Origin of the sequence: Proteiniphilum propionicum (assembly GCF_022267555.1) — a bacterium.
In the GTDB taxonomy this organism is placed as follows: Bacteria; Bacteroidota; Bacteroidia; order Bacteroidales; family Dysgonomonadaceae; genus Proteiniphilum; species Proteiniphilum propionicum.
On sequence record NZ_CP073586.1, the window covers coordinates 3,581,727 to 3,812,412 of the forward strand.

At 40.0% G+C, this 230,686-nt stretch carries 216 protein-coding genes, 2 tRNA genes and 14 pseudogenes (1 of these 232 running past the window's edge); 116 read left to right on the forward strand and 116 right to left on the reverse strand.

Annotated features, from left to right (window positions below; all coding sequences use genetic code 11):
* Positions 1-401: 401 nt before the first annotated feature.
* From rplQ to rpsL, 33 genes and pseudogenes are all read right to left on the reverse strand, one after another.
* Positions 402-875 (reverse strand): annotated as a pseudogene (gene rplQ, locus KDN43_RS16515) (50S ribosomal protein L17); the annotation flags it as partial.
* Between the two features lie 8 nt (positions 876-883).
* Positions 884-1,885: a DNA-directed RNA polymerase subunit alpha gene (locus KDN43_RS14820; RefSeq protein ID WP_238867355.1), complete on the reverse strand. Its 1,002-nt coding sequence runs from the start codon at positions 1,883-1,885 to the stop codon at positions 884-886.
* Between the two features lie 4 nt (positions 1,886-1,889).
* Positions 1,890-2,498, reverse strand: a complete 609-nt coding sequence (gene rpsD / locus KDN43_RS14825; protein WP_238867357.1) for a 30S ribosomal protein S4 — start codon at positions 2,496-2,498, stop codon at positions 1,890-1,892.
* A 119-nt stretch (positions 2,499-2,617) separates the two neighbouring features.
* Positions 2,618-3,007: a 30S ribosomal protein S11 gene (gene rpsK / locus KDN43_RS14830; RefSeq protein WP_238867359.1), complete on the reverse strand. Its 390-nt coding sequence runs from the start codon at positions 3,005-3,007 to the stop codon at positions 2,618-2,620.
* A gap of 12 nt (positions 3,008-3,019) precedes the next feature.
* Positions 3,020-3,400 carry a 30S ribosomal protein S13 gene (rpsM, locus tag KDN43_RS14835; RefSeq protein ID WP_238867361.1) on the reverse strand — a complete coding sequence of 127 codons (381 nt, stop codon included), beginning with the start codon at positions 3,398-3,400 and terminating at the stop codon, positions 3,020-3,022.
* A 39-nt stretch (positions 3,401-3,439) separates the two neighbouring features.
* Positions 3,440-3,556, reverse strand: a complete 117-nt coding sequence (gene ykgO, locus KDN43_RS14840) for a type B 50S ribosomal protein L36 (protein WP_076929107.1) — start codon at positions 3,554-3,556, stop codon at positions 3,440-3,442.
* A 68-nt stretch (positions 3,557-3,624) separates the two neighbouring features.
* Entirely contained in the window at positions 3,625-3,843 is a 219-nt protein-coding gene (gene infA, locus KDN43_RS14845; RefSeq protein WP_019541318.1) for a translation initiation factor IF-1, read from the reverse strand.
* Between the two features lie 110 nt (positions 3,844-3,953).
* Positions 3,954-4,709, reverse strand: a complete 756-nt coding sequence (gene map / locus KDN43_RS14850; protein ID WP_238869499.1) for a type I methionyl aminopeptidase — start codon at positions 4,707-4,709, stop codon at positions 3,954-3,956.
* A 27-nt stretch (positions 4,710-4,736) separates the two neighbouring features.
* Positions 4,737-6,059, reverse strand: coding sequence for a preprotein translocase subunit SecY (secY, locus tag KDN43_RS14855; RefSeq protein ID WP_238867362.1), 1,323 nt, complete (start codon positions 6,057-6,059; stop codon positions 4,737-4,739).
* Between the two features lie 4 nt (positions 6,060-6,063).
* Positions 6,064-6,510 (reverse strand): 50S ribosomal protein L15, encoded by a 447-nt coding sequence (rplO, locus tag KDN43_RS14860; RefSeq protein ID WP_238867364.1) that lies wholly within the window; start codon positions 6,508-6,510, stop codon positions 6,064-6,066.
* Between the two features lie 33 nt (positions 6,511-6,543).
* Positions 6,544-6,720, reverse strand: a complete 177-nt coding sequence (gene rpmD / locus KDN43_RS14865; RefSeq protein ID WP_238867366.1) for a 50S ribosomal protein L30 — start codon at positions 6,718-6,720, stop codon at positions 6,544-6,546.
* A gap of 17 nt (positions 6,721-6,737) precedes the next feature.
* Positions 6,738-7,256 carry a 30S ribosomal protein S5 gene (rpsE, locus tag KDN43_RS14870; protein ID WP_238867368.1) on the reverse strand — a complete coding sequence of 173 codons (519 nt, stop codon included), beginning with the start codon at positions 7,254-7,256 and terminating at the stop codon, positions 6,738-6,740.
* Between the two features lie 5 nt (positions 7,257-7,261).
* Entirely contained in the window at positions 7,262-7,606 is a 345-nt protein-coding gene (rplR, locus tag KDN43_RS14875; protein WP_238867371.1) for a 50S ribosomal protein L18, read from the reverse strand.
* A 21-nt stretch (positions 7,607-7,627) separates the two neighbouring features.
* Complete coding sequence (rplF, locus tag KDN43_RS14880; RefSeq protein WP_238867373.1) at positions 7,628-8,182, reverse strand: 50S ribosomal protein L6; 555 nt, start codon at positions 8,180-8,182, stop codon at positions 7,628-7,630.
* An 18-nt stretch (positions 8,183-8,200) separates the two neighbouring features.
* Complete coding sequence (gene rpsH, locus KDN43_RS14885) at positions 8,201-8,596, reverse strand: 30S ribosomal protein S8 (RefSeq protein WP_238867375.1); 396 nt, start codon at positions 8,594-8,596, stop codon at positions 8,201-8,203.
* A gap of 124 nt (positions 8,597-8,720) precedes the next feature.
* Positions 8,721-8,990 (reverse strand): 30S ribosomal protein S14, encoded by a 270-nt coding sequence (gene rpsN / locus KDN43_RS14890; RefSeq protein ID WP_238867377.1) that lies wholly within the window; start codon positions 8,988-8,990, stop codon positions 8,721-8,723.
* A 166-nt stretch (positions 8,991-9,156) separates the two neighbouring features.
* The gene (gene rplE, locus KDN43_RS14895) at positions 9,157-9,723 is read right to left on the reverse strand and encodes a 50S ribosomal protein L5 (RefSeq protein WP_238867379.1); all 567 of its coding nucleotides are present in this window, start codon (positions 9,721-9,723) and stop codon (positions 9,157-9,159) included.
* Positions 9,723-10,040 carry a 50S ribosomal protein L24 gene (gene rplX, locus KDN43_RS14900; protein WP_238867382.1) on the reverse strand — a complete coding sequence of 106 codons (318 nt, stop codon included), beginning with the start codon at positions 10,038-10,040 and terminating at the stop codon, positions 9,723-9,725. Before rplX ends, rplE begins: the two co-directional genes overlap by 1 nt.
* A gap of 21 nt (positions 10,041-10,061) precedes the next feature.
* Positions 10,062-10,427 (reverse strand): 50S ribosomal protein L14, encoded by a 366-nt coding sequence (rplN, locus tag KDN43_RS14905; RefSeq protein WP_238869501.1) that lies wholly within the window; start codon positions 10,425-10,427, stop codon positions 10,062-10,064.
* A 1-nt stretch (position 10,428) separates the two neighbouring features.
* Entirely contained in the window at positions 10,429-10,686 is a 258-nt protein-coding gene (rpsQ, locus tag KDN43_RS14910) for a 30S ribosomal protein S17 (protein ID WP_238867384.1), read from the reverse strand.
* Positions 10,687-10,693: 7 nt separating this feature from the next.
* Entirely contained in the window at positions 10,694-10,897 is a 204-nt protein-coding gene (rpmC, locus tag KDN43_RS14915) for a 50S ribosomal protein L29 (protein WP_238867386.1), read from the reverse strand.
* Between the two features lie 6 nt (positions 10,898-10,903).
* On the reverse strand, positions 10,904-11,335 hold the full coding sequence (gene rplP, locus KDN43_RS14920; protein ID WP_238867388.1) for a 50S ribosomal protein L16: 432 nt from the start codon (positions 11,333-11,335) through the stop codon (positions 10,904-10,906).
* 11 nt (positions 11,336-11,346) lie between these two features.
* Positions 11,347-12,099: a 30S ribosomal protein S3 gene (rpsC, locus tag KDN43_RS14925; RefSeq protein ID WP_238867390.1), complete on the reverse strand. Its 753-nt coding sequence runs from the start codon at positions 12,097-12,099 to the stop codon at positions 11,347-11,349.
* Between the two features lie 4 nt (positions 12,100-12,103).
* On the reverse strand, positions 12,104-12,517 hold the full coding sequence (gene rplV / locus KDN43_RS14930; RefSeq protein WP_238867392.1) for a 50S ribosomal protein L22: 414 nt from the start codon (positions 12,515-12,517) through the stop codon (positions 12,104-12,106).
* 40 nt (positions 12,518-12,557) lie between these two features.
* Positions 12,558-12,827, reverse strand: a complete 270-nt coding sequence (gene rpsS / locus KDN43_RS14935) for a 30S ribosomal protein S19 (protein WP_238867394.1) — start codon at positions 12,825-12,827, stop codon at positions 12,558-12,560.
* Between the two features lie 21 nt (positions 12,828-12,848).
* Positions 12,849-13,676 carry a 50S ribosomal protein L2 gene (gene rplB, locus KDN43_RS14940; RefSeq protein ID WP_238867395.1) on the reverse strand — a complete coding sequence of 276 codons (828 nt, stop codon included), beginning with the start codon at positions 13,674-13,676 and terminating at the stop codon, positions 12,849-12,851.
* A gap of 5 nt (positions 13,677-13,681) precedes the next feature.
* Positions 13,682-13,975 carry a 50S ribosomal protein L23 gene (rplW, locus tag KDN43_RS14945; protein WP_238867397.1) on the reverse strand — a complete coding sequence of 98 codons (294 nt, stop codon included), beginning with the start codon at positions 13,973-13,975 and terminating at the stop codon, positions 13,682-13,684.
* A 13-nt stretch (positions 13,976-13,988) separates the two neighbouring features.
* Positions 13,989-14,618 carry a 50S ribosomal protein L4 gene (gene rplD, locus KDN43_RS14950; protein WP_238867399.1) on the reverse strand — a complete coding sequence of 210 codons (630 nt, stop codon included), beginning with the start codon at positions 14,616-14,618 and terminating at the stop codon, positions 13,989-13,991.
* A gap of 1 nt (position 14,619) precedes the next feature.
* Positions 14,620-15,237, reverse strand: coding sequence for a 50S ribosomal protein L3 (gene rplC, locus KDN43_RS14955; RefSeq protein ID WP_238867401.1), 618 nt, complete (start codon positions 15,235-15,237; stop codon positions 14,620-14,622).
* Between the two features lie 18 nt (positions 15,238-15,255).
* Entirely contained in the window at positions 15,256-15,561 is a 306-nt protein-coding gene (gene rpsJ / locus KDN43_RS14960; RefSeq protein ID WP_019541341.1) for a 30S ribosomal protein S10, read from the reverse strand.
* Positions 15,562-15,571: 10 nt separating this feature from the next.
* Positions 15,572-17,701: an elongation factor G gene (gene fusA, locus KDN43_RS14965; protein WP_238867403.1), complete on the reverse strand. Its 2,130-nt coding sequence runs from the start codon at positions 17,699-17,701 to the stop codon at positions 15,572-15,574.
* Positions 17,702-17,722: 21 nt separating this feature from the next.
* Positions 17,723-18,199: a 30S ribosomal protein S7 gene (rpsG, locus tag KDN43_RS14970; protein WP_238867404.1), complete on the reverse strand. Its 477-nt coding sequence runs from the start codon at positions 18,197-18,199 to the stop codon at positions 17,723-17,725.
* 157 nt (positions 18,200-18,356) lie between these two features.
* Positions 18,357-18,761 carry a 30S ribosomal protein S12 gene (rpsL, locus tag KDN43_RS14975; protein WP_238867405.1) on the reverse strand — a complete coding sequence of 135 codons (405 nt, stop codon included), beginning with the start codon at positions 18,759-18,761 and terminating at the stop codon, positions 18,357-18,359.
* A 441-nt stretch (positions 18,762-19,202) separates the two neighbouring features.
* Here rpsL and KDN43_RS14980 point away from each other — a divergent pair, with 441 nt between their 5' ends.
* The 3 genes from KDN43_RS14980 to KDN43_RS14990 are packed head-to-tail and all read left to right on the forward strand — an operon-like array spanning position 19,203 to position 20,808.
* Positions 19,203-19,709, forward strand: a complete 507-nt coding sequence (locus KDN43_RS14980; protein WP_238867406.1) for an RNA polymerase sigma factor — start codon at positions 19,203-19,205, stop codon at positions 19,707-19,709.
* Positions 19,706-20,296: a hypothetical protein gene (locus tag KDN43_RS14985; protein ID WP_238867408.1), complete on the forward strand. Its 591-nt coding sequence runs from the start codon at positions 19,706-19,708 to the stop codon at positions 20,294-20,296. Before KDN43_RS14980 ends, KDN43_RS14985 begins: the two co-directional genes overlap by 4 nt.
* Complete coding sequence (locus KDN43_RS14990) at positions 20,293-20,808, forward strand: DUF4252 domain-containing protein (protein WP_238867410.1); 516 nt, start codon at positions 20,293-20,295, stop codon at positions 20,806-20,808. The genes KDN43_RS14985 and KDN43_RS14990 overlap by 4 nt, the downstream gene beginning before the upstream one ends.
* A 142-nt stretch (positions 20,809-20,950) precedes the next feature.
* Here KDN43_RS14990 and KDN43_RS14995 read toward each other — a convergent pair whose 3' ends face one another.
* Positions 20,951-22,045: a hypothetical protein gene (locus KDN43_RS14995; protein WP_238867412.1), complete on the reverse strand. Its 1,095-nt coding sequence runs from the start codon at positions 22,043-22,045 to the stop codon at positions 20,951-20,953.
* Between the two features lie 129 nt (positions 22,046-22,174).
* Entirely contained in the window at positions 22,175-24,334 is a 2,160-nt protein-coding gene (locus tag KDN43_RS15000; RefSeq protein WP_238867414.1) for a S9 family peptidase, read from the reverse strand.
* 280 nt (positions 24,335-24,614) lie between these two features.
* Between KDN43_RS15000 and KDN43_RS15005 the strand changes: the two genes are divergently transcribed.
* The 3 genes from KDN43_RS15005 to aspA all read left to right on the forward strand — a co-directional run bounded on the left by KDN43_RS15005 (position 24,615) and on the right by aspA (position 30,793).
* Positions 24,615-26,630 (forward strand): OPT family oligopeptide transporter, encoded by a 2,016-nt coding sequence (locus KDN43_RS15005; protein ID WP_238867415.1) that lies wholly within the window; start codon positions 24,615-24,617, stop codon positions 26,628-26,630.
* Between the two features lie 64 nt (positions 26,631-26,694).
* On the forward strand, positions 26,695-28,899 hold the full coding sequence (locus KDN43_RS15010; protein WP_238867416.1) for a GH92 family glycosyl hydrolase: 2,205 nt from the start codon (positions 26,695-26,697) through the stop codon (positions 28,897-28,899).
* A gap of 475 nt (positions 28,900-29,374) precedes the next feature.
* Positions 29,375-30,793 carry an aspartate ammonia-lyase gene (aspA, locus tag KDN43_RS15015; protein ID WP_238867417.1) on the forward strand — a complete coding sequence of 473 codons (1,419 nt, stop codon included), beginning with the start codon at positions 29,375-29,377 and terminating at the stop codon, positions 30,791-30,793.
* A 267-nt stretch (positions 30,794-31,060) separates the two neighbouring features.
* Here aspA and KDN43_RS15020 read toward each other — a convergent pair whose 3' ends face one another.
* From KDN43_RS15020 to KDN43_RS15030, 3 genes are read right to left on the reverse strand one after another with little or no spacing between them, the layout of a single operon-like run.
* Positions 31,061-31,666 (reverse strand): aminotransferase class IV, encoded by a 606-nt coding sequence (locus tag KDN43_RS15020; protein ID WP_238867418.1) that lies wholly within the window; start codon positions 31,664-31,666, stop codon positions 31,061-31,063.
* Positions 31,663-32,637 (reverse strand): aminodeoxychorismate synthase component I, encoded by a 975-nt coding sequence (locus KDN43_RS15025; protein WP_238867419.1) that lies wholly within the window; start codon positions 32,635-32,637, stop codon positions 31,663-31,665. Before KDN43_RS15025 ends, KDN43_RS15020 begins: the two co-directional genes overlap by 4 nt.
* A 21-nt stretch (positions 32,638-32,658) precedes the next feature.
* Positions 32,659-32,817, reverse strand: a complete 159-nt coding sequence (locus tag KDN43_RS15030) for a hypothetical protein (RefSeq protein ID WP_238867420.1) — start codon at positions 32,815-32,817, stop codon at positions 32,659-32,661.
* Positions 32,818-33,530: 713 nt separating this feature from the next.
* Here KDN43_RS15030 and KDN43_RS15035 point away from each other — a divergent pair.
* From KDN43_RS15035 to KDN43_RS16625, 11 genes and pseudogenes are all read left to right on the forward strand, one after another.
* Entirely contained in the window at positions 33,531-34,703 is a 1,173-nt protein-coding gene (locus KDN43_RS15035) for a hypothetical protein (RefSeq protein WP_238867421.1), read from the forward strand.
* Between the two features lie 66 nt (positions 34,704-34,769).
* Positions 34,770-35,462 (forward strand): ABC transporter ATP-binding protein, encoded by a 693-nt coding sequence (locus KDN43_RS15040; RefSeq protein WP_238867422.1) that lies wholly within the window; start codon positions 34,770-34,772, stop codon positions 35,460-35,462.
* A complete protein-coding gene (locus KDN43_RS15045) occupies positions 35,459-36,634 on the forward strand; it encodes an ABC transporter permease (protein ID WP_238867423.1) in 1,176 nt (391 codons plus the stop codon). Before KDN43_RS15040 ends, KDN43_RS15045 begins: the two co-directional genes overlap by 4 nt.
* Positions 36,631-37,902 (forward strand): ABC transporter permease, encoded by a 1,272-nt coding sequence (locus KDN43_RS15050; protein ID WP_238867424.1) that lies wholly within the window; start codon positions 36,631-36,633, stop codon positions 37,900-37,902. The genes KDN43_RS15045 and KDN43_RS15050 overlap by 4 nt, the downstream gene beginning before the upstream one ends.
* 34 nt (positions 37,903-37,936) lie before the next feature.
* Positions 37,937-38,671: an outer membrane lipoprotein-sorting protein gene (locus tag KDN43_RS15055; protein WP_238867425.1), complete on the forward strand. Its 735-nt coding sequence runs from the start codon at positions 37,937-37,939 to the stop codon at positions 38,669-38,671.
* 169 nt (positions 38,672-38,840) lie between these two features.
* The gene (locus KDN43_RS15060) at positions 38,841-39,161 is read left to right on the forward strand and encodes a (2Fe-2S) ferredoxin domain-containing protein (RefSeq protein WP_238867426.1); all 321 of its coding nucleotides are present in this window, start codon (positions 38,841-38,843) and stop codon (positions 39,159-39,161) included.
* A 13-nt stretch (positions 39,162-39,174) separates the two neighbouring features.
* Complete coding sequence (locus KDN43_RS15065; RefSeq protein ID WP_238867427.1) at positions 39,175-40,884, forward strand: [Fe-Fe] hydrogenase large subunit C-terminal domain-containing protein; 1,710 nt, start codon at positions 39,175-39,177, stop codon at positions 40,882-40,884.
* Positions 40,885-40,892: 8 nt separating this feature from the next.
* Positions 40,893-42,053, forward strand: coding sequence for a SpoIIE family protein phosphatase (locus tag KDN43_RS15070; protein ID WP_238867428.1), 1,161 nt, complete (start codon positions 40,893-40,895; stop codon positions 42,051-42,053).
* A gap of 520 nt (positions 42,054-42,573) precedes the next feature.
* A complete protein-coding gene (locus tag KDN43_RS15075; protein WP_407681772.1) occupies positions 42,574-44,148 on the forward strand; it encodes a helicase HerA-like domain-containing protein in 1,575 nt (524 codons plus the stop codon).
* A 73-nt stretch (positions 44,149-44,221) separates the two neighbouring features.
* Complete coding sequence (locus tag KDN43_RS15080; RefSeq protein ID WP_238867429.1) at positions 44,222-44,761, forward strand: hypothetical protein; 540 nt, start codon at positions 44,222-44,224, stop codon at positions 44,759-44,761.
* Positions 44,762-45,040: 279 nt separating this feature from the next.
* Positions 45,041-45,157: pseudogene (locus KDN43_RS16625) on the forward strand (chloramphenicol acetyltransferase); the annotation flags it as partial.
* A 175-nt stretch (positions 45,158-45,332) separates the two neighbouring features.
* Here KDN43_RS16625 and KDN43_RS15085 read toward each other — a convergent pair.
* The 4 genes from KDN43_RS15085 to KDN43_RS15100 form a co-directional block, all read right to left on the reverse strand.
* Positions 45,333-46,622, reverse strand: a complete 1,290-nt coding sequence (locus KDN43_RS15085; RefSeq protein ID WP_238867430.1) for an outer membrane beta-barrel protein — start codon at positions 46,620-46,622, stop codon at positions 45,333-45,335.
* Positions 46,619-47,188, reverse strand: coding sequence for an RNA polymerase sigma factor (locus KDN43_RS15090; RefSeq protein WP_238867431.1), 570 nt, complete (start codon positions 47,186-47,188; stop codon positions 46,619-46,621). Before KDN43_RS15090 ends, KDN43_RS15085 begins: the two co-directional genes overlap by 4 nt.
* A 190-nt stretch (positions 47,189-47,378) precedes the next feature.
* Positions 47,379-47,951, reverse strand: a complete 573-nt coding sequence (locus KDN43_RS15095) for a pilus assembly protein N-terminal domain-containing protein (protein WP_238867432.1) — start codon at positions 47,949-47,951, stop codon at positions 47,379-47,381.
* A 153-nt stretch (positions 47,952-48,104) separates the two neighbouring features.
* A complete protein-coding gene (locus KDN43_RS15100) occupies positions 48,105-48,842 on the reverse strand; it encodes a NigD1/NigD2 family lipoprotein (protein ID WP_238867433.1) in 738 nt (245 codons plus the stop codon).
* Between the two features lie 906 nt (positions 48,843-49,748).
* Here KDN43_RS15100 and KDN43_RS15105 point away from each other — a divergent pair.
* From KDN43_RS15105 to KDN43_RS15115, 3 genes are all read left to right on the forward strand, one after another.
* Positions 49,749-49,874, forward strand: coding sequence for an AAA family ATPase (locus KDN43_RS15105; RefSeq protein WP_256448741.1), 126 nt, complete (start codon positions 49,749-49,751; stop codon positions 49,872-49,874).
* A 75-nt stretch (positions 49,875-49,949) separates the two neighbouring features.
* Positions 49,950-50,606, forward strand: a complete 657-nt coding sequence (locus KDN43_RS15110) for an ATP-binding protein (RefSeq protein WP_238867434.1) — start codon at positions 49,950-49,952, stop codon at positions 50,604-50,606.
* 706 nt (positions 50,607-51,312) lie between these two features.
* Complete coding sequence (locus KDN43_RS15115; RefSeq protein WP_238867435.1) at positions 51,313-52,605, forward strand: ATP-binding protein; 1,293 nt, start codon at positions 51,313-51,315, stop codon at positions 52,603-52,605.
* Between the two features lie 21 nt (positions 52,606-52,626).
* Here the strand turns inward: KDN43_RS15115 and KDN43_RS15120 are convergent, their stop codons facing one another.
* A complete protein-coding gene (locus tag KDN43_RS15120) occupies positions 52,627-52,941 on the reverse strand; it encodes a hypothetical protein (protein ID WP_238867436.1) in 315 nt (104 codons plus the stop codon).
* 182 nt (positions 52,942-53,123) lie between these two features.
* Between KDN43_RS15120 and KDN43_RS15125 the strand changes: the two genes are divergently transcribed.
* From KDN43_RS15125 to KDN43_RS15220, 20 genes and pseudogenes are all read left to right on the forward strand, one after another.
* Positions 53,124-53,525, forward strand: coding sequence for an integrase core domain-containing protein (locus tag KDN43_RS15125; protein WP_238867437.1), 402 nt, complete (start codon positions 53,124-53,126; stop codon positions 53,523-53,525).
* A 116-nt stretch (positions 53,526-53,641) separates the two neighbouring features.
* Positions 53,642-54,931, forward strand: a complete 1,290-nt coding sequence (locus KDN43_RS15130; protein WP_238867438.1) for a site-specific integrase — start codon at positions 53,642-53,644, stop codon at positions 54,929-54,931.
* Between the two features lie 157 nt (positions 54,932-55,088).
* Positions 55,089-56,318 (forward strand): ATP-binding protein, encoded by a 1,230-nt coding sequence (locus tag KDN43_RS15135; protein ID WP_238867439.1) that lies wholly within the window; start codon positions 55,089-55,091, stop codon positions 56,316-56,318.
* Positions 56,319-56,662: 344 nt separating this feature from the next.
* Positions 56,663-57,496, forward strand: a complete 834-nt coding sequence (locus KDN43_RS15140; protein WP_238867440.1) for a hypothetical protein — start codon at positions 56,663-56,665, stop codon at positions 57,494-57,496.
* 212 nt (positions 57,497-57,708) lie between these two features.
* Positions 57,709-58,023, forward strand: coding sequence for a DUF3853 family protein (locus tag KDN43_RS15145; RefSeq protein ID WP_238867441.1), 315 nt, complete (start codon positions 57,709-57,711; stop codon positions 58,021-58,023).
* A 2-nt stretch (positions 58,024-58,025) separates the two neighbouring features.
* Positions 58,026-59,093: pseudogene (locus KDN43_RS15150) on the forward strand (AAA family ATPase).
* A 170-nt stretch (positions 59,094-59,263) separates the two neighbouring features.
* A complete protein-coding gene (locus tag KDN43_RS15155) occupies positions 59,264-60,184 on the forward strand; it encodes a toprim domain-containing protein (protein ID WP_238867442.1) in 921 nt (306 codons plus the stop codon).
* 174 nt (positions 60,185-60,358) lie between these two features.
* A pseudogene (gene mobV, locus KDN43_RS15160) lies at positions 60,359-61,665 on the forward strand (MobV family relaxase).
* Between the two features lie 137 nt (positions 61,666-61,802).
* On the forward strand, positions 61,803-62,918 hold the full coding sequence (locus KDN43_RS15165; RefSeq protein ID WP_238867443.1) for an adenine-specific methyltransferase EcoRI family protein: 1,116 nt from the start codon (positions 61,803-61,805) through the stop codon (positions 62,916-62,918).
* Positions 62,919-63,254: 336 nt separating this feature from the next.
* Positions 63,255-64,427, forward strand: a complete 1,173-nt coding sequence (locus KDN43_RS15170; RefSeq protein WP_238867444.1) for an HNH endonuclease family protein — start codon at positions 63,255-63,257, stop codon at positions 64,425-64,427.
* Between the two features lie 54 nt (positions 64,428-64,481).
* Entirely contained in the window at positions 64,482-65,408 is a 927-nt protein-coding gene (locus KDN43_RS15175; protein WP_238867445.1) for a site-specific integrase, read from the forward strand.
* 212 nt (positions 65,409-65,620) lie between these two features.
* Entirely contained in the window at positions 65,621-70,075 is a 4,455-nt protein-coding gene (locus KDN43_RS15180; RefSeq protein WP_238867446.1) for an NACHT domain-containing protein, read from the forward strand.
* Positions 70,076-70,077: 2 nt separating this feature from the next.
* A complete protein-coding gene (locus tag KDN43_RS15185) occupies positions 70,078-71,154 on the forward strand; it encodes an MBL fold metallo-hydrolase (protein WP_238867447.1) in 1,077 nt (358 codons plus the stop codon).
* 626 nt (positions 71,155-71,780) lie between these two features.
* Complete coding sequence (locus tag KDN43_RS15190; protein ID WP_068184896.1) at positions 71,781-71,993, forward strand: helix-turn-helix transcriptional regulator; 213 nt, start codon at positions 71,781-71,783, stop codon at positions 71,991-71,993.
* A gap of 15 nt (positions 71,994-72,008) precedes the next feature.
* Positions 72,009-75,209 (forward strand): helicase-related protein, encoded by a 3,201-nt coding sequence (locus tag KDN43_RS15195; RefSeq protein ID WP_238867448.1) that lies wholly within the window; start codon positions 72,009-72,011, stop codon positions 75,207-75,209.
* A 56-nt stretch (positions 75,210-75,265) separates the two neighbouring features.
* Positions 75,266-75,886: a DUF6088 family protein gene (locus tag KDN43_RS15200; RefSeq protein ID WP_129593918.1), complete on the forward strand. Its 621-nt coding sequence runs from the start codon at positions 75,266-75,268 to the stop codon at positions 75,884-75,886.
* On the forward strand, positions 75,838-76,875 hold the full coding sequence (locus tag KDN43_RS15205) for a nucleotidyl transferase AbiEii/AbiGii toxin family protein (RefSeq protein WP_238867449.1): 1,038 nt from the start codon (positions 75,838-75,840) through the stop codon (positions 76,873-76,875). Before KDN43_RS15200 ends, KDN43_RS15205 begins: the two co-directional genes overlap by 49 nt.
* On the forward strand, positions 76,875-77,435 hold the full coding sequence (locus tag KDN43_RS15210) for a DUF4391 domain-containing protein (protein WP_238867450.1): 561 nt from the start codon (positions 76,875-76,877) through the stop codon (positions 77,433-77,435). The genes KDN43_RS15205 and KDN43_RS15210 overlap by 1 nt, the downstream gene beginning before the upstream one ends.
* Positions 77,411-79,879 carry an RHS repeat domain-containing protein gene (locus KDN43_RS15215; protein ID WP_238867451.1) on the forward strand — a complete coding sequence of 823 codons (2,469 nt, stop codon included), beginning with the start codon at positions 77,411-77,413 and terminating at the stop codon, positions 79,877-79,879. Before KDN43_RS15210 ends, KDN43_RS15215 begins: the two co-directional genes overlap by 25 nt.
* A 20-nt stretch (positions 79,880-79,899) precedes the next feature.
* Positions 79,900-80,574 carry a hypothetical protein gene (locus KDN43_RS15220; RefSeq protein WP_238867452.1) on the forward strand — a complete coding sequence of 225 codons (675 nt, stop codon included), beginning with the start codon at positions 79,900-79,902 and terminating at the stop codon, positions 80,572-80,574.
* A 438-nt stretch (positions 80,575-81,012) separates the two neighbouring features.
* On the opposite strand, the gene KDN43_RS15225 is transcribed toward KDN43_RS15220, so the two are convergent.
* Positions 81,013-81,816: an IS3 family transposase gene (locus tag KDN43_RS15225; RefSeq protein WP_238865935.1), complete on the reverse strand. Its 804-nt coding sequence runs from the start codon at positions 81,814-81,816 to the stop codon at positions 81,013-81,015.
* A gap of 20 nt (positions 81,817-81,836) precedes the next feature.
* Complete coding sequence (locus KDN43_RS15230; protein ID WP_238841705.1) at positions 81,837-82,103, reverse strand: transposase; 267 nt, start codon at positions 82,101-82,103, stop codon at positions 81,837-81,839.
* A gap of 333 nt (positions 82,104-82,436) precedes the next feature.
* On the opposite strand from KDN43_RS15230, the gene KDN43_RS15235 reads away from it, so the two are divergent.
* Genes KDN43_RS15235 through KDN43_RS15260 form a run of 6 tightly spaced genes read left to right on the forward strand, consistent with a single transcriptional unit; the run spans position 82,437 to position 88,125 of the window.
* The gene (locus KDN43_RS15235) at positions 82,437-82,862 is read left to right on the forward strand and encodes a type IV pilin protein (protein ID WP_238867453.1); all 426 of its coding nucleotides are present in this window, start codon (positions 82,437-82,439) and stop codon (positions 82,860-82,862) included.
* 2 nt (positions 82,863-82,864) lie between these two features.
* Positions 82,865-83,311 (forward strand): hypothetical protein, encoded by a 447-nt coding sequence (locus KDN43_RS15240; RefSeq protein ID WP_238867454.1) that lies wholly within the window; start codon positions 82,865-82,867, stop codon positions 83,309-83,311.
* 5 nt (positions 83,312-83,316) lie between these two features.
* On the forward strand, positions 83,317-84,738 hold the full coding sequence (locus KDN43_RS15245) for a GspE/PulE family protein (RefSeq protein ID WP_238867455.1): 1,422 nt from the start codon (positions 83,317-83,319) through the stop codon (positions 84,736-84,738).
* 45 nt (positions 84,739-84,783) lie between these two features.
* Positions 84,784-86,649, forward strand: a complete 1,866-nt coding sequence (locus KDN43_RS15250; RefSeq protein WP_238867456.1) for a type II secretion system protein GspD — start codon at positions 84,784-84,786, stop codon at positions 86,647-86,649.
* Between the two features lies 1 nt (position 86,650).
* Entirely contained in the window at positions 86,651-87,643 is a 993-nt protein-coding gene (locus KDN43_RS15255; RefSeq protein WP_238867457.1) for a hypothetical protein, read from the forward strand.
* Positions 87,640-88,125 (forward strand): hypothetical protein, encoded by a 486-nt coding sequence (locus KDN43_RS15260; protein ID WP_238867458.1) that lies wholly within the window; start codon positions 87,640-87,642, stop codon positions 88,123-88,125. The genes KDN43_RS15255 and KDN43_RS15260 overlap by 4 nt, the downstream gene beginning before the upstream one ends.
* Before the next feature lie 255 nt (positions 88,126-88,380).
* Here KDN43_RS15260 and KDN43_RS15265 read toward each other — a convergent pair whose 3' ends face one another.
* The 11 genes and pseudogenes from KDN43_RS15265 to KDN43_RS15315 form a co-directional block, all read right to left on the reverse strand.
* On the reverse strand, positions 88,381-89,715 hold the full coding sequence (locus tag KDN43_RS15265) for an IS5 family transposase (protein WP_238867459.1): 1,335 nt from the start codon (positions 89,713-89,715) through the stop codon (positions 88,381-88,383).
* Positions 89,706-90,965, reverse strand: a complete 1,260-nt coding sequence (gene ltrA, locus KDN43_RS15270) for a group II intron reverse transcriptase/maturase (RefSeq protein WP_238867460.1) — start codon at positions 90,963-90,965, stop codon at positions 89,706-89,708. The genes KDN43_RS15265 and ltrA overlap by 10 nt, the downstream gene beginning before the upstream one ends.
* Positions 90,966-91,486: 521 nt before the next feature.
* Positions 91,487-91,795: a hypothetical protein gene (locus tag KDN43_RS15275; RefSeq protein WP_238867461.1), complete on the reverse strand. Its 309-nt coding sequence runs from the start codon at positions 91,793-91,795 to the stop codon at positions 91,487-91,489.
* Between the two features lie 94 nt (positions 91,796-91,889).
* The gene (locus tag KDN43_RS15280) at positions 91,890-92,372 is read right to left on the reverse strand and encodes a hypothetical protein (protein ID WP_238867462.1); all 483 of its coding nucleotides are present in this window, start codon (positions 92,370-92,372) and stop codon (positions 91,890-91,892) included.
* A 271-nt stretch (positions 92,373-92,643) separates the two neighbouring features.
* Entirely contained in the window at positions 92,644-92,841 is a 198-nt protein-coding gene (locus KDN43_RS15285; protein ID WP_238867463.1) for a hypothetical protein, read from the reverse strand.
* 198 nt (positions 92,842-93,039) lie between these two features.
* Entirely contained in the window at positions 93,040-93,729 is a 690-nt protein-coding gene (locus KDN43_RS15290) for a phage integrase SAM-like domain-containing protein (protein ID WP_238867464.1), read from the reverse strand.
* Between the two features lie 453 nt (positions 93,730-94,182).
* Positions 94,183-94,713 carry a hypothetical protein gene (locus tag KDN43_RS15295; protein ID WP_238867465.1) on the reverse strand — a complete coding sequence of 177 codons (531 nt, stop codon included), beginning with the start codon at positions 94,711-94,713 and terminating at the stop codon, positions 94,183-94,185.
* 29 nt (positions 94,714-94,742) lie between these two features.
* Complete coding sequence (locus KDN43_RS15300; protein WP_238867466.1) at positions 94,743-95,162, reverse strand: hypothetical protein; 420 nt, start codon at positions 95,160-95,162, stop codon at positions 94,743-94,745.
* A gap of 7 nt (positions 95,163-95,169) precedes the next feature.
* Positions 95,170-95,682 (reverse strand): ORF6N domain-containing protein, encoded by a 513-nt coding sequence (locus KDN43_RS15305; protein WP_238867467.1) that lies wholly within the window; start codon positions 95,680-95,682, stop codon positions 95,170-95,172.
* 269 nt (positions 95,683-95,951) lie between these two features.
* A pseudogene (locus tag KDN43_RS15310) lies at positions 95,952-97,142 on the reverse strand (site-specific integrase); the annotation flags it as partial.
* A 121-nt stretch (positions 97,143-97,263) separates the two neighbouring features.
* The gene (locus KDN43_RS15315; RefSeq protein ID WP_238867469.1) at positions 97,264-97,464 is read right to left on the reverse strand and encodes a hypothetical protein; all 201 of its coding nucleotides are present in this window, start codon (positions 97,462-97,464) and stop codon (positions 97,264-97,266) included.
* A 410-nt stretch (positions 97,465-97,874) separates the two neighbouring features.
* On the opposite strand from KDN43_RS15315, the gene KDN43_RS15320 reads away from it, so the two are divergent.
* The 11 genes from KDN43_RS15320 to KDN43_RS15370 all read left to right on the forward strand — a co-directional run bounded on the left by KDN43_RS15320 (position 97,875) and on the right by KDN43_RS15370 (position 114,494).
* Positions 97,875-98,201, forward strand: coding sequence for a helix-turn-helix domain-containing protein (locus tag KDN43_RS15320; protein ID WP_238867470.1), 327 nt, complete (start codon positions 97,875-97,877; stop codon positions 98,199-98,201).
* Between the two features lie 5 nt (positions 98,202-98,206).
* Complete coding sequence (locus KDN43_RS15325; RefSeq protein WP_238867471.1) at positions 98,207-98,593, forward strand: helix-turn-helix domain-containing protein; 387 nt, start codon at positions 98,207-98,209, stop codon at positions 98,591-98,593.
* Positions 98,590-100,671: a bifunctional DNA primase/helicase gene (locus KDN43_RS15330; protein WP_238867472.1), complete on the forward strand. Its 2,082-nt coding sequence runs from the start codon at positions 98,590-98,592 to the stop codon at positions 100,669-100,671. Before KDN43_RS15325 ends, KDN43_RS15330 begins: the two co-directional genes overlap by 4 nt.
* A 50-nt stretch (positions 100,672-100,721) precedes the next feature.
* Entirely contained in the window at positions 100,722-101,027 is a 306-nt protein-coding gene (locus tag KDN43_RS15335) for a helix-turn-helix domain-containing protein (RefSeq protein ID WP_327065278.1), read from the forward strand.
* A gap of 44 nt (positions 101,028-101,071) precedes the next feature.
* Entirely contained in the window at positions 101,072-102,649 is a 1,578-nt protein-coding gene (locus KDN43_RS15340) for a DUF3945 domain-containing protein (RefSeq protein WP_238867474.1), read from the forward strand.
* 79 nt (positions 102,650-102,728) lie between these two features.
* Entirely contained in the window at positions 102,729-104,834 is a 2,106-nt protein-coding gene (gene topB, locus KDN43_RS15345; RefSeq protein ID WP_238867475.1) for a type IA DNA topoisomerase, read from the forward strand.
* 219 nt (positions 104,835-105,053) lie between these two features.
* Positions 105,054-106,094, forward strand: coding sequence for a Fic family protein (locus tag KDN43_RS15350; protein WP_238867476.1), 1,041 nt, complete (start codon positions 105,054-105,056; stop codon positions 106,092-106,094).
* Between the two features lie 33 nt (positions 106,095-106,127).
* Complete coding sequence (locus KDN43_RS15355; RefSeq protein WP_238867477.1) at positions 106,128-106,592, forward strand: DUF1896 domain-containing protein; 465 nt, start codon at positions 106,128-106,130, stop codon at positions 106,590-106,592.
* Positions 106,579-112,929, forward strand: a complete 6,351-nt coding sequence (locus KDN43_RS15360) for a MutS N-terminal domain-containing protein (protein WP_238867478.1) — start codon at positions 106,579-106,581, stop codon at positions 112,927-112,929. Before KDN43_RS15355 ends, KDN43_RS15360 begins: the two co-directional genes overlap by 14 nt.
* 287 nt (positions 112,930-113,216) lie before the next feature.
* A complete protein-coding gene (locus KDN43_RS15365) occupies positions 113,217-113,840 on the forward strand; it encodes a TetR/AcrR family transcriptional regulator (protein WP_238867479.1) in 624 nt (207 codons plus the stop codon).
* A gap of 42 nt (positions 113,841-113,882) precedes the next feature.
* Positions 113,883-114,494, forward strand: coding sequence for a TetR/AcrR family transcriptional regulator (locus tag KDN43_RS15370; protein ID WP_238867480.1), 612 nt, complete (start codon positions 113,883-113,885; stop codon positions 114,492-114,494).
* A 24-nt stretch (positions 114,495-114,518) separates the two neighbouring features.
* Here the strand turns inward: KDN43_RS15370 and KDN43_RS15375 are convergent, their stop codons facing one another.
* On the reverse strand, positions 114,519-116,225 hold the full coding sequence (locus KDN43_RS15375) for a transposase (protein ID WP_092120838.1): 1,707 nt from the start codon (positions 116,223-116,225) through the stop codon (positions 114,519-114,521).
* Positions 116,226-116,641: 416 nt separating this feature from the next.
* Positions 116,642-118,150: an IS5 family transposase gene (locus KDN43_RS15380; RefSeq protein WP_238867481.1), complete on the reverse strand. Its 1,509-nt coding sequence runs from the start codon at positions 118,148-118,150 to the stop codon at positions 116,642-116,644.
* Between the two features lie 141 nt (positions 118,151-118,291).
* Here KDN43_RS15380 and KDN43_RS16630 point away from each other — a divergent pair, with 141 nt between their 5' ends.
* The 11 genes from KDN43_RS16630 (at position 118,292) to KDN43_RS15430 (ending at position 131,465) form a co-directional block, all read left to right on the forward strand.
* Positions 118,292-118,717, forward strand: a complete 426-nt coding sequence (locus tag KDN43_RS16630; RefSeq protein ID WP_407681798.1) for a GNAT family N-acetyltransferase — start codon at positions 118,292-118,294, stop codon at positions 118,715-118,717.
* A gap of 260 nt (positions 118,718-118,977) precedes the next feature.
* Positions 118,978-119,451: a DUF4372 domain-containing protein gene (locus KDN43_RS15385; RefSeq protein WP_238867482.1), complete on the forward strand. Its 474-nt coding sequence runs from the start codon at positions 118,978-118,980 to the stop codon at positions 119,449-119,451.
* Positions 119,435-120,097, forward strand: a complete 663-nt coding sequence (locus KDN43_RS15390) for an IS4 family transposase (RefSeq protein ID WP_238867483.1) — start codon at positions 119,435-119,437, stop codon at positions 120,095-120,097. Before KDN43_RS15385 ends, KDN43_RS15390 begins: the two co-directional genes overlap by 17 nt.
* 64 nt (positions 120,098-120,161) lie before the next feature.
* Positions 120,162-122,477, forward strand: coding sequence for a carboxypeptidase-like regulatory domain-containing protein (locus KDN43_RS15395; protein WP_238867484.1), 2,316 nt, complete (start codon positions 120,162-120,164; stop codon positions 122,475-122,477).
* 978 nt (positions 122,478-123,455) lie between these two features.
* Positions 123,456-125,816: an outer membrane beta-barrel protein gene (locus KDN43_RS15400; protein WP_238867485.1), complete on the forward strand. Its 2,361-nt coding sequence runs from the start codon at positions 123,456-123,458 to the stop codon at positions 125,814-125,816.
* A gap of 61 nt (positions 125,817-125,877) precedes the next feature.
* Positions 125,878-126,891, forward strand: coding sequence for a hypothetical protein (locus KDN43_RS15405; protein ID WP_327065950.1), 1,014 nt, complete (start codon positions 125,878-125,880; stop codon positions 126,889-126,891).
* A 144-nt stretch (positions 126,892-127,035) separates the two neighbouring features.
* Positions 127,036-127,506, forward strand: a complete 471-nt coding sequence (locus tag KDN43_RS15410) for a cobalamin-dependent protein (RefSeq protein WP_238867487.1) — start codon at positions 127,036-127,038, stop codon at positions 127,504-127,506.
* Between the two features lie 35 nt (positions 127,507-127,541).
* Positions 127,542-127,901, forward strand: coding sequence for an IS66 family insertion sequence element accessory protein TnpA (gene tnpA / locus KDN43_RS15415; RefSeq protein WP_238867488.1), 360 nt, complete (start codon positions 127,542-127,544; stop codon positions 127,899-127,901).
* A gap of 3 nt (positions 127,902-127,904) precedes the next feature.
* Positions 127,905-128,255: an IS66 family insertion sequence element accessory protein TnpB gene (gene tnpB / locus KDN43_RS15420; protein WP_238867489.1), complete on the forward strand. Its 351-nt coding sequence runs from the start codon at positions 127,905-127,907 to the stop codon at positions 128,253-128,255.
* 81 nt (positions 128,256-128,336) lie between these two features.
* Complete coding sequence (tnpC, locus tag KDN43_RS15425) at positions 128,337-129,983, forward strand: IS66 family transposase (protein ID WP_238869504.1); 1,647 nt, start codon at positions 128,337-128,339, stop codon at positions 129,981-129,983.
* Between the two features lie 93 nt (positions 129,984-130,076).
* Positions 130,077-131,465 carry a B12-binding domain-containing radical SAM protein gene (locus KDN43_RS15430; RefSeq protein ID WP_238867490.1) on the forward strand — a complete coding sequence of 463 codons (1,389 nt, stop codon included), beginning with the start codon at positions 130,077-130,079 and terminating at the stop codon, positions 131,463-131,465.
* A gap of 35 nt (positions 131,466-131,500) precedes the next feature.
* On the opposite strand, the gene mobC is transcribed toward KDN43_RS15430, so the two are convergent.
* The 3 genes from mobC to mobA are packed head-to-tail and all read right to left on the reverse strand — an operon-like array spanning position 131,501 to position 135,235.
* Positions 131,501-133,510: a conjugal transfer protein MobC gene (gene mobC, locus KDN43_RS15435; RefSeq protein WP_238867491.1), complete on the reverse strand. Its 2,010-nt coding sequence runs from the start codon at positions 133,508-133,510 to the stop codon at positions 131,501-131,503.
* Between the two features lie 49 nt (positions 133,511-133,559).
* Positions 133,560-134,816 carry a conjugal transfer protein MobB gene (gene mobB, locus KDN43_RS15440; RefSeq protein ID WP_238867492.1) on the reverse strand — a complete coding sequence of 419 codons (1,257 nt, stop codon included), beginning with the start codon at positions 134,814-134,816 and terminating at the stop codon, positions 133,560-133,562.
* Positions 134,816-135,235 carry a conjugal transfer protein MobA gene (gene mobA / locus KDN43_RS15445; RefSeq protein WP_456107270.1) on the reverse strand — a complete coding sequence of 140 codons (420 nt, stop codon included), beginning with the start codon at positions 135,233-135,235 and terminating at the stop codon, positions 134,816-134,818. The genes mobB and mobA overlap by 1 nt, the downstream gene beginning before the upstream one ends.
* 704 nt (positions 135,236-135,939) lie before the next feature.
* Here mobA and KDN43_RS15450 point away from each other — a divergent pair.
* The 18 genes and pseudogenes from KDN43_RS15450 (at position 135,940) to KDN43_RS15535 (ending at position 151,934) form a co-directional block, all read left to right on the forward strand.
* Positions 135,940-136,707 carry a ParA family protein gene (locus KDN43_RS15450; RefSeq protein ID WP_238867494.1) on the forward strand — a complete coding sequence of 256 codons (768 nt, stop codon included), beginning with the start codon at positions 135,940-135,942 and terminating at the stop codon, positions 136,705-136,707.
* A gap of 5 nt (positions 136,708-136,712) precedes the next feature.
* A complete protein-coding gene (locus KDN43_RS15455) occupies positions 136,713-137,180 on the forward strand; it encodes a DUF3408 domain-containing protein (protein WP_238867495.1) in 468 nt (155 codons plus the stop codon).
* 2 nt (positions 137,181-137,182) lie between these two features.
* Complete coding sequence (locus KDN43_RS15460) at positions 137,183-137,875, forward strand: hypothetical protein (protein WP_238867496.1); 693 nt, start codon at positions 137,183-137,185, stop codon at positions 137,873-137,875.
* 127 nt (positions 137,876-138,002) lie between these two features.
* Positions 138,003-138,302, forward strand: coding sequence for a DUF4134 domain-containing protein (locus KDN43_RS15465; RefSeq protein WP_238867497.1), 300 nt, complete (start codon positions 138,003-138,005; stop codon positions 138,300-138,302).
* 2 nt (positions 138,303-138,304) lie between these two features.
* Complete coding sequence (locus KDN43_RS15470) at positions 138,305-138,628, forward strand: DUF4133 domain-containing protein (RefSeq protein ID WP_238867498.1); 324 nt, start codon at positions 138,305-138,307, stop codon at positions 138,626-138,628.
* The gene (locus tag KDN43_RS15475) at positions 138,625-141,108 is read left to right on the forward strand and encodes a TraG family conjugative transposon ATPase (RefSeq protein WP_238867499.1); all 2,484 of its coding nucleotides are present in this window, start codon (positions 138,625-138,627) and stop codon (positions 141,106-141,108) included. Before KDN43_RS15470 ends, KDN43_RS15475 begins: the two co-directional genes overlap by 4 nt.
* Positions 141,109-141,137: 29 nt before the next feature.
* The gene (locus tag KDN43_RS15480) at positions 141,138-141,767 is read left to right on the forward strand and encodes a DUF4141 domain-containing protein (RefSeq protein WP_238867500.1); all 630 of its coding nucleotides are present in this window, start codon (positions 141,138-141,140) and stop codon (positions 141,765-141,767) included.
* A 115-nt stretch (positions 141,768-141,882) separates the two neighbouring features.
* On the forward strand, positions 141,883-142,878 hold the full coding sequence (traJ, locus tag KDN43_RS15485) for a conjugative transposon protein TraJ (protein WP_238869505.1): 996 nt from the start codon (positions 141,883-141,885) through the stop codon (positions 142,876-142,878).
* 24 nt (positions 142,879-142,902) lie between these two features.
* Positions 142,903-143,526, forward strand: coding sequence for a conjugative transposon protein TraK (gene traK, locus KDN43_RS15490; protein ID WP_238867501.1), 624 nt, complete (start codon positions 142,903-142,905; stop codon positions 143,524-143,526).
* 6 nt (positions 143,527-143,532) lie between these two features.
* Positions 143,533-143,808, forward strand: coding sequence for a hypothetical protein (locus KDN43_RS15495; protein WP_238867502.1), 276 nt, complete (start codon positions 143,533-143,535; stop codon positions 143,806-143,808).
* A gap of 35 nt (positions 143,809-143,843) precedes the next feature.
* Complete coding sequence (gene traM / locus KDN43_RS15500; RefSeq protein WP_238867503.1) at positions 143,844-145,223, forward strand: conjugative transposon protein TraM; 1,380 nt, start codon at positions 143,844-143,846, stop codon at positions 145,221-145,223.
* A 31-nt stretch (positions 145,224-145,254) separates the two neighbouring features.
* On the forward strand, positions 145,255-146,181 hold the full coding sequence (gene traN, locus KDN43_RS15505) for a conjugative transposon protein TraN (RefSeq protein ID WP_238867504.1): 927 nt from the start codon (positions 145,255-145,257) through the stop codon (positions 146,179-146,181).
* On the forward strand, positions 146,181-146,750 hold the full coding sequence (locus KDN43_RS15510) for a conjugal transfer protein TraO (RefSeq protein ID WP_238867505.1): 570 nt from the start codon (positions 146,181-146,183) through the stop codon (positions 146,748-146,750). The genes traN and KDN43_RS15510 overlap by 1 nt, the downstream gene beginning before the upstream one ends.
* Positions 146,751-146,777: 27 nt before the next feature.
* A complete protein-coding gene (locus KDN43_RS15515) occupies positions 146,778-147,239 on the forward strand; it encodes a DUF3872 domain-containing protein (RefSeq protein WP_238867506.1) in 462 nt (153 codons plus the stop codon).
* Positions 147,223-147,732: pseudogene (locus KDN43_RS15520) on the forward strand (glycoside hydrolase family protein). The gene KDN43_RS15515 and the pseudogene KDN43_RS15520 overlap by 17 nt, the downstream one beginning before the upstream one ends.
* A 127-nt stretch (positions 147,733-147,859) precedes the next feature.
* Positions 147,860-149,275, forward strand: coding sequence for a glycosaminoglycan attachment site (locus tag KDN43_RS15525; RefSeq protein WP_238867507.1), 1,416 nt, complete (start codon positions 147,860-147,862; stop codon positions 149,273-149,275).
* A 77-nt stretch (positions 149,276-149,352) separates the two neighbouring features.
* Complete coding sequence (locus tag KDN43_RS15530) at positions 149,353-150,921, forward strand: ATP-dependent nuclease (RefSeq protein WP_238867508.1); 1,569 nt, start codon at positions 149,353-149,355, stop codon at positions 150,919-150,921.
* On the forward strand, positions 150,906-151,934 hold the full coding sequence (locus KDN43_RS15535; RefSeq protein WP_238867509.1) for a DEAD/DEAH box helicase: 1,029 nt from the start codon (positions 150,906-150,908) through the stop codon (positions 151,932-151,934). The genes KDN43_RS15530 and KDN43_RS15535 overlap by 16 nt, the downstream gene beginning before the upstream one ends.
* Positions 151,935-152,149: 215 nt before the next feature.
* On the opposite strand, the gene KDN43_RS15540 is transcribed toward KDN43_RS15535, so the two are convergent.
* The 13 genes and pseudogenes from KDN43_RS15540 to KDN43_RS15600 all read right to left on the reverse strand — a co-directional run bounded on the left by KDN43_RS15540 (position 152,150) and on the right by KDN43_RS15600 (position 161,390).
* A complete protein-coding gene (locus tag KDN43_RS15540) occupies positions 152,150-152,380 on the reverse strand; it encodes a hypothetical protein (RefSeq protein ID WP_238867510.1) in 231 nt (76 codons plus the stop codon).
* A 4-nt stretch (positions 152,381-152,384) separates the two neighbouring features.
* Positions 152,385-152,640 (reverse strand): annotated as a pseudogene (locus tag KDN43_RS15545) (hypothetical protein).
* 26 nt (positions 152,641-152,666) lie between these two features.
* Positions 152,667-153,930, reverse strand: a pseudogene (locus KDN43_RS15550) (PcfJ domain-containing protein).
* Positions 153,927-154,340, reverse strand: a complete 414-nt coding sequence (locus KDN43_RS15555) for a PcfK-like family protein (RefSeq protein WP_238867511.1) — start codon at positions 154,338-154,340, stop codon at positions 153,927-153,929. Before KDN43_RS15555 ends, KDN43_RS15550 begins: the two are co-directional and overlap by 4 nt.
* A gap of 65 nt (positions 154,341-154,405) precedes the next feature.
* Positions 154,406-154,867, reverse strand: coding sequence for a hypothetical protein (locus tag KDN43_RS15560; RefSeq protein WP_238867512.1), 462 nt, complete (start codon positions 154,865-154,867; stop codon positions 154,406-154,408).
* On the reverse strand, positions 154,864-155,103 hold the full coding sequence (locus KDN43_RS15565) for a hypothetical protein (RefSeq protein ID WP_238867513.1): 240 nt from the start codon (positions 155,101-155,103) through the stop codon (positions 154,864-154,866). The genes KDN43_RS15560 and KDN43_RS15565 overlap by 4 nt, the downstream gene beginning before the upstream one ends.
* A 19-nt stretch (positions 155,104-155,122) precedes the next feature.
* On the reverse strand, positions 155,123-155,359 hold the full coding sequence (locus KDN43_RS15570) for a hypothetical protein (protein WP_238867514.1): 237 nt from the start codon (positions 155,357-155,359) through the stop codon (positions 155,123-155,125).
* A gap of 4 nt (positions 155,360-155,363) precedes the next feature.
* The gene (locus tag KDN43_RS15575; RefSeq protein ID WP_238867515.1) at positions 155,364-155,699 is read right to left on the reverse strand and encodes a molybdenum ABC transporter ATP-binding protein; all 336 of its coding nucleotides are present in this window, start codon (positions 155,697-155,699) and stop codon (positions 155,364-155,366) included.
* A complete protein-coding gene (locus tag KDN43_RS15580; RefSeq protein WP_238867516.1) occupies positions 155,696-156,061 on the reverse strand; it encodes a hypothetical protein in 366 nt (121 codons plus the stop codon). The genes KDN43_RS15575 and KDN43_RS15580 overlap by 4 nt, the downstream gene beginning before the upstream one ends.
* Before the next feature lie 671 nt (positions 156,062-156,732).
* A complete protein-coding gene (locus tag KDN43_RS15585; protein WP_238867517.1) occupies positions 156,733-157,947 on the reverse strand; it encodes a site-specific integrase in 1,215 nt (404 codons plus the stop codon).
* Positions 157,948-158,253: 306 nt separating this feature from the next.
* Positions 158,254-158,327: transfer RNA gene (locus KDN43_RS15590), tRNA-Asp, on the reverse strand.
* 234 nt (positions 158,328-158,561) lie between these two features.
* Positions 158,562-160,694, reverse strand: a complete 2,133-nt coding sequence (locus KDN43_RS15595; protein WP_238867518.1) for a S9 family peptidase — start codon at positions 160,692-160,694, stop codon at positions 158,562-158,564.
* Between the two features lie 30 nt (positions 160,695-160,724).
* Positions 160,725-161,390: an ABC transporter ATP-binding protein gene (locus tag KDN43_RS15600; RefSeq protein WP_238867519.1), complete on the reverse strand. Its 666-nt coding sequence runs from the start codon at positions 161,388-161,390 to the stop codon at positions 160,725-160,727.
* 278 nt (positions 161,391-161,668) lie between these two features.
* Here KDN43_RS15600 and pdxH point away from each other — a divergent pair, with 278 nt between their 5' ends.
* Positions 161,669-162,307 (forward strand): pyridoxamine 5'-phosphate oxidase, encoded by a 639-nt coding sequence (pdxH, locus tag KDN43_RS15605; RefSeq protein WP_238867520.1) that lies wholly within the window; start codon positions 161,669-161,671, stop codon positions 162,305-162,307.
* 621 nt (positions 162,308-162,928) lie between these two features.
* On the opposite strand, the gene tsaB is transcribed toward pdxH, so the two are convergent.
* From tsaB to KDN43_RS15620, 3 genes are all read right to left on the reverse strand, one after another.
* Positions 162,929-163,627 carry a tRNA (adenosine(37)-N6)-threonylcarbamoyltransferase complex dimerization subunit type 1 TsaB gene (gene tsaB, locus KDN43_RS15610; RefSeq protein WP_238867521.1) on the reverse strand — a complete coding sequence of 233 codons (699 nt, stop codon included), beginning with the start codon at positions 163,625-163,627 and terminating at the stop codon, positions 162,929-162,931.
* 227 nt (positions 163,628-163,854) lie between these two features.
* On the reverse strand, positions 163,855-164,163 hold the full coding sequence (locus KDN43_RS15615) for an RNA recognition motif domain-containing protein (RefSeq protein ID WP_238867522.1): 309 nt from the start codon (positions 164,161-164,163) through the stop codon (positions 163,855-163,857).
* Between the two features lie 205 nt (positions 164,164-164,368).
* On the reverse strand, positions 164,369-166,462 hold the full coding sequence (locus KDN43_RS15620; RefSeq protein WP_407681773.1) for a M3 family metallopeptidase: 2,094 nt from the start codon (positions 166,460-166,462) through the stop codon (positions 164,369-164,371).
* A 393-nt stretch (positions 166,463-166,855) separates the two neighbouring features.
* Between KDN43_RS15620 and KDN43_RS15625 the strand changes: the two genes are divergently transcribed.
* The 4 genes from KDN43_RS15625 (at position 166,856) to KDN43_RS15640 (ending at position 172,361) form a co-directional block, all read left to right on the forward strand.
* A complete protein-coding gene (locus KDN43_RS15625) occupies positions 166,856-168,256 on the forward strand; it encodes a PhoH family protein (RefSeq protein ID WP_238867523.1) in 1,401 nt (466 codons plus the stop codon).
* A gap of 118 nt (positions 168,257-168,374) precedes the next feature.
* Positions 168,375-169,733 (forward strand): histidine--tRNA ligase, encoded by a 1,359-nt coding sequence (hisS, locus tag KDN43_RS15630; protein WP_238867524.1) that lies wholly within the window; start codon positions 168,375-168,377, stop codon positions 169,731-169,733.
* Positions 169,734-169,818: 85 nt separating this feature from the next.
* Entirely contained in the window at positions 169,819-171,747 is a 1,929-nt protein-coding gene (locus tag KDN43_RS15635; RefSeq protein ID WP_238867525.1) for an ABC-F family ATP-binding cassette domain-containing protein, read from the forward strand.
* Between the two features lie 62 nt (positions 171,748-171,809).
* Positions 171,810-172,361, forward strand: coding sequence for a 1-acyl-sn-glycerol-3-phosphate acyltransferase (locus KDN43_RS15640; protein WP_238867526.1), 552 nt, complete (start codon positions 171,810-171,812; stop codon positions 172,359-172,361).
* 57 nt (positions 172,362-172,418) lie between these two features.
* Here KDN43_RS15640 and dinB read toward each other — a convergent pair whose 3' ends face one another.
* The 3 genes from dinB to KDN43_RS15655 form a co-directional block, all read right to left on the reverse strand.
* Positions 172,419-173,504 (reverse strand): DNA polymerase IV, encoded by a 1,086-nt coding sequence (dinB, locus tag KDN43_RS15645; protein ID WP_238867527.1) that lies wholly within the window; start codon positions 173,502-173,504, stop codon positions 172,419-172,421.
* A 498-nt stretch (positions 173,505-174,002) separates the two neighbouring features.
* Positions 174,003-174,188, reverse strand: coding sequence for a hypothetical protein (locus KDN43_RS15650; protein WP_238867528.1), 186 nt, complete (start codon positions 174,186-174,188; stop codon positions 174,003-174,005).
* 140 nt (positions 174,189-174,328) lie between these two features.
* Entirely contained in the window at positions 174,329-174,796 is a 468-nt protein-coding gene (locus KDN43_RS15655) for a cold-shock protein (protein WP_238867529.1), read from the reverse strand.
* A gap of 954 nt (positions 174,797-175,750) precedes the next feature.
* Here KDN43_RS15655 and KDN43_RS16490 point away from each other — a divergent pair.
* The 3 genes from KDN43_RS16490 to istB (KDN43_RS15665) all read left to right on the forward strand — a co-directional run bounded on the left by KDN43_RS16490 (position 175,751) and on the right by istB (KDN43_RS15665) (position 178,446).
* Positions 175,751-175,879, forward strand: a complete 129-nt coding sequence (locus KDN43_RS16490; RefSeq protein WP_256448713.1) for a hypothetical protein — start codon at positions 175,751-175,753, stop codon at positions 175,877-175,879.
* A gap of 244 nt (positions 175,880-176,123) precedes the next feature.
* Positions 176,124-177,692, forward strand: coding sequence for an IS21 family transposase (gene istA, locus KDN43_RS15660; protein ID WP_238867530.1), 1,569 nt, complete (start codon positions 176,124-176,126; stop codon positions 177,690-177,692).
* 1 nt (position 177,693) lies between these two features.
* Positions 177,694-178,446 carry an IS21-like element helper ATPase IstB gene (istB, locus tag KDN43_RS15665; protein ID WP_238867531.1) on the forward strand — a complete coding sequence of 251 codons (753 nt, stop codon included), beginning with the start codon at positions 177,694-177,696 and terminating at the stop codon, positions 178,444-178,446.
* Positions 178,447-178,650: 204 nt separating this feature from the next.
* Here istB (KDN43_RS15665) and KDN43_RS15670 read toward each other — a convergent pair.
* From KDN43_RS15670 to KDN43_RS15685, 4 genes and pseudogenes are all read right to left on the reverse strand, one after another.
* Positions 178,651-179,283: pseudogene (locus KDN43_RS15670) on the reverse strand (IS256 family transposase); the annotation flags it as partial.
* Positions 179,284-179,373: 90 nt separating this feature from the next.
* On the reverse strand, positions 179,374-180,345 hold the full coding sequence (locus KDN43_RS15675) for a glycoside hydrolase family protein (protein ID WP_238867532.1): 972 nt from the start codon (positions 180,343-180,345) through the stop codon (positions 179,374-179,376).
* Positions 180,342-181,241 (reverse strand): glycosyltransferase family 2 protein, encoded by a 900-nt coding sequence (locus tag KDN43_RS15680; RefSeq protein WP_238867533.1) that lies wholly within the window; start codon positions 181,239-181,241, stop codon positions 180,342-180,344. Before KDN43_RS15680 ends, KDN43_RS15675 begins: the two co-directional genes overlap by 4 nt.
* Positions 181,231-182,814, reverse strand: a complete 1,584-nt coding sequence (locus KDN43_RS15685; RefSeq protein ID WP_238867534.1) for a glycosyltransferase — start codon at positions 182,812-182,814, stop codon at positions 181,231-181,233. Before KDN43_RS15685 ends, KDN43_RS15680 begins: the two co-directional genes overlap by 11 nt.
* A gap of 656 nt (positions 182,815-183,470) precedes the next feature.
* On the opposite strand from KDN43_RS15685, the gene KDN43_RS15690 reads away from it, so the two are divergent.
* The 4 genes from KDN43_RS15690 to KDN43_RS15705 all read left to right on the forward strand — a co-directional run bounded on the left by KDN43_RS15690 (position 183,471) and on the right by KDN43_RS15705 (position 186,248).
* Positions 183,471-183,992 carry a hypothetical protein gene (locus KDN43_RS15690; RefSeq protein ID WP_238867535.1) on the forward strand — a complete coding sequence of 174 codons (522 nt, stop codon included), beginning with the start codon at positions 183,471-183,473 and terminating at the stop codon, positions 183,990-183,992.
* A 140-nt stretch (positions 183,993-184,132) separates the two neighbouring features.
* Positions 184,133-184,708 carry a hypothetical protein gene (locus KDN43_RS15695; protein ID WP_238867536.1) on the forward strand — a complete coding sequence of 192 codons (576 nt, stop codon included), beginning with the start codon at positions 184,133-184,135 and terminating at the stop codon, positions 184,706-184,708.
* Between the two features lie 280 nt (positions 184,709-184,988).
* On the forward strand, positions 184,989-185,549 hold the full coding sequence (locus KDN43_RS15700) for a hypothetical protein (protein WP_238867537.1): 561 nt from the start codon (positions 184,989-184,991) through the stop codon (positions 185,547-185,549).
* A gap of 18 nt (positions 185,550-185,567) precedes the next feature.
* Positions 185,568-186,248, forward strand: a complete 681-nt coding sequence (locus KDN43_RS15705) for a hypothetical protein (protein WP_238867538.1) — start codon at positions 185,568-185,570, stop codon at positions 186,246-186,248.
* 428 nt (positions 186,249-186,676) lie between these two features.
* On the opposite strand, the gene KDN43_RS15710 is transcribed toward KDN43_RS15705, so the two are convergent.
* Positions 186,677-187,480, reverse strand: a complete 804-nt coding sequence (locus KDN43_RS15710; protein ID WP_238867539.1) for an IS3 family transposase — start codon at positions 187,478-187,480, stop codon at positions 186,677-186,679.
* 20 nt (positions 187,481-187,500) lie between these two features.
* Positions 187,501-187,767, reverse strand: coding sequence for a transposase (locus tag KDN43_RS15715; protein ID WP_238841705.1), 267 nt, complete (start codon positions 187,765-187,767; stop codon positions 187,501-187,503).
* A 208-nt stretch (positions 187,768-187,975) separates the two neighbouring features.
* On the opposite strand from KDN43_RS15715, the gene KDN43_RS15720 reads away from it, so the two are divergent.
* From KDN43_RS15720 to KDN43_RS15740, 5 genes are all read left to right on the forward strand, one after another.
* A complete protein-coding gene (locus KDN43_RS15720) occupies positions 187,976-189,124 on the forward strand; it encodes a glycosyltransferase family 4 protein (protein WP_238867540.1) in 1,149 nt (382 codons plus the stop codon).
* 18 nt (positions 189,125-189,142) lie between these two features.
* Positions 189,143-190,000 carry a glycosyltransferase family 2 protein gene (locus tag KDN43_RS15725; protein ID WP_238867541.1) on the forward strand — a complete coding sequence of 286 codons (858 nt, stop codon included), beginning with the start codon at positions 189,143-189,145 and terminating at the stop codon, positions 189,998-190,000.
* An 11-nt stretch (positions 190,001-190,011) separates the two neighbouring features.
* Positions 190,012-190,989 (forward strand): lanthionine synthetase LanC family protein, encoded by a 978-nt coding sequence (locus tag KDN43_RS15730; protein WP_238867542.1) that lies wholly within the window; start codon positions 190,012-190,014, stop codon positions 190,987-190,989.
* A 170-nt stretch (positions 190,990-191,159) separates the two neighbouring features.
* Complete coding sequence (locus KDN43_RS15735) at positions 191,160-191,435, forward strand: transposase (RefSeq protein WP_238866086.1); 276 nt, start codon at positions 191,160-191,162, stop codon at positions 191,433-191,435.
* Between the two features lie 14 nt (positions 191,436-191,449).
* Positions 191,450-192,274 carry an IS3 family transposase gene (locus tag KDN43_RS15740; RefSeq protein ID WP_238867543.1) on the forward strand — a complete coding sequence of 275 codons (825 nt, stop codon included), beginning with the start codon at positions 191,450-191,452 and terminating at the stop codon, positions 192,272-192,274.
* An 83-nt stretch (positions 192,275-192,357) separates the two neighbouring features.
* Here the strand turns inward: KDN43_RS15740 and KDN43_RS15745 are convergent.
* The 7 genes and pseudogenes from KDN43_RS15745 to KDN43_RS15770 all read right to left on the reverse strand — a co-directional run.
* Positions 192,358-192,642: pseudogene (locus KDN43_RS15745) on the reverse strand (IS66 family transposase); the annotation flags it as partial.
* Positions 192,643-192,767: 125 nt separating this feature from the next.
* Complete coding sequence (locus KDN43_RS16495; protein WP_327065311.1) at positions 192,768-193,073, reverse strand: tyrosine-type recombinase/integrase; 306 nt, start codon at positions 193,071-193,073, stop codon at positions 192,768-192,770.
* Between the two features lie 67 nt (positions 193,074-193,140).
* Positions 193,141-193,800 (reverse strand): annotated as a pseudogene (locus tag KDN43_RS15750) (tyrosine-type recombinase/integrase); the annotation flags it as partial.
* Entirely contained in the window at positions 193,781-193,936 is a 156-nt protein-coding gene (locus tag KDN43_RS15755; RefSeq protein ID WP_238867545.1) for a hypothetical protein, read from the reverse strand. The gene KDN43_RS15755 and the pseudogene KDN43_RS15750, both read right to left, overlap by 20 nt.
* Before the next feature lie 189 nt (positions 193,937-194,125).
* Positions 194,126-194,776: a tyrosine-type recombinase/integrase gene (locus tag KDN43_RS15760; RefSeq protein WP_238867546.1), complete on the reverse strand. Its 651-nt coding sequence runs from the start codon at positions 194,774-194,776 to the stop codon at positions 194,126-194,128.
* A 22-nt stretch (positions 194,777-194,798) separates the two neighbouring features.
* On the reverse strand, positions 194,799-195,074 hold the full coding sequence (locus KDN43_RS15765) for a tyrosine-type recombinase/integrase (RefSeq protein ID WP_238867547.1): 276 nt from the start codon (positions 195,072-195,074) through the stop codon (positions 194,799-194,801).
* 19 nt (positions 195,075-195,093) lie between these two features.
* Positions 195,094-196,020 carry a tyrosine-type recombinase/integrase gene (locus KDN43_RS15770; RefSeq protein WP_238867548.1) on the reverse strand — a complete coding sequence of 309 codons (927 nt, stop codon included), beginning with the start codon at positions 196,018-196,020 and terminating at the stop codon, positions 195,094-195,096.
* Positions 196,021-196,225: 205 nt separating this feature from the next.
* On the opposite strand from KDN43_RS15770, the pseudogene KDN43_RS15775 reads away from it, so the two are divergent.
* Positions 196,226-196,813 (forward strand): annotated as a pseudogene (locus tag KDN43_RS15775) (IS66 family transposase); the annotation flags it as partial.
* Positions 196,814-197,311: 498 nt separating this feature from the next.
* Here KDN43_RS15775 and KDN43_RS15780 read toward each other — a convergent pair.
* A tRNA-Ser gene (locus tag KDN43_RS15780) sits at positions 197,312-197,396 on the reverse strand.
* A gap of 246 nt (positions 197,397-197,642) precedes the next feature.
* On the opposite strand from KDN43_RS15780, the pseudogene KDN43_RS15785 reads away from it, so the two are divergent.
* Positions 197,643-198,875, forward strand: a pseudogene (locus KDN43_RS15785) (DEAD/DEAH box helicase); the annotation flags it as partial.
* A gap of 1,166 nt (positions 198,876-200,041) precedes the next feature.
* Here the strand turns inward: KDN43_RS15785 and KDN43_RS15790 are convergent.
* From KDN43_RS15790 to KDN43_RS15870, 17 genes and pseudogenes are all read right to left on the reverse strand, one after another.
* Positions 200,042-200,596: a 2-oxoacid:acceptor oxidoreductase family protein gene (locus tag KDN43_RS15790; RefSeq protein ID WP_238867549.1), complete on the reverse strand. Its 555-nt coding sequence runs from the start codon at positions 200,594-200,596 to the stop codon at positions 200,042-200,044.
* 20 nt (positions 200,597-200,616) lie between these two features.
* Positions 200,617-201,378, reverse strand: coding sequence for a thiamine pyrophosphate-dependent enzyme (locus KDN43_RS15795; RefSeq protein WP_238867550.1), 762 nt, complete (start codon positions 201,376-201,378; stop codon positions 200,617-200,619).
* A 5-nt stretch (positions 201,379-201,383) separates the two neighbouring features.
* Positions 201,384-201,548, reverse strand: coding sequence for a hypothetical protein (locus tag KDN43_RS15800; RefSeq protein ID WP_238867551.1), 165 nt, complete (start codon positions 201,546-201,548; stop codon positions 201,384-201,386).
* A 9-nt stretch (positions 201,549-201,557) separates the two neighbouring features.
* Entirely contained in the window at positions 201,558-202,643 is a 1,086-nt protein-coding gene (locus KDN43_RS15805; RefSeq protein WP_238867552.1) for a 3-methyl-2-oxobutanoate dehydrogenase subunit VorB, read from the reverse strand.
* A 41-nt stretch (positions 202,644-202,684) separates the two neighbouring features.
* Positions 202,685-202,915, reverse strand: coding sequence for a 4Fe-4S dicluster domain-containing protein (locus tag KDN43_RS15810; RefSeq protein ID WP_238867553.1), 231 nt, complete (start codon positions 202,913-202,915; stop codon positions 202,685-202,687).
* Positions 202,916-203,022: 107 nt separating this feature from the next.
* Positions 203,023-203,544, reverse strand: a complete 522-nt coding sequence (locus KDN43_RS15815) for a KdsC family phosphatase (protein ID WP_238867554.1) — start codon at positions 203,542-203,544, stop codon at positions 203,023-203,025.
* Positions 203,541-204,302, reverse strand: a complete 762-nt coding sequence (locus KDN43_RS15820; RefSeq protein ID WP_238867555.1) for a Rossmann-like and DUF2520 domain-containing protein — start codon at positions 204,300-204,302, stop codon at positions 203,541-203,543. Before KDN43_RS15820 ends, KDN43_RS15815 begins: the two co-directional genes overlap by 4 nt.
* Positions 204,303-204,386: 84 nt before the next feature.
* Positions 204,387-204,878 carry a gliding motility lipoprotein GldH gene (locus KDN43_RS15825; protein ID WP_238867556.1) on the reverse strand — a complete coding sequence of 164 codons (492 nt, stop codon included), beginning with the start codon at positions 204,876-204,878 and terminating at the stop codon, positions 204,387-204,389.
* Between the two features lie 28 nt (positions 204,879-204,906).
* Positions 204,907-206,001 (reverse strand): annotated as a pseudogene (locus tag KDN43_RS15830) (PSP1 domain-containing protein); the annotation flags it as partial.
* A 157-nt stretch (positions 206,002-206,158) separates the two neighbouring features.
* Positions 206,159-207,268: a DNA polymerase III subunit gene (locus KDN43_RS15835; RefSeq protein WP_238867557.1), complete on the reverse strand. Its 1,110-nt coding sequence runs from the start codon at positions 207,266-207,268 to the stop codon at positions 206,159-206,161.
* 25 nt (positions 207,269-207,293) lie between these two features.
* A complete protein-coding gene (locus KDN43_RS15840; protein ID WP_238867558.1) occupies positions 207,294-208,244 on the reverse strand; it encodes a methylenetetrahydrofolate reductase in 951 nt (316 codons plus the stop codon).
* A gap of 4 nt (positions 208,245-208,248) precedes the next feature.
* On the reverse strand, positions 208,249-209,571 hold the full coding sequence (gene rseP, locus KDN43_RS15845) for an RIP metalloprotease RseP (RefSeq protein ID WP_238867559.1): 1,323 nt from the start codon (positions 209,569-209,571) through the stop codon (positions 208,249-208,251).
* A gap of 113 nt (positions 209,572-209,684) precedes the next feature.
* A complete protein-coding gene (locus tag KDN43_RS15850) occupies positions 209,685-210,845 on the reverse strand; it encodes a 1-deoxy-D-xylulose-5-phosphate reductoisomerase (protein ID WP_238867560.1) in 1,161 nt (386 codons plus the stop codon).
* 84 nt (positions 210,846-210,929) lie between these two features.
* A complete protein-coding gene (locus tag KDN43_RS15855; protein ID WP_238867561.1) occupies positions 210,930-211,970 on the reverse strand; it encodes an ABC transporter ATP-binding protein in 1,041 nt (346 codons plus the stop codon).
* Positions 211,971-212,492 (reverse strand): ribosome maturation factor RimM, encoded by a 522-nt coding sequence (gene rimM / locus KDN43_RS15860; RefSeq protein ID WP_238867562.1) that lies wholly within the window; start codon positions 212,490-212,492, stop codon positions 211,971-211,973. It abuts the gene before it with no gap.
* A 6-nt stretch (positions 212,493-212,498) separates the two neighbouring features.
* A complete protein-coding gene (locus tag KDN43_RS15865) occupies positions 212,499-213,092 on the reverse strand; it encodes a DUF4290 domain-containing protein (RefSeq protein WP_238869507.1) in 594 nt (197 codons plus the stop codon).
* A 95-nt stretch (positions 213,093-213,187) separates the two neighbouring features.
* A complete protein-coding gene (locus KDN43_RS15870; RefSeq protein ID WP_238867563.1) occupies positions 213,188-214,135 on the reverse strand; it encodes a glucosaminidase domain-containing protein in 948 nt (315 codons plus the stop codon).
* Between the two features lie 6 nt (positions 214,136-214,141).
* On the opposite strand from KDN43_RS15870, the gene cdd reads away from it, so the two are divergent.
* Positions 214,142-214,624, forward strand: a complete 483-nt coding sequence (gene cdd / locus KDN43_RS15875; protein WP_238867564.1) for a cytidine deaminase — start codon at positions 214,142-214,144, stop codon at positions 214,622-214,624.
* Between the two features lie 6 nt (positions 214,625-214,630).
* Here the strand turns inward: cdd and KDN43_RS15880 are convergent, their stop codons facing one another.
* Complete coding sequence (locus tag KDN43_RS15880) at positions 214,631-215,125, reverse strand: DUF4348 domain-containing protein (RefSeq protein ID WP_238867565.1); 495 nt, start codon at positions 215,123-215,125, stop codon at positions 214,631-214,633.
* 160 nt (positions 215,126-215,285) lie between these two features.
* Here KDN43_RS15880 and KDN43_RS15885 point away from each other — a divergent pair, with 160 nt between their 5' ends.
* The 4 genes from KDN43_RS15885 (at position 215,286) to KDN43_RS15900 (ending at position 220,652) form a co-directional block, all read left to right on the forward strand.
* Positions 215,286-216,128: a DUF4922 domain-containing protein gene (locus KDN43_RS15885; RefSeq protein ID WP_238867566.1), complete on the forward strand. Its 843-nt coding sequence runs from the start codon at positions 215,286-215,288 to the stop codon at positions 216,126-216,128.
* Between the two features lie 140 nt (positions 216,129-216,268).
* Positions 216,269-217,501, forward strand: coding sequence for a phosphoserine phosphatase SerB (serB, locus tag KDN43_RS15890; protein WP_238867567.1), 1,233 nt, complete (start codon positions 216,269-216,271; stop codon positions 217,499-217,501).
* Positions 217,502-217,524: 23 nt separating this feature from the next.
* Positions 217,525-218,424, forward strand: coding sequence for a hypothetical protein (locus KDN43_RS15895; RefSeq protein ID WP_238867568.1), 900 nt, complete (start codon positions 217,525-217,527; stop codon positions 218,422-218,424).
* 8 nt (positions 218,425-218,432) lie between these two features.
* The gene (locus KDN43_RS15900; protein ID WP_238867569.1) at positions 218,433-220,652 is read left to right on the forward strand and encodes a tetratricopeptide repeat protein; all 2,220 of its coding nucleotides are present in this window, start codon (positions 218,433-218,435) and stop codon (positions 220,650-220,652) included.
* A gap of 17 nt (positions 220,653-220,669) precedes the next feature.
* On the opposite strand, the gene nadD is transcribed toward KDN43_RS15900, so the two are convergent.
* Both nadD and KDN43_RS15910 read right to left on the reverse strand, forming a co-directional pair.
* Entirely contained in the window at positions 220,670-221,254 is a 585-nt protein-coding gene (gene nadD, locus KDN43_RS15905; RefSeq protein WP_238867570.1) for a nicotinate (nicotinamide) nucleotide adenylyltransferase, read from the reverse strand.
* A 163-nt stretch (positions 221,255-221,417) separates the two neighbouring features.
* Positions 221,418-221,666 carry a GlsB/YeaQ/YmgE family stress response membrane protein gene (locus KDN43_RS15910; protein ID WP_238867571.1) on the reverse strand — a complete coding sequence of 83 codons (249 nt, stop codon included), beginning with the start codon at positions 221,664-221,666 and terminating at the stop codon, positions 221,418-221,420.
* A gap of 473 nt (positions 221,667-222,139) precedes the next feature.
* Here KDN43_RS15910 and KDN43_RS15915 point away from each other — a divergent pair, with 473 nt between their 5' ends.
* A complete protein-coding gene (locus tag KDN43_RS15915; RefSeq protein WP_238867572.1) occupies positions 222,140-223,834 on the forward strand; it encodes a transposase in 1,695 nt (564 codons plus the stop codon).
* A 149-nt stretch (positions 223,835-223,983) separates the two neighbouring features.
* Positions 223,984-225,738, forward strand: coding sequence for an O-antigen ligase family protein (locus KDN43_RS15920; protein ID WP_238867573.1), 1,755 nt, complete (start codon positions 223,984-223,986; stop codon positions 225,736-225,738).
* Positions 225,739-225,786: 48 nt separating this feature from the next.
* On the opposite strand, the gene KDN43_RS15925 is transcribed toward KDN43_RS15920, so the two are convergent.
* Together KDN43_RS15925 and KDN43_RS15930 are read right to left on the reverse strand one after the other, a co-directional pair.
* Entirely contained in the window at positions 225,787-226,680 is an 894-nt protein-coding gene (locus KDN43_RS15925; RefSeq protein WP_238867574.1) for an IS3 family transposase, read from the reverse strand.
* The gene (locus KDN43_RS15930) at positions 226,677-226,976 is read right to left on the reverse strand and encodes a transposase (protein ID WP_238867575.1); all 300 of its coding nucleotides are present in this window, start codon (positions 226,974-226,976) and stop codon (positions 226,677-226,679) included. The genes KDN43_RS15925 and KDN43_RS15930 overlap by 4 nt, the downstream gene beginning before the upstream one ends.
* 226 nt (positions 226,977-227,202) lie before the next feature.
* Between KDN43_RS15930 and KDN43_RS15935 the strand changes: the two genes are divergently transcribed.
* From KDN43_RS15935 to istB (KDN43_RS15950), 4 genes are all read left to right on the forward strand, one after another.
* Positions 227,203-228,219, forward strand: coding sequence for a DUF1573 domain-containing protein (locus KDN43_RS15935; protein WP_238867576.1), 1,017 nt, complete (start codon positions 227,203-227,205; stop codon positions 228,217-228,219).
* 270 nt (positions 228,220-228,489) lie between these two features.
* On the forward strand, positions 228,490-230,070 hold the full coding sequence (gene istA, locus KDN43_RS15940) for an IS21 family transposase (protein ID WP_238867577.1): 1,581 nt from the start codon (positions 228,490-228,492) through the stop codon (positions 230,068-230,070).
* On the forward strand, positions 230,067-230,234 hold the full coding sequence (locus KDN43_RS15945) for a hypothetical protein (RefSeq protein WP_238869536.1): 168 nt from the start codon (positions 230,067-230,069) through the stop codon (positions 230,232-230,234). The genes istA (KDN43_RS15940) and KDN43_RS15945 overlap by 4 nt, the downstream gene beginning before the upstream one ends.
* Positions 230,188-230,686, forward strand: partial view of an IS21-like element helper ATPase IstB gene (istB, locus tag KDN43_RS15950; protein WP_238869509.1) — the 5' portion only. It continues 134 nt past the right edge of the window; the window shows 499 of its 633 coding nt (coding positions 1-499); it begins with the start codon at positions 230,188-230,190; its stop codon lies beyond the right edge, outside the window. Before KDN43_RS15945 ends, istB (KDN43_RS15950) begins: the two co-directional genes overlap by 47 nt.

A 230,686-nucleotide genomic window follows, 5' to 3' on the forward strand; every position in this document is an offset into this window, starting at 1 on the left:
GGTATAACATTTAAAATTACCAAAAGTTGCAGAAAATAAGGAAGCGCTACGAATCACTCGCGGCGCTTCCTTTAATGTTTAACATTTTAAAAATCACAGCTTCACTGCAAATACACCATCGACTGAGGTTTTAGATCTCCGTCATGATGACGATGCACCCACAGTGTTTATCATAAAAACTAAACGCTTGTTTCCGAAGATGAATCACTTGTTTCCCCTTCGTCCTTAACGTCAGGCTCAATATCTTTGGCAGCTTCTTTTTCAGAAACATCTTCTTTTACTTCATCCACTTTATCAGCTACTTCAGCAGGCTGAACATTTTCAACCTTTTTTGTTTCTTTTACAGCTGCCTCTTTGGCTTTTTCAGTTTTTTCTGCTTTTTTGTCTTTAGCTTCCTTAGCATCATCCTTCACTTTTGGAGTTTCCGCAACGGTTGTTGTAGTGCCCTCTCCTGCTGATTTTCTGCGTGAGCGGCGTGTTCTTGTCTTCTTGGCTTTGCCGTCGCCCAACATATTTTCGTTGAAATCAACAAGTTCAATAAAGCACATGGCTGCATTATCACCCAAACGGTAACCTGTTTTAATAATGCGTGTATAGCCACCGGGACGATCAGCTACTTTTTGCGATACAGTCTGAAAAAGTTCCGTAACGGCATATTTGCTACGCAGCTTGCTGAAAACCTCACGTCTGGAATTAGTGGTATCCTCCTTGCTCTTTGTAATGATAGGCTCCACGAATTTTCTCAATTCTTTTGCCTTGGGAACAGTTGTAAAGATGCGTTTATGCATGATGAGCGAGGTAGCCATATTGGATAACATCGCTCCCCTATGCGCTGTTTTACGCCCTAAATGATTATTTTTCTTATTATGTCTCATTGCAGTTGTTAGTCTTTATCTAATTTATATTTCGATGTATCCATACCAAACGTCAGATTCAGCCCTTCAAGGAGCTCTTCAAGTTCGGTAAGAGATTTCTTTCCAAAGTTACGAAATTTAAGAAGATCATTCTTATTGTGTACAACCAGCTGTCCAAGCGTCTCTACATCTGCGGCTTTCAAGCAGTTGAGTGCCCTTACCGACAGGTTAAGATCAGACAGCTTGCGTTTAAGAAGCTGACGCATATGAAGCACCTCTTCATCAAACTCCTCAATACTTTCGGAATCGGATGTCTCAAGCATGATTTTATTATCGTCAGAGAAAAGTACAAAGTGCTGAATAAGTATTTTAGCTGCCTCTTTCAACGCCTCCTTTGGATGAATGGATCCATCAGTAGTAATCTCAATAACCAGTTTTTCGTAGTCCGTCTTTTGCTCAATGCGATAGTCTTCTATCTCATATCTTACATTTCGGATCGGAGTGTAAATGGAGTCAATTGCAATGGTCTGCACATCGTCTGTTGAAATTAGTTCACGATTTTCATCGGCAGGTACATAACCGCGCCCCTTGTTAATTGTGAGCTCAAGGCGTAATTCTGCCTTCTTATTCATTCGACAAATCTCCTGTTCTGGGTTTAAGACTTCGAAACCGGTCAGTAATTTACCAATATCTCCGGCTTTAAACACATCCGTTCCCGAAATAGCGATGCTTACTTTTTCCGTCTCAAACTCTTCAACTATCCTTTTGAACCGTATCTTCTTCAGATTAAGAATAATACCTGTTACATCTTCAATAACACCCGGGATAGAAGCAAACTCATGCTCCACACCCTCTATCTTAACCGATGTAATAGCGAATCCTTCCAGTGAGGATAGCAGTATACGGCGCAAGGCATTGCCTATAGTAATGCCGTATCCGGGTTCCAGCGGGCGGAATTCGAATTTACCGGAGAAAGTGTTCTCCTGTAACATGATTACTTTATCGGGTTTTTGGAATGCTAATATTGCCATGAAATTATTGTTTAGAATATAATTCTACGATGAGTTGTTCTTTAATATTTTCTGGAATGTCTGCTCTCTCCGGAATATGCAGGAGTTTACCGCTCATAGTAGCCTTATCCCACTCCAGCCAGGGGTATTTGCTATGATTAAAACCGGATAGGGCGTTCACAATCACCTCCATTGATTTTGATTTTTCTCTTACACCGATAACTTCACCCGGTTTTACAGTGTAGGAAGGGATGTTCACAACCTGTCCGTTCACTACAATATGACGGTGAGTTACAAGCTGACGTGCTGCAGCCCTTGTAGGTGCAATACCCAGACGATAAACTACATTATCCAAACGCGATTCCAGCAACTGTAACAATACCTCACCGGTAATTCCGCGGCTACGTACAGCTCTGTCAAATGTAAGGCGAAACTGTTTTTCGAGAACTCCGTACGTATATTTAGCACGTTGTTTCTCACGCAGCTGAATACCATATTCCGATGTTTTTCTCCTGCGAGAATTTCCGTGTTGTCCCGGGGGATAGTTCTTTTTGGAAAGGACCTTGTCGGGGCCGAAAATAGGTTCGCCGAATTTACGGGCGATTTTTGTTTTTGGACCAGTATATCTTGCCATTTTACAAATTAAACTTTTTTACTGAAGCCTAAACTGTGCAGCCGCGATTACAGAGAAGTTATATTGTAATCAATCACAGCTCAAGTTTCAAGTGGAATGAAACTTAAATGAATTATTGATTAAACTTTTCTTGCTTTAGGCGGGCGGCAACCATTGTGAGGTAGAGGAGTAACGTCTACTATCTCCGTTACTTCGATACCCGATCCATGAATGGTTCTGATAGCTGACTCACGACCGTTTCCGGGACCTTTAACGTAAGCCTTCACCTTACGCAATCCCAGGTCATATGCTACCTTTGCACAATCCTGAGCAACCATTTGCGCCGCATAGGGAGTATTTTTTTTGGAACTTCTAAATCCCATTTTCCCGGCGGAGGACCAGCTGATCACTTCTCCGTCTTCATTGGTTAACGAAACGATGATGTTGTTAAATGATGATGAGATGTGTGCCTGTCCGACAGCGCTCACTTTTACATTTCTCTTTTTTGCTGCAACTGTTCTTTTTGCCATGTTACCTGTCTATTATTTAGTAGCTTTTTTCTTGTTAGCAACGGTTTTCTTTCTTCCCTTACGCGTACGTGCATTATTTTTTGTACTTTGTCCGCGCACGGGTAATCCTATACGGTGACGGATGCCACGGTAGCAACCGATATCCATCAATCGTTTTATATTCAATTGTACTTCTGAACGAAGATCCCCCTCTACTTTGTATTCGTTGGAGATGATCTCACGAATACGGGCTGCCTGATCGTCAGTCCAGTCTTTTACTTTTACATCTCTATCAACTTCAGCTTTTGTTAAAATAGAGTTAGCTGCACTGCGACCGATGCCGTAGATATATGTGAGCGCCACTTCGCCTCTCTTGTTCTGCGGTAAATCAACACCTACAATTCTTATAGCCATATATGTTTATTTATTTTTTGATTACAATAAATACTTATGCTATCCCTGACGTTGTTTAAACTTGGGATTCTTTTTATTGATAATGTACAAACGCCCTTTTCTTCTTACTATTTTGCAGTCGGCCGTACGTTTTTTTAAAGATGCTCTTACTTTCATATGATAGTATATTTTTTATCTGATATCTGCCAGTTTTTGACACTGACATCTATAAGTCGTTAATTAAATTATTTGTATCTGAACGAAATTCTTCCTTTTGAAAGATCGTAAGGCGACATTTCCACTCTCACTCTGTCCCCGGGTAAGATACGTATATAGTGCATACGCATCTTTCCGGAAATATGGGCGGTTATCTCATGTCCGTTTTCAAGTTCTACACGAAACATTGCATTGGATAATGCTTCTATAATAGTTCCATCTTGTTCTATTGCTGCTTGTTTAGCCATTAATAGTTACTCCTTTTTTAGTTGTTGTTTTCAGTAACTTTTACAATTTCCAGCAACAACATGGTTCAAGCAAGCTTGTCTTCTGATTATTGCTGCATGTAATGTGGTTACTAAATAAATTCAAATGTTGATAAAATATCAGCGCTTCCGTTACGGATAGCAATTGTGTGCTCAAAATGAGCCGATGGCTTTCGATCTTTGGTTCTAACTGTCCATCCGTCTTTTTCGAAAACAACATTTTTGCTACCCATATTTATCATCGGTTCAATTGCAATACACATGCCATTCTTAATTAGCTGGCCTGTACCCCGCCTGCCGTAGTTCGGCACTTCCGGAGGTTCGTGCATCTGTCTGCCAATACCATGTCCTACCAGCTCGCGAACTACAGAATATCCATTAGATTCGCAGTATGCCTGTATTGTTGAACCGATATCACCAATTCTATTGCCTTCCTTTGCCTGTTCAATGCCTTTGTAGAGAGCATCAATGGTAACATTCAACAGTCTCTTCACGCTCTCGTTAACCTCTCCTACGCAAAAAGTGTAGGCCGAGTCACCGCAAAAACCTCCCTTTTTGGTACCGCAATCAATTGAGATCACATCACCTTCAAACAGTGGTTTGTTGTTGGGAATGCCGTGTACCACATTTTCGTTCACCGAAGTACAGATAGAATTTGGGAAACCGCCGTATCCTAAAAAAGTGGGAACTGCACCGTGATCCCTGATAAACTCTTCTGCGATCTTATCAAGCTGCAAGGTTGTTATTCCCGGCCTGATGTGCTTTGAAAGTTCTCCTAGCGTCATACCCACCAAGCGGTTAGCTTCACGCATGAACTCGATCTCTTCGTCTGTTTTCAGTATTATCACTCTGCTATTCATCTATTCACCAAAACTTTAGTAAGCAGCTATTGAGCCTGTTCTGCCTTTAATCTTAGCTCCCGATTTTAGGAAACCGTCATAATGGCGCATTAACAAGTGGCTTTCAATCTGTTGCAACGTATCCAACACCACTCCTACGAGTATCAAAAGCGAAGTACCACCAAAAAAATGTGCAAACTGAGAGTTTATTCCCATTAATCCTGCAAAAGCAGGTAATATAGCGACTATTGCCAGAAAGAACGAACCCGGCAAAGTTATTCTAGACATAATTGTGTCAATATACTCAGCCGTTCTCTTTCCAGGTTTCACACCAGGAATAAATCCGTTGTTACGTTTCAAATCTTCAGCCATCTGCACCGGGTTTACAGTAATTGCAGTGTAAAAATAGGTAAAGGCGATTATAAGTAATGCAAAGACCAGATTATACCAGAAGCTGGTATAACTCATCAGTGACGCCCAGAAACCCCCTCCCTCTTTTGCTGAAAACTGTGCAATAGTGATGGGGATAAACATAATTGCCTGTGCAAAGATTATCGGCATCACGTTAGCAGCGTTAACTTTCAGCGGGATATACTGTCTTACACCACCATACTGTCTGTTTCCAACAATACGTTTTGCATATTGTACAGGTACCTTTCTCACACCCTGAACAAGCATAATTGCAGCAGCTGTAACAGCTACCAGGAACAACAACTCTATCAACAAAAGAATAAGCCCTCCAGGAGCATCGATCAATCGGTCGTACTCTGCAACCAGTGAGCGTGGCAAACGGGCAATGATACCTATAAGTATAATAAACGAAATACCGTTACCAATTCCTTTATCTGTGATTCGCTCTCCAAGCCACAACACAAACATACTTCCACCTGCAAGAATGATTGTTGATGGCAATATCCAATCCCAAAAACCTCCAGGAATAGCTCTACCTACGGCTCCGTAGAGATAGGCAGGCCCTTGTATCAGTAGAATTGCCACTGTAAGATAGCGGGTATACTGATTAATTTTTGTCCTGCCGCTTTCACCCTCATGCTGCATCTTCTGAAAAGCGGGAACGGCGATTCCCAACAACTGCATAACGATGGAAGCCGATATGTAAGGCATAATACCTAGTGCGAAAATTGATGCGTTGGCAAATGCTCCTCCCGAAAACATATCGAGAAGGCTAAGAAGGCCTGTACTGGCATTTGACTGCAACGCTACAAGCTGTTCCGGATTTATCCCCGGCAAAACAACAAATGATCCGAACCGGTAAATTGCAACAAAACCTACGGTGATAATAAGTCTTTTTCTAAGATCTTCTATCTTCCATATATTTTTTAATGTCTGTACAAATCCCATTTCTTCAGATTTTTACGGCTGTTCCACCTGCAGCGATTATAGCTTCTTCAGCTGTCTTGGAAAAAGCGTGAGCTTCAACCTCAAGTTTGGCTGTTAATGTGCCTCTGCCAAGAATTTTCACCAAGTGTTTACGGGCAATAAGGCCTGCATCCATCAGCACTTCAGGATTAATTTTAGTATACCCCTGTGATTCTACCAGTTCCTGCAATGTCTCCAAATTAATGGCTTTATATTCAACTCTTTTCAGTGGCTTAAATCCGAATTTGGGGACACGACGCTGCAAAGGCATCTGTCCTCCTTCAAAACCGACCTTCTTTGAATAGCCTGATCTTGATTTCTGTCCCTTATGTCCTCTTGTGGAAGTGCCTCCTTTTCCCGATCCGGGTCCTCGCCCGATTCTTTTCCGGGTTTTGGTTGAACCTTCAGCCGGTTTTAAATTCGATAAATCCATATTTGTATCTTTTTTTATCGTTTATTATTCTTTTTAATCCACAACCGTTACCAGATGGTTCACTTTGCGAATAAGGCCTCTCACTGAAGGCGTATCCTTGTGTTCCACCACACGGTTCATTTTTGTAAGTCCAAGAGCGTCCAACGTCTTTTTCTGATCTTTAGGAGCTCCGATTCTACTTTTTGTCTGTTTAATTTTTATTGTAGCCATGTCAGATTTCATCCTTTTTATCCGTTAAACACTTTTTCTATACTTACACCTCTGTTTTGCGCTACCGTAAAGGGGTCTCTCAGTTCAGTCAAAGCCTCGATAGTTGCTTTTACAAGGTTATGCGGGTTGGAAGATCCTTTCGATTTAGCCAGCACGTCGGTAATCCCCACGCTCTCAAGCACGGCACGCATAGCACCTCCTGCCTTTACACCTGTTCCGGTAAAAGCTGGTTTAAGAAACACCTCGGCTCCGCCGTAACGGGCAACCTGCTCGTGCGGAATGGTCCCCTTGTAAACGGGAACCTTGATTAGATTCTTCTTAGCGGCTTCCACACCTTTGGCAATGGCGGTTGTAACTTCACCTGCTTTTCCTAAGCCCCATCCAATGATACCATCTTCGTTTCCAACAACAACCATTGCAGCGAATGTGAAAGTACGGCCTCCCTTGGTAACTTTGGTTGTACGATTAATAGCCACTAAACGGTCTTTTAATTCGATATCGTTTGTTGATTTTACCTTGTTATTTTTTACTGCCATAATCGTTAAAATTTAAGCCCTCCTTTACGGGCGGCATCAGCCAGTTCTTTAATACGTCCATGATACAAGTAACCGTTTCTGTCGAACGTTACCTTTTCTACTCCTGCTTCTTTGGCATTTTCTGCGATAAGCTGTCCCACCTTAGCGGCAATCTCTTTTTTAGGAAGTTTATCTTCCAGTTTCAGAGATGATGCAGATGCCAGCGTGGTACCGCTATTATCATCAATTACCTGGGCATATATCTGTTTATTGCTCCTGAATACGGAAAGACGGGGGCACTCGGCAGTGCCGTGAACTTTACCGCGTACACGAGTTTTGATTTTTAATCTTCTTTCGTTCTTTGTTAACATTGCGATTTCAGTTTACGTAGATTATTTACCTGCTGTTTTACCCGACTTGCGACGTACCTGTTCACCTACGAAGCGAATACCTTTACCTTTGTAAGGCTCCGGCTTGCGGAACGAACGGATTTTAGCACATACCTGTCCGAGTAGTTGTTTATCACAAGATTCCAGAATAATAAGAGGATTCTTGTTTCTCTCCATTTTGGTCTCCACCTTTATCTCTTTGGGTAATTCCATAAAAATACTGTGTGTATAACCAAGAGATAATTCCAGAATTTGCCCGTTGTTGGTCACACGATAACCAACACCAACAAGTTCCATTTCTTTACGGAAACCTTCTGAAACGCCAATAACCATATTGTGCAGCAATGAACGATAAAGCCCGTGCAGAGAGCGGCTCTCTTTATCATCATCGGAGCGTTCAATGGAAAGCACACCATCGCTAACCTCCACCTTCATATCAAGGCCAATCTGCTGATTTAGCTCCCCTTTAGGGCCTTTCATTGTGATCACATTATCTTCTCCTACTGTCACTGCAACACCTGCAGGCAGCGTAATGGGTAATTTTCCTATTCTTGACATATTTTTCTCTCCTTCAGATTAATAAACGAAACACAATACTTCTCCGCCAACTTTATGTTCACGGGCTTCTTTATCTGTCATTACTCCATTTGAAGTAGATAATATGGCAATACCCAGGCCATTGAGTACGCGCGGCATATCTTTGTAACCTACATACTGGCGTAAACCGGGCGTTGATACACGCTTCAATTTCTTAATCGCGTTTACTTTGTTTACAGGATCGTACTTCAGGGCAATCATTATTGTGCCCTGGGGACCATCCTCTACAAACTTATAATTAAGTATGTAGCCTTTTTCAAAAAGAATCTTAGTGATGTCTTTTTTTAGATTCGATGCGGGTATCTCCACCACACGATGCTTCGCCTGGATGGCATTTCGTAGCCGCGTCAAATAATCTGCTATTGGATCTGTCATATACTAAAAATTTAAATTGATCCCGACCGCCGGGACAATATTTAATAAAACGTCATTTCTTTAAAGTCGCCGGTAATTGATCAAACCTTTTCCCAGTTTTTTCACTTTTCGGTTTATCCATCTATTACCAGCTAGCCTTCTTCACACCGGGAATCAGGCCTTTAGATGCCATTTCCCGGAACTGGATACGAGAGATGCCGAACTGGCGCATATATCCTTTGGGGCGTCCGGTAATTTTACAACGGTTGTGCAATCGTACCGGGGAAGCGTTCTTGGGAATGGATTGAAGTGCTTCGTAATCACCCTCTGCCAGATACTTTGCTCTTTTCTCGGCATAACGGGCAACCATCCTGGCTCTCTTCACCTCTCGGGCTTTCATTGATTCTTTTGCCATTATATATTAATTTTTTTTGTTCATTAAAATTATTCATTGAACTATATTCTACTATTTCTCTCTGCAACATAATGCAATAAAACTTGCTTGTGACTGCATTTATTAAAGAAATAGTTTGCCAGCCAGCAGCATAACTCAAACGTAGCCTGACTTATGCCAACACAGCTTAATGCGAATGTTCTGTCTTAAACGGTAAACCGAACTCTCTAAGAAGAGCATAACCTTCCTCGTCGGTAGGAGCAGTAGTAACGAAAGTAATATTCATTCCCAGCAAACGTGTTATTGTATCAATGTTGATCTCCGGGAAAATAATCTGTTCCTCAATACCCAACGTGTAGTTGCCTCTTCCATCAAGCTTGGCCCCTATACCCTTGAAGTCACGTATACGAGGCAGAGCCACACGTACTAATCTTTCAAGGAATTCATACATTTTATCATGACGAAGTGTAACTCTCACGCCTACAGGCATTTTTTTACGCAATTTAAAATTTGATATATCTTTGCGTGAAACGGTTGCCACTGCTCTTTGTCCAGTGATAGCAGTAAGTTCGTTGATCGCTGTCTCGATGATTTTTTTGTCTGCCACAGCAATGCCCAAACCCTGATTAATTACTATCTTCTCGAGTCTGGGTGCCTGCATTACCGATTTGTAATTGAATTCTTTCATCAAAGCAGGAACAATACGCTCTTTATAATCCTTCTTTAAACTAACTTGGTATGTTGTAGTACTCATTAAATTTCCTCCCCAGATTTTTTAGCGTAACGTACTAATTTGCCTTTACTGTTTTCCTTACGCCCAATGCGAGTGGGTTTACCTGTTTTAGGATCAACCGGGTTTAAATTGGAGATGTGAACTGAAGCCTCTTTCTTTTCAATACCTCCATTTGGATTTTGAGCATTGGGTTTTGTATGTTTTGACACTATGTTTACGCCTTCCACTACTGCACGGTTCTTTTTAACTAGAACCGTTAGTACACGTCCGGTTTTACCTTTATCTTCACCGGAATTCACGTAAACAATGTCGCCTTTCTTTATGTGTAATTTACTCATTGCCTGTGATTGCTTAATAGATTATAATACTTCTGGTGCTAATGAAACAATCTTCATGTTCGTGGTACGCAGTTCACGGGCAACGGGACCGAAGATACGACTTCCTCTCAATTCACCGGCATTGTTCAGCAGAACGCAGGCATTGTCGTCGAAGCGTATATACGAACCGTCTGCACGGCGAATCTCTTTTTTCGTACGAACGATGATCGCTTTTGATATGGCACCTTTCTTAATATCACTCGAAGGGATTGTGCTCTTGATAGAAACAACTATGACATCCCCAACCGACGCGTAACGTCTTCTAGTTCCACCAAGCACGCGAATGCAGAGTGCTTCCTTGGCGCCGCTGTTGTCGGTAACCGTTAATCTTGATTCTTGTTGTATCATCTTACTTAGCCCTCTCAATTACTTCAACCACTCTCCATCTCTTTTTTTTGCTCAAAGGACGAGTCTCCATAATACGGACTGTATCACCAATGTTACAGTCGTTCTTTTCATCATGGGCGTGAAATTTTCTCGTTTTATTAACGAACTTCCCATATATAGGGTGTTTCTCTTTCCATTTTACAGCAACAGTGACAGTTTTATCCATTTTATTGCTGAAAACGACCCCGATTCTTTCTTTTCTTAAATTTCTCGTTTCCATTTCTCTGTTATTGTTCTTTTTTCAACTCTCTTGCACGAAGTTCTGTATTTATACGTGCAATATCCCTGCGTTTCTCTTTCAATAAGCCAGAATTGTCAAGTGGAGTTATGCTGTGATTGATACGCATCCTTGTAAGTGCTATCATTTCGGCATCTAATCTCTCTTTCAGATCTTTCCCGGACAGTTCTATTAATTCTTCTTGTTTTCTCATCTCGATTTACGATTTTTTCTCATTATCATAATCTCTTCGAACCACAAATTTAGTGGTAACCGGCAATTTCTGAGCTGCTAAGCGCAAAGCCTCTTTTGCAACTTCATAAGGTACTCCTTCAACCTCAAAAATAATTCTGCCGGGAGTAACGGGAGCAACGAATCCTTCGGGATTACCTTTACCTTTACCCATACGTACCTCTGCAGGCTTTTTTGTGATAGGCTTATCTGGGAAAATACGAACCCAAACCTGTCCCTGACGTTGCATGTAGCGCGTTACAGCGATACGGGCAGCTTCTATCTGGCTTCCGGTAATCCATTTGGATTGCAATGATTTTATGCCAAAAGAGCCAAACGCCAGTTGATTGCCGCGGCCGGCATAGCCTTTCATGCGGCCTTTCTGCTGTCTTCTGAATCTTGTTTTCTTAGGTTGTAACATATTTTCTTCAATTAAGCATTGTTTTTATTTCTTCTGCGTCTGCCCCCTCTTCCACCTTCAGGCCTGTTTCCGCCACGGCCTCCGCCACTGTGAGAACGGCTGTCCTTTGAAGTTGCAAACGAAGGTGAAAGATCTTTTTTGCCATAGATCGCACCACGGCAAATCCATACTTTGATACCTATCAGACCTACTTTTGTCAGCGCTTCACCTTGCGCGTAATCAATGTCGGCACGGAAAGTATGAAGTGGGGTCCTACCCTCCTTATACATCTCCGAACGAGCCATCTCAGCTCCGTTCAAACGACCTGACACCTGAATTTTGATTCCCTCGGCCCCCATTCTCATGGTAGAAGCAATAGCCATCTTCACGGCGCGGCGATATGCTATTTTACCTTCAATCTGGCGTGCAACGTTATTTGCTACAATAACTGCATCGAGTTCCGGTTTTTTTATCTCAAAAATATTTATCTGTATATCTTTGTCGGTGATCTTCATCAACTCTTCTTTCAACTTGTCAACTTCCTGGCCCCCTTTACCAATAATAATCCCGGGGCGAGCTGTACAAATTGTGATAGTCACCAGTTTCAATGTTCGCTCAATAACGATTCGAGATACACTTGCTTTGGCAAGACGGGCATTCAAATAGGTGCGGATCTTATTGTCTTCCAGCAAAATGTCACCATAATTATTTCCGCCGTACCAGTTAGAGTCCCATCCCTTGATGATTCCTAAACGATTTGCTATCGGATTTACTTTTTGTCCCATCTTGTTATCCTTGTTCTTGTTCTTCTTTATTCATTGTATCTACCACAATCGTCACATGATTTGAACGTTTGCGGATTCTGTATCCCCGGCCTTGCGGAGCTGGACGAAGCCTTTTAAGTGTAGTTCCTTCGTCAACAGTTATTGTTTTTATATAGAGTTCGCCTGTTTCGGCTTTACGTTCGTTTTTCTGTTCCCAGTTAGCAATAGCTGAAAGCAGCAGTTTTTCAATTTTACCGGATGCTTCTTTGTTGGAGAACTTTAAAACGCCCAACGCTCTGAACACCTCCATACCTCGAACCATGTCAGCGACATATCGCATTTTACGCGGCGAGCTGGGGACATTCCTCAATATAGCGAAAGAGACATCCTTTCGCTCTTCCTTTCTTTGTTCGGCTGATATTCTTTTTCTAGCACTCATGTCTTTTTCTGTTTTACTTTATTCGTTAAGCGCCCTGATCTTATTTCTTTCTGTTGCCAGCGTGTCCGCGGAACGTACGGGTAACAGCGAATTCGCCCAGTTTATGCCCAACCATGTTCTCTGTGATATAAACGGGGATGAATTTGTTCCCGTTGTGCACAGCGATGGTGTGTCCAACAAAATCAGGAGATATCATAGAGGCTCGTGCCCATGTTTTGATCACGGATTTTTTGCCGCTCTCGTTCATGGTAATTACCTTCTCTTCTAATTTGAGATTGATATATGGACCTTTTTTTAATGACCTGCTCATAATTTTTAATAATTAATCAGATTACTTCTTTTTTCTTCTCTCTACAATGTATTTAGAAGAATGTTTTTTCGGGGCTCTTGTCTTCAAGCCCTTTGAATATAAGCCTTTGGCTGATCTTGGATGGCCTCCTGAAGCACGTCCCTCACCCCCACCCATTGGGTGATCAACAGGGTTCTTGCTAACCCCGCGAGTGCGCGGACGACGTCCTAACCATCTTGAACGGCCGGCCTTCCCTGATTGTTCCAGAGCATGGTCCGAATTACCAACACTTCCAACAGTAGCTTTACATGCCGACAGAATTTTGCGAACTTCTCCGGAAGGCATTTTTATAATTGCATATTTCTCTTCACGAGATACCAATTGTGCGAATGTTCCGGCTGATCGTGCCATCTTGGCTCCCTGACCCGGGCGTAATTCAATATTATGAATTACAGTTCCTATAGGAATTACAGACAGTGGGAGCGCGTTTCCAACTTCAGGGGCAGCACCTGGCCCCGACATCACTGTGGTTCCAACTTTTAAGCCGTTAGGAGCTAAAATATAGGCCTTTTCGCCATCTGCATAATATAATAGTGCTATGCGAGCTGAGCGGTTAGGATCATATTCTATACTTTTAACAACGGCCGGGATACCATCTTTTGTTCTCTTGAAATCGATAATTCTGAACCGCCTCTTATGTCCGCCTCCTACATTCTTAACAGTCATCTTACCCTGACTGTTGCGGCCTCCTGACGTTTTCTTACCAAGTACAAGAGATTTCTCCGGTACACTTGCAGTGACATTTTCAAATGAACCGATAATCTTGTGTCTTTGCCCCGGTGTAGTGGGCTTTAATTTACGTATTGCCATCTCTTTTAAATATTGCTAAATAAATCGATTGATTCACCTTTTCTCAAGGTTACGATTGCTTTTTTATACGATGGCGTAAGTCCTGTAACCACACCCGATTTTGTATATCGGCTTTTCAGCTTACCATCATATTTCATTGTATTTACATGCTCTACATGTACGTTGTAAAGTTCTTCAACTGCATTTTTGATATCAACTTTATTGGCAGAAGGCTCAACGATAAAACCGTAACGGTTTTCAAACTTTTCCGTTATTGCGGTTTGCTTTTCTGTGAATATGGGTTTTACAATTACACTCATCTTCTCTCTCTCCTTATGCTTTTAATAAGTTATCAATCACAGCAACCGACGACTCGGTTATTACGAGATTTGCACAGTCCATAATTTTATATGTATTTATATCAGAAGCTGTTACAACATTGACTCTGCTTAAATTTCGAGCCGACAAATATACGTTTTTATTCTGACCCGGCAAAACTAAAAGTAGCTTTTTATCAGAGAGTTGCAGATTCTTCGTAATCTCTACAATCTGTTTTGTTTTTGGTGAATCAAAAACAAAATCCTCTACTACAATAATAGCATTATTTTTTGCTTTCAGTGAAAGTGCCGACTTACGAGCCAACTCTTTCACCTTTTTGTTCACCTTGAATCCGTAATACCTTGGTTTAGGGCCAAAAACTCGCCCGCCACCGACCAAAACAGGAGATTTAATATCTCCTCGGCGTGCACCGCCACTCCCCTTCTGACGAATGAGCTTGCGTGTACTTCCGGTAATTTCGCTTCTCTCTTTTGACTTATGCGTACCCTGACGCCTGTTGGCCAGATACTGTTTTACATCTAACCAGATAACATGATTGTTAGGTTCAATCCCGAAAATGGAATCGTCGAGCGTCACCTTTTTGTCTGTTACCTCTCCTTTTATATTATAAACACTTAATTCCATCTTATTTTTCGATTGCTACAATTGAACCTTTACTTCCCGGAACAGAACCTTTTAGCAATAAAAGATTGTGCTCGGGTATTACCTTAATCACCTGCAGGTTTTGAACGGTTATACGTTTGTTACCCATCTGGCCGCCCATGCGAGTTCCCTTAAATACTTTTGCTGGATAGGAACATGCGCCGATAGATCCAGGAGCACGCAGCCTGTTGTGTTGACCGTGTGTGGACTGACCAACACCGCCAAAGCCGTGGCGTTTAACAACACCCTGAAAACCTTTTCCTTTCGATTTTCCGATCACATCAACGTAAATGGTCCCGTTAAAAATATCAACACCTATTTCGGAACCTTCTTTATATTCGTTCCCAAAACCTTTGAACTCGGCCAAGTGTCTCTTGGGTGTTACTCCGGCTTTTTTAAAGTGACCTTTTTCAGGGTTCGTGGTATGTTTTTCCTTTTTGTCTTCAAACCCGAGCTGAATTGCGTCATAACCGTCATTTTCAACGGTCTTCACCTGAGTAACTACGCAAGGACCTGCTTCGATAACAGTGCATGGAATATTTTTTCCATCAGCACTGAAAACGGATGTCATTCCGATTTTTTTTCCTAATAATCCTGGCATTTCTCTGTTGTTTTATAATTATACTTTAATCTCCACTTCTACACCGCTGGGCAATTCAAGCTTCATCAATGCATCCACTGTCTTTGCCGTAGAGCTGTAAATATCAATTAGGCGTTTGAATGAAGCGAGCTCGAACTGTTCACGCGATTTTTTGTTCACAAACGTTGAACGGTTCACGGTGAAAATGCGTTTGTGTGTAGGCAACGGAATAGGGCCACTGACTACTGCACCCGTAGCTTTTACGGTCTTTACGATTTTCTCGGCTGATTTATCAACCAGGCTGTAATCGTATGATTTCAGTTTAATTCTGATTTTTTGGCTCATATACTATAAATTATTTAATCAAATCTACACGGCCTTTTACTTCCGTTAATACTTGTTTTGCTATGGAAGAAGAAACCTCTTCAAAGTGCGAAAAAGCCATTGTTGAGGTTGCTCGTCCCGATGTAATTGTGCGCAAAGCAGTTACATATCCGAACATCTCTGAAAGCGGTGTCTTTGCTTTTACCACACGTGCTCCGGAACGGTTCGATTCCATTCCCTCTACCTGGCCGCGACGTTTGTTCAAGTCGGAGATAACATCTCCCATACTCTCTTCGGGAGTAACCACTTCAACCTTCATAATTGGCTCCAGAAGTATAGGTCCGGCTTTTTCAGATGCATTCTTGAAAGCTTGCATGGCACAAATCTCAAACGAAAGCTGATCAGAGTCTACCGGGTGGTACGAACCATCAATTACTGTCACTTTCAACTTATTCAGCGCATAGCCTGCAAGAATGCCATTTTTCATTGCACGCTGGAACCCTTTCTGAATGGAAGGTATGTACTCTTTAGGTATATTACCACCCTTCACTTCATCAATAAATTGCAGTTCGCCTTCAAAATCGCTGTCGGCAGGCTCCACGCGTACTATCATATCGGCATACTTACCACGACCTCCTGTCTGCTTCTTATATGTTTCACGCAATTCAACAGGCTTGGAGATAGCCTCCTTATAAGAAACCTGCGGCCTACCCTGATTGGCCTCAACCTTGAACTCACGTTTCAACCTTTCGATAATGATCTCAAGGTGAAGTTCACCCATCCCGGAAATAACTGTCTGCCCGGTCTCTTCATCCGTTTTAACGGTGAAAGTGGGATCTTCTTCTGCCAGTTTGGCCAATCCGTTAGAAAGTTTATCAAGATCTTTCTGCGTTTTTGGCTCAACAGCAATTCCAATAACCGGATCTGGGAAATCTATTGCCTCAAGAATAATGGGCTTGTTTTCATCACATAAAGTGTCCCCGGTACGAATATCCTTAAAACCTACTCCGGCACCGATATCTCCTGTTCCGATAAAATCTTTCGGGTTCTGTTTATTTGAATGCATCTGGAAGAGGCGCGAGATACGCTCTTTCTTCCCTGAACGTGCGTTGTAAACATATGATCCTGCATCAAGTTCGCCCGAGTAAACACGGAAGAAACAGAGACGCCCAACATACGGGTCTGTTGCAATCTTGAATGCCAGGGCACACATTGGCTCGCTGGGATCGGGATGACGGACAAGAACCTTGGTGGAGTCGCCAGGATCGGTACCTGTTATTGCATCAGTATCAAGAGGACTTGGCAGATAGGCGCAAACAGCATCCAGTAAAGTCTGCACACCTTTGTTCTTGAAAGATGATCCGCAAATCATAGGATTAATCTCCATAGACAATGTGCCTTTTCTGATAGCGCTCCTTATCTCATCCTCTGTGATTGAATTGGGATCGTCAAAGAATTTCTCCATGAGCTTATCGTCAATTTCGGCAATTGTCTCTAACATATTTTCGCGCCATTCACGGGCTTCATCAAGCAAATCGGCAGGAATGTCGGTAATATCGTAATCAGCTCCCATTGTCTCATCATGCCAATAAAGGGCTTTCATTGTAACAAGATCAACGACGCCCTTAAAATTTTCTTCAGCACCAATAGGTATTTGAATAGGGCAAGCCTTAGCGCCAAGCATCTCTTTTACCTGACGTACAACATCAAAAAAATTGGCTCCCGAACGGTCCATCTTGTTCACATAGCCTATTCGAGGAACCTTGTATTTATCTGCCTGACGCCACACGGTCTCCGACTGCGGTTCAACACCTCCTACAGCACAAAATGCGGCCACGGCACCGTCTAACACCCTAAGTGAGCGTTCAACTTCTACTGTGAAGTCAACGTGCCCCGGAGTGTCTATCAAATTTATCTTATAAGTATTGTTATCAAATTTCCAACTCGTGGTAGTAGCAGCAGATGTAATGGTTATACCACGCTCCTGCTCCTGCTCCATCCAATCCATGGTTGCTGCGCCATCGTGAACCTCTCCGATCTTATGCGTTAAACCTGTATAAAACAGAATCCGCTCAGATGTGGTGGTCTTGCCGGCGTCAATATGAGCCATGATACCAATGTTACGAGTGAAGTTTAATGTCTCTTTTGAACCCTTAGCCATCTTTTTTACCTTCTATCAATTTTAAAATCTGAAATGAGCAAAAGCACGGTTTGCTTCTGCCATTCTATGCATATCTTCTTTGCGTTTGAAAGCACCACCCTGACTGTTATAAGCATCAACAATCTCGGCTGCAAGCTTGTCAGCCATTGTTTTACCTCCTCTTTTTCGTGCATAAAGAATGAGGTTTTTCATTGAAACGGATTCTTTTCTTTCCGGTCTTATTTCCGTGGGAACCTGAAAAGTAGCACCACCAACACGGCGCGATTTAACTTCCACCTGAGGTGTTATATTATCGAGCGCGGCTTTCCATATCTCAAGAGCCGACTTCTCTTCATTGGGCATTTTAGCCTTTACATTCTCCAGAGCAGTATAGAATATATCGTAAGAGATACTTTTCTTACCATCATACATAAGGTGGTTAACAAATTTTGTTACCCTTACATCACCATAAACAGGATCCGGGAGAACCTGCCTTTTTTTGGGTTTTGTTTTTCTCATTGTTTAAAAAATTGTGTGTTGTTTGGCTGCCATTTATATGTCTTCAACAAATTCCTCCGAATTTATTTACTCAACCTGTAATAAGTAGCGTACTCCAAAAATTTCAACAGCGATAATACATTTAATTATACTTAAAATGATGCTTAGCGGGGATGGATTACTTTTTCCCTTTAACCGCAGTTTTAGCACCTGCCTTGGGACGTTTAGCCCCATATTTGGAACGTCTTTGGGTGCGGCCGCTTACTCCGGCTGTATCCAATGAACCACGCACAATGTGATAACGTACACCGGGGAGATCCTTTACACGTCCGCCACGCACAAGCACAATGGAGTGCTCCTGCAGGTTATGTCCTTCTCCGGGGATGTAGGCATTCACTTCCTTTGAGTTAGTCAAACGTACACGTGCAACCTTTCTCATCGCTGAGTTTGGCTTCTTGGGTGTAGTAGTATACACTCTCACGCACACGCCACGGCGCTGCGGACAAGAATCCAAAGCAGGCGATTTACTCTTCTCCGTAAGGGTGGTACGTCCTTTTCTTACTAGTTGTTGAATTGTAGGCATTTTCTGCTTTCTTTTTTTTGTATTTCTATATTTTTAAATAATTGCTATTTAACCACTTTTCCCACTCTGTGCGTATAATAATAGACTGATTATCATTATATAACCTTTCACTTCGAGTGAAAAACGGCACAAAATTACAAATAATCAGTAAGATATGCAAGCGTTTGCGAAGGTTTTTATGAAAAATAATTGATCATTTGTAAATGACGTGTATGATTAAGGGTAGAGAAAAAATCACAAAGAGTAATGAAACGAATAATTGAAATAATGAAATGTGACGAATAAAATATCATGAATAAAATGTTAAAATATATGGAGTAAATTCTCTCGCGTTGATCAATAAAATTGACACAGAGCTGTTTTTTCTTATTGTTTCTTACAAAAAAGAGAATAAATTTGCATTCTGATGTAACTTTTTTCTCTTTCAACCGTCATTATATAATGAGTATTGATTCGTTTCATAAAATAATTCTGCCCCTGAAGGACAAACTCTTCAGGCTCGCCTACAGTATTGTAAGAGAACAAGCTGAAGCAGAGGACATAGTGCAGGACTTACTGCTGAAACTGTGGAGCAGAAAAGAGGATTGGAACTATATAGATAACTTGGAAGCCTATTGCTTCAGGGCTACCAAGAATATGGCACTGGACAGGCTGGCCTCGCAGGCAATCAGAAAAACAGGGACACTTGACAAGGAAAAAGAGGAGCTCTATTTTGTTGAGCATCAATCTCCACACAGTGAAATGGTAAGAAAGGAACAACACTACTTGATAGAAAGATGTATTGATGAGCTCCCCGAGAATCAGCGGTTGGTGTTCCATCTGAGGGAAATTGAGGGGTTTAGTTATAAAGAGATATCCAAATCGCTATCTATAAGCGGAGATCTGGTTAAAATAACACTTCACAGAGCAAGAAAAAGGATGAAAGAACTGTTATCAGAATATAAATGAATAGTGAATATATAAATATATTGCTGGAGAGATACTGGAATTGCGAAACAACGCTGGAGGAAGAGAAAGAACTGCAGGATTTTTTCTCGGGAGTTGGTGTACCTGAAGATCTGGAACAGTATATTCCTCTGTTCTCTTATATCAGAATGGAGCAATCAGTAACTCTAAGCAAAAATTTCGATAATAAACTGAAAGCAGCTTTAGAAGATACCGATAAGAACAGATATGTCACTATCCGGATTTACACCCCTCTGCTGCGGATAGCTGCGTCAGTTCTGTTACTGGTGGGATTGGGTACAGGTCTGTTCTTTATCACACGTCAGAACAATAAGCCGCATTTTACTGAAAAATTTGAAGACCCCAACGCTGTTATGCAGCAGGCAACATATGCACTTGAGAAACTGTCTAACGCTCTACAGGTGAGCGAAGCAGCTTCAATGCAGACCATCAGGGATATTGATGATCTGAATATCGACTGGTCATCAATCGACTCATTAAGCAACTTACTTGATGATGATATGGATGATTCGCTGAACAACACTGTTGAGGTTAAAAAAGATGGATTGAATAAAATTGGGAATCTATGAGAAAGACGTTATTAACACTGTTTGTTTTATTGTGTACCACAACGGTTTTCGCGAACGACTTTGTAACTCTGTTCATCGAAAAATATGCCGAAGACAAGCGTCCGCTGAACAATGTGAATATCGGGAAGGCAATGCTTGAAAAGATGGCGGCAAGTACTAATGATGAAGATCTGAAGAAAACATTCAGAGAGTTGAACAGTATACATATCGTAAGCAGTGATAACAAGAGAGATTCCAAACACTACTTTGCAAAAGCACATGAACTGATAAAAGCTGAGTTCGGCGATTACGAAGAGGTGGTGTCGGTAAACGAGAAAGCATCAAAAATTTCAGTTTTGATGAAGAGAAACGATGAAGAGACGCAGAATCTGATTCTTATCTCGCTTGATGAGGAGGATAAACTGACCATTATTACGGTATCAGGTAAAATCGATTTCAATTCCTTCTCAAAGCTGTCAGGTTCAATCAAAAGCGAGCAGCTGGTTCCTGAGATGGTGAATCATCTTTATTAAAAATAAAACAGCCATTTATAAATGGTAATTTACAAATAACTTTTTTCTTTTTTATATTTAAACGATGAATAGGCAGCCGAACGTGAGTTTAGCTGCCTATTGCTTTATTAATAGTTTATAAAACAGTAGAAGGGTACTCTATTCAATTTACTTTACGAAATCGATGAGCCAGCAATACTGTGTTTTTTAAATACTCAAATTCAAGTTCAAAACACTCGGAATAAATATCGGTACCGGTATTATCCTCAATCTGCGATACGGTCCATAGTTTCCCGCCCTGAAGCTGCAAGCTGTTGAAAATATTTTCATCTTCAATATCGGCTACATAGAGAAAAATAAGCCGTTTTGTGATTTCATTTTCAAAAGTATATTTCAATAAAAAACGAAGTGGAAGATTACTGTTGCCACACTCTTTCCTTATGCTATAACGCAAAGTTTCATCCACTTCGTCGTTATACTGCATATATTTTTCAAACGGGTAATCCAGTTTTCCGGGATCTAATAGTCGTGAATGATCCCTTTCCTTAAGATAGATCTTCCCCTTATAAATTAGTGCTACACGAACTACAGGATGCATGAATCTGTTCTTCATATCCTTAGTGATTGACATGGCAACCCTGCCCGTCACATCTCCTTTCTCCGTTACAACAGGCAACCACTCCTCCTTATAGAGTTTTTTATCCAAAATAAATAACCTAACGCTCTCTATGGCTATGACTGCCACCAGTATTGCCTGGAAGAGCAACAAAACTGTCGTTGAATTAACATAAACGGCTTCAGGAGAACCAGTAACATAAAACACCAGGACAAGCAAAAGATGAATTGAAAGCCCGTACTGTGTCTGAAATGCTACCCGAAAAGACTCCTTCATGTAGTTTTTCAATATATAGTTTCGTCCTTTGCCCACCCTTAACACTATCCTTCCCCTGGAAAGCCTCATCAAAATAAGAGATATTAAAAAAACGATCTCGGTTATCATAAATCTGTTCAGCAGAGGCAGGCTATTAAAAAATGAAAATGACAGAAGTAACGTCACAATAAAAGTAGTAATGGAAATTTTATATATAAGGCGGCTGAATTTTTTTACTAAAAAATAACCAATCAATGAAAGTGACAAGCCAACACCTGCAGCCAAGCGAGTATCGGTGTGCAATATTAGGATAGAAAACAGAAGCATAGGTACAAGCCCGAATGCAGGATTCCTGATAATTCTATGTATTTTAGACGAAAAAGCCATATAATATTACGAAAACTTCACCATTAATAACAACAAATGGACATTTTTGTTTAGGCGGGAAAAAAACTGCCGCTGAATTGGTTCTACCATTCAGCAGCAGATCATGTTAAATTATAACAATAGTGAATACTACAAATTCAACCTGTAAAAGCCTATAACTTTTTCGTAGAGATATTCACTTGTGTTGCCGCCTGAAATAAAATGATCTTTATCGGGAAAGACAAACATCTCGAAATGTTTGTTCGCCTTTATAAGAGCCCGTGTGTATTCAATGGTATTCTGAAAATGAACATTGTCATCGGTTGTGCCATGCACAAGAAGAAGGTTCCCCTGCAATCTGCCCGCAAGTTCAACTGCCGAGGCGTTAATATACCCCGTACTGTTCTGTTGCGGGGTACGCATAAAACGTTCAGTATAGACTGAATCGTAAAAGCGCCAGTCTGTAACCGGCGCAATGGCTACACCGGCTTTGAGTGTTCCATCACCGCGACTCATACTCATCAGCACGTTGTAACCCCCATAGCTCCACCCCCATATTCCAATACGGTCCGCATCGATATAGCTCAGCGAGCCTAGGTATTGCGCTGCGGCTACCTGATCATCTGACTCAATGATACCCAGGTTCATGTACGTACACTTACGAAACCTGGCGCCACGAGCACCTGTTCCACGACCATCAACACAGGCCACCACAATATCTTCATTCAACAGCGCATAATACCAGCTTGCACTGTACTTGTCCAACACCTTCTGCGAGTTGGGCCCGCTGTATTGAATCATAACCACAGGATATTTTTTGGAGGGGTTGAAATTGTTGGGTTTCAATATCCAGCCATTCAGGAGTGTGATACCGTCTGCAGCTGTTACCTTGATGTATTCCCTTTTAGGGAGCCGCGCGGATGCAACCTCGGCCTTTATTGACTGATTGTCTTCAAGTATGCGCAGCTGCTTACCGTTTGAATCATGTAAGGAGATAACATCAGGTGTACTTGCATCGGACCAGCGATTTAGAAAAAACTTCCCATTATTGCTGAAAAAGGCTTCATTAAATCCAGGCTGATTCGACAGTTTCTGAGGTTTCCCCTTGCTAATATTTATTTTGTATATATTTCTTCGCAAAGGACTTTCATCAGCTGCCTGATAGAAAAGCACCTCCGATTGAGGATCCACCCCCAGGAGAGCAGTCACATCGTAACTACCCGAAGTGAGTTGCTTCTGTAATGTACCAGATAAGCCATAAACATATATATGGCTGAAGCCGTCTTTTTCAGAAATATAGGTGAATTTGTCTTCAAGAAAATGAATAGAATTCAGCCAGTCAGAATCAATGTACTGTTCGCTCTCTTCCCTTAATACCAGCTTCGACACAGTAGTCCGGGGATTGACATAATACATATCGAACCGGTTCTGGTCTCTGTTTAAAGTCATCACTGCCAGCCGGGCAGGATCATTTGTAAATTTTATACGGGGAATATACCCATCCTCTTCAACGGGCAGGTCCATTGTGCGGGTGGTTCGCGATTCAATATCAAACACACGGCATTCAACACTGGAGTTTGCTTCACCTGCTTTTGGATACTTAAAGTTATAGTAACCGGGATAAAGCTGCCCGTTGAATGTCTGGAAAGTAAACTCTTTCACCGGAGATTCATCGAACCGGACGAAAGCAAGTAACCGGTTATCGGGTGAAAACTCCATTAGTCGGGTAACTCCAAACTCCTCTTCATACACCCAATCGGTAGCACCGTTTATTATTTTGTTTCTCAATCCATCTTTGGTTATCTGCGACTCAGTATCAAAGTCGAACTTAGAAAGCCAGATGTTATTATCTATTACATATGCCGCCATCTTGCTATCGGATGAGAAGGTGGGCATCATCTGTTTAGAGGGTTTATCAGTAAGCTTCCTTATCATGTTGCGACGCACATCGTGATAATAATAGCTGGCCCGGAACGAGTGCCGGTATATCTGCTCCCTATCTATATAAACCAGCACGCGGTTTTCATCGGGGCTGACAAGAAATCCCTGAAAAGAATCAAAAGTGCAATTACGTGCTGTAAGTGTGCTGAAGAGTGTATCAACTGCATTTCCCGTCGCGTACGAAAACTTGATAACTGCCGTTCGCTGCGGATCGGCTTGATAATAATGAAGTCCATCCTGTGAAGAAACCATTTCTCTTACATCACGTGGACTGAACTTGCCGTTAAGAATATCATTTAATGAATAATTCTGCGCCGTTACTGATAGAGTACACATAACAGCCATTGCGACATGAAGAAATTTTCTCATTTCCCTTACTGTTTAAAATTACAAAGTTACAAATTATATCTTGCAGTTACTGCAGAGAGCTCTCACGACCATATAAAAGCTATGAATTTAATACAAAATTATGAAACCAGGCTTCTCTTTACGGTTTTTTTTGTATTTTCGGCAAAAATTTGTGAAACCTGGCCAGCTTTGGAGTTTCAGATTCCTGGATTACGAATTGAAGTTACGATACACGAAAAACCTGTCACACAAAGCTGATATAATGGAAGAATCAAAAATGAGAATTAAAAACAAATGAACAATGGAACCGAAAGAAGGAAAAATTACAGAATTGCCCGACAATGCATATCGGGAGCTGAAGCCGGGGGAAGATTACAGTCCGGTAATGCCTGCAGATAAACCAGTGAAAGAAGCCACCCCATGGGCAGTAGGAATGGGATTGCTGATGGCAGTTATTTTCTCGGCTGCAGCTGCTTATTCAGGCTTGAAAATAGGTCAGGTGTTTGAAGCAGCTATCCCAATCTCCATCATTGCTGTAGGGGCATCGGCAGCCTTCCGTAAGAAAAATGCACTTGGGCAGAATGTCATCATCCAATCCATTGGCGCATCATCGGGTGTGATTGTTGCCGGAGCAGTCTTCACAATTCCAGGACTATATATCCTCCAGGCCAGGTATCCCGAAATTCAGATTAACTTCTGGCAGATTTTTTTCTCTTCACTCCTCGGGGGATTCCTTGGAATACTGTTCCTCATTCCTTTCAGGAAATACTTCGTGAAAGATATGCACGGAAAACTTCCTTTTCCCGAAGCTACCGCAACTACAGAGATACTTATGACCGGTGAGAAGGGGGGAAGCCAGGCACGCTTGCTGGTTACAAGCGGGCTCATCGGAGGATTATTCGATTTCTGCTTCTCAGCTTTCCGGCTCTGGAGCGAAGAAATTACAACTCGAATAATTCCTGCTGGTGCCATGCTAGCGGAAAAGTTTAAGATGGTATTGAAATTCAATGTAAGTGCACTCATCTTTAGCTTTGGTTATCTGGTAGGATTGCGTTTTGCACTGATAATTACCGTCGGCTCGTTACTCTCGTGGCTGGTGTTAATACCAATGGTAAACGAGATTGGAACGCTGGCAGCTGCCGCAAGTGGGGGTGTAAATCCGTTCGCTGCTATGACGGCAGAACAGATTTTCGCTGAGTACGTACGTCCGATAGGCATAGGCGCTATAGCAATGGCAGGTATCATCGGCATCATCAAATCTTCAGGCGTGATTGGAAGTGCTTTCAAGCTTGCAGTAGGAAAAAAAGGTGTCGCAGCTACTGGCAAAACTGAGATAAAACGTACACAACGGGATCTGAAAATGTCGTTTGTGATGTTATTTCTGTTCCTTACACTTGTTGCTGTTTTTATTTTTCTTATCACAGGAGTTAAGATTACATTAGTGCAGTCGATTGTTGCGCTACTCACCATCACCATAATCTCTTTTCTCTTTACCACTGTTGCGGCAAATGCCATAGCCATAGTAGGCTCTAACCCCGTTTCAGGCATGACTCTTATGACCTTGATACTTTCATCAGTAATCCTGGTTTCAGTGGGACTGGAAGGCTGGCAGGGTATGGTCAGCGGCTTGATTATCGGAGGGATTGTCTGTACAGCGCTCTCCATGGCTGGCGGGTTTGTTACCGACCTTAAAATTGGTTACTGGCTTGGCTCCACTCCGGCAAAACAGGAATCGTATAAGTTTCTTGGAACACTTGTCTCCGCAGCTACCGTAGGCGCTGTTATTTTTATTCTGAACGAAGCTTATGGGTTTGTTGCTACTCCAGAGCATCCTAATCCCATGGTGGCACCTCAGGCAAATGCCATGGCGGCAATCATTGAGCCGTTGATGGCAGGCAGCGGCGTAAGCTGGACGTTACTGGGTATTGGAGCTGTAATAGCCATACTGGTGAACTGGCTGAAGGTGTCTCCACTGGCCTTTGCGCTCGGGATGTTTATCCCACTTCCTTTGAATACCCCTCTTATTGTAGGCGGATTGCTGAATCACTGGGTAAATAAAAGCACAAAAGATAAAGAGCTGAATAATTCCCGTCATCAGCGTGCCATCCTTATCTCTTCAGGATTTATTGCAGGTGCTGCCCTATTTGGAGTATTGGGAGCCCTTATCATCTTTCTCACAGGGAAGAGTGACGTTCTTAATATTGGTTTGTGGGCAAACCCAGGTGGAACAAGAGCACAGATAGTAGCACTGTTTGCCTTTACCGGACTGGTTACTTATTTTGTCTGGGAGACAAAACGGGCGAAAAAAGGAGATTAGTTGAATACAGAAAAAAACAAATCGACGGAAAAGATCTTTTGCTTTGCATAAACAAGAAAATGTTATGAATAAAACGATATTAATATGCGTGTTGCTGTTATTTACTGCATCGTGCACAATGAAAAACGAAAAAAACTCTGTTTCAAATGAGACAGACCTCACTAAATATGTAAATCCATTTATAGGAACTGCTTTCACGGGACACACCTTTCCCGGGGCGGCTTATCCTTTGGGAATGATGCAACCGGGACCGGAGACAGGTAACTTTTCATGGGAATACTGTTCCGGTTATTTCTATGATGACAAACGTATAAACGGTTTCTCTCAAAACCGGCTTAACGGTACAGGATGTGTCGACCTGGGCGATTTGCTGATGCAGCCCTTCTCAGGGGAGAAACGTAACGACCTGAGCAGCAGCTTCGACAAAGCTACCGAGAAAGCCTCTCCTGGTTATTATGCGGTTAAACTTTCAGATAACGAAGTAGATGTGGAGATTACAGCCGCACCACACGTAGCTTTTCACAAATACACTTTTGCCCCGGGTAAAAAAGCCAACCTGCTGGCGGACTTCCAGAGCGGGCTGGTATGGCAAAAAGAGAAGCTTTTCACCCATGTGCTCGATAATAAGATTAACTTCGAAGGTAACAGGGTGATTACCGGCTACACCCGCCGTACTGAGTGGGTAGAGAGAACCTACTACTTCGCGATTGAGTTCAACAAGCCGATACTCTCTTCTGAGAGACTCGATCCTCGTGATCCCAGGGAAAAAGCTCCGCGCTATATCCTCACATTCGATATGCAGTCCGATACTACTTTAAAAATGAAGGTCGCCATGTCAAGGACAAGTATAGAAGGTGCAAAAGGCAATCTTACAGCCGAGGTGAGAGGATGGGACTTTGAAAAGGTGCGCCAAAATGCAAAAGAGGAGTGGAACAGATATCTTTCGCGGGTAAAAATAGAGGGCACAGATAACGAAAAGACAAACTTCTACACATCACTTTACCACCTCTACATCCAGCCCAACAATATTGCCGACACAGATGGTAAATATACAGGCCCAAACCGCGAAGTATCCCTGTCGCCCACCGGGAAGTACTACTCCACACTATCTCAGTGGGATACCTTCCGTGCAGCCTTTCCCATGTACACCATTCTCAGTCCGGAAATAATACCGGACCTGGTAAACTCAATGATAGACTACAGCGGGCAAAAAGGGCACCTGCCCATCTGGGCACTTATGGGGCAGGAAACTTATACTATGATCGGGAATCACTCTATTCCTATGATAGTTGATGCATTTCTCAAAGGATTTGATGGCTTCGATGCGGAAAAAGCCTTCCGTCAGATTAAAAAATCGGTTACCGAAAGTAAACATCCGAAATCGGATTGGGACCTATACGATAGGTATGGTTACTACCCTTATGACACAATAAAGCTGGAATCGGTTTCACGTACGCTGGAGTGCGGCTTCGATGATTACTCTGCCGCGATGATGGCACAAAAGATGGGCAAAACTGACGACCATGGGTTCTTTATGAAGCGTTCAGGTTATTACAGGAACCTGTTCGACAAAGAGACCAACAGCATGCGTCCTAAAAACTCGAATGGCGACTGGCTATCACCGTTCGACCCTTATGAGCTGGCACACGCCGACTCGAATATTGGAGGTCATTATACTGAAGGGAATGCACTTCAATATACATGGCATGTGTTGCAGGATATCCCAGGGCTCATTGATCTGATGGGAGGGAAAGAGGCCGCAGGCAAAGTACTCGACTACCTCTTTAACACAACCCAAGAGACTACCGGTAAACTTTCCGATGTGACCGGACTGATTGGGCAGTACGCGCATGGTAACGAACCGAGTCACCATGTAGCATACATCTACTCATACCTCGACAGGCCGGAAGAGACTCAACGACTGGTACGGCAAATCACCACCAACTTCTACCGGAACAAACCTGATGGACTTATTGGTAATGACGACTGCGGCCAGATGTCTGCCTGGTACATGTTCTCTGCCATGGGATTCTATCCTGTAAATCCTGTGAGCGGCGAACTGGTATTTGGTGCCCCGCAGATACCTAAAGCTTCATTAAATGTGGGTAATGGAAAGTATTTCACCATGGAGGCAAAAAACCTCTCTGCTGAAAACATGTATGTTGAGAGGATTGAACTGAACGGGCAACCCTATGACAAAAAATTCATCACCTACAAGGATATTATGAATGGCAGTAAGCTGATATTCTATATGACAGACAACCCTTAAACCGTTAACTTCAAACAAAAGAATTTCAGTAGAAGCGATTCACATTTAATGATGACAGGTAAAACAGGCATCGTTAGATATCAGTCTGCATTTTATTACAGATAATATTTTCTATCGCGAGTGTCCTGTTTAAAATTGAGTAAATGTCATATACTGCTTCATAATAGTAGCTGGGGTCAGCTTGGTCACAAAAGATTTACCCGACGACTATTTTGTGGCCAGCAACCCTACAACAATAAAAAAGTGGTTCAACCAATAAAATGTAATACAGTGTAAAAAGTATCCTGAATTGAAATTCAACTGCAGCAGCTTGCCAACTTAAACCCGAAAGAATTAACAGGAAAATTAATAAGAATAAACTATTTCGCCTTCGGCAAACTTAATCGGAAGAAAACATATTAATTAATCAGATTTCATCGTTTCTGTTACAAAAAAGTTGTATTTTTGGAATAAATTAATTTTAAACATAATAGCAATGAATTTAAGTGGAATAAACCGCCATGAACACGATCTTCTGGGGGAAATGGAAATACCGGTGGAGTACTATTACGGAATACAGACCATGCGGGCTGTACAGAACTTCAATATAAGCCGCTCCAAGCTATATCACTACCCACAGCTGATTAAAGGCCTGGCTGATGTGAAAGCCGCTTCGGCAATGGCAAATCATCACTTGGGTTTGATGGACGAGAAAATAAAAGATGCCATCGTAAAAACATGCTCAGAGATTAAAGAGGGTAAACTACATGACCACTTTGTGGTGGATATGATTCAGGGAGGTGCGGGTACTTCAACCAATATGAATGCTAATGAGGTAATAGCCAACCGTGCACTTGAGCTAATGGGTTATACAAGGGGGGAATATCAGTACTGTCACCCAAACAACCATGTAAATCTTTCCCAGTCTACAAACGACGCCTACCCTACAGCACTTAAAATTGCGCTCTATAGGGGTATAGGTGGATTAATAGACGCAGTTACCAAAATAATTGAGGCTTTCCGTGAAAAGGGAAAAGAGTTCTCAGATGTAATTAAGATGGGACGTACCCAACTTCAGGATGCTGTTCCTATGACTCTGGGGCAAGAATTTGAGGCATTTGCTGTGACGCTGGAAGAGGAGATACAACGAATGGAACAGAACCGGACACTGTTGTGCGAGGTTAATATGGGGGCCACTGCTATCGGCACGGGAATAAATTCCGATCCTGAATATGCGAAAGTGTGCACCTGCTACCTGGCAAAAATTTCAGAAATAGACCTGGTGCCGGCTTCAAACCTGATTGAAGCTACCAGCGACACGGGAGTATTTATTATGAACTCAGCGGCTATTAAACGGCTGGCAGTGAAACTGTCAAAGATATGCAACGATCTTCGTCTTCTTTCATCGGGGCCTAGAACGGGATTAAACGAGATCAACCTACCTCCGATGCAGCCTGGATCGTCAATCATGCCGGGGAAGGTAAACCCGGTAATTCCGGAGGTAGTTAATCAGATAGCCTATAAGGTTATAGGTAACGACCTTACGGTGACCATGGCCTCTGAAGCAGGGCAGTTGCAGCTTAACGTAATGGAACCGATTATCGCTTTCTCACTTATGGAGAACATTGAAACACTGATTCAGGGAATACATACTCTACGCGAAAAATGTATCACTGGCATCACAGTAAATGCAGATAGGTGCAGGGAGATGGTAATGAACAGCATAGGGCTGGTGACGGCGCTGAACCCCTATCTGGGCTACGAAAACTCGACCAAACTAGCGTCGGAAGCATTGAAAACGGGAAAGGGCATTTATGAGTTGATCCTTGAATTACGTCTGATGGATAAGGAGCGGCTCGATGATATTCTTAAGCCGGAAAATATGATCAGTCCGAGAAAAATAATAAAAGAGTGATCATATCTTATTTTCGCTATGACTTACTGATACACTCACCGGAAAATAATCATTATATGCACCGTACTGATTGAGCCTTTACCGGCAAATTGTCATCAGGTATAAGGGCTAAATATCTGTTAAACCGGACAAAAAATAAACTTTATTCAAAATGGTGGCTCTGCTTAGAAAGCCACATATAAAAAATACTTATAATGCATTGAATATCATCATATATTTTGGTCCTATTGCAACGAAAGTGCTTCAAGGGGGCTCGAATGGTTTCAATTATAAAATAATTGAAGATACTGGTACCGAAATATTATCTTCAATATCAATCAAAGCATTTATCAGATATACCTTTTGGTACAATGATAAATCGTCAATCGTTATCTTTTTTTCTCTGATAATTCCGTTTTTCAGTAAAAATTTCCGTTTGGTCCCCTCAAGCAGATATGTTTCCGGAGTAAACAACGCTCCATCTGACGATTCAAATACAAGGTTGCTAAATGAGCTGTCGGTAATATTCCCATTTTTTGTTATTATAATATCATCGGCTGTTTTTTTTTGCATAAGAAGATTTTGCAAAGCATCTCTGACAACAGATTTATAACAATAGGTGATGCTGTTGTCTTCAATAACCTGCAATGAACGAATTGTTTTAAATTCATAAGCGAAAAATTCTACAGATATGATATCCTCATCATACAAAATTCTGCATTTAACTCTTTTCCCTTTTAAATGAGAAGGTATCAGAGAGGTGTTTATATCTATTTCCGGCTTCGTACCATAATGCAAGAAAGCGGTTTCATGCACTCTCTCCCGATGGAGATTGAGATTGTAAATAACTCCCTCTTCAATTCTCAATGTTTCAATGAAAACAGGCCGTTTCATACAAAAGGCAGATACACTTTATTCAATACTTCCTGATATTCTTTTTTACAAACACTATCGATGGTTATTCCCCCTCCACTCCTAAAATAAAATTTATTACCATCTTGTTCAACAAAGCGAATTAAAACAGCCGAGTCCAGATCTTCACCATCAAAATAACCGGCAACTCCACAATAATAGCCTCTTTCAACTCCTTCTATCTCACCCAATATCTCCAATACTTCGTGTTTGGGCGTTCCAGTAATAGAGCCTCCGGGCAAAAGAGAGAAAATAATATCGCCTATATGTTGCCTGTAATCCGCCGGAAGCTCTCCTGCTATCTCCGAACTGACCTGCAACAGATCCTTTCTGTTTGTATTCAACCGATCAATGTACCTGAAGCGCGACACATGAACATTTTTGGAGATCGCACCCAGCTCTTTGCTCATTAAAGCTACGGTTGCCTTATGTTCGTTTATCTCCTTTTCATCCTCCAACAGAATTTGTTCTGCATTTGCAATACCTGCATCAATTGTCCCCTTCATGGGATTGGTAGAAATTATTCCACTGGCAATTTTGACAAAGCGCTCAGGAGAAAAACATACAAACCTGCCGGGTATATAAATCTGATATCGAGACTCACTCAAAGCAAAAATATTTTCAAGTGAAAGTTCCGTTTCAATTTCTGTCCTTTCAGTCAGATTTGCCAAAAATATTTTCTGCTGCATCAGATATGTTTGTAATTTATCGAATCTCTTCTTATATGTTTCAAAATTATTGGGGATTATATTGAAATATGTATCTGTCGGGGAAAAAGAAAAAGGTTTTCTCCCGGCTTCTGGAAACTTGAAAAATATTTCGTCCTGATAAAGCGGATCGGACACGATATAACCTTCTGTCTGTTCATAATTAATAACAAAGAAAAAAGGCTGTCCCAAGGCAGCCAATTTATTCATATCATCTTTTAGAAGTATAGTGCTTGAGTATAACATGTTTATTTTTTTATTGCCTTTCTATTCTTTGCTGTCCCATAGTTTCAGCATTGGTATCATATCACTGTATTGTTCTGCATATTGTGTCTTTGGAGAGTCGCAAATGCCCGTTTTTGACTGCCCATGAACAGAAGTCATAGCAATAAAGACAAGCACCGCAGTAAAACAATATTTTTTCATTAAAATTATGAGTATTAAAAATAACACTGAAAAAGTTATTTATTAAACAAATTTACAATAATCTTCAATGCAATATATACAATATTCATAATATTTATCAACTGTTCTGTAAATCACTACCTAAAAACCATATTGTTACTCGTGATAGCACTAATACCTCAGTGAGATACTTGCCAATCACTACCTAAAAAACAAATTTTACTCCCCGATTTAATTGATGAGTCTGCTCATAAGACCTTAGTATCAAAAATAATTACTTATAATGCACTGAATATCAATATATGTTTTGGCATGATGATGAAAGAGACTTTTCGGAGGGAATACATCGATATATTCAAAAGCGCAGTACAGATGAAATAATGATGTTTATCTGCCTGTTGTAACGATATCTGTTGTAATGAATATGCATTTTGTAACAATTGTTTTTTCAACACCTTTCGTTAACATTGGCTTACCAAAACCTCTTATTACCATTGGTTTACCAAAACCCGCAATTAACATTATTTAAGGGTGTCATATTCCAAAAAAGTAAACTATATTTTTACCTTTACTTAATTATCGCATCTATCCCTGCTATATGCATATAGCTAAATAAAAGATGTTTATACGTTTTAATGGCACTTGTTGCATGCGATAAGCATTATGCTCTTTTAGCGATTACAATTAAACTACTCTTTTAGGTATGGAATAACACCGGTGCAAAAGGAAGAAAGATGAATAAGCTATGCACTCTATCTATTGCTTTTGGAGTTTCTTGTTGCCTATTCGCACAAGAGAAAACCGATTCAGTTTCCATAAAACAACCGGAAACTGAAAAATCACCGGTTTCGTTTGGCGGACAACTCTCCTGTTGGTCGGTTTTTCAGTTTCCCAATCCTGTTAAAATGCAATTAGGCACACGTTTCGTACCTACATTTATAGGAAATTACGGGAAATTTGATACTGCTGTTTCAGCAAATTTACAATCGGAATTTCATCTTTCAGGGACTAAGCACGATTCCACCGTATGTACCCTGAAACCCTACCGTGCCTGGTTGCGCTATTCAGGAAACAATTGGGAGCTGCGCGGCGGTTTGCAAAATATCAAATTCGGTCCGGGAAAAATGTTCCGCCCGCTAATGTGGTTCGATCGCATAGATGTGCGTGATCCGCTCCAGCTAACCGATGGAGTTTATGCACTGTTGGGACGGTATTTTTTCCAAAATAACGCCAATATTTGGTTCTGGTCATTAATCGGTAACGACAAACCTAAAGGGTTTGAATTTCTGGGGTCGGTGCGATGGATTCCCGAAACAGGCGGAAGACTCCAGTTCCCTCTCGGGCGAGGAGAAATAGCTCTTACAACGCATTATCGCAAAACGGATGTAAAAACAGCTCTTCCGTCAACTGCCGGCAAAACCCGTTTCAACGAAACACGCATAGGTATTGACGGAAAATGGGATGCTGTCGTCGGTCTCTGGTTTGAGTCGAGCTCCATCATCACACAAAAAAATAATTATAACTTACCTCACCATCAGGATTTTCTGAATATCGGAGCCGATTATACACTTCCCTTTGGAAACGGATTGGGCATATCGGCCGAATATTTTCGCTACCATATGGGCAACAGTTTTTTTATCAATGGCAAAAGTATTGTAATTGTGGGGGCAATATTTAACTATCCGGTTTCAATCCTCGACGACGTATCCGCTATGTTTTTTTACATCGACGAGCAATGTTTATGGTTTAATTACCTTAGTTACAAACGAGCGTATGACAACCTTGATATTTATCTGATTGGTTTTTGGAATCCCGAAATCGATCTGATTGCCGCTTCAATGCAAGTCACACAACATAACCTGTTCGCAGGAAAAGGTGTTCAGTTAATGGTGAATTATACTTTTTAAGATATATCAGGCATTCAATGCAACCTGTGACATCAGTATATTATTGAAAATATAAAAAATATTCATATGGAAAATATTGTTGAAGTTTCACATCTTGTTAAAAAATATCCGGTCGGGAACAGTTTTTTCACCGCGTTGAACAACATAAACATCGCTTTCAACGAAGGAGAATTTGCTGGGTTGGTGGGACCAAGCGGTTCGGGTAAAACCACCCTCCTTAACATTATCGGGACTTTAGACAAATCTACAGAAGGTAGTGTTACAGTCCTCAACAAGAGCGTGAATAACCTCACGCAAGTTCAAGCAGCTCAATTACGAAAACATAAAATTGGGTTTATCTTCCAAAGCTATAACTTATTACCCGTATACACTGTTTTTGAAAATGTTGAATTTCCTCTCCTTCTCCTCAACTTGTCTGCCGAAGAACGAAAAAAACGAGTGCTGGAAACGATTGAATGGGTAGGTTTAAGCCAAAAGATAAACTCCCGCCCACCGCAACTTTCGGGAGGCGAGTCGCAGCGTGTCTCTGTTGCCCGCGCCATGGTAAAGCGTCCTCAGCTGGTGCTTGCCGATGAACCTACTGCAAATCTGGATACAGAAAACTCGCACCACATTCTAAAAACAATGAAAAAACTTAATGAGGAGCTGAAAACTTGCTTTCTGTTTGCTACCCACGACGAAAAAGTAATAAGCTATCTCAAGCGAATTATCCGATTGGAAGACGGGCAGGTTGTAAAAGACGAGAAAGTAATGCAATGAAATTATTCAAACTTACCATACGGAACATTTTGGCTAACGGATTGAAAACGTGGCTTACGGTTTTTGTCCTTTCCATCGCTTTTATGCTGATCATATTTATGCAGGGAATGATGCAAGGATGGGACCGGCAAGCTATATACGACACAATAAAATGGGAAATAGCAGGCGGACAGTATTGGAGCGCCGCATACGACCCTTACGACCCGTTCACTCTAGATAGTGCGGCAGCTCTAATTCCCTCGGAATTACAATCTGCGGATAAAAAAGGGCTGTTGGAACCCATATTAATTGCGATCGGTACAATTTTTCCTTCGGGTCGAAGTATGTCGGTGCTAATAAAAGGTATAAGTCCCGGACAGCAACTGCTGGCACTACCGGCTACTTTACTGGAAAGCCAACCTGACAGCGAAGTTATTCCGGCCATTATCGGCACAGGAATGGCACGGCAAAGCGGATTGAAAAAAGGCGATGAAGTGATTTTGCGCTGGCGCGATGCAAACGGCACCTTCGAAGCACAAGACATTCAAATTACAGGTATCTTCAAAACATTTGTTTCTTCTGTGGACAACGGACAGATATGGATCTCAATTGAATCACTCCAGAAAATGTTATTGAAACCAGGAAATGCAACAATAATGATAAAATCAAAAAATATAAAAGCAGAACAAATAGACGGGTGGGCCTTTAAAAGTGATGAGGAGCTTACTCAATCGCTGCGCGAAATGCTTCAAACAAAAAAAGTAGGCCAAAGTATTTTTTACATTATTTTTCTTCTGTTGGGCTTGCTTGCCGTTTTCGACACTCAAACACTTGGCGTTTTCAGGCGCCAACGCGAAATAGGAACGTTTATCGCCTTAGGGATGACCAAAAAAGAGGTCGTGCACCTTTTTACGATTGAAGGAGCCATCAATGCCGTATTGGCGATTTTGCTCGGCGCAATATACGGAATTCCGGTGTGTCTGTATTATGCCATCAACGGAATACCAATGCCTTCAGGATCGAGCGATTTCGGCATAACTATTCCGGATAAGATCTATCCTTTTTTTTCGCTTAACCTCATTATGGTATCTATTGTGTTTATGATAATAATAACAGCATTGGTAAGCTATCTCCCTGCAAGAAAAATTGCAAGGATGAACCCTGCAGATGCCATTAAAGGAAAAGTTCAATGATAAAGTTTTTATTGAAAGGGTTATTGCGAGACCCCAACCGAAGTTTATTCCCGCTTATTGTGGTAGCTTTAGGGGTAATGATTACAGTTTTTATGCAAGCATACGTTGGAGGTGTGATGGGCGAAAGTCTCGAAAAAAATGCTGCTTTCAACACTGGTCACTTGTGTGTTGAAACACGTGGTTATTCAGCCAATAAATCACAAATGCCTCTCGACTTTGCATTAATAGACGTAAATATGCTGAAGACCAGCTTACAACAACAATATCCTCAATGTATTTGGACAGAAAGAATTTTCTTTAGCAGCATACTCGATGTGCCTGACAGTCTTGGGAACACGCTCGTTCAGGGAAATGTGAAGGGGATGGCATTCAACTTGATAAACTCAAACGAAGAGATTAACCGTATGGAGCTGCATTCACTGTTGAAAAAAGGGCGTTTCCCCGAAAAACGGGGAGAAACACTGATTAGCGACGAACTGTTCACTAAGATGTGCCTGAATATTAATGATACCATAACGCTCATATCTACAACAATGTATGGCGAATTGTCAATGTACAACCTCTCGGTTGCCGGCACGTTGCATTTTGGTGTTAATGTACTTGACAAGAGTATGATAATGGTCGATCTGAATGATGCACAAGAAGCATTGAATATGGAAGATGCGGCAAATCAGATCCTTGGTTTTCTGGGGAACAGCACTTATGATAACCGTAAAGCAGGAAAAATAGTATCGGATTTCAACAAACGGTACGCACGCCAACCAGGCCAGTTTACTCCTGTGATGTCGAGGTTATCAAATTCAAACATTGCAGGAATGTCTTATACAACTATTAACAATCTTTCCAATATTATAATTATAGTATTCATATTTGCAATGTCTATAGTTCTATGGAACACCGGATTGATAAGCGGGTTGCGCCGCTATGGCGAGTTTGGGCTTCGCCTTGCTATTGGAGAAAGCAAGGGGGAGATTTATCGCTCATTGATAATGGAGACCATATTGGTGGGTATTGCCGGATCGGCAGCCGGCACTGCATTAGGGCTTTTTTTCGCCTGGCTTTTACAAACGTACGGTTTAGATATAACCAATATATCTAAAGGATCGAATTTGATGATTTCCAATATTATCCGTGCAAAAATAACACCGGCTACCTTGGTTATCGGTTTTATACCGGGACTCATTTCCACTGTTGTAGGTGCACTACTTGCAGGAGCGGGAATTTACAAACGGCAAACGGCAAAATTATTCAAGGAATTGGAAAATTAGACAGGAAGATATTACATTTAGACAATAAAATAACATGCGAACGCACTCTCTGTTGTTTATGCTTATGCTTACTATGGCAGTAAATTCACAAACACCCGATGCTAATACAATATTAGACAAGGTTGATGAAAACATGTCTGCCCAAACACAGATAATGACTGCTACGATGGAGATATATTCCGCTCGAGCAACCCGAACCATGGAAATGAAAATATGGACGGAAGGCGACAGAAAATCATTCACCGAATATCTCGCACCAGCTCGTGAAAAAGGCACGAAGATGCTCAAACTTGACAAGCAGCTTTGGGTATATTCACCTACAACTGACCGCACCATTCAAATTTCTGGGCACATGCTGCGCCAATCGGTTATGGGAAGTGATTTAAGCTACGAAGATATGATGACCGACAAGAGACTGATTGACCAATACAAAGCTGAGGTTACGGGTGAACAGACCATTGACGGGCGGGAATGCTGGGAGCTCACTCTGACTGCAATCGTCTCTGATATCAACTACCATTCGCAAAAAATATGGGTAGACAAAGAACGTTTTGTAATGCTACAGGCACAATTATTTGCAAAGAGTGGCAAGCAGCTTAAAGAAATCACCTTTTCCAAGGTTCAAAAAATTGGAGGCCGATGGTTCCCGATGTCATTTCTCTATAGAGATGTTCTTAAAAACGGCAAAGGTACACGAGTGAATATTACAAAAATACTGTTTAATGAAACTATCCCGGATAATATATTTAACAAATCAAGTTTACGATAAACATTAATTTGAAATAATATTTTCATAACGAAAAATTTTCATTTATCTGAATAAATATATTTATCTTTACAATTAGTTTTGATCTCATTGAAAATGTCTGGAATCAGAGTTTTAGATAAATAGCTTACCGGTATTTTAAAACTGTTTTATAAAAAAGTGACTTTTTCGGGTGGGTTCAATTTTTATAACCGGAAAAAACCACTCAGTTATGATATGCATACGTATATGCGTTGGAAGTTCTTGCCATATTAAAGGCTCTTATGATGTAATTACAAAAGCGAAAGAACTCCTTAAAAAATATAATGCAGAAGACTTTATAGAGCTGCAAGCCTGTTTTTGCCTCGGCTCATGTTCCAAAGGAGTTTCAGTGGAGGTAATAAAAGAGCCAAGAATTGAAAAAACGGGAGAAAATTTTTTTTTGCACAATGTAAATTCAAAAAATTTCGAAGCGCTCTTCGTTAATGAAATTTATCCAGCAATATCTATTTAAATCAGAAAACTCTATGTTTGAATATCTTGAATTTAAGGATGCAAAATGCAAGGATTGTTATTTATGTTTGCGTGAATGTCCCGTGAAAGCTATAGATATCATTAATCATCAGGCAAAAATAATAAAAGACAGGTGTATTTTATGCGGAAAGTGTACGCTAGTGTGTCCGCAGAACGCTAAAATTGTACATAGCGAAAGAGATAAAGTAGAGATTTTATTAAGGACCAATTCTAAAGTCATAGCTAGCGTAGCTCCTTCATTTGTTTCAAATTTTGATGTGACTGATTTTGAGCCGTTTCGTATAGCATTGTGTAAACTTGGATTTTGCGATGCCCATGAAACTGCAATAGGGGCAGAAGCCGTAATAAAAGAATATGAAAAATTGATGGAATCGGGCAAGTTTATAAATTTTATTTCTTCTGCTTGCCCTGCCGCCTGCAGTATGATACAGATGTATTACCCAAAAGCATTAAAATATTTAGCACCTGTTGATTCTCCCATGGTTGCCCATGCCAAAATGCTAAAAATGGCCATACCTGGCGCAAGTATTGTTTTCATTGGCCCTTGCATAGCAAAAAAACGTGAGGCCAGGGAGAGCGGTTTTATTGACGGAGTACTCACATTTGAAGATATCGATGTTATGTTTAAAGAGAATAACATTGTTCCGAAAGAGATATCTCATTTTGAATTTAACGAATCCGCCGACAATCATATTAATTTATCAAAATCCTTCCCGGTAAGTCAGGGAATCATCAAATCTTTTGAATCCCTACCCGAAGGTTTCGAATATATTTCGGTAGATGGAGCCGATAGATGTGTACAGGTTTTGGAGAATATTGAAACCCTTTCGGGTGTTTTTCTGGAGTTGAGTACCTGTCAGAATTCCTGTGTAAACGGTCCATGTATTCTTAAAAGTAAAGGAGGGAGCATAAAAGCCACGCTGGAAGTAAAAAAATATGTTCAGAAAGAAAAAGAAAAGATTAATTCATCTACCACTAACGATAATCAGAATACAGAGAATATCAGTTTTTTTCAAAATTATCCACGCATAAGGGACAAGAGTAAGATTGGAACAGAGGAAGAAATTAAAACTATTCTTGCCAAAACAGGGAAGTTCGGTCCTGAAGACGAGTTAAATTGTGGTTCTTGCGGATACAAATCTTGCCGGGATAAAGCGTGGGCAGTTCTTAATGGCTACGCCGAAATAGAAATTTGCTTGCCATATATGAGAAAGCGGGCAGAATCTATGTCGTACGAAATCATTCATAACACTGCCGATGGAGTAGTAGTATTAGATGATTCCATGCATATTTTGGAAATCAACAAAAAGGCAAAAGAGATGTTTGGCATTGAAGAAGAATCTCTAAAAGGCCGGTTGGCCGTTGATTTCTTCAATACAGCAGATTTCATGAATGCATACAGGGAAAATAAAAATGTAGAGATATTAAAAGATTTTATCCCCAAAACCCAATTATATGTAGATATTTCTATTAATATCTTAAAAGAACACCGAGCTCTTTTTGCCATGATGAGAGATGTTACCGCTAAAGTGGAATACGATGATAAGCTTACAAAAATGAAGTTAGAAACATTTGAAACAACCGATGCCGTAATTCGCAAACAGATGCGTGTGGCACAGGAAATTGCATCGCTACTGGGAGAAACAACAGCGGAAACAAAAGTAGCATTATTAAAATTGAAAGATATTTATAAGAAAGAATAAAATTTCCTATGTGTTTTTATCTTGAAACAGGTTACACATCTCTTAATAAAACAGGAGAAGAGCTGTGTGGCGACAAAGTAGAGTCGGTTCAGAAAGATGGTTTTACCACAGTTGTCCTCGCTGACGGCCTGGGTAGCGGGGTAAAGGCAAATATTCTGGCAACACTTACTTCGAAAATTCTATGCTGCATGATTTCCAACAATATATCCATAGAAGAAAGCATAGAAACCATTATTCAATCACTCCCTACATGCAAGGTGAGAGGAATTGCATACTCCACCTTTTCCGTTATCCATGTAAACCAATCAGGGGAGGGCTTCCTGATGGAATTCGACAATCCGCAAGTTATTTATTATCATAATAAACGATGTGAGGATTTGAAGCGGAATGAATATATTATTTGCGACAAAAAGGTTTACAAAAGCGAATTACACATGGTAGAAGACGATATGGCAATTATGATGTCCGATGGTGTACTGCATGCGGGCGTGGGAAAAATATTGAATTTCGGTTGGGGACGTAGCGATATTATCAAATACATTAACCGAATTGTTGACTCCCCGATGTCGGCCCGTTGCGTCGCATGTAATATTGCTGCAGCTTGTAACGATCTTTATCTTGACAAACCTGGCGATGATACCACCGTAGCAGTAGTAAAAGCTAGAAAAAGGAAGCGGGTTAACCTAATGGTGGGACCACCGGTAGACAAAGAGAAGGATGATGCTTGTGTAGCCATGTTTCTCTCGAAAGAGGGTAAAAAAGTAGTTTGCGGTGGCACCAGCTCCCAAATAGTTGCGCGATATTTAAATAAACCGTTAAGGACAAGTTGTGAATTTCACGACAAAGATGTTCCACCTATCGGATATATTGAAGGAATAGATTTAACAACAGAAGGAGTACTCACATTACGCCGTTTACTCGATTTGTCAGCAAAATATTTATCAGTAAACGATTTAACACCTAAGCACAGTAATAAGAAGGATGGTGCTTCACTCTTGGGCAACATTCTTTTTGAAGAAGCTACTGATGTGGAATTTTTCGTTGGTCAGAGTATTAACCAAGCTCATCAAGGACAACCTATTGATTTAACCATGAAGTTGAAACTAGTTGAAACATTATCTGAAAATCTCAAAAAAATGGGTAAACAGGTTATCGTGAATTACTACTAATTTCTTATAAATCTGCAATATATTTTGTTCAGTGCTATTTAATACTCCCTATTCCATGTACCGATCAAGCGGAGTTTTGACTAAAATATTTCTCTCAATTTTTTATGCTTTCGTGCTTCTGCATATACAATTGTAGAGACCTTTTGTGATATGGAGAAAGTTTTCTGTAACAACGATAATTAATCCAAGTGTAATCAGTAACTTCGCATATTTCAACATTTTTCTCATACTTTAAATAGAAATTCATTAACTGAGAGTTATTGTGGTGAATGTATATCATCAACACTTCGGCAATTTATTAAAACGATTCTTATAATTCGCTGAATTTCAGCAGAGTATGGTACTTTTAAGGATCAAGCGTAACTTATTGACTATCTTTATTATAAATGAAGATTTAACGAGGCATTATATCATACAAGATGGCAATTAAACTTTATATGCTTAACCCTGTGTCCCGGCAAATTTTGTAATACCATTATTCTCTGAACTTCACACATCTTTTTCAAATATTTCCTTAACTTTGTGTCCATCATACCTACTAAAACTTTACAAACCTATGTTCGACAACAGCAAACGCGCTTTTATAGCCATCAACGACGAGGCTGAAGTTTGCCTTATCCCCAAAATGGCAAACCGCCACGGACTAATAACAGGTGCCACAGGAACAGGAAAAACCGTCACCTTGCAAACACTTTCGGAAACATTCAGCGAAATGGGAGTGCCCGTCTTTGCCGCCGACATGAAAGGCGACCTCTCCGGCGTGGCAAGAACAGGCGGAAACAAGGAAAGCGTTGCCAAACGCGTGGACGGTTATAAGTTAGGCGAAAAGGGATTTGAGTTTAAAGGCTTCCCGGTGAGGTTCTGGGACGTTTTCGGCGAACAGGGGCATCCGGTGCGGACAACCGTTACCGAAATGGGGCCGATGCTGCTCGAACGACTGCTGCAACTGAACGAAACTCAGGGAGCGGTACTGACTATGGTTTTCAAAATTGCCGACGATAACAACCTGCTGCTTCTCGACTTGAAAGACCTGCAAAAAATGATCCAGTTCGTAGGAGACAACCGGGCAAAATACACCACCGAATACGGGAACATCTCTCCGGCAAGCATCGGCGCCATACAACGCGCGCTGCTACGCCTGGAAAGCGAAGGCGCCGACAAATTCTTCGGTGAGCCCGAACTGGTGATTACCGATTTTATGCAAACGGAACAAGGGAGAGGAGTAATCAACATTTTGGCTGCCGACAAGCTGATGAACTCCCCACGGATGTATACCACTTTCCTGCTTTGGCTGCTCGACGACCTGTTTAACAACTTGCCCGAAGTGGGCGATATGGACAAACCTAAACTGGTTTTTTTCTTTGATGAAGCACACATGCTGTTTAACGATATGCCCAAGTCGTTGCTCGAAAAGGTGGAACAAATTGTCCGACTTATCCGCTCCAAAGGTGTAGGCATCTATTTCTGCACGCAAAACCCCGCCGATATTCCGCCCGTAATTCTCGGACAACTCGGAAACCGTGTGCAACACGCGCTCCGCGCCTACACACCCAACGATCAGAAAGCGGTAAAAGTAGCAGCCAACACGTTCCGTTCCAATCCGGAATTCGACACGGAAGAGGCTATCACACAACTGAACACCGGTGAGGCGCTGGTGTCGTTTCTCGATGAAAAAGGTGCGCCCCAAATGGTGCAACGCGCCAATATCCTGCCGCCGCAGGGCCAGATCGGACCGATTACGGCAGGAGAAAGGGACCAGATAATGAAGCAATCACTCATTTATGGAGTGTATGAAAAACTGGTCGACCGGGAATCCGCTTTCGAAATTCTTTCCCAAAAGCAGGAGCTGCTTGCCGAAGAACGTGAGCGGGCAGAAGTCGAGAAAGAGCGTATCCGTCAAGAGAGAGAAGCCCGCAAACTGCAAGCCGAAGCCGAACGTGAAAGACGTGCCGAAGCCCGCCGGAAGAAAGAAGAACGTGGCATCGTGGGCGATTTGCTGGAGCAAGTGGGCAGAAGTGCCACACGGCAAATAAGCTCGCAACTCGGCAGAACCATCACCCGAAGCATTTTCGGCGCATTTTTCGGAAAAAAATAGATAGTACCATTATCCTTAGAAACCATATAAATTTCTTCCAAAAGAAGTATAAATAAAAAATCAAGAAACAGGTATGGAGGAAATAAGATTCGACTCCCCATTTAACAAGGAGGTTTTTATACGTTCCAACAGGATTTTCTGGCAATATACTTGGAACAACAGGAAAAAACAGTTAATACGCTGGCTGGGAATGGCTGTTATTTTCCTGGGGCTCGGGATAGCGGTTGGAGAACGCGACGAGATGCAAAACCCCTACATTTTTATAGCCATCTTCTGCTTTTCCCTTATGATATTAAGTGCGACAGAATTATTCTTCTCCTGGAAAAAACATAATAAAAAGATGCAAGAAATAGCGGATGAATATGAGAAAGCTGATTCGGAGTACATTATTGAACTATCGGAAGAGTTAGTAAAATTAAGCGATTTTCAGGCCTGTATAACCCTCAAATGGTCTGCATTCAAATATTACACGATCTATAAAGAGCATATTATATTGATTCCTAACAACTATATCTCCGGTGGACTACTTTTTGATAAAAACGGTGACGAGCCCAAAAAATACAATCAAACGCTCGAATTATTGGAACATAGACTAAAATATATTGCACCTTAAGATAAGGTACACAACATTTTTCAAACACTAGTTGAAGATAAAAGACAACTATCCAAAAATTGTAGTATCTAGCGAACGTTCATTCGAAAATACTTTTGAGGGGATAGAGCACATTTACATTCAAGACTTTCTGACTTCCTCTGTTACTCCTAAAATTGTGTAGCCAAGAAATCATTACTCTATACCCTGGTATAGACGACTATAAAATTTCCACCAATGAGGGAATTGAACATATTTCTGCATGGAATTTAGATGAATTTTTATAACAAATAAATTATTATAGGAACAGGACCAGATAAAAACGAAAAATATCCGCTCAACGGACAAAAAAGATTATGCTTTCTCAAAAATATCATCACAAATCCCAATATAATCGTAGGTGATTATACTTATTACGATGTTTTTCAGAAAACAAAACCGGGCATAGTTTGCGATCGGGAATTTTATATCTTTATCTGGTATTTGCATTGTTCGTGTAATTTGCATAAGTTTAAAATGTCCGACAAAGTTATGCAGGCCAAAACCTTGAAACGGCGATCCTGCATTATTAAAAAAATTCAGGTGATAAAATTCATTTGTTCAACGAAAAGCGCAAACCCAGACTGACGTTGAAATTCAACGGCTTTTCCTTGTAAATGGTCTCAACCTTGCTTCCATTCCTGAAGTGGTAAGCGACCCCGGGTTCGGCATAAATTCCGATATTATTTGTTAACCGGTATTGGATGCCAATTGCCGAATTTACAGACCATTGCAATGGTTTGACCGAGATTTCCTGCCGGCTTCGCGTCTGAAGTTTGTTGTCGATCACAAAATTCGTTGACAGTGTGCCGGATACATTTTTTTCCACCATTCCGCCTCCCGACACATACGTTGAGATTTTGTCGTTTTCCCACACGGTGTAATTTACATTGAGCGGTATCCCCACGTAATGCAGCGTTTGCCGGCTGTTGTAGTAATGATTGTCGGTTCCCGAACGCAATCGCGACGAGAGCATTGTGTAGGTCAGTCCGCTTGTTACGCTCCACCGTTCGTCAAGATGGTATTGCATAGAAACGCCCAGTACCACCGGTTGGGAATGTTCGATATCGGTATATACATGCTGATACTCGCTCAACACCGAAATACCCTCGGGTAAATCCGAGCGAACAGCAGCAACCACATATTCTTCTTCCTCCGACGGAAATGCATAGGGTCTAAAACTGTCGTATCCGTTGTGTGTACTCGTAGCGCCCGACGGGATGTTCGACGCGTACACGTCTGCCTGCCATTTGGCGGATTTGCGGCGATGCCTGTTTACAGGCAGTTGGAAAGCTGGCGTGTTGGTTGTTTCTATAACAGGTCGTTGCGGATTGGGGTCAGCCTGATGTTGGGTTGGGGTTTCTTCCCGTGTGTAGGATTCATCTTGAGGCTGTTGTTGTTCATCATTCTGTTGGAGTTTCACGGTTTCACCCGTCTCCGCAATTGTACTGGCTTTTGTCGTTTTCGACACGTTTTCCGTAAGTTTTCCTGCTTCGGCCCTATGCGCTAAAAGTTGTTCTTCTATTTTTGTAGCGGGCTTGTTTGGCGAATGATGCCTGTCGGGAGCCAGATTTTTTTTTAATTGCTGCTCTGCTGTCTGCATATTTTCAACATTTTCTTTCAATCCAAGGGTGTGCAAGCCGATATAAAACAAAATAAGCGCCACAGCGGCTACCGTTCCGATGCGCAGGCCCCACAACAGGGTATTTCGCCTTGCCTGCACTGCTTTGTTGTAGCTTCCGGCATTCATGATTTGTTCTATGCGGTTCCACAATCCATCGGGAGCAGGTTCTTCATGACGTTCCATTCTATCGCGAAGGTTATTTTGCCATTGATTTTTCATAACGCCATTTTTTTTATTCGATATGATTCTATTTCTTTTATTAACAACCTTTTGGCTCTGTGAAGCTGTGATGCAGAAGAATTTTCCGCGATGCCTAATATTTGAGCAATTTCCTTGTGACTTTTTTCCTCGAAAACATACAGGTTGAACACGGTGCGGTAGCCGACGGGAAGCGTGCGGATCATATCCAAAATGGCTGATGTGGGAATATCTTCGAAATCCGGTTCCTGGTCGTCGGTCATATCGGGTAAATCCCAGCTTGGAAGGTTTGTAACCTTCAGTTTTTGATTTTCCTTGATGTGTTTCAATGCTTCGTTTACTACGATGCGCGCCGACCATGCCTTCAGCGAACCTTCTCCCTTGTACTCAAACCTTTCCACGGCCTTGAAAATCTTAATAAAACTCTCTTGTAGAATATCTTTAACATTTTCTTCATTCGATACATATCGAGAGCATACTGCAGTAAGGTATCCTGAGTAAATAGTGAAAAATTCCTTCATGGCAATTGTGTTGCCTCGCACAATTTGCCGAAGAAGGGCTTGCTCTTTTGTTCCTTTTCTTACCATTTGAGGAGCTCTGATCTTCAACCAGTCATAGCTAAGAACAGGAGAGCGGTTATTTGCCGTTTTATGCTTTTGCGGTTATTTGCCGGATTTTCCGCGATGCGAAATCACGCGCCCCCTATTCTTTCAACAAGGTTGTATCTTTATCGTGACAAAGATACAACCTTGCATTGCCTTTTTACAAAAAAGTTATTTATTTTACGGTTACGGTTACAGTTCCGCTATTTTTCTTGTCTTTGTCAGTTACCGTAATCGTGGTTGTTCCCGCTTTCAACCCTTTTACCGTAATTTTATCGTCGTTAACGATGGCCGAAGCTACTGCGGCATCTTTGGATTCAGCAGCATAGGGTGCCGTACCGCCCGAAACCGTCACGACAGCTTCTTTGCTCTCTTCCACTTCCAACGTTTTTTTATCGAAAGTCAGTCCTTCTTCTTTTACCGTTACGGTAATTTTACCACTATTTTTCTTACCCTTGTCGGTTACCGTAATCGTGGCCGTACCTTTTGCTACACCCTTGATGGTAATGGTAGATTTATCGACTGTTGCGGTAGCCACCTTAGCATCACCCGATGCAACAGCATAAGGTATTGTTCCTCCGCTCACGGTCACGGTTGCGCTATTTCCTACGGTTACTTCCACTTTATCGGACGGACTGAATTTCAGGTCTTTTTTGATGTCGTCGTCTTTATCGCACGAGGCGAACATAAAAACCAATGCAGCCAATGAAAGGCTTGTCAATTTCGAAATTGTTGTTACTTTTTTCATTTTTTTAATAATTAGAGATTATTCAACGAGTGTTCTTTTTATTCATTTTTTAGTGAACACTCTATTTATTAAATCCTCTTTTCATGAAATCTTGCATCAGAAATTCAAAATAACACGCGACAGACATCGTTTTAACATTGTTTAGCCGAGAAATTAGTTCAACGGCACCTGATTTCGGACATCGGCAATGGATGCGGATGCAGGTGTTGCGGCACGCGTGCGATAGTCGAACTCTGCCGATTTTTCACCGCTGAACGATTTCCATATCAGCTTTAATTTCACGGTTTTTCCTTTCGTGTCGGGTAACTTGTCGAGCTTGAAGGCTACCAGCCCGTCACCTCTTCTGTCGGCGTAATCGCCGTTGGCATCGTGGCGGAATTCCACTTCGTAAGGATTGTCGGGATTATTGGTCGGAATGAGATTTACGTAGTGCACAATCCGCTGATAACCCCACAATGTTCTGAAGCGCAGGGTGAGATAACCGTCCTCGGCAATGGTCACCCAGTCGTTTACAATTTCTACGGGGTCATCGCCATACTTCTCATCGTTTTTATCCCCTAAATTAGGTGCCATCGGTTTTGTGCGGATACTGTCAATCCAATTCACACGCACAGCCTGGTCGTATTCTTTGGAAGAATCGTCCACTTCTTCATAATTCACCAAAGCCCTCACTTCTTTCGATCCGAAAGGCGAGGATTTTAAATTGACGGGAAGCAGTGTCGTTTTATCGTCCAACTGCAAAAATACGGTTTCATCACTGGCGTGTTTTACCGTTACCAAGGCGTTGGGGTATAATTTGTTCCAATCCGAATTATCATCGTCTAAGCAAGACGGTAAAAGTAGGGCGCCGAGCAGTATGCACGCCATAAAAATAAAATGTTTAACTTTCATAACCTATTGTTTTTAATTGTTTTATATGACAAACTTACTATTTTCTTATAAAATTGAAAGGGTTTTCCATAGAATCTCCTATTATTATAATACCGATAAAGTTGAAATCTTGCATCGTAAACTGAAATCTTTTAAAAAAAATATTTTGAATAGTATAGGTAAAACGAAATTATGTATTGATAAGTTTGTTAAGCAATATAAAATCAACGGATAGAAATAGTAATTTTCACTTCATCTAAATATTTTTTCAATGCATTATATCTATGAATGATACTTTTGAGGGACAATTTGATTCATTTCCATAAAGCAAGCCATTGCTCTACCGACATGAGAATGCCTAGTGTATCCAATACTATGGAATACTTCACAGTCAGAAAACAGATTTGTTTTTTTGAAAAATATTTTTCAATACAGTCAGTATTTTTAATTCCGGTTGTTTAAGCATGAAAAAAAGGAAATGAAGACATGCGGCTGAAAATTCTTTGGGAATAATAGGATGTTCTCTCTTTTTAATTAAACTTGAAAATCCATCTGCTTAGCTGGCGGTTATGATCATAAGGCTATGCCAAAATGTTTATCTTTGTATTATGAGTAACTACAAAAAGAAAATCCATGTTGTTTGGAAGTGCGATTATCAAATTGTTTGATGTACAAAATATCGTTTTCGTGTTTTGAGTAGTGTTATCGCAGAGTTGGTCAGGTCAGACATTTTGCTTCTTTGTGAATGGAAAGGTAGTGAGGTCGATTCTCTTAGTATTAAATTCCAAATTCTATTACTAAAACATCGGTTAGGTTCAAGTCGGGTGCATATAGTGGCACCCCATACCGAACCGGCGAGGAAATCGGTTCGGTGCGGTTCAGATATTATATTCCTGTACCATACTGAATCAATATGAAGACTTTTCGCTGACAAGCGGTTCAAACTCTAATCTTTTGTCGGGTGAATTGGCAACACTTTTGTCAGGTCGATACGTTGAGTTTGAGATTTTCCCGTTTAGTTTTTCCGAGTTTTGTGGAATTTCAGGGTTGTAAATCAGTAGTGAAAGTTACAGAAAATTCCTTCAAAGCGGAGCCTTGCCCGAACTTTTCAACTTGCCCAACGATGAAATGAAGCAAAATTACGTGTCATCCATCAAAGATACGGTTATGTTGCACGACATAGAGGCACGGTATAACGTCAAGGATGTGAAGTTATTAGACAATTTGTTTGTTTATTTAGTCAATACTGCATCCAATTTGATTTCGATAACAAACATCATCAACTTTTTTGCATCGAAAATGCGGAAAACAAACTACGAAACGCTTTCATCTTACGTCAATTATTTGGAAAATTCTTTCCTTGTTCATCGTGCCGAACGCTATAATATAAAAGGCAAAAACACCATTTCGGGCAACAGCAAATATTATCTGAACAATTTGGCTTATCGAAACTATCTTTATGCCGGATTTGGTTACGGAATTGGTTATTTGTTAGAAAATGCCGTTTATCTGAGTTTGCGGCGTGCCGGATTTCAGGTTTATGTGGGAACGATAAAAGACACCGAAGAGGATTTTGAGGCAATTAAAGGCGAACGCCGAATTTATCTGCAAGTAACTCACCAGCTTATAGAGGAGCAGACAATAGAAAGAGAATACCACTCATTAAAACTTATCGATAATAATTTCGCTAAGTATGTGGTAAGTATGGATGATTATAAAATTCCCACCAATGAGGGAATTGAACATATTCCGGCTTGGAATTTGGATGGTTTTTTAAGCAAATAATTTTGAAAAAGCAGTAAGTGATAATTTTTATTTACGCATGAACCTCTTGCGCGAATTAATAAATTGCACGAACGACAATAATATTTATGCCCATCATCTCCAACATACTTCCCCGATACACCCAACTCAACACGATAATTGCCGAAGTTTCACACAGACAATCAATTGAGTTTGCTCAACAACAATTTGTTGTGGATTTTCATACTCAATTCAATACTATTCAGGCGTTTGAAGCGATGTTGATTGACTTGACGATGCAAACCGAATTAGAATGTTTTCCATACAATTAATGTATATTTCGTGCAAAATAGAAAAACGCACGAAATTCTTATCGGACAGATTTTTTGAACCTGAAAGAACAATCGTGTTAACGTAGTGATTGAACGGCTTCAAATAAATCGGACGATGTGCCGCAGACGAACCCATTAGCAAGAATTTGACAGTATTCAACATAAAAGGGGCAGACAAGAATTTAGTCGTACCGAACTACTTCGGACGGTTGCTTTTTGTCTGCCTGTTTTCTATATAAGCTGAAGTGTTTTATTTGCAGCAGTGACTCGGTTTTACTAAAAATGAATTTTTGTTTCATCGCAAATAAGTAAATCAGAATACCACAAACAGGTAAAGTAAATTACCACAAAAAAGGAAAACATATTTGTAAAATTCTAAAAAACACTTATATTTGTATCTATTTAATAATGATTGTATGAACTACCTATATCGAATAGCGGACAAAATACTACTTGAGCGGCTTGAAGCTTTTGGAGCTGTTCTCATTGAAGGTCCAAAATGGTGTGGAAAAACAACAACAGCAGAACAAGTGGCAAAAAGTGTCATCAAACTGCAAGATACGGATATGCGGGAAGAATATCTTGCAACGGCTGCATCTAAACCCTCGTTACTACTGCAAGGGGAAACACCGCGATTGCTTGATGAATGGCAAGATGCACCTGTCTTGTGGGATGCCGTTCGCACAATGGTTGACAAGAGAAACTTGCCCGGACAATTTATTTTGACCGGTTCCAATGCCATTGACCGAAATTCCATCCATCATTCCGGTACAGGCAGGATATCAAGGATGCAGATGTTTCCGATGAGTTTATGGGAATCCGGAGAGTCAAACGGTAAAGTTTCGCTTCAAGAGTTATTTGATGATCCCGAACTAGATATTGATGGAGTTAGTTCTGATATGCAGATTGAAGATCTTATTTATGTAGCGTGTCGTGGTGGATGGCCTGCGACAGTAAATATAAAAACAAATAAAGCTAAGCTCCTCGTCGCAAGAAACTATGTCGACACAATCTGTAAAGAAGATATATCAAGAATAGACGGCGTGAAACGTGATGAACGCGCTGCAAAAATACTGCTTCGAAGCTACTCGAGAAACATCTCAACCCTTGCCAAAAACACTTCTATACTTGCCGACATTGCATCTTCCGGGGAGATTTCTATGACCAAACCTACTTTCGATAATTATGTGAATGCTTTGCAAAAGCTGTTTGTTATTAGCAATATCGATGCGTGGTCGCCGGCTATTCGAAGTAAAACAGCCATCAGGAGCAGTTCGAAGAGAGCCTTTATTGATCCTTCTATTGCTGTTGCTTCTTTGGGGCTTACTCCGGAGGCATTGTATACTCAGTTAAAAACTTTCGGATTCATTTTTGAACAGCTTTGTATTAGGGATTTGAAAGCATATACACTTGATTTTAACAGCCATATATCTTATTACCGTGATCGCTACGGATTAGAAGCAGACCTTGTACTACATCTTTCGGACGGAAGATATGCTTTAATAGAGTGCAAATTAGGCAGTAGAGAAATTGAAGAAGGCGCACAACATCTACTTCAATTAAAGCACCTTATCCGAGAATATAATGAGAATGAAAAACAAGTTCCGCTGCGTGAACCCGATTTGCTGATTATATTAACCGGTGGTAAAATGGCATATAGTCGCCCTGATGGTGTAAAAATTATTCCAATTGCAGTTCTTAAACCGTAAAGATGAAAATTGTTATAAAAATCATATTTTTATTCTTACTGTCGATGACTTGTCTACCATACTAGGCGTGGCTTTAATTGTAGAAACCTCCTGTCTCACTTCGCTGTTATCCTCCTTTTTCAGTGATAAAGCAATATTTCGATCTAATTCGATAATCTGCCGTTTCAATTCTTTGAGTTCGTCCTCTTTTCTCCACGAAGTAGCGGCTACGGATTTAAACACTGGTATTTTTGCTCGAATTTTCTCCAACTCTCTGGCATGACTTTCGGTAATCTTGGGAATTTTCTCCAAGGCATTGATGAAGTTCATCCAGACCAATTTCGGATCGTTAGCCAAATGCCCGTTGTTGTAGGTGTAGTGTATCCAGTCGGCTATGAGCGTGTTGTAAGAATGGGTGAAATTAGAACATGACCTCCCGGCCGGTTACCATCGTTATTCCCAGATCGAACCGATGCATTGGGATACCCTTCCGCCATGGTGGAAAGGCAATATCATATTAGGTAGTAAATAAGGGGATATTGTGGTGGAGCTTTTTACTGAAGGTTGTTCTTTTTCCAATTGTGTGGGAGCAGTTCATCCAGTTTATTTGCGTGATGATCAGGTATTCTGTTGGGGACATCGGTCATCCATTGCTGGAATTCACTCCGGCTCCGCTGCAACAGGTAGTTCTTCCTGCCTTATGTTGTGCAGCACATAACCTGCCCCGGGCAAGCTTCCGGATTTTATTTTCGATGAAGTTATCAAAACTTTTGGATAACTTCATCGAAAGGTTCTGGAGGAACATCAAATACGAGAAAATTTATCTCGAACCATCTGATAATGGTTTGGAATTATATCACAAGATAAGGGATTACATAAAATTTTACAACATGGAAAGGTCCCATCAGGGATTAGGATATAAAAGGCCGATAGAAATGTAACGGATGGCCGCGTAGTTTCTTCGGATCGTCCAGCCGGGCGATCCGAAGAAACTAACTTAAATTAGAAATAAATTGTCTAAGAGAGGGGAGAAGTTAATTCTTAGGGATAAATAGCTATGAATATTAAGAGAAATGTAATTTTTGCATTAGAGAGTAGAAAGAAGGACGGAAAGCCTATTGTTGAAAATGTGCCAATTCGTATGCGTGTTGTTTACAATAATCAGCGGGTAGAGTTTACCACCGGTTACCGGATTGATGTGTCAAAATGGGATGCTGAAAAGCAACGAGTAAAAAATGGCTGTACAAACAAGTTGAAACAAACATCAGCTGAAATTAACGGTGATTTGTCTAATTACTTCACGGAAATTCAAAATATTTTCAAAGAGTTTGAAGTGAAAGACGAAATGCCAACAACAGTTCAACTTCGTGAAGCTTTTAATCTTGCAATCAAAAAAGTTGAACCGGAAGAAAATACTGTTCAAGAAAAACCGCCCCTTGATTTTTGGAAGGTATTCAATGAATTTGTATCGGAAAACAGCAAGCGAAATAATTGGGCAAAAGGGACTTTGCAAAAATTCAATGCCTTAAAAAAACACATTGAAAGGTGGAAATCTGAACCCACGATGGACGATTTTTCCGAAAAAGGACTTTCCGATTTCGCCGACACATTGCACAAGCAAGACTTGAAAAATTCTACAATTGACAAACAAATAGGATTGTTGAAGTGGGTGCTTCGCTGGTCTGCATCTAAGAATTTGACATCGGATAACGCTTTTATGAACTTCAAACCCAAATTAAAAACCGCACGAAAAACAGTCGTATTTTTGGATGCTCAAGAGTTAAAACAACTAACAGATTTTGAGATACCTGAAGATAAAAAATACTTAGAAAAGGTTCGTGATATTTTTCTATTTTGTTGCTACACGAGTTTGCGTTATTCAGATGTTTGCAATTTATGTCATTCAAACATAAGAGACTCTTACATAGAAATAGTTACGGTAAAAACCAATGACAGAATTGTCATTGAATTTAATGATAAGAGTAAAGCCATATACGAAAAATACAAAGATTTTCACTTTGAGGGTGGAAAAGTATTTCCTGTAATATCCAACCAAAAAATGAACGATTATTTGAAAAATTTGGCAGAACTGGCAGGGCTTAATAATCCGGTACATCAAACGTATTACAAAGGAAATGAGCGTATTGAAACCATTCTGCCTAAATATGCCGTACTAAGTACCCATGACGCGCGTCGCACTTTTATCTGTAATGCCCTTTCACTTGGCATTCCGGCAAATGTGGTTATGAAATGGACGGGACACAGCGATTATAAGGCAATGAAGCCCTACATCGACATTGCCGACGATATTAAAGCGAGTGCCATGAGTAAGTTTAATCAGTTATAAGGACGGATTAAGAGTTTTTCTGTGCATTTAATTGTGATTACATAAATTCTCATCTTTACATCTATACATGGAAAACGCCACAAAATATAAAAACATTGCATGTATACCTGTAATATTTGTTATATTTGCAGAGAATTAAATTTATAAAGCAATTAATATGTCGAAATTTCCAACCGTACTCCACCGCAGAGATACTTATATTGAACGCATAGAGCCTTTTATGCAGACGCCCATCGTAAAAGTAATGATTGGGCATCGAAGGGTAGGCAAGAGTTATATTCTTTATCAACTTATTGAGGAGATAAGGAAAAAAGAGCAAGATGCTAACATCATTTATATCAACAAGGAAGATATTGCCTATGTGGATATTGTGTCTTCAAAAGACCTGCATGACTATATTGCTCAACGATTAATACGTGGAAAGAAGAATTACATTTTTATTGATGAAATTCAAGAAATAGAAGATTTTAAAGTTGCCGTACGCTCCTTGGCATTGGACGAGAGTAATGATATCTACATTACCGGAAGCAACTCAGAGATGTTTTCGAGCGATTTGGCAAACGAACTTGGCGGTAGGTATGTTGAATTTAAGATATACAGCCTTTCCTATGCAGAGTTTCTGGACTTTCACAAACTGAATAATGATGATGAGTCGCTGGAAAAATATATCCGTTTCGGTGGATTGCCATACCTAATTCACTTGCCAATGCGTGAAGAGGTGGTAATGGAATATATTCGTTCGGTTTATTCAACCATTGTTCTTCGTGATGTTGTTGCTCGCAATAATATCCGCAATACAGCCTTTTTGGAACAATTAATCCGTTTCTTGGCAGATAATATCGGAAGTCTTTTTTCTTCGAAAAGTATCAGTGACTTTTTGAAAAGTCAAAATATACGAATGTCGCCAACGTTGGTATCCGAATATGCAGACTCTCTGGTTTCGGCATTTGTGGTTCATCGCTTAGGACGTTATGATATTGTTGGGAAACGTTTATTTGAACGTGGCGAAAAGTACTTTTTCGAAAATATGGGAATCCGCAATGTGGTGGCGGGCTATAAACCGCAAGACAGAGCAAAACGATTGGAAAATATTGTCTGCAATCATTTGTTGTATTGTGGCTATGAGGTAACTGTAGGAACACTTTCGACCGAGGAAATCGATTTTGTTTGTACACGGGCCGGCGAAACATTATATGTACAGGTCGCGGTAGAATTGTCTAAACCCGAAACTATCGCCAGAGAGTTTGGCAATTTGTTGAAGATAAAAGACAATTATCCCAAAATAGTAGTATCCGGCGAACGTTCATTCGAAAATACTTATGAGGGAATAGAACACATTTACATTCGAGATTTTTTGACTTCTTCCGTTACTCCTAAAATTGTGTAAACAAAGAAATCATTACTCGACAACCTGGTATAGGCGATTATAAAATATCCACCAATAAGGGAATTGAACATATTTCTGCGTGGAATTTGGATGATTTTTTAAATGAATAATTTTGATAAAACAGTAAATGATTATTTTAATTTGCGCAAGAGGTTCTTGCGTAAATTAAAAATTACTCTAACACCAATAAAACAATGCCCAACATCGCCATCATCCTCCCCCGATACACCCAACTCAACACGATAATTGACTAAGTTTCGAACAGCCGTTCGATTGAGTTTGTTCAACAGCAATTTGTTGTAGATTTCTACACTCAATTCAGTAATATACAATCATTTGAGACGATGATGGTTTATTTGACGATGCAAGCCGAATTGGAACGTTTCAAGACCTTAACAGAAAGCCTTTCGACAGAAATTCAGAACAATATCCGGTTGATTTTAACGAACAAAAGCGTACTTGAAAATCTTGCTATTGAAAAGGCTTGCGATAAATTTGCCAATCAATACGACACACAAATCAACGACCAATTGCACAACACTCAAAAGTATTGGAAAGAATTAAGTGAAGTCAACAATTCGTTGGATGCAATTGGTTTCCGCCAACATACCGAACAAGAAGAAAAACGCCTTTGGGAAAAGCAAGAAGCATTAGCCGAAAAATACAATTCAGAAAAAGCGATATTGAATGACTTGTATGAAAAACAAAAAGTTGCACGAAAAACGGCAGAAAAATATCAAGAAAATTACTTCTCGAAAATTTTATCGTTGAGCCATAAATTGGACGAAATAACTCAAAAATACATTCCCAAAACAACACAAAATCTGCCCGAAGGAACGTTTTTTGATATGGCAACATCATCAAACATTCATAGTATTTGTAACAACACCATTTTTAAAAATATTTCTGAAACAGACTTTTACACAGCAATTAACCTACTTGCATCCGTCAAAATTATACAATTGAAACAAGGCGAAAAAACACACGCCTGCTTTCTCATTTACAAAATGTACAAAAGTATCAAATCCGACAAAAATGCAGAATGGGGGAAATCAATGCTTCAACAATTGGATATTGATGAGAACTTCTACAAATCAAAATACAAAGAACCCATTTCCGAAGTTCCGAGCCGGAAATCAGCGCAATTTGCAAGCGAGATAAACGAAATTTTCGACTAAACGGCTTCATAAACCAAACTACCACTTCTACCACCTAAAATAAATTTATATACGATTGATTTTCAATTGGATATTTTTATTTCTACCACCTTCTTACCACTTTCTTACCACTTTCTTACCACTTTCTTTCGCCCCTACCTTTGCATCGTTCGAACACCAACCGCCGAAGTAAAAGGCTTTTGTAAAATTTGAACAATGAAAGGAAAAAAATAATGGATTTAAATGAACTCAAACAAAAACCGTTGTGGCAAATGACAGGCGAAGAATTTTTGTATCTGCAAAAAAACAACAGCGGAAAAACCAACAATCAAACAACATCGACACTTGCTCACGACGGAAGCGAAAAACGCTACGTGTATGGTATTGCGGGTATTGCCAAGCTCTTTGGATGCAGTATGCCCACGGCGCACCGCATCAAGAAAAGCGGAAAAATTGACCGAGCCATCACGCAAATCGGACGAAAAATTATCGTGGATGCAGAGCTCGCGCTCGAATTAGCCGGACGAAAAACAGGCGGGAGGAAGTAGCGATGGAAATACGAAACAACAAAATCGACCTGGACGCACTGTGGCAAAAGTCGCTCGTTCGTGTAACCGACGAGTTCAAGCTTCCGCCTATCATCCTGCAAGTGGACGACGCCATTGTCGGCACGCTGGGCAATTTCAGCGCATCCACAGGAAAAGCCAAAGCAAAGAAAACCTTTAATGTCTCAGCAATCGTTGCATCTGCACTTATCAACGGACAAGTTCTCGAATACCGTGCGTCATTACCGGAAGGGAAGCGAAAAATACTCTATTTCGATACCGAACAAAGTTCGTTTCATTGCAAAAAAGTGTTGCAACGCATCCTCAAACTTGCCGGACTTCCGCTCGACCGACAGCCCGAAAATCTGATATTCAGCCACCTTCGGAAAATTGCCAATCCTGCCTTTCGGTGCGAAATAATCCGAAAAGCTATTTACAGCATAGAAGGAGTAAGATTGGTAATCATTGACGGCATCCGAGATTTAATGTTAGACATCAACAACGCCACGCAAGCCACCACGCTCATCGGCGACTTGATGCAGTGGACAAGCGAACGGGAAATCCATATCCAAACCGTGTTGCACCTGAACAAAGGCGACGACAATAGTCGCGGACATATTGGCACGGAACTCAACAACAAAGCCTAAACCGTTCTACAAGTAACCAAAGACCCCACGGACGAAGACCGAAGCATTGTTTCAGCATCCTTTATCCGTTCTAAACCCTTTGAGAAATTTGCTTTCCGCATTTCCGACGAACCGGACAATATCAATATTCCAAAGTTAGACACCGACTATCAGCCCGAAGTTTCATTGCGACGAAATAGTTTCGATTACACCGAGTTATCTGAAAGCGGACACCGTCAATCATTGGAACTTGCTTTTGAGAATAATGAAAACGGTTTTGGCTATAGCGAAATGATAGAAGTCTTGCGAAACAGTTACGCCAAAATCGTTGGCGTAACTTATGGTATCGGCAAAGCCAAAAAGCTACTTATATTTCTAAAAAACAAACGGATGATTGTCCAAGATAACAACAAGCAGTATGTTTTTAATCCAAAATTTCACTACTAAAAAATCGGTTCGGTTCAAGTCGGGTGCCTATGGTGGTGACCCATACCGAACCGATGGGAAATTCAGTTCGGTACGGTTCAGGTATTATATTCCTGTACCGTACTGAACCGATATAAAGACTTTTCGCTGACGAAAAGAAAAAATATCCACAATAAAAAAACCTTACAACAATGAATTCAGAACAAGCCAAACAAATCCGAATCGAAGACTATTTGTCCCGTATCGGAATCAAACCCATCAAAGAACGGGGACAAAACCTTTGGTATAAATCGCCTTTCAGAAACGAGAATGAGCCTTCGTTTAAAGTAAACCGCGACATTAACCAATGGCACGATTTCGGAAGCGGAGAAAAAGGCAACCTCATCGATTTGGCGATGAAACTGCATCAAACCAATAGCGTTTCCGAAGCGTTGCGAGCCATTGAACAAGCCGTTTCATATCCCAAAATTCAACAATCCTCTTTTTCTTTTCGTCAGCAAGAGTTTTCGGAAGGAATAAGCAATGTTGAAATCAAGCCGTTGAACCATCCGGCACTGATAGAAATGCTTCATATTCGTAAAATCCCAATAGAATTGGCACGACAATACTTCAAAGAAGTTCATTATACGCTGAATGGGAAGCCGTATTTTGCCGTAGCTTTTCCCAATGACAAAGGCGGATTTGAAACCCTAAATTCCTATTTCAAAGGTTGTCTTCCGCCCAAAGAAATTACCACGTTCGATAAGAAAACACAAACCGTTCATCTTTTCGAAGGGTTTATGGATTATCTCAGCCTGCTTACTTTGCAAGCAGGGCAAGCCGATATTTCCGCCGTCGTTCTCAACTCAGTAAATAACCTCGAAAAAGCCGTTCCTCTTCTCTCAAAACACAGCAAAATCAACGCGTTTTTGGATAATGATGAAGCCGGACGACAGGCATTGAAAAAACTGCAAAAATGGAATTTGCCAGTCATGGATATTTCACAACGATACGCTGAATATAAGGACGTGAACGATTATTTGTGTGGAAAAAAACTTCCGCAATTTCAGAAGAAAACAACCAACGAAGTGGAATTTGATAAGCCGAAAATCGGCAAGCGTTTCAAACGCTAATGAGACGGTTCACGACGAGTGGGACATTTCCTTCAGAAAATGCCGTAGCTTATTAGGGGATTTTCTGAACGCTTCGTTCCACATTCGCTAAAAATCCCCCAATAAGCCAAAGGGGAAAACCCCTCTGGACACCCCAAGTTCGCTCAAACTCACTTAAATTATAAACTCGTTTTTATGGGCTACGCCGTATTACATATGGACAAAACAAGCGGAACGGATTCCGCTATGTCGGCACACATCGAGCGCACCATCGCGCCCAAAAATGCTGACCCGGAACGCACGCATCTTAATCGTGAATTGATAAAATTTCCCGATAGTGTTCGCAACCGTACCGAAGCTATTCAGCATCGCTTAGAAAATGCCGGACTGCAACGAAAAATTGGCAAAAATCAAGTCCGGGCAATCCGCATTCTGCTCACGGGAAGTCCCGAAGAAATGCAACGCATCCAGGCTGATGGAAAATTAAACGAATGGTGTGATGATAACTTACATTGGTTAGTAGAAACTTACGGTAAGGAAAATATCGTTTCTCCCGTTTTGCATCTGGATGAAAGCACACCGCACATTCACGCCACATTAGTGCCGATAGTTACTACTGAAAGACGGAAAAAGAAATCGGAAGAACAGGTAAAGAAGCAATATCGCAAGAAAAATCTCAATGCTCCGCGACTTTCTGCCGATGATGTGATGACACGCATCAAACTCAAAGAGTATCAGGATACGTATGCCCTTGCTATGTCTAAATATGGGTTACAGCGAGGAATTGAAGGTTCAAAAGCAAGACACATCAGCACTTCGCAGTATTATCGAGAGTTATTTGCAAAAAATGATGGGTTGAAGGAAAATATTGACAATTTACTTGAAAAACAGAAAAATACCGAAAAGGAACTCTCAAAAGTCAAATCCGAAGTAAGCAAAGAGAAATTCAAAAATGCCAAAGCCGAAATGGGTGCAAATTTGATGGATGGTGTAAATTCTCTTTTCGGTGGCTCAAAAGTAAAACAGCAACAAGCTGAAATCGAAGAATTGCAATCAGAAAACGATTTATTGAAAGATGAAAATCGTTCACTCAAAACCGAGTTGCAAATCGCCCAGAAAGAACACGAAAAAATAACGGATAAACTCCGTGCCGAGTTAAAGAAAATTTACAGTTTGTTTCCCAATCTTCGGGAATTGCTTTCTATTGAATTGAAAGGATGTGTAGAGCTGTAGGTTTTTCAGAAGATCTGACCCGAAGAATTTTAACCGGTGATAAAGTTGGTTTTAAGGGAAGTTTATATTCTGCCGAATACAAACGCAAGTTTTCTACCGAACATTCAGTAGCACAAATGCAACCAGAACCGAATAAACCGGGGAAATTACGCCTTGCCATTGACGGCGTAGATATTATCGAATGGTTTCGGTTGAAATTTCGGGAGTTTCAACAGAGTGTGGGGATTGATTGGACGGAGAAAAATATTGGAAGGGGGAGGAAAATATGATATCAATCTTTTAATTAATAATTTATTAACCATAATTTTATAACTTTGTAGTCGCTGTCAAGATAAGTAATAATCCGAATAGGGCACTGTAGTATTATCTTTTCAGTATTTCTGCAAAGGATTAAAGTAAAATAGTTATGGCAAATGAAAACTTGAAAGAAGCTAAGGCTGCTAAAAATGATGAGTTCTACACGCAGTTTCATGATATAGAAGTTGAAATGAATGCTTACCTTGAATATGACCCCGATGTATTTAAGGGCAAAACTGTTTTATTACCTTGCGATGATCCGGAGTGGAGTAATTTTACAAAATATTTTGCTGCAAAGTTTGAAGAACTAGGACTAAAGAAACTCATCAGTACCAGTTATGCTCAAGAGAGCAAGAATTATAAAACAAATTGGCAACCCACTCTCTTTGAAACAGAAAATCCAAGATTCAGTGCTGACAAAACAGCAGTTTGCGGAAAAATTTTCACACTTACGCACAATATAAATAACAATGGAAAAATAGACATTAATGACTTGGAGTGGGAATACCTTGAAGGTAATGGCGATTTTAGAAGCGAAGAGGTAACTCGCTTGCGTGACGAAGCTGATATAATTATTACTAATCCTCCTTTTTCTCTTTTCCGTGAATTTTTAGCATGGATTATAGAAGCAGATAAAAGGTTCATTATTATTGGAAATATGAATTGTATCACATATAAAGAAGTTTTCCCTTTGATTATGTATAACAAAGTATGGTTAGGCGTTCCATTCCCTGGCGGAAATGCTTACTTCCGCCCTGCAATACAATCTGAATATGCAGTAGGGGTATATAATGAAGATACAAACCTTGTAAAATTCAGAAATTGTATTTGGCTCACCAACATAGATCACGGTCGTCGCCATCAACCTCTTAGTTTAATGACCATGGAAGATAATCTTCGTTTTTCCAAGCATAAGGAAATACGAGGAAAAATTTCTTATGAGCATTATGATAATTATGATGCAATAGAAGTCCCTTTTACGGATGCAATTCCATCTGACTACGAAGGTGTTATGGGCGTTCCTATTTCATTCTTAGACAAATATTGCCCGGAGCAATTTGAAATCTTAGGGATAACTGACAGACAAAACACATCTTGTTTACGGACAAAACGATATACGGTGTATGACAGTTTGAAATACAATGACTTAAATGCTCGAAGTGTTATCAGAAGAGATGGTAAATATATTCCGATGTATGCTCGTTTGCTCATTCGAAAATTATAATTTGATATGTCTAATAAGAATCCTTGCATAGACTTGTGTGTAATAACACCCATTAACAATATAATATGTTTCATTCAGAGGCACTTCAGAATGCAACAAAGCAGCTCCATCATTAAGTTTGGTTACTTTAGATTCTTTCAGATGTCGGTCTATCTGAACTTGTTCAGGGTAAGTTTTAGAGGCTCCCCCAAACCATGTTTTTGTTATCCCTAAGATTTCAACCTACGGATAAACACCCTGCTGTACATTCTACGACCCTTAATGTAACCACGTCCCTTATCAATATTTAAGTCATACTCGTTCCCTAAGATTTCAACTTAAAAATAACATATAGCAATGAAAACAAAATTACATACCGAATGGACAATTGCAGATATCTGCAAAGGATTTACCTATAATGAGCTGGAGGGTAAGGGGTTATTTGGTCTTGATGGAAAGCTCACTATACAGCCAGAATATCAACGCCATTATATTTATAATGATGGGAAACGAGATGTTGCCGTAATTGATTCTTTATTGAAAGGTTATCCTATCGGACTTATATATTTTAATCGTACGAGTGATGGACGTTATGAAGTGCTTGATGGACAACAACGTATCACATCGTTTGGAAGATTTGTTACAGGAAAGTTTGCCATAAAAGATACGAATGATAATGTTCAATATTTTTCCGGCTTATCTGAAGAATTACAACGACGAATACTGAAATCGCCATTGCTTATCTACGAATGTGAAGGCGAGGAAAAGGAAATCAAGGAATGGTTCAAGACTATCAATATTGTAGGTGTTCCTCTTAATGAACAAGAATTACTGAATGCTATCTATTCAGGCGAATTTGTAAATGCAGCCAAACGTGTATTCAGCAATTCGCAAAATACTGAAATACAGAAATGGAGTCACTACGTCAAGGGTGATGTGAAGCGACAAGATTATCTTGCTATCGCACTGAAATGGGTATGCGATAGTAAGCAGATGAGTGTTGACGCTTACATGAGTCAACATCGTCATGATAGTACTATTGATGAGATGGAGAAATACTTTCGCTCGGTAATCGATTGGGTATCTACTACTTTTTCAATGGTAGAAAGCAATATGTGCGGACTGGAATGGGGACGATTCTATGAAACCTATCACAATACACCATATAGCGTAGATCATATTACCGAAAGAGTGCGTGTTTTGCAATCTGATGAATATATCAAATGCCCTCGAAATATCTACGAATATATATTAGGAGGAGAAAAAAATAAAAATCTGCTTGATATCCGTATATTTGAAGAGTCAACAAAGAAGATTGTGTACAATAGACAAACAGAGATGGCAACGAAAAATACACTTTCTAATTGTCCTCTTTGTGCCTCAGGAGATAATGCAAATAAGACGCGCATTTATAAAATATCGGAAATGGACGCAGATCATGTAACAGCGTGGAGTAAAGGTGGAAGTACGTCCATTGAAAACTGCGAAATGTTGTGCAAAACGCACAATCGAGCTAAGGGTAATAGATAAGATTTAGCTGAAGTACATATTTTAGGAGCGTTATATGATAATAATTTTTAAAATATGTATATGCAAAAATCATTTCAAGAAGTCTCCCTAATATGGTGTGAGGCTAAACGTCCGATAGTAAAGCATTCCACAATGTGTGCTTATATGCTTACGCTTCAAACTCATTTACTCCCACATTTTGGAGCAATGACCGTAATATCAGAAGATGACGTGCAGCAATTTGTCTTTGAAAAGTTTTCCTCTGGTTTAGCAAAAAAAACGGTAAGAGACATAGTAGCCGTATTGAAATCTGTCGTTAAGTATGGCGGTAGACATAAAATTTTCCATTTTGAAGAATGGCAACTGGAATATCCTACAGATGTTGGCGTTTATCGTCTGCCTACATTGAGACTGAGTCACCAAAGAATATTGATGCACTACTTAATAGAAGAACCTACACCACAGAATATTGGTATACTTTTGGCTCTTTGTACTGGCATGCGGATAGGTGAAATTTGTGCCTTAAAATGGGAAGATGTCGACTTCGTTCAGAAGATAATTACGGTCAATCACACAATAGGGAGAATATATAACTGCGAATTGAAATCAACGGAGAAAATCCTGTCAACGCCCAAAACAAAAAAATCCTCTCGGGAAATTCCTATTTCTAAACAACTTCTTAAATCTTTGAAAATAGTAAAAAAAGTTTCTCCTTCGTTATTTGTTGTAGGAAACTCACCGACCTCTACAGAACCACGCGCTTATCGAGATTATTTTTCGCGGCTTTTGAAACGTATTGGTATTCCTCCAATTGTTTTTCACGGTCTCCGTCATACATTTGCTACCAGATGTATTGAAAGTCAATGCGACTATAAAACAGTTAGTGTCATATTGGGACATGCCAATGTCGCTACAACATTAAACCTTTATGTACATCCTAATCTTTATCAAAAGAAAAGATGTATTGAAAAGATGAGTAAATTTTTGGGAGTGACTGAATAAAGAGCTTTATTTATCTGGGTGTAAAAAAAGAAGTAAGTCTCATAACTGCTTGACATGTAATGAGTATTGAGATGAGATAGGAAAGTATAAAATGAATTTTTGAGTTTTTTCACTATAATATTTCATATCTTTGCGTTTTAACAAGGTTGTTCTATTTGAAAGCACAAAATATTGTAAATTAGCAAAAGAGTTTAATAGCAGAAAATAAAAACATGAACAACATTAATAGCAATTTAATTTCAGAAGTAACAGTCCGCCTAAGAATCAATGATTCAAGTGAAATTTCTATTGGTACAGGAGTCATATATTATGAAGATATCTTGGATGATAAAGTCTATATTCTGACGGCAGCGCATTGTTTGTTTGAAGATGGAGATAATTTTCAAAAAATGTTAGATAACGTTTGTGTGGATGTTTACTGCCCACAAGAAAAAAAATACAAATCTATTATCGTTGAAAATATTAACGAAAATCTTATTTCCATAAACAAATTGGAAGATGTTGCAATACTCATAGTAGATAAAGAAAATATAGATGCTATAAACTCCTCAATTCCGAAAATACCAATAATTAAAGAACGTAAATCATTTGATTTTTTTGTTACAAAAGGATTTCCACAAGCGACGAAAGGGAAAGAACTTGTTGCTGTTTATGCTACATGGTTGCAAGAAATGATACAATCAAACCGTTTCCAACTTCAAATGAATGCTGATTATACTGCGACTAATGTGGAAGGCTTCTCTGGTGCAGGAATATTCTTAGAAGCAAACGATGAAATTTATTTGTACGGAATTTTCACTCGTTTCAGAGAAGAAGAAAATGGAAGGGTGATTTATTGTCAATACATAGATAGTGTAAACAATCTTTTAATAAAGAACTTTTTGTCTTTAATAAATTATTCTTACTTGGGAGAAAATGGACTAAACATTTTGTTTTTTGCTAATCAAGTAGAACGAGAAATAAAAAATCTAGGTCCTAGATTCAATGAAAAATTGAATTTTAAGTTGCCAATTGCTCGATTTTTTAATAGTGTATCCAAGGATACTATTTTTCATCAGAGTGTAATAAAAAAAACAGATAAATGGTTGACAGAAAAAGGATATAAGAAATTAAGCGACAATGAACTTTTAAAAAAACTTGAATTAGAATTAGATACTCTTAGACAAGAAATAAAAGAATGGTTGATTGATTTTCGTAGTCATTCGCTTGAAAATGAAATATCACTTTTACCATTAGTTAAAAAGGTTGAGGATTTCAACGTTAAAATATCAGAAAAATGGCATGAAGTATTTGATTTTGATATTGGACAAAGGAGAGAAAAAGATAAGCCGAAAAAATCGTTCGATTCGGAATTAAGCAGATTGCGGGAAATTCAAGATGCAAATAGGAAATTTATTGAAGAAATCGATGAACTAAATATCGATTTAGCCAATCATCCAACATTAATTATTCAAGGTGAAGCCGGCTGTGGAAAATCTCATTTGTTAGGTGATATTGCTACACGAAGAAAAGAGCTAAATTTACCAACAATTCTGTTATTAGGGACAACATTTAAAAACACAACTATTGAAAAGAATATTCTTAACAAATTGGATTTAGCCTGCTCTTTTAAAGAATTTCTTGAAAATTTGAACAGTATAGGATTACAAATAAACTCAAGAGTATTGATACTTATTGATGCAATAAATGAAGGAGTGGGAAAAGATTTATGGGAAAATCAAATTGCAGGATTTGTGGATACTGTGGCTAAATATCCTGCTGTGGGTTTGGTTTTAACAATAAGAAGTACGTATTTTAACGATATTATTCCAGATAGCTTCAATTCAAATCAGACCATCACTGTTATTACACACGAAGGATTTAAAGGAAATGAATATGAAGCACTAAAGTTATTTTGCACACATTATAAGTTGAGACTTCCTAACTTTCCTATTCTAAACCCTGAATTTACCAATCCTTTATTTTTACTCACTATATGTGAGGCTGTCAAAGATTTGCCTGAGAAAAGTTTCCCAAAAGGATTTAATGGTATTAATATAATATATAGTTTATACAAACAATCTTTGAATCAAAAATTCGAAAAGAAAAGACCCGAATACAAATATCAAGATATTGTTTCAAAAGCTATTGAAAAACTTGCTATTAAATTATTTAATACTGAATATCACAGTTTAAATATAGCAGAAGCTGTTGAGTTCTTTAATTCTGAATTTCCTAAATTTCCATCTCTGTTTTCAGATTTAATTGAAGAAAGTGTGTTGGTAAAGATGAAACGTAAATATAATAGGGATAGCACGGAGGAAATTGTATTTTTTTCATATCAACGGCTTGGTGATTTCTTTATGGTAGAAGAGCTGTTAAAACCTTACTCAAAAAGAGAAGAGGTTATAAAGGCTTTTGAAAGTGATCAACAGTTACAAAAAATCGCAGATAATTATCAATGGTCGAATAGGGGTATCATTGAAGCATTGGCTGTTTTACTTCCTGAAAAATATGATTTAGAACTATTTGAACTGATAAACTTCTTTTTCGATAAAAATACTGATAAAAGGAATAAAGAATGGTTGGAAGCACAAACCTATGAGACATTTACACATATTCTGTTAGACAGCTTGAACTGGAGAGAATTAAACAGCATAAATGATAAGAAAATTACTGTTTGGTTAAATAAAAAAGGTAGAATAGATCATGACCAATGGTGGTATAAATTAACAGAACTGGCTTCAATCGCCAATCATCCTTTTAATGGAGATAGACTACATAGAATATTATTAAGACATTCAATGTCTGAACGAGATGGCTTTTGGCAGAAACACATTAGATGGTATAGTGGTTATGATGATCAAAAAATAGCATTCCCATTGCAACGATTAATCGATTGGGCTTGGTCACCCAATATTTCTTATAATGTAGATCCTGAAACTGCTCGACTGGTTGCTCAAACTTTGGCTTGGGTATTATCTAGCACTGATATTGCACTCCGAGATAAAACAACGAAAGCATTGGTAAATTTATTGGAACAGCAACCAGAAACTTTAATAAAAACATTGACTGCATTTGAAAACATTGACGATTTATATATATTAGACAGATTATATTCTGTGGCTTATGGCTGTATTCTGAGAACTGAAAAAATTGAATCAATAAGAGCAATAGCTCAATATATTTATGATGTGATTTTTAAGGATGGCAATCCACCTGCACATCTTTTGGTTAGAGATTATGCAAGAAATGCAATTGAATATGGAATTTATAAAGAGGTGGGGTTAGATGTTGATATTGAACTGATTCGTCCGCCATATAATTCTCAATGTGACTATAAACCTCTTTCCAATGAACAACTTGATGAAAAGTATAAACCAAAAGAAGATAGTGGACATTGGGAAAAGGACAATTGGGGAATTACAGCTATCCTACACTCAATGACAACTGAGTATGGACGTGGTACTGGTGGATATGGCGATTTTGGTCGGTATGTTTTTCAAAGTGCCATTTCACATTTTAAATTACCTATAAAACTGAATGTAGACTTACTAAGCAATCTTGCTATTGAATGGATATTTGAAAAATACGGATACAATCCGAAAATACATGGAGAACATGATAGAATGGTCGCAGATCATTATTATCAACGCGAGTATAAAATAGAACGGATAGGGAAAAAATATCAATGGATAGCCTTTCATCAAATTTTGGCAATAATTGCTGATAATTTCAAAGTACGAGAAATCTGGTCTTTTAATGACATGTATCAATTATATAAGGGAGCTTGGCAGTTGTATGTACGTAATATTGACCCTGCGTACATAACAAAAGACAATGATAATGATAAAAAAGATGAAGAAAATCTAATTAAGCAAATTGATAAAGAATGGTGGAGTGATGACGAATACTCTCATTGGAACTATCCTGACGCCAAGTGGATTCGAACAACGGAAGACTTAATATCTCCAAGAAAAGTAATAGAAAAGAAAAACATCAATGAAGAATGGCTACAATTACAACATTCTATTGAGTGGCGAGAACCGAAAAAAATTGGAGTTGACCTTTATTATGGCAGAAGAAAACAAATTTGGTATTCTATACAAGGTTTATTAGTCAGGAAATCAGACAAACAAAAAATAATCAAATATCTTAAAACTAAAAACTTTTGGGGTGATTGGTTACCCCGTAATAGAGATAATGAGTCAAATTTGATTAACCGTGAAAAATTTTGGTCACCAGCCTATCTGGATGTTTACAAGCATAACAAAAAAATATGGGAAACCATTCAAGATACTAAATATAAGGTTATAGTTGCCACCGAATCTGCGAATGGAGGCATAGAAGGAGACAAGTCGGGCGCAAATCAGTCCTACAATATACCTTGTAAATATATTTTTGAAGGGATGAAGCTTCAATATGCTCCAATAGATGGAACATTAAAAAATAGTGATAATGAAATTGTTGTTATTAACAGTAAACCAAGAAGTGTCCTCATACGAAAAAGAGATTTAATTCGATTTTTAGAAGAAAATGATTTAGATATAATTTGGACACTACTCGGAGAGAAAATGTCTTTTGATATGAACCAAAGACAAGATTCTTACTTTGCAGTTCCTTGTGGGGTGTATTATTTGGATAATGGTAAGTTAATGGGCGAATTGAAAATGTATAGTAGAGATTAGTTATGGAATTGTTTTGTTACCAAGCAGAATGCGGTGATGCCATTCGAATTCGTTTTATCGGCGATGATGAAAAGCCACATAATATATTTTTAGATTCTGGTTATGAACGAACTTATCGCAAAGTCTTACGACAAGTAATTAATGATTTAATTCAAGCAGGAGAATGCATTGATTTGTGGATTATTTCTCATATTCACGATGACCATATAGGCGGAGTAATGAAATACATCAAATCTGTTGAGGATAAAGAAATAGAGGATATTACAAGAGAATGGTTTTATAATCCACCTCGACAAGAGGCTGTTGTTTATGATAAAAGACAAGAGGCTGTATCTTCTGCTATGAGTATTAGTCAAGGTGATAAATTATACAATTTTCTAAGACTAAACAATAAGTTACCTAAAAAGGATATTACGACAGATTTAGGAACTGTGGATCGTTTTGGAATGAAAATTCATATTCTTTCACCGACCTCCTCCATTATTACAGAATTAAGAGATAAATACAAAACTGAAATTCCCTTTCAAACCAACGAGATTGAAGAAATAAGTTCAGCCAAAGCGATAGCCCAAAATGATTATAACAAAAACATAGAAGAATTTAATTTGGATAGATTTAATGAAGATAAGTCTTTAGAGAATAAGAGTAGTGTCTCTGTATTAGTCGAATATCAAGGTAAAAAGATAATGTGGTTAGCAGATTCCCATCCATCTGTTGTAATTGAGTCATTAACTCAAAAAGGATACTCTGTTAATCGCCCCTTGGTGTGCGACTATGTTATTTTATCTCATCATGCAAGTAAAGGAAATAATAGCTCTTCTTTCTTTGATATGATAAAATGTAGCAAATACATTATTAGTAGTAATGGCGAGAACAAACATAGTTTACCCGATAAAGAGGTTTTAGCAAAAGTCATTAGAAATAAAAACAGAGATTTGTCTTTACCGTACTCTCTTTTCATCACATACGATACTGTAGGATTGAAAAGTATTTTTGATATTGATAAAAATGATGTTATCGAAAAATGGAATTTTATCTCTGTCTATTCTAATACACCATTTATATACTTTCATCTATAATCAAAATAATATATCTTAATATCCTCATTTCTGGGTGTAAAAAAGGGTGTAAATCTTATAACCACTTGATTTACACCCTTTATTGCGGTATGGACGGGAAAGCCACCTTTGTAAGATAATCTGCTTTCTTTCAGCATCTTACTCCCTCATTTTTTCTTAGGGGGTACAGTTTAGGTTAGGAACTCCTAACTAACTGTATTTAAGTGCTTCCACCACTGTATTTCCAAACTTCCTATTTTGGCAGTCAGACTAATTTTGAATTAAATTTGTCAGACTGCTAATATTCAGTGTTTTATTATTTCAAAGACCTTTATGGGGGGTACAAATTAGGTTAGCGTCTTCTTCTGCTTTACTTTTGGCAATTTTGGCTGCTATTGACACTAATCTGTCGTCATAAAATTCAAGTTCAAAGTTACAACTTATTTTCAAATCAACAACTATTTTGAATCACAATGTTTTAAGTTTGGTGCAAGGTGCAAGATATCTATATAGATATTACTTGCACCTTGCACCTCTGATTCGTTATTTTATGATTGAAATTATTGTCTTTTTTCTGTGTTTAGTTTAAAGGAAAACCGTATATTTGCGATTAATAGCGTCAAATATTTGATGAAAATAATCATAATATGACCGATAAGAAAGTAATCAATAGAATTAAGGTTGTTTTAGCTGAGAACGATAGAACAAATCGCTGGCTTGCCGAAGCAATAGGAAAGAATGAAGCAACTGTTTCAAGATGGTGTTCCAATAAGGCTCAGCCCTCTATTGACGTTTTTCGTCAGATTGCAGAAGCTTTGGATGTGGATGTTCGAGAGTTACTTCATACAACTAAAAAGTAGCAAGCAACCAAGCGTATGGAAATATTAGATAACAAACAGGGCCGAACAGTTGAGCATGAGATAGCTAAACGGTTAGATTCAAACACTTCGGTGTCTGTCAGTACCGGAATGTTTAGCATCTATGCCTTTTATCTTTTGCGGGAAAAAATGAAACACACAAAAGGATTAAAAATCCTGCTTTTATCAAACCCGCAAACAAAAAATCCTCAAGGGGTATCCATTGCCTTGGATAATACTTTTTGGGGAACCGCCGAAGAGGGAGGACTGAAAAGGCAACTCTTACTACGATATGCAGCAGAAGAATGTACCCACATACTTGAAAGAAGTCGTATTCGTGCTTTGAGAGTTCCTAATTCATTCGGATTTAAGTTAATATTTATCCAAAATGAGCACGATAGCTGTGTAATCAATCCCGGTATGGCAGACTTCTGTGCAGATTCATTGGGTTTTATCAACTCGGAGAAACCACAGCTACATATTCTTCACAACAAAAAAGAAGAGGTGGCGCAATACAAACAAATGTTTGACGGAATATGGTCGGATACTTCCATGTCCAAAGAGATTACAAAACTGGCTTTGGATGAGTTAAAAAAAGGGTTTAAGGACTACTCTCCCGATGCTGTGTATTACATGATTTTGCATCATCTTTTTCATTATTCCATTGTTGATTTTGCCGACGATAAGATTTTTAAATCAAGAACCGGATTTAAAGATAAAGAAATTTGGAATAAACTTTACAAGTTCCAAAAAGATGGTGTAATGGGGGCTATCGAGAAAATTGAAAAATATGGCGGTTGTATTATTGCCGATAGTGTGGGGCTCGGAAAAACATTCGAAGCACTTGCCGTTATCAAATATTACGAATTGCGAAATGACCGTGTGTTGGTACTTTGCCCCAAGAAGCTGCGTGACAACTGGACAGTTTATACGCAAAACGACAAGCGCAACATTCTGATTAACGACCGTTTCAATTACGATGTGCTTAGCCATACCGATTTAACTCGTGTGCGGGGTAAATCGGGCGATATTGACTTGGCGACAATTAATTGGTCAAATTATGATTTGGTCGTAATAGACGAATCGCATAACTTCAGAAACAGCTATCCCTCTAAAGGCGAAATGACTCGTTATGCCCGAATGATGAATGAAGTCATCAAAAAGGGTGTAAAAACAAAACTGTTGATGCTTTCGGCGACACCGGTGAACAACCGGATGAATGATCTCAAAAACCAAATATCGTTTATCACGGAAGGCGACGACAGCGTGTTCGAAGAAGAGGGCATAGATAATATATCCAACGTAATGAAGCTGGCGCAGCGGCAGTTTTCCGATTGGGCAAAATATTCGGATCGGAATATAAACGAGTTGTTCGACCGGTTGGATAATCGTTATTTTAAACTATTGGACATGCTTACTATCGCCCGTTCACGCAAGCATATCGTGAAATATTACGATTCGGCGGATGTGGGAAGGTTTCCGACCCGTCTGAGACCGATAAACGAAAAAACCGATATCGACAGTGAACAACTGTTTCCTTCGTTACGTAATATCAACAATGCTATTCGCAAGCTGAATTTGGCAAATTTCTCGCCTATATCTTCTCTCAAAGAAGAGAAAAAGGCAGAGTATGCCGCTAAATACGACTATCAATTAAGTACCGGAAGTGTATTTAAGCAATCCGACCGTGAAAAGAACTTGGTGGACTTGATGCGGGTGAACTACCTGAAACGGATGGAAAGTTCCATCTATTCGTTTTATCTGAGTATAAAAGCGTTGCTGGAGCAGGTCAATGACAATCTGTATAAGATAGAACACATTACGGAGCTTTCCGACAGCTCTGTCACGATTGACAACATTGATATCGAGGATGATGAAAGCGACTACCTGATTGGCAACAAGGTAAAAGTATTGCTACAGGATATCGATTTGGTAAAATGGCGGCAGGAGTTGGAGTACGATCGGGATACGTTAACCAAACTCATGGAAAGTGCTGCTACCATATCCACTACTCGTGACGAAAAACTGACTCGCCTGAAAGAGGTCATTGCCCACAAAATAGAAAACCCGCTTAACGACAATAACAAAAAAGTGATTGTATTCACGGCTTTTGCGGATACCGCTACTTACCTTTATAAAGAATTGTCGGAGTGGATATTAAAAGAATACGGATTGTACGCCGCTTTAATCAAAGGAAGCGGAACAAACAAAACGAACTTTCCCGGTATTGAACGGAAAGAGATGAACGAGTTGCTTACGCACTTCTCGCCTTTTTCCAAAGAACGCCACAAAACATTTCCCCATGCAAAAGGGGAAATTGACCTGCTCATTGCCACCGATTGTATTTCGGAGGGGCAAAATCTGCAAGACTGCGACCTCCTGGTCAATTACGACATCCACTGGAACCCGGTGCGTATCATTCAACGATTCGGGCGTATCGACCGCTTAGGTTCAAAAAACGAGCAAATCCAGTTGGTCAACTTCTGGCCGAATATGGAGTTGAACGAGTATATTAACCTTGAGAGCCGGGTAAAAGGCAAAATGGTCTTACTCGATATTTCTGCTACGGGCGAGGAGAACCTGATAGAGATGAATGAAAACGACGAAATGACCGATTTGGAATATCGTCGCAAGCAACTGGAGCAACTCCAAAGTACAGTACTCGATTTGGAAGATATCCAAGGTGGAATAACCATTACGGATACCAACATGAACGATTTCCGGATGGACATTATGGAATACGAGAAAAACTACCTTGTCGATTTGCAGAATATTCCTTTGGGGATTCATGCCGTAGTTGAAACAGACGATGAAGAGATACCTCCCGGAACTATTTTCTGTATGCGTAGCTCTGTACAACAAAAAGGGCAAAGCCTGTTGGCTCCTTATTATTTGGTTTATATGGGCGAAGGTGGAGAACCTGTTTTGGGCTATATGCAGGGAAAACGTTGTTTGGATTATCTGAAAAAACTGTGTCAGGGCAAAACGGAAGTACTGGCAGAGTTGGCGCAAAACCTAAAAAAAGAGACAAAGAACTATGCCAATATGAAAGCCTATTCGTCCGCTTTTCAGTTAGCCATTGAGAGTGTCATCGGTAAATCGCAAGAGGTAGGTGCTGCTTCGTTTTTCTCTACAGAGTTAGTTTCGCTCAATGCCGAAGGGGTTACCTCACAAAGCGATTTTGATATTGTGGCATTTGTTGTTGTCAAGCGGAAATAATTCTTTATCTTTGTCCGAAATCTACCGAATATTTCGGACAATATTATTGGGGTTTAATGATGGAAGAGAATATTTCACAAAAAGTTAGAGATCGAGTAACTCGCTTTAAGAAAGGCGACTTGTTCACTGTGCGTGATTTTGAAGATTTAAATAATGATAGCCTTGTTACCCGAACGTTATCCCGTCTGCAAAATGAAGGCATCATTGTTCGTGTGGCAACCGGCATCTATATGAATCCCATAAAAACGCAATTTGGTGTTTTGCACCCTACGATTGACCAAATTGCCCACAAAATAGCCGAACGAGACAGGGCTCAGATTATGCCAACCGGTGATACTGCCTTAAATATTTTGGGCTTTTCTACTCAAGTACCGATGAACGCCGTATATATTACCAACGGAGCTAAGCGAAAAGTGCAAGTTGGCGAAAGGAATATTATTTTCAAAAATGTTGTTCAGAAAAACTTTCAATTCAAGGGTAAGCTTCTGCCATTGATAATTATTGCACTAAAAGAACTTGGAGAAAATCAGGTAACGGACGAAATAAAGGACAAAATAAGTAAGCTTCTTTCGGAGAGTGATGCCGAAGAGCGAGCAACAATGATGCACGATTTATACCTGTCGCCGGTATGGATGAAAGAATTGCTATTACCAATCATAAAAACAGTAACAGAATGAGTATTTGGCTGAATTATAGCGAAGATGAAAAAATGGTTTTGCTACAACAAACAGCAGTGGCCAGAAAAATTTCAGCAGAACAGGCAATTGAAAAGGATTGGTGGGTAACGGCCATTTTGGTAGCATTGTCAAAATCTTCGTGGGCGGATTTTTTGCAATTCAAGGGCGGAACTTCCCTCAGTAAAGCGTGGGGATTGATTAGTCGCTTCAGTGAAGATATAGATTTGACTATAAGTCGTTCGTTTTTCGATCTACCTGAAGAAACCAATCAGCAACGAACAAAAATTCGCCGAGAAGCTTTCCATCACATAGAAGAGAAGTTGCTCCCCGAGTTAGATGGTATACTTTCTTCAGAAGGAATAACAGGTTATAAAGTTGAGCTTGTTACAAAAAACAGTAGCGATATGATAACTTTAGTAGAAGTAAAATACCAAAGTATTCTTCCGACTAAAATAGATTATCTCCTTCCGGTTGTCAAGATTGAGTTCAGTGCCATGTCTCTGGACGAACCTTTTGAAAATCGAGAAATTGCAACACTTATCCATTCCCGGTTTCCTGAAATTGATAGCGAAATAAAGTCACTTTTTAAGTCCGTATTACCGGAACGTACCTTTTTGGAAAAAATATTCTTATTGCACGAGGAGTATCAAAAGGAAAATCCACGCACGGATAGGATGTCAAGACATTTATACGATTTGGAAAAGATGATGGATAGCTCTTTCGCTCAATCAGCGTTGCAAGATACGGACTTATACAAAGCCGTTGTCAATCATCGTCAAAAGTTCAACAGCATAAAGGATGTTGACTATACAACACACGAACCTGCTCAGATCCGGATTTGTCCTCCCGACCACTTGATGGGGAGTTGGAGAAAAGATTACGAAAACATGAAAGAGAGTTTCATTTATGATAAAGACAAAAAAACATTCGATAAAATTATCGAGAGGATGGAAGAGCTTACCAACAGGATAAGAAAAATCAACCTATAATGATAGAGTACTTCAACATACCGTCCGGGGCATTAATCAATACGCCTATCAGCAAAAAACTTTTTGCCGAGAAAGCGCCTTTGTCTTCCGGGGAAAAACGATTGTTGCGTGAAGAGATAGAAAAGCTCACGATGAAAGGTTTATTGCAGACCCGCACCATTGGATTGGCTGCATACATGGATGATGAACAGGCTTACGACCAAATCATCATTGCCGAAGCAAGTATCAAGAATCCGGCTAAAGCGATGCCGGTAGCTACAATGGTACAGAAAGCCTTTCCGGCTTTGATGTTTTTAGTGATTCAGTGTGGCGAAAGTTTTTGCGTGAATTGGTGCGTAAAACGAATCAATCAGGCGGATAAAACAAGGCGGGTGATGGAAGAACAACAAATAACCCGTTTCTTTGTACCTGAAAGTGGCGATAGCATTATTTGTGCTTGGTTGCCTTCGTTAGATATAACACGTATCCGCTGCAATTCGTTGAAAGAATTGTTTGAACAACTGAAACGAAGAACGGGATTGCCTCCACAAGGACAATGGATGCCTCGGGGGCGATGGTAAGCGCTTCAGATCCTGGAGGTATTATTACATATACCCTACGTCCCGATGGCCAACATTCTGCCATTACAGCTCCGGGAGGAGCGGTAACTTCATTCGAGTATGATGTATTTGGAAGGCAGACCGCGCTCGTAGATCCAAGTGCGGGTCGTCAGACAACCGCCTATTCATATGCCACAGCCGGAGTATTGACGCTTACCCAGACCAATCCAAAAGGAACCAATATATCAGTTTTCGATAAATACGACCGGATTACCAGCCTGCAGCGCCAGGGGGAATTTACAATCACATATGTATATAATGCGGATGGACTGTTAGCAAGCGAGACTTCGACAAATGGTACTTCCAAAACATACACTTACGATGCTTACGATAGGATATTAACAGAGAAAGAAACAGTTCCCGACAGCAAGTGGATGCAAAAGACATATACCTATAGCGGTGGCAACATATCCTCGATTCAATATACGGCACAAAGTGGAACATTGGGAACCGAAAATTTCGCTTACGCTAATGGACATAATACGGAAATAAAGCTAAATGGTTCAACCACCATATGGAAACTTACTGCCGAGAATGCATTGGGTCAACACACAGCGGCCACATCAGGAAGCATAAGTAGAAGCTACTCGTATAACGCTTTCGGGATACCTACGGGTAGGACTGCAGGAAGCATCCAGAACTTCACCTACAGTTTCGACGTGCAGAAAGGCAACCTTTTAAGCCGGACTGACAACAAGCACAGCAAGACGGAAAATTTCTCCTACGACAACCTGAACCGTTTGACTAGCGCTTCCGGCAAGGCAATCACCTATGCAGCAAACGGTAACATAACGCGGATAGAGGGTGTCGGCACCATGATCTATGGCAACTCCGCCAAGCCATACCAGGTAACCATGCTCAGTCCGGAAGGAACAGCGGTACCGTTGCGCAACCAGAGCGTAGCGTATACTTCTTTCCAAAGGCCATCACGAATAGACGAAAACGGTTTGAGCGCATCATTCACATATAATGCGGCAGGAGACAGGGTTAAGATGTACGTTGCCAATGGAACCACTCCGGTATTGACTCGATACTACATAGGGGGGCAGTACGAACTGGATACCCCTTCCAATACCGAAAGGTTGTACCTTGGGGGGGATGCCTATTCAGCACCTGCCGTTTATGTAAAAGAAGCTGGTAGTTGGAAAATTTACTATATTTGCAGGGACTATCTGGGAAGTGTTACCCACATAGCCAATGCAGATGGTTCTTTGAAACAGGAATTGAGCTACGATGCCTGGGGACGGCTCAGGAATCCATCCACGCAGGTGGCATACGCTCCGGGAAGTGAGCCGGCACTGTTCCTTGGACGGGGTTATACTGGCCATGAATACCTGCCCTGGTTTGGACTGGTGAATATGAATGCAAGGTTATACGATCCGGCTTTGGGACGCTTTCTAAGTCCTGACCCGTATGTGCAAATGCCTGATTTCACCCAGAACTTCAACCGGTACAGCTATGCCCTGAACAATCCTCTGATGTACATAGATGAAGATGGGGAATTTATCCATCTGATTATCGGAGCTATTGTAGGAGGGGCTATTAATTTGGTTGCTAATTGGAAAAATATAGATGGAAACTTCTGGAAAGGATTAGGATACTTTGGCGTTGGGGCTGGCGTTGGAGCCCTGTCTGCCGCTGGAGGAGCATGGGCCGCCGCTACTTTCAAGGCAGTTGGAGTCGCAGCAGGAGCTGGAGTCGGAGCATTATCCGGATCTGTCCTGGGTGCGGGTAGCAGTTTCCTCCTAAATGGTGGAAATAATTTGATGAGTGGGAATAATTTCTTCGACAACTGGAAATCAAGTACAATCTCCGGAGCCATAAATGGTGCTGTTACCGGTGCAATCGGTGGAGGTATTGCTGGTGGAAAGGCAGCGCTCAAGCAGGGAAAGAATGTCTGGTGGGGGAATGATGTTAAACACGGGAGAGGGCAATGGTCATTTATCAATGCCGAGAAACCACATACTGTAGTCGATTTCAAAACCCCAAGAGCTGGGTCCACCAAATTGAATGACTGCGTACCCACAACGTTAGCTGAACTTGACAAACATTTTGAAGGAAGTACATCATATGATGAATACGTAAAGCGGACTAACTATATTGACGATCGGGGTGTTACAATGAAATTAGGCGAATATGACAACTTGATAAATGATAATCTTTATGCAAAAAGATTCAATCCTGCACAACTTGAAAATTCTAGTGCTATGCAATCTATAAAAGATTCTGGCAAAATGGTTACTGTCCATATGAAACATGGAACTGTATTTCATGCGGATAATATTCGTTCTATAAAATATTACTCAAACAAGGTAGTAGTTCAATTGAGAATAGGAAGTTATAAATACACAGATCTTGTAAAAACTAATTATTTCAAAACATGGGAAGTTAGCGGAATGAAGTAACTCTATATTAATAAATAATCATGGAAAAATTAAAATTTGTAATATCATTTTTATTAGTTGTATGTACTTTTCAATATATGAAAGCTCAATCGCATCTTCAATTAATTGAAGAGAAGTATAATCAATTGGATTCACTAAAGTATCTAAATAATTTGAAAGATGCCATTATTCGGTCTTCACTACATGCCTATGGTGAACCTATGGATGAGGAGATTAATAGGGAATATAACATAATAAAAAATGGAATAAAAGATCAGAATATTAGGTTTGTCTTGAATGTCGATATAGATATGACTAAACTAGATACCGATAATTATTTATTGGTAGAAGGCTTTGAATACGATTTTAATATTTATTGTCATGATAGAAAGTTCAATCCGACATACTATGTATTTTTCACAGAAGATAGATTGGATATATATGGCGATGTTTATCCGACTTTTTCAAAAAAATTTTCAAAAAAAATAAAAAATGCGATCAAAAGCATTCTGAAAAAAAGGCCAAAATATATGTTACATTGTCAACATTTACCCAATACTGTTTTATACGTCAAAGATGACAAGATATTCGTATATAGAATCCTGCAAAGTGAAGAATATGAATTGAATGATTATGTAACAAAATTTAAAAACACTGAAGGTTTTTATCATTCACAATACCCGCAAAGGGCAAAGTTACATCAATTAAATATTTAGATGTTGCGGTTCTTTTGCTAATAAACAATCTCTCGGAAGTAGAAACTTCCGAGGGATTTTAAAAAGACTGAGAGTAGAATAATTCTTCTACACACTTTTCAGACAAATCCTTGTGAAATATTATTTAGATATATCAGTAAATGATTATTCCGTTATCAATAATATTCACTCCAAATATAGTTAATATTACATTTATTTTTTGCCTAATAAAAGTTATATATTATATTTGCTATCCTGTAAGCTACCCCTTTTTAGGACAGTCTTTGATTAGACTGCTAAATTAGTTATTTATGTATACAATGTTATGATGTCGGACAGATTTTTGATAAGCCACTCCCAATACTAGACGATACAGCGGGCAAGACTGCCCGCCAGGGCACTCGTCTTGGCCTTGACCGCTGTAGTGGCTAGTGTTACCTTTGCTTGTCAAAACATCTGTCATACTGCTTCCTTTCGTTTTATCAGTTCTTCCCTATACTCAAAGGGTGTCATGTTGTCCAACGCCTCATGGGGCCGTTCTTCGTTGTAGTCATTCCGCCAGGCTTCTGTCAGTTCCCTGACTTCAGACAAGTTTCGGAAAATGTATCTGTCAAGTACAGCCCTTCTGTAGCTTCCGTTGAAGCGTTCAATGTAGCCGTTCTGGGTGGGTTTACCAGGCTGAGTATACATAATGTTTATCTCATTGCCTTTACACCAATCTTTGAACACCTGGGCGATAAACTCAGGACCATTGTCGCAGCGTATGTTCTTTGGTTTGCCATTAAGCCATATGACCTTTTCCAGAACTTTGATGACACGCTTTGCCGGCATGGACATCGATATCTCCTGTGTCACGGCAATCTTGCAGGCATCATCTATGATATTAAGAACACGGAATTGTCTTCCGCACTCAATCCTGTCACTGACAAAGTCAATGGACCAGGTAACATTGGGCTCTTTAGGCATAACCAGAGGATTCTTCACCCTTGCAGGCAGACGTTTCTTCAAACGGCTTCGCTTCTCATAGTGCATTGCCTTGTAAACCCTGTAAACCTTCTTGTGGTCCCATGTCTTACCCTCACGTCTCAGCCTTGAATAAATCTTCCAGAAGCCATCACCGAAGTTGGCGGCAGCACGGATTGCGTCTTCAACTTCAGTGTCATCTTTCTTGTCAGTATAATAGAAGTAGGAGCGATGGATGTCCATCAGCTTGCACGCCCGAGAGATGCTTACACCATATTCTTCCACTATATCTCCTGCCAATTCCTTCTTTACCTCGGGCTCTAGAGTTTTTTTTCGATGACCTCCTTCAGTATCTTGTTGTCAAGTGCAAGGTCAGCATACATCTGTTTCAACGTGCGGTTCTCATCTTCAAGCTCTTTGAGACGTTTAACCTGACTGATCTCCATTCCACTATACTTGGACTTCCAATTATAAAGGGTAGCCCTGGATATATTGTAGTCACGAGCTACAACTGCGGCATCCACCCCACTTTCAAGTTGATGGACTGCCTTTACCTTCTCTGACTCACTGTGTACTTTTTTTTTCATTTTATTTCCTATGCCAAACAAAGTTAATAATTTTGTCTAACTCGGAACTGTCCTACAAATAGGGAAGGTTACAATCCTAACACATTCATTGAGCATCTTTGATAAAGCGGCTTATACTTTTAATATATTTATTATTGATATACAACCATATATTATAGTATAAAGAATATATCATCATGAAAAAAAGTATTTTACCGTCAAAAGTGCTTTTTCATAGAAAACATATATAGAGTAATGATAATTGCCTTATGTTTATCCTGTATTTGTGATAACAGGTGAGTCCGAATTCCATGTGCTTGTTGAAAATTATAATAACGAATTAATTCATATCCTATGAAAAATCTAATCAACCCGCGTTTCGGCTCCAGAAAACTAAACGCATTTTCATTGCCTGAACTGTTGGTGGTTCTGGTGATTATCGGCATTCTGGTATTAATAGCCCTGCCCAACCTGATGCCCCTTATCTCGAAAGCAAAGAGTGTGGAGGCACAGCAACAACTGGTCTTCCTGCATTCACTGCAGCAGAGTTATTTCTTTACACATTCCAGGTACTCATCTTCCCTTGATGAACTGGGTTTTGAACAACAGCCCCTGATAACTGAGGATGGTACCGCCAATTACAGGATTGAAATTGTTGAAGCCGACGAAAATAGATATAAGGCGCAGGCAATCGCCGTAGTCGATTTTGACAGGGACGGGAAATACAACACCTGGGAAATAGACCAGGACAAACAACTACGGGAAACAGAAAGGGACTGAATATGCAACTGTTGATCCTGGTACCATTGGCACTGATGATCCTGTCAGATTACAGAAGCAGGACCGTTGTTTTATGGCAATTGCTGCTGTTTGGAGCAATAGTGCTTATAACCAGCCTGATGGAAAAAGGATTACACGCAACCTCCATGGACATTGCAACAAATATATTTTTATCGATGTTAATCGGATCGTGCGTATATATCTATTTCCTGTTGAAATACAGGTCAGGGCAATCCATCATGGGAAAAGGGGATATCCTGTTCATCCTGTTTCTGACTCCCCTCTTTACACCCCGACTATTCTTGGTTTTCATGCTGGTCTCTTTTGCAGCTACCTTGTCAATGTGGGGTATCCATACCCTTGTCCGCAAACGAAATACCAACATCCCGTTAATTTCCGGTGTAGGTGTGTGCCTTTGCGTCCTGCTTATCTATCAACAGTTAAGATAATATTTATGATAAACTCCCATATTCCCACCGAACTGATCCAGTTATTCTCCAGCAAGGAGGCAACGAATTACCGGATTATCCCTTTTGAAATGAAGGAGGATAACATATTGAAATGCTATGGGGAAGAGAATATGGATTATGAAAAGATCATACAGGAAATTGCCATCATCTATGATTTGAATATTGCAATCGTCCCGGTTGACGTGCAGGACCTGGAAAAAGCACTGAACTCTTATTACCGCCAGGACCGTACCTTCTCATCCAATGCCCAATCGCTGAACATAGGCAATTCGGACTTCGTGGGAAAGCTGATAGAGGAAGCCGATACATTAAAGTCGAGCGATATCCATTTTGAACCGTACGAGAAAAAATGCCGTGTCCGTTTCAGGATAGACGGGAAACTGATCGAACGGTATATCATCAACAAGACAGATTATCCGGCACTGGTAAACCGGATCAAGATACTGGCCAATCTGGATATATCAGAAAAAAGGTTACCACAGGACGGAAGGATATTGTTTGAAAGGAACAACCTCAAGTTCGATGTGCGTGTTTCGGTGATGCCCACCATTTACGGCGAAAAGATCGTACTCAGGTTGCTATCGAAAGACCAGGGCCTGCTTTCGTTGACCCGTTTGGGATTCAGTGATAAACAATATTCAGACTATTATAAGGCGATCATGCAACCTAACGGGCTTATTCTGATAAGCGGACCTACCGGATCGGGAAAAAGTACCACATTATATGCCACCTTGGGTATATTGAACCGGCAGGATAACAATATCCTCACCATTGAAGACCCCGTGGAGTACACACTGCCGGGGATAAACCAGATGCAATTGAAAGAGGAGATAGGCTTGACTTTTGGAAGCGCCCTACGTACGTTTCTCCGCCAGGATCCCGATATCATTATGCTGGGAGAGATCCGTGACCAGGATACGGCGCAAATGGCAATCCGCAGCTCCTTAACAGGGCATCTATTATTATCCACTATCCACACCAATAGCGCATGGGGAAGCATAACCCGATTGATAGATATGGGAGTACATCCCTACCTGATCTCCGAAACACTGATTGCATGCGTGGCTCAAAGGTTGATACGCCTGTTATGCCCCCACTGTAAAAAAACGTTCCATCCCGACGCATCTTTTACCGCCGGGTATAAGCTGGATTCCAACAACATCTATTATGAAAAAACGGGATGCGGGAAATGTTATTACACGGGCTATTTGGGGAGGAAGGCAATTTATGAAGTTATCCTGATCGACAAGCATCTGTCACAATTGATAAGAAAAAGTGAAACTGATATTGACGAATATTTGCAGCGGCATGATATCAAAACACTGAAGGATTCAGCCCTGGAACTATTCGGCAATGGTGAAACCTCACTGGAAGAAATTTTACCTGTCATCAGTGAAGCGGTATAAACAGACAAGCATAGATACACAATTTGAAACGAACAACATAAGGGTATGAAGAGATATATTACATTTTTCATTCTACTGATAGGTTTTTCGGTAAACCTGCCGGCCCAGTCCCCGGAAGACTCCCGGCTGGTACAACTTAGAAGTAAGTTGCAACGCTTGTCGTATGCCGATAGCCGATACGCTGAAAAGGTGGATGTCTCTGTTACAAATTTTCCGGTTTCGGAACTGATCAGGAGTTTGGCCAAAGCACAAAACCTGAATATCAATGTAGCTTTTGGACCGGACAAACTCATTAATTGTAATCTCCAACAGGTCCCGGTGACAGACATCCTCTTTTTCATCTGTAAGGAGAAAAGCCTGGATATAGAAGTCATGGATAACATACTCTCCGTAATCCCATATAACGAACCGGAAATAGATCCTCCTGTCCATCTCGCATATGATCCGTTAAGGGAACAGGCGACTTTTGACTTTTCCGACAGCAAATTGGAACAGGTTACCAAGAAGTTCATGGAAGCCACAGGAAGCAATATCATTATACCCCAGTCACTCTATGGACAACGTGTTTCGGCCTATGGCATGAACATGGGAATGGATGAAGCGGTCCGGACTATCGCGGCAGTGAATGGCTTGCAATATGCAAGACAATCGGACAGATCATGGTCAGTATACAAAATTGAAGGGGAAGGGGCAGAGCCGGCCGGTAATATCTTCAGTTTTGATGAAATTATGGTAGACAGTTTAGGGTTGATCACGGCAAAGATTACTGCCGGGAATGTACGTGATATTATCCCGAATGTTTTTCACCGGCTGGGTGTGAATTATTTCTTATCCAACCAGTTTGAACATGCCACCAATATCAATGTGGAAGAAGTAGACTTGCGTACCTTCCTGAACGTTCTCTTTACAGGTACAAACATCACATGGCGGATTGATAACGGTGTCTATATAATAGGAAGCCATACCGAAGGGGAACGCTTGTCAACCGTACAGGTTTTCCCGATGAAGTACCGTACAGTAGACAAGGTATCCGAATACATACCCGCGGAGCTGAAAACAAATGTGGAAATCATCACTTTCCCGGATTTGAACAGCCTGGTGATCAACGGCGACCAGCGGTCGGTGATCAGGATCATGAATTTCCTGAATGAAATAGACAGGAGCGTCCCACTGATAACCTTTGATGTCATTATCGTGGATGCCACCGACAAGACGTCACAATCCATCGGTCTGTCCATGGGAGTAGGAAATGAACCGTCGGTTGGAAGGGGAACGATAAGTCCGGGCGTCGACTTCTCGATGAGCGCGGCTTCCGTAAACAGGATCATTAACTCGTTCAACGGTTTTGGATCGATTAACCTGGGAAGGGTTACCCCTAACTTCTATGCCGATCTGAAATTCCTGGAAGATGCGGGAAAGATTATTTTGAGGTCAACTCCCCGGTTATCGACATTGAACGGGCATAAAGCCGTGTTGAAAAGCGGGGAGGTCAAATATTACAAGGAAAGCCAGGTCAATATCATAGGGACACAAAACCCGCTCCAGTCGGAGTCATATTTGTGGAAAAACGTGGAAGCCAATTTTGTGTTGGAGATTACGCCTTATGTCAGCCTTGACAGTGTAATCACCCTTGAAATCAATTTGGACCAGGCGGAATTTACCGTACGCGAGAGTAGTGATGAAGACGCTCCTCCCGGCATGACCAAGAGAGGTTTTAATTCCATTATTAAAGTAAAGGACCAGGAAATGGTATTGTTAGGGGGAATCGAAAAGAACCTGACCGACACCTCAACCCGGGGATTGCCTTTCCTTGCACGGGTCCCGGTTTTACGGCTGCTTTTTGGGAACACGACCAAGGTCAAGTCATCGGAGAAACTGAACGTTTTTATCAGACCCGTAATCATTCAATAGCATGAACCTACTTCCTCCCATATTGAGTGAAATTACAGTCTTTGAGGTTGATGCAAGCAATGGCGTTACTTCAATCGGGATAAGCACGGCCAGATATTCGTTGAAGAATTCCGGGATTGTTTTACAGGAAATTGGCAATGATAAAGAAGATTGGCCGAAGAAAAAGAGTGGGATTGCCGTATTGCTCATTACGGGAAGTGATGTAGGCTCAAAGGAATATGGCGCTTCCGGTAACGATGCCATCTCAAAGATAACTGAAAATGATAATCTCTTATGGACGATACATGAAGATAATGATAATGGAAGAATAGATTTCATACGTAAGACATCACTCGAAAATATATTTGCCGGGATAGAAGGGAAAAACCTTTATATTGCCGACATAACAGTTTCCGGGCAAAAGGATATCGATATTCATATTGCACTGCAGGAGTTCTATGAAAAGAAAGTAGATTTTGACCTTATAAGGAAATCCAAAGAATTCAGGGCGTTTCTCTTTGACAGCCTCTTCGATAAAATCAAACTGCCGGTATTGCTCTTTTTCTTCGTGCTCCTTTTTGTCAATTATGTGGTCTTTTCCAATATGAAGGAAAAGTATGACATCAGTGAAACGGCTTACAATACCCGGCTTCAGAAAAATAAACAGGAAACGGAAAACAGTGAAAAAGCCAACCGGTTGTTTGGGGAGTATAATAAAATCCAGTCGTATCCATTGGCATTGTTTTCAGATCGGATTGCGTCCTATATGCCAAAGGATGTCCGTTTGTCGTCGATGGTATTTTTCCCTGAAAAAACACCTACTGCGAAAGGAAAGACCGGAAGTGACACCAACAATGTGATTATTATCAAGGGGAAATCGGAGATCGCCGGTACGGTTCTACTGTTTGCCCAGTATCTGCAGGAAGATAAATTGTTCAACAAGGTTGACATCATTACCATCAATAATTTGAAGGATGCCGGGTCGTATGATTTTGAAATACATATAATACTATGAAGTACTATATCGGAATAATCAAGGTAGCGGCATTGGTCATACTTATGCCCATCATACTTGGAAAAAGTACATTTTCCAAAACTATTCAATTGCATAAAGATTACAAACACATCCAGACTCTGGAAGAGCAACTGGAACACGCCGCGTCGGGCAAACCGATGTCAACACCGTCGCCGTTACATAATGAAAACCTTATCAGCAATGGCCGGTTAGTTGAAATTATCAATCAAGTATGCAAGGAAAACAATGTCTCGATAAAACAGTATGAACCCCAATTGCTGGATAGTGAAGGTGAACACAAGTTGTATAACGCAAACTTGATATTATCGGGTAGTTATGTGGACTTGGTGAAAACCTTGAAATACTGTGAAGATAATGTACAGACAATAAAATTATCAAACCTAAAATTTGAATATGATGAAAAGAAAATGAAAGACAGAAAAATAGAAATGATATTGGTTTTTCGGCAAATTGAAGATTAATATAAATATGATTATAAATTTATTCAACAAATAGATTCCAATAAAACAAGGAAATTCTATCCATGTGAATAATTATAAGCTTACATAACCTTTTAATTTGTTGCCGTTAAACATTAATATGCTATCATAAATCAATAAGGGTAAAATCCTTTGATAGTAGTCAATGCACAGTGATCTTTGAAGTCTGGAGAGATTGAAGGAGCGGAAAGTGCTTCGGAATCTTCTATTAATTAGGGTCTGCTTACTAATTCCCAATCAGGCACACAATTTCATTTGTGGCTTGACTGGATAAATGTTTATATTTCTCACTTTCATCAGTTTCGATAGAAACGAGACAAAATAAGGAAGGGGAATATCCCTCATGTACCTGATCAGGTTCATCACAAAAATGATAGCCCCTATCCAACTGTTTGATGTCGTGGCCAATCTGGCGCGGATATCATTTAAACCATATCCACGTTTCCCCTGACCAAACTTTCCTTCAACCTGATTGCGTTCCGCCGCCTCTCGTCGCTCTTTACGTTTTTGGTATCTGCTCTTGATCTCTTTTACCGGTTTTCGTCCCAGTGGTTCCCCGGTGTAGCGGATTCTTTTCTCTTTCAAAAACCGCCTGTTCTCCCGGGTGAGATAAATCTTATCCACCTGAACCAGCTCCGGGTATTTCCCTGTCAGTTCCCTAAAGCGTTCGACCTGTGCCTGAAGATCCTGCCCCTCGTTAAAGGCATCCCAGTGGAAATGATCCACCCTGGCATATCCATCCAGCAGGCTGATGTTGATCTTGGCGCCAAACTCCGTCTTGGCCTTGGCCTTGCCACGCACGATGGGACGTACATGCGGCTGATGAATGCTCACGATGCGATCTTCTACTTGATGGCTCTTCTTCTTGTACATTGTCTCCTGTTGTTCCAGCAGATGCTGGATAACAAAAAAATATTTCAGTTGCCGCCTGTCAAAAGGAACCGGTTCATCCTTTATGGTGTCCAGCATCTCATTGATAGTCCGTACATCCCGCTTCAGGTAGTTGATTTGCTTGCGTATCGCTTGTCTTAAAACGTTGGCAGGTTTTCTCTTCATTTTCGACACATTCAAAAAATCCTTGCGTGCAACCCTCCTGTAGGTGCGGGGTTTATCCTGAACTCCCAGCTTCAAACACAGTTCATCAATCAGTTCCTCTGCTTTTTGACGACTCTCGTTCAGCAGATCCAGATCGGTGGGATACTTGATATCCGCATCACAGACCGTTGCATCCAATTGAAGCTTCCCCTTGTTCCCGGGATGTGGATCAGGGTCGTCATCATTATCCTCTTCTTCATCCTTCGTAACCGTGTCAGCCTTTTCTTGTTTTGTCCCGGCTTTCAGCTTCAACCCTTTTCTTATTAAATCGTCTGTCAATGATTCAAAGACATCCAGATCAATGCGTTTCCTGATGGAAACCAGCAGCGAGGGCGTCATTACCTGTTCATAAGTGAAAGCTTCGAGTCCAAGAAAATACTGTCGAGTAGGCCGGAGGAATTGCACATCCAGCCTCTCACGGAACCGTGCTTGACAGTCTCCCATCACACGGCTCTTCGTATTCAAAACTATTGACATGATCTTTGATACGGTATAAATCCTTGTTTCCAATGATAGAAGAGGGTTCTGTTTTTCTGAGCCACATCAGCAAGCCAGTAAATTGACCTACCTTTGCCAACTTTTAGTCCTTTGAACTTTTTCTTCGCCCAACGGGCAATTGTCTTGTTAAGATAGTTCATGACCTTCAGAAACTCAGTCCTTCCAAACTTTCCATAATAGTTTACCCAGCCAGCAATGATAGGATTTTTCATCTTAGCAATAACAGGCAATTTAAATTGTTGAAAACGATATAAATCCCATGCTTTGATTTTATCTCTCACTTCCTGAGCTGACTTCTTACTGATAGCTGGAAGAAAGCTTGTAAAAGACTCTCCATGCCTCTTGTCAATGGCCCGTCGAGGTCTAAAGGTAAAACCCAAAAAGTCAAACATAACATTTGGATAGTTTATTTTCCTCCTACTGGTTTTGCAGTAGACTATTTTTGTTTTCTCTTCATTGAGTTCCAGCTTACATTCTCTCAATCTGGCTCTGACGGATTCCAGGAGTTTCCTAGCTTCTTCTTCTGTTCTACAATGGCAAATGGTATCATCAGCATAACGCTCAAACAGTATTGACGGGTGTTTGATAGTCATCCATTTGTCAAAACCGTAATGTAGAAAAAGGTTTGCCAAAACTGGGCCTATAACCGATCCTTGTGGCACACCTTGGTTCCGAACAGTGCGTTCTCCATCCACTTTCTCATAAGAAACCTTTATCCAGCGTTCAATGTATAGTAGTATCCACTTTTCGTTGATATGCTTACCTACCGCTTTCATAAGCAACCTATGGTCGATTGTGTCGAAGAACTTGCTGATGTCCATATCAAGTACCCACGCATACTTCCAACAACGCTCCTGAGCCTTGGCTATGGCATCATGGGCAGAACGATTGGGTCTGTATCCGTAGGAATCATCATGAAAGTGAGGTTCAATTTTCGGCAGCATCAGAAGTACAGCTGTCATTTGAGCTACCCTGTCTTCAATCGTTGGGATGCCTAATGGCCTTTTCCCCCCATTTGTTTTGGGAATCTCCACAAGCTTTACCGGCTTGGGGAAATAGCTGCCTGAGCTCATTCGGTTCCAGAGCTTGTAAAGATTGGATTTAAGGTTTCCCTCATACTTCTCAATCGATACCCCGTCTATGCCCGCACCGCCACCGTTGGACTTCACCTTCATGAATGCATTATACACGACCTTTTTGTCTATGTCATAAGGTTTTGCTCCTTGCATCGATTCCTCCTTAGTTTTAAGTTGTTCAATCCAATTTGCTTAAATACGTCATCCCCTTCACTCCAGTCCCATTACAGAACCTTCTTCATTACTACGGGATGATCCGCCCCAGGTTACAACATCGATACTTTCAGCCTTACGTTATTCGCTTATGGCTTTTTCTCTTATCATTTGCAACCTGGTTCTCACGTTCCGCCAAAGAGCCTGCATATAATTCCTGTCATCTATACACCGCATACCAAATGGGCGGTAAACAGGTTTCCCCCATTCTTGTCCCAGCAGTACATAACAGCCACTGGTTTTGATATGACTTTATTAACCCTAACGATGCTTCTTCGATGATTCATTCTCATTCAGCTCTTATATACTCATCTTCCAGCTTGTGCTGATTTTTCCGAATCGCTCACCACCCCTGTCTTGCCTCAGAAGCGGCATTCGGCGATTTGCAACCTACACCTGTATGCCGGTTGCGGGAGGCCTACTCCCATCTCTTTGACAGTTACGAACACAGCTTTCATATTTTAGCCACTCAATATGTAGCTGCATCCTCGTGACGCACGCATGTAGGGATTCTCCTGGATCATCTCTATCACACCGCGATCGTCCGTCTTCATGATGTGCTTGATGATGATCACTCCCAGCACAAGCCTGGCATCCTTGGTGGGGGCACCACGGTTGCTCTTGAAGTTCTTGTAGTAAAGCCGGGCGAACTCTTCCCAGGGAACTATTTTTGAAAGAACAACCCACCGATTATTCTCATCCAGTTTTGCCTCAAAAGGCATCTTGAACTCGGATATTGAAAGCTGTCTGGAGCTCTTGTATCGTATCATAAAATGCAAGGTTTATGAAGTAAAAATACTCAATTTCTTGCAGTTATGCAAATTTTATATCGTTTAATTTGCTGATTTTCAGAATAAATATCTATTATTCAGCAGACCCGAAGTAGAGATCACCTATGTTATAAAGCACGAATGCCTGTTGTGCTTCATCGTTGTGCTGTTGTGCTACAGCCAAAGCCTGTTTATATTCATTGAGCGCAAGATCATATTGTTGATTTTCACGATAGACACAACCGCAGTAAAAATAACTCAGAAAGCTAAGCTCCCAATTATTCCCTGCTTTTTGGATGAAATAATCACGGGCTTTAAATATTGCTGTGTCCCCGGAAATGGGAATGAAGTTCTTATAGCGTGCCTGCACTATTCTTAACCGGTATTCCATATGATCTGCTTCAGACAACTCTCCGGGATCAGCAATTGCATCAAGAAGCAACAACGCACTATCGGGATTGATTTCAATTATACGCCCAGCTTCCCGAAGTAACGAAAGGGACTCGGAGTGTGAGTTACACGCACTCAACAACAGTGAGGCAAAAATCAGTAATATACCGCAAAAAGGCACTCGCATCTTTTCTTATCATTGTGCTAACGAGTACAAAGATATAGCAATATTGGATATAAGACAAGATTATATAAGATGCAATAGATGTCATTTATGTCTTATGTTCTATTTTTCATAAATCCGACTAATTCTCAGTCCTCTCAGGCATATTTTCAACTGTAGTTCGTTTTATTTCATAACAGATATTTCGTGCTCCTTCTTCGGATAAGGAATTATCCCGTTGGTATGTAAAGATAGGAGCAAAAAAAATGCCTCGCTAAGGAGGCATTTCTTTTTCTTACGCTGGTTTTAACTGGTTCATCTTTCTCATTATCCCTTCATTATCAGTTTGTTCCCAATAGTACTTGTAGATCGTTTTTGGACTGTTACCGGCAATTTTTGCTACAGCAATAGGATGAACATAATCATCAATCATTTTAGTTATAAATGTACCTCGGGCTGCATACCAGGTGAATTCCTTTTCACAATCAATCAATTTTCCAACCTTTTTCAAGGTCTTGTTTACTTTCTCCCGAAAACGCTTAGCACGTCCTCTTTCCTGATCTTCGGTTTTTTGTTTATGGTTAAAAATTGGCAGGACATAATTTCCATAACATTGATCTCTATATTTTTCAATTATCTCCCTTGCTGCTGTGTTGAGAGGAACCAGACCTTTCTTAGGGAATTTAATCCTTTAATAGTTGATCTTGTCGTCTATAATACAATCCCAAGTCAAATAGGAAACATCGATACTGGCCATTCCACCAGCATAAAAACTGAAAAGAAAAGCATCAATATGGAATTGCTCTTTTTTCGTAAATTGGTTTTTGTCGAGTTTTTCTATTCTCTTTATGTATTCATAGGATATTGTCTGAGGTTTGGTGTCTTTCTTTTTCATATCAAGACTGACACATTCAAATAGTTTTTTATCTGCATTTGGCTGCCCCATTACTGAAGCATAATAGAAAACCCCATAAAATTTTCTTAGCCTTGTACTAACAGCTCCCTGATTACCCTTTTTCGCACCCCGTTCACGTAGATATAATACATAATCTTTTAAGAACTGCTCATTTATATCCTTAAAGTAGTACGTCGAAAAACTCCTGTTATAAACATCTTTTGTAAAATCTCTCAGGGTATATCTGAGATAGTGATAATGCATAGCGTTTACCTTACTGGTTACAACTCTTCCGTTTTTGAATCGTTTCCGTTTTTTCATCATTTCGATGATAGCATCCATACATTTATCTATTGTCTGAATTTTAACCTGTTTTTTTTCCTTCTCAATTTGCTCCACATCAAAATGATGAGCCCATTGAACGGGAAACCAGTTTTGACCTTCAGACTCCCAATCCTCAGCAACTTTAAGATATTTCGCTTTCAAGTCGATGAGTTTTTTGTTTTTTTCGACTGCTTCACTGGTTCGGATGAGAAACTTTGTGTTTCCTGATTCCAGTCTTTATACAAGCCCGTAATAGTTAATACTTTGGGTACCCTTGCGTAACCAGTCTTAAAGAAAATCATTTCGATTTTCACATAATTCTTGTCTTTTGAATCTTGCTTTCCTTTAAAATTAATACTATACATATTATTCTTAGTTGTTTAATTGCCCATTAATTAGTCTTAATTCGACCTACATGAACCCCTACATAATAATAGGATATTTCTTACCTATTGTTTATAATGGCCTAAATTGAACTAAATTCTATTTTATTTACGGAGCCATTAAATCAACCTAATAATCTTACAATATGACAGTTATATACATACATCTCTATGCATGTTTAAAAAGAGGCTACCTCACAACGAAATAGGCTTTCTGTTTTATATGGTTTTCTTAAATACCTTTCTTTCCGTAACATTTACTTCCATCAGGAGATAGGTAGAAATCGAAAGTTTCTTCTTTAGGAGTTCCCGATAGTTGAACGGAATACTTGCATCTGACAATAATCGCAAGCACATCATTCGCATTTCTGCTTTCGTATCCCCGCAGATTATCCGGCACAAGGTTTTTAAGCGAATCTATACGGGCGTTCATCACAGCAATATCAGCATTATACTTGTCAATATCGCTCTGCTTTTTGGTTTTTGCCAATAGTTCCTCACTCATTTTCTTGGCAAGTGAAACACGGTCAATGATAAGTTGCTTATCTTTCCTAAATTCATCAGTAAGATAAGTAATACTGTCGGCAACGGTAACATTACCCTGTTCGTTTAACTCAACAATTTTGAAGTTGAGATTTTCTTTTGTGTCACTACCTTTCAGTAAGTGGTCGGTAATGGTTTTTTCATAGTTGCTCTTTGACGAATTAGAACCACCGCAGGAAACCATTAAAACCGCAATTAATAAATAGATTACATTTTTCATGACTATATTTCTGTTTATAAGAGTTTGAATTAATTTAATGTTATTGCAGGGAGTTTTGATGATAGGTTGTACACAATCAAAACATCTGCTTCTTTTTTCGGTTTTGTCCGGGTGTATTCGGTTAATGCTTTCATAACCCATTCCCTGAACGCTTGCGCTTCAAAGGAAGCTACTCGATAACTGACAAAAATCAATGCTTCCAGATTGTATAAAGTCATTTCACATTGACGACCGTTATGCTCGTATTTGTGTATTCGGGTTACGTTTTCTTCCCGCAATAAGCCCGATTTGAATATAGACCGCAGATTATTACCAATCGAACTGACAAATACATTAAACAAACCAGCTATCTCGTGCTTTGTCATCCACAGGGTGCAATTTACGAGTTTTGCTTCAACAATTAGCTGATTTTCATCGTTTTCTTTAATTTTGATATATCCGTATTCCATAATTATTCTACTTTTCATCTTGTTGAACATTAAAACCGATACGTTTTCGGGGCTTATTTTCCTGCTCCCTTTGTGAAGCAAGTTCCGTAAGAGCCTGATAAATATCGCTGAACTGCATATTGGTTTCGATCATAAAATCCTCCAATTTACGATTTAATTCAGCGTAACCAAGTGCATATTGGCGTAAAGCAACGAAAGCCCTTATTATTGATATATTTACTTGAATCGCTAAAGGGCTGTTGAGTACACTCGAAAGTTGGGCAACCCCTTGTTCGGTGAATGCGAATGGGGGATATCGACTACCTCCCCAACTTGAGGTGCCAAAATTGCACCTCAAGTCTTCGTTCTCACTATCAGTTAGTTCAAACATAAAATCCTCCGGGAAGCGTTCTATATTACGCCTTACAGCACGTTTCAGATTTTTTGTTTCTACTTGATACATTTCTGCTAAATCAAAATCCAAAAGGACACGCATCCCTCTGATTTCATAAATCTTACTTTGTATGATTTGTAGTTCCATGATATTGTGATTTATTGATTTACAGCTATTTTTTGTACTTTCATCATCGGTTTGAATGAAAATGCTTCTTCTTTCTCAAATGTATTCGCCCAAAGAGAAGATTTTTCTTCCTCTGAAAGACTGTGCCACATCATAGATATGCGTTTCACTCTTTCAGGATCATTTGATAGAGTAATTGGAAGATTGAATAATGCCATTTTCTCACCCAAAGAAAGACACTCAAAATGTTTATCCAAGTTAGATTTAGATTTAATCTTTTTCTCTTCCAGTTTTTCAGCAAATGAAGCCATGTCATTGCTGACCTTGACATCTGTGATTCTTGCGTAAATTTGGGTAGTTTTGATATTGGTATGCCCTAACATCTTTGATACGCTTTCGATAGATACCCCTTTGGTCAAGGTAAGGGTTGCAAATGTATGTCTTGCAAGGTGATAGCTCAAATTTTTATCAATACCGCACACTGTTCCGATTTCCTTCAAGTATTCATTCATCTTTTGATTGCTCATAACCGGAAGAACTTTATCATCCGGTAACTTTCCAGAATACTTATCTATAATTTGCTTTGGAACATCAAGCAAAGGGACGTTGTAATTAACACCAGTTTTCTCCCGTTTACCCATAATCCATAATCCATCATCAAAAGAAGTTCGGATGTTAGAGTTGCGTAAGTTCTTTACATCTATGTAGGCAAGCCCCGTGAAGCAACTGAAAATAAATATATCCCGTACTCGTTCAAGGCGTTCGGAAGCAAATTTCTTTCGCATAATTATATCAATTTCTTGCTGTGTCAAGTAGCCACGATCTGTCTTCTTGAAGCGTATCTTAAAATTGGCAAACGGATCAATGTGTATCCAACCATTATTTTTTGCCATGATGATAATTGTACGGAAACGTTGCAGAAATTTTGCGGTAGTATTCTCTTTACAGTTACAGGAAGTCATCAGGTAAATTTCAAAGTTGTGCAGGAACATATGATTCACCTCTTTTAAAGAAATGTCTGATACATTATAATACTCCTTTATAAAGTCAGCCATTCGTTTATAGGCTACTACATATTTTTGGAGTGTTTCTTTGGATTTGCTTATACCAACTAATTTGGCAATATCATCATTATGGCGTTGAAAAAGTTCGAGTACAGTCTGATGTTTTACTTCAATGCCGAGAAAGAGATTCTTAACTCTTTCGGCATTTACATTGTTTTCCTTTGTCTGTAACTCATGATACACATTATGAATACTTGTTTTTATAGTATTCAATAAGGCATTGACTTCAACAGCTTCATTAGATTTGCCGATAGCGATACCGGCTTTTGCGTCCCAGATATTGGGATTGACATTTACTTTTGTGTTAAAACGGCTTGGTTCTCCGTCGATGGTAATACGGCACATGATAGGATAAGTGCCGTCTGCTCTTTTTTTGTCTTTCTTTACATAGAAAAGAATGCGAAATGTACTTTTCATAAACTCATTTTTTAATGTTACAAAATTACCGATAACTATCTAAAAATGAATTTTATGCACTATGCCAAATCAGGACAATACGCTGCCAATTTTGACCAAACTGTACCCCCTTCGCTTCGAATTACTGTACCCCCTTGCGTTTTTTCGGAAAGGGGGTACAGTTTAGGTTAGCTGCTTTGTCTTTTTTCGTCTTTTTCTTGGCTTTAGACCAAGACATGATAAACGAAAAAAGCCCCTCATATTCACTGAATATGAAGGGCTTGTCTTTCTTTTGGCGCCTCTTGTCGTAGGCTCTCTGCGGTATGGACGGATTGTGAACCATCTGTCCAAACTATATACTAATAAAAGATTTGCGCTATTTTAGATTATCAGTTGTAGCATTTTTGTAGCAATTCTTTGAATATCTTCTGAATACCACTTGACTACCTTAACATATCAATTCATGAGTACAAATATAGTATATTTTTGAACCCTCTCCAAATAAATTGATAACAAACTCAGTAAAAACATTTCTGCTACATCATAAGTGCAAGGTGCAAGTCTTTATATAAAAAGCTTGCACCTTGCACTTAGATTTGCCGTACTTAATTGTTATTTAGTTAGTTTTTATGCTTAATAAAAGATTTAACTAATTAAATAACAAAGACATTATGCGCTCAAATTTTCACTTTATGAAAATAGTTTTCATGAAGTTGCAGAATCATTCGCATAATGCAAACTAATTTTATGAGTATGAAAAAGATTGCAGAAAGACTTAGATTATTACGGCAGGAGAAAGGATATTCTCAGCAGTATATCGCTGATATCTTGAATGTTTCGATAGCAACCATTTCCAGATTGGAGAACAATCCCGAAGAGATAAAATTAAGGTATCTTTTATCTTTGGCTCAACTCTATAAAATGGATTTATGTAAATTATTTTCGGATGATGAAAGTGAGTTAAAAAATGAATTATCCAAATTAACCGTTCAAGTGACTATTCCGATTGACATTACTTCCACTCTGTTATTCCGAGTTGCAAAAAAACTGCAAGAGACAGAACAATTTAGGAAACAATAATCATTATGCAAGTAATTACCTTAGAAAGTGAAGCCTTTCAAGTTCTGATGAAAAAGATCACGGACATTGAACAATACGTCAGACGTACATCCGATTTGTTCAGCGAATTGGAAGAGACGCTTGAACTTACATCACGTGAAGTGATGGATACCTTGGGAGTTTCAAAATCTACGCTATATCGTTGGCGTGAAAGTCACACCATCCCCTTCCGTTATGATGAACGAGGTAATGCTCTCTATCCATATAAAGATTTGATTATTGCCATCAAAAACGGCAGCCTGACAATGCAAAACACCAACAAATCTCAAATTTTAGCCAAACTATCCGACTTTAAAGAAGAAATAATTACAAACAGCCTTTGGCACAATAGTTCCTGCAACAATACACTATGATTACCAAATCCGCCATTTTAGCAGCGACGCAAAACGGTTTAAACGTTTTCAAACACTATATTCCGTTTGATTTCAAGCTGGGAAAAAACTTCAAAAATCCCTTTTATGACGATAAAAACGCTTCCTGCAATGTTTATTACGACCGACATAATCTCTGCTTTAAAATAAAAGATTTCGGTAATCCCGATTATTCCGGCGACTGTTTTGCATTTGTCGCCCAAATCAAAGGATTGGATGTTCGCCGGGATTTTTTGCAAGTGGTACAAAGTATCAACCTTGATCTAAACCTCTGTTTAGATGAAAAACCGGACAACTTCATACCACAGACAAACTTTAAGAAAAAAAGTAAAACTCAATCTGTATCGACATCAAATTTTCAAAAAATTAAACCTGTATCCGATCATATCATAAAAACCATTGCCAAACCTTATGAGTTTACCGAAAAAGCCTTTTCACAAAGTGAACTTGCCTTTTGGAAAACCTTCTGCATCAGCGAGAAAACATTAAACTATTTTCGAGTAAGATCCCTTTCCGAATTTAAATCCGTAAATAAAGACAATGAAACTTACGAGCTTCAAGCAACTATCAACGAACCGATATTCGGTTACATCGGAGAAAGCTACGTAAAATTATATCGTCCCAAATCCAGACTTCGTTTTCTATACGGCGGACAAATACCCGCGAACTATTGTTTCGGACTGCGACAACTGCCCAATCGTGGAGATATTCTGTTCATAACAGGTGGCGAAAAAGACGTGATGAGCCTTTATGCCAAAGGATTTCATGCCGTCTGTTTCAACAGCGAAACATCGCACATTCCGCCCGACATCATCGAGATGCTTGCTCACCGTTTCAAACATATTATCCTATTATACGACAGCGATGAAACGGGACTTTCCGCATCGGAAAAACACCTTGCCGTCTTAGAAAAATACAACATACAACGTTTAGTGCTGCCTCTTGCAGGTAATAAAACGGAAAAAGACATATCCGACTATTTTGCCAAAGGAAACGGTAGAGACGATTTCCAACGACTTATCATCGATCTGCTCAACACAAAATACGCACAAACCATGACACTGATAAAATCCTGCGAAGTGGATTTTTATAATCCGCCCGAACTGACCGAAAACATCGTCAGCGTGAATGAGGTTCCGCTCGGCACGCAAGGCAACCTTTTCTGCATCACCGGTGGCGAAGGTACCGGAAAAAGCAATTACGCGTCGGCCATAGCAGCCGGAACTTTGGCGGAAGACGGTTTTGAAGTCGATTCATTAGGCTTGGATGTGCAAGCAAACAGGAACGGTAAAGCCGTGTTGCTCTACGATACCGAACAATCGGAAAATCAACTCTATAAAAACACAACTTTGCTGCTCAGAAGAGCCGGACGAAAAAGCAAACCCGAATGGCTGAAAGCCTATTACCTCACTGCAATGTCCCGCAGGGAGCGGCTGCAATCCATTCAAGACAGCATGGACTATTATCACCATTTTTTCGGCGGCATCCAATTGGTCATCATCGACGGCGTAGCCGATCTTGTCCGAAGCACCAACGATGAAACCGAAAGCATTGCCGTGGTGGAAGAACTGTATCGATTAGCCGGAATTTACCGTACCTGCATCATCTGTGTGCTGCATTTCGTTCCGAATAGTTTTAAACTTAGGGGACATCTCGGTTCCGAGTTACAACGCAAAGCGGCTGCCATTCTATCTATCGAAAAAGACACACAGAATCCTGAATTTTCAGTGGTAAAAACACTTAAAGTGCGGGAAGGAAGTCCTTTGGATGTGCCTTTGATGCAGTTCTCGTGGGATAAACACAAGGGAATGCACGTTTATCGTGGAGAAAAGCCACAAAAAGAAAAGGAGAAACGCAAGGAAGTGGAATTAACCGCTCTTGCCAAAGAGATTTTAGCAGACAAAAAACGATTTACCTATTCCGAGCTATTACAGGAAATAGAACTGCTGATGGACGTGAAAGAACGGACAGCCAAAAGCTACATCCGATTTATGTCGGAAAACGGAATAGTGGTAAAAGACAGTGCCAACACGGCTTATTACATATTAGGCAAACTTTAAAAAACTCATTTACGACTATGCTCATCGACAAACAAGAATTTCGTGCTTATATGGATCGACTAATCGACCGTTTCGACTTGATCGACGAGAAATTGGAACGGCTCATCAAGAAAAAAACGTGTCTCGACGGCGAAGATTTATTGGATAATCAGGATATGCTTCAAGTGCTTAAAATCAGTCATCGCACCTTGCAACGCTTTCGTTCGTCCGGCGAACTGCCTTTCTTTAAAATGAACGGTAAAATCTACTACAAACTATCCGATGTAAATCGATTCATTCGTGAAGTATTCGAAGGCAATTCGGGACGATGCGCCAAACAACGCCAAATAGAGCCACGAACGGACAAAAAACGGTAACAGAGTTAATCCCGATATAATTTTGCCGAAAAAAACATATAAATATGAATGTAAACGACTATCCCGAAACAGAACATCCTGCACTAGCAGATATCATCGGTGATGACTATTCAGAAAAAAACGGCATGAACGAACAAAATCCTGCAAGAAACATTGCACATTCAGACGAATTCTCGGAAACCCTTCTTGTTTTCGACCAAGAAAAACAGACGCTTCAAGCGGTTAAAGAGCTTGACAAAAACGGAAAACTCAAAACCGTAGATCCGACCCAAGAGAACAATCCCGACTTTATCCGATTGGATAAAAACGGCGACTTCTTATCCAATTTTTACAGCAATTTCGTAGCCCAACTCAAAGATCCGACACGTTTTAGGGTGTTTAAAATACCTATCCCTAAAATAAGTTTTTTAGCGGAAACCATCAAAAGTATCCTGAAAGACCCTACCCCCGCCGGCAATGCCATGTTGGAAAAATACGAAGTAAAAAACGAAAATTTAAAACAAAACATCAGTCCGGATAAAATTCAACAAAAAGGTCCGGAAAATACTACTCATTCACAAAATAAAGAGACAATGGACACAACAAGCAATGCTTCCGATTATCGCTACAAGGTAGAAGATATCGATTGGGGAACACTCGAAAAAATGGGTGTCAGCCAAGAAAAACTGCAAAAAATGAATGTAATGGATGACCTGTTGAGAGGTTTTAAGACCAATCAATTGATACCGATTTCTCTTAATCTGGGGACGGTCATTACCCGCAGTGAAGCCCGATTATCGTTACAACCCGATGAAGACGGCAACACCGTGGTTGCCATGCACGGCGTTCGCAAAGATGTCAATGTGCATCAACCCTTTTTCGGACACGAGTTTACGCCGGAAGACAAGGAGAATCTGCTTAAACACGGCAATATGGGACGTATCGTGATGTTGGAAAACAGAAAAACAGGCGAACAAATCCCTTCCGTTATCAGCGTGGACAGACTTACCAATGAACTTATCGCTTTGAGTGCTGACAAAATCAAAATTCCCGATGAAATTAAAGGAGTAAAACTTACCGATGAACAAAAACAGACCTTACAGGAGGGCAAACCGCTCTATTTGGAAGGAATGATTTCTCGAAAAGGAACGGAATTTAACGCTACCGTACAGTTCAATGCTGATAAGCGTTACGTGGAATTTATGTTTGATCGTGAACAATTCAAACAAAACCGTCAGGCACAGGAAAACGGCGAAGCGCCACGCTTTATTCGCGGAAAAGAACTGAGCGATGAGCAGTACGAAAAATTCAAGTCGGGACAGACCATTTATGTAGATGATTTGGTAGATAAAAAGGGAAAGACCTACAAAGGTTATCTAACCTTTAACGTTGAAAAAGGAAAAACGGAATTTTCATTCGGTAATCCCAATAAACAGAAAAAAGCCGCCAAACAATCCGCTCAACCCGACGAAGCTTCCAAAGTACAAAAAACAGTTAATTCAGACGGGAAAACCAATGAAGCGACAAAAAACATCAAGGAACCCTTAGAAAAAGGACAAACAAAACCGACGGAAAAGCAGGTTGAAAAACAAGAAAAGGAAGAAGAAAAACAGCAAAAAAAATCACGGGGAAGAAAAATGTAAAGCCCCTCCAACCTTCCGTCAGTTGACGGAGAGGCTTTGGAAGTGCAAAATATCAACACTATAAAATCAAAACATTAAAATGCTAAAAGTTATCATAGCAGAAAAACCGAGCGTGGCGAGAGCCATAGCCCACGTGTTGGGTATTTCCGGTCAGCAAGACGGGTACATCGGCGGAAGCACCGTCGATACCGTTGTAACGTGGGCAATCGGTCATTTGGTTACCTTGGCTATGCCCGAAGATTATGGTTTTTCGGGTTTCAAACGAGAAAACCTGCCCATTTTGCCAGAGCCGTTCCGACTTATTCCCCGCCAAACCAAAAAAGGTAAAGAAACCGATGCCGATGCGGGGGCTTTAAAACAACTGAACGTTATCAAAAAATTGTTTGACCAATGCAACGAAATCATCGTTGCCACCGATGCCGGACGAGAAGGCGAGTTGATATTTAGACTGATTTACAAGTACCTGAACTGCCAAAAGCCTTTTAAGCGTTTGTGGATAAGTTCGCTGACGGACAAAGCCATTAAAAACGGTTTCGAGAACCTGAAAAACGGCAGTGAGTTTGATTATCTCTATCAAGCCGCTCGTTCACGTTCGCAAGCCGATTGGCTGGTAGGCATCAATGCGTCGCAAGCATTGAGCATTACAGCCGGAAACGGAGTCTATTCACTCGGAAGGGTGCAGACTCCAACTTTGGCGATGATTTGTAAACGGTATTCGGAACACAAAAACTTTCAAACGCAAACCTATTTTCAAATACAGGTAGAAGCGGAAGTCGAACGCAAAACGCTCAAAATGCTTTCGGACGACAAGTTTGAAGAGAAGGCATCGGGACAGGAGACCGTCGAAATTGTCCGTCGTAATAAGTTGGAAATAACGGAAGTCGATACTCGGACAGTGCGGGAAGAACCACCTTTATTGTACGATTTAACCGGACTACAAAAAGATGCCAACAAAAGGCTCAATCTTTCGGCAGACGAGACACTTGCCATTGCACAGTCGCTTTACGAAAAGAAGTTTATCAGCTATCCGCGTACCGGAAGCCGTTATATCAGCGAAGATATTTGGGAAGAAATTCCTGCTTTGGTGGAAACGCTTTTGGTTTATACTCCGCTTAAAGAACAGGCTAAACGGCTTTTGAAAAATAGGCTAAACAAGCTGGGTGTAAACGATTTGAAAGTAACGGACCACCACGCCTTGCTCATAACGGATAATACCGTATCTGGACTTTCTACCAAAGAAGAAAGCATTTACAAGTTAATAGCAAGCCGGATACTCGAAACATTTTCCGCACCCTGCGTAAAAGAAGTAACCACGCTGAAAGCTCGTTCGAGAGAGTTTCAGTTCTCATCTCGCGGTGTGGATGTCATCGAAACAGGATGGCGGGGGGTAAACGGGATGTTCGACAATGAAAATTCGGAAGAACCGGAAATTTCCTTACCATACGTGGAAAAGGGAGAAAAACACGCGGTGCAATCCGCGCAGCTTTTGGAAAAACAGACTAAGCCGAAACCTTTGCATACCGAAGCGAGTCTGCTCTCCGCTATGGAACATGCGGGAAAAGAGCTTGAAAACGAAGACGAGCGCAAAGCCATTAGAGAGAGCGGTATCGGAACACCTGCCACCCGTGCGTCCATTATCGAAACGCTGTTTTCGAGAGATTACATCGAACGGCGGAAAAAATCGCTTGTTCCCACTGCCAAAGGGTTGAAAGTTTATGAAGCGGTAAAAGAGAAACGCATCGCGGATGTAGCGATGACGGGAATGTGGGAAAACACGCTTTTAAAGATAGAAAACGGCGAAATTCCTTTCGAGACATTCGATAAAAGTATTGCCATTTATTCCAAACAGATTACCGAAGAGTTGCTGGCAATGGATTTCCCGAAAGATGAAAAAGAACGGACAGTTTGCCCGAAATGCCAAAAAGCAGCTGTAAAACTGTTTGAAAAAGTTGCCAAATGTAGTGACGAAACTTGCGGTTGGCTCTTGTTCCGGAATATTTGCGGTAAAACGCTTTCGGAAAAAGATATAAAAGCTATTCTAACAAATAAAAAATCTTCTTTATTGAAAGGACTAAAAAGCAAGGCGGAAAAAACGTTTGACGCCTATATCGTGCTGAAAGATGACGGAAGCACGGAGTTCGAGTTTCCGACAAGACCGTCCCCCACCCCGCGTAAGAGAGGATAAGGAATGTCTAAAACGTAACCGCATTGTCATTTTCTAAAAAAATCCTTACCTTTGCCACAAGTTCATTGTCATAAACGTGGTTTATACATTGGATTTAGTGGTTGGCATCGGTGGGGACACCGATGCTTTTCGTGTTTTATGGGATTTTTTCCGGCTCATTATCGGATATTTTCGGCTCTTTTTGGCTCATATTTATTTAATTTGTTTTATCTTTGCGAAATGAAAAATCAAGTACATTCACTATTCGTTGAAATCAATTGGCAGTTAATCAGTCGAATAAGTCAAATTGATCGTTTTGATGCTCAATGGACAAACATTGAGAAACGAGAAGGACAAAGTCTAAAACAACTCAAATCTATTGCTACCGTGCGAAGTGTTGGGGCTTCTACTCGTATTGAAGGCGCTAAACTTTCAGATAAAGAGGTTGAAATATTATTGGAAAATATAGACATTACTAAATTAGAAGATCGAGATTCGCAGGAGGTGGTTGGTTATTTTAACGTGTTGGATTTAATATCAGATGCTTATTCGGATATTGAAATAACCGAAAATGGGCTGAAAAATCTACATAATTTGCTGATGAAACATAGTGAGAAAGACGCTTGGCACAAAGGCAATTATAAACAATTCAGCAACGCGGTTGAAGCAAGACTACCCGACGGAACAAGGCAGTTGATTTTTCAAACCACGCCCGAAGGCTTTCCGACACAGGAAGCTATGCGAAGTTTAGTCAATTGGTATAATTCGGATAACGAAACTCATCCGTTGGTAAAAAGCGCCTTGTTTGCTTATGAGTTTGTAAGTATACACCCATTTCAAGATGGTAACGGACGATTAAGCCGACTAATCTCAACGCTTTTATTGCTTAAAAACGGTTACAAATGGATACAATATGTTAGTCTTGAACACGAAATAGAAAGCCGGAAAACAGAATACTACAATGTTTTGAGAAGTTGTCAATCGCAACGCCCGAACGAAGATATATCCGAATGGATCAGTTTCTTTTTCAGTGCATTATTGAATATTCAACAGCAACTAATTAGAAAGTTAGACTATCAAGGACTGAAATCGGCATTATCTCCACGTGAAAATTCAATATTGATGTTTATTGAAAATAATCCCGGATGCAAAAGAAGTGAAATCGTTCAACGTTTGAATATTCCGGCGCCGACGGTAAAACGAATTTTGGCAGATTTCGTTCAGAAGAAATTAATTCATAAATACGGTCTTGGTGCAGGAACAAATTATGCACTAAAATAACCCAAACAACCACCACTAAATCCAACAAACAAAATGACAACAACAAAAACCACCACTACGAAAGACGAGCGTGAAGACCTGTCCTATTTCACGCTCACATTGCAATCTTTCCTGAACGAAAGTTTTCCCGAGTTGGCAAACGACAAAACGTTTATCGAAGAACGTTCCGAGCTAGCCGCACAAACTTACGCCGATGCACTTCTGGCAGGACATACACATCCCGAAGCATCGGAACTTTCCAATGAAGTACTCTATGAAGGACTGCACTTCTCCAAATTCGATATGCTGTTCAAGGTTATCTGCAACGAGTTTGACAGCCAAATGCCGGATGACGAACTGCGACCGTTCGCAATGAAAATGTATCCGCTTTGCACGGATGTTTTCAGCAAATATTCCACGAACGAACCGGAATTTGCCGACAGTGCCGATTACGAGTTGCTTTACACCGAACTCACGGGAACCGTAGCCATCCATATCGAAGAGAATGGCTTATGGTAAAAAGGCGCATTTAATCGACAATATTGAAGCAATCGCTACCGTTTTCCGGCTTGAAAAAGAAAAACGGAAAGCCACCGCATCCGAACGTGAAATCCTATCCCGATACAGCGGTTTCGGCGGATTGAAATGTATTCTCAATCCTGCTCGAACGCTTGAAGACGCATCTCGTTGGAGTAAGTCTGAATTGGACCTGTTTCCGCAGGTTGCCGATTTGCATCGCCTGATACGGGAAAATTCACAGGATGAGCGGACGTACAATCGCTATATGGACAGTTTGAAACAGTCCGTACTCACGGCATTTTATACCCCGCCCGCGGTAGTGGAAAGCCTTGCTCAAACGTTGCGTAACCACGGAATTACGCCCGCCCGACTGCTCGAACCATCGGCAGGAACGGGTATCTTTGTCGATGCCTTCAATCCCGGGAATTCCGTAGAAACCATAGCTTTCGAGAAGGATTTGCTCACGGGAAAAATTTTGCAACACCTGCATCCCGACGCGAATGTACGCATTGAAGGATTTGAGAATATCGAAGCCAAATGGCTTGGCTCGTTCGATTTAGTGGCGAGCAATATCCCGTTCGGCGATGTATCGGTTTTCGACTTGTCCTATTCACGTGGCAAGTCCATTGCCAAACAGCAAGCCGCCCGAAGCATTCACAACTATTTTTTCCTGAAAGGATTGGACTGCTTGCAAGAGGGTGGCATTTTGGCTTTTATCACTTCGCAAGGCGTGATGAACAGCGACCGCAATGCCCCAATTCGTGAGTATCTAATGGAGAACAGCCGATTGATTTCGGCGGTACGGTTGCCGAATAATCTGTTTTCGGATTATGCGGGAACGGATGTCGGCACCGATTTGATTGTGTTGCAAAAACAATCGGGGAAAGGTGTTTCCAATGATATCGAACGGAGTTTTATTGAAACCACCAATGAGGATATTTCAATAAACAGCTTGTTTACCGATATGTCCAGAAATATCCATACCACGCGCGACCGTTCCACCGACTTGTACGGAAAACCCGCTTGGGTTATGCGACACGAAGGCGGTATAGACGGCATTGCGAGCGATTTGGAGAAAACCCTGACAAAACAAATACGGCAGTCCCATTTGGATATCTCGCTATTTGAAAATCGACAACGAAAATCGACTTTCTCTTTTTCCTTGCCCAAGTCCGTTAAAGACAAAAACCAATCCATTGAGCAAAAAGATGACACGGAAATAGTTGAAAACGCATACGATTTAATTCCCGAACAACTAATCGGAGAACTGCCGAAACCTTACGATACTGATGATGGGAAACCCATCGGCGACAAAACAGCGCATCTGCGTTTTTTCTTTCCGATGGGTGCATACACGGCTTACGTATTGGAACACGAGTCAAAAACAGGCGAACTTTTTACCCTGACTACAATGGACGGCAGGGATTGGGAGCTTGGCTACGCTTCATTGGATGAAATTCGTTCCATCAATATTGGTGGTTTGAAAGTAGAGCGGGATTTATATTTCGAGCCTACTCAACTGAAAAACATTCGTGAATTAAAAGATTACGTGGGCAATCGCTTTACGCCCGAAATTGTCGATACCGAAATTATAAAAGACAAATCGGTTGAAACAAAACAGGAAAACCGTCAAGCCGAAACATTTCAAATCCCGTCAGAGTACGTCCAAATCAAAAAGAAACATCCCGAAGCCGTAGTACTTTTTAGGGTAAACGAATATTACGAAGCCTATCATGTCGATGCCGAAAAAGTATCGCCTGTCCTTGATTTGCCTCTCATTCAAAACAGCAAAAATGATAACATGAAAATCCGTTTCAAAAGTCACGAACTGGATGCGATGTTGCCCCAATTGGTACGTTCCGGATTACGAGTTGCCATTGCCGATATATTGGAGCAGAAAATTGAAAACAAGATTTTTAATAATAACAGTCAAAAGGAACAAGAAAAAGAGCAAGAGCTAAAATTAAAGGAAAACAATAATCCACCGGAACCACCCGAACAAGAAAACCCTGCGCTTACGTTGTACGATTTGTTCGGTTTTTCTGAGCAGGAACGTTCACAAATAAAACCACAAAAAAAAGGACAAAAACAATTTAATAATTGGGCGAAACAAGCGATCGTTATTACGCCAAAACCGATTGTCCCTTCAAACGGAAAATTACCACGTCCGAATCAAGAAATCATGAATAACGTTCTTGAAACGGCTTTAAGTGCATCGGGTACATCCGGGTTACAATCGGCACAAGCTGTTTCAACAACAACGGAAATTGAAACATTGACAACAGAAAAACTTCCTACTACGGAAGAGATGCTCGACGCATTTTTTGCTGAAATGGACCCGTACAGTTCAAGTAATTATATAGATGAATGGCGGTTGGAAATACAGCATGAAGCAAGGCTTAAAAAGGCAGGACAATTACCTGAAAAGAAGGTGGCTGTTGAGAAGTCAAATAAAACCTTAAATAACAACAACTCGACCACAGCCGTTCAAACCAATCTTTTTGACACGAAAGAAACTTTATCCTTTGCATCCCGTTTATTCCCTAATGAATGGAAACAGCATTATCGTGAAGGCTGTTTGGTTGTCGATTTGGGACAAGTAGGTTTTTTGAAAAAGGACGAAAACGACCGAACGTTTTTTCATCCCTTGGAAGTCAATGTCAAACAGCAAAACCGTATCGAAAGTTATATTTCGGTGCGGGATGCCTACAAGAATTTATACGCTGTTGAAGCCGAAAACAGTTTGGCTCACCCTGTCATGCGAAATGATCTGAATCGCTTTTACGACGACTTTACTCGAAAATTTGGTTGGTTGAATACAGCCGAAAACTTGAAAGTCATCAAGATGGACACCGCCGGAAGTGATATGCCGTTTTTGGAACGCAATATTGGCGGTGTATGGCAGAAAGCCGATATTTTCAGTCGTCCTGTTTCATTTGCCACACAGGAAATCACAAAAGTGGATACCGTGGAAGAAGCTCTTTCGGCATCGCTCAACAAGTTCGGAACAGTTGACTTGGATTATATGGCAAATCTGTACGACAGTTCCCGTGAAGAGTTGAAAACCGAACTTCACGGACGTGTTTTTTTCAATCCGTTGGAAAAAGAGTATCAAATTGCCGACAAGTTTATTGCCGGAAACGTGGTGGTAAAAGCCAAAGCGGTGGAAAGGTATGTAAAGAACCACCCCGATGACGCCGAATCAGCTTTTTCCCTAAAAGCCCTGCAGGATGCCTTTCCGCAGCGTATCGAGTTTGAAGAGTTGGATTTCAATCTTGGCGAGCGGTGGATACCGGCAGAAATTTACGGCCGTTTCGCATCCGACCTGTTCGATACCGATGTAGAGATAAAATATATAGACTCTTTGGATGATTTTTCGGTGAATTGTTCCCGAAAAAACTATACTATTTGGACAAAATACGCCACCCGTTCCGAAAGCAGGACGTACGACGGCATCGCCCTGCTCAAACATGCCTTGGTAAATACTACTCCCGATATAACCAAAAAAGTGATGGAGGACGGCAAGGAAACGAAAGTTCGTGACGGCGAAGCCATTCAAGCTGCCAATGCTAAAATCGACGAAATACGCGAAGCTTTTTCCGAATGGCTGCAGGCACAAAACAGCGAATTTAAAGAACGTCTGACAACGATGTACAACGAGAAATTCAACTGTTTTGTCCGTCCCCGATACGACGGTTCGTTACAAACGTTCCCTGGGTTAAACCGCAAAAATGTAAATATCGAAGATTTATACGACAGTCAGAAAGATGCGGTTTGGATGCTGAAAATGAACGGCGGCGGCATTTGCGATCATGAGGTCGGCGCAGGTAAAACGCTGATAATGTGCTGTGCGGCACAAGAAATGAAACGTTTGGGATTGGCTAACAAACCGATGATAATCGCCTTGAAAGCCAACGTGCACGAGATTGCCGAAACTTACCGGAAAGCCTACCCCGATGCCAAGATTATGTATCCCGGCAAAGCCGATTTCACGCCCGAAAAACGGCAGCGGATTTTCGGGGACATCAAAAACAACGATTGGGATTGTGTTATTCTAACGCATGAACAGTTCGGAATGCTTCCGCAATCTCCCGAAATACAGCAGGAAATTTTACAAAAAGAGTTGGACAGCGTGGAAGAAAACTTGGAAGTGTTGCGTTCGCAAGGCAAAGAGATATCGCGTGCAATGGAAAAAGGGCTTATTGTAAGGCAAAACAATCTTACCGTGAAGCTGAAAACGTTGGCTCACGATATTGCTAACCGCAAAGACGATGTAAGCGATTTCAAAATGATGGGAATAGACCATCTGTTTGTCGATGAGAGCCATCAGTTCAAAAACCTGATGTTTACCACCCGCCACAATCGCGTGGCAGGCTTGGGCAACAGTGAAGGCAGTCAGCGGGCAATGAATATGCTTTTTGCCATCCGTACCATTCAAGAACGGACGGGCAAGGATTTGGGAGCAACTTTCCTTTCGGGAACAACCATTTCCAATTCGTTAACGGAATTGTATCTTTTATTCAAATATTTACGTCCCAAAGCATTGGAAGAACAAAACATCCATTCGTTTGACGCATGGGCTGCCATTTATGCCAAGAAAACCACCGATTATGAGTTTTCGGTAACGAATAATATCGTACAGAAAGAGCGTTTTCGTTATTTTATCAAAGTCCCGGAGCTGGCACAATTTTACAACGAGATTACCGATTATCGTACAGCCAAAGACATCGGGATAGACCGTCCCGAAAAGCAGGAAATCCTGCACCATATTCCGCCTACCCCACAGCAGGAAGAGTTTATTCAAAAATTGATGAAGTTTGCCCAAACAGGTGATGCCACTATTTTAGGTCGTCCAAAGTTGTCGGAAAATGAAGAAAAAGCCAAAATGCTTATCGCTACCGATTACGCCCGCAAGATGAGTCTGGATATGCGCATGATAAGTCCTCACTACGATGATCACGTGGATAACAAAGCGAGCCATTGCGCTAAAAACATTGCCGATTATTACCAAAAATACAATCCGCAAAAAGGAACACAGTTTGTCTTTTCGGATTTGGGAACGTTCAAGTCCAACAGCGAATGGAGCGTTTATTCGGAGATCAAGCGCAAATTGGTGGAAAATCACGGCATTCCGGCAAGTGAGATTCGTTTTATTCAAGAAGCCAAGACGGACAAAGTTCGCAAACAGTTTTTTGCCGATATGAATGCCGGAAAAATAAGGGTGCTGTTCGGTTCCACAAGCATGCTCGGAACGGGCGTAAATGCTCAAAAACGGGCGGTTGCCGTGCATCATCTCGATACGCCGTGGCGACCGAGCGATTTGCAGCAGCGCGACGGCCGTGCCGTCCGCAAAGGGAACGATATTGCCAAAAATTTTGCCGGCAATAACGTGGATGTGGTTATTTATGCTGTAGAACGTTCGTTGGACAGCTATAAATTCAACCTGCTACATAATAAACAACTGTTTATCGACCAACTCAAAACCAATCGTTTGGGTAAGCGTACCATCGACGAGGGCAGTCTGGATGAGCAGTCGGGCATGAGTTTTTCGGAATATGTGGCCATTCTTTCGGGTAATACCGATCTGTTGGATAAGGCACGGCTGGAAAGACAAATTGCCTCATTGGAAAGTGAGCGGCGCAGTTTCAACCAGTCCAGGGCGCAATCGCGAATTAAACTGGAGGGCATGGTCAATGAAATTGAAGCTTCACGGTATAGGATATCGCTGTTGGAGAAAGATCAAAAGCACCTGTCGGAGCGTATTCAAAAGAACGAGTTCGGCGAAATATTAAACCCAATCCGCTTAAACGGCTTACCCGAAAACGCGACCGTAAAGCAGATTGGTGAAAAACTCAACCGCTTGTCGGAAAATGCCCGCACGCACGGATTTTATGAGGAGATTGGTTCGCTGTACGGTTTCAAACTGCTGGTAAAAACGGAGACAAGTATGAAAGACGGATTTGACTTCAAGGAAAATCGGTTCTTTGTCGAAGGAGATGGAGGTATCAAATACACCTATAACAACGGAATAATGGCAACTGACCCGAAGCTGGCATCCATGAACTTTCTGAACGCTTTGCAGAAAATTCCGACGCTTATCGACAACGAACACAAACGCATTGCCAAAGAAGAAAGCAGTCTGCCGGTATTGCAGGAAGTGGTAAATGGTCTCTGGAAAAAGGAGGAACAACTGAAAGAACTCAAAAAAAAATTGAACGAAGTGGATAAAAAGATTTTGACGGAAATTACAGCGGAAAAAGAGGGGAAAAAGGAAGAGGTTGAAAAGAAGGTGAAAACGGAGGGGGAAGATAAAATAGGGTATGGGGTGAAGATGTAGTAAAGTTTTACGTTTAAAAAACTCCTCAGAAACTTTTCAAACTTAATATATGAGTATTCAAATCCTTTTTATATTTTTGCAAACAAATACTTTTCTTTGAAGAGTAAATATTGAACATTCGTATTTATTCGTAACGAAAAACGGGCAAATTTTTCAATAGGAAACGAGATAAATACGCATGACTATCGTCATATAATGACGGTACGAGTCTGCTTATTATCGTTTTCTTGGATGCCCGTCCATTCGTTACGTAATAAGTTTGATCTCGTACCGTTTTATTTTACTAAATGATTACTAACTTAGATAATCCTGCTAACAAAGATACAAAACAATTCTTGTTGGAAGTATCTTTCAAGGTGTTTATATCAAAAGAATATGGACAAGTAACATTTGATTATTTAACTTCATTAACAGAATACACGAAAGGGATATTTTTTTATTATTTTGAAAATAAAACGGATTTATACTGTCAAATGATGGACAAGTACTTTTTTTCGCGGTTAAATCCTCGATATCCTATTCACACAGTTGAAATTAAATCTTTCAATGATTTTCTTAAGCATAAGATTAGGCGTCATATAGAGACAAACCACTGGTTTCATCAAAACGGGATAGAGGATAACCCTTTTACAATAATGCAACATTTGTTTGCCCAAGCCGTGATGAGATACCCCAATTTTAAAACCAAATATAAATCATTATCAGACCCTTATTTTAAAGAATGGCATAATGCTATTGAAATCGGTAAAAAAAATGGAGAAATACCTTTAACTTACGATACTAATAGTACGGCTATCTGTTTAGATGCGTTGTTTCAATCGTTTCCATTCCAAACCGCAGAAATGCCCTTATACAATAATATTTTTCAAGCCTTGAAAAATATGGGTATATTAAATGTGTTTAATATTTGAATGTTACTGAATTAATGATAACTTTGCACAAAAAATATTGTGATGGCAAAAAGAGTTAGAAATAGTAAAGAAGTATCCATAGAAAAGATTTTGGATGTAGCGTTTCTCTTTTACGCAACCAAACCATACGACAAAGTAGTATTTGAAGAAATGGCAAAATCCACCGACATTACAAGCGGAGGCATCTTCTATCATTTTAAAAGCAAACAAGCTCTGTTTGAGCAAATGTGTGATAAATTCCTTCTGGAAGAAACATCAATGTTTTTAAAATTAGAAAAATATGAAGGCGAGACATTTGAAGAATACATTGAACTATATATTAATGTATTGAAAGAACAAAAAAACAAAGCAAAAGAATTGGGTGTCGATAATCTTAACATGGCTCTAATCAATATTACTAATCAAGCACTTTTTTACTATCCCGAATTTGCAGAAAAAGGTCAGAAATGGGTTGATTTGCAAATAGCACAATGGAGAAAGGTATTAATAAAATCTATGGTGAAAGGAGAAATAAATGACAATATTGATGTGGATCTTGTAGCCCGGCTATTCGAGGATATCTATTGTGGTCTATCTTATTTATCCATTGCAAATAAAGATGGAATTGATCTCTGTAAATTAAGAGAAAGCTTTGTCTTTTTATATGATTCTTGAGTCTGCTCTGAAAACCCCATTTTTTCAAATTGCTGAAAAATGAAGTTTAACCGGACAAATGTGATTGTTTTTATTAATTGAAAGTATGTTTACAATAATATACATATTGAAACATAAATTAATTATATATTGTGGCAGTTTTTGCCAAAAAAGCGCTCTTTGACTTATTCGCGTCATATAATTCACTATCCTGACGAAGTTTATCCACAACGAGCGGGAGTATGCCCATAGTTTGTGCTTGGCAAGTGACCTGTAACGGCTCTTGTCATTCGGGTAATGGTATCCTAACTGGAAAATGCTTGCTTCGACATTGTTCCTGATATTTTTTTCATCTATCGGGATATCGTCCAATTTCTTCCTCAGAGCGGCAGCCCTGAGGTTATCCTCATCGAAGTAGCGGTATTTTCCTTCTTCAGTCTTGATCCTCCATTTCCTCTGTGTTTTGTCTTTGCGGAGTTTTACCCGTTGTGCCTGTATTGTTGTTCCTGTTTTGTTGTCGGTTACTATTAAATTGATTTCATTCTGTTCGTCCAAACGGATGTCATATCTCGGTGCGGGGCCTTGCATGCCTGTGAGTATCAGCTCGATGCCATTTTTATCGCTTTGGCAATACTCCTGATTATCAGCACTGTGGTAAGCCCCGTCGGCATATACTTTCTCTATTTTGTCGGATATTATTTCCTGTGTCCGATCCAGGGCTTGTTCAAGGAAGCCGTTGTCCGGAGCCGATGCCACCGTTACCTCGGTATCGGTTATCAGGTTCAATGCCGTATCTTTGTCATCTCCCGGTTGGTCGCATGTCTCGGTGACGTTCACCGAATACCCTTTGACCTTGTTGCCGTCTTTGTCACGGTAATGGCAGTCGGTGTCATGGGGTGACTGTATGGATTTGGCGCTGACTTTCTCCTTTTCCAGAGGAACGACAGTTTTGTCCCTGCCAACCGAGTATTGTTGTTCGAAAACCGCTTTAAGGGTCTGGTAATGACCATAGTCATGCTTCTTGAAGAGCCCTATAAAACGGTACATCAGTTTGCCCAGTTCAACGAACCTGGCATCAACCTCGGCCTTTGTACTGCGGTACACCACCTTGTTGCCCGTTTCACCCTGTATGCTTTCGATAAGGGAAAACATCTCTTTGGACAGGCTCTTATTGAAGATATGTTCCTCCCTTTCATTGATAAACAGACGCAGGGTTTCATGAATCAACTCGTAACGGGAGTACCAGGCGATATTGCTGCCGACCAGTTTACTGTCCATGCGCACCTGCTTGCCGCTCACCTCAAACTCCAATAGCTGGTCACGGGTGATTTGCCCCTGGCACTTTTTGAACAGGTCTTCGCCGTGTTCCCTTGCATAGTCAACCAGATTGCGACGGAAAAGGTAGTAAGTGGATGAAACAGGCTCAGCGTCCTCTAACGACATCAGACCCAGAGCACTGCGAACAAGTAAATTGTATGCGCAGTTCTCAAACAATTGTGCGTCGCTCCATCCCTGGCCTTCCTTGAGGATCATCATACCGACCAAAATACGGATAGAGGCATTAGGAGCCCCCGTTCCATTAGAATAAAGTGGTCTGAAAATAGACTCATCCACACGCATTACAACATGGTTTCGGAACCGGTTATGCCAGGAGTCATTTTTTAGGTATTCTTTCTTCTTAGAGTCTCTGAAGTACTCCGTCGGTGATGAAAAAATGCCCAATTGAGGGTTTTCGTCCGATTTTTTGAACATATTATACAGTTTTAAGCCCTACTAAGGTAGTGAATAATAGCTATATACGCAAATATTTCAAAGAACTTTTCAGGTGAAATTTACCTGATTTATAAAATTTATTGTACAAAAAATTTTAAACTAAATTATCACTCCGACTTTTCGGAGCGGACTCATTCTTTAAAAAAATAACTTTTCGTTATTTTTTTTGCTGTATTTTTGACTATGCATTAAGTAACTAAAAACAAAAAAAAGATTTTAAGCATAATAATTACGAGCAGATATGTCCATTTATAATTGTCAAACTGGAGTCATTGTTTTCTAATTAATAATATCATAATGGAAAATTTATTACTAAGGAATCTTACTGTTAATGACGCTCAAAATTACTTATCTTTTGCTCAGAGTATAATTAGGGTCTGCTTACTAATTCCCAATCAGGCACACAATTTCATTTGTGTCCCGAGTGGATAAATGTTTATATTTCTCACTTTCATCAGTTTCGATAGAAACGAGACAAAATAAGACAGGGGAATATCCCTCATATGTCGGATCAGGTTCATCACAAAAATGATAGCCCCTATCCAACTGTTTGATGTCGTGGCCAATCTGGCGCGGATATCATTTAAACCATATCCACGTTTCCCCTGACCAAACTTCCCTTCAACCTGATTGCGTTCCGCCGCTTCTCGTCGCTCTTTACGTTTTTGGTATCTGCTCTTTATCTCTTTTACCGGTTTTCGTCCCAGTGGCTCCCCGGTGTAGCGGATTCTTTTCTCTTTCAAAAACCGTCTGTTCTCCCGGGTGAGATAAATCTTATCCACCTGAACCAGCTCCGGGTATTTCCCTGTCAGTTCCCTAAAGCGTTCGACCTGTGCCTGAAGATCCTGCCCCTCGTTAAAGGCATCCCAGTCAAAATGATCCACCCTGGCATATCCATCCAGCAGGCTGATGTTGATCTTGGCGCCAAACTCCGTCTTGGCCTTGGCCTTGCCACGCACGATGGGACGTACATGCGGCTGATGAATGCTCACGATGCGATCTTCTACTTGATGGCTCTTCTTCTTGTACATGCTCTCCTGTTGTTCCAGCAGATGCTGGATAACAAAAAAATATTTCAGTTGCCGCCTGTCAAAAGGAACCGGTTCATCCTTTATGGTGTCCAGCATCTCATTGATAGTCCGTACATCCCGTTTCAGATAGTTGATCTGTTTGCGTATCGCCTTTCGTAAAACGTTGGCAGACTTTCTCTTCATCTTCGATACATTCAAAAAATCCTTGCGTGCAACCCTTCTGTATGTACGGGGTTTATCTTTAATACCCAGTTTCAAACACAACTCATCGATCAGCTCTTCTGCCTTCTGGCGGCTCTCGTTCAACAAATCCAGGTCAGTGGGATACTTGATATCCGCATCACAGACCGTTGCATCCAATTGAAGCTTCCCCTTGTTCCCGGGATGAGGATCAGGGTCGTCATCATTATCATCTTCTTTATCCTTCGTAACCGTGTCAGCCTTTTCTTGTTTTGTCTCAGCTTTTAGCTTCAACCCTTTTCTTATCAAGTCGTCCGTCAATGATTCAAAGACGTCCAGATCGATTCGTTTCCTGATGGAAACCAGCAGCGAGGGCGTCATTACCTGTTCATAAGTGAAAGCTTCGAGTCCAAGAAAATACTGCATGTAGGGATTCTCCTGGATCATCTCTATCACCCCGCGATCGTCCGTCTTCATGATGTGCTTGATGATGATCACTCCCAGCACAAGCCGGGCATCCTTGGTGGGGGCACCACGGTTGCTCTTGAAGTTCTTGTAGTAAAGCCGGGCGAACTCTTCCCAGGGAACTATTTTTGAAAGAACAACCCACCGGTTATTCTCATCCAGTTTTGCCTCAAAAGGCATCTTGAACTCGGATATTGAAAGCTGTCTGGAGCTCTTGTATCGTATCATAAAATGCAAGGTTTATGAAGTAAAAATACTCAATTTCTTGCAGTTATGCAAATTTTATATCGTTTAATTTGCTGATTTTCAGAATAAATATCTATTATTCAGCAGACCCTAATTAATGAAGAAATTTTTTCTATAACTTCTATAGATGATTTTAAATATACTGTAGAGGAAGAAAAAGAATGGATTGAGTCAGTATTAAAAAATAAAAATAATATCTGTTTAATTGCAGAGTATCAAAACAAAATCATTGGAAATATTAATATTCTTCAATACAAAGAAAAAAAATTAGCCCATGTCGCTGATTTAACAATCAATATTGATAAGAAATTTAGAAATAAGGGGATTGGTAAATCAATGTTTGAGGCGGCTTTCCTTAGAGTAAAAGATAATAATAATATAAAAAAAATAACACTCCAAGTTTTCGAAAATAATTATAGAGCAATACACCTGTATGAATTAAATGGATTCAAAAAAGAGGGATTATTGATTAATCAAATATGCATCAATAATCACTTTTTCAATTTAGTTTTAATGGGAATAAATATAAATTCTGAAACATTTTCGTAGAATAAAATTATACAAGAATAGATAATGGTTATCTCAAATAATAAAAATCACGTCATATAGGTGTTTTTAGCTGTCTAATAATTAGTTTGAAGTCTAGCAAATTACCAATCTGTGATGAGTTTTTATTTTCTGGAATTAGTAGCTTTGCGTCGATTTTTAGTATTCGTATATAATGTATTGATATATAAAAATATATAAGCGTTCTTTGATTTTTTGATTTGAATTGACACCCTCGTAATTTTGCATTAAAATGTAAAATTATGAATAAAGGAAGATATCTTTTCTCTCAGGTACTGGATTTCATAGATAAGTATGAATTCAACAAGTGCGTTAAACGCTACTTTGGCAATTACCATGTCAGAGGGTTTGACTGTTGGAATCAGTTCCTGTATCTGTTTTTTGGACAATTGACTTCGCTCGGTTCTCTTCAAAGCATTTGTCTTTGCTTGAAAGCCCACAAGAGAAAGCTGTATCATTTAGGCATAAAAATATCAGTCAATACATCTTCGTTGTCGAGAGCTAACGAGAAACGGGATTGGCGTATTTTCGCCGACTTTGGTAATTATCTGATAAACATCGTGCGTCCGCTTTATACGGATTATCCCATTGCTAACGTAGATATAGACAACGAAATATTTGCTTTGGACTCTACCTCCATATCCTGCAGCATCAATCTTCTGACTTGGGCAGAAGGAAAATATTCGCGTGGAGCAGTAGATGCATACGCTGCTTGATTTACGAGGGAACATTCCGAGTTTTATCCACATCTCAGATGGAAAGTATCATGACAGCAATGTACTTGACATTATGGACTTTCAAAACGGGAGCATCTATTTGATGGACAAGGCTTATGTGGATTTTGAAGCATTGATGCGCATCAATAATGCAGGAGCTTTCTTTGTTACTAGAGCCAAGTCATCCATAAAATACAATGTTGTAGAACAAAACCACAACATAGATGAAACTACCGGATTGAGGGCAGACAAGAATATCGTTCTAACCGTACTGAAATCAAAAAAACTTTATCCCGAAAAACTGCGATTAGTTGAGTTTTATGACAACAAGAACGACGAACTGCTTGTTTTTCTTACAAATAACTTTGAAGTATCATCTCTTGAAGTGGCTTATCTGTATCAAAACAGGTGGCAGATTGAAGTTTTTTTCAAATGGATAAAGCAAAATCTGATTATAAAGAAGTTTTGGGGGCATACTCCAAATGCCGTAAAGATACATTTATGGTCAGCCATCTGTACATGTACAATAGTGGCCTACATCAAGCATTCTTTTGACAAAACACCAATGGCTGAGTTACTCACAGATTCTCAATCCAGTCAAAATGTCAAAGAGCTACCATATGAGTTATTTCTAAATAATTCTTAATTATTAACGCAACAGCAGTAGCAGAAAATTATAAATTTGTCCAAAAATATTGAAAAGAATGTATATGAATAAGACATCTATTATCGCGTTCATATTAATATTTTATCACATAAATTTGAACGCACAACAAATTACAATAAAAGGAAAAGTAATTGATTTTGACTCCAAAAAACCAGTCGAATACGCAACTATTATATTACAAACTGATGATTCCTTATTTATTAAAGGAACCACATCGGGTTTAAATGGGGATTTTATTTTAAATAATTTAGGCGAAAACAATTATCGTATTGTTGTTCATTCTGTTGGTTATGACACATTGAGCATAGACTTATTCAATGTTTTTAAAGCAATAGATTTGGGTTCGTTGATGATAAATCAGAAAACGACTTTGCTTTCTGAAGTTATTGTGCAGTCTTCATCAGTGATTGAAGGATCTTATCGAAAATTGTACTATCCAACTAAAGAACAAATAGTAAAAAGTATAAATGGATTACAATTGACTCAAAGACTTTTACTTCCTCAAATATTTGTCAATACTCAAACTGGACAGATTTTATATACTGGAGAAAAAAAACTCAAGATATTAATCAATGGAATTGAAGCACTCTCTCAGGAAGTCATAGGTATACAACCTGAAAATATAATAAGAATTGATTATTATGAGAATCCAGGAATGCGTTACGGAGAAGATATCGGCATTATTTTAGACTTCATAGTTAAGCAAAGAACAAACGGTGCATTTTTTTCTGCAAATATTCGTGAAACACTAACACACAATTTCACATACGGTCAATTGTCTGGAGGAATAAATTACGGCAAATCACAAATTAAGTTCTATTATTTTTTAAGTCACAATGATATCGAGACCTCTTCATTTAAACACCAAACATTTTTATTTCCATCTGGAAATACTATTTCCAGAAATGAATATGGAGAGAAGAATTGGTGGAAAGAAACAACAAAAATGCCAAATATATCATACTCTTATTATGGTAAGAAAAATACTTTCAATATGAAAACTAACTTTAATAGTTTATTCCAACCACATGATGATCATGAGGGGAAAATTTTAATCCCTGAGATTGACCGATTAACAAACTACAAGATACAGAATAAAGAACAAACTTTTCGCCCTTCCATTGATATTTATTTCACGCGACAAATATCAGACAACCATTTAATAGCTTTAAATGTAGTTGGAACATATAGTAAAAATACAGTCGATTATATATACAATGAAACAGATGAGGATGAGATAATATCAAATATTACAACATTAGTTGATGGAAAGCGTAGTTCCTTAATAGGCGAGATATTTTATGAAAGGAAATATGGTGAAAATTTACTCTCCGTGGGATTACGACATATACAAGGATATACAAAAAATAATTATTCTGGCACTTCAATCTTTAAAACTCAACTACACGACGCTTTTAGTTATGGATTTTTGCAATACAAAGGTAAAATAAAAAAATTAAATTATACAGGAAATATTGGGATACATCGATCATTCTTCAATCAGGAAGGAATAGCTAATATGTATAGTAGGTGGATGATATCACCTATGGTAAATATTAACTATATATTAAGTAACGTGCTTTCATTACGTTACTCATATCAATTAAAAAACATAAATCCATCATTATCTTATTTAAGTGAAGTGGAACGATTAAGAAATAGCTATCAATTAGACAAAGGAAATCCATTATTAAAATCTTATTTGATGCATCACAATGAATTAAGAATCAGTTTTAACCCGTCACCTCTAAGGAGTTCTTTAGTATTAAGTTCATCTTATTATAATAGTCCTATTATGGAGGAAACATCCTTCGATAATTATAGAGATATTTTCATAACTACCTACAATAACCAGAAAAAATTTCATCAATTGAGATTTCAATACAATATAGGAGTGTCATTATTCAACAATCATATTAGTATAAACAGTTACGGTGGTTACAATAAGATAGTTTCTCAGGGACACAACTATGAGCACAGGCGAGATGAGTGGTTTTATTTGTTACAAACTATTGCAGATTATAAAAAGTTATCCCTCACAATAACAATGGTACACTTGCCACAACCATTTTGGGGAGAATCTGTATCGAAAGGATCTTCATATAATGAATATATACTAAGTTACCGTCTTCCCAAGATGCAATTAGGCATTATATCAACAAATCTATTTGGAGAAAAGAATAGAAAATATACCTATAACTTTAGTGCATTAACAAGATTTAAAAATATGCAAAACAATGTAAAAATGTTTCCAAGTTTTGGAATTTATGGTTCTATAAATTTAACTTGGGGAAAACAGAATAATGAGAAGAAACAAAAAATAAATAATTTAGACTCTGAGAACGGAATATTATTATAAACATCCTTCTTGCAAACTTAAAAACTTGATTTTAAAGTTCGGGAACCCGACGGCGACACCATAGAACCGTTACTCGAACAGATGGAAGAGAATAAGTTGAAACTACCCAGAGAACTTAATTTATGACCGTGTAAGCATTATCACCCCCGACAAGCCCAAGGTAAAAGACATCGCTTATCAAAAACGACATAAACATAACAAATGCAGAGCCAGAGCTGCTATTGATCCTATTTTCGGACATCTTAAAAAGGACTTCCGTATGGAACAGTATTACTTGTGGGCTGAAAAAGGCATACAAATCAACGCTTACTTGGCTACAGCGGCTTGAAACTTGAAGAAAATGATGGAAAGGTTGAAGGATGAATTTTTATATTTTATTTTCCGATGGCTTTTCTGACAAGATAAAATATATTTTTCAGCTTCATTTGAATTGATAAGGAACAACTATTAGGGTTTTATTCTTACAATTAAATCATTCAGTATTGCATTAGACATTTTTTGGGAAATCATTTAATCCAACAACTTTAACTCCCAATACCTATAGAGCAGAGGTGGAAAAAAGCATTAAAGACAAGATGACACATTGTAATTATATGATTGATAATTAACAATATTATAATCTATAAAAACTCTACAAAGCAAAGGCAGGCACAATATATTTATGTGTCTGTTTTTTTACCTATACTCTATCCTTTTTGTACAATAATCTTTTTATAAAATAAGTTACTTTGTGTTTGGTAAGTATAAAAATGTTTCCTTATTTTGTAAAAACAAATAAAATTTAAAAAGCACCTTATTTACATGAGATGGAGATAATAGGAATTGCAGACATTTAGCTTTAAATACAAAATCAATAAGTATCACTAAACAAATAAGAAAAGGCACTGAAAAGACTAATTTGCGTGATGACTCGTTAATTATGATGTCTGTTTTTATAGGTGTACTCATAAAAAAAATAAATATAAAAACCAGTTACATATGAAGTATTTCACATTATCCATTTTAGTGATGGCTGTCAACTTGAATTTATCCGCCCAAAGCATTCGTGGAAAGGTGGTTGATACACAAAACCAACCTGTTGAGTTTGCCAATGTTGCTCTTTACTCGTTGCCCGATACCGTGAATCTGACACACGGAGCAGTAACAGACAGCACCGGATTTTACCGGATTTTGGAAGATATTCCTGTCGGCGATTATCGGCTTCGTGCATCGTTTTTAGGATATAAAGCAGCAACTGTCAATTTTCGCCTCTCGGCGCAAAACAGTCCCATTGAGCTGAACTTCACACTCCAACTCGATGAAACGCTCTTAAACGAACTGGTGGTAGAGGGGCAACGTCCGGCGATGAAAGTGGAAGCCGGAAAACTTTCTTATCATATTCCTACGCTGCTGAGAAACAAACCGGTTACCAATGCTTACGATGCGCTGAAAGAAATCCCCGGCGTAATGGAGCAAAATGAACAAATAACCCTGATGGGAGCAAGCGGAATGACTATTTTGCTGAATGGGCGGAAAACATCGATGACTTATGCGCAACTGATGACGTTACTGCGTTCAACACCGCTTTCGCAGGTGGAAGATGTGGAAATTATGTATAGCGCTCCACCGCAATACAACATTCGCGGAGCAGCCATCAATGTGATATTGAAACAGCAAACAGGAGAAGACGACCGCCCCCTTTGGCAGGGCGAAGTGGCGGGGGAATATCGCCAACGAACACACGCGGGCGGAAACGGACGCGCAAATATAACGTATAGAGCGAAACGCGCATCCTTCGACGCGCTCTATTCTTATGGCAATTACCATACATTCAACAAAGAAGAACTCACGGCTGAACATACGATGAATAATACCGTGTACGCTATTGACCAACTCAGCGAAGGAACGAATACATATCAGGTTCACAACACACGCTTGGCATTTGATTACGTTTTTGATAATAAAGACAAGATGGATGTCTCTTACACGGGAATGTTTGATACATCAAGCTCAAACCGAACAGCAACAACCCATATTTCGGGAACGCCAACCGACACCAAAACAACTTCCGAAGGACCTTCGTCGATGCACAACATAAGAGCCGATTATACCTTTCATTTCAGACTAAATATCGGTGCGGATTATACGTTTTACAAAGATGACTCGGAGTATTTTATGCAAAATTCGGTGCTATCATCCTTGCCTGCTCAAGTTCTTACCTATAAGTCCAAACAAGAAATCCGGCGGAATAATTTCTATGCCAACCAATCGCACTCACTCCAAAACAAGTGGGGTGTCAACTATGGTTTGAGCTATTCGGGCGCGCAAAGCAAAAACCGTTCCAACGCCCTAATGGACAATGCCGAATTTGAAGAAGCATCCTTCGACACGCAACAACAGGAAGATATTTGGAATTTCTTTGCCGGTTTTTCCAAATCGTTTTCCGAACGGCTGTCGCTTGAAGCATCATTGGCATTGGAGTATTATAAATCGACAGAAACATCAAAAGGCATTACCCAAAAACTGTGGGACGATACGGCTTGGTTTCCCACTCTTAACGCGAGTTACAGACCATCGCTCAACCACACGTTTCAGTTGGCGGTATCGTCCGACAAAAGTTATCCGTCGTATTGGAGCTTGAATCCGAGTATCTATTATTTCAGTTCTTACGGTGTAACGTACGGCAATCCGCACCTTCGCCCGCAACGTAATTACAGCGTGGGATTGACCTATATCTTCAAGCGCAAATATGTGTTTCGTCCTTATATGAATTATATGCCCGATTATTTTGTGCAATTGCCGTATCAATCGCCCCACAAATTGGAGCAAATATTTATGGAACAAAACTACACATTCAGGCAAAACATCGGGTTGTTGGGAGTTGTACCGTTCAATATTGGGAAACGGATTTCTTCACGCGTTGTGGCCAACGTGATGTATTGGCACGAGAAAGACGATGAGTTTTTCGATATTTCGTTCGATCGTAAAACGGTGATGGGTGTGTTGCAAATGAACCACGACATTGCATTGTCGGCCAAACCCGATATAAAGATGAACGTTTCGGGATACGTTACCACACCATCGGGTATTCAGGGTATTTATGATTTGGGAGCATCGGGAAATCTGTCCGGTGCACTCACTTGGACTTTCGACAAAAACCGCGCGACACTCATTTTCAAAACTGACGACGTTCTCGGTACGCGCACGCCTGTAGCTTCCATCGATTATCAAGGACAGAAAAGCCAATTAAAGGCGTTTCGCGATACACGCACCTTTTCGCTTTCGTTGGTATATCGGTTCGGTGGATATGAAGAGAGCGATCGCAAAGAGGTGGATTCATCGCGGTTTGGAACAAATTGATTTTATGATGAATATTGATATAAAGTTTCCCTTGCCAGGAAATTGAAGTCTTGATATTATTATTGAAGATATTAGGACAGTTTTATCGTTGGGAATAAAATATTTCCATATTATAAATCATAATTTTGCTTGTGAAAGAGATTTTGTAGAAAAATTTTGTTCTAAACTAATCGAAATAGGAACAGAATACGATTTTGCCTGGTCTTGTTTTATTATGCCTAATTTTATTATTAATAATCTTGATTTAATAGAATTAATGACTGAAGCAAAATTGAAAAGAATTGAGATTGGTTGTGAAAGTGGAAATGAAAAATTATTGGCGAAAAACGGCATTTACCATTCTTTGATGGATGATGAATCAATAATTAATTCTGCAATGGTAGCAAAAATACCTAATATAGTCTTACATTTCATGATAGGAATGCCTTCAGAAACAAAAAAATCCCTATTAGAAACAAAAGAATTCATAATGAGATTACTTTATTTGACAACTGCTTTATGTGACATTCATTTACATTGTTATTTCCCTGAAAAATTGCCAATAAATAATAAATATGAAGATATATGTCAAAAGAAAAGAGAATTCATACAAGGTTCGAAAGCTCTAAGTACTTTAGAACTTTCTATGTATAAAAAAGATATGCTGAAAGAAATTAATGCAACAAAGAATGAACTTAGGAAAAATATCCCCGTAAAAACACTTTATGAGCAATTTGAATTAGAACATAATTATAATATTAAAACTCAAACACAAAAAGAATTTATAAGAAGAACACAAAGATACATGGTATTTACAATTAAGAATGAAAGTTTTAATACATATTACTCGTGGGAAATAGAAGAAAATCTAGATGATTATACTCCAGTATTTTTTACCCAAAAGCAGTATCTCCCAGAAGAAAAATTAAAAAGTGATTTATCGAATTTAAATATAGTTCTAATCAATTATATTTTGAGTGGATTCTCTTTAGGCGAAATAGTGTCATTATTAAATCAAGAATCATCAGGTAAAGTTAACAAACAAACTATTATTTCAATTCTTAATGTCTGGGAAATGAACTTAGAACTAAATTAGAACTAAATTACCGGAAATATTTAAAAATTTAAATATTTAAAGCAGCAATAATTAGTTATAATAAAAAACTTATTTGCATAAAAGGTTGTAATACTACTGAGGGGATCTAAGATAATTAAAAAAATTGAAACAAATTAATAAGCAATGAAAAACTCAGAATCTAAATTGAACATTATTTTCATAGATGGACTTGAACCACAAACTAATGTAAATGCAATGGTTCTTGGATATTTATTTCCAATAGGTGCAATGCTAGAGGAATACAATATGAGTTTTAAAGTGTTAAATGTAAAAACTCTATTAAATTACTCTATTCTGGGTATCATAGATGAACTTAAAAAATGGAATTTTGATGCAATAGGCATGACTACTAATTCGGATAATATTCGTTATGTATACAAGATTTGTAGTAGTATAAAAAATCAATTTCCTAAAACTACAATCATATTAGGAGGGCCTGAAGCTTCTTTTGCTGATGAAAAAACATTATCAAAATGCGAATGTGATGTAGTTGTACGAGAAGAAGGAGAAGTTAAGCTCGTAGAAATTCTTAAATGTATTAGTCAAAATAGATCATTTGAACGTAAGCATTCGGTCTGCCCCGTCTTATTTTAACTTTTAATCTCCTCTATATTTGTCCTCAAAAAAATATGTGGACAATACAGCAGTTTGAGTTAGTTTATGATCGCTTCCAATCCAGTGGTCTATCTGTTAAAGATTTTTGCGAAAATGAGTGTATTCTTCAGTCTAAGTTTTACTACTGGAAAAATAAATCAATAAAGAACAACCGACATAAAGAACAACCGTCCAATTTTGTGCCGATTGTTTTTACCGGTTCAGCTTCACAAATGCAGACAAAAAGAAAGGCTCAACAGAAACTATTGCCAGAGAATGCTGACCAGGTTGCCGGTGATGTTTTTGAAATTGTTTATCCCAATGGAGTTAAATTACGTGTTCCCGTTGGTGCAGACATCAACCAGCTGCGATCATTAATCCTTCTAACCCAATAAAGCATGTTTAACCTTAACGACTCAATGCGTTACTGGCTTTATCCACAACCTACCGATATGCGTAAAGGTTTTTACACTTTAAGCGGATTGGTCACGGATCAGATGGGACAAAGCGTACGAAGCGGAGATGTTTTCATCTTCCTGAATCGTCATTGCACCAGTTTAAAGGCCCTGCACATGGAACATGGTGGGCTTGTAATTTATTATATGAAGCTTGAAAAAGGTAACTTTACATTACCCTCTTTCGATGAAAATGGAAGATCACACCCCTTTTCATGGCAGAAACTCATGCTGATGATACAGGGCATTGAGGTCGAAAAATGCAAGTATAAAAAACGTTGGAAAGGCGCATAAATAAACGATTTTAGCATCCTTTTTACTTGCATATATTGCACCGTTTTTGTATCTTTACTCTCGTTATCTAACAGATTAATGATGCAAGAAAACAAAGAAAATCCCAACGAGCTTTTAGAACTCCTCTTGGAGAAATGCGACCGTTTATATCAGGAGAACATGCTTCTGAAGGGTAAGCTTGAAGATCGCACAGATGTTGATGCATTAAAAACCTCGTATGAACAAACCATATCCAAAAAAGACGAAAAGATACTTGATCTAGAGAAGCAGGTTGCTTATCTGAGACGTCGGATATGGGGCAAGTCAAGTGAACGCTTTATAAAAGAAGATCCCCGTCAGCGCATGATCGACTTTGAAGGTATAGACCTTTTACCTGAAGAAAAAGAACTTGCAGAAGCAGCCAAAGTAGATATAGAAACTTTCAAAGAAAGGCGAGTAAAAGAGCGTATAAAAAGAAAACCTGTACGCAAACCTTTACCTGAAGATCTTCCTCGAGTTGAAGAACATCTTTATCCCGATGATGTAAAAGACAGCGCTGATACATTGACAGAGTTAGAACCCGAGATAACTGAAGTTATGGAGTATGAACCCGGAAGATGCTGGATAAGGAAGATTATACGTCATAAATATGTTGTAAAAAGCAAAACTTTACAGGATTCCCAGAAGTCTTCTTCTATTATAACTGCACCACTTCCTGCAAAATACCAACCAATTGCACGCAGTTATGCAGGAGCATCACTCTTGGCGGAACTGATGATAAACAAGTACGTGAACCACCTGCCTTTTTACCGACAAATACAGATGATGAAGCAGCTGGGTGTAAATCTTCCACCACCAACGGTGAACGATTGGTTTAAGGATACGGCCGACTTGTTGAGACCATTATATTACCGGCTTAAAGAACTTGTCCTTGCTACCGACTATATCCAGGTTGATGAGACCACTGTTCCTGTAATAAACAACGAGAAGCATAAATCCGTAAATGGATACATGTGGATGGTTCGCTCTGCAATGGACAAGCAAGTCTTCTTCCATTATGACAATGGCTCAAGAGCACAGAAGGTAGCATTATCCCTTTTAAAAGACTTCCGAGGTGCAATGCAAACAGACGGCTACAGTGTATACCAAATGTACGAATACAAAAAAGATGTACTGCCCCTTGGTTGCTGGGCTCATGCAAGACGAAAGTTTGAGGAATCACTGAAAAATGATAAAGTAAGAGCTGAGTATGCGCTTGAGCAAATCGGACTTCTATACGAAGTAGAAAGAGAGGCGGATGATAAGAACCTTTCTTACCAGGAGAGAGCTAGGCTGCGAGAGACACATGCTTACCCCATTATGGTTGTCTTTGAAAAATGGCTGGTGAATGAATACAGTAAGGTATTACCAAAAAGCCCGATAGGCAAGGCGATAAAATACTGCTATGACATCTATCACCGTTTAAGTCGTTATCATCTGGATGGCAGGTATCACATAGATAATAATCTTGCCGAAAACAGTCTGAGAGGTCTAGCTCTAGGCAGGAAGAATTACCTGTTTTGTGGAAATCATGACGCTGCAGAAGATGCTGCAGTTATATACTCTTTACTTGGATGCTGCAAAGCTGCAGATGTAAACTTCCGTGACTGGATGGTATATGTGCTGAGTCATATCCACGATTATGATCAGGACTACTCGATGGATATTGCTGAACTACTTCCTTTAAACCATCTACGAAAAATCTCCTAAAAACTCCAAACTGTCTCCGAATGTTTTACAAGTTTTTGAAAGGTTTTTTAGAAGAATCTAAGAAAACTTGCAAAAAAATACGGACGAGACCGAATGCTTACATTTGAACATGTAAGAGGTATTTCTTTCAAAAAAAATGGCAAAATAATAAAGAATGTAGATGCAATGCCGCTTGATGTCAATTCGTTGCCAATCCCTCAATATGCGATATTATCAAACAAGAAGTATTGGATAATCCCATCTGGCGTAAAAGAAGATGACTATACTCACATTCTAGACAAGCTGAGGAAATCATATAAGTTTTTCATGTCTGGAAGAGGATGTCCTCACAATTGTGCTTTTTGTGTAGAAGGAAGTCTAAAAAGAAAATATAGAGCAAAAAAAGTAGAATTAGTAAAACAGGACTTAGAGTATTTCATTTCTCAAACAAATACCGATTATTTAATAATTTCAGACGATACATTTACGTCCTCTCCTAAAAGAGTTAAAGATATGTGTTCAATGATAAAAGAAGTCAGACAAAAATATAGATTTGTTTGGTTTTGTGAGGGAAGAATTGATGCTCTATCAAAGAATCCAGAATTGTTGTCTGTAATGTATGAAGCAGGACTTAGAAAAATTCAATTGGGCGTAGAATCTGGTAATCAAAAGGTATTGGATATTTATAATAAAAACATTACATTAGAACAGACAAAAAAAGTCATAAATGAAACTGCTAAATATGAACGTCTATTAGTACATGGTAATATACTATTAGGAAATCCCGAAGAAACTTTTAATGAGTTTAAGGATAGCTTAAATTTTATTAAGGATCTAATAAAGTTATCTGACTTTAAGTTAAATATTTCGAATGCTTATGTAACTCCGTTTCATGGAACTCCACTTAGAAATAATCCTGAAAAATATAATATAGAAATTTTAATTGATGATTTTGAGTTTGTACGCTTTGGAATGAATGATATTGTATGTAGACCAAAATCTCTGTCGCTAGATGAATTAATAGCTCTAAAACCATATACTGATGGAGAGATATTAAAATGTATCAATGAAAATATTTTTAAATATCCAAGGAACAAAATAATAAAATACTTTACAGAACCTAATCGAGTTACATTTCATCAAAATGGTATATTAGATACATTAGGTAGACTTGCGTCTTTTCAAAAGTATTTACAAATCGTAACACGATCCACAACAGTAGATTCAACTCAAATAGATGTTATTCAGAAATCTCATACTCTATCTCCTTTAAGGCTTTGGGAAATTGAATATAATAAAGATACGAACCAGTATAATTTTATTGATTTAAGTGGAATAAATACAATTATTGATGGGAAAAATGCTTATTTATGGGAAAAAGCAACAGGTAAAAATACACTATATGAAATATTTGCAAAAGCTGATGATTTATCTTTAGAATATATTGCAGAATTTTACCAGACTTTAGAAGCTAAAATGGCTATTGTTTTTGTTGAATTTTAATAATAAATATATATGCAAAGACTGAGTAGTGTTTCTTATTTAAGCAAAGAAAATAAATGCTTCAAATTATCGTCATTCTCTATGCGGTGTTTCTCCGATTTTACAATATTTTCCACATCCGCCTTTATTTGTCTGTAATTTTTTTCAATATCCTGTTGCATCGTATCGTTCCCGTTTTCATCGGTAAAAGAGACTATTTCGGGGATGTTGCAGTACGCTTTTGTTTCGGCGGCAACACGAGCATTATCCACCACGATTTCGCAATGAAAAATCTTCTGCTCGATACGTTCGTCGAAATTGTCCGAAACCGCACCCACGAACATTCCTTGTGTTAGATTACTGATTTTACTTGCCGGGATAAGGCTGTCCATCTGCGTAGAAATAGAAGTCGATTTATCCTGCCGGTTAATGGTCATTGATTGCCGTTTCTGCAACACTTTTCCGAAACGTTCCGATAGAGTTTTTGCAGTTTCGCCAACAACCTGCCCCGAAAAGATATTGCCTACCGTATTTTGAATAACCTTGCTTTCCTTATCGCCGTAATCGCGTGTCAGTTGCGAATAGTCCTGAAATCCCAAGCAAACAGCCACTTTATTGCTTCGTGCCGTAGCAATCAAATTATCCAATCCACGAAAATAAATGGTTGGCAACTCGTCGATTATTACCGAACTTTTCAACTGCCCTTTCTTGTTTATCAGCTTCACGATACGGCTGTTGTATAATCCCAATGCTGCCGAATAGATGTTTTGCCGGTCGGGATTATTGCCCACGCAAAGAATTTTCGGCTCTTTCGGATTATTAATGTCCAACGAAAAATCATCGCCCGTCATTACCCAATAGAGTGCGGGCGAAATCATTCTCGACAGCGGGATTTTTGCCGATGCAATTTGTCCCTGTAATTGGTCTTGTGCACCGCCTTCCCACGCATCCATAAAAGGCGAAAGGTAATTTTCCAATTCGGGATAGCTTGTGAGAATAGTAAAGGTATCAGCATATTTCTTATTCAGAAACTCGATAGCGTGCGGAAAAGTACAGTATTTGCCGTTTTCATATATTTTCAGATACCAAATAATCGCAGCCAATAAAATTATCGGACTTTCCACGAAGAAATCGCCCTGTTTCTGAATCCACGTTTTATTGAGGTTTAGCATTATTGTGTAAGCGCTTTCATAAGCATCCGAGATATCGGTCATAAATGCCGGATTAATTGGATTACAGCGATGGCTTTTGCGTGGATTATCAAAGTTTATTACATAAAATTTTGGCGGAACTTTGTACTTGTCGATATGCTTTAGCAAGTGGTTGTAGGCGATGGTGGAAAGGTCGTCGAACTTGAAGTCGTAAATGTACATGGAAAAACCTTTCTCTATTTGTTGTTTGATGTAGTTGTTAACCACGGCGTATGATTTTCCGGAACCAGGCGTACCTAAAACAATGCTCGCCCGAAACGGATTGACCACATTTATCCAGCCGTTGTTCCACTTTTTTTTATAGTAAAATCGTGTAGGCAAATTCACAGAATACTCGTTTTCCATCAGACGGGTTTCCTGCATAAAACTCTCGTTTTCGGTATTAAACACATCGTCCATCAGGTTGTTTTTCAAAAGGCGACTAATCCAAAGTCCTGCCATCAAGAGGCAAATATAACCTGCCGAAATTGTAAAAATATACCATACCGCAATGCCTGTTTTGGCAATCGGCAACGCCAATATCCAAAAGTCCAGAAAATACAGTGCGATGCCGAAACCCAACACAATCCAAATCTTCGTCCACGTGATTTTTTCATCTTTCATCCCTTTTGTTCCCAAGCAGGATAATGCCAGAAACAGCACCGAAAAGAATTTCGTAATCAGCGGATGTTTGTACAGTCCTGCTGTTCGATGAAAATTCATCAAAATTCTGTCTAACACGGCAATCGTTGCGTGCCATTCCCGAAACGCCTCATAACAGTACCAATAACAGTGGATAACCACAAATAAAATACTTACGGCCCGCATAAATTCCATTGTTTTGGCGAGTCCCCTTAAATCGTCTTCTTGTTGCATAATATGCCCCCCAGCCCCCTAAAGGGGGAGTTTTGGTTAGTAAAATTGATTATAGTTTTGGTTTCTTAATTGTTCTTCTCTTTTTTCGCATTTTACGTTTGAAAAGTTCATCTTCGTAATCGTCGCCGTGCATTTCGAGTAAAGAAACACCCGGAAAAACATCGTTTGTTTCCGGTGCTTTTTCCAAATCGGCAAACGGATTATATTCTTTTTCTTTGGATTGGATTTGAGTATCCGATTTTTGGGAAACTTCCGGCTTAATGCCGTTTGCAAACCACTCGTGAAACACGTTTGCCGAAAACTCTTTTCCCAAACGAGAACCGTTGAGAACAGTTTTACTTTGATGGTCGATAAACGTTACGCCGTAAATACGTCCTTGCTCATTCTCGCGGAACACCACTGAAATCCCCTTTTTAAGCAGATTTTTCTCGAAGTTTTTTCGTTTTTTTGAGTCAGAAATAGTTTTCAAAATATTCACTCGAAGTCGGTTTTTGGTTGCTTTATCCATTTTCCAAGTCTGTTTCTCTTTGTCCATTCTCTTATACAAAGCATCGCAACCGACCGATTTGCCAAAAAGCGACGATTTAAAGGGATTACCAACCTTTTCGCCCTTCTTGTTCAATACCGAATAAACCAATCCATTATAAGGTTTTCCTTTGTGTTCGCCTTTCACTTCTTCCGCTGTCAGATTAAATAATGATAACAGTGCCCGATACTCGCTAAAACTTTGAAAACGGTATGATTTTGCCAACTCACGAACCGCATTGGCAACTTGCCGTTTTACATCACCTTTCGAGTAATCCACTTTTTGAAGCGGAAGTACATTTTGCCGTTCCTGTTTATCGGCAGGAGTTAAGTTAAATTCCTGTTCCAACTTCCGGCAGATATCCATCGACCGCCGTTTCTCATAGGCATCGGAAATGCAACTTCCGTCGGCTTTCACCCTCACCGAAACAATGTGAATATGTGTCCGGTCAATATCGGTATGTTTGAAAACGATGTACGGTTGTTCGCCAAAACCGAGTTCGTCCATATACTGTTGAGCCATCTTGATAAAATTTTCGTCAGTTACTTTATCGGTTGGGTTTGGGTTTAACGAAATGTGAATTACCGGCTTTTCAGTACGTCTGTTGGCTGACAGATAAGGCTTGAAGGAGTGCAAAATGTCCGGCATTTGATATGTTCCGTCTGCCTGTTCTATGATATTTTGAGCGAAAAGCACCTTGCCGTTTTCATCATCCACCTTCAATTTATTGTACGAAATTGCCCCGAAAAGCGATGTTCCGTGTCCGATTTTCGCCACCATTATACACCGTATTTCTGTTTAAACTCGTTTGCCAGTGCCACGATTTTCTGCGACAGTTCCACCAATTTTATCGTCTCTTTTTCCAATTTGTAGAGAAAAGCCAATGCCTTTTTCTCTGTAAAATTTGTTTTTAACGCCTTAACAATCTGGTTGTAATTGACACCTATTGCTCGGAATTGCGAATGAAAAGTGGTCAGTCGCATATAAAAATCCTGTCCAGCTTTATCTATTTTCACCGTTTTAATTTTACGATTAAAGAGTACTGCGAGAATATATTCCGCCTTGGTCTGTAATCCCGACTCATCAAAAAGAGTCAAAAAACGAGCATTTTCATCGTCCGTCAGACGTACCACATAGCGATTATTTCGCTTTGAGAGTTTGGGTTTTCTGCCACCCGAATATTTTTTAGTTGTCATAATCAGTTCATTCTATAAAATCAGTCCGTTTCAAAAAAATCCCGACTTCGGAGAGGATTTTAAAGTTGGTTTTCAGGCACGGCGAAAGTTTCGAGTGCCTGAAAACACAACTTGCTCTATTCCGGCGAATAGAAAATCCCGACCGTGTCGGGATTAAAACCAGTCGATTGAAAAGAATGGGCAGATGATTTATCCGAAAAGGCACGTCAGCCTGCATCTGTTTCAATACAGTGCAAAATTAAGGGGAAAAATAGTCGTGAAAGCTCGTAGTAAAAACGCCAAATACTGCCAAACGACGCCACGAAACGCCAAAACCGACAAGCGCGTGAAGATTCTGTTTTTATTTGCAGAAAAAAAGAAAGTATGAAATTTCCGGCATTATAAATCAATGGAAGTTGAACTTTAAAAGTTGCCCTTTTAATTAATTCACAATTTCCAATAAGAATTATGAATGCAATATTGCTTGAATGCCATTTCATGCAAGCATTCAAAAAAAAGGGCATAAAAATGAGCAAACTAAAAATTTAAATCATTGATAATCAAGTTATAATAATTGGATTATTTAAAAAGAAAGACAGCATTATAGAACAATTTCTCTTTTAATAATTAGCGAAAAAGCAAATCAAAACATTAAATTTTTTCAAAAATGTGATTCAATACAACAAGAGAATTAAAACAGAATTATTCATTAAAAAAAGCATTGGAAAATGAAAAAAGAAACATTATTTATTGCCTTCACAACACAGAAGGGAGGAGTAGGAAAAAGTGCGATGACTACGATTACAGCAAGCATCCTGCATTACCGGATGGGGTACAACGTGGCTGTATTTGACTGCGATTATCCACAATGGAGTATTGTCAAAATGCGCGACAGGGACACCAAAACCGTGATTGAAAGCGAACGTTTCAAGCTGTTGGCTTACGAGCAATTTACCTCCATCAACAAAAAGGCATACCCTGTTATTTCGTGCAAACCCGATGAGGTAATCCAAAAGGCAGAAGTATTTTTAAAAGAGACACCGATTGATTTCGATTTCGTGTTTTTCGATTTACCGGGGACTATTAACTCGGCAGGAGTAATCAATTCCATTTCGCGTATGCACTACATTTTTTCGCCCATCATTGCCGACCGCTTGGTGTTGGAAAGCACACTTGCTTTTATGAACGTGCTGAACGGCGTGTTGGTAAAAGGCGGGGATACCGGCATCAAAGGGATTCATCTGTTTTGGAATATGGTGGACGGCAGGGAGAAATCGGAACTTTATGCTCATTATGACCATATAATCAAAGAATTGGATTTATCACTGATGAAGACCTACCTTCCCGACAGCAAGCGGTTCCGGAAAGAGATGTCCGCCCAAATGGAAAATCGACAGATTTCACGCTCTACACTTTTTCCGATTGACAGGCGACTTTCCAAGTTCGCCCGGATCGAGGAGTTTATCACGGAATTTTTACAAATCGTTCAACACTGATTTTTATGGAAGAAAACAGAAAACCACCCATTAACGAAGAATATATCATGTCCATAGTTTCCGAAACACGTTCCGGACACGATAAGTTAGCTCCTGCCGTAAACGAGCAGATACGTCAAGTTTCAGAAAAGAAGATGGCAGATAATCAGACACAGGAACGTGATAACGATTTACAAACAGAAAAACAGGAGATTCGGGAAAACAAGAAACGTAAAAATCGACAAAACCTGATAGATTATGAAAGTCGTTTTATAAAAAAAGCCGATTTAACCGTCCGTTCGGGCAAAGGTGTATATATCCGTGCCGATTACCACAACAGCATCAATCGCATAATCAGCGTGATAGGAAATAATGAAATATCCATTACCGATTACTTGGATAACATTTTGACGCATCACTTTGAGATGTTTGAGCAGGAGATAACAGATGTATTCGACAAAAACTATAAGCCATTAATCAATAAAAACAGATAACCATGAATCCTTTTTTTATATCCACCTTGTGGCAGTTCCTGCTTGTTATTGTCGGAACAGCCGCTTTTTCGCTTACCGTCCTGCTTATCGGTCTCTACATCCAGACAAGCAGAAAAGATAAGCGAGAAAGTTACGGACGCAGTATGAAACAGACATCTCAAAAACAGTTGAAAATACCCGATATTATGGGTACAGCCCGGCAGCCGGAACGCCAATCACAGCCAATTGAAGCCACCGAGTGCCAAACTGAAAATCGTGAAGATAAACCGGCTACTTTTGCCCGTGAAATTCCGAGCGAGGAACTCGACCAAGTTTTCGGGACGGAACAAACCGATGAAACCGACACACGGGAAGACCCCGACCCGGACGAAGACGAAGTAGATTGGCAAGAGGAAGAAACCGAATTGCAGGCGCACCGCACGACAGCCGATAATGAGAATGATTTTGCCACGGGAGTCTCTTTCGATGAGTTGCAACAGATAACTCGCCTGATACAGAAAGATGCGTTGCAACCCGATGAGCAAAAATCCGTAGCCACGGCTGCCATCAAACTTGCCCATACCGATTTATGGGAAAAAATAATGAATGCGTTGCCCGACGCAAACCGAAAGATTGCCAAGATGCTTGATGCTTCGCCACAAAAAGTACAAACAGCCGAAGATTGGCGAAGTTTCGACATCCGGAATTTCATTTGATTACAGTAAACGAGTTTACAAATAAACAGGTAAACAACATTTACAAAACCACTAAATCCAATTTTATAAACCCGACTTCTGTTGTTCCTCATCCAAGAACGACAGAAGTCATTAAACAAATGTTTGTATGGCAAAGAAAAAAATCCTCTCAACGGCAATCGTTCTGATTGCTGCTTTTAATGCCTTTGCACAAGGAAACGGTGCTGCCGGAATCACCAAAGCTACCGATATGGTAACCGGCTATTTCGATCCCGCCACCAAACTCATCTACGCCATCGGCGCCGTTGTGGGACTTATCGGCGGAGTAAAAGTTTACGGAAAGTTCAGTTCCGGCGATCCTGACACGTCCAAAACCGCGGCTTCGTGGTTTGGTGCGTGTGTGTTCCTGATTGTGGCAGCCACTATTCTACGTTCCTTCTTCTTGTAAAAATGGCGGAATACGAAATCAATAAAGGCGTGGGCCGCAGCGTCGAGTTTAAAGGCTTGAAAGCCCAATACCTTTTCATTTTCGCAGGCGGACTGTTGGCGATGTTTATCCTGGTGGCAGTGCTGTACATGGCAGGTGTAAACCAATTTTTATGTCTTGTACTCGGTATTGCCGGTGCAACGATTATCGTGTGGAAAACCTTTTCGATGAATAAAAAGTACGGGCAGCACGGCTTGATGAAAATTTCAGCCCGAAAGAACCACCCCCGCTATCTAATCAACCGAAAACGTATGCGTTCACTCTTAAAAAGAAGAAAAGGAGCATGAGAAACATCAGTAAAATGACAACCTTGGAAAATAAGTTTCCGTTGCTTGCCGTTGAAAATGGCTGTATCGTGAGTAAGGATGCCGACATTACCGTGGCGTTCAGGGTAGAACTGCCCGAACTTTTTACCGTAACCGCGGGCGAATACGAAACCATTCATTCGGCATGGAATAAGGCGGTGCGGGTGCTGCCCAACTTCACGGTGGTTCATAAGCAGGATTGGTTTTTAAAAGAGAACTATCAGTCTGACATTCAAAAAGATGAATTGAGTTTTCTCAGCCGAAGCTTTGAACGGCACTTCAACGAACGTCCCTATCTCAACCACGAGTGCTATCTGTTTTTGACCAAAACCACCAGACAGCGAATGGCGATGCAGAGCAATTTTTCTACTCTTTGCAGAGGGAATATCCTGCCCAAAGAGATAAAGGACAAGGAGACCGTTCTTCGTTTTCTGGAAAGTGTGAGTCAGTTTGAACGTATAATAAACGACAGCGGTTTTATTTCGCTTGTCCGTCTTTCGGAAGATGAAATCTGCGAAAAAGGAGGTCTGTTGGAGCAGTACTTTTCATTGAAAGGAAAAGAGCACGCACCGCTTGAAGACATCTCGTTAGGTGCGGAAGAAGTGAAAATCGGCGACAATATCCTATGCCTGCACACGCTTTCAGAGAGCGATGATCTGCCGGCTGCAGTCAGTCCCGACAGCCGGTATGAAAAATTATCGACCGACCGCTCGGATTGCCGATTGTCTTTTGCCGCGCCTGTGGGCTTGCTGCTTGCCTGCAACCACATTTACAACCAGCTGCTTTTTATCGAAGACAGCGATGAGAACCTGCGTAAGTTCGAGAAAAGCGCAAGGAATATGCACTCGCTCGGACGTTATTCGCGAAGTAATCAAATCAACGAGCAGTGGATTCAGGAATATCTGAACATAGCCCATTCTCAAGGCTTGACTTCCATCAGGGCACACTTTAACGTAATAGCGTGGAGCGACAACCGCGATGAACTCAAACATATCAAAAACGATGTGGGCAGTCAGTTGGCTTTAATGGGCTGCACACCCAGACACAACACCGTAGATACGGCAACGCTCTATTGGGCGTGTATGCCCGGCAATGCCGCCGACTTTCCGTCGGAAGAAAGTTTTTACACTTTCATTGAGCCGGCTCTGTGCTTTTTCAGTCAGGAAACCAACTACAAAAGTTCTACATCGCCGTTCGGCATTAAAATGGCGGATAGGCTGACCGGAAAACCCCTGCATGTGGATATTTCCGATCTGCCGATGAAAAGAGGCATTATCACCAACCGAAATAAATTTGTGCTGGGGCCCAGCGGAAGCGGAAAATCGTTCTTTATGAACCATCTTGTCAGACAGTATTACGAACAGGGAACGCATGTGTTGTTGGTGGATACGGGAAACTCGTATCAAGGTTTGTGCAGCCTGATACATCAAAAGACCAAAGGCGAAGACGGAATTTACTTTACCTACACGGAAGAGAATCCTATTTCTTTCAACCCGTTTTTCACGGATGATTATGTGTTCGATGTTGAGAAAAAAGACAGTATCAAAACTCTGCTTTTAACGCTTTGGAAAAGTGAAGAAGAGAAAATATCGAAAACCGAAAGCGGAGAACTCGGCAGTGCGGTAACGGCCTACATCCATAAAATTCAGTCCGACCGGAGTATCACGCCCAACTTCAACACTTTTTACGAGTTTATGCGTGATGTGTATCGTCCCGAATTGGAAAACAGGGAAATCAAGGTAGAAAAGGATGATTTTAATATCGATAATTTTCTGACCACACTCAGACAATATTACAGCGGTGGACGCTTTGATTTTCTGCTTAATTCCGACAAAAACATCGACCTTTTAAACAAACGCTTTATCGTGTTCGAGATAGATGCCATCAAGGAAAATCGCGAGCTTTTCCCTGTTGTCACGATTATCATCATGGAAGCCTTTATCAATAAAATGAGGCGATTGAAAGGAGTTCGTAAACAACTGATAGTGGAAGAGGCATGGAAAGCCGTTGCATCGGCAAATATGGCTGATTATTTGAAATACATGTACAAAACGGTGCGCAAGTATTTCGGCGAAGCCATCGTGGTAACGCAGGAAGTGGACGACATCATTTCCAGCCCGATAGTCAAAGAGAGCATCATCAACAATTCAGACTGCAAGATATTATTGGACCAACGCAAGTATATGAACAAATTCGATCAGATACAGGCACTGCTCGGACTAACGGAAAAGGAGAAAGCGCAAATACTTTCCATTAACCAGAACAATGCTCCGAACCGTAAATACAAAGAGGTCTGGATAGGGCTGGGCGGAACGCAATCCGCAGTTTACGCCACCGAAGTATCTCGTGAAGAGTACCTTTGCTACACCACCGAAGAAACCGAAAAATTGGAAGTGATGAACAAAGCGGAATCGTTGGACGGAGATATGGAGAGGGCGATAAAACTCTTGGTAAACAAGTAAGCAAGAATTTTAAACCAAATCCAAAAACAATGAAACAGAAACTTTTAATTTTAGTAACGGCATTGACTTTAAGCGGTTTCTGCGCCAATGCCCAATTTATCGTGAATGATCCGGTAAACGTTGCCACCTCCATTGCGAATACGGCAAAAGAAATTATCCAGACGTCCAAAACGGTTAAAAATACGCTCGACAACTTTAAGGAAGTAGAGAAAGTATATAAGCAGGGAAAAGAGTATTATGATGCTCTGCGTAAGGTGAACGATTTAGTGAAGGATGCCCGAAAAGTACAGCAAACCATCTTGATGGTGGGTGATATTTCGGATTTGTACGTGAACAGCTACAAATTGATGCTGCAGGATAAAAACTTCTCATTCGAAGAGCTTACCGCGATCGCGTTCGGCTACACAAGACTCTTGGAAGAAAGTGCGGCATTGTTGAAAGAGTTGAAACAGATTGTCAATCCCACAACCCTTTCACTCAATGATAAGGAGCGGATGGATTGGATTGACCAAATCTATAAAGAAGTCAGTGAATACCGTTCATTGGTCAGCTATTACACCAACAAAAACATCTCGGTCTCTTACCTGCGTGCGAAAAAACAGAATGACGCACAACGGGTACTCGACCTGTACGGTTCGTTAAGTGACAAATACTGGTAAAACTGCCCCTGACCTCCTATAGGGGGAATAGGACGTTAAGTAAATAAATATTTTCTAAATGAAATAACGATGAATAATGACACTAAAACACCCCCTTCAGGGGGAAGGGGGGCTTATGGATTTTGAAAATTTACATCAGGTACTGCGAACGCTGTACACTGAAATGATGCCCTTGGTGGGCAATATGACAGGCATAGCCAAGGGTGTTGCCGGACTCGGCGCTCTGTTTTACGTGGCAAGCCGTGTGTGGCAGTCCCTTGCGCGTGCCGAAGAGATCGACGTTTACCCGCTTTTGAGACCTTTTGCCATCGGGCTTTGTATTATGTTTTTCCCTACTATTGTTTTGGGGACGATAAACAGCGTGCTTTCGCCCGTGGTAAAAGGAACTAATCAGATGATGGCAGCACAAACCCTGGATATGAACAAATTGCGTGAACAACGCGACCGATTGGAACGGGAAGCGATGCTGAGAAATCCCGAAACAGCCTTTTTGGTCAGCAACGAAGAGTTTGACAAAAAGATAGACGAAATGCAGGGACTCAACCCGAAACACCTTGTTACCATTACATCAATGTATCTGGAAAGGGGGATGTACAACCTGAAAAAGTCGATGCAGGATGCCTTCAAATCTTTTCTGGAGATATTGTTTCAAGCTGCCGCTCTGATAATCGATACCATTCGGACATTTTTCCTTATCGTTCTTTCCATACTGGGACCCATTGCTTTCGGAATTGCCGTGTTTGACGGATTCCAATCTACTTTGACGGGATGGTTGAGCCGCTATGTTTCGGTTTATCTGTGGCTGCCCGTATCGGATCTGTTCAGTACCATGCTTGCCAAAATCCAGACGCTGATGATAGGCAAAGAGATTGCAGCTCTTGAAAATCCGGCGTACATCCCGGACGGTTCGAGTGTGGTTTATATCATTTTTATGCTGATAGGCATTGTCGGATATTTTGTAATTCCTACCGTTGCCGGATGGATTATCCAGGCAGGCGGAATGGGCAACTACGGAAAAAACATTAATCAAACCGTGCAAAAAAGCGGTGCAGTGGCGGGAGCCGGCGCAGGAGCCGTAGGCGGAAATGTTTTGGGTAAATTGAGAAAATAATAAACGAGTAAACAAAGTAAAAATATGGAATTCAAGTCATTAAAAAACATTGAAACATCTTTCAGGCAGATACGGCTTTACGCCGTTGTTTTTGGTGTGGTGTGTCTTTTGATAGTCGGTTTTTCTCTTTGGAAATCATACGCTTTTGCCGAGAAACAACGGGAAAAAGTCTATGTGTTGGACAACGGAAAATCACTGATGCTTGCGCTTTCGCAAGATGCGGCAACAAACCGTCCGGTAGAAGCGCGCGAACACATTCGCCGTTTTCATGAACTGTTCTTCACGCTGTCGCCCGACAAGTCAGCCATTGAAAGCAATATGAAACGAGCATTTTTTCTTGCCGACCAATCGGCTTTCAACTACTACAAAGACCTTACGGAAAAAGGATATTACAACCGGATTATATCGGGAAATATCCAACAGCGTATCGAAATTGACAGCATTCAGTGCAATTTTGAGGTCTATCCTTATGAAGTGAGAACCGTTGCCCGTCAATACATCATCCGTTCGAGCAACCTGACCGAACGCAGTTTGGTTTCAGAATGCCGTCTGGTCAATTCCATCCGTTCCGACAACAATCCGCAAGGTTTTATCGTCGAAAATTTTATTATTCGTGAAAACAGAGATATCCGGACAGTCAAACGATAAAGGAATATGAATAATATCTTGATAAAAATACGCCAAAAACGAAATCGTTTTAACGATAAATTAAAACGGAAATTAGGTGACCTTTCGTCTACGGCAAAACTGAACGGCATTTTGCTTGTGATGCTCTTTTATGCGGTAATGACATTGATAATGCTTGTCAGAGCATTCGATAAAAATGAAAGATCAATAATTATCAAGCATATCGAGCCTGCTCCGTTGATTGACACACCGATAAAGCTTGAGCCCGAAAAGGACACGTTATCAGCAGAAGAATTTAAGTAAAACAACCACTAATCCACAAATTTCAAATTATGACAATGAAAGAAAATAATGAAACTTCGACTACTGTTTCGGAAGAAAAAACTTCGAAACAGGACGAACAGAAAAGAGAGGAGCCACAGACACGCAAGCTACCCACGATCGAAGAAATTCAAAAGCGAAAGAAAGTATTGGTGTATATGTTGCTGGTTTTGGTTTTTATCGGTGTGATGCACTGGATTTTTGCACCTTCAAAGGCCGAAAAGGAGAAATTGCAAACCGAACAGGGAATAAACGTTGAAATACCGGAAATATCCGGCGGTGAACTGCCCGAAGATAAGGAAACCGCCTACAAGCTGGCAGAGAATGAACAAAAGGAGAACGAACGTCAATGGACAATGGGTACACTTTCCGACTTTTTCGGTGATACTCAAAAGTCGGATAATCGTCTCGAAGAGAGGGAGTCGTTTGCTGATCCGGATTACCGTTCCGGTAAAGGCAACGAAATTAGCCGGTCGGCATCGGCTTACGGTGATATCCGGAACACGCTCGGCAATTTCTACGAAGAGAACTCCCAAATGGAAATCTTGCAACAACAAATTGATGAATTGCAAGCACAACTGGACGAGAAAAACGGTTTGGTAGATGAAGACCGGGAGATACAAAGACAACTCGAACTGATGGAAAAATCATACGAAATGGCAGCCAGATACCTGCCGCAAAATCAACAAGCGACAACACCCAATCCTTTTGAAACTGCCGTTGAACGGGAAATGGACGAGCCGTTGCCGAATGCTTACACCAAAACGGAAGCCAAAGAGTCTGTGTTTACCGTACTGCCCGAAGTGAAAAACGTGGTGTCGGCTCTTTATCAGGATGTCCCCGACAGCGTGTTTATGGCCGAACAGATGCAGGAGCGCAACCGCTCGTTTCTTCCCGGCACCGAAACCGTCGACGACATTCCGCTAAAAAACACGCTGAAAGTGGCAGTTTATGAAACACAAACGTTAAAAGACGGCGAAACCGTGCGCTTGCGCCTGTTGGAACCGGCCCGCGTGGCGAACATGCTTGTCCCGAAGAACACGCTGCTGACGGCTGTAGCCCGGATACAGGGCAACCGCTTGACGCTTTCCGTAACCAGCATCGAACACCGGGAACGGATTGTCCCCGTAAACCTTTCGGCATACGACCTGGACGGACAGCCGGGTGTCTTTATCCCCAATTCCCTGGAAGTGAATGCCGCCAAGGAAATTGCTGCCGGAATGGGACAATCCGCCGGAACGAGTTTCACGTTTGCATCATCGGCAGGACAACAACTGGCCGCCGATGCGGGGCGCGGACTGTTGCAGGGTGCATCGCAATACTTCGGGAACAGGATGCGTGAAGTGAAGGTGACGCTCAAAAGCGGTCACAAGCTCTTTTTGATGCAAAACAGATAAACCGATTATAAACCACTAAAATCCAATTTGTATGAAACTAAAATTAAAAACAATCTTTTTCTTCGTTGCCCTGCTTTCTGGGGCGATTACCTCAAATGCCCAAATTAACACGGGCGATCTCTATCAGGGAATGAGCCGGACAATTCCCAACGGCAGAGTAGTATTGCCTTACGGACTCTCTGTAGCTTACGAGAAAACGGTGCACCTGATTTTTCCTTCCCAAATACGTTACGTTGATTTGGGTAGCAGTAACATTATTGCAGGCAAAGCGGAAGATGCCGACAACGTACTTCGGGTAAAGGCTGCCGTTCGCGATTTTGAAACGGAAACCAACCTGAGCGTAATCTGTAACGACGGAAGTTTTTTCTCCTTTAACGTGAAATATGCCGAAGAACCGGAAAGGTTGAATATCGAAATGCAGGATTTTCTGTATTCGGGTGTGAATAATTTGCCGACCAACAAAGCCGATATTTACTTCAAGGAACTCGGTAACGAATCACCGGTGTTGGTGAAACTGATCATGAAAACGATTTGGCAAAACGACCGCCGGGAAATCAACCACATCGGCAGTAAGAAGTTTGGCTTACAGTTCCTGTTGAGAGGATTATACTCAAACAACGGGTTACTTTATTTTCACACGTTGATTAAAAACCAAAATCAAATGCCTTATCAGGTAGATTTTGTCACGTTCAAGGTTGTGGATAAAAAAGTGGCGAAACGCACAGCCATACAGGAACAGGTATTGCAGCCGCTACGCTCGTTCAACGAAGTAACCCGTATCGGCGGATACCAAACCCAACGTTCCGTCTTTGTCCTGGAGCAATTTACGCTGCCCGATGACAAGCAATTGGAAGTAACACTCTTTGAGCAAAACGGCGGTCGCCACCAAACGTTTGTGGTCGAGAACGAGGACTTAATCCGTGCCAAAGATATCGATAACCTGAAATTGAAATTCTGATGAAACGGATACTGTTATTCATGGTGGTGACGGTGGCGATAGCTGCCGTATCACACGCTCAACGGCTGATACCCGGACAACGGGGATTACAGTTGTCCATAGGAGTTCCGATTACGGAAAGTAAGCTGTTTGAAAACGGCAATTTTACCGCCGAGATGGCGATGACCATTAATCACAAACGAGCCAATCATTGGCTGCTCGGATTGGAATACACGAAAAGGCATTTTGCTTATCGTGATATGCAAATCCCGTCCGAAACGGTTGTTTTTGAAGGCGGTTATCTCTTAAATCTCTTTTCCGATGCAGGAAAGAATGTATTGCTCAACACCGGAATTACTGCCGTTGCAGGTTATGAAACGGTTAATCGAAATGAAAAGCTTTTACCCGATGGTGCAACGCTATTGACACGAGACCGATTTGTTTACGGCGGTGCTTATCACTTGGCATTGGATCTGTTTGTAATCGACAATCTTGTGCTTTTCGTAAAAGGGAAATGTAATGTGTTGTGGGGAAGTGATGTGGAGATGTTCAGACCTTCTTTACAAACAGGAATAAGACTAATTTTTTAACAATGAAGACTAACAATATAATAAACTATGAAACATAAAATAATCAACAACTTTTGGGTGGTGGGAGTGCTTGCCCTTGCAGGGTTTTGTCTATTTGCTTGTAATCACGAGTTGGATATTCAACAAGCATACCCGTTCACGGTAGAGACAATGCCGGTGCAGAAGCACATCGCCAAGGGGCAGACGGCGGAGATACGCTGTACGCTCAAACGACAGGGACGGTTTGAAGAAGCATGCTATACCATCCGTTATTTCCAACCCGATGGCAAGGGGATATTGAAAATGGATAACGGTACGGTCTTCAAGCCCAATGACCGCTATCCGCTCACGAAAGAGGAGTTCAGGCTATACTACACATCTGCTTCCACCGATCGGCAGACGATAGACGTGTATGTGGAGGATAATTTCGAACAGACGGCAAAACTCTCGTTTGAGTTCAACAGCCAAAAGGACGAGGAAAAGGAGAAGACGAATGAGAATAAGAAATAAACTTATCGTCTTGTGCCTTGTCTGCCTCTCCTGCTTGCGGCTTTCCGCTCAGGATGGTAGAAATGCTCTGCTCTTGCTTCCTCCGTTCGAGCGTGCCACCGTTTGCATCAAGCACTTCGAGGGTTTACACGGGTTCAAGGACGCACCCTATGTCGGATATGGTAATAAGTTGCAAAAGGGAGAACGTTTTACGGCGGCGATGCCGGAACGGCAGGCGGATTCGCTGCTTCGGGCAGACCCGATGAAGCGTCTGATGATGTTCAAGGATTACGGAAAGGATGCCCTGCTGCTTGCCGTCCTGTCCTACAATGTCGGAGCGGGCAGATTACTGGGATACAGTAAACATCCCAAAAGCCGATTGCTGCGGAAGATAGAGGCGGGAGACAGGAATTTCTACCGTGAATTTGTCTCTTTCTGCTGATACAAGGGACAAGTCCTGCGAGGGCTTGTCAAACGACGAAATGTGGAGTTTGCCCTATTTTATATACCCTGATTTTCAAATACACCTCTTGCGACATTTTTATGCTCCACAAGGGGCGTTTTCTTTCTGTTTTATTCGCCTTTCTCGTTATGAATGAGTAACTTTGTCGTCTGAAAATAATAGAACATTAGTGCAATATATGAAACCATTGAATTCTAATAAGGCAAATCTTTTACTCCTTTTTACAAGAGACCCGTTTGTTAAACTTGTAAACAAGGAGTTGGAATATTATTCTTCTAAAGATGACTCGCTGATAGGTTTTGTTTCTTTAGATAAGGAGGATAAAACATTCCATGCCATGCTTCTCGACCGAGATTCAAGAAACAAGTATTGTCTCGTTTCTATGAATTTGGATCTTAATTCAATAGAGGAAGGAAGAAAAGCTCTAAAAGACATGATGGGTACATATGTACGAAATGAAGACGCTCTGAAGAAAGAGCTTCCAGCAAATGACTTTTTCTCTCCGATTGTAAAATCTGAGCAGCAACATCCATACTTTACCATGTTATTGGATAAGGATGGATTCTTTACTGCGGCAAAATCTGTCATTGAAGAGTTGTCTTTTCACTACGAGGATAGGGATGGCAATTTTGTAGATCAATTCCAATCAATAAATGGCTTTGATGCACGAATTTGGGAATTATATTTATGGTGCTATTTTAGGGAGGAGAACTTTCATTTCAACTATAATCATACAGCTCCAGACTTTTTGATAGAGAAGATGGGATATGAGATTGCAATAGAGGCAGTTCATATCAATCGCAAACAAGGATTAGACGAACCTGCAAATATTCCGACAGTTGAAGAAATTTTCAAGAAAATGGAGAATGAGATTCCATTAATGTATGGTTCTCCTCTATATTCAAAGTTAAATCACACATATAAAGAACAACCATATTGGGAGCTTCCACATGTAAAGGGCAAGCCATTGGTCTATGCCATTGCCGATTTTCATGCAGATATGTCTATGACTTGGTCTTTTCCAGGAATTATAAGTATCTTATATGGTATTGATCAGAAAGCAATCCATAATAATGATGGTACAATATCATTGGAAAACGAAGCCGGTATAACATTTCAGAAAAAAGAAATTAGCATTAAACCACTTTTCCTTGATGACAAATTCAAACATGTGAGTGCTATATTGTTTTCTCCTTGTGGTACTTTGCCAAAATTCAACAGAATGGGAATACAAGCCGGCTATGGGAACAATAACAACAAGTTATATCAAATTAAGATGTGCTATAATTCAAGCCCAAATGCAATTTTACCAGATGTAATTGGTAAGGTCGTGAATGAGGAGTGCAGGGAGACATGGGCAGATGGCATTCAGATATTTCATAATCCATTTGCCGAGATACCATTAATTCCAGAATTTTTTCCACATGCTGGACATCATTTCTACAAAGATGGACTTCTTAGAAGTATAGTTCCCAACGAGCATACCATTTCAACTATGACGTACAATATCAAAAATATTCCTATTGTTCCTCCTTCATTTAATATGCATTCTTCAGAAGAATACGATGAGATTATTAAAAAATGGAGAATGTGACAAACAAGTACGTATTTAATGAAATCGCATGATATTACTTTCCTATAAATCCAAATCCTATTGTAAACAACAAAGAAATGATGACTATAGCAAAAATTAAGCTACACAACTTCAAGAGATTCAAAGATCTGTTTTTTGATGTTAATCCCGATATTAATATTTTTATTGGAGATAATGAATCCGGAAAGAGTACAATTCTACAAGCGATAGATATTGTTGCTCGAGGAAGTAGAACACGCATTGAGAATATTGGTCTCGACAAACTTTTTAATATTGAGGCTATCCGTGAATATATGAACGGGGATCGAGATTTGAACAAGATGCCAGAGATGTATGTGGAACTCTACTTTCCTGATCAACCAGATCCCTCATTAGAAGGGATGAACAATAGTAAAAGAAACCTATGTTCAGGTATAAGATTGTGTTGTATCCCCAATGATGAATATAGTCAGCAGATTGCACAATTGCTGCAAAATCCTAATGCTTCTTTTCCTTTGGAATTTTATAAAATTGTATTTGAAACTTTTGCAGGTGAATCATTCAATGCTTATACTAAAAGGCTAAGTTGTATTTTTGTTGACAACTCTACAATAGGTAGTCCTCGTGCCATGCGCGACTATGTAAGTGATATTTATCATGTACAGCTAACTGATGAGCAACGTATAAATGCAAGATATGCTTACAAGAATAATAAAGTTCAATTTCAAAATCAAATATTGGCTCAATATAATGCTTTGATACCACCTTATAGTTTTGCAATAAGAGAATCTGCTGACGATAATATTGAAACAGATATTACACTTTTAGAGAATGATATTCCATTAGAGAATAAGGGAACAGGCACTCAGTGCTTTATAAAAACAGAACTTTCTATAAACAGGGCCGTCAGCAGTATTGATGCTGTATTGATTGAAGAACCAGAAAATCATTTGAGCTATACAAAGATGCTGGAACTTATTGAACTTATAAGAGGTTCTCAAAATCGACAGCTCTTTATCTCTACTCATTGCGACCTTATTGCTACAAGATTAAACCTAAAAAAATGCCTGCTTTTTAATAGTTTATCTACCAATGTTGTTAGTTTGGGGAATTTACCTGATGATACCGCCGATTTTTTCATAAAGGCTCCAGATAATAATATGCTACAATTTGTATTATCCCCAAAATCCATTTTGGTAGAAGGAGATGCGGAGTTTATTTTAATGGAGGCTTTGTATAAAAGAACAATTGCTAAAGAGCTATCTTCAAGCGGGATAGGAGTTATCGCTGTTGGTGGAAAATGCTTCAAAAGATATTTGGACATAGCAAAATTATTGAATAATAAAGTAGCGGTAATAACCGACAATGATCATGATTATGCTGTTAATGTAACAAATAATTACTCGGATTATATCCAAAATCAGTTTGCAAATATCAAGATTTATTCGGATGCAAATAATGAAAGGAACACTTTCGAAGTGTGTATTTATCAGGATAATCAAGCTATATGTGATAGTGAATTTCAAACTCCTGGACGTAGGTTAGCCACGGTAGATTTTATGCTAAAGAATAAGGCTGAAGCTGCATATTTGTTGCAGAAGAATAAAGCTGATACAATTGTTGTTCCTCAATATATACAAGATGCAATAACATGGATAGACGCTTAATACTTGCAGTCGCAGGATCTGGAAAAACGACTTTCTTGATAAATACATTAAACTTGGAACAGCGTTTCTTGATAGTTACCTACACGGATAATAATTTAGCAAATATCCGCCAACGCATAATCAGCACTTTTGGTTATGTGCCTCATAATATAACGCTTATGTCATATTTTCAATTCTTAATACGTGTCTGTTATCGCCCTTTTCTCAAGGATAAAGTTCGGGCAAAAGGTATCACGTGGGATATGCCAAACCAGAAAACATTAAAATTAAAGAGAAACAATCCTTTATTTTACCTCACGAAAGGGCGGTATTTATATCATAATAGGATTGCCAAGTTGTGTTTAGAATGTTGTGCAAAATTGATTAAAGAGCGTATAGAGAAATTTTATGACTACTTTATGGTTGATGAAATTCAAGATCTTGGTGGGCATGACTTCAATTTGATACAAGCCATCACTCCTACTACCATTGATTCTCTATTTGTAGGAGATTTCTACCAACATACTTTCGACACCAGTAACGATGGGAATGTTAATAACGGACTATATAATGACTACAATAAATACAAGAAAAAATGGTCTGCGATTGGAGTTACTATTGACGAGACTACGCTTTCCAACAGTTATAGATGTTCGCCTACAATTTGTCAACTTGTCACGCAACAATTACACATCCAAATTTCTTCTCATCGGCAAGATAATACAAAAATCATTTTAATAGATAATCAAGATGATGCAGATACCTTGTTTGTCGACAACGAAAAAATCAAATTGTTTTACAGAGAGGCTAATAAATACTCGTGCTATGCAGAGAATTGGGGAAAATCTAAAGGCCTTGACAAGTTCCAAGATGTTTGTATTGTATTGAACCAAACTACCTTGAAAGGATACAATGACAATACATTGCATCAATTAAATCCGTCAACCCGGAATAAACTTTACGTTGCTTACACAAGAGCAAAAAGGGATATATACTGTATTCCACATGTGTTTTTAGATAAATACAAACAATGACTTTACTTTCCCTCTAAAACAAACATATCTACCTGTATTTGAGAGAATGATATTATATTATATTATATTATCTTATTGGCTTTTTGTTACTTTTGAGCCGTATCAACTCACTGTCAAAAGTAACGAGGTGTTTTTCGCTGGGGTTTCTTTGCTCCTTTCTTTGTCCGCCCGAAGCTCACGAAAGAAAGGAGCGGTCGGCAAATCTGCCGACCGCTTTACTCCGTCTGTTCTTCTTGAACGGTTATCCGTCCCGTCCTTATATCGGGGTGAGTGGAGAAAGCCCAATTCACCTCCTCATCGGGAAGGGTGCTGTGAATGTTTCCACCCATCACCATTCCGCAATCCTGAATGACCTTTTGTCGTGCTTCTTCTCTGCTCTCGGCAACCACCTCAAAAACACCCTCGAAAATGTATCGTGTCCGTACTCTGTAAACTCTCTTCTTCATATTCTCAAAATTCAACCTTTAATAATCTGTATTCCTTTGGTTCTCCATTGGATAACCTGCGGTGGGTAAGCCAAAAATGGTGTGCGCCATAGCCGTATGCAAAGGACTTGTCAAGTTCCGTTTTCTTCGGCTATCCGCTTGACGGCAGACCTCAGTTCCTTCTCATTGGCAGATAAGGTAATGGCATTGATGACCCTTATAAGGATATAGGGTATCTCGTCCGCCCAATTGCATACGATGCTTTCTATTTCTGCTTTCATATCTGTGATGTTTTGGTGATTGTTGCTTATGCTGTCGCTCTCATTCTCTGCCTTATCAGTTTGCGGTTGGCATTGACAAGGCTAACGATTTGGTCGTGATATTCCGTATTCTTATTGCACACGCCACGGGATTGAATGACTTGAAAAGTGTCCAGCGACACTTCCACCGTTTCAATCCGCTGTCCGTTAATCTGTGCCGAAAAAACAAGCGTATCGGGTTTCAGAAAATATTCGTTGGTAAAAACGCAATGCTTTAGTGTTTTTCCTTCTTCGTAAAACTCTTTCACACTTTGCAATACCCGAATGTTCAATTTACCGTCCGAAAACTCCAGACCGAAAAACTTGGCTTTTAATTCTTCATAAATTTGCTCGTTTTTTAACAAGCATTCCCGTTCTCGTTCACGTTTCTGACGTTCCTGCCACGCTTGTTTTTTGTGCATCCATCGGTCGTGTTCCACTTTTAAATCAGCCGGACAAACAAATTTGGCGTTGAGTATGTCTTTTCCGAAAAAACGCAACAAGTCCATATAATCGCACCAAAGCGAAGCATCCGATACGGTGTACTTATTGCGAATGCAAATGCGGATACTTGCCCAAAAATCATCCAAATCTTGCGAACATTTTATGGAAAAGTGGCGAAACAAATCAATCTGCCCCGATTTTAACAAAGTTTCCATCCGGCTGTCAGACAGAATGTTTCTGAAAAAGTTTCGGGGCGAAAGTCCGTGAAAATTGCCACGAAAACCGTTGCGTCTCACTTCGGGGATAAAACGTTTGTACGGATAGGTGGCAACGGGCGATAGGTGGCAACGGGCGAAATGAGATGTGTCTGCCGTTCTTGACGGATTTCGAGGTCGGACGACCAATTCCAAATATCGCAATAAAACACGCTCATACTTCGCGAACGTGCCATTATTTCGGACTTTCCGCTCGGAGCTATCCAATGTTGAACAACTTCCCGGCATTGCGAACGTGCCGAACTGCCCACTCGACAATATTTTTCCAAAAAGAAATAGCGTAAAACTTGAAAACCACCGTTAACGGTAATCATCCCAAAATACTCTTTTTGTGCAAAACTCTGCTTGCGGGTGTCAATAACTTGCAAATTCTCACCGCAATTAGGGCACGTGCATCCGCAAATGCTTTCGGCTAAAACGTGTCCGCTTTTCCACGAATGTCCGGTTGGTCAAAACAGTTTTGAAATGCCCAATCTTGTTGCTTTTGTGTAATCGGGGCAAGTCGCTTACTTTGTTCGGCGACTTTTTTCTGTAATAAAGTTCTCGGTTTCATTCGTCGAAAAGGCTTTTTTGAACGCACGGTTCGGGTTGTACATTCGGACGTTTCCTTATTCGTGTCATACGTTCGTAAGCATCATTTTCGGCTCGCTTAATGGCGTTCTGACGTGCCTGTTCCTTTTCTTCGGCAGTCAATTCAATAGTATGATTTACAATAATATTGCAGTCAATGGGATTGCCGATTTCAATATTGTCTTCATCATAAAAATGTACAGCCATCGAAAAAATTTCATCATCGGCAAAACCGTTGCATCCACTCTGCTTTACGCAATTGAGAATATAAGTGATGCAGTCGTCAAGGTTTTTTTCCGATTTATTGAACGAAACGGCAAACAGTTTGTCCGTTTCGGCTCTGTTTCTCAGATAGGCTTCTATCGTATTTTTGAAATGTTCGGTTGTTTTCATCTTTTATATGTATTACTTCCTTTCAACCTTTCCGTCAAATGACGGAAAGGTGTTGGGAATATTGATTAAACTAATTGAATGATTTTAACGGTCTGTTGATGATAATTCAGTATGTCTTTAATTGAAAATTCCGAAGTCCAAAACTCCTCTCTGGAATACTTTCCGTGTGCGGAGTAAATTGCCGTTCCGTTTCGGTAAAACGACAAACGATAAGTGTCCAACCGGTTTTCCGGCACAAGAAACGTATCGTGTTCGTTCTCGTCCAATTCCACAAACGTCCAATCATTTTCGCCTAAAAGGACGTTTATATCTTCGTCCGTACGGTAAAAATCGACGGATGTGTCGTAAAAGTTGAGCGATGCAAATCCGATTTCGTTTTCGATAGACTGAACGGTTTTCAGCCGTTGTTTCATTTGTTCTCTCCACTTTTTCGTACAATGGATAAGGGCAAAATGGCACTCATCCCAATCGCTGTTGGTATCGGCTTTTACCAAAATATAATCTGTGATGTTCGTTGCTGTTTTCATTTTTTGTTTGTTTTTAAGGGTTGCTCTTTCACTAAAATGGTTCTCGGATTTTTCGGGTCATAATTTACTTGGTAGCCGTTACTTTGAATAATACCTTCCAAAAGGTTACGTGCTGCACAACTGTCCCAATCGTCTGATTTAGTCATATCCAAATTGGTTAGCTTTTCAAATTGGCGTACCATTGTAGCTATAATTTTTAAAGCTCTGTATTCTGTTTTGTCTGCTAAATTGCTCATAATACTGTATTGTTTACTGTTAAATAATCATTGTCAAAATCAACCCGATTACCCCGATTACGGCAATAATAACTCCCCACTTCAGCATTTTGAAAACGATGTAAATCGTGGCTCGGATTATGAATTTCATCACAGCAAATGTCGCGAAAATCATTGCAAACGCTACCGTTTCTTGGGCGGCGATAACCGAAACGGCGAACACCGTTCCGATTATCAATGCTGTGGCTGTTATCAGCCGTAAGGGGATTGTTTTCATTGAGTTATTTGTCAGGTATTTCCACTATTTGGTCTATTTTCCCGAAAAGGACACTCCGCAAACTCGTTTTATCGGGGGCGTAATACTCCGCCCAATGGTCGTATTGCTTGACCACATACTTTTTCAGTACGTCTGAGAAGTCAAAACGCCAACCCATCAGCGGAACGGCTGTTCTGAAATAAGCGTTACTCCTAACGTTCTCTGTAAGCCAATTCTTTTCGGCTCTGTTCATCGGCTCTCCGTTGTTCAGTTTCACTCTCAACTTGAAAACTTTGCTCTCGTTGTAAGCATCTAAAGGTGGAATTTCGTGCGATACGAATTTTACGGCTATCGGTTTCATACGGCTTGTTCTCGAGGATTAATAGCTAAAAAATGGGTTAATACGACTTCCAAAAAAGTATCGGGATGGATGTAGTTTTCAAAAGACATTTCTACGCTCCGCACCTCTTTCCCGAAACAATCCCAATCCACATAATCTGCCAACTTGAACAGTTTTACCGCTTTTCCTGTAATATAAGCCGTCATAAATTCTGACCGATACCCCACCTGACACATTAGAAACTCACACTTACTCAAAGGCTCACAACCTTCTACCACTGCCATTAACTGCACTTTTGTGCCACCATGATTTATGCGGTAATGAGAGGAGGTGTTATTTTTGTTTCCCAAAATCAATTCGTTATTTGCATTTTCTCGTTTCATAATTTCTGACATTTTTTTTTATGCGTCTAAAGAGCCGGAGTATGTTGATTTTCGTTTCGAGGGCTATCAAAAAGGTAGTGCGGGGGCAAAGGCAAGGTTTTTTGGGAAAATACTACCCGAAAGGTGTGGAGATTTTTTCAAAAACACGTGAGGGCTTGACCTTGCCGACGGTAACGCACGTTTTACCTTTGCCCGCAGATACAAAATCAACAGTAATACACGGCTCGATGCGATAAAAAGCAGACGGGAAGAAATTACAGCGGAGAAAATGCAAGGTTGAGATGAAAACAAGATATTTTGAAATAATATAGGCTGTATCGTAAAAAAGAAAATAGGCAAGTTCAAGGATGCTCCGGTATTCCGGGCGTTCTTGAACTTGCTTTTTTTCGTCTTTTCCCGGTAAATTTCGGCGAGGCTTGCCGGATGATTTTTTGAACCTGACTGAACGGAGCATCGGCGAAGTGATTGAACGGCTTCAAACAAATCGGACGATGTGCCGCAGACGAAAAGAAAAACCACGATTTATCGGATAGAAAGTATGCGGAAAAGAGAAATGCCTTATTTTACATGTTGATTTATTTTTCATTTCCGCATTCTTTCGTCATTTTCCAGAAGAAACTTCCCTACCACCTTTTCTCAAGGAAGGGGCGGAAGGGAAGAAAGGGGAATGGTTATAAAAATTGAAATTCAGATAGTTTTGAAGATAAATTCAGCATGTCATTTTGTATTTTTTCTTTAGTAATCCTTGCATATATTTGTGTCGTTTTTATGTTCGTATGTCCCAACATTTTGCTTACTGTTTCAATCGGAACACCTTTCTCTAATGTAATCGTAGTTGCAAAAGTATGCCGGGCTACGTGAAAGGTCAAATTTTTATTGATACCGCACAGATCTGCTATTTCTTTCAAGTAGCTGTTCATTTTCTGATTACTCAAAACAGGTAAAAGTTTATTGTTTTTTGTTTTACCCTTATATTTTTCAATAATTTGCAATGGAATATCAAGTAGTAATACGTTGGATTGTACATTAGTTTTTTGCCTGTTAATCACAATCCACTTCTGACCATTGGTTTCAAGAATATTGTCATGACTTAAATTATAAACATCAATATAGGAGAGTCCCGTAAAGCACGAAAAAATAAAAATATCCCTAACAATTTCTAATCTTTGAATGCTGATTTTTTTATCTAACAGACGATTGATTTCTTCGCTCGTAAGGTAACCTCTGTCCACTTTTTTCATTGAAATGCTGTAATTTAAAAATGGGTCGTGGTGGATTAATCCTTTTTTCTGCGCATGAATAATTATTGTTTTGATATATTTCAAGTACTTTGCAGTAGTGTTGTGAGAGCATTGCAAATCTGCTTTTAAATATAATTCAAAATCATTGAGAATTGTAAAATTAATGTCATTCAATGAAATGTCATTACGACTGTATTTGTTCTTTAAAAAGTGTACAAAGTATTTTTTTGTACGTTCGTATTTTTCGAGTGTAGCAGGGGACTTTGTTTTGTTGACTAATAGTGAAAAATCGCTATTGAATTTTTCAAACAACTCTATAAAAGTCATCATGGACTGGTTTCCATGAAGGTATAAAGATTTGATTTTTTCGGTTGTAAGAAACTCATCATCTTGTAGTTTGAAAAACAGTTTATTCAAAGAGTTGGTTATACCATCAAGCCGGTTGTTGAGATTTAGAGCTTCAGCCGTTTTGCCTGTCATTCTATTAAACTTTGCATTCCACATTTCGGGCTTGCAAGATAGTCCTGATGAACCAACGTTACACATATTTCCATTAAGAGAAATTCTAATCATAATGGGACATTTCCCGGATTTGTTCTTGTAGTTGCTTCGTAAGTAGTACGAAATTTTAAATACCGCTTTCATAATTTAATTTTTCTGTAGCATTTTGCCACAAAGTTCGACATAATAATTTAATTATGAATTAGATATGAGTAGTCAAATGGTATTCAACCGGTATTCATTGCTACATTTTTTATTTCAGAAAAAGCAGTGTAGCAGAAAATGTAGCAATAAAGTGAACCAAACTTGGATACCAAGTCTTACCAAATGGTATTCAACTGGTTTGATAGATTGTACTTTTTCGTTTTACAACACATTGATTATCAGTAGCATTCAGGAATAAACATAAAAAAAGAGAATACTAAAATAGTACTCTCTTTAATGTTTTAGCGGTATGGACGGGACTCGAACCCGCGACCCCCTGCGTGACAGGCAGGTATTCTAACCAGCTGAACTACCACACCATTTACATGAGTGCTGACTTATTGGACCTGGCACAATTTTCCCGACATTTCGGGATTTACCGGCCAACCAAAAAACACTCGGTTTTCTTTCGCTATTTTGGGCTTGGCTACCACTGTAACTACCACTGTTTCCTATAGCGAGTGCAAAGGTAACGATATTTTCAGAATTACAAAACTTTTAATACTAAATTTTCAGTACTTACAACACAATTTACATCGCTATAGAAAAAAGCCCTATTCCTCTGTTTCAGAATAGGGCTTCTTCAGCCATTTATTGAACCAGCGGAAAAACTCACGCTGAAACATTATTCCGTTCTGAGGCTGCGATATCCAGTGATTCTCGTTTGGAAAGATGAGCATGCGGGATGGTATATTCCGGAGCTGTGCGGCGTTAAATGCCATCATACCCTGCGATGCCAGGATACGGTAATCCAGTTCACCATGCGTTATCATAATGGGAGAGTTCCATTTATCAACAAAGCGGTGAGGTGAGTTTTCAAATGTGCGCTGAGCAACGGCGTTAGACCTGTTCCAGTAGGCACCGCCCATATCCCAGTTGGCAAACCACATCTCCTCAGTCTCCAGATATTGTGCCTCCAGGTTGAATATACCTGCATGAGACAGAAATGCTTTGAAGCGACCGTCGTGATTACCTGCAAGCCAGTAAACCGAAAAGCCGCCGTAGCTTGCACCTGTACAGCCCAGCCTGTTCTCATCAACAAAAGGTTCCTTTGCAAGGGTATCAATCGCGGTAAGATAATCTCTCATGTTCTGTCCCCCATAATCGCCGCTGATCTGCTCCAGCCACTCCTGTCCGAAACCGGGAAGGCCACGGCGGTTGGGAGCCACTACAATATAGCCGTTTGCAGCCATCATCTGCAGATTCCAGCGGTAAGACCAGAACTGGCTCACCATGCTTTGCGGACCTCCCTGGCAGTACAACAGCGCGGGATAGTTCCCGGAAGGATCGAAGCCGGGAGGATAGACCACCCATGTGAGCATCTCTTTGCCGTCTGTGGTGGTGATCCAACGCTCTTCAACCTCTCCCATGCGCAGCTGATCTAATATATCCTTGTTTTCCAAGGATATATCAGTAGCCTGCCCCGAGGCAATATCCACACTGTATATTTCCGTAGGCTGCGACATAGACTGGCGCTTGGTGATCAGCTTCCCGTCACCCACTGCAACCGACTGGTAATCATACTTTCCTTTGGTGATAGGTGAGATCTCGAATGAGAAAATGTCGGCAACGTAGATTTGAGTGGTTCCTTTGACCGGAGCAACAATATATATGGTTTTACTGTCGCTGTTCCATTCGAACGCATCGGTATTATAATCGAAATTTTCCGTTACATATCTCTTTTCCCCGGTCGCCAGTTCCATTACATACAACCTGTTCTTGTCGGATTCATACCCGTCGCGTTCCATACTTTGCCAGGCAATATATTTACCGTCGGGAGAGAAGCGTGGATTCACATCGTAACCCATCATTCCTTCAGTCATATTCTTTGTTTCTCCCGTCTCTACATTGTAGAAAAAGATGTCTGAATTTGTGGAAAGGCTGTACGCTTTCCCTGTTTTTTTACGTGAAGTATAGGCAATGGTTTTACTGTCGGGGCTCCAGTCCAGTTGTTCCATTCCGCCAAAAGGATCCATAGGAGCTTCGTAGGGTTCCCCCTCAAGGAGGTCTTTTATATTTGAAAATTTGTTTTCGGCAAGATCTGCAACAAAAGGGTGAGGCACACTTTCAACCCATTTGTCCCAATGTTTATACATAAGATCGTCTACCACTCTCCCTGATGCTTTTGGGAGGTCGGGATACTTGTCGGCAGCTGTCTCAGTAATTTTCACATCTTTTACAAAGAGCACCTTCTTTCCATCGGGTGAGAATGCAAAGCCATTTATTCCTCCGTCAACGTCAGATATCTGTTTCACTCCACCGCCATCGGGATTGATTATCCATATCTGTGACGAACCCGTTTCATCACTTAGAAAGGCTATCTTTTTGCCGTTGTCGATCCACTGTGGATTGCTCTCCTGATCGCTGGTGAAAGTGAGTTGTTTTTTTTCAGAGCCATCAGATTTCATAATTACTAGCTCCGAGTTGGTTTTATTTTGAGGTATACTAACGTAAGAAACCTGATAGATGATATGCGACTTGTCGGGAGAAACTTCAACACTCCCTACCCTTACAAAACTGTAAAGGACTTCAGGGGTCATAATACCGTCCTTAATTTCAGGTACGGTCCTACCAATTATTTCCGTTATCTCTTTACTGTTTTTTTTACTTTTTTCCTGCGAAGCCTCATTGCATGACAACAGACTTCCTGTGATAACAATAGCCATAAGTATTAATTTGCCCTTCATACGATATGAAATTATATGTGTATGATTGAATTATCTGTTTTCAGGTTCTACAATACGCCCATCTATCATATGGATGGTTCTGTCGGTGATAGAGGCGAGCTGTTCGTCGTGCGTGACGATTACAAAAGTCTGGTCGAGCTTGTCGCGCAGTTCGAAGAACAGATTATGCAGCTCCTCTTTATTGTCCGAGTCAAGACTCCCCGAAGGCTCATCGGCAAAGACTACCAGGGGACTGTTTATCAGAGCCCTTGCCACAGCTACACGCTGTTTTTCTCCTCCCGAGAGCTCAGCCGGCTTATGCTCGGTACGTGCCGATAATCCCATCATATTTAGCAGCTCCTTTGCCCTTCCTTCGGCATCAGAATGCCTTGCATTACCAATAAGGGCCGGTATCATTACATTTTCGAGTGCCGTAAATTCAGGAAGAAGCTGGTGGAACTGGAAAACAAATCCGATATTTCTGTTCCGGAAATCCGACAGTCTCTTTTCGCTCAAAGTGCTCAGTTCGCTATTATTGATATAGATTCTCCCGGAATCGGCTTTTTCCAGCGTACCCATAATCATCAGAAGAGTTGTTTTACCTGCGCCACTAGGCCCCACAATAGATACGATTTCACCTTTTTGAACCTCTAAGTCTATACCCTTCAGTACCTGAAGCGGCCCAAAACTTTTAACTATTTTCTCTACTTTAATCATCTGATATCTATTTCATGCACACTACCAAAATGCGAAGGTAAGAAAAATTTTCGCACCGCAACATTTTACGCATTATTAACCGGCTTAAGGTTGCAAGTTCAGTTTGGTGCTACTTATATTTGTAATTGGACAAGTCCAGATAAATTGATTAGCTTTGTGTCAGTAAAATTATGGAGCCGGCAAACAAAACCATCACTGTGTTAGGAGGGTTACTCCGCTTGCCCCTGTGGGTTTACGGAGAGTAAAGGAGAAAGTAGTAATCAGAAAAATCGTGGTTTATGCAAGATTTAAGTAAAATGCGACAGGAATATGATGCAGAAAGCCTGAACGAGGCCGATATGGCGTCAGACCCTATTAAGGAGTTTATGGAGTGGATGGATGAAGCAATTGCGGCAAAACTGTCTGAACCTAATGCAATGGTTATTGCCACTTCTACTTCCGATGGGAAACCCTCTGCTCGTGTAGTCCTATTGAAAGAAGTGAATGATTGCGGTTTCGTTTTTTTCACCAACTACCTTAGTAGGAAAGGGATGGAATTGCTTAGCAACCCGTTTGCAGCAGTTGTGTTCGACTGGCATGATATGGGGCGGCAGGTGCGAATAGAGGGCCGTGTTGAGAAGCTGTCAGCTGAAGAATCAGATAACTATTTCAATACACGTCCCGAAAACGCAAAAACCGGTGCATGGTCATCTCCCCAAAGCAAAATAATAAAAAGCCGTGATGAGCTTGATGAACTGCAAAAAGAAACTGAACGAATGTTTGCTGGTAATACAATTTACAGGCCTTCTCATTGGGGCGGTTTTCTGATCAGGCCCGAAGTGATTGAGTTCTGGAAAGGGAGGCAAAGCCGTATGCACGACCGTATTGCATATTACAAAACCGAAGATGGCTGGAGCATTAATCGGTTAGCACCGTGAGAGTTCTTTTTCAAACACTACAACCGTCAGCAGCCATTTGTTAAGGCTTGTTTTCACTTTAAACTATGAGTCCCCTCAGATAAGTCTTTTTTGCTGAAAATCCGATAAATAACACCATTGATTTCCAGCGAGTTGCGACCTCCTGAAATCGGTTTTTGGGGTTTTCGGAGCAGACTCAACTATTCATTGTTGAGCTGATTTAAAATGTCCCGTAATAGAACCGCCATACATTTGTCTGCTCCTAAAAACAGAATATCAAAATAATGCGAGTTCAATTAATGCTCCGTTAAATCTTCATTTATATCACTGACAGTCAATAGGTTAAACCGAATCCTCGAAAACGCTATACTCCATTGATATTCAGTGAATTATAAAATTTACTTAAAAAATACCGAAGTATTGATAATGAAAAATTTTTTAAACAACTCTCTCCCCAAATATCTCAATTTTCACGTTTTTGAAAATGAGATTTTAGAATTGGACTCATACATTAAATATCAACATCTATTTTGACCCGATTGCAATAATAGAGACTTTTCAGAGGGTACTAATACGTATAACATGATAATAAACATCAAATAACTTCACTGAAAAATGACTTTTTAAAGGATGCTTATCGCTTCATTTATTTATGTTAATGATTTTATTTTTTGGCACTGTTGCAACAAATTCTTTCAGATAAAAAGGTTCAAAATAGGCCACATCTGCAAAATCTCTTTCCTTGAATGCTTTTTCTGCTAACAACATCATACCTGAAGCTAACGGATGGATATCTCTGATAAATGATGCGTTGCGATGTGTGATAACAGATTCGCATTTTAATGCGCCGTTCCCAAAAAAAACAATCTTTTTCTCTCTAAGAAGATCGGAGTAACTATTGCTATCAACGATATCGGCAGAGGTTTTGCGAATCACATTCAACGTTTTGTCGAAAAAGGTGGTATAGGCCTCCATTCTTCGTGCATCAATCATCGGGCATAGCAAAGCATCATACCCTACCCTGTCTGTGACCATAGAGGCCATGATGAGTGAGGTAGGTATGGCAATGAGCGGGATGCCCAGTCCGTAACTCAACCCTTTTGCTTCCGACACACCTATACGAAGGCCTGTGTAGGAGCCGGGACCGCTGCTTACAGCAATTGCATCAAGCAAGAGATTGTTTTTCCTCGAATACTCCATGATCTCCTGAACAAAAAGGCCCAGTAATGATGCATGAGACTGCCCTTTATAGCTTACTTTACTTAGTAGCATTTTCCCGTCACTGGAAAGTGAACAGGAGCAAACGGGGGTAGATGTTTCAATAGAAAGTATGGTGCACATGAAATATTGATTCTGAAAAAATGAAAGTGTAAAGATGAGTATGTTCCGAAAAAACCGAACATCAAAAATTATTATTTTAATAAATTGAATACCATTATGTACTTAGCTTAGCCTACAAAGATAGAGCCTTTTCGGAAATGACTCAAAGATAAAATTTTTACAACTATAAGCATAAAAAAACTGCATCGCATGAATGCAGTTTTTAACTTAAATAAACCTATAAAGGATTAATACCTGTTTCTTTCGCGGTTTCCGTAACCGCCTCCGCGGTTACTTCTTGGGCGATCGCCTTCGGTACGGGGACGTGCTACAGATACAGACAGTGTACGTCCATCGTATTCAGCATCATTAAGTTCTTCAATGGCACGCTGTCCTTCTGCATCGTCGGACATCTCCACAAAACCGTAGCCTTTTGAGCGACGGGTTTCCCGGTCAGTGATAATTTTTGCTGAGGAAACTTCACCATACTCCTCAAAAAGTTCTTTTAAATCGGCATCAGTAATCTGATAACTTAAGCCGGCTACAAAAATGTTCATGTAAAATAATTAAAATAAAAAAATAAATAACTTGTGCAGAAGTCCTTTCATTGAGAGGAGTTAGGAAATAACTTGACAATGGTGTGAAGTAACTAAATAACGGCCTGCTAAAAAAAATACTTTTGCATGACAAAGATAGATATAAATTAATTGCAGCAAAATAAAATGAGGTAAAAATCACAAAAAAAAATTGTTTGAGAGTGTTTTACATCTCAATTCCATTTCTAATAAGCAGCGCTTCAACTGATGGTTCTTGCCCTCTAAACCGCTTGTAGAGTGACATTGGGTCTTCAGTGTTTCCTTTTTCAAGAATATTGCCCCTGAATGAGGCTGCAGTCTCCTTATTGAAGATCCCATTCTTTTTGAATACCGAAAAAGCATCGGCGTCCATCACTTCTGCCCATTTATAACTATAGTAGCCTGCTGCATATCCCCCTGAAAAAATATGACCGAAGGATGTGGACATGCATGCAGCGGGCACAACCGGCAACAATTGCACATGAGCCATGGCCTCCTTTTCAAATGCACGGACATCTCCCTCAAAGGGTTTTTCAAGAGAGTGCCATGCCATATCAAGATAACCGAACGATAGCTGGCGTAATGTAGCATAACCAGTGTTGTAGTTTGAGGCATCTACTATTTTTTGCAATAAATCATCCGGCATTTTCTCTCCTGTCAGATAATGAGAAGCAAATTTATCGAGATACTCTTTTTGTACTAGCCAGTTCTCCATGATATGGGAAGGCAGCTCCACAAAATCGCGATAAACACTCGTCCCTGATAAAGTCTCATATGTGCTTCGTGCCAGCATTCCGTGCAAGGCATGGCCAAACTCATGCAAAAACGTATTCACTTCATCGAAGGTAAGCAATGCAGGCTTGGTTTCCGTTGGCCTGGTAAAATTCATTACTATGGATACATGAGGCCTGCTGTCTCTTCCGTCCCTTATATACTGTCCCTTGTATGAGGTCATCCATGCACCGGATTGTTTTCCTTCGCGCGGATGGAAATCGGTGTAGAGGACAGAAAGAAAGTTCCCATCCTCATCAAGCACATCAAAAGCCTCAACCTCTGGATGATAGACTGAAATAGCCGGGTTTTTCACAAACTGCAACCCGTAAAGGTCCGTTGCAAGCCCAAAAACACCTTTTTTCACATTTTCGAGCTCAAAATAGGGGCGCGTCATCTCGTCGTTAAGCTTAAAACGTTTATCTTTAAGCTTGTCTGCATAGAAGCTCCAGTCCCATGGTTGCAGGTCAATAGCCTTCTTCTCCATCTGTACGGCAAAATCCTGTATATCCTTCACCTCTTTACTAGCTATAGTTCCGAAAGCATCAGCCAGCTTATTAAGCAAGGCATATACAGCCTCCCCATTTTTAGCCATCCGGTTCCTAAGGATATACTCCGAGTAGTTTTTATATCCCAGCAAATTGGCAATCTGTAAACGGAGATTCACTATTTTCCTTACATTCTCACGGTTATCAAACTCACCTCCTCCAACACCTTTGGTATTGTAAGCCAAATACAACTTCTCCCGCAAATCTCGACGAGTGGAATATTTCATAAAACCTATGTAACTGGGCGCCGAGAGGTCGATCAGCCACCCCGCCTTCCCTTTCATTTTTGCCTTGGCAAAAGCAGCATCAACCAGACTTTCGGGGAGGCCTTCAATATCTGATTTATCAGTAAGCAGCATCTCATAAGCATTGGTCTCTCGCAGGTTGTTTTGTCCAAATTCAAGCGAAACCTTACTTAACTCCATCGACAGTTCGCGATACTTTTTTTTGTCTTCCGGGGTAAGTGTTGCGCCGCTGTTTTCAAAACTTTCGTAATATTTCTCTACCAGACGAATCTGTTCTGGTGTAAGGAGGGTTGAATGACGTGTATCATATACAGACTTTACACGACTGAAAAGAGCTTCATTCAGGTTGATATTATTGGAATGTTCCGACAGCTTCGGACTTAACCGCTGAGAGATTTCCATCATCTCTTCACTGCTCTCAGCACTCAGCAGATTAAAGAATACGTTGCTCACACGGTTCAGCATCTCGCCCGAATATTCCATCGCTTCAATAGTGTTTTGAAAAGACGGGCCCTCTTTATTAGCTATTATTTCATCAATCTCAGACTGATGATCTTTCATTGCCTTATCGAAAGCAGGTTCAAAATGTTCGGTTCTGATCTTGTCGAACGGAGCTGTTCCATGCGGTGTGGCAAAAGGGGAAAAAAAAGGGTTCTCTTGTGCCGGTGCTGTCATCATAATCATTACACAGATAGTTATTAATAAGGTTTTCTTCATAAGAATTTGTTACATTTGCAATAAATAGTAATAATAGCAAAGATACATTTTTTTTGTTTTCCGCACACAGAAAGCCACTGTTGACAAAACATTTTTTACTAAATTGCGTTTTTAATACATGCAAGATAACAAGTGCGTTCTTACATTTGTTCGGATTCTTATATTTTGACAAAAAAAGGGCTTTAAACAGTACTTGAAAAGGTGTGAGAAAGTAGTATAAACAAATTGCATGGAAAATTCTGAAAGAAACAGTGATGGAAAGATGAATTGACATGCAGACAGGGAGGGAGGGGGATAACGAAGATAGACACAAGGAGAAGAAGGAATTGAATATTTAAGTTCGAGGAAAAGGAAGAAACTAAAAATGACATTAAATATTAAAGCAGATAAAACATGGCAACAACTGAAAGTAAAACCAAGGAAAAAGCAAAGACAACCCGCACAAAGAGTAAAACCAAAACCACAGCTCCCGGAGCAAAAAAAAACTTTATCCTCGACACGAATGTGATTTTGCACGATTTCAAATGTCTCGACAATTTTGAGGAGAACGACATCTACATTCCGTTTGTGGTCCTAGAAGAGTTGGATAAATTCAAAAAAGGAAACGAACAGATCAATTTCAATGCACGTGCATTTGTGCGCGAATTGGATCTTATAACCGATGACGATTTGTTCACTAACGGTGCCGATCTAGGTGTTGGTAGAGGTAAGTTGTACATAGTGAATGTATCAGGTGAGAACAAAAAGATAACTGATGCATTCCCCGAACGTACTCCCGACAACCGTATTCTTTCCGTGGTAGACGATATTGCCTGCAAGCTCCCGGAAATGAAGACCATCCTTGTCTCCAAAGATATCAATCTGAGAATGAAGGCACGTTCTCTTGGAATTATGGCGGAAGATTATATTAACGACAAGGTTACAAATGTCGATATTTTCGCAAAGGGGGAAACGGTTATCGAGGGTATTAGCCCCGATCTGATCGATAGACTGTATTCTCAACCTACCGGAGTGGATATGGATGAGTTCGATTTTGAGATCCAACTCGATCCCAACCAGTGCTTTGTCCTTAAAAGTGATAGAAATAGCGTCCTGTCAAGATACAATCCGTTCACACAGAAAATAAACAAGATAGAAAAAGAGCCCAATTTCGGTATCCAGCCACGCAATGCAGAACAGGCTTTTGCTTTAGAGATTTTGAACGACCAGGAGATAAAACTGGTAGGCCTTACCGGGAAAGCAGGTACTGGCAAAACGCTTCTTGCACTGGCTTCAGCCCTAAAACAAAACAAGATTTATAATCACATACTGCTGGCACGCCCTATTGTTTCACTGTCTAACAAGGATCTTGGATATTTACCTGGCGACGAAAAACAGAAGATTGCCCCCTATATGCAACCTCTGTTCGATAATCTTAACGTTATAAAATCACAACTGGGACAAAACAGTTCAGAACTCAGACTGATTGACGAACTGCAGAAATCAGGACAGCTAGAGATTGAAGCCCTGGCATTTATCCGCGGACGGAGCCTCACTGGAACATTCTGTATTATTGATGAGGCGCAGAATCTTACTCCGCATGAAGTGAAGACTATTATAACACGAGCAGGTGAAGGAACCAAAATGGTGTTTACAGGAGACCTTCAACAGATCGACTCACCTTATCTGGATATGCAGTCCAACGGATTGGCATATATGATTGATAAGATGCGCGGACAAAATCTGTTCGGACATGTAAACTTGGTAAAAGGTGAACGGAGTGAGCTATCGGAAATGGCCAGCAATCTTTTGTAGAGTTCAAAACTGAAAATGAAAAGTGAAAAAATATCTTCCGTTTTTTACTATTAGTTTTTTGTTTTTAGTTTTTCATTTTTAGATTTCCTATCTTTGCATCCCAAAACATGTAAGAAAGATGCAAAAGCCCTCAATACCCAAAGGTACACGTGATTTTTCGCCAGAAGAGATGGCGAAACGGAACTATATTTTCAATATTATCAGTGAAGTTTATCGCCTCTACGGCTTTCGCCAGATTGAGACGCCCGCGATGGAGAACCTCGACACGCTGATGGGAAAATACGGAGAGGAGGGCGATAAGCTGCTGTTCAAAATTCTCAACTCAGGTGATTTCCTGTCGGCTATGAGCACCGATGATATTACCGAAGGTAATCCGGCGAGGACGGCTAACAAGATCTCTGAAAAAGGGCTTCGCTACGACCTCACCGTTCCTTTCGCGCGGTATGTGGTAATGCACCGTAACGAGATCTCATTCCCTTTTAAAAGGTATCAGATACAGCCTGTATGGCGGGCCGACCGTCCCCAGAAAGGTCGTTACCGAGAGTTTTTCCAGTGCGATGCCGATATTGTTGGTTCCGACTCTCTCCTTAACGAGGTGGAACTGGTGCAAATTATTGATGAGGTCTTTTCACGTCTGAAAGTTCGTGTATGTGTAAAGATCAACAACCGCAAGATCCTTTCCGGTATTGCTGAAATAATTGGCGAAGCTGATAAAATCACAGATATCACTGTGGCTATAGATAAGCTCGATAAAATAGGATTGGACAAGGTTAATGAAGAGCTGGCCTCAAAAGGTATAGCACCCGGGTCAATAGAAAAGCTGCAGCCTATTATAATGTTAAGCGGCGACACCAGTGTAAAGCTTAACACGCTGAGGCTTGAACTCGCATCGTCTGAGATCGGCATGAAAGGGATTGAAGAAATGGAGTTTATCTTCAATAAGATCAGACTCCTGGAATTAAAAAATGAAGTGGAGCTAGACCTTACTCTTGCACGCGGGCTCAACTATTACACGGGCAGCATCATCGAAGTAAAAGCTTTAGATGTGGAAATAGGCAGTATAACGGGTGGAGGGCGTTACGACAACCTCACCGGTATTTTTGGCCTTCCAGGCGTGTCGGGTGTAGGCATCTCATTCGGTGCCGACCGTATTTTCGACGTGCTCACTCAGCTTAACCTCTTTCCCGATAATTCAACGCATATCACTGATGTCCTGTTCGTTAATTTCGGAGAAAAGGAGCATGATTTTATACTGCCCTTTATAATGGACTTGCGACGTGCCGGTATAAGTTGTGAGCTCTATCCCGAAGCAACAAAAATAAAAAAACAGATGTCCTATGCCCATAACAACCGAATCCCGTTTGTTGCAATCGTGGGTGAAAACGAAATGAAAGAAGGTAAAATCACGCTAAAAAATATGGAATCGGGAAAGCAGGAACTAGTAACTCCCGAAGAATTTATTAAACTGATAAAATAAATGTTTATTGTTCAATGCTTAAGGTATAGTACCCGGCTCCAAAAACAGAGGGTACTGTATGATATGCTTGCGAACTTATATTTAAATGCTTTCGATAGAAAACCTTACCGTTGAATTTGGCGGCTTCACTTTGCTAGATCAGATATCGTTCGTACTCAATAAGAACGAACGCGTGGCTCTTGTGGGTAAAAACGGTGCAGGCAAATCTACGCTGCTGAAAATTATTGCCGGCATCCAAAACCCTTCACACGGTATCATTTCATATCCAAAAGAGGCCACTATCGGCTACCTGCCACAGCAGATGACTCTCAACGACACACGAACTGTAAGAGATGAAACTTCATTGGCGTTCGCTCACCTTAAAAAGATGGAGAAGGAATTGAAGCACCTGCATGCCGAACTTGCCGAACGTACCGATTATGAATCGGAAACATATCATACAATAATCGAGCGCGCAACGGACCTGCAGGAGCTGCTGCAAATGTCGGGCATACATAATTTCGAGGCAGAGGTGGAGAAGACATTGATGGGACTGGGATTCAAGCGAGATGATTTAGACCGCCTTACCCGGGAATTCAGCGGTGGCTGGCGTATGCGCATCGAACTGGCAAAGATTCTTCTGCAGGCACCTGATGTTTTATTGCTTGACGAGCCTACCAATCACCTCGACATAGAATCTATCCAGTGGTTGGAGAACTTTCTTGCCACACATGCCAATGCCGTCATACTTGTCTCTCACGACCGCGCTTTTCTGGATACAGTAACTAACCGTACCATTGAAATTGTGTTGGGCGAAATTCACGACTACAAGGTTAGCTATAGCAAGTATGTTGATTTGAGGCGTGAACGGCGTGAGCAGCAGCTGCGAGCATACGAAAACCAGCAGAAACAGATTAAAGACACAGAAGAGTTCATTGAACGATTTAGATACAAGGCAACCAAATCGAATCAGGTTCAATCGCGTATTAAGCAGTTAGAGAAGATTGAACGTATAGAAATAGATGAAGTGGATAACTCTCGCCTCAACCTGAAATTTCCCCCTGCACCACGGTCGGGATCCTATCCCATCATTATGGAAGATGTATCTAAGAGCTATGGCAATCATATTGTATTCAAGGATGTTACCATAACCATTGAGCGTGGCGAGAAGGTGGCGTTCGTGGGGAAGAACGGCGAAGGGAAATCAACACTGGTAAAGTGTATAATGAACGAAATCGATCACGGGGGAAGGCTTGTACTGGGACATAATGTGAAGATTGGATATTTTGCCCAGAACCAGGCACAGCTACTCGATGAAAACCTGACGGTCTTCGAAACTATCGACTATGTTGCCGTAGGAGATATCCGTACCAGGATACGCGATATTCTGGGTGCTTTTATGTTTGGAGGTGAGACTTCGGAAAAAAAAGTACAGGTATTGTCGGGTGGTGAACGCAGCCGCCTGGCAATGATTCGCCTGTTGCTGGAGCCCGTGAATCTGCTTATTCTGGATGAGCCTACCAACCACCTGGATATGGCATCGAAAGATGTGTTGAAAAAATCCATCGGGGAGTTCGACGGAACGGCGATAATTGTTTCGCACGACCGAGATTTTCTGGATGGGCTGGTCACAAAAGTGTATGAGTTTGGCAATGGTAGGGTATTGGAACACCTTGGCGGAATCTACGATTTCCTGTCGAAAAAAAGACTTGAGAGCCTGAAACAGCTGGAAGTAAACCATGCCAACACTCCTAAACCGGAGGAGAAGCAGGCACAGCCATCGGAGAGCAAGCTATCCTATCAGGAACAGAAGGAGCAGAACCGCAAGCAGCGAAAACTGGAGAGGCAGATTGAAGAAGCAGAAAGCAGGATAGAGCTTCTTGAGAAAAAAATTTATACGATGGAAACAGAGTTGGCAACACCGGAAGGTGCATCGAACGTAGAAATGCTACAGGCTTATCTCGACACTAAAACCAACCTTGACCGTATAATGAATAATTGGGAGCGCCTGACACTGGAACTTGAAAGTTTTTAGTTCCAGAAAATCATAAAATGTAAAATTGCAACAACTATCAAATGTTTTGACCGTTTCAAGATATGGGAAAACAGATAAGTAAATTCATTTTTAACAAAATACTCGGATGGCAAATATCCGGTAAATATCCGGTTATCTCCAGATGTGTGATTGCAGTGGCACCCCACACGAGCAACTGGGATTTTGTTGTTGCCAAACTTGGTTACTCTTCCATTGGGCGAACAGCTAATTTTCTGATGAAGAGGGAATGGTTTGTATTTCCTTTCAATCTGCTGTTTAAAAATATCGGTGGAATACCGGTTGACAGAGGCAAAAGTTCTTCACTTACAAATACTTTGGCTGAGGAATTTGAAAAAAGGGAACATATGCAGCTTGCCATCACCCCCGAAGGAACCCGCAAACCGGTAAAAGAGTGGAAAAAGGGGTTCTATTTTATAGCTCTTAAGGCTGGTGTTCCCATCGTGCTTATAGGGTTGGATTATGGAAAGAAAGAGGCTTTGTTCCTCGGACTTTTTCATCCAACAGGTGATTATGAGAGTGATATCGTGAAAATTAAATCATATTTTAAAAATATTCAACCCAAGAAACCTGAAAACTTCATTATTCCTATATAATAACCCGGGAAATTGTGCCTGCTTTAATATTGCCGATACCCAAGTTAAACAATACACTCAATCTTTGAAGTCGAAAGATAACTGGATACCATCCAACTGTAGAAATTCCTGACCGGCATGAGCGTTTTTCAAGGTAAGCCCCATAAGACGTATTTTCCTCTCCTGAATATCTTCGACCTGTAGTAGCAGCTCTTTTCCCAACTCAAAAATCTCTTCATAAGTTTTAATAAAATAGTTCACGGTTTTGCTTCTTGTTATCACGGTAAAATCGGCATATTTAATTTTCAGCGTAAGTGTTTTAGCGAGAAATTTTCGTTTCTTGGCTCTCCTGCATACTTCAAGAGCAATCTGATCAAGTGCTCCCAGAATATCTACAATCTCATCCAGGTCTTCCAAAAATGTCTCTTCAGCACCAAGCGATTTACGAACCCTCTCCGACTCCACCTCCCTATCGTCAATCCCTCTGGCAAAAAGGAAATAGGTAATTCCTGCCTTTCCGAACTCACGCACCAGATCAATCTCTGCCCACTGTTTCAAATCGAATCCGGTTCTTATACCCAGCTCTTCCATCCTTTTAGCCGTAACCTTTCCTACGCCAAAGAACTTGTTAACAGGTAATTTTTCAACAAAAGTCTCAGCTTCTTCCGGTCCAATTATGAACAACCCGTCCGGCTTTTTGAAGTCAGAAGCTATCTTTGCTAAAAATTTATTATATGACACGCCCGCTGATGCAGTAAGACGTGTCCGGTTAAATATTTTCTGCTTAATCTCTTTGGCAATGAGCGTAGCGGAACCGATACCTTTATGGTTAACCGTCACATCAAGGAAGGCCTCATCGAGAGATAACGGCTCAACCTTATCAGTATATTCAAGAAAGATCTGCATTATCTGGTTTGATACCGACCTGTAAACATCGAACCGAGGCATCACAAAGATAATATGCGGGCATTTCCGTAACGCTGTTAAAGAGGGCATTGCAGAATGAACTCCATACCGGCGTGCTTCGTAGCTTGCTGCAGCAACAACGCCCCTCCTTTCACCATAACCCACAGCAACGGGCCTACCACGATACTCAGGATTGTCGCGCTGTTCAATGGAAGCATAGAATGCATCCATATCAATATGGATAATCTTACGGTTCATGGTAACAAATATAGTGGTAATTTATTAGTAAATAGTTGTTAGCTTTCTGTTTTTTAATATTTACCATTTCTTTTTATTGATAGAGCAAAGTTACTCCGGTGCAAACTGCGAATTTCCATCGGTTTTCGGCGAGCCTGTCTAAAACTATTCAGCGGTAGCACTACCCAACGTTCAGATCTGCACGGTGGATAAAGAGAGCAGGGCAGTTCCTCAGCATTATTTACAATATCACCTATCGCCAGATGCGCGGGAAACTGGCTTAAGCTCTTCTCTACCTAAGCAGTGATGATTTTGCGGAACTGAATGTTTTTTTCTATCTCGGCAGGCAGGATATTGCCAATTTCGTCTCCATTGCAACAGGGTGTGCTATCAAGATCATCAAGGAGTTCGAAAAAGAGAGGATTATTACCCTGAACGGAAAAGATATCTAAATCGCGGATAGAAAAAAACTATATACTTTTACTTCTTCAAAAGCTTTGCTATCATGGGATACAAAGATCAGGTCAGCAGGAACTTGAAAGCCTCATAGACCAGAAATGCCGGCCATACAATTGCTTTCAGAAATCCCAACACACCCATCCAGAATGTTGTAGCGGTAGAGATAAAATAAATTGCCGCGCCAATCAGTCCCATTCCATAAACAGCATCACACGCCGAGCCTCTTTTCTGCATTTTTTCACCCATACTCTTCTGTTTAAAATAATGATAATCAATTCTGGCTATACGAATTAAACACATTAAATACTTTTCACAAAAGTAATAAAAACCCAACAAAAGAATATGAAAGATGGAGAATTTTTCAGGTCAACTTATTTTATTTATTTTTAATTGCCAGGTTCAAGACTCTGACTCTTATCTGCAAAACTGATTCTCACGGCATTCATGCCTTTCTGACCACGTTCCAGTTCGAATGATACCACATCTCTTTCTGAAATGGAGGAAGGTGCGTTACTGATATGAAAAAAATATTTATCCATACTTCCTGCATTCTTAATAAAGCCATATCCTTTATCATGGTTAAAATATTCAACACGACCCTTTAATATAGGATCTTCAATATCTTCTTTCTTCGGAGTAGATATTTCAATGTCTTCCATCTTTACTTTTGGCTTCATTACAGGATTGGGTGGTGTATCTGTAATAACACCGTTCTCATCAACATAAGCTATCATATCCTCAAATGAGCTGGGTGGAGTGTTTTTCCTTTCTTCTCTTTTCTGTTGTTTTTCTTTTCTCTTTTGTCTTTTATTTTTCTCTATTTCTCTTTTACTAAATGAATTTGATTTAGCCATATTTATATTTAAAATATTTTATTTTTTATTAAGAATATCCTCTGAAAAGACTCTTTCATAGCAATGGAGCCAAAACAGATATTGATATTCAAAGCATTTTTAGTATTTTTTGATTTTCTGGGTTTTAAAAGTAGACTCATATATGCGAAAGCAAAATATTTAATGTCTGCAGTTTTTATATGAAATATGCTATCTCACAATCAGTGAGTCAGCGTTAAGTTCATAACCGGTTAATACTGTGGAACAAGAAAGTTGAATTTGTTGTCAATATAAACGATGGGAAAAACCGAAAATCGATGTCAGAGCAAAACATTGCAAAGAATAAATACAATAAAAACTTGTTCGCTCACCCTACAAAGGTACAAAAATAAATTGGCATATCCTATTTAACACAGTGTAGAGTCAACCTGTAGAGTCAACCAGCAATATGATAGTTAATTTTAGGGAGACTCCGGTCTTCTTTGTTATTAAATTATGTTGCCGGTTGACACTCTTTGGGGGTTTCGCACCCACAACCGCTTGGCACCCCCTGCGGTGCTTTTCATAGTTTTGTTTAAAAAACCTATATAAAACTTACCGGGAAAGTTGCACTTCTAAATTGAACTTAGCAACTCCCAAATAAACTGATGGTTCACTTTGCAAATGAGTATGTCGTCTAAAAAATGTTTTTCTTTAAATATCCTTTGAGTCTGCTCCGAAAACCCCAAAACCCAATTTCAGAATGAGGGTTATATTTGCACTTGCGACTATCCCTTCGAGCATTTTGATCTTGGCGGTTCGGGATCTACCGTTGAAGAGGCAAAAAAAGATTGTTTTGCTTTTTATGATGCAATGAAAGAAGCATCTCCGGAGGAATTATTTCCATAACTATTGGTAGATTGGGTATACGACTTCCCAAGCTTTTTCAACAACTTTGATTTTTTAAATCAAAGTAAAGCTGCAAAATACATGGGTATGAGCCCATCTAACTTTAGGCATTATGCTGCAGGTTCAAAAAGAATGTCTCAAAAGCAATTCATTAAAGTAAGAGAAGGATTTAAAAAAATGGCAAATGAATTGAAAGAATCTACCTTAACTATGTAACATTGCCTTTACATTTAATTAATCAACATTAGACCCTCGGATAACCGGGGTTTTTTTTTGTCCTTTCTGAAACGTTGTTACCGGAAATTAGAAATGCAGTAAAAATGGAAATCTCAGTACAGTGAAAACGGTAACAAGACTACAGCAAAAACGGTAACAATAGTGCAGTAAAAATGGTAACAATAGTGCAGTGTTTTTGAGAATAATTTTCACCTTTGAGTCATAATTTTAAAGCAAAGGCATTATGACAGAAAAGGAATACAAAACACTAAATCGTTACATTATGTATGACACTATTCACCGGCTCCGTCATGAGGAACATAAATCGATTCAATGGATAGCCGATTATCTGGGGATCAATTTTAGAACAGTAAAGAAGTACCTTGAGATGGATCCCAAGGAGTTCGAGCAATACTCAAATAGCTTGAACGAACGTGACTGCATTTTGGGGCCATACAGGGGCTTCATCGTTGAACGGCTTGGACTGTTTCAGGATACATCGGCAGCACAGATGCATGATTGGCTAAAAGAGCATTATCCTACTTTTCCTCGTGTAACATCCAAAACGGTTTACAATTTTGTGATGAAGATCCGCCAGGAACATAACCTTCCCAAGTTAAAAGTAAGTAAGCGCGAGTATGGCCCTCTACCCGATACGCCGCCGGGTAAATATGCCCAGGTTGACTTCGGTGAACATAAGCTGCGAAAAGGTGATGGTTCAAGGGTCAAAGTTTACTTTTTTGCTATGATTCTGGAATATAGCCGCTACAAGTTCATTTGGTTTCAGGATAAACCCTTCACCAGCGAGAATGCTGTTTACGCTCATGAGCTTGCTTTTCGTTTCTTCCACGGAATACCCAAGTTTGTTATTTATGACCAGGATTCTGTTTTTCTTTATGATGAGAACATTGGGGATTATCTCATGACAGAGGTGTTCAACAGTTATATTAAGAGCCGCCCGTTCAAGCCCGTTTTCTGCCGGAAAGCAGACCCCGAAAGCAAGGGGAAAATAGAGAACGTGGTCAAATATGTCAAACAGAACTTTCTATTAAACAGGTCATACAGCAATCTGGATAATCTTAACAGGGAAGCTGAATACTGGCTGAGCAGGACAGGCAATGCCATGGTTCACAATATTACCTGCAAGGTACCCTATCAGGCATGGTGTTCTGAATGTAAGGATTTACAACCTTGCATACCCGTAACTTCCTCCCCGTTGGAGTCAGGGCATAAAGTTCAAAGAACAAATACCCTACGTTATAAAGGGAACACCTATTCGCTTCCTTTCGGTACATACCGTGGTGAAGAGACCAGGGTTCTGGTCGAAGAAGAAAATGACACCCTGGTGATCAAGACCATGGATGGAGAGCTTCTGGCAAAGCACTCTATACCAGCCGGGCGCGGTAATAAAGTCATCAACTATAATCATCAGCGTGATAAATCAACGAGCATTCAAAAACTCTGTGATCAGGTAAAGGTTCAGTTCACGAACCAATCAGGGGCTGAAATCTTCCTGTCAAAATTAAAAGAACGCTATCCTCGCTATATGAGGGACCGGATATCGGTCATGTTGAACTGCATGACAAAGTATGCGCAGGAAGACACCGACAAAGCACTGGATATGTGCCTTGTGAAATCCCTTTTCAGCGCGAATGACTTTAAGTCAATACCTTCATCGGGTGCGGTAATCAAGGAGAATAATAATGAGGTGGAGATCAAATCTCTTGGCACACCTGAAACGCAATTGATGGTAAATATCAAGCCAAACAAGTCCACTATAGATGTCTATCAAAACCTCTTTAAAAGCAAGTGATATGACGCCGGATAAGTTAACAACCATACGAGGGTATGCAAAACGACTCAGGCTCTCGGGACTAACGATCAATGCTCAGGATATCCTGCTCAAAGCACAGAAAGAATCTCCCAGTTATGATGATTTTTTGACGCTGGTGCTGGAGTCAGAAGTGAAGGCGCGTGAAGAGAAACAGAGACTTTTACGCTTAAAAGCTGCCAAACTTCCCTTGGCACATAATCTCGACATGTATGACCACTCCATCTCAAATGGTTTGAGCGCAACTCAACTAAACCAGCTTAGGGAACTGCATTGGGTGGAAGAAAGCTTCAACCTTTTGCTCGCAGGTCCTTGTGGTGTTGGCAAAACATTTATTGCCGCCGGTCTTTGTGCCGATGCCATTGATAAGGGGTATAAAGCCTATTTCAGAAATATGGATGAACTTCTCACCACCCTTAAGTTGAAAAATATAGTTGCCAGTGCAAAAAGAGAATATAAGAACCTGATTGCAGCGGACGTGATTGTCATAGACGATCTGATGAATATATCTGTAACTCGTGAAGGAGGCAATCTTCTCTTTTCCTTTATAAACAGCATATATGAATCCACTTCGTTTATAATCACCACCAACAAATCTCCTGCAGAGTGGGCTCGTTCGCTTGACGACGAAGTGCTGGCCACGGCTCTTCTAGATAGATTGCTCTATAAAAGTCAACTCCTGCAACTCGATGGCAAAAGTTACAGAATGATTAACAGGAAAACTATTTTTTACTGAAAACTAAAAAATGAATGAATAAATGGAAATAAAGAATGAAAAAATGAATGAATAAATTACCTTTGCAAAAGATGCACAGTTGTTACCGAAATTACTGCATCATTGTTACCGAAAGTGCTGCATTGCTGTTACCGAAAGTGCTGCATTGCTGTTACCGAAAACACTGCACTTCCATTTACCGAAATTACTGCATTCTCAGTTACCGTTACCACCTTCACTCCTGGAAATATACATTCCCAGCAGATCCTTATGCCCGTTGCGGTCAACTCCGAGCACATTGTAAATGGCGCGGGTAACCGGTCGGTTTTTATCATCCATAACCTTGTAGTGGATGGCATCCATCCATACTATGGGATAGACTGAATCAAGGGGACGGGTACGCCAGGATTGAAGTTCAGGCAGCACCCTGTCGGTAATGGCGCTGATGGTATCGGCTGAAACCCGATTACCCAGGTTCTCCTCCTTCCAGTCGCTGATCTCCCGCGTACTGTTTCCTAACGCGTATAAGCCAATGATACGGTCAGCCACACCTTCGGCCAATATACGCTCCCGCTTTTTGATAAACTCCGGTTCAAACCGGGAATCCCTGTCTCGTGGCGTGTGAACTGTAACCTCACCCGGGGAAGTCTGAACCTGCTTGCGGTTATAGCCATTACGCCGATTACCCGATAAGCGCTCCTCTTCATCCATGTGAACATCCATCTCACCCTCCAATGCTGCATTCAGAAGGTTCTCCAGTAATGGCGCAAATGCACCGTCTTTTCCTAAAAGAGGCTTGCCTGCTTTTAGCTGCTCCAGCGCCTTGGCTTGAAGGGACTTGTAATCAAAATCTTCCATAATGTAAACTGTTGTGTAAAAGTAATAAAAAAATGATTTATTCTTTGACACAGTTTACTTTACAGTCTCTTAACAAATCGTACTCATTAATCAATTATCCTGTTCCATACACCATTGCATCATTGCCCAGGCCAGACCACCGACATTACTTCCCAGCCCGGCATAATATGGATTCAGTTGCTCCAATAACCCATTAATTCGTTCCTGGTCTTCTGCAATAGACAATATCGATTTATTCACTACTTCCGGTATTGGTATTTTTCTATCCAGAATCAATTGGGTCAGGTAAAAATTATTAACTTCCGTCAATGTCGTCAATTGTGGGATATCGCAAATAGATACGCATCCTTCAAACATCGGAACTTCATCAAGCAACGTGGCCAATATATGTTTTTCAGAAATACTTTTCTCTTCTTTATAAGAAACTTTCACGATTTCAGGTATTTCTTCATACAACAGACCTATTTCATGTCGAAACAGACCACATTCCCAAACTGTTTGGCAGACGTGAAAAAACCGAATCAAATATATACAGGGAAACACGGGTAATACTAAACTTGTATATTTTGAAATCAATATTTTATAAAACTGATTCACACAGTTTTCGATATGTTGGCACCATTTATTTTCCGTAGAGGAAATGTCCGAAATGAACCTGCCCAATATATATAACCCTTTCTCCGCTTCAATGCCAAAAGCTTGCAAAACAGATGCACTGTAACCTTTATCTAAAAGAACGGTATCTATTTCATCGAATATGTCTTCATCAGCCTGTAGAAATCCCTGTTTGATCAGATAATTCATTCCCCATACAATACCATACACTCCATTGTCAAAACCTTTTTCATTGATCTGTCCTATTTTCTGGAAAACCAGTTCAATCAATCTGTCAGCATACTCCTCCATTTCTGGATCATTCCTATATCGTCCATATCGATATAAAAGAATGGCAACTCCCATTTTTCCTGTCATTAGCCCGTTTTGAGGAATTAAATAGCTTGTTTTTGCAATTTGACGTACAAAAACGTCAAGCGTATCGGATATCATTTTATATGGATTCATAGTTGCTTTGTTTGAAAAACACATCGATAGCGGTGTGCCTGTAAAAAATTCTCCAGTTTTTGTTGTGAATAATATCGCCTTCCCTGGTTAGCTTCCAATAATCTGTCTATCCACCGGTCGACCATTTCTTTTTCAAAACGATGATCGATAACACCTCTGATAAAAGAGCGATGTAATTCTTTTTCGTCTTCGGTCGGGTCAATCCCGAAAAATGAAAGCTGTTTGATACGGATTTGTTCAATAAAGAAAAACTGTTCCTTGCTTTTACTGGTAGTGATTTGGCGTGCATGTCTCCGGATTTCATACAGCACTTCGTTGGTATTTGTACCCGGAGATAGGGACAGTGCCCGAGCCAGCCAGTCATAATCGGAAGCATAGGTATATTTTTCATTGTAGTATAAGTCGTGTTTCTTGACAAGGGAGGTCCTTATCATGGTTGTACCGTGGCACAAATAACAGATACGCAAGAAGAGGACCTTGATAGTTTCGTAATCGGTTTCCCTGTAATGAGGATTATTACCATTGAGTATTCGGGATGCGCTTCCGACCACTCCGACTTCCCTGTTTTCTTCCAGAAAACGGGATTGTACATCCAAACGTTCGGGCATATTTATATCATCGGCACCCACCACGCAAATATACTCACCTTTTGCCACTCTCATGCCGGTATTCATTGCCGGATAACACCCCTTGTTTTCAAGAAAATCAATGACTTTGATACGTTTATCGAGATAGGAATGAGCTATCTCGCTGCTGTTATCTGTTGAACCGTCATTGACGATGATCAGTTCGAAATCGGGCATGGTTTGAGCGAGCACACTATCAATACTTTCCTTAATTAAATGTCCATAATTATATACAGGCATAATTACCGAGACGAGAGGATTATACTTCATTACTTTCCAAGCTTTTAAAGAGTTTACAATCACTCAAAATATTATCGATAAAATCCGGATAGTTCCTTTCAGCGTTGAAATTCTCTTTCCAGAATTCATATACGCCATTCCGGAAAAGAGAATTTCTTGATTTGGTTAAAAGCATTTCCAAAATGGCATTTTTGACGTCTTCAATCTCAAAATCGGCCTGTAGCAATATTCCAACTTTATTTGTAACTATTTCACAACTTCCTCCAACATTGGTAGCCACAACCGGAATACCAAAACTGATTGCCTCCATTATCGAGACAGGCAAACCTTCCGTGGAAGATAGATTGATAAAACAGTCAATCTTTTCAGTAAGATAGAAATTATATATATCCTTATTGTCTACATGGCCATAGAACACGGCCTCAATATTGCCGGAAAGAAGTTGGCCTGCCAATTTCTTTATTTCTTCAAATAAAGGTCCATCTCCAAAGTGAACCCATTTTACAGGAATATCCTTTATCAAGGCCAACGATTCTACAATTTTATCAACCCTCTTTATGTCAACTATCCTGGAACAACTCACGACTAAGTATTGAGGTGTTTGTCTCCCTTCTGTTGAAGCAATATCATTATTTATGCCCAAATAGGAAAGTTTGTATTTTGCCTTGTATTCGGGATACTTTTCCGTTATATAATTCAAACCATTTTTTGAGACCAGATATAGCTTTGTAGCATATTGTAATTGCAACTTTCGAAAGGGAATATAACTCTCTTCTCTTCTTTCATTGTATAAATCATAGCCATGAGCGCGCGATATGAAATATTGTATCTTGTTTTTCGATTTTAAAATAGACAATAATGTAGCGTGATGGTCAAACCAGTAGGTGTAATGAACGGCGTTTGTTATCCTGTTCCTGTCAAGATAGTCATATAAAACTCCAGCATAATACGACAATTTAGAAAGTAAATGCAACATATTTTTTTTATTTTTGCTGCGTATAATATCATTCAAGCAATAGATAAACCATTTACCGGTATTTCCAAATTCTTTAGATTTCGGAGGCGTTCCGAAATGGATCTTCATCACCTCGACATTTTCGGGTACATAGCGTTTTTTTCCGGTTATTTGCAATGGAATAATAAAAATTTGATCGAATGATTCTGAAAGGTACTTTATTTCTGTTTCAAGGAACTGTTCTCCTGATCCGTAGGGATAATTAAAAGTATACAGACAAAGTGTGTTCATCGTTGTATTTTCATACAAACTCTTTTCATCTTTTTTCCGGCATAGACGCGCCAGATGAAATCCGTTTTGTATTTCATCCAGGGAGTAATCCTTCAACACATCGAATATATCGATGATTTCCGGATTATTGATCCACTGATATTTTAGGTCTGATTTCAAAAACCAGCCAACCCATATCTGATTTTCCGACTTCTCCAAATCATTGTCCATTTCTTGCAACAGACCTGGAAGATAAAATACGACCATGTCTGCCTGCTGAAAACATTGCCGATCGGTGGTAATGAGCCAATCTGGTGGAACATCAACGATTTTTAAGGATAATTCCTCGCTCGAGAAGGTATTGTATACCAACATCATTTTTTTTGGCGATGAAATTTTATCCTGCGAGATTTTCCTTTGTTTAAGCTTATTCTTCATTTTACTTTACTGGCCAGTGTTTCTGTTCTGTGTATCATCTTTATCAGGTTGTTGGAATTCTCTAAAACATAGGAAAACAGCTAATCCAATTTTTAATTGAATTGAAAATCAACAGATCGGCTTACAATGAATTTAATTCCTAAATAGGGAAAATACGACCTGAGTTATTTCGAATAAATGTGAAAAAATTTTATTTTATTGTTTATCAATAGAATGTATGTATTTTAAAAATAATAACAAGCATAAAAGGACATTTCTGTTGACGAAAATAGAACAAAACAATTAGAAAACCTATTTGTTTTCAGAATTATTTTTCCCTACACATAGCCGATGCAAAAAACAACTGCTACAGATAAACAAAAAATGATGAATAATTTAGGCAAACATGGTAGTACTATATTCAAAGATACTTTTACTGATAAAAACGATATAAATACTATCTTATTTGGCATATTTGAATTATTTAACGTATTAGGTATTGTTTTTTTGATAAAAACACGTATTCTTGCATTGTAATATCTTTACCAATGTATAAAATTTAAAAAGAAAGACATGAAAAATTAACAAAAAAGCTTTTACACGAATTGGCTATAAATATGCCAATTATCGATGAAATTGAACAGCAAAATTATGTAGGAGGGACTTTCTATTTTGATTCTTATGACAATTATTTAACGCAACAAGGTCCAAGTAATGATATCAAGATAGCAAGTGATATAAATAATTTAGACTCAACCACTGCTTTAAATGATAATCCAGACGAAGTACTTGAAGCTGTTTTTCAATCTATGGCTGGGGGTATAGGCTTTTCTGGAGATGTAGAAGTAGAGGACCTAGGGCATGCAAAGTATGGAGAAGCAAGAAATGGGAAAATAATAATGAATGTATTAAGTCCATCTTTTGGACCAAATGGTCAAAATAATTTTTTTGATTTTATGTGTACATTAATACATGAAAAACATCACTTAGATAGCCCTCATGATGCTGACAGTGATGAATCAGAGTATTATGCATATAGAGCGGTGTTGCAATCACCTGCTTTTTCTAATGCATCTGATGAGTACAAGACACACGCAATAAATGCATTTAATCATTATAGAGATAAATTGGGCTATTAAAACTAATTCTTCGCAATATGAGAAAATTAAAAATATTATTTTCTGTATTCCTCCTCTTTTGCCTTACACTGAATTGTCAAAACAGCAAAAATAGTAGTAAAGAGGGACAAGAAAAAAAGGTGACTGAAAAGGTATCAGACATGAAAGAAAGGACTTCTTCTAAGTTTCTGATATCGGCTGAAACGTCGGATGTGCTGTATCTGAATGATTCAACTCCATTTTATTTAATGGAGAAATCGCCCTTAAAGGCATTTCAAAATTATCGGGACATTTATGATAGCTATCATGAATTCGCTATCGTGGAAATGGATATGATATTAGGCAGTTTTATTCCTCCACGGGGTAACAAGTATTATGTACGCTGGTTATTATTAGACAGCACCTTGTACCTTGGCGATATACGCTTTTTCGACAATGTTCCGGATTCTGTTTTTCCGAATAATAAGCAATACAGAATAATGGAAGAGTTGACCCAGGTCAAATTTGATAAGGAATTAGCCCGAAAATATGAGCTACCCGATTCAATGCAGCCTGAGGAAGGCTTGATGCCTGCCGTTTGGGTAAGTGATGTCTTTCTAATTAAACAAGTACGGTTTGCAAAACCGCGGCAATATCCGGAAGAAAGCTATGAATCATGGACGAAGAAGCCCTGTATAGAACTTGTTTTTCAAAAAGGGAAATTAGTTTCCATGAGAGAAAGAGAAGATATGTATTAAGTTTAAAACACATAAAATTGATTATAAAGACCAATGATACCCTTTGTCCTGTTAATATGGAGCACCGTGGCTTTGTAGGGTCAAACCGCCTTGGAGAAAGGGATGGAAAGGATCAAGGTGAGTGTGAATATGCCAGAATATTTTCATCCGTCACAAAATGAAAAGCATATTCATATTGTTGAACCTACAGAAGAGTATCCATAGCCTCCTCTGGATCAGCCATATGGCGATAAGCCGGCATATGAGAAGTGGAAACTGTTGAAAATTTAAAGATAAAGTCATGAAAAAATTAACAAAGAAACTTTTACACGAATTGGCTATAAGTATGCCAATTATTGATGAAATGGAGCAACAAAATTTTATGGGGGGTACTTTCTATTATGATTATTCCGGTAATTATTTAGGGTCGTCAGGACCAGGAAGTGATATTCGCGTAGCAACTAACTGGGGAATTATAGGTGAATCCATTGCTTTTTCTGAAGCTGCGCCCTCAGTAGTAGGCGGAGTTTTAACGAGTATGGCTAACTCCATAGGCTATTCAGGGACCGTAGGGGTATCTTATTATGATGATCCTGGAAAGTATGCACAAGCACAAGGAGGTCAAATAACATATAATTTAGGAAGTCCAAGTTTTGGTCAAGATAATTATTATGATTTTTTATGCACATTATTGCATGAAAATCATCATGTAATGACTCCTGAGGATGCCGGAAATCCTGAGTCTGAGTATTATGCATATCAATATGAAATGACTACATTTGCTTATTCTCAAGCATCCGATGAGTATAAAGCAGCAACACAAAGAGAATATGATCGTCTTAAAAATTTACTGGGATATTGAATGTAATTTTCTACAAAAATGAAAAAAGTCAAAATATTTTTTTCCATATTGCTCTTACTTTGTTTTACAATAGACTGTCAAAACAACAAAAACAATGGTAACGAGAGTGAAGCGAAAAGAATGCCTGAGAATGAACTTATAGCAAAAAATAAGGTTGTTTCTTACTTTATGAAGTTAGCGGAAACATCAGATATGCTATATCTGAATGATTCAATATCATTTTATTTAATGGATCAATCCCCTTTAAAGGTATTTTATAATTACCAGGACATTTATGATACATATCATGAATTTGTTCCGGTGGAAGATTATATGGGAATAGGCATGTTTATTCTTTCAGGCCCAAATACTTCGTATTATGCACATTGGTTGCTAATAGATAGTACTTTATATCTTAACGATATAAAGTTCTTCGAGGACCCAAGCACTATTTTCCCGAATAATGAGCAATATAGGTTAATGGAAGAGCTAACGCAAGTCAAATTTAATAAAAATGTAAGCAGAAAATATCATTTACCTAATTCAATACTAAGTGAGGAGGGTTTAATGCCTGCCATCTGGGTAAGTAATGTATTTTTAATTAAAAAAGCACGGAAATATGAAGAGAATTTTGAATCATGGATGGAAACACCCTGTATAGAACTTGTTTTTCAAAAAGGGAAATTAGTTTCCATGAAAGTAAAAGAAGACATGTATTAAGTCTTAAACACATAAAATTGATTGTTATGAGCAAAGGCCAATGATTCCCTTTGTCCTGTTAATATGGGGATTCGTAGTTTTGCAGGGAGAAACCGCCTTGGAGAAAGGGATGGAAAGGATCAACATGAGTATGAATATACCAGAAAATGCTTATAGGGATAAGTCCAGATATAGAGCTGTTACTATTGGAAAAGACCGATTAGAATTTAGAATCAGGTTTATGATTGTAAGCTACCCCTTTTTAGGACAGTCTTTGATTAGACTGCTAAATTAGTTATTTATGTATACAATGTTATGATGTCGGACAGATTTTTGATAAGCCACTCCCAATACTAGACGATACAGCGGGCAAGACTGCCCGCCAGGGCACTCGTCTTGGCCTTGACCGCTGTAGTGGCTAGTGTTACCTTTGCTTGTCAAAACATCTGTCATACTGCTTCCTTTCGTTTTATCAGTTCTTCCCTATACTCAAAGGGTGTCATGTTGTCCAACGCCTCATGGGGCCGTTCTTCGTTGTAGTCATTCCGCCAGGCTTCTGTCAGTTCCCTGACTTCAGACAAGTTTCGGAAAATGTATCTGTCAAGTACAGCCCTTCTGTAGCTTCCGTTGAAGCGTTCAATGTAGCCGTTCTGGGTGGGTTTACCAGGCTGAGTATACATAATGTTTATCTCATTGCCTTTACACCAATCTTTGAACACCTGGGCGATAAACTCAGGACCATTGTCGCAGCGTATGTTCTTTGGTTTGCCATTAAGCCATATGACCTTTTCCAGAACTTTGATGACACGCTTTGCCGGCATGGACATCGATATCTCCTGTGTCACGGCAATCTTGCAGGCATCATCTATGATATTAAGAACACGGAACTGTCTTCCGCACTCAATCCTGTCACTGACAAAGTCAATGGACCAGGTAACATTGGGCTCTTTAGGCATAACCAGAGGATTCTTCACTCTTGCAGGCAGACGTTTCTTCAAACGGCTTCGCTTCTCATAGTGCATTGCCTTGTAAACCCTGTAAACCTTCTTGTGGTTCCATGTCTTACCCTCACGTCTCAGCCTTGAATAAATCTTCCAGAAGCCATCACCGAAGTTGGCGGCAGCACGGATTGCGTCTTCAACTTCAGTGTCATCTTTCTTGTCAGTATAATAGAAGTAGGAGCGATGGATGTCCATCAGCTTGCACGCCCGAGAGATGCTTACACCATATTCTTCCACTATATCTCCTGCCAATTCCTTCTTTACCTCGGGCTCTAGAGTTTTTTTTCGATGACCTCCTTCAGTATCTTGTTGTCAAGTGCAAGGTCAGCATACATCTGTTTCAACGTGCGGTTCTCATCTTCAAGCTCTTTGAGACGTTTAACCTGACTGATCTCCATTCCACTATACTTGGACTTCCAATTATAAAGGGTAGCCCTGGATATATTGTAGTCACGAGCTACAACTGCGGCATCCACCCCACTTTCAAGTTGATGGACTGCCTTTACCTTCTCTGACTCACTGTGTACTTTTTTTTTCATTTTATTTCCTATGCCAAACAAAGTTAATAATTTTGTCTAACTCGGAACTGTCCTACAAATAGGGAAGGTTACATGATGACCGATGAAAGCATGAAAAACTTCCACAAGTATTTAAAGGATCTCAAACAAGGTTTTCTGGTTTAATGATTGAAAGTAAGATCGATTAGTTTTTTATTCTTGATTATCAATCTATTATTGATTCAATATAATGAATATTCTGTTTCTTACCAGATTTGATCCTGAAAATATAAATAATTGGTCAGGTACATTGTATTATATGTATAATAAATTAGGAGAAAAACATAACTTGAAAATTATTGGTCCAGAAATAGTAGAACAACTTACATTTTTTATAAGTAATAATAGTTCCAAATATAAAAACATTCAAATTGACAAGTACATTCACAGATTGAATGAATTGCTTTCAGAACGGATAAAAAGACTAAATTTTAATTTAATCTTTTTTGGAGATCTACTGTTTATCCCTTTTCTAGAAGTTAATCTGCCGATTATCTATTTAAGTGATATGACTTATGAACAAATGAGAATACATTATAAAAAGTCAGATGAAAATCAAGATAAAAACTCACCCACAAAAGTATTGGATAGTAAATCCCTTATTAATTTCGAAAGATTGATACTCGAAAAAGCCAGCAAGATTATCTACTCTTCCGAATGGATCAAGCAAAAAGCAGTGGATTTTTATAATATTGATCCGAATAAAATCGAGATTATCGAATTCGGAGCAAATATTTTTGCTCCCGAGCATTATTCAATTGATATAAACATGGATATATGTAAACTAGTATTTATAGGAAGAGATTGGGAAAGAAAAGGAGGGGACAAAATCATGCAAATATATAATAAATTGAAAGAAGATAAATTTCCATGTACCCTTACCATCATAGGTTCTTCACCGAAACAATCCTTGCATGACAGTGGTGATGATTTAGTTATAATTCCTTCTATTGACAAGAGTAAACAAAAACAGGCTGAACAACTAAATAAGATTTTAGCGGAATCCCATTTTCTCGTTTTACCTACCCGATTCGACGCTTATGGCATTGTATTTTGTGAAGCCTCAGCCTATGCCCTTCCTTCTATAACTGCAAATGTAGGTGGGGTGGGGCAACCCGTAAAAGATTCAAAAAATGGTTTTTTACTTTCGGCTGAAGCTGCAGCGGAAGATTATGCAGAAAAGATAAAAACAGTATTTTCAGATAAGGAAAATTATTTGAAGCTTCGAGCTTCTTCCCGACATGAGTACGAAACCCGGTTAAATTGGGATGTTTGGGGTGATAAGATCAATAATGTATTTGAAGAGGTCATTTCAGAATGGGAACTCAATCATCAATAAGTCTATAAGATATAAAAAATGAAAACCATATCAGTTGTAATGTGTGCATCCAATGCGGAAGATACTATAGCAGGGTCAATTGAAAGTGTACTGAAACAATCATATCCGGATTTTGAACTGATTATTGTAAATAACGGTTCAACGGATAACACAAAAGCTATCATAAATTCTTATGATGACGAGCGTATCCGTATTATTGACAATATCGATAATTATATTCAATCTCTGAATATAGGCATAAAAGCTTCAACGGGAAAATATATCGCACGTATGGATTCAGGCGATATTATGCATGTCGACCGACTCAAATTACAACATTCGGTTATGGAGGACTTTCCTAATATTATAGTATGTAGCTGTTGGGAAATTATTTTTGGAAAAAACATTGCCAGAAGGATGCATGAACAAAAATTCTGCGGCTTGATTGAACAACCTTTGGTACAACTATTAAACGATAATGTAAGGATTAGCCCCATATACATGATGCGCAAATCATTTATCGACGAAAAGAAAATACAATATGAAGATTACAACTATGCGGAGGATTACAAGTTATGGTCAGAAATAGCCAAGTCCAAAGGCGTTTTATACATGGACAGCCAGCCTCTTATTTATTCCAGAATTTGTGATATGAAAATTTCCAGAAAAAGGAGAGAGATACAAATACAAAACATTTCCAAAATTAAAAAAGAGATTGTGTTTTCCCTTTGCTATAAATTGAGTGAAGTTTATCCCATGCTAATTCCTTTATACCATACAAATATTGATTTGCTAAAAGAAGAACTAATATCAGAAAAGGATTTTTTCAGTCTATTTTATTCTCTCTTCATAAAAAATAAAAACAGGTTTAAAGATATAGAAAATAAATTGAAATAAGAACAATCAATATGACGCAAAAGGACAATATTCGAACCTTGGTTGAGTTTATCTTACAAAATATCGAAGCGGTAAATTCTACGGGATTATATAATGGCAAAGCCGGTTTATCATTATCTCTTTTCCAAGCCTCCAGACATCTACAGGATGAAGAACTTGAAGATATTGGATTTAGACTACTACAGGAATCATTGATAACTAAAAACAATGATATTAGCTTTGAAAACGGTTTAGCCGGAATTGGATATACACTTCTATATTTGATTGAAAATAAATATTTAGAAGCAAATTTCAAAGAAATATTCGAGGAACAATATGAAATTTTACTCAAAAGTCTAAAGTATATTGAAAAAGAACCTTTCAAACTGGTGTATTCAATGCCAGTAATCTATTTTTTATCGAAGGTCAGCCGTTTCGAAGATGAGAGGGTAAGAGTAATCATAAAAAAAAATTTTGAGGGATCCGAGCTATTTTTAGCTGTTCAATTCCAGGATTTTGACAATATTTACTATATCAATAAAAAAATTGGTGTCTTGCATATTTACAAGGCCTATCTTAAATTAATTAATTATACTGGTTATACTTCTTTTTCTCATTCATTATTAAGAGACTATGCTGATTTATATAAAAAAGGGAAGATTTTAAGTTCGCTTGAAATCGGCTTTTACTTAAAAGAAATCACTACCCTGTGTAATATTAAAGGTTATGAATATGTCGTAAGTGAGAATATTAACAATGGGATTAAAAATCTATATTTAGACACGCTTTCTCTTAAAGAAAAAATTGATTTGGCACAAATTGCAAATAAAATTGTAGACAAAAATATAAGCGAGTACAACTTACTTCCGGAAATAGAAAATATTCATTCAAAGAAAGTAATGCAGACCTTATTGCTGACTGTTGAAGGAAAAGCGTTACCTCAATGTTATGGCGCAGGTCTAGCACGCCTTCTTATATATTGTATTAATAATCAAACTGAGTTATTATAAAGCTCCTTGATAGTCTATCTGATATGGAAGAAATCCCCAAAATAATTCATCAAATCTGGTGTGATATTGGTACACCATTACCTAAACATTTCCGGTTATTTGGTGAAATATAATTACCCCCGAATCTTAGACAACAAGAATCATTAAAAAATAATATTAATTTTGTTGTCATGAAGAAAAGGAAAACTTACAGTGCCGGCTTTAAAACAAAGATTGTTTTAGAAGCACTTCAAGAAAGAGAAACAGTCCAGGAGATCGCCAGGAAGTATGAACTTCACCCGGGTCAGATCTCGACGTGGAAGACTCAATTTTTATCTCAGGCGGACCAGGTGTTCGAGAGAGGCGGCTCTAAAACAGAGGATGACAAGGAGAAAGACGCCCTGTTCAAGAAGGTCGGACAGCTTCAGCTGGAGGTTGATTTCTTAAAAAAAGTATTGGGGAAATAGCCAAAAATGAACGGATGAGCAAAATCGACAAGACCCACTCTTTAAGCGTTTCACGCCAGTGTGATTTGTTGGATGTGCCCCGTAGCAGCTTCTACTATTCGCCCCGTGAAGATGGTTCCTATAATGAGGAACTGATGAAGCAGATAGACAAACAGTACATGATTACCCCGTTCTACGGTGTACCCCGGATGACACATCACCTTCGTGGCATTGGCTACGAGGTCAATCCCAAGCGTGTGCGCCGTTTATATCGGAAAATGGATTTATATGCGACCGGCCCCCGTCCGAACACGAGCAAGCCCCATAAGGGAGCAAGCCATGTGATTTATCCCTACCTGCTGCGTGGGTTAAAGGTAACGCGCCCCAATCAGGTCTGGGCGATGGATATCACCTATATCCCGTTAGCTGGCAGCCATCTGTACCTGGTTGGCATCATTGACGTTTACAGCCGCTATATCGTTGGCTGGTCACTGTCCAACACGATGACCGCCCATTGGTGCCGCGAGTGCCTTGAAGAGGCTATAAAGCACCATGGTGCTCCGGAGATAATCAATACGGATCAGGGGAGTCAGTTCTCCAGCCCGGAGTTTTCAGCTTATTTTTCTTCATACGAGGGTTTAAAGTTCAGCATGGACGGGAAGGGACGGGCTATTGACAATATCTTCATTGAAAGATTTTGGCGGAACATCAAATACGAGAAGCTTTATCTCGAACCATCAGACAATGGTTTGGAGTTATATCACAAAATAAAGGATTATATGAAGTATTATAACCAGGAAAGGCCCCATCAGGGATTGGAATATAAAAGGCCGATGGATGTGTACCGGGAGGCCGCTTAGTTTCCTGGGATCGCCCTGCAGGGCGATCCCAGGAAACTAACTTATCTGTGAATAGAAACTGTCTAAGGAAGGGGAGAAGTTTAGCCGTCTTTTAAATAATTCTTCATTCGTGGCCATAAAGAGTAGGAGTAACTTATAGCCTCGCCCATGCGGTTTTTGGGTAGTACTGTAGGATATGTTTCCTCCATCCACTTTTCAAAAGATAACATTATGGGACGTGCAAGCTCATTCCTTTTTTTGTAGCGTTGCTCATACGACAGATTCTGTTCATCTGCCATTCTTTCTATTTGGTAAAGATGCTGTATCTGCTTTAATGCATACTCTGCAAGGGATTTGTTCTCGTCCAAAGCTATTTCATAGCGACGTCGTTTATCAAAAGATTTTGATAAACGACGTTATCACAACTTTAATTAAATCAAAAGTAGCCTAAGGAAGTAAATTAACAATCAGTATTATCCAATCGCTACTTTCTAAAACTACTTCTGATAATATTTCAAGCCAAACTTTTTAAAAAAGCTTTAAGCTTGGGATCTTTTTCCCAACTTTTCACATCCGGTTCAGTAATTCCAAGATCACTAAAAGCATTTTCTAAGGCTTCTCTCTTCAACTTCGAGTCCGCCCTTGCATAAATCTCGGTCGTCTGTATTGACACATGCCCCAAAAGATCCCTGATATATACCAGATTTACACCGGCCTGTAGCAGGTGCATTGCCCTTGAGTGCCTCAGCGTATGCGGAGTTGGTGTTGACGGGACCAGATCGGGATATGCAATATGTGCCAATGAAGCATATTTTTGCAAAATATAGGTAATCCCGGGATTGGTAAGCTTTAGCCCTCCGGCTATTGAAGAAGAGGGGATGATGACCCATCCCGGGTCTGTCCAAGCCGTATTCCTTCAAGTAATTTCCAAGTAAATTCATCATATTGTCATCAATCGGCACCAATCGTTTTTTGGCTCCTTTACCAAACAACTCGATGACATAGGGCTTGCTTGTTCTTATCGATAGCGGTGTGAGATCTATAATTTCCTGTACCCTGGCTCCAAGATTATACATCAAGGACAATAGGGTCAGGTTTCTTCTTCCTTCACGGGTATTTGTATCTATCTGTTCGAAAACGGCTTTTACCCCGTCAACAGTCAGATATTTGACACTATTTCGCACCTCTCGTTTTATACGTATTGAGCATATTGATTTCCAGTGTGATAAATGGACGGGATCTTCATACATCATGTATTCATAGAAAGATCTTATTGTAGCGTATCTCTGGTTCCGCGTGGAAACGGCGTTGCGCTTGACATCCTGAAGCCAGTCCAGGAAGGAAAGTACCACACTCCTGTCTATGTCATCCAGTCCTAACTTGTCCGCCGGGATCTTCTTCTCTTTATTCATATATTCAAGAAGCAGAATGAAAGTGTCTCGGTATGAACGCACTGTATGGGCGCTGACGCCGCGCTCTTTTACCAGGTAATCGGTAAAATACTTTTCAATACACCCTGCAATATCTTTATATGTTCCCATGATCATCAACTTTAAGGAGTGATTTTGCAATAAGATTTCCAAGTCCGGCAGTTACGGATGCATCCATTTGGATAATTTCCGGATACATGTTTTGTGTAAGACGGAGATAATGCTCGGTGTCCATGACTTTTACATGTCCCATAAATGTAGAGAGTATAGGAAGGCAACAGTATATATCCCTGCCTTGCCTATGCATGCGGACGAGAGAGTGCACACAAGCGGTATGTCTTAGATTATGAAGGGTTGGGCCTTCTTCGTGTCCCTTATACGGGATGTTTGCCTCCTGCAGTAGTTTCCTAAAATATCTGCCTATACCCCCTTTTTTGACAGTTTATGCCCCAGCCCATTGACAAAAAAGGTGACTCTCAGGAGCCATTACACCTTCGACGGGTAACATGTTTCTATAACGGATGTATTGCCTCAAAACTTTTTCTAAAGATTCATTTAAAGGGGCAAGTCTTTGACGGCCATTCTTTGTGTTATCCAAAACAATGACATGTTTTTCAAAATCTATGTCCTTGTTCCGAAGATTTATTGCTTCACCAATTCGTATTGCAGTGCTATACAAAGTCCTTAGCAAAACAGGTACAACCATCATTAATGAATTGGCATGATGCTCCTTTACCCTGAGATTATCGGCTGCGGCAAACAAGCCTTTGATTTCGTTTTCAGTAAAAATGTATGGCACATATTCAGATTTATGCTTCCTTGGCAATCTAGGGACATAACATTCAAGCCCCATATTGCCCATATATATCAAAAAACGTCTCATTACGGATACTTTTTGATATACGGTTGATACTTGTTTGTTGCCACAAGTTGCATGATACCAACTATCATAGGATATCCTGTCAATATAACAAGCCTGATGCCCCTTTTCTGCCAGATGTCGATCCAACTCGTAAAGGATCCACTTTATATCTTCTCCTTTTATCCCTTTTCTGGTTTTTGATTCTACGAAAGAGCTTATGTAGGGAGCCATGACACTTCTATAATTAAGATAATTAGGCATACAGCATGCCTCCTTTCTGCGAATAAAAATCCTCGGGGACATCCGGCACATTCTGGGAACATTCCAGTAGTGATTTGATATTAACACCAAGATAATACATGGTCGACCCTGTCGAACCATGCCCAAGCACTTCAGATATAACAGGCAAAGCCGTGCCATTTTCCAAAAGATTAGTCGCCAGGCTATGCCGTAAAGAGTGGGTGCCATGATGTCTTCCTTTGGGTGATACTCCTGCCGCATAAATATAATTAGTAACAATAGTACACAATGTCGATACTCTTATAGGTCTATAAGGTTGAATAAGTGACAAAAAACAGATTCTTGGAATCATTATCTGGCCTGCCATTTTTTATATAATCAATAATGGCGTCTCCTATATCGGAAAGAAGCGGCAGTATAATCTCTCTTTTGGTCTTGTGCTGTTTGAGGATAATGACATTGTTATCCCAATTCAAACTAGCAAACTGGAGTCTTGTAATATCAGAAGCACGTAGCCCGAGTCTGGATGCAAGCAGTATCATCGCATAATCCCTTTTGCCTTTCCCCCCCCGGTTCTTATCTATCACCCCTTCTATTTTCATTACTTCATCCCTGGTATAAAAGGAGGGTAATTTCTCACCCCGACGACACTTAAACCCCTCGAGTTCTTTACTCAGGTCTTCTTTTGTAAAGCCGGATTCGAAGAGATATTTTAAGAATATTCTGACAGGACCGCATTTGTATGGTGATTGATTTTGGGATGAAGCGAGAAAATAATTAATATCTTCTCTTTTAAGAGTTTCCAATGTAGCACCATGTAGCTTCATGGCTGTAGTAAAGATGTCCAAAGAACTTTGATATGTTCGTACTGTTGAACTGCTTAACCTATATTCCTTGTTGCGAAGAGATATGAAACTTTTAGCCTCCATTCCTAGTTTGCCGGGAAAAGTGTATACATCCCCTTCAATATATTTTGGACGGTATGGTAACCCCTTAAGGAAATTATTCAATAAGAAGACCGCTCCCCTTGATGTTGTATATTTGTGTTTAGAATCTGTCAATTCCAAACTTTTGAGAAAAGACATACCCACATCTTCTGTATAAATATCACAATCATGCTCTTGCATGAAAACCACAAGTTCACGGATACGGCAAATATGCCTTGCACCTGTCTGTTGGGTCAACTTGTATTGTTCTACAAGCAATTTTTCCTGAGACAACAAATCGTCTCTCATAATTTTTATTTCTAACATCCTTGATAAATTTAGATTGATGAATGTATTTTCATCAATTACAAAGATATATTGGAAAGAAGAATTTAATCAGAGAAATATTATCAAAACAATTATTGTTTGTCAACCAGTTACCGGTATAGAATCAATGGTGCTTTTGATTTAATTAAAGTTGTGATAACGTCGTTTATCAAAAGATTTTGATAAACGACGAAAGTTTAAAGAGTCGCTTAAAAATGACAGATCCAGGGCAGAATATGCTCTTGAACAGATAGGTCTCCTCTACGAGGTGGAAAGGGAAGCTGATGATAAAAACCTTTCTTGTGAAGAAAGGGCCAAACTTCGTGAAAGTCATGCTTACCCCATCATGGTTGCCTTTGAAAAGTGGCTGGCTATAGAATATCGCAAAGTATTACCAAAAAGTCCGATAGGCAAGGCAATAAAATATTGTTATGACATCTATCACCGGCTAAGCCGGTATCATCTGGATGGCCGGTACCGCATAGACAACAATCTTGCGGAGAATAGCCTGAGAGGTTTGGCACTGGGAAGAAAAAACTACCTTTTTTGTGGTAACCATGACGCTGCGGAAGATGCTGCAGTTATTTACTCCTTGCTTGGTTGCTGTAAGGCTGCGGATGTCAACTTCCGGGACTGGATGGTTTACGTTCTTGGTCATATACACGATTACGACGAAGATTATACGTTGGATCTGGCTGAACTGCTACCTTCAAACTGGCTGCTAAAAAAATCCTGGAAACTCCAAATCGACTCTGAATGTTTTGCAAGTTTTTGAAAGAAAATATTCAAAAACTATAAAACCTTGCAATAAAACACGGACTTTACCGAATGCTTACGTTGCTCCTTAAATAGAAGACTGTTCTGAAAATTGTTTTCATATTACTGTTTTTTTAGTTGCATCTTAGGTCTTGAATAAAAAAATACACACTTTTTTGTAGCCAAAACGTCATTAAAAAAGCTGATTTTTTATCTCTTTTTTTCTAAACTTACCGATGCAAAGTTCAATGTAATTATCTGATTAACAGTAATTTGATAGTCATTTATACGCACTCTCAAAGTGCTCTTGGCTACAATTTTACTTTTGTTTCTTTTTCTGTAGCCAAATTGTAGCCAATTGTGAGCTTTTTGGGGTATTTTCGATGCTCTGTTACTACTCTAAGTAACCAGTGTCGTAAAAAGAAAAAGTGCCGTAACTCATTAAGAATTACGACACTTATCTATTCGCTATTGTTTCTTTTTTTGCTCTTCACAGAGCACTTCAAAACATTTTTCGCGGAGAGAGAGGGATTCGAACCCCCGGAACCTCTCAGTTCAACGGTTTTCAAGACCGCCGCGATCGACCACTCTGCCATCTCTCCCTGCATTTTGTTTGAAAATGCGAGTGCAAAGGTAAAACTATTTTCGAAAAGAAAAAAGTCTCAGAAGAAATTTATTTTACCTAACTTGCGACAGCAGGCTTAAATACAAAAAATAAGCATTATCTTTGTTGAAATATTAGAAATCCAACTTTTGCATGTTCTGATTACAGCTAAATCTTTCAACAAACATTATTTAGCTATAAATACATCACATTGATACATGCGAAAGTACAGCTAGAAAATAAAATGTTATTTACTGAACTTCCACTCTGCAATACGTTATTAGATGGTTTGCAAGCCATGAATTTTAAAGAAACCACTCCAGTACAAGAACAAGCTATCCCTGTAATACTCGATAAAAAGGATGTGATTGCCTGTGCACAAACAGGTACGGGGAAAACTGCCGCTTTTTTACTTCCACTACTGAACAACTTGCAGACAGATGCTCACGATGAAAATAAGATAAACGCCATAATTATGGCTCCTACACGTGAACTGGCACAACAGATAGACCAACATATGGAAGGTTTCTCCTATTTCACACCTTTCTCATCAGTTGCCGTATATGGAGGTAATGACGGTGATGCCTGGGATGTGCAGAAGCGCGGGTTATTAAGTGGTGCTGATGTGGTTATTGCCACACCCGGAAGGCTTTTGTCACACATCAATCTTTACAAAATTGACTTTTCAGGTGTGAAATATTTTATTCTTGACGAAGCTGACAGGATGCTGGATATGGGATTCCAGGATGATATCATGAAGATTGAGAAACTGCTCCCCAAAAAGCGCCAGACCATTATGTTTTCAGCTACTATGCCACCAAAGATACAGCAACTGGCTAAAACCATACTGGATGATCCTAAAGAGATAACTATTGCAATTGCACGCCCGCCAGAGACCATTCTGCAGTCTGCTTACATTTGTTATGAAGGACAAAAGATCAACATCGTAAAGAATCTCTTCAAGGAGAAAAAGCCCAATAAGGTGATACTTTTTTCCGGATCTAAACAGAAAGTGAAGGAGATTGCGAACACATTAAAGAGAATGGGATTGTCTTCTGGTGAGATGCATTCCGACCTTGATCAGTCGCAGCGCGACCATGTGATGCATGAATTCAAAAACGAACGGGTGGATATACTTGTTGCAACCGATATTGTGGCACGTGGAATTGATATAGATGATATTTCCCTGGTGATTAACTTCGATGTTCCTTATGATGCTGAAGATTATGTTCACCGGATAGGACGTACTGCACGTGCAGGCGATTCGGGTATGGCAATAACTTTTGTATCACCTGCCGAACAGTACCGTTTTTCACAAATAGAAAAGTTTCTTCAAAAAGAGATATACAGGATTCCAGTTCCATCTGAATTTGGCGATACTCCTGAATATAACCCCGTAAAAGAAAGCAAAAAAAGATATTCCCCAAAAAATACATCAGGACGATCAAAAAAGAAAAACAGAAGTACTCCCTCAACAAAAGAGGTGGACAAGGTCTCAAATCTCACCAGGAAAAAGGACAGAAGAGGAGTCGGAAACAACATATCAACAAGAGCAACGGGTGAAACGGGGAAAGCTACAAACCTCTCCAGAAACAAAAAACGTAAAGGAGTCGATAGTATGAATTCGACCGGTGCTTCCCAAAGCTCCGGATCTTCTCCCGAAATATCATTCGAAAAGGGAAAAAGCGGTTCTGCGCAAGACGGGAGACCCGAAAAAAATTTATCTGTTGCCGGAAGGGCTTCAGGGAAGAGGAGAAGCGGTTCGGGACAAGGTAGAACAACTGAAAACAATGCTTCGCCGAACGGGAGGGCATCAGGTAAAAAGATAAACAGAAAAAGCTCTGTTACGTCTGTTACGAATGTATCTTCTGAAAGAATAACAGATTCAGGGAAAAAAACAATTCAGAAAAAGAGAGGTTCAACTTCAATCAGGACAGACAAAACTGATTTAAGAATTGAAAGGCCAAATAAAAGGACAGACAGGCCTGACTTGAAAACGCCCCTGGAAAAAGAAATAAAAAATGAGACTTCGTCAGGAACACCTGCTAAACTAGCAACTATTATAAAGGGTTGGTTTCGTAAAAAAAAGAAGTAACTTTTTAAATCAATACTTCGGTATTTTTTCAAAAACAGTTCTTATAATTCACTGAATACTAATAGAGTATGGCGCTTTTTTGAGGACCTAGCATAAATTATTGACTGTCAGTATTATAAATGATGTTATAACGAAGCATTATAAATAGCAGTCCCGTAAAAAAATTATATTTGACTGGTAATTCATCAATTGTTATTTCACTAAGCCTTATAAAAAGTTTCCGTCCTTTCTTTCATATTGTCAGGTGTTTAAATAAATATTCATAGAGGTATTACTAAAAAGGGAACCCTCTTGTTATTATTAATAATGCTTTTATTATTGCCGTGATGGTTTCTTCTGATTACTTTGATGCCTATACAGTAAGTGTATTTATAATGTAACATCTAAGTTCAGCAATGATGTAATAGAATGTTGCGCAGGAACTGGTATTATTTGTACAACTCTGGAGATAAAGGTGTAAGTTATAGATTCAGATAAATTAAAATCGCGAAGCCGGTCTGACAGGGATCAGTCCGGCTCCTAATCGGAATAATCATTTGTTGCTCTGATTACTCCGCTTTTTGCTCCAATTGAACTAACTCCATTCCCCTTATAATGGCTTCTTCGTTCATTGGTAAAAGCTTATGGTGCCGCTCCGGGAGCGACTCTTTAAGTCCTTTCATCACATTTTCAAGCTCCACCATGGGTGATATCTTGAGCAGCCCACCCAGCACAATCATGTTGAATACCTTTGTATTGTCCATTTTCATAGACTCATCCATGGCGTTAATGCGGTACACATTGATATCTTTCCGTCCAACCTTTTTATGAATTCCATACCCATCGTATATTATCACTCCTCCGGGTTTTACTTTCTCCTCAAATTTATCGAGGGAAGGCTGATTCAATACAATAGCAATGTCATATCTATTAACAACAGGCGAGCTAATTGGTTCATCTGAAATGATCACTGTAACATTAGCAGTACCACCACGCTGTTCGGGTCCGTAAGCCGGGAACCACGATACCTCCTTGTTTTCCATAATACCGGAATAAGCAAGAATTTTACCCATGGAGAGCACTCCCTGGCCTCCAAAACCTGAAATTACTATCTCTTGTAACATTTATATATATTTAATGCGTTTTATATATTTTTCAGATCCCCGATCGGATATACCGGAAACATATTTTCCACCATCCAGTTATTTGCAGCTTCGGGTGTCATTTTCCATCCGGCATTGCAAGTTGATACAACTTCCACTATGGAGGTACCTTTTCCTGCCATGGAATTTTCAAAAGCCAGTTTAACCATACGCCTGGTCTTTTTTACAGCAGCAGCCGTATGTACACTTACACGGGTAGCGAGGCAGACACCGTCAAGCAGAGCAAGCATATCAAGAATCTTAAGCGGGCCACCCATAGTCTCTACATTACGTCCTTCGGGACTGGTTGATGTAACCATATTGTTTAACGTTGTGGGAGCCATTTGTCCGCCGGTCATACCATATATACCGTTATTGATAAAAATAATAGCGATATTCTCGCCGCGGTTGGCTGCATGAATGGTCTCTGCCGTACCAATAGCAGCCAGATCGCCATCGCCCTGATAGGTGAAAACCATCTTGTCTGGGAGCAACCGCTTTACAGCAGTGGCAAGTGCAGGAGCTCGTCCGTGAGCAGCCTCCTGCCAGTCGATATCAAGGTATTTATATGCAAAAACGCCACATCCTACCGGTGCAATTCCGATAGTTTTTTCCTGTAGCCCCAGTTCACTTATAACTTCACCTATGACTTTATGAACCACCCCGTGTGAACATCCCGGGCAATAATGCATGTGATTGTTGTTCATAAGTTCCGGTTTAGCATAAACCAGATTTTCGGGACTTACAATATTATTTATATCCATATTGTTTATTTTTTAGCAGAGAATCTGTATATCAAATAAAAAACCGCAGCAGCTCCTGCAAAATACCACGTTAGTTTAATATCCTGGTTAGAAGTAAAATAGACCACTAATGTACCCAGGAATGAAAGGAGAAACAGCAGCAGGAATATATTTCTTATTTTGGGATCCATACTAATTAGTTATTTATTTACCACTTTCTCTTTCAAGGCATCAAGCACACCTTCAGGAGTAGGCACAATGCCCCCGAGACGGCCGTAGTGTTCAACGGGTGTTTTCCCGTTCACGGAAAGGCGGACATCTTCTACCATCTGACCGGCATTTAATTCCACCGTGAGCATACCCTTCACCTTTCCGGCATAATCATTCAGTACCTTACCTGGAAAAGGCCACAGGGTAATGGGACGTACCAGCCCAACCTTAATCCCCTCTTCCCTTGCCATCTCAATTGTTTTCAAGCATATGCGAGCGGCTGAACCGAAAGCGACCAACAGATAGTCGGCATCTTCACATTTAACCTCCTCATAGCGTACCTCATTTTTCTCAAGTACACGATATTTTGCCTGAAAGCGTTCGTTATTCTTCTCCATAACTGCCGATTCAAGTTCAAGAGAAGTTATGATATTAGGCTCTCTATCGGGTGTTTTACCAAGAGTTGCCCAGGGACACTGCTCTCTGATTTCCTGTTCGGTCCTTCTGCGGCGATATCCGGGAAGTTTTACTTTCTCCATCATTTGTCCTATAACACCATCTGTGAGTATCATTGCCGGATTGCGATATTTGAACGCAAGCTCAAAGCCAAGCGACACAAAATCGGCCATCTCCTGAACTGAATTGGGTGCAAGTGTGATTAATTTGTAGTCACCATGGCCTCCCCCTTTCACAGTCTGGAAATAATCGGCCTGAGAAGGCTGAATAGTACCCAAACCTGGGCCACCACGCTGAACATTCACAATAAGACATGGCAGTTCAGCTCCTGCCAGATAGGATATCCCTTCCTGTTTTAGACTGATGCCGGGACTTGATGAAGAGGTCATGGAATATTTACCGCATGAAGCACCGCCATAAACCATATTTATTGCCGCAACCTCGCTTTCAGCCTGCAAGACCACCATCCCGGTCGTTTTCCATGGTGCAGCCTCCATAAGAGTCTCAATTATTTCGGACTGGGGCGTGATGGGATAACCGAAATAGCCATCCACTCCGAAGCGAATAGCCGCATGAGCGATGGCTTCGTTACCTTTCATCAATGATATTTCTTCTGACATAATACTAATATTAGAAATTATTTCACTTATGGGAAAAAGGATTATTTCACCTTCATCCGATATACGGTCAAACAACCGTCAGGACATACATACCCGCAGTTCGCACACCCGATGCACTCATCGGGATTTTTTAAATAGACGTAATGGTATCCACGGTCGTTCACTTCTCGAGGCTGCAAATCCAATACTTCAGAAGGACAAGACACAACACACAGGTTACAACCTTTACAACGTTCGGTGTTTACCTCTACATAACCCTTGACTTTTGCCATTATATGAGTGGTTTTTATTTAGTAGTTACAAATATAGCTGTTGTTTTGTTTTAACTCAATTTTTCAGTGTTAATTTTTAACTAAGATTGATAAATATTAATTCCCCGCTACCATCCGAAAGCTTCTTCACTCATCCAGTTACCCTGAACCTTAAGTACCTGCTCAATAACATCACGTGCGACACCCTGTCCTCCATTCCTTGAAGATATATACTTTGCTATCTTTTTAATCTCTGGAGCCGCGTCCATTGGGGCAATAGGTAAACCGACCTCATTCATTACATTATAATCAGGTATATCATCTCCCACATAGATAATCTCTTCGGGCTCATATCCGGTTTTGCGTAAATAATCGAGATAATCGTTCATTTTTATACCCGAATTCATGTAAATATCGCTTATACCCAATGATTCGTATCGAAGACGTACTGCCTGAGTATTTCCACCAGTTATTAAACATACGCCATAGCCGTGCTTCACAGCAAGGTTAAGTGCATATCCATCGTGAATATTGGCAGTTCGCAGAGGCTCACCTTGGGCCGACATGTGAATAGTCTGACAGGAGAGAACTCCGTCAACATCAAATATAAATGCTTTTATTTTTTTCAAATCGTAATTTATCGCGCTCATAATGAATGAATATGAATACTTTTACTTAACAGGGAATAGATCTCTTTTACCATTGGGTCTGTAATAAGTTCAAGATGCTTTTTCATAACCTTTTCGTCGAACCTTATCGCAGGGCCGGTCTGAGCTGCAACAGGCTGCATCTCCATTACTTTGGCTGCAGTTTCAGCTATAAGCGGTTTCAATATATCGAACTGAATATCCTCATTGGATATAATATCTGACGCCAGTGCATACATATGGTTTGCAAAATTACATGCAAATACTGCCGCCAGATGAAGATAAAGCCGCTTGTAACCCGGAAGGTATTGCACATTTGTTGAAATAGTTTTCGCAAGGCCAACCAGTGTGCGGGTAGTATCATCACTGTCTCCCTCTATGAACAACGGTATTTCAGAGAAGTTCAATCCTCTATCCTTGCTAAAAGTCTGTAATGGATAAATTACGCCATATTTTTCTTTGAACAATGAAAAAACGTTTAAAGGTACGCTTCCGGCTGTATGTGCCCAAATACCATTTGTACGCGGCATTTGACTTATAACGATAGGCAGGGCATCATCTTTCACCGAAAAAATATACAGATCGGCATCGCAAAAGATAGAACCTATATCATTAACAGGTACAGCGCCGGTTTTTACGGCGAGTATCTTCGCATTTTCAAATGTGCGGCTGTAAACCTGAATAATCTCATTTCCCGAAGCCTTTAGTGCCACGGCTAAGTGAGTTGCCACATTGCCTGAACCAATAAAAACTATTCTCATGCTGCTAATTTATCTTAACGGCGTCTTCAACGATCTTAAATAATTGAAACTCCGCCAAATCACAATCCTGTATGTTTCCTACACTCAGGAACCAATGTTCACCTCAGTGATTTTCACACCTGCTTTTTCAACTCCTATTAAAGGATTATTAATCATTGACTGCCTTATTTTCAGTTCATATATGCGCACACTGTCAGGCACAACCGCAGCAAGGTAATTCAACGAAAACTGGTTTAATCCGCCTGTCCCGGCCCCCAGCCATCTTCCATATTCATCAGCCAGGAGGCAATGCAAGGAATCGCTTTGGTAAACCGGACTGGTTATATTATGCTCTACATAAAGCAACAGGTTGCGATAAGGATAACTGTGGTTTGTTGTGAGCTCAATTGTTATATCATATTTTTTTCCGGGATGTATATTCGCAGTATCAATTTTAAAAACAAGTACGCTGTCGCTATACCACATCCCTTTGTTGATATGGTGAAAACGATAATAGACCTCACCTTGAGAGCAGGATGTCAGAAAGGTGAAAATCATGACCGCAAAGAGTAAGACAATATTACGCTTTGTTGCCACTGGAATCCCTGTTTTTTCTTGGTTTTCTGTTCCCCGATGAATCAGAGGAACGTCTTTTACGAGGCTTCCTCCGTTTCTTACCCTTATTTTGCATATTGCTGTCGAAACGAGTAATACTATGGTCTTCAAGGATATCACCAATATAAGCTGGCTCTTTACCCTGCTTTGCCTCGTTTTCAGCAGCAAGCTTTAATGGTTTTTTGCCTTTTTTATTCATCGCGATTATCTCAAACACACGCTCTTTAGAGATAATTTCAAGATTTGCACCATTATGCTTATCGGTTGAATAGGTTATTAATCCTGAAAAAACATCCGTCTTAAAATGATAATAGTCGGAATCCTTTGTCTCCAGTATAATTTCCCTAGATGGCAGCCCCCGCTGTGCTTCCACATAGGCATCCACCTCGTAATTCATGCAACACTTTAGTTTCCCGCACTGTCCAGCCAGCTTCTGGGGGTTAATAGAGATATCCTGATACCTGGCAGCTGACGTTGAAACAGAAACAAAACTCGACATCCAGTTGCTGCAGCACAGCTCTCGCCCACAAGGGCCAATGCCGCCAATGCGACCTGCTTCCTGTCGTGCACCTATCTGCTTCATCTCGATTTTCACCCTGAATTCGCTTGCCAATACTTTGATAAGCTGGCGGAAATCAACTCTTTCATCAGCAATGTAATAGAAAATGGCTTTATTGCCATCGCCCTGATATTCCACATCACCAATCTTCATCTGCAACCCAAGCTCCTCAGCTATTTCCCTGGAACGGATCATTGTGGACTGTTCACGTGCTTTGGCCTGCTCGTACTTCTCTATATCAGCGGGACGCGCAAGCCTGTAAACACGCTTGGGGCCGCCATTTGCATCATCCCGGAAATTACATTTCTTCATCTGAAGCTCAACCAGCTTGCCTGTGAGGGTAACAATACCAATATCGTGTCCTGGAGTAGACTCCACAGCCACCATGTCGCCCTGTTCAAGCTCCAGATCATTACTGTTGAGATAATAGCCTTTTCTTGTATTCTTGAACTGCACCTCCACCATTTTGGTAGCTTTCTGAAGCTCAGAATAATCGTAAAGCCAATCGTAGGTGTGAAGTTTATTTCTGTGCCGGGTACAGCCCATGCAACTTTTTATATTTGTGACGGTTACCGTTTTTAAAGGAACGATATCCGCTAACTTATCTGATAATTGCTCTTTATCCATATATAAATGCTCTGCCGAAGCCGGCAGGCGATACTCCTTGATTATAAATAAAATAAAACCGATTGCAATTTACAAATTATTTTCTTAAAAGAAGCGTTACCTTCAAGCAAAGATCAAGGAAAATAATTTTAGCATTGCCGTTTTGTTCAATTTGCCTAAAGGCAAGTGAAAATTCATTATTGAACTCTTCAATGTTTTTCTCATTGATAAATGGTGCAAACCGATTGCCGAATTGCCACTCATCATCCTGCAGATATACCATATCCGGTTCATTGAGGTTGCTAACAAAATATTCACGGAACAACCTCAACGAATAGAGTAGAAATCCTTTCTGCATTTCACGGCCGATTCCCGCAATCTTATTTGATATCTCCTTTATGGATTTTATATTGCCTGATACGGAGGAACGCATCATGCTTTTAAACAGATCAAATAAATAATCCTTAGTGTCAGATGAACTGATTATTTCAACAGCATTAGTAAAACTGCCGTTGGCGATGTGGGCAACAGACACTGCGCTCTCCCTCTCCAACCCAAAGTTCTGCTGTATTGCGATTACCATTTCTTCTTTTTCAATTGCACGGATATGAAGAGGCTGGCATCTTGACCAGATGGTTTGGAGTACATTCTCCCTGTCTTCCGAAACCAATAAAAAGACTGTATTTCCAGGTGGTTCCTCCAATAATTTCAGCAGCTTATTGGCACAGGAATCGTGCATTTTCTCAGGAAGCCACAAAATCATTATCTTGTAAGGAGCTTCATAAATCTTAAGATTCAGCTTCCGGATAATCTCATCGCTCTCTTTAGAGTAGATGACGCCCTGAGCATTTTGTGCATCAATAAAACTTAGCCACTGGTTGATATTGAAATAGGTGTTTTCAGACAGAAATTTTCGCCATTCAGGAAGATATTCGTCACTCACCTTAGACTTTACCACAGGGAACACGAAATGGAGATCGGGGTGTGCCAGCTTATCGAATTTATGACATGACGGACATTCACCACAGGCATCTTCTGCGCCTCGGTTGCTGCAATTAAGATATCTGGCATAGGCGATTGCAAGTGGCAACTTCCCAACTCCCTCAGGCCCATAAAACATTCTTGCGTGTGGTACAAAGCCCTCATGAACTGAGTTTATAAGTTGTTTTTTTACATCGTAAAGCCCTATGATATTGCGAAAATACATTTATACCTGTCCCGCTTAACGAAGTTTAATAAATCTCCTTTGCAACACGATAAACACTCTCCGTAGCCATCAACGAATAGAAATGAATGCTGGGTACCTGCTTTTCTATGAGTTCCCTGCACTGTTTAATGCACCACTCCACACCAACTTCCTTTGCTTGGTCATCATTTTTGCACTTTCTGAGCTCTTTCTCCAGTTCTTCGGGAATATCGGAACGAAAAACCTGCGGCAACACTGTCAACTGACTTAACAGGTGAACAGGCTTTATACCCGGGATGATGGGAACAGTAATACCTGCTGCACGGCAACGATCAACAAACTCAAAATATTTGCGGTTATCGAAGAACATCTGTGTTACAAGATAGTCGGCTCCATTATCGACCTTCATTTTCGTGTAATATATCTCAGACTCCATATTTGGAGACTCTTCATGTTTCTCCGGATAACATGCCATTCCATATGAAAACGGGACTTCTGGAGGCGTAAAGGTGGAGCCGTCGAAAGCAATACCTTTGTTGTAGTTGTTAACCTGTTCCTGCAATCCTGTAGCATGAGGATGGCTATCCATTTTTCGTTGATCGGCATCTAGCTTTTTTGTGTCGCCTCTTAACAGTAACAGATCGGTCACTTCCAGAAATGACAGGTCAATGAGTGCGTATTCCGTCTCTTCTTTAGTAAAGCCCTGAGAGATTATATGCGGTATGGCTCTTATGCCATATCTGTTCTGGATAGCGGAAGCTATAGCTACCGATCCGGGCCTTTTTCTTACATTAACTTTTCGATACACCCCGTTCTCATCTTCCTTGTAAATATTTTCACTGTGATGAGTTGTAATATTGATGTATTTCGGATCGAACTCCTTCAGACGGTCTATAGTGTCGAAAACCTGTTTGATGCTATTGCCTTTAATAGGCGGCAGCAGCTCGAACGAAAAGGCAGTCTTCTGCTTATTATCTATCAATTCCGAAACTTTCATATTATTATTTAAAAATTGCTCTCACAACATCCATTCCATTGGCGTATAACACCAATCCCAAAAGCAGCATCATACCGGCTACCTGAGCGTATTCCATAAATTTCTCGTTAGGTTTCCTTCTCACTATCACTTCATAGATGAGAAACATAACATGTCCTCCATCAAGTGCAGGGATAGGCAGTATATTCATGAATGCAAGAATAACCGATAAAAAAGCAGTCATCATCCAGAAAGCCTGCCAGTTCCACTGTGCAGGGAACAAATTGCCTATAGCGCCAAACCCACCCAGTGATGAGGCTCCCTCTTTGGTGAACACATATTTGAACTGTGCCACGTAGTCTTTAAGTGTCTGAATACCCAATCTTATCCCTGCCGGCAATGACTCAAAAAAACTATACTTGAGCGTAACAGTCCGGTAGATCTGAGGTGCAGACATCGCGTAAAAGCCCAGCGTCCCTGCTGAATCTACCCCTGCAGTAGTTGTATAAAGCACACCGTTTCGGTAATAATCGAGGGTAACCTGCTGATTGCGGTTGCTGTCAAGTGCTGAACGAAGATCACCGAATACCGGTGTTATAATGCCGTTCACACCTACTATGCTATCGCCGGGGATCAACCCTGCACGCTGTGCAGCACTCCCTTCCATAGTCAGGTATACAACTGCCGGAATGCGGTATGTGGCAAATCCCTCCTTATCTTTCAGCAGATTCTCCATCAACCCCTTGCTCATATTCAGTATAACCTCTTCGCCATTACGCAATACAGTCACTTTTTCGGCATCCGCCACATCAAGGAGGGTGCGTACTCCAAAGCGCTCCAACTCCTTGTTATCAGCCCTGAGCAGGATGTCCCCATCCTGAAAGCCGGCGCTATGGGCTGCCTGGCTGAACTCCATTCCCTGGGTAACATTCTTAAGCGGGAGATAAGTATCACTCCAGGTGAAAAGCACCATAGAATAGATAAAAAAAGCCAGCAACAAGTTAAACAGCACCCCGGCAACCATAACCATAAGACGCTGCCAGGCAGGTTTTGAACGAAACTCCCACGGTTGTGCAGGCAGAGCCATCTGCTCTTTGTCCATGGACTCGTCAATCATTCCGGCAATCTTTACATATCCCCCAAGAGGCAACCATCCGATGCCATATTCGGTTTGGCTGTTCCTGGGTTTATATCTTAAGATTGCAAACCATGGATCAAAGAATAGATAAAATTTCTCTACTCTGATCTTAAACATACGCGCAAAAATATAATGCCCAAACTCGTGCACAATCACCAAAATTGACAAACTCAAAATGAGTTGCAGCGCTTTAATTAAAAATGTCTCCATCCGGTTTTTTTACGTCACACGCATTACACGTGTATTTTTAGTTATTTGATTTATTCCTATTCTCCTTGTTCTCCGGTATAATCAGCTTAGATTAACCTTTTCTTTTATTTAGCTTACCCGTAACACTCCAAAGCTATCACTCTTGTTTCCGCATCGGTATGCAGATAGTCGCTCAGGGACGGTGATTGCACAAACGTTGCTCTCTGCAGCGTTCTCTCTATAAGACTGCTCATTTGCAAAAACCCAATCTGTTCCTTCAAAAAAAGCGCAACAGCCACTTCGTTTGCAGCGTTCAGAATACATGGCATATTCCCGCCTGTTTTAATGGCTTCGTATGCAAATGTCAGGTTCGGAAATTTCTCTATGTCAGGCTTTTCAAATGTCAGGTCCTGCACTTCAAAGAAGTTGAGCGGTTTAATGTCCGACTTCAGCCTCACAGGGTAAGAGAAGGCGTACTGTATAGGCATGCGCATATCAGGCTGCCCCAGCTGCGCCATCACTGAGCTGTCCTCAAACTGTACCATAGAGTGAATAATAGATTGCGGATGCACAACCACCTCAATCTGAGAAGGCTCAACTCCAAAAAGCCATCTGGCCTCAATCATCTCGAACCCTTTATTTATAAGGGTTGAAGAGTCAATCGTCACTTTCTCACCCATATTCCAGTTGGGATGAGCAAGCGCCTGTGCTTTGGTGACACAACCAAGCTGTTCTTTCGAAAAAGTACGGAAAGGCCCCCCTGAAGCGGTAAGCCAGATCTTGTCGATTCTGTTGTTACCCTCACCGTTCAAACATTGAAAGATGGCTGAATGTTCGGAATCAACCGGCAAAACAGCTGCTTTATATTTTAACGCGAGAGATGTAATCAGTTCACCTGCTACTACCAGAGTCTCTTTGTTTGCAAGTGCTATGGTTTTTCCTGCCATGATTGCGTTGATGGTTGGTTCCAAACCTGAAAACCCCACCATAGCAGTTAGTACCATATCAATATTCTTATCACGCACCACTTCCCCTACTGCCTTGCTCCCGGCCCATACCTTTATGGGAAGGCTTCTCAAGGCAGATTTTAGCTGTTCGTATTTCGATTCATTAGCTATTACAACAACTTCGGGAAGAAATGCCCTAGCCTGCTCAATAAGAAGTTCCACATTATTGTTGGCAACAAGCGCATAAGCCGCAAACCTACTGGAATGCCCGGCAATAACACTCAGCGCCTGCGTTCCTATGGAGCCGGTTGATCCTAAAACAGCAATATTTCGTTTTCTATCTTCCATACAGAAATGATGTACGTGTAAAAACGTACAAAGATAATAAAAAATAGGGTCTTATTCCTACAGATTGACAGCGGAAATACTTCCCTAAGTGAATTGTGACAGTATCTTCAATGTATCCTCTACGGTATATGTCACAACTGTTTTGCTGCCATTCATCACTGTCCAGCACCTGTTTTCCTCATCCACAGACAGCTCCAGTTGAGCATCTTCTGTTATTTTGTATCCTTTCCTCGATAGTGCCTTTGTGGTCCATCGTGCCATCAGGCCGTCAGGGTTTTTCACACGGGTAGTTATAAACTTATCCAATTGCTTTTGCACCACAAAACTCCCGTATTCCTTATCGAACACGTAAGAACGGTGACGAAACACCTTGTCGAAACTCCCATTTAATACCATATCTTCCGGTACTCCAACGGTAACGCCCTTGCCTTTTTCCATCAACCACAGCTTGTCAGCCACCTGAATAGCGGTCTCCAGTTCGTGTGTTGAGATGAAAATTGTTTTGCCTGTTTCACGTGCCAGCTTCTGCAGCAGCAAAAGGATATTAATACGGTTTGGCAGATCGAGGTGCGAAGTGGGCTCATCAAGCAATATCACAGGAGTATCCTGTGCAAGAGCACGGGCAATAAAAACCCTTTGGCGCTCTCCGTCTGACAGTTCGTATATGTTTCTACCTTCAAAACCATGCAAACAAGCCATCTCCAGGGCTTCAGAAATAATTATATTATCTTCATCGGAAAGGCTTCCCAGCCATCCCGTATAGGGGTCCCTGCCAATGGAGATAAGCTCTCTCACGGTGAATGATGCCACCGGCTGCTGCTCCGTAAGCACAACGGAAAGTAGTCTGGCCCGCCTTTTGGGCGGGATCTCGAGCAAGTTTTCATTATTAAGAAAGATTTCTCCTTGAAAGATAGGCTGAAGGTGGGCAATAGAGCGCAGTAGAGTAGATTTTCCGCAACCATTCTTCCCAATAAGCACAATCAGCTCCCCCTTTTCGGCAGAGAGTGTAAGGCCCGACTGAACTATCACAGCTCCTTTTTTGTCAGGATAACCTATACTTACATTAGAAAGATGCAGAAAAGGCATATCTATTTTTTCGATTTCCGAATTGGAACAGGTAATCATTCACTCATCTATTAACCCTTCAGGCAAATACATTTCAATGATTTTTTTCTCCTCGTCAATGGCAGCAATAAAATCTTCCGTGGCTGGAATAAGCAGCTCTTTATCTCTATCTTTCACAATAAAAAGAGTGTTCAGTGTAGAATCATCTACTTCATCTATTAACCCAAGCACTTCACCATGCTGATTTACAACAGTGTACCCAACAAAGAAATCCCAATTGAGACCATTTTCGGGTATCGCCTGTTTAACTGTTTTGCGAGGAATAAAAACATCTGTATTGACATACTTCGATGCCGTATTCTCGTCGTCTACATCTTCAAACTTCACCCTCGCAGTTCTATCAGTAGTAAATGTAAACTCTTCCACGAAAAAGGGTACGGGAATTCCGTCAATCTCAAGAAGATAATATTCGCAATCAACCTCGGCATACTCAGCCTTACTGAACAGGATGATTATCTCCCCTCTTATCCCGTATGGTTTCTGTGTACGCCCCACCTGAATTATATCTTTTTTGGAGATCATAATAAATTATTTTCTTCGTTGAAACTTGATATTCTTTAGTTTATCACGATTTGTATTCACCTTCACTTCAGAGATAGTATACATAGCCGGATCAATCTTTATTTTTCCTCCCGACATTTCGTACAGATCTTGAAAAATCTTCTCATCATCTACTTCCTTGTTCCACTGTGTATATGATTTTTTCATCTGGTTGAGAAGAAGTTTCAACAGATGATCTTTTTTATCGCCATCCTCCATACTGGCAGCAATCTTTATCATCCTATCCAGAATTTTCCCGTAATGACGGTACTGCATAGAAGGACGGCTGTAATCAAGATGCCCCGGTGCAGTGTTCAACTCTTCCCTGGTTATTATCTCATATGGGTACTCAATGTCAAGTTTAAAGTCAGACATGATAGCCAGATGGTCCCACAAAATGTGTTTGAAATTATTGACATCTCGCAAATGAGGGAACATATTCCCCATTATATCGATGACTGTGTAAGCACATTTTTTTCGCTCTTCGGGATCTTCTATTCCAACACAGTGATCAACCATGTTCTGTATATTACGCCCATATTCCGGCAAAGCCAATTTTTTTTCTTGTGTATTGTATCTCATCTTATTTTGATCTTTATTCATAATTTTTTCTTCTATATAAGCTCAGGCATAAAGCCTCTTAAAATTATCAATAACAGGTCATTGTCCTGTTTTTTCTATCTTAATTTAAGCAGATCGCCCTCAGCGGGAATATACTCATAATTTTTTTTATTCAACCTGTATAGGTTACGCAACTGAATTCCATACAGCTGCGAGATGCTGTGCATCGACTCACCCACTTGAACCGTATGAAACTCATAAGGCAATACTGCACGTTTATTTTTCTTCTGGAAATATACAATATCTCCTTCATTCAACGGGAAATCCCCGGGAACCTCATTGAACTTCAACAGATCTTTCTCCTTAAACCCGAACTCTTCAGCAATGCTGCCAAACGTATCTCCGTAAACAGCAATAACATAAACCAGGCCATGAGTAATATAAGGCTGATGTGTCCATGTTGCATGTGACATCTCTGCTTTTTTCAGTTCATCACGCTCTTTTCTGCCAACCCCTTTGTGATATTTTTTATCATCAAAGCGATAAAGTTCATAATCCTCAATAAGTTTAATAAGCTTGTTGGCATAAGCCCTGTCTGTAGCATACCCCATCTGCTGCAAACCTCTGGCCCATCCCTTGTAATCGGTTATCGACAATTCAAAAAGAGGGCTGTAGCGTACTCCGCTTACAAGAAACTCAGAGTGATCCTGATAGGAATCTTCAACCTTTGCATAACGGCGGAAACAATCATTCGGCGAATCGTCAGCAGCATAAACACGGGGGCCTGTCCATCCACGATGGCACTTAATCCCAAAATGGTTGTTTGATCTGCGTGCAAGATCGCTCATACCTGCCCCCGACTCCAATATTCCCTGCGCAAGTGTAATTGACGCTGGTATTTTGTATCTTTTCATGTGCTCTATTGCCAAATTACTGTACCTGTCAATATAATCAACATAGGTACTCACTCCGGGCCGTCCGGAAAAACCTGCGGTGACAAATAAAAAAGCCACAACTACAAATAGCTGTAAAATATTAGTATATTTGCGATATAAATCTTGCATTACAATATGAAAGAAATCAATTTAACCACAAAGATAGGTGTTTATCTCATAGAGGAATGCTCTGAAGTAGAAAAAAAACTTATTGAAGCAGCAAAAAACGCCACAAAAAACGCCTATGCCCCCTATTCCGAATTCAGGGTAGGCGCAGCTGTATTACTACAGAACGGCAAAATAGTTTCCGGAAACAATCAGGAAAACGCAGCATATCCATCTGGATTATGTGCTGAGAGAACAACCATCTTCTTCAGCAATGCATCTTTTCCCGACCAAAAGATCGAAGCGATTGCCATTGCTGCCTATTACAACGGAAGATTCACCAATGATGCCGTCACTCCCTGCGGAGCCTGCAGGCAGGTACTTCTTGAAACGGAGAACCGTTTTAAGTCGCCAATAAAAGTATTGATGTACAGCAATGAGGCAGTATATACAGTGAACAGCATAAAAGATCTGTTACCACTTAGTTTTGGAGATAGGTTATTGAAGAGTTAGAGTGGCTTAAAATGATGCTTCGTAAAGCGTTACCAGATACCATTTTTTATCTATCAGTGCAAAATAGTAATCGGCATATATGCCATTGTTAATACCACGTATCTCCACTACAGCTGTATCATTTTTATATCGTACCATCTGACAGTACTGATCGTATGTACGAGTTAAAAAGGTGCTGTCATAAGTCAGATCTAGTAGCTCCCAGTCATATTTTCCAATAGTTTCTTCCATGAGCGCCATACCTTGATGTTTTGCATTTGGAACAACAACCCTTATTGGAAATTTTATGCGTTTTAACTGGAACGACTCTTCCTCACTAAATTTCAGGAGAAATTGATCAAACTCCTCTTCAGCATCTGATGAATCCGATGAAACACCCCGGCCCTTTACAATCTGTTCCTCTTCTTTACCCGAAAAAGAATCTTTCTTGCCCGTCCCCCAGGAACAAGAATTCAGGAAAAGAAGAAACAAACAGGAAAAAACAAGAGCATAAAGTCTCATACGAAATATATTAATTACTGTGAACTATTTTTGGTACAAAGGTATAAAAAAAGTTGATAACCAAACAGTAATGCAATTTTTTTTACAAAATTTCATTTCTTGCTTTTCCCTATAGATTAAAAGAAAATATCCTTATCTTTGTTTTCAAAAGCAATAGCAAATGAATCTTCAAGCGGAAATAGACAATCTGTTCTCCTCCCAGATGAAAAAATGGGAACAGTTGAGAAATGGTATTAGGCAACTCGATGATACTGAAGAAAAAGTGATCACATGGGGAGATGGGTTCAATGTAAAAATACAGTTCAACCCGGCCAGGATGGTCTCCACAAGTGCAAAAATTGACAAAGAATCGATTGAAAATCGCCCCTGCTTCCTTTGCGAAGCTAATCGTCCCGCCCTGCAGAAGGGTATACTATTCATGGAGAAATATATCATTCTATGCAACCCTTTTCCAATTCTCAGGAATCATCTGACCATTCCCCTTCATTCACACGTACCGCAACTTATCCGCAACAAGGTGGGTGATATGCTTTCGCTTGCAGAACAACTGCCCGATTATGTGTTGTTTTACAATGGCCCAAAGTGCGGAGCATCGGCCCCCGACCATTTTCATTTACAGGCCGGGCTGAAGTCGCCACAGCTGCTTCAGGGCGACAATGTACTTCGCTCATGCCTGATGATAGAGAGCGGAAATAAAAGTGAGGTGGAAGAACTTTTTGAAGATGTTTATCAGTATCTTCACCATCGCCAGCCGAAAGAAGATGAGCCAATGATAAACATCATCGCCTACATAGAACAAAACAGATACAAACTAAACCTATTCCCTCGTAAAGCGCACCGTCCCAGACAATATTACGAAAACGGCAGTAAACAGCTTCTTATCAGTCCCGGGGCACTAGATATGGCAGGTATGATTATATGCGTAAGGGAAGAAGATTTTAAAAAAATAGGTACACACGATATTGAAGACATCTATTCTCAGGTCTCTTTGCCGGTGATCTGAAAGTAAAAAATAAATTTATTCACACTTGCTCCGTTAAGTTAAAAGGTACGGGATTTAAATGTGAAAAATAAATATGAAAAATAAATATTTACACTGATCGGCACATTTGTGTGATCTGATTTGTAAAGAGTAAAAAAATTATGGTGAATTCAGAAATCATACTGTTAAATATCAATGGAGAAGATAAACCCGGCTTAACAGCTGCCCTTACGGAAATACTTGCGAAGCATGATGCTTTCATCCTCGATATAGGGCAATCGGATATTCACAGGAATCTGTCGTTGGGTATTCTGTTCAAATCGAAAAATAATAACTCGGGTGAGATAATGAAAGACCTGCTCTTTAAAGCATATGAGATGGATGTGAACATCCGTTTTACTCCTATTTCGGCTGAACGCTACTCTAATTGGGTAGGCATGCAGGGTAAAAACAGGTATATCATCACACTGCTGGGAAGAATACTCACTGCCAGGCAAATTGCCGCAGTTTCAAAAATTATTGCCGAGCAAAATCTCAATATCGATAATATTGTACGCCTGACAGGACGAATTCCGCTTGATGAGAAGCAGAGAGCTGCCAAGTCGTGTGTTGAGTTGTCGGTAAGAGGCACTCCCAATAACCGGCAGCAGATGCAGGAAGCATTTCTTGAACTCACCTCATCACTAAATTTCGACATCTCCTTCCAGGAGGAAAGCATGTTCAGGCGTATGCGGCGGCTCATATGCTTCGATATGGACTCTACGCTTATTCAGACCGAAGTTATCGATGAACTGGCAGAGAGAGCAGGTGTAGGAGATAAGGTAAGGGCAATAACCGAACAGGCTATGCATGGCGAGATAGACTTTGAAGAGAGTTTCAGGCAGAGGGTGAAGTTGCTGGAAGGGCTTGATGTTTCAGTAATGAAGGAGATTGCAGAGAATCTACCAATTACCGAGGGACTGGGACGGCTGATGAAGGTGCTTCAGAAAGTTGGATTCAAAACAGCCATTCTTTCAGGAGGTTTTTCCTATTTCGGCAACTACCTTAAGGAGAAATACGGATTCGATTACATGTATGCCAACGAGCTGGAAATTAAAAACGGCAAGCTCACGGGCAACTATCTGGGAGATGTGGTCGACGGCAGAAGAAAAGCCGAATTGCTGCGACTCATCGCCCAGGTGGAGAAAATTGATCTCCGGCAAACGGTAGCTGTGGGCGATGGTGCCAACGACCTTCCCATGCTGGGTATCGCCGGGCTTGGCATCGCTTTTCATGCTAAGCCAAAGGTTAAACAGAACGCAGACCAATCGCTCTCCACAGTGGGTATAGACGGCATCCTCTATTTTCTGGGTTACAAAGACTCAATGCTCGACAGCGAAATGCTGAATAATTAAATTAACGTCTAAAACGCTACGGTATGGATTTTGTAGACATATTATGGAACCGTCTTGATGGTGAAACCGAACTAAAACGGCCATCCAATATACTGGTATGTTTCACTGAAACTGAGACCGGTAAAAGGTTAAGCACTCTTGCTACTTACATTACACCGCAGAGAGCAGAAAAATCGTCAATCACTCTTCTTTATTTTGCCATTGATGATAAGAAAATGTTGCAGGAAGAGAATATAATAGTTTGTCAGAACAAAATTCTGAACGATTTCAAACCTAAAGGTGAAAAAAGTAAAATCACTTTTCGTGCTTTCGTAAAAGATTCTGATGACCTTATAGGCGACATCCTGAAAACTATAGAGGAACAAAATTGCAATCTGGTGTTGTTGGGAATATGTCCTGACGAATTCAACCTTTCGCTGGTTGAGAGATATAATATACTGAAAAGCAATCAGTCAAATACCGAAACATTTATACATGAACAGTTCAGAGAGAATGAAGCAGCTACTTTAAAGAATGTCTATTCGCTCATAAACAGGAACACTGTTTCAACTGGAATATTTGTGGACAACGGCATGTCAGAGGTCAGTAAAATTTTTGTTCCGATACTACAAAAAACAGACGTGCACATATTCACCTATGTGTACCAGATAGCTCAGAAAGAGAATGTAAAGATTATGGTCTGGGATGCTATCGGTATCATTCAGTCCGAACCGAAGATGCAAAAACTCTATCAGTTCATTGTAAAGAAAACCGACGGACGGGTCTATTTATGGGACGATGATAAAAAAATTGGAGTTGACTTCATCAGACAGCAAGATCTTGTAATCGTAGGGCTTGATGGGTTGAGCAAATTGATGTGTACTCCGTTGCAATGGAAAGACTCTCTGCCTTCCACACTGATAATTAAAGAAAAAACAAGCTGAAAACAATTATGAATTCATTCGATATTGGGAAAAAACTTGAAATAATCTACTCTCACATAGAAAGAAAGCGACTGAAAGATGCAATTGACTGTGTGAATGAACTTGCAGCGGTGCAGCATAACTGGGCTGTTTCGGAAAAGATATCTGAGCTTGCCACCAATTACCGTTATATGCTTCATTATCTTATTGAGGGTAAGAAAGATCCAGAACATAGACGTATCTACAACAAGCTTATCCGCGACATATATACTGTAGCTGAAGATGCTGCCGAATATCTTCTTCTTCAAAACAGTTCAACCCTTTTTTTCGATAAACAGCGGCTTTTGAATTTACGCACTCCTCTCTCCATAGACGAATACATAGACTTAATTACGAAACAGATTGACACACTCTCTTTTTTGGACCTTCTTGAAGAGGGTCCAGAAAAGCAAAGCCGTGTGAGACAAAATTCACTTGAGCATGAAAATACACTGATTGACTTGTTCTATGCCGTCCTTGTTTCGCCAAAGGCAAACAGCGACCATATTGAATCGTTTCGTAATTTTATGGATGATAACATTATTCCTGTTCACGACAAATGCATGGTTATTTCCGCTATAACGATGAATATTCTGCATCGGTTCGATTCAACGAAAATAGAGTTTATGCTCGACCTCTGCAGGCGTCCCGAGCCGGAACTTGCTGCTCGTGCAATTACAGGGCTCATCCCTGTTTTCCAGATATACAACTCACGGATGGAGCTCTATTCCGAGTTAGGTAACAGGTTAAAACTGTTATCCGACGATAAAATGTTCAACCGTAGGTTCATTGCTGCCATAATAGGATTTATCCAGGCACATGAGACGGAGAAAATCACTAAAAAACTTACGGAGGAGATTATTCCGGAAATGATGAAACTGAGTCCCATGATAGGCAAAAAGATCAAACTCGACGAGTGGATGGGAGAAACCGGGTTCGATGAAAAAAACCCAGAATGGCAGAAGATACTTGATGAAACCGGATTGACAGACAAACTGAAGGAGTTCTCAGACCTGCAGCTCGAAGGTGCCGATGTGTTCCACTCTACCTTCTCGAACTTGAAATCATACCCTTTTTTCAATGAAATGGGCAACTGGTTCCTGCCCTTCTATCCCGGTCACAGCAGTATCCGGCAGCTCTTTGCCGACAAAATGGAAGGGGCACAGTTCATTGAAACTATGTCGGGTTCAGCAATGATCTGCAACTCCGACAAATACTCGTTCTGTTTCAGCATTATGATGATGCCTGAGGAGTATCGCAGAATGATGATATCGCAATTAGGAGCTGAAAGTGAAGAGATTAAAAAGATGCAGGAGGAGGAACAGGCACTTAAACCTCATCAAAAAGAGGAAACCATCTTCAAACAGTATATACAAGATCTCTACCGCTTTTTCAAACTTTTCCAACGCCGTACTGAATTCATTGATATTTTTGGACTTCCACTCAATTTTCACCGGATAAAAGCGTTCCATCCAATTGTTATGCAACCCGATCATCTGGAAAAGATAGCCCTCTACTATTTCGAAAAAAACAATTTCAACGAAGCTGTATCTACATATACCATGCTTGCCAATACTAGGTTGACAAAAAGTGAGATATGGCAAAAAATAGGATATTGCAAACAGATGCTGGCAGATATAAACGGTGCGCTGGAGGCCTATCTGCATGCCGACTTGATTGAAGAAAATAACACATGGGTACTTAACCGAATAGCACACTGTTACCGTGTGTTGAAAGAACCTGAAACAGCTCTGGAATATTACCGAAGGCTTGAACAATTCCGCCCCGATGACCTGAATATTCAGCTCAACATCGGGCATTGCCATATGGAGTTGAAGGAGTATGACAAGGCGCTTAACTTCTACTTTAAGGTAGAGCTGATAGACAGCAACAATACTCGCGCATGGCGGTCAATAGCTTGGTGTGCTTTCCTATCGCGCAAGTTCGATGTGGCACAAAAATATTACAGGCAAATACTGGAAAAGAAAGCAAATGCGCACGATTATCTCAATGCAGGTCATGTAGAGCTCTGTCTCGAAAATATTAAGGGAGCTGTTGAATATTATAAGTTGTCTCTGCAAAATACAGGTAGCTTTGAAACGTTTCAATCCATGCTTGACGAAGATGAAGAAGAACTTCAGGAAGCAGGAGTAAACACTGGCATTCTACCTGTTATCCTTGATAAGATAAGATATGACGAGGGACTGTAATATTGTGAATCAATATCTTATCTATATAATCCATTTTTCTCAATAAAGTCATACACTACAGAAGGGACAAAGGCCCGCATGTTTTTCCCTTCTCTTATACTGTTTCGTATAAAGGTAGATGAGAGCTCCATTATAGGAGCATTTACCTCATGAACAGATTTGTGAAATTTATCAGGAATATTTATTCTTTCACCCAAACGAGGATAGATAAGGATCTTATATTGATCAATTATACGTTCATAATCTTTCCATTTGTCAAACTTTGTCCAGTTATCCCCTCCTATAATAAGCGTGAAGTTTTTGTCGCGATGGATGTTTGTAAGTTTTGTCAGCGTATCTATTGTATAAGAGGGCCTGGGCATATGGAACTCCACGTCTGAGACAACCAAATGGCTGAACTTATCAAGTGCCTTTCGCGTCATCTCCAGACGGATATCATCATCCAGCAGATCAGCAACCTCCTTCAGCGGATTATGCGGAGATACCACAAACCACACCTCATCTATATATGTAAATTCTCTAATATAGTTAGCCAGTATCAGATGGCCCGCATGTATGGGGTTAAAAGATCCTGAAAAAATGCCGATTTCACGTTTTTGCATCCTATTTTGTTTTTTGTTTTTGAACCCACTTGAAAAAATAGTCCTCTGCATAAAAGTCTTTATATTGGCCGGCTAAGCATATAAAAGTCTCTGGGGTAAGATATTTCAAGGTAATTCATTATTGATAGGGCGGAAGCTTATCAACTTTTCCTCAGGCCATTCACTATACTTTTTTCTTGAAGATGGAGATAATCCAAAGCAGCAGTATTGCTCCCACGAGCGAGATAACAAGGTTGCCGGTTATCCCGTTACCAGTAGTGATACCCAATAAACCAAAAACCCATCCTCCCACAATAGCTCCTGCAATACCCACCACAACATTAATAATAAAACCGAAACCGCCGCCTCTCATCAGTTTGCCGGCAATCCATCCGGCTACTGCACCCACAATAATCCACAATAACCAATTCATAATTAATATTTTTTGTTGTTAATACTATGTGATTTGCTGATAATAAGAGTTTCCACTATTTATAAACACACCTTTGAATGAAATTGTTTAAAATTATTTAAACATAATAATAATAATAACTTATGCGGGAAACGGATTAATCTGAAAAGTATTCTATTGAAAAACAGGAAGTAAAGAGTGTAATCCACAAAATGTGTTACGATTTGGAAACGAGCGGATGTGTTTTATCTGCATCGAATTTCATTGAGGGAATGAACGCTTGTTTATATTTGACAAATATAAGTGCTTTGTTTCGAAAAAACAAGCAATAAGCAAAAAAATAAAACAAGAAAATAATCCATGAGTCCACTTTAAAAAGTCCCTGACTTTAATTTTGTTGTTTTATTTCCGTTTTTTGTTGATAAAACGCTCTGAAAATCCCTTGTTATCAGATAAAAAAATCGTATTTTGCATCACCTAAAAGAGAAGAAATCATGTTCAAGAAGACATCTGTAAATCCACAATATGACATGTTTTCCACACCTTCCACCCAAATGGGTAAGCGTGAGGCAAAAAAATATGATGATCCTGCGGCGTGGCACAACCGGTTTTATGCAAACGTCACCTCCCAAATAGACGAAACCATATTTGCTCCCCTTTTCAAACAGGGTAACATGGGCGCTCCCAATGCTTCCATACGGGTGATTATCGGAATGTCCATCATCAAGGAGGGTTTTGGCTGTAGCGATGAAGATCTGTTCGATAAATGCCAGTTCGATCTCCTGGTGCGTAAAGCCCTGGGTCTAGTCTCCCTGAGTGATGTTGCACCCTCTATCGATACTTATTATTTACTGAGAAGGCGTATTTGTGAATACGAAAACCGGTATGGTGTAAACCTGATGGAAAAGAGCTTCGAGCAGCTCACTGGCGACCAACTCTCCACCTTCAAGATATCCGGCAAATCTGTCCGTATGGACAGTAAGCTCATTGGCAGCAACATCGCCTGGTACTCCCGTTTCGAGATCATTCACAACACTTTCCGCGGGTTTATCAAGGACCTGGGCGATAGGGGGATGCTTCTTTTGAACCCCAGGCTCAGGAAACAGGTACTTCTATTTTTAGAAGAAGATGCTCAGAATATGGTTTACCGCTTAAACAGTGAAACTCTCGGCGAGAAAATCTCTTCCCTGGGTGGGCTCATTTATCAGGTTCTTAAACGCCTTGCAGAGACCACTACCGGCTACGACCTTCTTCACCGTGTCTTCCACGAGCAATACGAGGTGGTCAAGGGACAGGCTATCCTTCGTCCCAAAGAGGACATCACGGCCAGGAGCGTTCAAAACCACAATGACCCCGATGCCGATTATCGAAAAAAAGGAGACCAGAAGGTAAAGGGCTACAGTGTGAACATCACCGAGACCTGTGATGACACTGATGAACAGAAGGACAAACCCAACCTGATCGTAAACGTTCAGGTGAAACCGGCAAGTGCTGCAGACAATGGCTACCTGAAGGATGCCGTTACCAACATCCAGGAGAAGGTAAGCACCGATATAATAGAGAAAGTCTATGCCGATGGTGCTTATCAATCCCCTGGTAACAGGGAGTTTGCCGATATGAACTCAATTGAACTTATAACAAGCGGATTACAAGGGAGACAATCTAAATATGACCTGGAGATGAAGGAGGGTGAGCTGGTTGTCACCCATATCGAAACCGGAGAGATTATCCCTGCATACAAAACCGGGGATAAATGGAGGATTGCCACCACAGGCAAGAGCAAGTACCGGTATTTTACGAACGAACAGATAGCAACTGCAGAACTAAGACACGAACTCGCGGCTATCCCCGGGCAGGAACAGATGAAAAGAAACAACGTGGAGGCAACCATCTTTCAGTATTGCTTCCATACGAGGAACAACAAAACACGATACAGAGGTTTGCTCAGGCACAAATTATTTACTTTCGCCAGATGTTTATGGATAAACCATGTCCGCCTTGGAAATTATCTGATAACAATAAGTCAAAGAGCGCATGAAAATGGTTTAATAACCGATTTTCGCTATATAAAGACCTCCATAAGGGAGAAACTTTTTATCGTGTTTGATTTTTTACTTCCTTGCTTCTCAAAAATAGGAAATGAAAAATCAACGAATTACTTTTTTAAACTTAAAATTGCCACTATTTAAAGTGGACTCATCCATAGTACTTTGATGTTCATTGTTATTGTTGTAACTTTACATTATAAATAAATTATTTAAAGTTTATCGAAAGATCAGAAATAGAAGAACCGCCTGGCATCTGACTGAATTTATACGAATAGAATAAAATAAACTAAGTGAAATTTGTATTAAAAAACATCTCATTTTATTACCTGTTTTTCCTTCTCACTGGAACGCTCTTCTTTATTCCTTCTGTTTTTGTAAATAGGTTTATAACAGCACCTTTACTTTGGATGAGAATAGGAATAGGATTAGGGGGAATAGGCTTCATTCTTTTGAGAAGAAAGCAGATTTTTTTGCCTCCATATAAATTCTTGTTAATTATCACAACTCTATGCATTTATTATTCATGGAGAGGAAAATGGCACATTGAGACAATTGCCACCAATGCAATATACTGTTTGGCTATTTTGTTGTTCTACAATATTTTCACAACGAAAAAAAATAGAGAAACATTATTTGCCATATGTACAGTTATAGCGATTTTACTATGTGTATGCTGTATAGCTCAATTTGTTGGTTGGTTGCCAAGTTATCATAATACATTAAATATAACAGGTCCTTTTGATAATCCAGCTGGTAGTTCTGCCTCATTGTCTTTATTGTTGCCTTTTGTTTTAAATAGAGTAAACAAAGGCAAAGAACGAAAAAAAATAATATACATTATTATTTCTATAGCAATTATAATACTTATAATATTGTCTAGAGCACGAACGGCAACATTAGCTGTAATGGTTATTACGATAATTTTCACAATACATTGGATAAAGCAACGAACTAAAATTAAAATTTCAGTAATTCATTATTGTATTGTTGTTGTTATAGGGGTGTTAGTATTATCAGGACTTTATTATATCAAAAAAGACTCAGCTGATGGACGAATATTTATCTGGAAATGTACGGGACAATTAATAGTTCAAAAACCGATCTTTGGATTTGGGAAAAATGGTTTTACAGCAAACTATATGAACGAACAAGCTCTATATTTCACAAAACATCCTCATAGTACATACACAATGCTAGCCGATAACATACGTCATCCGTTCAATGAGTTTCTTAAGAATATTGTGGAGTATGGTCTTGTTGGTTTCTTTCTTATGATTTTGTTACTACTTTACCCATTATATTATTCACGAGATAATAATAAAGATAAATTATTGACTATACGCTTAAGCCTTTTAGCTATGGTAATATGTGGACTTTTTTCATATCCTTTTAATTATCCATTTATCCGTTTAATGATAGTAATGCTGATTTCTTTTGTGTTAATTTTTAGCAAAGAACGAAGGGTGATAATGAACAAAAATTATTTAATAAAAGGTATGGTTCTGCTAACATCATTTGCTGTGTTGAACATTACAATTTGTCAAACCATATATGAAAGAGAATGGCATACAATAGCTCATAAATCGTTAAGAGGTAAAACTTTACAAATGCTACCCCGATATAAAGCCCTTTATAAGCATTTACAGCACAACGACTTGTTTCTCTATAATTATGCTGCAGAATTGAATATTGCTGGACATTATGATGAGAGCCTGCTAATAGCCGACGAATGCGATAAACTTTGGGCAGACTATGATCTGCAAATGCTAATGGCGGACAACTATTTGCAACTACATCATTATCACGAAACAGAACAATATCTAAAAAAAGCAGCGGCTATGTGTCCAATAAGATTCACACCACTATACAAACTTGTAGAACTTTATTTAACAACTGGACAAAAAGAAAAGGCTCAGTCTTTGGCGCAAGAAATATTAAATAAAGAAGAAAAAGTCCCTTCTCCATTCATAAGTAGTATTAAAAATAAAATGATAATTTATTTAAATGAGCTAGCTAGTTCCGAGAATTTTTTAAAGAAAAAGTAAGTAGAAAAAATAGCTCAGTGGACTTGCAAACTTAATTGAGACAAAAAGTTAAGCGACATTTTTAATTGATTCTTTTTTAAGATTATACTGATTCCAAAATTCATCAATGGTTAAGTTACCCAATGCTGAGAATCTCCTTTTATGATTATACCAGGTTTCAATATATTCAAATGCATGCAAGCGCATTTGCTCTCTCGTTTTGAGTTTAGTACCATAGACCAATTCAGATTTGAAAGTTTTGAAAAAGCTTTCAGCCACAGCATTATCCCAACAATTTCCCTTTCCACTCATACTTTGCTCCAGATTCAAGGATTTCAACAGGTTTACAGTCTGTTTGCAGGCATATTGGATGCCCCGGTCAGAATGAAATATCATTCCTTCTCCAAAAGGTCTGTTCCTGTTCGCCATCCTGATGGCAGGGATTACGGTATGGGATGCATTCATATGATCGCTTATGGACCATCCGATCAGTTTGCGATCAAAAAGATCCAGCACACAGGTCAGATAAAGAAATCCATCCTTACACGGAATATAGGTCAGGTCAGAGACACACGCTTTCACAGGCTCATCTTGATTAAATTCGCGATTCAACAGATTTGGAGCAACCTTATAGTTGTGAGAGGCATCCGTCGTCACTTTGAATCGTCTCGAGAGTTTGCTGCGCAAGCCCATTTCTTTCATATGGTATGCTACAGTGGTTCTCGAGACAGGAGTTCCGGATACCTGTAAATCCTTTGCCAGCCGGGGGCTTCCATTGCGTCCCTTGGCAGCAAAATATGCATCCCTGATCTTTTCATCCAGCTCCATATATTTGCGCTTACGTTGGCCCTCCGGATCTTTAAGCCAGCGGTAATAACTGCTCCTGGGGACTTTCAGTACTTTACACATCACCTCGACCGTCCATTGTTTCGAGTTATATTCCTTTATAAAGAGATAGATCAACGATCTCTCTTGGAGATGATGCTCAAAGCTTTTTTTAATATGTCCCGCTCCGTTTCAGCCTCGCCAAGACGTTTTTCCAGTTCAGCAATCCTTTTGCTATCTTCACTTAATGACTGGACACCGTGTCCGGGGAAACTGGCTTCCCCTTTCTGCTGGTATTCTTTCCGCCAACGATATAAAAGAAAGGGTGCAATACCCAATTCCTGTGCAAGCTCGGAAATATTCTTGCGTTCTAAACTGAGTTTGACCGCATTCTCTTTGAATGCCTTGTCAAAATGGGTTCTTTGTTTTCTCATATTACACAAAAATAAGCGTTTATGCTTAACTCTGTGTCCCGGCTAAGTTAGTAATTCCACAGCTTTTACTAAAAATTATCGGAAAAATTTGTATTATGTGAATAAAACACTAAGTTTGCAACTTAACTATTCAATGACTTCATTTTCGTTAAATTAAACTCATTTTGTTCATTGTGAAATTTGAATTATGTTTCGTCTAAAATTAATAATATTATTCCTTTGTTTAATGGTATTATTTACAATTCCTGCTTGTAATAAAGTCAGCAATGAAATATATCAAAATGTAGCTATTGAAGAAATTATAAATTTGGCACAAGAAAAAAGAAAATCAATTTGTCTTATTTTATTCAATGACAGCTCAACTATTTTTTCCTCTTATTTAAATAATATGGATAAAGGAATATTAACAAATTCGGATAGAGTAATTTTTAATATAATCAATGTAGCATTACCTGAAAACAAATGGTACACCCAATGGCTTGGGGCTGATAATCATGTAATTACTTGTGTATTTTCCTCTTCGGGGGTGTTACTTGCCACGATAACGGGTGCGTCGACATACTCTTTTGAATGTATCAATAAATCCTTAAATGGGGATCTATCTTGTAATCAATTTGGTTTTACTCCATTATTCAATATGTCGGAGAATGCAAACAAAATAGATATCTTAAACAAGATTCTATTTTGTAAATTACAATATGACAAGGGAATGGATATTGAAAGTGACATTAATAATACTTTAGATATAGTCCAATATCCTTATAATATATATCTTAAGAGTTTGAATTTACAAAAATATAAAAACGAAAAAGAAGCTATTTATTTGGCAAAACAACTACTTACATTTGATGATATTCCTTATTTGCGAATCTATTCTGATATATTTGAAAATGCAAAATACATTGTAGACAATCAATACAACCCAGATAATGAAGCAAAACTTTTTATCAAACCCAAGGAAATAATACTTAATAATTGTATCATTAATCAGCCCGAAATGTTGAAAATCGAACTGTTTAATAAAGGGAACTCTTTATTGAATATTAAAAATATAGATCTTGGCTGTAATTGCGTTAGATTAATAGATACGCAAACCTCGTTTATAATAAATCCAAATGATTCTATTACTTTACATTTAGAGTTTAAGTCCGATAAGAAGGGAAAAATAGAAAGGGAAATTCTTTTTGTGTCTAATGCTATTAATAGTTTAGAGCCCGTTAAAATAAAAGCTTTTGTGGAATAAATAAAAAGGAGGTGATAATGTAGATAAAGATTTTTTTATTAAATTTTCTGTTGAAATGATATATACAGAACATTTGTCCTTTCGTATTTACAACTTTTTTGTTGTTAAGAAATAGTGAAACTTACTTGATTAGTCTTTGTTGTAATCAGTAACTTCGCATGTACAATTTTCGGCAAGATTGAATGTACAGAAATTGGCAATATGCAATGTACATAAAAAGGGTTAAAGAAGAGTCTTCATATATTTGTAATTCACGAAAATACAAACACTATGAAGACTCAGATACATGACCTTAGAAAGGTACGTATGTGGTACGAAGTTAAAGAACTTTCCAGTAATCCGGGCAATTCGGATAGTAAAATTGCAAAAAAGTTGGGTATTGACCGCAGAACTGTTTCCAGGTACAAGAAGATGAGTGAAGAAGAGTTTCATGAGTTTTCAATGAAACAACGTGTATACGAACTTGTTCTGTCGCCATATTACCCGGACGTTCTTTCCTTATTGAGTATAGACAATGGTTTGCCGGCGGCAGTGATAGAAGACCGGCTGAAGGAGAAATACCCCGACTTGCCGAAGGTGAACAGCAAGACTGTATACAACTTTGTCCAGCACGTGCGGCGTCAGGAGAAGATCCCTGTACCGGAGAAGATCCGCCAGACGGAAGCCCTGGAAGAGTTTGCATATGGCAGCCAGGCGCAGGTTGACTTCGGTACAGCACAGATGCGACGTTTGGACGGCAGTAGGCGCAGGGTTTATTTTTTTGCCCTTGTCCTGTCACGCAGTCGCTACAAATATGTGTTTTTCCAAACAACTCCCTTCACCGGGAAAACAGCCGTCCAGGCTCACGAGCAGGCCTTCAGGTATATAGAGGGTATCCCCGGGAAGCTTCTCTATGATCAGGACTCAGTGTTTCTGAAAAGTGAGAACCTTGGCGATTATCTCCTGGCTGATGATTTTCGTCGCTACAGGGATGAACGTGGTATCAGTGTTGAGTTCTGCCGCAAGGCCGATCCCCAGAGCAAAGGCCGGGTTGAGAACGTGGTAGGATACGTAAAAAACAACTTTCTTCGCGCGCGTACCTTTCACGATATAGATCGCCTCAACGAGGAAGTCCTGAGCTGGTTGGAGCGCAAGGCGAACGGCACCAAACATGCCACGACGAAGCGCCTGCCCCACGATGTGTGGTTGATTGAAAAGGAGCATCTCTCCTTTTTTCGCCCCTCACCGGCAATCCCCCGGGATGAGATTCCCACCTACACGGTGAGAAAAGATAACACAATCAGTTACAAGGGGAACTTCTACAGGGTCCCATATGGCACCTATAACGGGAAGGGACCGGAGGTATTACTCAAGGTCAAGGATGGCACCCTTTCGCTTTCCAACCGGCAAGGCATCCTTCTGGCCGAGCACCCCGTCAGTCTTGAAAAAGGCAAGGTAATCGGTAGCACAACTTATCGACGGGATCGGAACTCCAGGCTCGAGGTCTTCAAGCAGGAAGTCCTATCGATCTGGAAGGGCAACAACACTTTGTACCTGTTCATAGAGGAGATACACAAGTATAAGCCCCGTTATCTGAGAGACAATCTGAAAATGATAAGGGAGGTGATGGGCGAATATGGTGAAGAGATCGTTGGCAGTGCACTTGATTACTGCCTCGACAATGGGCTCTACAACGCCCTTTACCTGAAAGAAGCCGCATCACATTACCGGGAGTTAAAACGCCGGGAGAAGAAGCCCTTGCCTGTTGTAAGCGTGTTGCATGACGGTGTTCAAACAAGTCAGTATGACACGGATGCATACATCCCCGAGAGAAGCAAGATAAACCGGTACGATCAAATCATGGAGCTATGAAGCAGATAGAAAACATGAAGCAATATGCCGGCATACTTCGTTTGGGATACCTGAGCAAAAAACTTGCAGCCGATGCTTCACCAGGCGAGTATAGATACACCGGGATACGCGGACTTCCTGGAGAACATGCTTATAAAAGAGCTAGAGCAGCGACAGCTGAATGATTACCGGCGCAGGACTAAACTGGCCCGTCTGCCACGTGCACACGAGCTTGACGAGTACGATTACAAGGCCTCGAGCAGCATCGGCATAAGGCAGATGACACAGCTCAGGGAGCTGCTCTGGGTCGATCAGCTATACAACCTGGTGCTGATGGGTCCAAGCGGTACGGGCAAAACATACCTGGCCGGGGGACTGGTCAATGATGCCATCAAGAAAGGTTATAGGGCCTATTTTACCACCATGGCTGACCTGATAGGCGTGCTCAACAGGAAAGAAATCATCTCATCGGCAATGAGCACCTACAAGCGATACACCAAGGCACACCTGATTGCCATAGATGACATCATGATGTTCCCGGTGCAAAAGAGTGAAGCGGTGGCTCTGTTCAATCTGATCAATCACCTGCATGAGCAGTGCTCGATCATCATCACCACTAACAAGTCACCCAGCCAGT

Bases quoted from the DNA above. Each gene is read 5' to 3' on its own strand.
- KDN43_RS15760 (WP_238867546.1), bottom strand. From the start codon at position 194,776: ATGGCTCCCTACATAAGCTCTTTCGTAGAATCAAAAACCAGAAAAGGG.
- KDN43_RS15115 (WP_238867435.1), top strand. From the start codon at position 51,313: ATGAACTACCTATATCGAATAGCGGACAAAATACTACTTGAGCGGCTT.
- dinB (WP_238867527.1), bottom strand. From the start codon at position 173,504: ATGAACCGTAAGATTATCCATATTGATATGGATGCATTCTATGCTTCC.
- KDN43_RS15320 (WP_238867470.1), top strand. From the start codon at position 97,875: ATGAAAAAGATTGCAGAAAGACTTAGATTATTACGGCAGGAGAAAGGA.
- KDN43_RS16490 (WP_256448713.1), top strand. From the start codon at position 175,751: ATGAGCCCATCTAACTTTAGGCATTATGCTGCAGGTTCAAAAAGAATG.
- KDN43_RS15930 (WP_238867575.1), bottom strand. From the start codon at position 226,976: ATGAGAAAACAAAGAACCCATTTTGACAAGGCATTCAAAGAGAATGCG.
- KDN43_RS15155 (WP_238867442.1), top strand. From the start codon at position 59,264: ATGAATTCAGAACAAGCCAAACAAATCCGAATCGAAGACTATTTGTCC.
- KDN43_RS15385 (WP_238867482.1), top strand. From the start codon at position 118,978: ATGAATAAAGGAAGATATCTTTTCTCTCAGGTACTGGATTTCATAGAT.
- KDN43_RS15400 (WP_238867485.1), top strand. From the start codon at position 123,456: ATGAAGTATTTCACATTATCCATTTTAGTGATGGCTGTCAACTTGAAT.
- KDN43_RS15330 (WP_238867472.1), top strand. From the start codon at position 98,590: ATGATTACCAAATCCGCCATTTTAGCAGCGACGCAAAACGGTTTAAAC.
- rplD (WP_238867399.1), bottom strand. From the start codon at position 14,618: ATGGAATTAAGTGTTTATAATATAAAAGGAGAGGTAACAGACAAAAAG.
- KDN43_RS15100 (WP_238867433.1), bottom strand. From the start codon at position 48,842: ATGAAAGTTAAACATTTTATTTTTATGGCGTGCATACTGCTCGGCGCC.
- KDN43_RS15705 (WP_238867538.1), top strand. From the start codon at position 185,568: ATGAAAAAAGTCAAAATATTTTTTTCCATATTGCTCTTACTTTGTTTT.
- KDN43_RS15065 (WP_238867427.1), top strand. From the start codon at position 39,175: ATGTTTGAATATCTTGAATTTAAGGATGCAAAATGCAAGGATTGTTAT.
- KDN43_RS15245 (WP_238867455.1), top strand. From the start codon at position 83,317: ATGATAAACTCCCATATTCCCACCGAACTGATCCAGTTATTCTCCAGC.
- hisS (WP_238867524.1), top strand. From the start codon at position 168,375: ATGCAAAAGCCCTCAATACCCAAAGGTACACGTGATTTTTCGCCAGAA.
- KDN43_RS15005 (WP_238867415.1), top strand. From the start codon at position 24,615: ATGGAACCGAAAGAAGGAAAAATTACAGAATTGCCCGACAATGCATAT.
- KDN43_RS15215 (WP_238867451.1), top strand. From the start codon at position 77,411: ATGGATGCCTCGGGGGCGATGGTAAGCGCTTCAGATCCTGGAGGTATT.
- KDN43_RS15045 (WP_238867423.1), top strand. From the start codon at position 35,459: ATGAAATTATTCAAACTTACCATACGGAACATTTTGGCTAACGGATTG.
- KDN43_RS15815 (WP_238867554.1), bottom strand. From the start codon at position 203,544: ATGAGCGCGATAAATTACGATTTGAAAAAAATAAAAGCATTTATATTT.
- KDN43_RS15615 (WP_238867522.1), bottom strand. From the start codon at position 164,163: ATGAACATTTTTGTAGCCGGCTTAAGTTATCAGATTACTGATGCCGAT.
- KDN43_RS15480 (WP_238867500.1), top strand. From the start codon at position 141,138: ATGAAACAGAAACTTTTAATTTTAGTAACGGCATTGACTTTAAGCGGT.
- KDN43_RS15360 (WP_238867478.1), top strand. From the start codon at position 106,579: ATGGCTTATGGTAAAAAGGCGCATTTAATCGACAATATTGAAGCAATC.
- KDN43_RS15565 (WP_238867513.1), bottom strand. From the start codon at position 155,103: ATGAGCAATTTAGCAGACAAAACAGAATACAGAGCTTTAAAAATTATA.
- KDN43_RS15050 (WP_238867424.1), top strand. From the start codon at position 36,631: ATGATAAAGTTTTTATTGAAAGGGTTATTGCGAGACCCCAACCGAAGT.
- tnpA (WP_238867488.1), top strand. From the start codon at position 127,542: ATGTGGACAATACAGCAGTTTGAGTTAGTTTATGATCGCTTCCAATCC.
- KDN43_RS15915 (WP_238867572.1), top strand. From the start codon at position 222,140: ATGTTCAAGAAGACATCTGTAAATCCACAATATGACATGTTTTCCACA.
- KDN43_RS15620 (WP_407681773.1), bottom strand. From the start codon at position 166,462: ATGAAGAAAACCTTATTAATAACTATCTGTGTAATGATTATGATGACA.
- topB (WP_238867475.1), top strand. From the start codon at position 102,729: ATGCTAAAAGTTATCATAGCAGAAAAACCGAGCGTGGCGAGAGCCATA.
- KDN43_RS15110 (WP_238867434.1), top strand. From the start codon at position 49,950: ATGAAGCAAAATTACGTGTCATCCATCAAAGATACGGTTATGTTGCAC.
- rplC (WP_238867401.1), bottom strand. From the start codon at position 15,237: ATGCCAGGATTATTAGGAAAAAAAATCGGAATGACATCCGTTTTCAGT.
- KDN43_RS15030 (WP_238867420.1), bottom strand. From the start codon at position 32,817: ATGAAAAAATATTGTTTTACTGCGGTGCTTGTCTTTATTGCTATGACT.
- KDN43_RS14990 (WP_238867410.1), top strand. From the start codon at position 20,293: ATGAGAAAGACGTTATTAACACTGTTTGTTTTATTGTGTACCACAACG.
- KDN43_RS15370 (WP_238867480.1), top strand. From the start codon at position 113,883: ATGGCAAAAAGAGTTAGAAATAGTAAAGAAGTATCCATAGAAAAGATT.
- KDN43_RS15885 (WP_238867566.1), top strand. From the start codon at position 215,286: ATGAATCTTCAAGCGGAAATAGACAATCTGTTCTCCTCCCAGATGAAA.
- KDN43_RS15570 (WP_238867514.1), bottom strand. From the start codon at position 155,359: ATGAAAACAATCCCCTTACGGCTGATAACAGCCACAGCATTGATAATC.
- KDN43_RS15495 (WP_238867502.1), top strand. From the start codon at position 143,533: ATGAATAATATCTTGATAAAAATACGCCAAAAACGAAATCGTTTTAAC.
- KDN43_RS15430 (WP_238867490.1), top strand. From the start codon at position 130,077: ATGCTTACATTTGAACATGTAAGAGGTATTTCTTTCAAAAAAAATGGC.
- KDN43_RS15240 (WP_238867454.1), top strand. From the start codon at position 82,865: ATGCAACTGTTGATCCTGGTACCATTGGCACTGATGATCCTGTCAGAT.
- KDN43_RS15455 (WP_238867495.1), top strand. From the start codon at position 136,713: ATGGAAGAAAACAGAAAACCACCCATTAACGAAGAATATATCATGTCC.
- KDN43_RS15250 (WP_238867456.1), top strand. From the start codon at position 84,784: ATGAAGAGATATATTACATTTTTCATTCTACTGATAGGTTTTTCGGTA.
- KDN43_RS15450 (WP_238867494.1), top strand. From the start codon at position 135,940: ATGAAAAAAGAAACATTATTTATTGCCTTCACAACACAGAAGGGAGGA.
- mobB (WP_238867492.1), bottom strand. From the start codon at position 134,816: ATGGTGGCGAAAATCGGACACGGAACATCGCTTTTCGGGGCAATTTCG.
- KDN43_RS15855 (WP_238867561.1), bottom strand. From the start codon at position 211,970: ATGATTACCTGTTCCAATTCGGAAATCGAAAAAATAGATATGCCTTTT.
- KDN43_RS15475 (WP_238867499.1), top strand. From the start codon at position 138,625: ATGAGAAACATCAGTAAAATGACAACCTTGGAAAATAAGTTTCCGTTG.
- fusA (WP_238867403.1), bottom strand. From the start codon at position 17,701: ATGGCTAAGGGTTCAAAAGAGACATTAAACTTCACTCGTAACATTGGT.
- KDN43_RS15035 (WP_238867421.1), top strand. From the start codon at position 33,531: ATGAATAAGCTATGCACTCTATCTATTGCTTTTGGAGTTTCTTGTTGC.
- KDN43_RS15770 (WP_238867548.1), bottom strand. From the start codon at position 196,020: ATGAGAGACGATTTGTTGTCTCAGGAAAAATTGCTTGTAGAACAATAC.
- rpsN (WP_238867377.1), bottom strand. From the start codon at position 8,990: ATGGCAAAAGAATCAATGAAAGCCCGAGAGGTGAAGAGAGCCAGGATG.
- KDN43_RS15010 (WP_238867416.1), top strand. From the start codon at position 26,695: ATGAATAAAACGATATTAATATGCGTGTTGCTGTTATTTACTGCATCG.
- nadD (WP_238867570.1), bottom strand. From the start codon at position 221,254: ATGCAAAAACGTGAAATCGGCATTTTTTCAGGATCTTTTAACCCCATA.
- KDN43_RS15350 (WP_238867476.1), top strand. From the start codon at position 105,054: ATGAAAAATCAAGTACATTCACTATTCGTTGAAATCAATTGGCAGTTA.
- KDN43_RS15515 (WP_238867506.1), top strand. From the start codon at position 146,778: ATGAAACATAAAATAATCAACAACTTTTGGGTGGTGGGAGTGCTTGCC.
- rpmD (WP_238867366.1), bottom strand. From the start codon at position 6,720: ATGGCTACAATAAAAATTAAACAGACAAAAAGTAGAATCGGAGCTCCT.
- rplV (WP_238867392.1), bottom strand. From the start codon at position 12,517: ATGAGTGCTAGAAAAAGAATATCAGCCGAACAAAGAAAGGAAGAGCGA.
- KDN43_RS15625 (WP_238867523.1), top strand. From the start codon at position 166,856: ATGGCAACAACTGAAAGTAAAACCAAGGAAAAAGCAAAGACAACCCGC.
- istA (WP_238867530.1), top strand. From the start codon at position 176,124: ATGACAGAAAAGGAATACAAAACACTAAATCGTTACATTATGTATGAC.
- KDN43_RS15740 (WP_238867543.1), top strand. From the start codon at position 191,450: ATGAGCAAAATCGACAAGACCCACTCTTTAAGCGTTTCACGCCAGTGT.
- KDN43_RS15200 (WP_129593918.1), top strand. From the start codon at position 75,266: ATGATGGAAGAGAATATTTCACAAAAAGTTAGAGATCGAGTAACTCGC.
- KDN43_RS15230 (WP_238841705.1), bottom strand. From the start codon at position 82,103: ATGAAAAAAAAAGTACACAGTGAGTCAGAGAAGGTAAAGGCAGTCCAT.
- rpsK (WP_238867359.1), bottom strand. From the start codon at position 3,007: ATGGCAAAAAGAACAGTTGCAGCAAAAAAGAGAAATGTAAAAGTGAGC.
- KDN43_RS15850 (WP_238867560.1), bottom strand. From the start codon at position 210,845: ATGGAAGATAGAAAACGAAATATTGCTGTTTTAGGATCAACCGGCTCC.
- rpsG (WP_238867404.1), bottom strand. From the start codon at position 18,199: ATGAGAAAAACAAAACCCAAAAAAAGGCAGGTTCTCCCGGATCCTGTT.
- rplB (WP_238867395.1), bottom strand. From the start codon at position 13,676: ATGGCAATACGTAAATTAAAGCCCACTACACCGGGGCAAAGACACAAG.
- KDN43_RS15135 (WP_238867439.1), top strand. From the start codon at position 55,089: ATGTCGAAATTTCCAACCGTACTCCACCGCAGAGATACTTATATTGAA.
- aspA (WP_238867417.1), top strand. From the start codon at position 29,375: ATGAATTTAAGTGGAATAAACCGCCATGAACACGATCTTCTGGGGGAA.
- serB (WP_238867567.1), top strand. From the start codon at position 216,269: ATGGTGAATTCAGAAATCATACTGTTAAATATCAATGGAGAAGATAAA.
- KDN43_RS15090 (WP_238867431.1), bottom strand. From the start codon at position 47,188: ATGGTAAGAAAAGGAACAAAAGAGCAAGCCCTTCTTCGGCAAATTGTG.
- KDN43_RS14985 (WP_238867408.1), top strand. From the start codon at position 19,706: ATGAATAGTGAATATATAAATATATTGCTGGAGAGATACTGGAATTGC.
- KDN43_RS15685 (WP_238867534.1), bottom strand. From the start codon at position 182,814: ATGATGTTGGTATACAATACCTTCTCGAGCGAGGAATTATCCTTAAAA.
- KDN43_RS15180 (WP_238867446.1), top strand. From the start codon at position 65,621: ATGAACAACATTAATAGCAATTTAATTTCAGAAGTAACAGTCCGCCTA.
- rplN (WP_238869501.1), bottom strand. From the start codon at position 10,427: ATGATACAACAAGAATCAAGATTAACGGTTACCGACAACAGCGGCGCC.
- KDN43_RS15340 (WP_238867474.1), top strand. From the start codon at position 101,072: ATGAATGTAAACGACTATCCCGAAACAGAACATCCTGCACTAGCAGAT.
- KDN43_RS15910 (WP_238867571.1), bottom strand. From the start codon at position 221,666: ATGAATTGGTTATTGTGGATTATTGTGGGTGCAGTAGCCGGATGGATT.
- KDN43_RS15335 (WP_327065278.1), top strand. From the start codon at position 100,722: ATGGATCGACTAATCGACCGTTTCGACTTGATCGACGAGAAATTGGAA.
- rplR (WP_238867371.1), bottom strand. From the start codon at position 7,606: ATGTTAACAAAGAACGAAAGAAGATTAAAAATCAAAACTCGTGTACGC.
- rpmC (WP_238867386.1), bottom strand. From the start codon at position 10,897: ATGAGAAAACAAGAAGAATTAATAGAACTGTCCGGGAAAGATCTGAAA.
- KDN43_RS15595 (WP_238867518.1), bottom strand. From the start codon at position 160,694: ATGAAGGGCAAATTAATACTTATGGCTATTGTTATCACAGGAAGTCTG.
- KDN43_RS15465 (WP_238867497.1), top strand. From the start codon at position 138,003: ATGGCAAAGAAAAAAATCCTCTCAACGGCAATCGTTCTGATTGCTGCT.
- KDN43_RS15700 (WP_238867537.1), top strand. From the start codon at position 184,989: ATGAAAAAATTAACAAAGAAACTTTTACACGAATTGGCTATAAGTATG.
- KDN43_RS15040 (WP_238867422.1), top strand. From the start codon at position 34,770: ATGGAAAATATTGTTGAAGTTTCACATCTTGTTAAAAAATATCCGGTC.
- KDN43_RS15720 (WP_238867540.1), top strand. From the start codon at position 187,976: ATGAATATTCTGTTTCTTACCAGATTTGATCCTGAAAATATAAATAAT.
- KDN43_RS15375 (WP_092120838.1), bottom strand. From the start codon at position 116,225: ATGTTCAAAAAATCGGACGAAAACCCTCAATTGGGCATTTTTTCATCA.
- KDN43_RS15395 (WP_238867484.1), top strand. From the start codon at position 120,162: ATGAATAAGACATCTATTATCGCGTTCATATTAATATTTTATCACATA.
- KDN43_RS15690 (WP_238867535.1), top strand. From the start codon at position 183,471: ATGCCAATTATCGATGAAATTGAACAGCAAAATTATGTAGGAGGGACT.
- KDN43_RS15945 (WP_238869536.1), top strand. From the start codon at position 230,067: ATGAAGCAGATAGAAAACATGAAGCAATATGCCGGCATACTTCGTTTG.
- KDN43_RS15840 (WP_238867558.1), bottom strand. From the start codon at position 208,244: ATGAAAGTTTCGGAATTGATAGATAATAAGCAGAAGACTGCCTTTTCG.
- KDN43_RS15210 (WP_238867450.1), top strand. From the start codon at position 76,875: ATGATAGAGTACTTCAACATACCGTCCGGGGCATTAATCAATACGCCT.
- KDN43_RS15025 (WP_238867419.1), bottom strand. From the start codon at position 32,637: ATGTTATACTCAAGCACTATACTTCTAAAAGATGATATGAATAAATTG.
- rplO (WP_238867364.1), bottom strand. From the start codon at position 6,510: ATGGATTTATCGAATTTAAAACCGGCTGAAGGTTCAACCAAAACCCGG.
- rseP (WP_238867559.1), bottom strand. From the start codon at position 209,571: ATGGAGACATTTTTAATTAAAGCGCTGCAACTCATTTTGAGTTTGTCA.
- KDN43_RS15735 (WP_238866086.1), top strand. From the start codon at position 191,160: ATGAAGAAAAGGAAAACTTACAGTGCCGGCTTTAAAACAAAGATTGTT.
- KDN43_RS15880 (WP_238867565.1), bottom strand. From the start codon at position 215,125: ATGAGACTTTATGCTCTTGTTTTTTCCTGTTTGTTTCTTCTTTTCCTG.
- pdxH (WP_238867520.1), top strand. From the start codon at position 161,669: ATGCAAGATTTAAGTAAAATGCGACAGGAATATGATGCAGAAAGCCTG.
- KDN43_RS15190 (WP_068184896.1), top strand. From the start codon at position 71,781: ATGACCGATAAGAAAGTAATCAATAGAATTAAGGTTGTTTTAGCTGAG.
- KDN43_RS15195 (WP_238867448.1), top strand. From the start codon at position 72,009: ATGGAAATATTAGATAACAAACAGGGCCGAACAGTTGAGCATGAGATA.
- KDN43_RS15555 (WP_238867511.1), bottom strand. From the start codon at position 154,340: ATGAAAACAACCGAACATTTCAAAAATACGATAGAAGCCTATCTGAGA.
- KDN43_RS15095 (WP_238867432.1), bottom strand. From the start codon at position 47,951: ATGAAAAAAGTAACAACAATTTCGAAATTGACAAGCCTTTCATTGGCT.
- KDN43_RS15055 (WP_238867425.1), top strand. From the start codon at position 37,937: ATGCGAACGCACTCTCTGTTGTTTATGCTTATGCTTACTATGGCAGTA.
- rpsS (WP_238867394.1), bottom strand. From the start codon at position 12,827: ATGAGCAGGTCATTAAAAAAAGGTCCATATATCAATCTCAAATTAGAA.
- KDN43_RS15935 (WP_238867576.1), top strand. From the start codon at position 227,203: ATGGTATTATTTACAATTCCTGCTTGTAATAAAGTCAGCAATGAAATA.
- KDN43_RS15140 (WP_238867440.1), top strand. From the start codon at position 56,663: ATGATGGTTTATTTGACGATGCAAGCCGAATTGGAACGTTTCAAGACC.
- rpsE (WP_238867368.1), bottom strand. From the start codon at position 7,256: ATGGCAGTAAAAAATAACAAGGTAAAATCAACAAACGATATCGAATTA.
- infA (WP_019541318.1), bottom strand. From the start codon at position 3,843: ATGGCTAAACAAGCAGCAATAGAACAAGATGGAACTATTATAGAAGCA.
- rplE (WP_238867379.1), bottom strand. From the start codon at position 9,723: ATGAGTACTACAACATACCAAGTTAGTTTAAAGAAGGATTATAAAGAG.
- KDN43_RS15130 (WP_238867438.1), top strand. From the start codon at position 53,642: ATGAATATTAAGAGAAATGTAATTTTTGCATTAGAGAGTAGAAAGAAG.
- KDN43_RS15575 (WP_238867515.1), bottom strand. From the start codon at position 155,699: ATGAAACCGATAGCCGTAAAATTCGTATCGCACGAAATTCCACCTTTA.
- KDN43_RS15235 (WP_238867453.1), top strand. From the start codon at position 82,437: ATGAAAAATCTAATCAACCCGCGTTTCGGCTCCAGAAAACTAAACGCA.
- KDN43_RS14980 (WP_238867406.1), top strand. From the start codon at position 19,203: ATGAGTATTGATTCGTTTCATAAAATAATTCTGCCCCTGAAGGACAAA.
- KDN43_RS15460 (WP_238867496.1), top strand. From the start codon at position 137,183: ATGAATCCTTTTTTTATATCCACCTTGTGGCAGTTCCTGCTTGTTATT.
- rpsJ (WP_019541341.1), bottom strand. From the start codon at position 15,561: ATGAGCCAAAAAATCAGAATTAAACTGAAATCATACGATTACAGCCTG.
- KDN43_RS15165 (WP_238867443.1), top strand. From the start codon at position 61,803: ATGGCAAATGAAAACTTGAAAGAAGCTAAGGCTGCTAAAAATGATGAG.
- KDN43_RS15410 (WP_238867487.1), top strand. From the start codon at position 127,036: ATGAAAAACTCAGAATCTAAATTGAACATTATTTTCATAGATGGACTT.
- rpsL (WP_238867405.1), bottom strand. From the start codon at position 18,761: ATGCCTACAATTCAACAACTAGTAAGAAAAGGACGTACCACCCTTACG.
- KDN43_RS15470 (WP_238867498.1), top strand. From the start codon at position 138,305: ATGGCGGAATACGAAATCAATAAAGGCGTGGGCCGCAGCGTCGAGTTT.
- KDN43_RS15325 (WP_238867471.1), top strand. From the start codon at position 98,207: ATGCAAGTAATTACCTTAGAAAGTGAAGCCTTTCAAGTTCTGATGAAA.
- KDN43_RS15000 (WP_238867414.1), bottom strand. From the start codon at position 24,334: ATGAGAAAATTTCTTCATGTCGCAATGGCTGTTATGTGTACTCTATCA.
- rplX (WP_238867382.1), bottom strand. From the start codon at position 10,040: ATGAGTAAATTACACATAAAGAAAGGCGACATTGTTTACGTGAATTCC.
- traJ (WP_238869505.1), top strand. From the start codon at position 141,883: ATGGATTTTGAAAATTTACATCAGGTACTGCGAACGCTGTACACTGAA.
- mobC (WP_238867491.1), bottom strand. From the start codon at position 133,510: ATGCAACAAGAAGACGATTTAAGGGGACTCGCCAAAACAATGGAATTT.
- traN (WP_238867504.1), top strand. From the start codon at position 145,255: ATGAAACTAAAATTAAAAACAATCTTTTTCTTCGTTGCCCTGCTTTCT.
- KDN43_RS15895 (WP_238867568.1), top strand. From the start codon at position 217,525: ATGGATTTTGTAGACATATTATGGAACCGTCTTGATGGTGAAACCGAA.
- KDN43_RS14995 (WP_238867412.1), bottom strand. From the start codon at position 22,045: ATGGCTTTTTCGTCTAAAATACATAGAATTATCAGGAATCCTGCATTC.
- KDN43_RS15865 (WP_238869507.1), bottom strand. From the start codon at position 213,092: ATGAGATACAATACACAAGAAAAAAAATTGGCTTTGCCGGAATATGGG.
- rpsM (WP_238867361.1), bottom strand. From the start codon at position 3,400: ATGGCTATAAGAATTGTAGGTGTTGATTTACCGCAGAACAAGAGAGGC.
- rplP (WP_238867388.1), bottom strand. From the start codon at position 11,335: ATGTTACAACCTAAGAAAACAAGATTCAGAAGACAGCAGAAAGGCCGC.
- rpsQ (WP_238867384.1), bottom strand. From the start codon at position 10,686: ATGGAAACGAGAAATTTAAGAAAAGAAAGAATCGGGGTCGTTTTCAGC.
- KDN43_RS15695 (WP_238867536.1), top strand. From the start codon at position 184,133: ATGAAAGAAAGGACTTCTTCTAAGTTTCTGATATCGGCTGAAACGTCG.
- KDN43_RS15255 (WP_238867457.1), top strand. From the start codon at position 86,651: ATGAACCTACTTCCTCCCATATTGAGTGAAATTACAGTCTTTGAGGTT.
- KDN43_RS15145 (WP_238867441.1), top strand. From the start codon at position 57,709: ATGGATTTAAATGAACTCAAACAAAAACCGTTGTGGCAAATGACAGGC.
- rplF (WP_238867373.1), bottom strand. From the start codon at position 8,182: ATGTCAAGAATAGGAAAATTACCCATTACGCTGCCTGCAGGTGTTGCA.
- KDN43_RS15390 (WP_238867483.1), top strand. From the start codon at position 119,435: ATGCATACGCTGCTTGATTTACGAGGGAACATTCCGAGTTTTATCCAC.
- KDN43_RS15525 (WP_238867507.1), top strand. From the start codon at position 147,860: ATGAAACCATTGAATTCTAATAAGGCAAATCTTTTACTCCTTTTTACA.
- KDN43_RS15070 (WP_238867428.1), top strand. From the start codon at position 40,893: ATGTGTTTTTATCTTGAAACAGGTTACACATCTCTTAATAAAACAGGA.
- ykgO (WP_076929107.1), bottom strand. From the start codon at position 3,556: ATGAAAGTAAGAGCATCTTTAAAAAAACGTACGGCCGACTGCAAAATA.
- KDN43_RS15085 (WP_238867430.1), bottom strand. From the start codon at position 46,622: ATGAAAAATCAATGGCAAAATAACCTTCGCGATAGAATGGAACGTCAT.
- KDN43_RS15205 (WP_238867449.1), top strand. From the start codon at position 75,838: ATGGATGAAAGAATTGCTATTACCAATCATAAAAACAGTAACAGAATG.
- KDN43_RS15280 (WP_238867462.1), bottom strand. From the start codon at position 92,372: ATGCGAGTGCCTTTTTGCGGTATATTACTGATTTTTGCCTCACTGTTG.
- KDN43_RS15260 (WP_238867458.1), top strand. From the start codon at position 87,640: ATGAAGTACTATATCGGAATAATCAAGGTAGCGGCATTGGTCATACTT.
- KDN43_RS15365 (WP_238867479.1), top strand. From the start codon at position 113,217: ATGATTACTAACTTAGATAATCCTGCTAACAAAGATACAAAACAATTC.
- istA (WP_238867577.1), top strand. From the start codon at position 228,490: ATGAAGACTCAGATACATGACCTTAGAAAGGTACGTATGTGGTACGAA.
- KDN43_RS15170 (WP_238867444.1), top strand. From the start codon at position 63,255: ATGAAAACAAAATTACATACCGAATGGACAATTGCAGATATCTGCAAA.
- KDN43_RS15295 (WP_238867465.1), bottom strand. From the start codon at position 94,713: ATGAAAAATGTAATCTATTTATTAATTGCGGTTTTAATGGTTTCCTGC.
- KDN43_RS15800 (WP_238867551.1), bottom strand. From the start codon at position 201,548: ATGGATCCCAAAATAAGAAATATATTCCTGCTGCTGTTTCTCCTTTCA.
- KDN43_RS15305 (WP_238867467.1), bottom strand. From the start codon at position 95,682: ATGGAACTACAAATCATACAAAGTAAGATTTATGAAATCAGAGGGATG.
- KDN43_RS15540 (WP_238867510.1), bottom strand. From the start codon at position 152,380: ATGAAGAAGAGAGTTTACAGAGTACGGACACGATACATTTTCGAGGGT.
- KDN43_RS15585 (WP_238867517.1), bottom strand. From the start codon at position 157,947: ATGAAAGCGGTATTTAAAATTTCGTACTACTTACGAAGCAACTACAAG.
- KDN43_RS15275 (WP_238867461.1), bottom strand. From the start codon at position 91,795: ATGATACGATACAAGAGCTCCAGACAGCTTTCAATATCCGAGTTCAAG.
- KDN43_RS15730 (WP_238867542.1), top strand. From the start codon at position 190,012: ATGACGCAAAAGGACAATATTCGAACCTTGGTTGAGTTTATCTTACAA.
- traK (WP_238867501.1), top strand. From the start codon at position 142,903: ATGGAATTCAAGTCATTAAAAAACATTGAAACATCTTTCAGGCAGATA.
- KDN43_RS15810 (WP_238867553.1), bottom strand. From the start codon at position 202,915: ATGGCAAAAGTCAAGGGTTATGTAGAGGTAAACACCGAACGTTGTAAA.
- KDN43_RS15725 (WP_238867541.1), top strand. From the start codon at position 189,143: ATGAAAACCATATCAGTTGTAATGTGTGCATCCAATGCGGAAGATACT.
- KDN43_RS15680 (WP_238867533.1), bottom strand. From the start codon at position 181,241: ATGAAGTATAATCCTCTCGTCTCGGTAATTATGCCTGTATATAATTAT.
- rplW (WP_238867397.1), bottom strand. From the start codon at position 13,975: ATGAGTGTAATTGTAAAACCCATATTCACAGAAAAGCAAACCGCAATA.
- rpsC (WP_238867390.1), bottom strand. From the start codon at position 12,099: ATGGGACAAAAAGTAAATCCGATAGCAAATCGTTTAGGAATCATCAAG.
- KDN43_RS15640 (WP_238867526.1), top strand. From the start codon at position 171,810: ATGGGAAAACAGATAAGTAAATTCATTTTTAACAAAATACTCGGATGG.
- KDN43_RS15870 (WP_238867563.1), bottom strand. From the start codon at position 214,135: ATGCAAGATTTATATCGCAAATATACTAATATTTTACAGCTATTTGTA.
- KDN43_RS15530 (WP_238867508.1), top strand. From the start codon at position 149,353: ATGATGACTATAGCAAAAATTAAGCTACACAACTTCAAGAGATTCAAA.
- KDN43_RS15820 (WP_238867555.1), bottom strand. From the start codon at position 204,302: ATGAGAATAGTTTTTATTGGTTCAGGCAATGTGGCAACTCACTTAGCC.
- istB (WP_238867531.1), top strand. From the start codon at position 177,694: ATGACGCCGGATAAGTTAACAACCATACGAGGGTATGCAAAACGACTC.
- KDN43_RS15675 (WP_238867532.1), bottom strand. From the start codon at position 180,345: ATGAATCCATATAAAATGATATCCGATACGCTTGACGTTTTTGTACGT.
- KDN43_RS15600 (WP_238867519.1), bottom strand. From the start codon at position 161,390: ATGATTAAAGTAGAGAAAATAGTTAAAAGTTTTGGGCCGCTTCAGGTA.
- KDN43_RS15635 (WP_238867525.1), top strand. From the start codon at position 169,819: ATGCTTTCGATAGAAAACCTTACCGTTGAATTTGGCGGCTTCACTTTG.
- KDN43_RS15380 (WP_238867481.1), bottom strand. From the start codon at position 118,150: ATGATACGATACAAGAGCTCCAGACAGCTTTCAATATCCGAGTTCAAG.
- KDN43_RS15300 (WP_238867466.1), bottom strand. From the start codon at position 95,162: ATGGAATACGGATATATCAAAATTAAAGAAAACGATGAAAATCAGCTA.
- rpsH (WP_238867375.1), bottom strand. From the start codon at position 8,596: ATGACAGATCCAATAGCAGATTATTTGACGCGGCTACGAAATGCCATC.
- KDN43_RS15020 (WP_238867418.1), bottom strand. From the start codon at position 31,666: ATGAAACGGCCTGTTTTCATTGAAACATTGAGAATTGAAGAGGGAGTT.
- KDN43_RS15220 (WP_238867452.1), top strand. From the start codon at position 79,900: ATGGAAAAATTAAAATTTGTAATATCATTTTTATTAGTTGTATGTACT.
- secY (WP_238867362.1), bottom strand. From the start codon at position 6,059: ATGGGATTTGTACAGACATTAAAAAATATATGGAAGATAGAAGATCTT.
- KDN43_RS15535 (WP_238867509.1), top strand. From the start codon at position 150,906: ATGGATAGACGCTTAATACTTGCAGTCGCAGGATCTGGAAAAACGACT.
- KDN43_RS15755 (WP_238867545.1), bottom strand. From the start codon at position 193,936: ATGGGACATGTAAAAGTCATGGACACCGAGCATTATCTCCGTCTTACA.
- rpsD (WP_238867357.1), bottom strand. From the start codon at position 2,498: ATGGCAAGATATACTGGTCCAAAAACAAAAATCGCCCGTAAATTCGGC.
- KDN43_RS15265 (WP_238867459.1), bottom strand. From the start codon at position 89,715: ATGTCAATAGTTTTGAATACGAAGAGCCGTGTGATGGGAGACTGTCAA.
- KDN43_RS14820 (WP_238867355.1), bottom strand. From the start codon at position 1,885: ATGGCAATATTAGCATTCCAAAAACCCGATAAAGTAATCATGTTACAG.
- KDN43_RS15900 (WP_238867569.1), top strand. From the start codon at position 218,433: ATGAATTCATTCGATATTGGGAAAAAACTTGAAATAATCTACTCTCAC.
- KDN43_RS15835 (WP_238867557.1), bottom strand. From the start codon at position 207,268: ATGTATTTTCGCAATATCATAGGGCTTTACGATGTAAAAAAACAACTT.
- KDN43_RS15315 (WP_238867469.1), bottom strand. From the start codon at position 97,464: ATGGTTCACAATCCGTCCATACCGCAGAGAGCCTACGACAAGAGGCGC.
- KDN43_RS15715 (WP_238841705.1), bottom strand. From the start codon at position 187,767: ATGAAAAAAAAAGTACACAGTGAGTCAGAGAAGGTAAAGGCAGTCCAT.
- traM (WP_238867503.1), top strand. From the start codon at position 143,844: ATGAAAGAAAATAATGAAACTTCGACTACTGTTTCGGAAGAAAAAACT.
- KDN43_RS15510 (WP_238867505.1), top strand. From the start codon at position 146,181: ATGAAACGGATACTGTTATTCATGGTGGTGACGGTGGCGATAGCTGCC.
- KDN43_RS15655 (WP_238867529.1), bottom strand. From the start codon at position 174,796: ATGGCTAAATCAAATTCATTTAGTAAAAGAGAAATAGAGAAAAATAAA.
- KDN43_RS15355 (WP_238867477.1), top strand. From the start codon at position 106,128: ATGACAACAACAAAAACCACCACTACGAAAGACGAGCGTGAAGACCTG.
- cdd (WP_238867564.1), top strand. From the start codon at position 214,142: ATGAAAGAAATCAATTTAACCACAAAGATAGGTGTTTATCTCATAGAG.
- tnpB (WP_238867489.1), top strand. From the start codon at position 127,905: ATGTTTAACCTTAACGACTCAATGCGTTACTGGCTTTATCCACAACCT.
- KDN43_RS15795 (WP_238867550.1), bottom strand. From the start codon at position 201,378: ATGGATATAAATAATATTGTAAGTCCCGAAAATCTGGTTTATGCTAAA.
- tsaB (WP_238867521.1), bottom strand. From the start codon at position 163,627: ATGTGCACCATACTTTCTATTGAAACATCTACCCCCGTTTGCTCCTGT.
- KDN43_RS15650 (WP_238867528.1), bottom strand. From the start codon at position 174,188: ATGGGTGAAAAAATGCAGAAAAGAGGCTCGGCGTGTGATGCTGTTTAT.
- ltrA (WP_238867460.1), bottom strand. From the start codon at position 90,965: ATGCAAGGAGCAAAACCTTATGACATAGACAAAAAGGTCGTGTATAAT.
- KDN43_RS15790 (WP_238867549.1), bottom strand. From the start codon at position 200,596: ATGTTACAAGAGATAGTAATTTCAGGTTTTGGAGGCCAGGGAGTGCTC.
- KDN43_RS15175 (WP_238867445.1), top strand. From the start codon at position 64,482: ATGTATATGCAAAAATCATTTCAAGAAGTCTCCCTAATATGGTGTGAG.
- KDN43_RS15560 (WP_238867512.1), bottom strand. From the start codon at position 154,867: ATGAAAACAGCAACGAACATCACAGATTATATTTTGGTAAAAGCCGAT.
- KDN43_RS15580 (WP_238867516.1), bottom strand. From the start codon at position 156,061: ATGAAACGAGAAAATGCAAATAACGAATTGATTTTGGGAAACAAAAAT.
- KDN43_RS15185 (WP_238867447.1), top strand. From the start codon at position 70,078: ATGGAATTGTTTTGTTACCAAGCAGAATGCGGTGATGCCATTCGAATT.
- rimM (WP_238867562.1), bottom strand. From the start codon at position 212,492: ATGATCTCCAAAAAAGATATAATTCAGGTGGGGCGTACACAGAAACCA.
- KDN43_RS15805 (WP_238867552.1), bottom strand. From the start codon at position 202,643: ATGTCAGAAGAAATATCATTGATGAAAGGTAACGAAGCCATCGCTCAT.
- KDN43_RS15080 (WP_238867429.1), top strand. From the start codon at position 44,222: ATGGAGGAAATAAGATTCGACTCCCCATTTAACAAGGAGGTTTTTATA.
- tnpC (WP_238869504.1), top strand. From the start codon at position 128,337: ATGCAAGAAAACAAAGAAAATCCCAACGAGCTTTTAGAACTCCTCTTG.